177 protein-coding genes and 2 tRNA genes (1 of these 179 cut by a window edge) are annotated in these 230,686 nt (G+C 71.2%); 75 read left to right on the forward strand and 104 right to left on the reverse strand.

Features of this window, described 5'->3' with window-relative positions:
• Positions 1 to 329: 329 nt before the first annotated feature.
• From AB0L37_RS09500 to AB0L37_RS09520, 5 genes are all read left to right on the forward strand, one after another.
• The gene (locus AB0L37_RS09500) at positions 330 to 1,058 is read left to right on the forward strand and encodes a YoaK family protein (RefSeq protein ID WP_365502137.1); all 729 of its coding nucleotides are present in this window, start codon (positions 330 to 332) and stop codon (positions 1,056 to 1,058) included.
• A 282-nt stretch (positions 1,059 to 1,340) separates the two neighbouring features.
• Complete coding sequence (locus tag AB0L37_RS09505) at positions 1,341 to 1,568, forward strand: type A2 lantipeptide (protein WP_365502139.1); 228 nt, start codon at positions 1,341 to 1,343, stop codon at positions 1,566 to 1,568.
• Positions 1,569 to 1,708: 140 nt separating this feature from the next.
• Positions 1,709 to 2,509 (forward strand): HlyD family efflux transporter periplasmic adaptor subunit, encoded by an 801-nt coding sequence (locus AB0L37_RS09510; RefSeq protein WP_365502141.1) that lies wholly within the window; start codon positions 1,709 to 1,711, stop codon positions 2,507 to 2,509.
• 11 nt (positions 2,510 to 2,520) lie between these two features.
• Complete coding sequence (locus AB0L37_RS09515; protein WP_365502720.1) at positions 2,521 to 4,734, forward strand: NHLP family bacteriocin export ABC transporter peptidase/permease/ATPase subunit; 2,214 nt, start codon at positions 2,521 to 2,523, stop codon at positions 4,732 to 4,734.
• A 1-nt stretch (position 4,735) separates the two neighbouring features.
• The gene (locus AB0L37_RS09520) at positions 4,736 to 7,606 is read left to right on the forward strand and encodes an NHLP bacteriocin export ABC transporter permease/ATPase subunit (protein WP_365502143.1); all 2,871 of its coding nucleotides are present in this window, start codon (positions 4,736 to 4,738) and stop codon (positions 7,604 to 7,606) included.
• Between the two features lie 19 nt (positions 7,607 to 7,625).
• Here AB0L37_RS09520 and AB0L37_RS09525 read toward each other — a convergent pair whose 3' ends face one another.
• Entirely contained in the window at positions 7,626 to 8,882 is a 1,257-nt protein-coding gene (locus AB0L37_RS09525) for a hypothetical protein (RefSeq protein WP_365502145.1), read from the reverse strand.
• Between the two features lie 330 nt (positions 8,883 to 9,212).
• On the opposite strand from AB0L37_RS09525, the gene AB0L37_RS09530 reads away from it, so the two are divergent.
• The 3 genes from AB0L37_RS09530 to AB0L37_RS09540 are packed head-to-tail and all read left to right on the forward strand — an operon-like array spanning position 9,213 to position 14,682.
• A complete protein-coding gene (locus AB0L37_RS09530) occupies positions 9,213 to 12,089 on the forward strand; it encodes a peroxidase family protein (RefSeq protein ID WP_365502147.1) in 2,877 nt (958 codons plus the stop codon).
• Positions 12,076 to 13,476, forward strand: a complete 1,401-nt coding sequence (locus AB0L37_RS09535; RefSeq protein WP_365502149.1) for a hypothetical protein — start codon at positions 12,076 to 12,078, stop codon at positions 13,474 to 13,476. Before AB0L37_RS09530 ends, AB0L37_RS09535 begins: the two co-directional genes overlap by 14 nt.
• A gap of 60 nt (positions 13,477 to 13,536) precedes the next feature.
• Positions 13,537 to 14,682, forward strand: coding sequence for a serine hydrolase domain-containing protein (locus AB0L37_RS09540; protein ID WP_365502151.1), 1,146 nt, complete (start codon positions 13,537 to 13,539; stop codon positions 14,680 to 14,682).
• Here AB0L37_RS09540 and AB0L37_RS09545 read toward each other — a convergent pair whose 3' ends face one another.
• On the reverse strand, positions 14,683 to 14,973 hold the full coding sequence (locus AB0L37_RS09545) for a hypothetical protein (protein WP_365502153.1): 291 nt from the start codon (positions 14,971 to 14,973) through the stop codon (positions 14,683 to 14,685). It abuts the gene before it with no gap.
• Between the two features lie 714 nt (positions 14,974 to 15,687).
• Between AB0L37_RS09545 and AB0L37_RS09550 the strand changes: the two genes are divergently transcribed.
• From AB0L37_RS09550 to AB0L37_RS09560, 3 genes are all read left to right on the forward strand, one after another.
• A complete protein-coding gene (locus AB0L37_RS09550) occupies positions 15,688 to 18,291 on the forward strand; it encodes a TIM-barrel domain-containing protein (RefSeq protein WP_365502155.1) in 2,604 nt (867 codons plus the stop codon).
• 141 nt (positions 18,292 to 18,432) lie between these two features.
• Positions 18,433 to 19,044, forward strand: a complete 612-nt coding sequence (locus AB0L37_RS09555) for an RNA polymerase sigma factor (RefSeq protein WP_365502157.1) — start codon at positions 18,433 to 18,435, stop codon at positions 19,042 to 19,044.
• The gene (locus AB0L37_RS09560) at positions 19,041 to 19,976 is read left to right on the forward strand and encodes a hypothetical protein (RefSeq protein WP_365502159.1); all 936 of its coding nucleotides are present in this window, start codon (positions 19,041 to 19,043) and stop codon (positions 19,974 to 19,976) included. Before AB0L37_RS09555 ends, AB0L37_RS09560 begins: the two co-directional genes overlap by 4 nt.
• 60 nt (positions 19,977 to 20,036) lie before the next feature.
• Here the strand turns inward: AB0L37_RS09560 and AB0L37_RS09565 are convergent, their stop codons facing one another.
• Entirely contained in the window at positions 20,037 to 21,683 is a 1,647-nt protein-coding gene (locus AB0L37_RS09565) for a cytochrome bc complex cytochrome b subunit (protein WP_365502161.1), read from the reverse strand.
• A gap of 199 nt (positions 21,684 to 21,882) precedes the next feature.
• Between AB0L37_RS09565 and AB0L37_RS09570 the strand changes: the two genes are divergently transcribed.
• Positions 21,883 to 23,355, forward strand: coding sequence for an MFS transporter (locus AB0L37_RS09570; RefSeq protein WP_365502163.1), 1,473 nt, complete (start codon positions 21,883 to 21,885; stop codon positions 23,353 to 23,355).
• A gap of 40 nt (positions 23,356 to 23,395) precedes the next feature.
• On the opposite strand, the gene AB0L37_RS09575 is transcribed toward AB0L37_RS09570, so the two are convergent.
• Complete coding sequence (locus tag AB0L37_RS09575; RefSeq protein WP_365502165.1) at positions 23,396 to 23,920, reverse strand: hypothetical protein; 525 nt, start codon at positions 23,918 to 23,920, stop codon at positions 23,396 to 23,398.
• Positions 23,921 to 24,125: 205 nt separating this feature from the next.
• Between AB0L37_RS09575 and AB0L37_RS09580 the strand changes: the two genes are divergently transcribed.
• The gene (locus AB0L37_RS09580) at positions 24,126 to 26,153 is read left to right on the forward strand and encodes an ATP-binding protein (RefSeq protein ID WP_365502167.1); all 2,028 of its coding nucleotides are present in this window, start codon (positions 24,126 to 24,128) and stop codon (positions 26,151 to 26,153) included.
• Positions 26,144 to 27,676: an ABC transporter substrate-binding protein gene (locus AB0L37_RS09585; RefSeq protein WP_365502169.1), complete on the forward strand. Its 1,533-nt coding sequence runs from the start codon at positions 26,144 to 26,146 to the stop codon at positions 27,674 to 27,676. The genes AB0L37_RS09580 and AB0L37_RS09585 overlap by 10 nt, the downstream gene beginning before the upstream one ends.
• On the opposite strand, the gene AB0L37_RS09590 is transcribed toward AB0L37_RS09585, so the two are convergent.
• A complete protein-coding gene (locus AB0L37_RS09590; RefSeq protein ID WP_365502171.1) occupies positions 27,658 to 28,398 on the reverse strand; it encodes a Mut7-C RNAse domain-containing protein in 741 nt (246 codons plus the stop codon). The two genes, AB0L37_RS09585 and AB0L37_RS09590, sit on opposite strands and share 19 nt — an antisense overlap.
• Before the next feature lie 55 nt (positions 28,399 to 28,453).
• On the opposite strand from AB0L37_RS09590, the gene prcB reads away from it, so the two are divergent.
• Positions 28,454 to 29,284, forward strand: a complete 831-nt coding sequence (gene prcB, locus AB0L37_RS09595) for a proteasome subunit beta (RefSeq protein ID WP_365502173.1) — start codon at positions 28,454 to 28,456, stop codon at positions 29,282 to 29,284.
• 109 nt (positions 29,285 to 29,393) lie between these two features.
• Positions 29,394 to 31,220 carry an AMP-dependent synthetase/ligase gene (locus tag AB0L37_RS09600; RefSeq protein WP_365502722.1) on the forward strand — a complete coding sequence of 609 codons (1,827 nt, stop codon included), beginning with the start codon at positions 29,394 to 29,396 and terminating at the stop codon, positions 31,218 to 31,220.
• Here AB0L37_RS09600 and AB0L37_RS09605 read toward each other — a convergent pair.
• The 4 genes from AB0L37_RS09605 to AB0L37_RS09620 are packed head-to-tail and all read right to left on the reverse strand — an operon-like array spanning position 31,171 to position 36,420.
• Positions 31,171 to 32,511 carry a cytosine permease gene (locus AB0L37_RS09605; RefSeq protein ID WP_365502176.1) on the reverse strand — a complete coding sequence of 447 codons (1,341 nt, stop codon included), beginning with the start codon at positions 32,509 to 32,511 and terminating at the stop codon, positions 31,171 to 31,173. The genes AB0L37_RS09600 and AB0L37_RS09605 overlap by 50 nt on opposite strands.
• The gene (locus tag AB0L37_RS09610) at positions 32,508 to 33,953 is read right to left on the reverse strand and encodes a DUF1116 domain-containing protein (protein WP_365502178.1); all 1,446 of its coding nucleotides are present in this window, start codon (positions 33,951 to 33,953) and stop codon (positions 32,508 to 32,510) included. The genes AB0L37_RS09605 and AB0L37_RS09610 overlap by 4 nt, the downstream gene beginning before the upstream one ends.
• A gap of 8 nt (positions 33,954 to 33,961) precedes the next feature.
• Positions 33,962 to 35,524, reverse strand: a complete 1,563-nt coding sequence (gene fdrA / locus AB0L37_RS09615) for an acyl-CoA synthetase FdrA (RefSeq protein WP_365502180.1) — start codon at positions 35,522 to 35,524, stop codon at positions 33,962 to 33,964.
• A complete protein-coding gene (locus AB0L37_RS09620; RefSeq protein ID WP_365502182.1) occupies positions 35,521 to 36,420 on the reverse strand; it encodes a DUF2877 domain-containing protein in 900 nt (299 codons plus the stop codon). Before AB0L37_RS09620 ends, fdrA begins: the two co-directional genes overlap by 4 nt.
• 117 nt (positions 36,421 to 36,537) lie before the next feature.
• On the opposite strand from AB0L37_RS09620, the gene AB0L37_RS09625 reads away from it, so the two are divergent.
• Positions 36,538 to 37,473 (forward strand): carbamate kinase, encoded by a 936-nt coding sequence (locus AB0L37_RS09625; RefSeq protein ID WP_365502184.1) that lies wholly within the window; start codon positions 36,538 to 36,540, stop codon positions 37,471 to 37,473.
• A gap of 101 nt (positions 37,474 to 37,574) precedes the next feature.
• Positions 37,575 to 38,846 (forward strand): MFS transporter, encoded by a 1,272-nt coding sequence (locus tag AB0L37_RS09630; protein WP_365502186.1) that lies wholly within the window; start codon positions 37,575 to 37,577, stop codon positions 38,844 to 38,846.
• Here AB0L37_RS09630 and AB0L37_RS09635 read toward each other — a convergent pair.
• The gene (locus tag AB0L37_RS09635) at positions 38,828 to 39,502 is read right to left on the reverse strand and encodes a GntR family transcriptional regulator (RefSeq protein WP_365502188.1); all 675 of its coding nucleotides are present in this window, start codon (positions 39,500 to 39,502) and stop codon (positions 38,828 to 38,830) included. The genes AB0L37_RS09630 and AB0L37_RS09635 overlap by 19 nt on opposite strands.
• A gap of 357 nt (positions 39,503 to 39,859) precedes the next feature.
• Between AB0L37_RS09635 and AB0L37_RS09640 the strand changes: the two genes are divergently transcribed.
• On the forward strand, positions 39,860 to 41,623 hold the full coding sequence (locus tag AB0L37_RS09640; RefSeq protein ID WP_365502190.1) for an ABC transporter ATP-binding protein: 1,764 nt from the start codon (positions 39,860 to 39,862) through the stop codon (positions 41,621 to 41,623).
• Between the two features lie 17 nt (positions 41,624 to 41,640).
• Here AB0L37_RS09640 and AB0L37_RS09645 read toward each other — a convergent pair whose 3' ends face one another.
• From AB0L37_RS09645 to AB0L37_RS09665, 5 genes are all read right to left on the reverse strand, one after another.
• Positions 41,641 to 42,891 carry an alginate lyase family protein gene (locus AB0L37_RS09645; protein WP_365502192.1) on the reverse strand — a complete coding sequence of 417 codons (1,251 nt, stop codon included), beginning with the start codon at positions 42,889 to 42,891 and terminating at the stop codon, positions 41,641 to 41,643.
• A gap of 242 nt (positions 42,892 to 43,133) precedes the next feature.
• Positions 43,134 to 44,165 (reverse strand): hydroxyacid dehydrogenase, encoded by a 1,032-nt coding sequence (locus AB0L37_RS09650; protein ID WP_365502195.1) that lies wholly within the window; start codon positions 44,163 to 44,165, stop codon positions 43,134 to 43,136.
• Between the two features lie 37 nt (positions 44,166 to 44,202).
• Complete coding sequence (locus tag AB0L37_RS09655) at positions 44,203 to 45,114, reverse strand: carbohydrate ABC transporter permease (RefSeq protein WP_365502197.1); 912 nt, start codon at positions 45,112 to 45,114, stop codon at positions 44,203 to 44,205.
• Positions 45,114 to 46,001, reverse strand: a complete 888-nt coding sequence (locus tag AB0L37_RS09660) for a sugar ABC transporter permease (RefSeq protein WP_365502199.1) — start codon at positions 45,999 to 46,001, stop codon at positions 45,114 to 45,116. Before AB0L37_RS09660 ends, AB0L37_RS09655 begins: the two co-directional genes overlap by 1 nt.
• A 13-nt stretch (positions 46,002 to 46,014) precedes the next feature.
• Positions 46,015 to 47,361 carry an extracellular solute-binding protein gene (locus AB0L37_RS09665; RefSeq protein WP_365502201.1) on the reverse strand — a complete coding sequence of 449 codons (1,347 nt, stop codon included), beginning with the start codon at positions 47,359 to 47,361 and terminating at the stop codon, positions 46,015 to 46,017.
• Positions 47,362 to 47,697: 336 nt separating this feature from the next.
• On the opposite strand from AB0L37_RS09665, the gene AB0L37_RS09670 reads away from it, so the two are divergent.
• Entirely contained in the window at positions 47,698 to 48,756 is a 1,059-nt protein-coding gene (locus AB0L37_RS09670; RefSeq protein ID WP_365502203.1) for a LacI family DNA-binding transcriptional regulator, read from the forward strand.
• 56 nt (positions 48,757 to 48,812) lie between these two features.
• Positions 48,813 to 49,583: a maleylpyruvate isomerase family mycothiol-dependent enzyme gene (locus AB0L37_RS09675; RefSeq protein ID WP_365502205.1), complete on the forward strand. Its 771-nt coding sequence runs from the start codon at positions 48,813 to 48,815 to the stop codon at positions 49,581 to 49,583.
• A gap of 164 nt (positions 49,584 to 49,747) precedes the next feature.
• Here the strand turns inward: AB0L37_RS09675 and AB0L37_RS09680 are convergent, their stop codons facing one another.
• Positions 49,748 to 51,091, reverse strand: a complete 1,344-nt coding sequence (locus AB0L37_RS09680) for an MFS transporter (protein WP_365502724.1) — start codon at positions 51,089 to 51,091, stop codon at positions 49,748 to 49,750.
• A gap of 224 nt (positions 51,092 to 51,315) precedes the next feature.
• Here AB0L37_RS09680 and AB0L37_RS09685 point away from each other — a divergent pair, with 224 nt between their 5' ends.
• A complete protein-coding gene (locus AB0L37_RS09685; RefSeq protein WP_365502207.1) occupies positions 51,316 to 52,023 on the forward strand; it encodes a TetR/AcrR family transcriptional regulator in 708 nt (235 codons plus the stop codon).
• 45 nt (positions 52,024 to 52,068) lie between these two features.
• Here the strand turns inward: AB0L37_RS09685 and AB0L37_RS09690 are convergent, their stop codons facing one another.
• From AB0L37_RS09690 to AB0L37_RS09700, 3 genes are all read right to left on the reverse strand, one after another.
• Positions 52,069 to 55,404, reverse strand: coding sequence for an alginate lyase family protein (locus AB0L37_RS09690; protein WP_365502209.1), 3,336 nt, complete (start codon positions 55,402 to 55,404; stop codon positions 52,069 to 52,071).
• A complete protein-coding gene (locus AB0L37_RS09695; RefSeq protein ID WP_365502211.1) occupies positions 55,401 to 56,909 on the reverse strand; it encodes a glycosyl hydrolase family 28 protein in 1,509 nt (502 codons plus the stop codon). Before AB0L37_RS09695 ends, AB0L37_RS09690 begins: the two co-directional genes overlap by 4 nt.
• Positions 56,910 to 57,319: 410 nt before the next feature.
• Positions 57,320 to 59,374, reverse strand: a complete 2,055-nt coding sequence (locus tag AB0L37_RS09700; RefSeq protein WP_365502213.1) for a pectinesterase family protein — start codon at positions 59,372 to 59,374, stop codon at positions 57,320 to 57,322.
• A gap of 477 nt (positions 59,375 to 59,851) precedes the next feature.
• On the opposite strand from AB0L37_RS09700, the gene AB0L37_RS09705 reads away from it, so the two are divergent.
• Positions 59,852 to 60,625 carry a helix-turn-helix transcriptional regulator gene (locus tag AB0L37_RS09705; RefSeq protein ID WP_365502215.1) on the forward strand — a complete coding sequence of 258 codons (774 nt, stop codon included), beginning with the start codon at positions 59,852 to 59,854 and terminating at the stop codon, positions 60,623 to 60,625.
• A gap of 13 nt (positions 60,626 to 60,638) precedes the next feature.
• Here AB0L37_RS09705 and AB0L37_RS09710 read toward each other — a convergent pair whose 3' ends face one another.
• The 8 genes from AB0L37_RS09710 to AB0L37_RS09745 all read right to left on the reverse strand — a co-directional run bounded on the left by AB0L37_RS09710 (position 60,639) and on the right by AB0L37_RS09745 (position 70,841).
• Positions 60,639 to 61,694, reverse strand: coding sequence for a non-reducing end alpha-L-arabinofuranosidase family hydrolase (locus AB0L37_RS09710; RefSeq protein ID WP_365502217.1), 1,056 nt, complete (start codon positions 61,692 to 61,694; stop codon positions 60,639 to 60,641).
• A gap of 4 nt (positions 61,695 to 61,698) precedes the next feature.
• Entirely contained in the window at positions 61,699 to 62,799 is a 1,101-nt protein-coding gene (locus AB0L37_RS09715; RefSeq protein WP_365502219.1) for an endo-1,4-beta-xylanase, read from the reverse strand.
• Between the two features lie 158 nt (positions 62,800 to 62,957).
• Positions 62,958 to 65,198, reverse strand: a complete 2,241-nt coding sequence (locus AB0L37_RS09720; RefSeq protein ID WP_365502221.1) for a glycoside hydrolase family 3 N-terminal domain-containing protein — start codon at positions 65,196 to 65,198, stop codon at positions 62,958 to 62,960.
• Between the two features lie 140 nt (positions 65,199 to 65,338).
• On the reverse strand, positions 65,339 to 66,211 hold the full coding sequence (locus tag AB0L37_RS09725; protein WP_365502223.1) for a carbohydrate ABC transporter permease: 873 nt from the start codon (positions 66,209 to 66,211) through the stop codon (positions 65,339 to 65,341).
• A complete protein-coding gene (locus tag AB0L37_RS09730; protein ID WP_365502726.1) occupies positions 66,208 to 67,200 on the reverse strand; it encodes a sugar ABC transporter permease in 993 nt (330 codons plus the stop codon). The genes AB0L37_RS09725 and AB0L37_RS09730 overlap by 4 nt, the downstream gene beginning before the upstream one ends.
• Before the next feature lie 6 nt (positions 67,201 to 67,206).
• Entirely contained in the window at positions 67,207 to 68,514 is a 1,308-nt protein-coding gene (locus AB0L37_RS09735; RefSeq protein WP_365502225.1) for an extracellular solute-binding protein, read from the reverse strand.
• A 137-nt stretch (positions 68,515 to 68,651) separates the two neighbouring features.
• Positions 68,652 to 69,710, reverse strand: a complete 1,059-nt coding sequence (locus AB0L37_RS09740; protein ID WP_365502227.1) for a LacI family DNA-binding transcriptional regulator — start codon at positions 69,708 to 69,710, stop codon at positions 68,652 to 68,654.
• 132 nt (positions 69,711 to 69,842) lie between these two features.
• Entirely contained in the window at positions 69,843 to 70,841 is a 999-nt protein-coding gene (locus AB0L37_RS09745) for an acetylxylan esterase (RefSeq protein WP_365502728.1), read from the reverse strand.
• 187 nt (positions 70,842 to 71,028) lie between these two features.
• Between AB0L37_RS09745 and AB0L37_RS09750 the strand changes: the two genes are divergently transcribed.
• The 8 genes from AB0L37_RS09750 (at position 71,029) to AB0L37_RS09785 (ending at position 80,026) form a co-directional block, all read left to right on the forward strand.
• Complete coding sequence (locus AB0L37_RS09750; RefSeq protein WP_365502229.1) at positions 71,029 to 72,015, forward strand: ABC transporter permease subunit; 987 nt, start codon at positions 71,029 to 71,031, stop codon at positions 72,013 to 72,015.
• Between the two features lie 8 nt (positions 72,016 to 72,023).
• The gene (locus tag AB0L37_RS09755) at positions 72,024 to 72,902 is read left to right on the forward strand and encodes a carbohydrate ABC transporter permease (protein WP_365502730.1); all 879 of its coding nucleotides are present in this window, start codon (positions 72,024 to 72,026) and stop codon (positions 72,900 to 72,902) included.
• Between the two features lie 56 nt (positions 72,903 to 72,958).
• Positions 72,959 to 74,614, forward strand: a complete 1,656-nt coding sequence (locus AB0L37_RS09760; RefSeq protein WP_365502231.1) for an extracellular solute-binding protein — start codon at positions 72,959 to 72,961, stop codon at positions 74,612 to 74,614.
• 11 nt (positions 74,615 to 74,625) lie between these two features.
• Positions 74,626 to 76,119, forward strand: coding sequence for a xylan 1,4-beta-xylosidase (locus tag AB0L37_RS09765; RefSeq protein WP_365502732.1), 1,494 nt, complete (start codon positions 74,626 to 74,628; stop codon positions 76,117 to 76,119).
• Positions 76,116 to 76,796 carry a hypothetical protein gene (locus AB0L37_RS09770; protein WP_365502233.1) on the forward strand — a complete coding sequence of 227 codons (681 nt, stop codon included), beginning with the start codon at positions 76,116 to 76,118 and terminating at the stop codon, positions 76,794 to 76,796. Before AB0L37_RS09765 ends, AB0L37_RS09770 begins: the two co-directional genes overlap by 4 nt.
• Positions 76,793 to 78,832: a beta-galactosidase gene (locus AB0L37_RS09775; protein ID WP_365502235.1), complete on the forward strand. Its 2,040-nt coding sequence runs from the start codon at positions 76,793 to 76,795 to the stop codon at positions 78,830 to 78,832. The genes AB0L37_RS09770 and AB0L37_RS09775 overlap by 4 nt, the downstream gene beginning before the upstream one ends.
• A 126-nt stretch (positions 78,833 to 78,958) precedes the next feature.
• Positions 78,959 to 79,480, forward strand: a complete 522-nt coding sequence (locus AB0L37_RS09780) for a hypothetical protein (RefSeq protein ID WP_365502237.1) — start codon at positions 78,959 to 78,961, stop codon at positions 79,478 to 79,480.
• A 24-nt stretch (positions 79,481 to 79,504) separates the two neighbouring features.
• Complete coding sequence (locus AB0L37_RS09785) at positions 79,505 to 80,026, forward strand: hypothetical protein (RefSeq protein ID WP_365502239.1); 522 nt, start codon at positions 79,505 to 79,507, stop codon at positions 80,024 to 80,026.
• A 31-nt stretch (positions 80,027 to 80,057) separates the two neighbouring features.
• Here AB0L37_RS09785 and AB0L37_RS09790 read toward each other — a convergent pair whose 3' ends face one another.
• From AB0L37_RS09790 to AB0L37_RS09820, 7 genes are all read right to left on the reverse strand, one after another.
• Positions 80,058 to 82,046 carry an alpha-glucuronidase gene (locus AB0L37_RS09790; protein WP_365502241.1) on the reverse strand — a complete coding sequence of 663 codons (1,989 nt, stop codon included), beginning with the start codon at positions 82,044 to 82,046 and terminating at the stop codon, positions 80,058 to 80,060.
• Between the two features lie 111 nt (positions 82,047 to 82,157).
• The gene (locus tag AB0L37_RS09795; protein ID WP_365502243.1) at positions 82,158 to 85,277 is read right to left on the reverse strand and encodes a glycoside hydrolase family 2 TIM barrel-domain containing protein; all 3,120 of its coding nucleotides are present in this window, start codon (positions 85,275 to 85,277) and stop codon (positions 82,158 to 82,160) included.
• Positions 85,278 to 85,436: 159 nt separating this feature from the next.
• Complete coding sequence (locus tag AB0L37_RS09800) at positions 85,437 to 86,405, reverse strand: GDSL-type esterase/lipase family protein (RefSeq protein ID WP_365502245.1); 969 nt, start codon at positions 86,403 to 86,405, stop codon at positions 85,437 to 85,439.
• The gene (locus tag AB0L37_RS09805; protein WP_365502247.1) at positions 86,402 to 87,220 is read right to left on the reverse strand and encodes an SDR family oxidoreductase; all 819 of its coding nucleotides are present in this window, start codon (positions 87,218 to 87,220) and stop codon (positions 86,402 to 86,404) included. Before AB0L37_RS09805 ends, AB0L37_RS09800 begins: the two co-directional genes overlap by 4 nt.
• On the reverse strand, positions 87,217 to 88,332 hold the full coding sequence (locus AB0L37_RS09810; protein WP_365502249.1) for an LLM class flavin-dependent oxidoreductase: 1,116 nt from the start codon (positions 88,330 to 88,332) through the stop codon (positions 87,217 to 87,219). Before AB0L37_RS09810 ends, AB0L37_RS09805 begins: the two co-directional genes overlap by 4 nt.
• Positions 88,333 to 88,433: 101 nt before the next feature.
• Positions 88,434 to 89,576, reverse strand: coding sequence for an agmatine deiminase family protein (locus tag AB0L37_RS09815; RefSeq protein WP_365502251.1), 1,143 nt, complete (start codon positions 89,574 to 89,576; stop codon positions 88,434 to 88,436).
• 102 nt (positions 89,577 to 89,678) lie between these two features.
• Complete coding sequence (locus tag AB0L37_RS09820; protein ID WP_365502253.1) at positions 89,679 to 90,266, reverse strand: TetR/AcrR family transcriptional regulator; 588 nt, start codon at positions 90,264 to 90,266, stop codon at positions 89,679 to 89,681.
• A gap of 116 nt (positions 90,267 to 90,382) precedes the next feature.
• On the opposite strand from AB0L37_RS09820, the gene AB0L37_RS09825 reads away from it, so the two are divergent.
• Positions 90,383 to 91,438, forward strand: coding sequence for a biotin/lipoate A/B protein ligase family protein (locus AB0L37_RS09825; protein WP_365502255.1), 1,056 nt, complete (start codon positions 90,383 to 90,385; stop codon positions 91,436 to 91,438).
• A 33-nt stretch (positions 91,439 to 91,471) separates the two neighbouring features.
• On the opposite strand, the gene AB0L37_RS09830 is transcribed toward AB0L37_RS09825, so the two are convergent.
• Positions 91,472 to 92,356: a hypothetical protein gene (locus AB0L37_RS09830; protein WP_365502256.1), complete on the reverse strand. Its 885-nt coding sequence runs from the start codon at positions 92,354 to 92,356 to the stop codon at positions 91,472 to 91,474.
• A gap of 714 nt (positions 92,357 to 93,070) precedes the next feature.
• Between AB0L37_RS09830 and AB0L37_RS09835 the strand changes: the two genes are divergently transcribed.
• The gene (locus AB0L37_RS09835; protein WP_365502257.1) at positions 93,071 to 93,883 is read left to right on the forward strand and encodes a sugar isomerase; all 813 of its coding nucleotides are present in this window, start codon (positions 93,071 to 93,073) and stop codon (positions 93,881 to 93,883) included.
• Positions 93,884 to 93,890: 7 nt separating this feature from the next.
• Here the strand turns inward: AB0L37_RS09835 and AB0L37_RS09840 are convergent, their stop codons facing one another.
• On the reverse strand, positions 93,891 to 94,847 hold the full coding sequence (locus tag AB0L37_RS09840; RefSeq protein WP_365502259.1) for an AAA family ATPase: 957 nt from the start codon (positions 94,845 to 94,847) through the stop codon (positions 93,891 to 93,893).
• Between the two features lie 1,565 nt (positions 94,848 to 96,412).
• On the reverse strand, positions 96,413 to 97,111 hold the full coding sequence (locus AB0L37_RS09845) for a CDGSH iron-sulfur domain-containing protein (RefSeq protein WP_365502261.1): 699 nt from the start codon (positions 97,109 to 97,111) through the stop codon (positions 96,413 to 96,415).
• Positions 97,112 to 97,332: 221 nt separating this feature from the next.
• On the opposite strand from AB0L37_RS09845, the gene AB0L37_RS09850 reads away from it, so the two are divergent.
• On the forward strand, positions 97,333 to 98,772 hold the full coding sequence (locus AB0L37_RS09850) for a glycoside hydrolase (RefSeq protein ID WP_365502263.1): 1,440 nt from the start codon (positions 97,333 to 97,335) through the stop codon (positions 98,770 to 98,772).
• A gap of 3 nt (positions 98,773 to 98,775) precedes the next feature.
• Here the strand turns inward: AB0L37_RS09850 and AB0L37_RS09855 are convergent, their stop codons facing one another.
• The 6 genes from AB0L37_RS09855 to AB0L37_RS09880 form a co-directional block, all read right to left on the reverse strand.
• Positions 98,776 to 100,470 (reverse strand): heparinase II/III family protein, encoded by a 1,695-nt coding sequence (locus AB0L37_RS09855; RefSeq protein WP_365502265.1) that lies wholly within the window; start codon positions 100,468 to 100,470, stop codon positions 98,776 to 98,778.
• Positions 100,460 to 101,185 (reverse strand): hypothetical protein, encoded by a 726-nt coding sequence (locus AB0L37_RS09860; RefSeq protein ID WP_365502267.1) that lies wholly within the window; start codon positions 101,183 to 101,185, stop codon positions 100,460 to 100,462. Before AB0L37_RS09860 ends, AB0L37_RS09855 begins: the two co-directional genes overlap by 11 nt.
• Before the next feature lie 5 nt (positions 101,186 to 101,190).
• Positions 101,191 to 102,102 carry a carbohydrate ABC transporter permease gene (locus tag AB0L37_RS09865; RefSeq protein ID WP_365502269.1) on the reverse strand — a complete coding sequence of 304 codons (912 nt, stop codon included), beginning with the start codon at positions 102,100 to 102,102 and terminating at the stop codon, positions 101,191 to 101,193.
• Positions 102,099 to 103,043, reverse strand: coding sequence for a sugar ABC transporter permease (locus tag AB0L37_RS09870; protein ID WP_365502271.1), 945 nt, complete (start codon positions 103,041 to 103,043; stop codon positions 102,099 to 102,101). Before AB0L37_RS09870 ends, AB0L37_RS09865 begins: the two co-directional genes overlap by 4 nt.
• Entirely contained in the window at positions 103,040 to 104,308 is a 1,269-nt protein-coding gene (locus AB0L37_RS09875) for an extracellular solute-binding protein (protein ID WP_365502273.1), read from the reverse strand. Before AB0L37_RS09875 ends, AB0L37_RS09870 begins: the two co-directional genes overlap by 4 nt.
• A 64-nt stretch (positions 104,309 to 104,372) precedes the next feature.
• On the reverse strand, positions 104,373 to 105,392 hold the full coding sequence (locus AB0L37_RS09880; protein WP_365502275.1) for a hydroxyacid dehydrogenase: 1,020 nt from the start codon (positions 105,390 to 105,392) through the stop codon (positions 104,373 to 104,375).
• Between the two features lie 210 nt (positions 105,393 to 105,602).
• On the opposite strand from AB0L37_RS09880, the gene AB0L37_RS09885 reads away from it, so the two are divergent.
• Positions 105,603 to 106,742 carry a substrate-binding domain-containing protein gene (locus AB0L37_RS09885; protein ID WP_365502276.1) on the forward strand — a complete coding sequence of 380 codons (1,140 nt, stop codon included), beginning with the start codon at positions 105,603 to 105,605 and terminating at the stop codon, positions 106,740 to 106,742.
• Here the strand turns inward: AB0L37_RS09885 and AB0L37_RS09890 are convergent.
• The 3 genes from AB0L37_RS09890 to AB0L37_RS09900 all read right to left on the reverse strand — a co-directional run bounded on the left by AB0L37_RS09890 (position 106,729) and on the right by AB0L37_RS09900 (position 110,172).
• Complete coding sequence (locus AB0L37_RS09890; RefSeq protein WP_365502278.1) at positions 106,729 to 109,689, reverse strand: GH59 galactosidase; 2,961 nt, start codon at positions 109,687 to 109,689, stop codon at positions 106,729 to 106,731. The two genes, AB0L37_RS09885 and AB0L37_RS09890, sit on opposite strands and share 14 nt — an antisense overlap.
• Before the next feature lie 158 nt (positions 109,690 to 109,847).
• Positions 109,848 to 109,932, reverse strand: a tRNA-Leu gene (locus AB0L37_RS09895).
• Positions 109,933 to 110,087: 155 nt separating this feature from the next.
• A tRNA-Leu gene (locus AB0L37_RS09900) sits at positions 110,088 to 110,172 on the reverse strand.
• Between the two features lie 302 nt (positions 110,173 to 110,474).
• Here AB0L37_RS09900 and AB0L37_RS09905 point away from each other — a divergent pair.
• On the forward strand, positions 110,475 to 110,903 hold the full coding sequence (locus AB0L37_RS09905; RefSeq protein WP_365502280.1) for a PAS domain S-box protein: 429 nt from the start codon (positions 110,475 to 110,477) through the stop codon (positions 110,901 to 110,903).
• Between the two features lie 63 nt (positions 110,904 to 110,966).
• Here AB0L37_RS09905 and frc (AB0L37_RS09910) read toward each other — a convergent pair whose 3' ends face one another.
• Both frc (AB0L37_RS09910) and oxc read right to left on the reverse strand, forming a co-directional pair.
• Positions 110,967 to 112,223: a formyl-CoA transferase gene (frc, locus tag AB0L37_RS09910; RefSeq protein WP_365502282.1), complete on the reverse strand. Its 1,257-nt coding sequence runs from the start codon at positions 112,221 to 112,223 to the stop codon at positions 110,967 to 110,969.
• Between the two features lie 55 nt (positions 112,224 to 112,278).
• A complete protein-coding gene (gene oxc, locus AB0L37_RS09915; protein ID WP_365502284.1) occupies positions 112,279 to 114,033 on the reverse strand; it encodes an oxalyl-CoA decarboxylase in 1,755 nt (584 codons plus the stop codon).
• A 284-nt stretch (positions 114,034 to 114,317) separates the two neighbouring features.
• Between oxc and AB0L37_RS09920 the strand changes: the two genes are divergently transcribed.
• Complete coding sequence (locus tag AB0L37_RS09920; RefSeq protein WP_365502286.1) at positions 114,318 to 115,814, forward strand: FadD7 family fatty acid--CoA ligase; 1,497 nt, start codon at positions 114,318 to 114,320, stop codon at positions 115,812 to 115,814.
• A gap of 7 nt (positions 115,815 to 115,821) precedes the next feature.
• Here the strand turns inward: AB0L37_RS09920 and AB0L37_RS09925 are convergent, their stop codons facing one another.
• From AB0L37_RS09925 to AB0L37_RS09955, 7 genes are all read right to left on the reverse strand, one after another.
• Entirely contained in the window at positions 115,822 to 116,745 is a 924-nt protein-coding gene (locus tag AB0L37_RS09925; protein ID WP_365502288.1) for a LysR family transcriptional regulator, read from the reverse strand.
• An 83-nt stretch (positions 116,746 to 116,828) separates the two neighbouring features.
• Positions 116,829 to 117,800, reverse strand: coding sequence for a 2-dehydropantoate 2-reductase (locus AB0L37_RS09930; protein WP_365502290.1), 972 nt, complete (start codon positions 117,798 to 117,800; stop codon positions 116,829 to 116,831).
• Positions 117,801 to 117,920: 120 nt separating this feature from the next.
• On the reverse strand, positions 117,921 to 118,133 hold the full coding sequence (locus tag AB0L37_RS09935; protein ID WP_365502292.1) for a formate dehydrogenase subunit delta: 213 nt from the start codon (positions 118,131 to 118,133) through the stop codon (positions 117,921 to 117,923).
• 1 nt (position 118,134) lies between these two features.
• Positions 118,135 to 120,930, reverse strand: coding sequence for a formate dehydrogenase subunit alpha (gene fdhF / locus AB0L37_RS09940; protein ID WP_365502294.1), 2,796 nt, complete (start codon positions 120,928 to 120,930; stop codon positions 118,135 to 118,137).
• Complete coding sequence (locus tag AB0L37_RS09945; RefSeq protein ID WP_365502295.1) at positions 120,927 to 122,546, reverse strand: NADH-quinone oxidoreductase subunit NuoF; 1,620 nt, start codon at positions 122,544 to 122,546, stop codon at positions 120,927 to 120,929. The genes fdhF and AB0L37_RS09945 overlap by 4 nt, the downstream gene beginning before the upstream one ends.
• A gap of 3 nt (positions 122,547 to 122,549) precedes the next feature.
• Positions 122,550 to 123,047 (reverse strand): NAD(P)H-dependent oxidoreductase subunit E, encoded by a 498-nt coding sequence (locus tag AB0L37_RS09950; RefSeq protein ID WP_365502297.1) that lies wholly within the window; start codon positions 123,045 to 123,047, stop codon positions 122,550 to 122,552.
• Positions 123,048 to 123,215: 168 nt separating this feature from the next.
• Positions 123,216 to 123,968 (reverse strand): acyl-CoA dehydrogenase family protein, encoded by a 753-nt coding sequence (locus tag AB0L37_RS09955; protein WP_365502299.1) that lies wholly within the window; start codon positions 123,966 to 123,968, stop codon positions 123,216 to 123,218.
• A 201-nt stretch (positions 123,969 to 124,169) separates the two neighbouring features.
• On the opposite strand from AB0L37_RS09955, the gene AB0L37_RS09960 reads away from it, so the two are divergent.
• Positions 124,170 to 124,892, forward strand: a complete 723-nt coding sequence (locus AB0L37_RS09960) for a GntR family transcriptional regulator (RefSeq protein ID WP_365502301.1) — start codon at positions 124,170 to 124,172, stop codon at positions 124,890 to 124,892.
• Between the two features lie 27 nt (positions 124,893 to 124,919).
• On the opposite strand, the gene AB0L37_RS09965 is transcribed toward AB0L37_RS09960, so the two are convergent.
• Together AB0L37_RS09965 and AB0L37_RS09970 are read right to left on the reverse strand one after the other, a co-directional pair.
• Positions 124,920 to 125,456, reverse strand: coding sequence for a carbonic anhydrase (locus AB0L37_RS09965; protein WP_365502303.1), 537 nt, complete (start codon positions 125,454 to 125,456; stop codon positions 124,920 to 124,922).
• 58 nt (positions 125,457 to 125,514) lie between these two features.
• Positions 125,515 to 127,077, reverse strand: coding sequence for an aldehyde dehydrogenase family protein (locus AB0L37_RS09970; protein WP_365502305.1), 1,563 nt, complete (start codon positions 127,075 to 127,077; stop codon positions 125,515 to 125,517).
• Positions 127,078 to 127,361: 284 nt separating this feature from the next.
• Here AB0L37_RS09970 and AB0L37_RS09975 point away from each other — a divergent pair, with 284 nt between their 5' ends.
• Positions 127,362 to 128,777 (forward strand): OFA family MFS transporter, encoded by a 1,416-nt coding sequence (locus tag AB0L37_RS09975; RefSeq protein ID WP_365502307.1) that lies wholly within the window; start codon positions 127,362 to 127,364, stop codon positions 128,775 to 128,777.
• Positions 128,778 to 128,850: 73 nt separating this feature from the next.
• Here AB0L37_RS09975 and AB0L37_RS09980 read toward each other — a convergent pair whose 3' ends face one another.
• Positions 128,851 to 129,543, reverse strand: coding sequence for a GntR family transcriptional regulator (locus tag AB0L37_RS09980; protein ID WP_365502309.1), 693 nt, complete (start codon positions 129,541 to 129,543; stop codon positions 128,851 to 128,853).
• Positions 129,544 to 129,714: 171 nt separating this feature from the next.
• Between AB0L37_RS09980 and fdhD (AB0L37_RS09985) the strand changes: the two genes are divergently transcribed.
• Positions 129,715 to 130,563 (forward strand): formate dehydrogenase accessory sulfurtransferase FdhD, encoded by an 849-nt coding sequence (fdhD, locus tag AB0L37_RS09985; protein ID WP_365502311.1) that lies wholly within the window; start codon positions 129,715 to 129,717, stop codon positions 130,561 to 130,563.
• Between the two features lie 140 nt (positions 130,564 to 130,703).
• On the opposite strand, the gene sucD is transcribed toward fdhD (AB0L37_RS09985), so the two are convergent.
• Together sucD and sucC are read right to left on the reverse strand one after the other, a co-directional pair.
• Positions 130,704 to 131,588 (reverse strand): succinate--CoA ligase subunit alpha, encoded by an 885-nt coding sequence (gene sucD / locus AB0L37_RS09990; protein ID WP_365502313.1) that lies wholly within the window; start codon positions 131,586 to 131,588, stop codon positions 130,704 to 130,706.
• 11 nt (positions 131,589 to 131,599) lie between these two features.
• On the reverse strand, positions 131,600 to 132,733 hold the full coding sequence (sucC, locus tag AB0L37_RS09995) for an ADP-forming succinate--CoA ligase subunit beta (protein WP_365502315.1): 1,134 nt from the start codon (positions 132,731 to 132,733) through the stop codon (positions 131,600 to 131,602).
• A 153-nt stretch (positions 132,734 to 132,886) separates the two neighbouring features.
• Between sucC and frc (AB0L37_RS10000) the strand changes: the two genes are divergently transcribed.
• From frc (AB0L37_RS10000) to AB0L37_RS10010, 3 genes are all read left to right on the forward strand, one after another.
• Positions 132,887 to 134,116: a formyl-CoA transferase gene (frc, locus tag AB0L37_RS10000; protein WP_365502317.1), complete on the forward strand. Its 1,230-nt coding sequence runs from the start codon at positions 132,887 to 132,889 to the stop codon at positions 134,114 to 134,116.
• A 3-nt stretch (positions 134,117 to 134,119) separates the two neighbouring features.
• Positions 134,120 to 136,279, forward strand: coding sequence for an acetate--CoA ligase family protein (locus tag AB0L37_RS10005; protein ID WP_365502319.1), 2,160 nt, complete (start codon positions 134,120 to 134,122; stop codon positions 136,277 to 136,279).
• Positions 136,280 to 136,396: 117 nt separating this feature from the next.
• Positions 136,397 to 137,788 (forward strand): OFA family MFS transporter, encoded by a 1,392-nt coding sequence (locus tag AB0L37_RS10010; protein WP_365502321.1) that lies wholly within the window; start codon positions 136,397 to 136,399, stop codon positions 137,786 to 137,788.
• 72 nt (positions 137,789 to 137,860) lie between these two features.
• Here the strand turns inward: AB0L37_RS10010 and AB0L37_RS10015 are convergent, their stop codons facing one another.
• The 16 genes from AB0L37_RS10015 to AB0L37_RS10090 all read right to left on the reverse strand — a co-directional run bounded on the left by AB0L37_RS10015 (position 137,861) and on the right by AB0L37_RS10090 (position 157,833).
• Positions 137,861 to 139,015: a sugar phosphate isomerase/epimerase family protein gene (locus AB0L37_RS10015; protein WP_365502323.1), complete on the reverse strand. Its 1,155-nt coding sequence runs from the start codon at positions 139,013 to 139,015 to the stop codon at positions 137,861 to 137,863.
• Positions 139,016 to 139,186: 171 nt separating this feature from the next.
• Entirely contained in the window at positions 139,187 to 140,593 is a 1,407-nt protein-coding gene (locus AB0L37_RS10020; protein WP_365502325.1) for a nucleotide pyrophosphatase/phosphodiesterase family protein, read from the reverse strand.
• Positions 140,590 to 141,762: a metabolite traffic protein EboE gene (gene eboE / locus AB0L37_RS10025; protein ID WP_365502327.1), complete on the reverse strand. Its 1,173-nt coding sequence runs from the start codon at positions 141,760 to 141,762 to the stop codon at positions 140,590 to 140,592. Before eboE ends, AB0L37_RS10020 begins: the two co-directional genes overlap by 4 nt.
• 3 nt (positions 141,763 to 141,765) lie before the next feature.
• Positions 141,766 to 142,617: a TatD family hydrolase gene (locus AB0L37_RS10030; RefSeq protein WP_365502329.1), complete on the reverse strand. Its 852-nt coding sequence runs from the start codon at positions 142,615 to 142,617 to the stop codon at positions 141,766 to 141,768.
• Positions 142,617 to 143,270 (reverse strand): EboA domain-containing protein, encoded by a 654-nt coding sequence (locus tag AB0L37_RS10035; protein WP_365502331.1) that lies wholly within the window; start codon positions 143,268 to 143,270, stop codon positions 142,617 to 142,619. Before AB0L37_RS10035 ends, AB0L37_RS10030 begins: the two co-directional genes overlap by 1 nt.
• Positions 143,267 to 144,118: a sugar phosphate isomerase/epimerase family protein gene (locus AB0L37_RS10040; RefSeq protein ID WP_365502333.1), complete on the reverse strand. Its 852-nt coding sequence runs from the start codon at positions 144,116 to 144,118 to the stop codon at positions 143,267 to 143,269. The genes AB0L37_RS10035 and AB0L37_RS10040 overlap by 4 nt, the downstream gene beginning before the upstream one ends.
• The gene (locus AB0L37_RS10045; protein WP_365502335.1) at positions 144,115 to 145,077 is read right to left on the reverse strand and encodes an SCO3242 family prenyltransferase; all 963 of its coding nucleotides are present in this window, start codon (positions 145,075 to 145,077) and stop codon (positions 144,115 to 144,117) included. Before AB0L37_RS10045 ends, AB0L37_RS10040 begins: the two co-directional genes overlap by 4 nt.
• Positions 145,074 to 146,213 carry an inositol-3-phosphate synthase gene (locus AB0L37_RS10050; RefSeq protein WP_365502337.1) on the reverse strand — a complete coding sequence of 380 codons (1,140 nt, stop codon included), beginning with the start codon at positions 146,211 to 146,213 and terminating at the stop codon, positions 145,074 to 145,076. The genes AB0L37_RS10045 and AB0L37_RS10050 overlap by 4 nt, the downstream gene beginning before the upstream one ends.
• 106 nt (positions 146,214 to 146,319) lie before the next feature.
• Complete coding sequence (locus tag AB0L37_RS10055; protein ID WP_365502339.1) at positions 146,320 to 147,684, reverse strand: ThuA domain-containing protein; 1,365 nt, start codon at positions 147,682 to 147,684, stop codon at positions 146,320 to 146,322.
• A gap of 15 nt (positions 147,685 to 147,699) precedes the next feature.
• Complete coding sequence (locus tag AB0L37_RS10060) at positions 147,700 to 150,144, reverse strand: PQQ-dependent sugar dehydrogenase (RefSeq protein ID WP_365502341.1); 2,445 nt, start codon at positions 150,142 to 150,144, stop codon at positions 147,700 to 147,702.
• A 253-nt stretch (positions 150,145 to 150,397) separates the two neighbouring features.
• Positions 150,398 to 151,396, reverse strand: a complete 999-nt coding sequence (locus tag AB0L37_RS10065; protein ID WP_365502343.1) for a sugar phosphate isomerase/epimerase family protein — start codon at positions 151,394 to 151,396, stop codon at positions 150,398 to 150,400.
• A gap of 14 nt (positions 151,397 to 151,410) precedes the next feature.
• Positions 151,411 to 152,577, reverse strand: coding sequence for a Gfo/Idh/MocA family oxidoreductase (locus tag AB0L37_RS10070; RefSeq protein ID WP_365502734.1), 1,167 nt, complete (start codon positions 152,575 to 152,577; stop codon positions 151,411 to 151,413).
• Positions 152,578 to 152,767: 190 nt separating this feature from the next.
• Positions 152,768 to 153,826 carry a substrate-binding domain-containing protein gene (locus tag AB0L37_RS10075; RefSeq protein WP_365502345.1) on the reverse strand — a complete coding sequence of 353 codons (1,059 nt, stop codon included), beginning with the start codon at positions 153,824 to 153,826 and terminating at the stop codon, positions 152,768 to 152,770.
• Between the two features lie 27 nt (positions 153,827 to 153,853).
• Positions 153,854 to 154,870 (reverse strand): ABC transporter permease, encoded by a 1,017-nt coding sequence (locus AB0L37_RS10080; RefSeq protein WP_365502347.1) that lies wholly within the window; start codon positions 154,868 to 154,870, stop codon positions 153,854 to 153,856.
• A gap of 142 nt (positions 154,871 to 155,012) precedes the next feature.
• Positions 155,013 to 156,500, reverse strand: a complete 1,488-nt coding sequence (locus AB0L37_RS10085; protein ID WP_365502349.1) for a sugar ABC transporter ATP-binding protein — start codon at positions 156,498 to 156,500, stop codon at positions 155,013 to 155,015.
• A 151-nt stretch (positions 156,501 to 156,651) separates the two neighbouring features.
• Positions 156,652 to 157,833, reverse strand: a complete 1,182-nt coding sequence (locus AB0L37_RS10090; RefSeq protein ID WP_365502351.1) for an ROK family transcriptional regulator — start codon at positions 157,831 to 157,833, stop codon at positions 156,652 to 156,654.
• A gap of 240 nt (positions 157,834 to 158,073) precedes the next feature.
• Between AB0L37_RS10090 and AB0L37_RS10095 the strand changes: the two genes are divergently transcribed.
• Positions 158,074 to 159,300: a low temperature requirement protein A gene (locus AB0L37_RS10095; protein ID WP_365502353.1), complete on the forward strand. Its 1,227-nt coding sequence runs from the start codon at positions 158,074 to 158,076 to the stop codon at positions 159,298 to 159,300.
• Positions 159,297 to 160,133, forward strand: coding sequence for an NmrA family NAD(P)-binding protein (locus AB0L37_RS10100; protein WP_365502355.1), 837 nt, complete (start codon positions 159,297 to 159,299; stop codon positions 160,131 to 160,133). Before AB0L37_RS10095 ends, AB0L37_RS10100 begins: the two co-directional genes overlap by 4 nt.
• Positions 160,134 to 160,153: 20 nt before the next feature.
• Here the strand turns inward: AB0L37_RS10100 and AB0L37_RS10105 are convergent, their stop codons facing one another.
• The 3 genes from AB0L37_RS10105 to AB0L37_RS10115 all read right to left on the reverse strand — a co-directional run bounded on the left by AB0L37_RS10105 (position 160,154) and on the right by AB0L37_RS10115 (position 163,496).
• Entirely contained in the window at positions 160,154 to 160,837 is a 684-nt protein-coding gene (locus tag AB0L37_RS10105; RefSeq protein WP_338703854.1) for a GntR family transcriptional regulator, read from the reverse strand.
• 107 nt (positions 160,838 to 160,944) lie between these two features.
• Positions 160,945 to 161,892: a beta-ketoacyl-ACP synthase III gene (locus AB0L37_RS10110; protein ID WP_365502358.1), complete on the reverse strand. Its 948-nt coding sequence runs from the start codon at positions 161,890 to 161,892 to the stop codon at positions 160,945 to 160,947.
• A 254-nt stretch (positions 161,893 to 162,146) separates the two neighbouring features.
• Positions 162,147 to 163,496, reverse strand: coding sequence for an OFA family MFS transporter (locus tag AB0L37_RS10115; RefSeq protein WP_365502360.1), 1,350 nt, complete (start codon positions 163,494 to 163,496; stop codon positions 162,147 to 162,149).
• A 194-nt stretch (positions 163,497 to 163,690) separates the two neighbouring features.
• On the opposite strand from AB0L37_RS10115, the gene fdhD (AB0L37_RS10120) reads away from it, so the two are divergent.
• Complete coding sequence (gene fdhD / locus AB0L37_RS10120) at positions 163,691 to 164,542, forward strand: formate dehydrogenase accessory sulfurtransferase FdhD (protein WP_365502362.1); 852 nt, start codon at positions 163,691 to 163,693, stop codon at positions 164,540 to 164,542.
• Between the two features lie 7 nt (positions 164,543 to 164,549).
• Here the strand turns inward: fdhD (AB0L37_RS10120) and AB0L37_RS10125 are convergent, their stop codons facing one another.
• On the reverse strand, positions 164,550 to 165,017 hold the full coding sequence (locus AB0L37_RS10125) for a MarR family winged helix-turn-helix transcriptional regulator (protein ID WP_365502364.1): 468 nt from the start codon (positions 165,015 to 165,017) through the stop codon (positions 164,550 to 164,552).
• Between the two features lie 110 nt (positions 165,018 to 165,127).
• On the opposite strand from AB0L37_RS10125, the gene AB0L37_RS10130 reads away from it, so the two are divergent.
• The 3 genes from AB0L37_RS10130 to AB0L37_RS10140 all read left to right on the forward strand — a co-directional run bounded on the left by AB0L37_RS10130 (position 165,128) and on the right by AB0L37_RS10140 (position 169,306).
• A complete protein-coding gene (locus AB0L37_RS10130) occupies positions 165,128 to 166,054 on the forward strand; it encodes a zinc-binding dehydrogenase (RefSeq protein WP_365502366.1) in 927 nt (308 codons plus the stop codon).
• Positions 166,055 to 166,181: 127 nt separating this feature from the next.
• Positions 166,182 to 168,020, forward strand: coding sequence for an exo-alpha-sialidase (locus AB0L37_RS10135; RefSeq protein ID WP_365502368.1), 1,839 nt, complete (start codon positions 166,182 to 166,184; stop codon positions 168,018 to 168,020).
• Between the two features lie 32 nt (positions 168,021 to 168,052).
• Complete coding sequence (locus AB0L37_RS10140) at positions 168,053 to 169,306, forward strand: DUF4185 domain-containing protein (protein ID WP_365502370.1); 1,254 nt, start codon at positions 168,053 to 168,055, stop codon at positions 169,304 to 169,306.
• Here the strand turns inward: AB0L37_RS10140 and AB0L37_RS10145 are convergent.
• Complete coding sequence (locus tag AB0L37_RS10145; protein ID WP_365502372.1) at positions 169,242 to 170,294, reverse strand: bile acid:sodium symporter family protein; 1,053 nt, start codon at positions 170,292 to 170,294, stop codon at positions 169,242 to 169,244. The genes AB0L37_RS10140 and AB0L37_RS10145 overlap by 65 nt on opposite strands.
• 182 nt (positions 170,295 to 170,476) lie before the next feature.
• Between AB0L37_RS10145 and AB0L37_RS10150 the strand changes: the two genes are divergently transcribed.
• The gene (locus AB0L37_RS10150; RefSeq protein WP_365502375.1) at positions 170,477 to 171,331 is read left to right on the forward strand and encodes a LysR substrate-binding domain-containing protein; all 855 of its coding nucleotides are present in this window, start codon (positions 170,477 to 170,479) and stop codon (positions 171,329 to 171,331) included.
• 217 nt (positions 171,332 to 171,548) lie between these two features.
• On the opposite strand, the gene AB0L37_RS10155 is transcribed toward AB0L37_RS10150, so the two are convergent.
• Complete coding sequence (locus tag AB0L37_RS10155; RefSeq protein ID WP_365502377.1) at positions 171,549 to 172,520, reverse strand: AsnC family transcriptional regulator; 972 nt, start codon at positions 172,518 to 172,520, stop codon at positions 171,549 to 171,551.
• 124 nt (positions 172,521 to 172,644) lie between these two features.
• Here AB0L37_RS10155 and AB0L37_RS10160 point away from each other — a divergent pair, with 124 nt between their 5' ends.
• From AB0L37_RS10160 to AB0L37_RS10185, 6 genes are all read left to right on the forward strand, one after another.
• Positions 172,645 to 174,129, forward strand: a complete 1,485-nt coding sequence (locus tag AB0L37_RS10160) for an MFS transporter (protein WP_365502379.1) — start codon at positions 172,645 to 172,647, stop codon at positions 174,127 to 174,129.
• A gap of 249 nt (positions 174,130 to 174,378) precedes the next feature.
• Complete coding sequence (locus tag AB0L37_RS10165; protein ID WP_365502381.1) at positions 174,379 to 176,205, forward strand: long-chain fatty acid--CoA ligase; 1,827 nt, start codon at positions 174,379 to 174,381, stop codon at positions 176,203 to 176,205.
• A gap of 111 nt (positions 176,206 to 176,316) precedes the next feature.
• Positions 176,317 to 177,573: an ABC transporter substrate-binding protein gene (locus tag AB0L37_RS10170; protein WP_365502383.1), complete on the forward strand. Its 1,257-nt coding sequence runs from the start codon at positions 176,317 to 176,319 to the stop codon at positions 177,571 to 177,573.
• A 33-nt stretch (positions 177,574 to 177,606) separates the two neighbouring features.
• Complete coding sequence (locus AB0L37_RS10175) at positions 177,607 to 180,285, forward strand: ATP-binding cassette domain-containing protein (protein ID WP_365502384.1); 2,679 nt, start codon at positions 177,607 to 177,609, stop codon at positions 180,283 to 180,285.
• A complete protein-coding gene (locus AB0L37_RS10180) occupies positions 180,282 to 181,028 on the forward strand; it encodes an ABC transporter ATP-binding protein (protein WP_365502387.1) in 747 nt (248 codons plus the stop codon). The genes AB0L37_RS10175 and AB0L37_RS10180 overlap by 4 nt, the downstream gene beginning before the upstream one ends.
• A gap of 65 nt (positions 181,029 to 181,093) precedes the next feature.
• Complete coding sequence (locus tag AB0L37_RS10185) at positions 181,094 to 181,972, forward strand: aldo/keto reductase (RefSeq protein WP_365502389.1); 879 nt, start codon at positions 181,094 to 181,096, stop codon at positions 181,970 to 181,972.
• A gap of 57 nt (positions 181,973 to 182,029) precedes the next feature.
• On the opposite strand, the gene AB0L37_RS10190 is transcribed toward AB0L37_RS10185, so the two are convergent.
• The gene (locus AB0L37_RS10190) at positions 182,030 to 183,244 is read right to left on the reverse strand and encodes a cytochrome P450 (protein WP_365502391.1); all 1,215 of its coding nucleotides are present in this window, start codon (positions 183,242 to 183,244) and stop codon (positions 182,030 to 182,032) included.
• A gap of 22 nt (positions 183,245 to 183,266) precedes the next feature.
• Positions 183,267 to 184,181: a patatin-like phospholipase family protein gene (locus AB0L37_RS10195; protein ID WP_365502393.1), complete on the reverse strand. Its 915-nt coding sequence runs from the start codon at positions 184,179 to 184,181 to the stop codon at positions 183,267 to 183,269.
• Between the two features lie 126 nt (positions 184,182 to 184,307).
• Between AB0L37_RS10195 and AB0L37_RS10200 the strand changes: the two genes are divergently transcribed.
• The gene (locus AB0L37_RS10200; RefSeq protein ID WP_365502395.1) at positions 184,308 to 184,991 is read left to right on the forward strand and encodes a helix-turn-helix domain-containing protein; all 684 of its coding nucleotides are present in this window, start codon (positions 184,308 to 184,310) and stop codon (positions 184,989 to 184,991) included.
• 19 nt (positions 184,992 to 185,010) lie between these two features.
• Here AB0L37_RS10200 and AB0L37_RS10205 read toward each other — a convergent pair whose 3' ends face one another.
• Together AB0L37_RS10205 and AB0L37_RS10210 are read right to left on the reverse strand one after the other, a co-directional pair.
• Positions 185,011 to 186,732: a glycoside hydrolase family 6 protein gene (locus AB0L37_RS10205; protein ID WP_365502397.1), complete on the reverse strand. Its 1,722-nt coding sequence runs from the start codon at positions 186,730 to 186,732 to the stop codon at positions 185,011 to 185,013.
• A 50-nt stretch (positions 186,733 to 186,782) separates the two neighbouring features.
• Positions 186,783 to 188,255: a cellulose binding domain-containing protein gene (locus tag AB0L37_RS10210; RefSeq protein WP_365502399.1), complete on the reverse strand. Its 1,473-nt coding sequence runs from the start codon at positions 188,253 to 188,255 to the stop codon at positions 186,783 to 186,785.
• A 242-nt stretch (positions 188,256 to 188,497) separates the two neighbouring features.
• Here AB0L37_RS10210 and AB0L37_RS10215 point away from each other — a divergent pair, with 242 nt between their 5' ends.
• From AB0L37_RS10215 to AB0L37_RS10230, 4 genes are all read left to right on the forward strand, one after another.
• Positions 188,498 to 191,401, forward strand: a complete 2,904-nt coding sequence (locus AB0L37_RS10215; RefSeq protein WP_365502401.1) for a glycoside hydrolase family 48 protein — start codon at positions 188,498 to 188,500, stop codon at positions 191,399 to 191,401.
• A gap of 102 nt (positions 191,402 to 191,503) precedes the next feature.
• Positions 191,504 to 194,158 (forward strand): cellulose binding domain-containing protein, encoded by a 2,655-nt coding sequence (locus AB0L37_RS10220; RefSeq protein WP_365502403.1) that lies wholly within the window; start codon positions 191,504 to 191,506, stop codon positions 194,156 to 194,158.
• 169 nt (positions 194,159 to 194,327) lie between these two features.
• Positions 194,328 to 194,843: a hypothetical protein gene (locus tag AB0L37_RS10225; RefSeq protein ID WP_365502405.1), complete on the forward strand. Its 516-nt coding sequence runs from the start codon at positions 194,328 to 194,330 to the stop codon at positions 194,841 to 194,843.
• Between the two features lie 59 nt (positions 194,844 to 194,902).
• Positions 194,903 to 195,274, forward strand: coding sequence for a DUF6221 family protein (locus tag AB0L37_RS10230; protein ID WP_365502407.1), 372 nt, complete (start codon positions 194,903 to 194,905; stop codon positions 195,272 to 195,274).
• Positions 195,275 to 195,279: 5 nt separating this feature from the next.
• Here AB0L37_RS10230 and AB0L37_RS10235 read toward each other — a convergent pair whose 3' ends face one another.
• Together AB0L37_RS10235 and AB0L37_RS10240 are read right to left on the reverse strand one after the other, a co-directional pair.
• Positions 195,280 to 197,148 carry a rhamnogalacturonan lyase gene (locus AB0L37_RS10235; RefSeq protein ID WP_365502409.1) on the reverse strand — a complete coding sequence of 623 codons (1,869 nt, stop codon included), beginning with the start codon at positions 197,146 to 197,148 and terminating at the stop codon, positions 195,280 to 195,282.
• Positions 197,149 to 197,233: 85 nt separating this feature from the next.
• Positions 197,234 to 198,223 (reverse strand): YafY family protein, encoded by a 990-nt coding sequence (locus tag AB0L37_RS10240; RefSeq protein ID WP_365502411.1) that lies wholly within the window; start codon positions 198,221 to 198,223, stop codon positions 197,234 to 197,236.
• 86 nt (positions 198,224 to 198,309) lie between these two features.
• On the opposite strand from AB0L37_RS10240, the gene AB0L37_RS10245 reads away from it, so the two are divergent.
• From AB0L37_RS10245 to AB0L37_RS10260, 4 genes are all read left to right on the forward strand, one after another.
• The gene (locus AB0L37_RS10245; RefSeq protein ID WP_365502413.1) at positions 198,310 to 198,789 is read left to right on the forward strand and encodes a hypothetical protein; all 480 of its coding nucleotides are present in this window, start codon (positions 198,310 to 198,312) and stop codon (positions 198,787 to 198,789) included.
• Entirely contained in the window at positions 198,786 to 199,277 is a 492-nt protein-coding gene (locus AB0L37_RS10250) for a hypothetical protein (protein ID WP_365502415.1), read from the forward strand. Before AB0L37_RS10245 ends, AB0L37_RS10250 begins: the two co-directional genes overlap by 4 nt.
• Positions 199,278 to 199,368: 91 nt before the next feature.
• Complete coding sequence (locus AB0L37_RS10255; protein ID WP_365502736.1) at positions 199,369 to 200,352, forward strand: aldo/keto reductase; 984 nt, start codon at positions 199,369 to 199,371, stop codon at positions 200,350 to 200,352.
• A gap of 81 nt (positions 200,353 to 200,433) precedes the next feature.
• A complete protein-coding gene (locus tag AB0L37_RS10260) occupies positions 200,434 to 201,054 on the forward strand; it encodes a TOPRIM nucleotidyl transferase/hydrolase domain-containing protein (protein ID WP_365502417.1) in 621 nt (206 codons plus the stop codon).
• 16 nt (positions 201,055 to 201,070) lie between these two features.
• Here AB0L37_RS10260 and AB0L37_RS10265 read toward each other — a convergent pair whose 3' ends face one another.
• On the reverse strand, positions 201,071 to 201,454 hold the full coding sequence (locus tag AB0L37_RS10265) for a hypothetical protein (RefSeq protein ID WP_365502419.1): 384 nt from the start codon (positions 201,452 to 201,454) through the stop codon (positions 201,071 to 201,073).
• 98 nt (positions 201,455 to 201,552) lie between these two features.
• Here AB0L37_RS10265 and AB0L37_RS10270 point away from each other — a divergent pair, with 98 nt between their 5' ends.
• On the forward strand, positions 201,553 to 202,035 hold the full coding sequence (locus tag AB0L37_RS10270) for a MarR family winged helix-turn-helix transcriptional regulator (RefSeq protein ID WP_365502421.1): 483 nt from the start codon (positions 201,553 to 201,555) through the stop codon (positions 202,033 to 202,035).
• On the opposite strand, the gene AB0L37_RS10275 is transcribed toward AB0L37_RS10270, so the two are convergent.
• Both AB0L37_RS10275 and AB0L37_RS10280 read right to left on the reverse strand, forming a co-directional pair.
• On the reverse strand, positions 202,032 to 202,739 hold the full coding sequence (locus AB0L37_RS10275; protein WP_365502423.1) for a methyltransferase domain-containing protein: 708 nt from the start codon (positions 202,737 to 202,739) through the stop codon (positions 202,032 to 202,034). The genes AB0L37_RS10270 and AB0L37_RS10275 overlap by 4 nt on opposite strands.
• Positions 202,740 to 202,753: 14 nt before the next feature.
• Complete coding sequence (locus tag AB0L37_RS10280) at positions 202,754 to 203,059, reverse strand: 4a-hydroxytetrahydrobiopterin dehydratase (RefSeq protein ID WP_365502425.1); 306 nt, start codon at positions 203,057 to 203,059, stop codon at positions 202,754 to 202,756.
• 39 nt (positions 203,060 to 203,098) lie between these two features.
• Here AB0L37_RS10280 and AB0L37_RS10285 point away from each other — a divergent pair, with 39 nt between their 5' ends.
• Positions 203,099 to 203,902, forward strand: coding sequence for a helix-turn-helix transcriptional regulator (locus tag AB0L37_RS10285; protein WP_365502427.1), 804 nt, complete (start codon positions 203,099 to 203,101; stop codon positions 203,900 to 203,902).
• On the opposite strand, the gene AB0L37_RS10290 is transcribed toward AB0L37_RS10285, so the two are convergent.
• Positions 203,903 to 204,322, reverse strand: a complete 420-nt coding sequence (locus tag AB0L37_RS10290; protein WP_365502429.1) for a hypothetical protein — start codon at positions 204,320 to 204,322, stop codon at positions 203,903 to 203,905. It abuts the gene before it with no gap.
• 248 nt (positions 204,323 to 204,570) lie between these two features.
• Here AB0L37_RS10290 and AB0L37_RS10295 point away from each other — a divergent pair, with 248 nt between their 5' ends.
• Genes AB0L37_RS10295 through AB0L37_RS10315 form a run of 5 tightly spaced genes read left to right on the forward strand, consistent with a single transcriptional unit; the run spans position 204,571 to position 212,100 of the window.
• Positions 204,571 to 208,257 carry a nitrate reductase subunit alpha gene (locus tag AB0L37_RS10295; RefSeq protein ID WP_365502431.1) on the forward strand — a complete coding sequence of 1,229 codons (3,687 nt, stop codon included), beginning with the start codon at positions 204,571 to 204,573 and terminating at the stop codon, positions 208,255 to 208,257.
• The gene (gene narH, locus AB0L37_RS10300; RefSeq protein ID WP_365502433.1) at positions 208,257 to 209,873 is read left to right on the forward strand and encodes a nitrate reductase subunit beta; all 1,617 of its coding nucleotides are present in this window, start codon (positions 208,257 to 208,259) and stop codon (positions 209,871 to 209,873) included. Before AB0L37_RS10295 ends, narH begins: the two co-directional genes overlap by 1 nt.
• Positions 209,870 to 210,478 (forward strand): nitrate reductase molybdenum cofactor assembly chaperone, encoded by a 609-nt coding sequence (gene narJ / locus AB0L37_RS10305; protein ID WP_365502435.1) that lies wholly within the window; start codon positions 209,870 to 209,872, stop codon positions 210,476 to 210,478. Before narH ends, narJ begins: the two co-directional genes overlap by 4 nt.
• Complete coding sequence (narI, locus tag AB0L37_RS10310; RefSeq protein ID WP_365502436.1) at positions 210,475 to 211,197, forward strand: respiratory nitrate reductase subunit gamma; 723 nt, start codon at positions 210,475 to 210,477, stop codon at positions 211,195 to 211,197. The genes narJ and narI overlap by 4 nt, the downstream gene beginning before the upstream one ends.
• Positions 211,198 to 211,236: 39 nt before the next feature.
• Positions 211,237 to 212,100, forward strand: a complete 864-nt coding sequence (locus tag AB0L37_RS10315; RefSeq protein WP_365502438.1) for a helix-turn-helix transcriptional regulator — start codon at positions 211,237 to 211,239, stop codon at positions 212,098 to 212,100.
• Between the two features lie 56 nt (positions 212,101 to 212,156).
• Here AB0L37_RS10315 and dnaK read toward each other — a convergent pair whose 3' ends face one another.
• The 8 genes from dnaK to AB0L37_RS10355 form a co-directional block, all read right to left on the reverse strand.
• The gene (gene dnaK / locus AB0L37_RS10320; protein ID WP_365502440.1) at positions 212,157 to 213,998 is read right to left on the reverse strand and encodes a molecular chaperone DnaK; all 1,842 of its coding nucleotides are present in this window, start codon (positions 213,996 to 213,998) and stop codon (positions 212,157 to 212,159) included.
• Positions 213,999 to 214,088: 90 nt separating this feature from the next.
• Positions 214,089 to 215,270 (reverse strand): Gfo/Idh/MocA family oxidoreductase, encoded by a 1,182-nt coding sequence (locus AB0L37_RS10325; RefSeq protein WP_365502442.1) that lies wholly within the window; start codon positions 215,268 to 215,270, stop codon positions 214,089 to 214,091.
• On the reverse strand, positions 215,267 to 216,919 hold the full coding sequence (locus AB0L37_RS10330; RefSeq protein ID WP_365502444.1) for a hypothetical protein: 1,653 nt from the start codon (positions 216,917 to 216,919) through the stop codon (positions 215,267 to 215,269). The genes AB0L37_RS10325 and AB0L37_RS10330 overlap by 4 nt, the downstream gene beginning before the upstream one ends.
• A 54-nt stretch (positions 216,920 to 216,973) precedes the next feature.
• Positions 216,974 to 217,900 carry a carbohydrate ABC transporter permease gene (locus tag AB0L37_RS10335; RefSeq protein WP_365502738.1) on the reverse strand — a complete coding sequence of 309 codons (927 nt, stop codon included), beginning with the start codon at positions 217,898 to 217,900 and terminating at the stop codon, positions 216,974 to 216,976.
• Between the two features lie 5 nt (positions 217,901 to 217,905).
• Positions 217,906 to 218,802, reverse strand: coding sequence for an ABC transporter permease subunit (locus AB0L37_RS10340; RefSeq protein WP_365502740.1), 897 nt, complete (start codon positions 218,800 to 218,802; stop codon positions 217,906 to 217,908).
• Positions 218,803 to 219,161: 359 nt separating this feature from the next.
• On the reverse strand, positions 219,162 to 219,587 hold the full coding sequence (locus tag AB0L37_RS10345) for an OsmC family protein (protein ID WP_365502446.1): 426 nt from the start codon (positions 219,585 to 219,587) through the stop codon (positions 219,162 to 219,164).
• Between the two features lie 55 nt (positions 219,588 to 219,642).
• Entirely contained in the window at positions 219,643 to 221,442 is a 1,800-nt protein-coding gene (locus tag AB0L37_RS10350) for a hypothetical protein (RefSeq protein ID WP_365502448.1), read from the reverse strand.
• Complete coding sequence (locus AB0L37_RS10355; RefSeq protein WP_365502450.1) at positions 221,439 to 222,500, reverse strand: MoxR family ATPase; 1,062 nt, start codon at positions 222,498 to 222,500, stop codon at positions 221,439 to 221,441. The genes AB0L37_RS10350 and AB0L37_RS10355 overlap by 4 nt, the downstream gene beginning before the upstream one ends.
• Before the next feature lie 292 nt (positions 222,501 to 222,792).
• On the opposite strand from AB0L37_RS10355, the gene AB0L37_RS10360 reads away from it, so the two are divergent.
• Positions 222,793 to 224,430, forward strand: a complete 1,638-nt coding sequence (locus tag AB0L37_RS10360) for a DUF6345 domain-containing protein (protein ID WP_365502452.1) — start codon at positions 222,793 to 222,795, stop codon at positions 224,428 to 224,430.
• Positions 224,431 to 224,644: 214 nt separating this feature from the next.
• Here the strand turns inward: AB0L37_RS10360 and AB0L37_RS10365 are convergent, their stop codons facing one another.
• The 3 genes from AB0L37_RS10365 to AB0L37_RS10375 all read right to left on the reverse strand — a co-directional run bounded on the left by AB0L37_RS10365 (position 224,645) and on the right by AB0L37_RS10375 (position 228,779).
• Positions 224,645 to 226,021: an amino acid permease gene (locus tag AB0L37_RS10365; RefSeq protein WP_365502454.1), complete on the reverse strand. Its 1,377-nt coding sequence runs from the start codon at positions 226,019 to 226,021 to the stop codon at positions 224,645 to 224,647.
• Positions 226,022 to 226,109: 88 nt separating this feature from the next.
• A complete protein-coding gene (locus AB0L37_RS10370; protein ID WP_365502456.1) occupies positions 226,110 to 228,236 on the reverse strand; it encodes a phage holin family protein in 2,127 nt (708 codons plus the stop codon).
• Positions 228,237 to 228,362: 126 nt separating this feature from the next.
• Complete coding sequence (locus AB0L37_RS10375) at positions 228,363 to 228,779, reverse strand: hypothetical protein (RefSeq protein WP_365502458.1); 417 nt, start codon at positions 228,777 to 228,779, stop codon at positions 228,363 to 228,365.
• An 89-nt stretch (positions 228,780 to 228,868) separates the two neighbouring features.
• Here AB0L37_RS10375 and AB0L37_RS10380 point away from each other — a divergent pair, with 89 nt between their 5' ends.
• Both AB0L37_RS10380 and AB0L37_RS10385 read left to right on the forward strand, forming a co-directional pair.
• Positions 228,869 to 229,642: an MBL fold metallo-hydrolase gene (locus AB0L37_RS10380; protein WP_365502460.1), complete on the forward strand. Its 774-nt coding sequence runs from the start codon at positions 228,869 to 228,871 to the stop codon at positions 229,640 to 229,642.
• Entirely contained in the window at positions 229,642 to 230,271 is a 630-nt protein-coding gene (locus AB0L37_RS10385; RefSeq protein ID WP_365502742.1) for a VTT domain-containing protein, read from the forward strand. The genes AB0L37_RS10380 and AB0L37_RS10385 overlap by 1 nt, the downstream gene beginning before the upstream one ends.
• Here the strand turns inward: AB0L37_RS10385 and AB0L37_RS10390 are convergent.
• Positions 230,251 to 230,686 carry the 3' portion of an MBL fold metallo-hydrolase gene (locus AB0L37_RS10390; protein ID WP_365502462.1) on the reverse strand. The gene runs 611 nt beyond the window's last position, so only the last 436 of its 1,047 coding nucleotides appear in the window; its start codon lies beyond the right edge, outside the window; the stop codon is at positions 230,251 to 230,253. The genes AB0L37_RS10385 and AB0L37_RS10390 overlap by 21 nt on opposite strands.

Here is a 230,686-nt window from a genome sequence, read left to right on the forward strand (position 1 = left end):
CCTCCTGCAACGCCCGGCGTTGACGGAACGCCTTCACGCCGAGGTAGATCCGAGCGGGGGCTCGGCGTGAGCGGGGGGGCGCGGCGTGAGCGGGGGGCGGTGCGAGCGGGGGCTCGGCGTGAGCGGGGGGGCGCGGCGTGAGCGGGGGGTGAGCGGGGGGGCGGTGCGAGCGGGGGGCGGTGCGAGCGGGGGCTCGGCGTGAGCGGGGGGTGAGCGGGGGCGCGGCGGGCTCGCGGGGCATGGGGAGTGAGCGGGGAGCCATGGGCCGCGGCCCGCTTGTCGCACGCGTCCTCCCTCTCCCCCGGCGCCGGCCCGCCTACCGTCGGGGTATGAACACCCGCGCCCAGATCTCCCTGTTGCTGCTCGCCGGGGCGTCCGGTGCCGTGGACGCGCTCGCGTTCACCGCGCTGGGCACCGTGTTCGCCGGGGTGATGACGGGGAACCTCGTGCTGCTCGGGATCTCGGCGGGCTCCGGCGCCGGGCACGATGTGGCCGCTCCGCTCTACGCGCTCGGCGGATACGCGCTGGGCGCCGCGCTCACCGCGCTCGCATGCCGGGGCGTCGGCGACGCGGGGCGCCTTCCGCACTGGCCCGGGCGGGTCGTGGCCGCGCTCGCCGCGCAGGCCGGGCTGCTCGCGTTCGTCGCCGTGGCGGGCGCCGTGCTCGACGGGCGGCCCGACGGCGTCTGGCGCACCGTGCTCCTCGTGGCCGCCGCCCTGGCGATGGGCGGGCAGTCCGCGGCGATGGTCGCGGCGGGGTCGGGGGCGGCGCCCACCACGTACTTCACCGGGACCCTGACCACGCTCGTGACGGGCACGGTCGACGGGTCGGCGCGCGGGCGCGGCCAACTCTGGGTGACCGCCCGGTTGTTGACGGTGGTGGGCGGCGCCGCGTGCGCCGTCGCCGTACGCGAGGCCGCACCGGCGTGGGGGTTCGCCGCTCCCGCCGTGTTCGCGGCCGCGGCGGTGGCGTGCCAGAAACCTGCACAGCGATTGCGCAGGGCAGTCACGTCGGGTCGGAAAAATCCATTGCCGGATGCACGTAACGGGCGCCTTTGATGCGTGAGTGTCCTATTCCGGGAAAGCGGCCACACCCTCTTCACATTTCCCGCAGTGAAGAATGTGAAGGAGCTGCCACCACCCGGTGAACAGCCCTGCACGTTGCGGTAATTGGGTCCGCACATCCCTCTGACCGGGGACCTTCCGATTGGCTGTGCGATGCGTCGGCGTGCTTTGATCCAGCCCATCGCGGAACGGTTCACCGATTCGGTTCTGCTGATTCCGGACGCCTTCCGCGTTTTTCGAAATACCCAGACATACCCATGAGAAGGGCGGCTCATCATGAGCAACACCCCCCAGGTCGAGACCCTCGAGATTTCCGACGCCGAGCTGGACAACGTGTCCGGCGGTCTGGTCGGCGCTGTCGCCGGCAACCTGACCGGCACCCTGGACTCGATCGCCCCGGTCTCCGGCGTCGTCTCGGGCCTCACCGGCACGGTCGAGGGCCTCACCGGTGTCAACGCGGGCGCCGTCACGGGCCTGGCCACCGGTCTGACCGCCGGCCTCTGAGTCGCATCAGACGGATCACCCCGCCGCCCACCTGACGGGCGGCGGACCCCAGGCCTCGGAACCCGCCAGGTTCCGGGGCCTTCGGGGCGTCCGGCCACGGTTCGAGGGGCCGGACCTCGGCAACGTAAGGGAATCACCGCGTGCAGTTCCGCCAACAGGCCCTGTCCAAGTTGCAGTCGCCGGAGGCGCTCGACCTTCCGGTGCGGCTCGCGCGGCCGCAAGGGCTGCTCGCGCTCGCCGTCACCGTCGTCGTGATGGCCGCCGCCAGTGCGTGGGCCGTGACCGGTTCGGTCTCCTCGACGCTCAAGGCGAGCGGCATCCTCACCTACGGACAGGGCAGTTACGTCCTCCAGTCCCCCGTCACCGGACAGGTCACCGGGCTGTACGTGCGCGAGGGCCGGCGCGTCGCCGCCCACGCGCCGCTCCTCAAAGTCCGTACGGAGCGGGGCGATCGGGTCGTCCGCGCCATCGACGCGGGTCGGGTCACGGCGCTCGTCGCCCGCATGGGGTCGGTGGTGACCACCGGCGCCGACGTCGCGACCCTCGAGCGCACCTCGTCGGCGCACGATCCGCTGCTCGCCCTGCTGTACGTGCCCGCCACCAGCGCGGCGAACGTCCCGGCGGGCGCCCCGGTCGACCTGACCGTGCCCGCCGCCCAGAGCTACGGGGTGCTGCGGGGCACCGTGAAGGCGGTGGGCCGCGCCGCGCAGACGAAGCGGCAGGTGACCGACACGCTCGGCGACGGCGACCTGGCCGCGCAGTTCACGAAGGGCGGCTCACGCGTGCCGGTGGTCGTGAAGCTCACCAAGTCGGCTGCCACGACGTCCGGTTACGCCTGGTCGTCGCAGGGCGGGCCCCCGTACGCCCTCACGTCCATGACCCTCGCCACCGGCGCCGTGCACCTCGCCGAGCAGCGCCCGATCGATTGGCTGCTGCCGTGACGACGACCTCCTTGCCGCCCGCCGGGCACGGTGGCCGCCGCCGCTCCCGCCCCGCTCCCCCGCCGCCCAAGCGCCGCAAGACGGTGCGGACACCGACGGTGCTCCAGATGGAGGCCGTCGAGTGCGGCGCCGCGGCGCTCGGCATGGTCCTCGCGCACCACGGCCGGCACGTCCCGCTGGAGGAGCTGCGCATCGCGTGCGGTGTCTCGCGGGACGGCTCGCGCGCCAGCAACCTCCTGAAGGCGGCCCGCAGTTACGGCATGACCGCCAAGGGCATGCAGATGGAACCGGCCGCGCTCGCGGACGTACAGGGCCCGGCGATCCTGTTCTGGGAGTTCAACCACTACGTCGTCTACGACGGCACGGGGCGCCGCTTCGGCCGGCGCGGCGTGCACATCAACGACCCCGACAAGGGCCGCCGGTTCGTACCGTCCGAGGACTTCGACACCAGCTTCACCGGCGTCGTCCTCGTCCTGGAACCGGGGCCCGGCTTCCGAACGGGCGGGCGCCGTCCGGGAGTTCTCAAGGCGCTTCCCGCTCGGCTGCGCGGCACGACCGGCACCATGGTCGCCGCGCTCGTCGCGAGCCTGCTGCTCGTCGCGGTGGGCGCCGCGGTGCCCGCGCTCAGCCGCACGTACATCGACCTGTTCCTGATCGGTGACCAGACCTCGCTGCTCGGCGCGCTGTTCGCGTCGATGGGCGCGATGGTGGCGCTCACCGGCGCCCTGACCTGGCTGCAACAGGCGAACCTGCTGCGCGGCCGGATCATCTCGTCGACGCTGAGCAGCGCGCGCTTCTTCGGTCATCTGCTGCGGCTGCCCGTGCAGTTCTTCGCGCAGCGCAGCCCGGCCGACCTCGTGCAGCGCCTCCAGTCGAACGACGCGGTCGCCGAGACGCTGGCCCGCGACCTTACGGCGGCCGGTGTCGACGGGGTCGTGGTGCTCCTGTACGCGGCGCTGCTGTGGACGTACGACCCGCAGCTGACGATGGTCGGCGTCGGCATCGCGCTGCTCAATGTGGTGGCGATGCGGATCGTCGTACGGCTGCGTGCGACGCGTACGCAGAAGCTGCGGGCGGACACGGCGCGGCTCACCAACACCTCGTACACGGGCCTCCAGTTGATCGACACGATGAAGGCCACCGGCGGCGAGGACGGCTACTTCCGGCGGTGGGCCGGGCAGCACGCGACGACGCTTGAGGAGCAGCAGCGGCTCGGGGTGCCGAGCGCGTGGCTGGGGATCGTCGCGCCGACGCTCGCGACGCTCAACAGCGCGCTGATCCTGTGGATCGGCGGTCTGCGGGCCGTCGAGGGGCATCTGTCGGTGGGCCTGCTCGTCGCGTTCCAGGCGCTGGTCACGCGGTTCACGGCGCCCATCACTCGGCTGAACGGCGTCGCGGGCCGGATCCAGGACTTCGCCGCCGACGTGGCCCGGCTCAAGGACGTCGAGAGCTTCCCCGTCGACACGTCGTACGCGCGGCCGGAGGCGGTCCACGACACGCGGCGCCTCAAGGGGCATGTGGAGCTGGCGGAGATCACGTTCGGCTACAGCCCGCTCGACAAGCCGCTGCTCAACGGGTTCTCGCTGACGGTCGGCCCGGGCCAGCAGGTGGCGCTCGTGGGCGGCTCGGGCAGTGGCAAGTCGACCGTGTCCAGGCTGATTTCTGGGCTGTACGCACCCTGGGAGGGCGTCATCCGGATCGACGGACGGCGCCTGGACGACATCCCGCGCGGGGCGCTCGCCGCGTCCGTCTCCTTCGTCGACCAGGACGTGTTCCTCTTCGAGGGCACGGTCCGCGACAACGTCGCCCTGTGGGACCCGTCGATCTCCGACGACGCGGTCGCCGACGCGCTGCGCGACGCGTGCCTGTACGACGTGGTGGCGCGTCGGCCCGGCGGACTGCACAGCCGGGTCGAGCAGGACGGGCGGAACTTCTCCGGCGGGCAGCGCCAACGCCTGGAGATCGCGCGGGCGCTGGTGCGCAGGCCGAGCATCCTGGTGCTCGACGAGGTGACGAGCGCGCTGGACGCCGAGACCGAACAGGTCGTCATGGACAACATCCGACGGCGCGGCTGCGCCTGCGTCGTCATCGCGCACCGCCTCAGCACGGTGCGCGACAGCGACGAGATCGTGGTCCTCGACCACGGGCAGGTCGTCGAGCGGGGCCGCCACGAACATCTGGTGGCGGCGGGCGGCCCGTACGCCGAGCTGGTCAGGGAGCACTGACATGACCTACGAACCGTACGAGCAGCAGTACGCCGAGTACGAACAGGCGCACCCTCAGCCGCAGTTCGCCTCGCCGTACGCCGGGGACCAGGTCGTCGCCGCGTTCGGCGGGCTCGGCGCCCCGCTCGACTGCGCGGGGGTGCGCAGTCTGCCGCTGGAGGGCCCGCAGGTGCTGTGGCTCGTCACGGACGGCGCCCTCGATCTGTTCGCGGTCGACGTGTACGCGCAGGGGCACTGGAACTTCCTGGGGCGCCTGGAGCCGGGCACGCTGCTGCTCGGCCCCGTCGAGGGCACCCAGCACACGCTGGTCGGACGGCCGTTGGCGGGCTGTGCGCTGCGCCGTATCCCGCTGCGCGAGCTGCCGTACACGCCGCCCGCCCACGACGGCGCGTACGACATGGCGTGGAGCCTGCTGGAGGAGGCGTTCGCGCTCGGTGTGGGGCGCGGGCAACGGGTGCTGTTCGAGGCGCCGTTCAACGACCACGGCGGGCGCGCCGCCGACACCGAGCTCCTCGGCGACGACGACGTGCTGTGGCCCCAACTCGCCCCGGGCAGCGTGCAGTACGGGTCCGCGTACTCCACGGAAGCGGCTGCCGACCTGCTGGTCGACGGCGCGCTGTGGCAGCGGATGGTGAACCAGCAGCACCGGCTCCTGTCGACGCTCGACCGGTGGATCGAGCGCCTGGAGAGCGCGCACGAGGACCGGGCGGCGGCCGGGATCCGGGCGGGCGAGGCGGTGCGCGAGCAGGCAGACCGGACGCTGCTCGCCTCCATCGGCACGCAGCGGCGGCGCGAGCGCCCGGCCGACGCGGGCGTCGACGCGACGTACGCGGCGTGCAAGGTGGTGGCGCGGGCCGCGGGCATCCGGCTCGTCGAGCCGCGGCACGGCGGCGCGGTGAGCGACCGGATCGACCCGGTCGAGCAGATCGCGGTCGCGTCCCGGATCCGCACCCGTCCGGTGCGGCTCGCCGGTGACTGGTGGCGGCGGGACGCGGGGCCGCTCGTCGGCTTCCGCGCGGCGTCCGGGGCGCCCGTCGCGCTGCTGTGGCGGCGCGGCGGCTACGAGGCGGTGAACGCGGCGGGCGACCGGCGCAGCCGCGTCGACGAGGACAATGCCGAGGACTACGCCGAGCGGGCCGTGATGCTCTACCGGCCGCTTCCCGAAGGGGAGTTGACGCCGCGCGGGCTGCTGCGGTTCAGCATGCGGACGCTGGGCGGCGACATCCGGCGCCTGCTCCTCGCCGGGCTGGTGACGGTGGGGCTCGGCGCGCTCGTGCCGATCGCCACCGGCAAGGTGCTCGGCATCTACGTCCCGAACGCCGAGACGGACCTCATCACCCAGATGTCCCTGGCGATCATCGTCACGAGCATCGTGTCGGCCGTCTTCATGCTGCTCCAGAACATGTCGGTGCTGCGGATCGAGGGCCGGGTCGAGTCCGTCCTCCAACCGGCCGTCTGGGACCGCCTGTTGAGGCTGCCGACCCGGTTCTTCGCGTCCCGTTCGACGGGTGAGCTGGCGAGCGCGGCGATGGGCATCAGCGCGATCCGCCGGCTCCTGTCGGGCGTCGGCCCGGTGGTGGTGCAGTCGGTGACGATCGGCGCGATGAACCTGGTCCTCCTCCTCGTCTACAGCGTGCCGCTGGCGCTTGCCGCGGTCGGCATGCTGGTGCTCGTCGGGGGCGTCTTCCTCACCCTCGGGCTGCTCGAACTCCGGTGGCAGCGGCGGCTGGTGGAGCTGAGCAACAAGCTCAACAACCAGGCGTTCCAGACACTGCGCGGGCTGCCGAAGCTGCGGGTCGCGGGGGCGGAGTCGTTCGCGTACGGGGCGTGGGCCAAGGAGTTCGCGCAGAGCCGGGAGCTCCAGCGCCGGGCGGGCCGCATCAAGAACGTGACGACGGTCCTCAACGCCGTCTACCTGCCCCTGTGCTCCCTGGTGATGTTCATGCTGCTCGCGGGTCCGGCGCGCGGGTCCCTGTCGGCGGCCGCGTTCCTGACCTTCAACACGGCGGTCACGATGCTCCTGACGTCGGTCACGCAGCTCACCGGCGCGCTGATCTCGGCGGCGGCGGTCCTCCCGATGTACGAGCAGATCAAGCCGGTGCTCGACGCGGAGCCCGAGGTGCGCGGCGCGGCGGCCCAGCCCGGGGAGCTGACCGGCGCGTTGGAGGCACGCGGCGTCTCGTTCCGCTACACGGACGACGGGCCGCTCGTCCTCGACGACGTGTCCCTGTCCATCGGCCCCGGCGAGTTCGTGGCGGTCGTCGGCGAGAGCGGCTGCGGCAAGTCGACGCTGCTCCGCCTGCTCATCGGGTTCGACGCGCCGACGTCCGGTGGCGTCCTGTACGACGGCCAGGACCTGTCGGCGCTCGACCAGGCGGCGGTGCGGCGCCAGTGCGGTGTCGTCCTGCAGAACGCGCAGCCGCTGACCGGCTCGATCCTCGACTGCATCTGCGGCGCCGAGTCGTTCACGCAGGAGGAGGCGATGGCCGCCGCGGAGATGGCGGGTCTCGCCGAGGACATCAAGCGGATGCCGATGGGGCTGCACACGATGATCGCGGGCGGCGGCGCGATCTCGGGCGGCCAGCGCCAGCGGCTGATGATCGCGCAGGCGCTGATCCGGCGCCCGCGCATCCTCTTCTTCGACGAGGCGACGAGCGCGCTCGACAACGAGACCCAGCGCATCGTCATCGACAGCACCCGGGCGCTGCACGCGACCCGCATCGTCATCGCCCACCGTCTGTCCACGGTCCTCGACGCGGACCGTGTGGTCGTGATGTCCGAGGGCCGCGTCGTCCAGCAGGGCGCTCCGGCCGAGCTGTTGGCGGACGCGGGCGGACGGCTGCACGAGCTGGTGCGGCGGCAGATGGTGTGAGGCGGCGCGCCGCGACCGCCTACCGTACGTCCCCGAACTCGCTCAACACCCCTTCCGGGGCGAGCGCGTCGACGTAGTGCGCGGGCCCGTGGTCCTCGAACGAGTAGCGGAACGGGAGCGAGCGGGTCAGCGCGAGGCGGGTCGCGAAGAAGGCGAGCGGGGCCACCACGGCGAGGCCGGCGAGACTGTCCATCTGGGGGTACGGCAGGGCGGGGTCGCGGCGCTCCACCCAGCCCTCCTCGCGGACCCGGGCCGGCAGGGCGGCGAGTCGGCGCAGGCGGTGCAGCGGGCTCACGCCGGAGAGCAGGTCGCCGGGGAGGGCCACCGCCTCCGCGGCCGTGTCGGCGGCGGCCGCGAACACCGCGTCCAGGCCCCGGCGCGGCCTGCGGTAGTGGAACTCACGGCCGAACGGGGCGTAGGGCCCGACCGGGCGCGGCGGCAGCGCGGGGACGACGTCCCGGTCGTGGATGTAGCGCAGGAGGCGGTCGCGCAGCACGTGCCTGCCGCTGCCGTCGGTGGCGTGCTCGCAGGCGCGGGCGAACTCCGGGCCGCCGATGAGGGGCTGGCCGAAGGTGTACACCGCGCGCAGCCTGCGGGCGATGTGCGCGTACCGCGGTTCGTGCACGAGGGTGACGGCCATCAGCGCCGCCATCGCCGCGCCGAGGCTGTGGCCGGTGATGTAGAGCGCTTCGAGGCCGCCGCCGCGCACGCCCCGCTCCCCCGGGTCGACGGACTCGCCGCGCGCGGCGCGGTCCAGGGCCTGGAGGACGAGGTGGCGGGTGGCGCGCATGTTGCGGTAGAAGCCCGCGTGCACCGGGTACCGGATGCCGTCGAGGTCGACGCGGAGGGTCTCGGGGTGCACATCGGCGTCGGTGAGGATGCTGATGATGTCCTCGGGCTGGGTGCCGCGGTAGCACAGGACGGCGATCCTGCGGTCCTCGTCCTGGATGAGATAGGCGGCCGAGGCGATGTACAGGGCGTCGACGCGCTGCTCGACGACACGGCACCGGTTGGCCTCCAGGCCGAGCCGGGTCGCGATCATGGCGACGGTCCCGGCGTCGCCGCCCTGGTCGAAGCCGGCGTACGCGTAGGCCGAGCAGACGGCCATGACGTGCGGCAGGACGCCGTCCGGATCGGGGTGCGCCTTGTCGTCGAGCAGTCGTTCCCGCAGGTCCGGGTAGACGGGAAAGGTCGTCCGCCCGGCCTCGACGAAGGTCGGCTCCTTCAAGGGCCGCAGCTCAGCGAAGGTGGGTCCGTGCACGGTGGTGTCGCGCATGTCGCCTCCGAGGGGCGGGCTGCCGAGCACACCACCGCGGCCGGATGGCGTCAAGCCGTCGGTGACCGGCCATCCGGGAGGGCCGTCGGGGGCCCTCGCGAGGGGCGTGAGGGAGGGGCGCGGCACACGGTGTCGGCGGGCGTCCGCGGGCCGCCCCAGCCAGGCCACTGACAGGCTCAGATGCCGTCGTGCGTACGGGAGTTCGCACCGGGAAGCGGTACGCGGACATGGCGGGATACGGCGCTGCGGGGCGTCCGACGGCGCCGATAGCGTCGCTGGCCCCTCCGCGTACGACCTCCTGACGCACGGCACACGACAGGGACGGCAACGATGGCCGAGACCGAACGGTACGCACAGTACGAGCGGTACGAGGGCGGCAGCGCCGAGGCCGAGCGCCTCGTGTTCCAGCGCCTCGCCCGCGAGATCATGCGGGTCCAGGTGGCGAACCGGCGCGCGAGCGGCGCCGCCGCCTACGAACGCGCCTTCCACGCGAAGGCCGCCCTCGGCGTCGAGAACGCCCGCCTCCGCTTCCACGACGCTCTGCCACCCGCCCTGACCAGCGGCTTCGCCAAGGCCGGCGCCGAGTATCCGGCGACGGTACGGCTCTCCAACGCGAGCGGCATGCGCGGCCCGGACGGCGCACCCGATCTGCACGGCGTGGCGGTGCGGGTGCAGGTCTCCGGCGACGAGAGCCACGATCTGCTCGCGACGTCCTTCCCGGTGTCCCACGCCCGCAACGCCCGCGAGTTCGTGGCGTTCGCGAAGGCGATGGCCGGGGCGCGCAGCCCGCTCCAGAAGGCCTTCGGCCTGTTCGTGAAGCTGCCGCTTGCCGTGGGCCTCGGCACCGCGAACCGGATGCGCCGCAACGTCCGGGCGGCGACCCGGCAGACCGTCAACAGCCTTGCACGCGAGACGTATTGGAGCCGCGGCGCGATCCTGTGGGGCGATGCGGGCCCGGTCCGCTACCTGCTGCGCCCCGCCGTCGGCGGCGGCGCCGGGCCGCGCCCCGACCGCAGTGACCCGGGCTTCCTGCGCACGGAGCTCGCCCAGCGCCTGTCGCGCGGCGACCTCACCTTCGAGCTGTGCGTGCAGCGCTACGTCGACGAGCGCCGTACACCCGTCGAGGACGGCTCCGTGGAGTGGAAGGAGGCGCTCTCGCCGCCGCAGCCGGTGGCCCGCCTCTCCGTGCCCGCCCAGGACATCACGACGGCGCAGGCGCGCTCGGCGGCCCGCCGTGTCGAGGAGCTGACGTTCAACCCCTGGTTCACCACGGAGGACTTCAGGCCGCTCGGCAACCTCAACCGGGCCCGCAAGGTCGCGTACGAGGCGAGCGCCGCCCAGCGCCAGGGCACCCGGTTCACTCCGCAGGAGCCGCTGCGCAACCGTGTCCTCGGGATCCCGGTCGGGCTCGGCTTCCGCGCCCTGAACCGGTATGTCCCGTGGCACCGGCTGCCGTTGGACGCGAGCCTGCTCAACCTGGTGTTCCTGCGCAAGGCGCTGCGCCGGTTCAACCTGATCGACACCGACGTGCCCGAGGCGCCGCCGAAGGCACAGCCGGTGCCGGTCCCGGTGGACGAGCGGCTGCGCACCTCACGCTCGTACGACGGAACCTACAACGACCTGTCGGCGCCGAGGATGGGCGCGGTCGGCGCCGCGTTCGGCCGCAACCTCAAGCCCGTGTACCGGCCCGACCTCTTCGACACCCCGAACCCGGTGACGGTCAGCCGCCAGCTCCTCGCCCGCGAGAGCTTCGTCCCGGCGACGTCCCTCAACATCCTCGCGGCCGCCTGGATCCAGTTCCAGGTGCACGACTGGGTCAACCACCGCCGCTACCCGGAGGGCGGCAGGACGGTCGAGGTGCCGCTGCCGCCCGGCGCCGGCACGTGGGTCAACCGCCCCGACGGGCCGCGGGAGAACGTGATGCGGTTCGCCGAGAACGAGGGCGTCGACCTGCCCGGCGAGCAGCCGCCGATCCTCTTCGGGAACACCGCCTCGCACTGGTGGGACGGGTCCGAGGTGTACGGCGGCGACGAGCGCACGGCCAAGTCGTTGCGCGAACCCGACGGCGGGGCACGGCTGTTGCTCGACGCGGGGCACATCCCGATCGACCGTACGGGCATCCCGATCACCGGGTTCAAGGACAACTGGTGGATGGGCCTGAGCGCGATGCACACGCTGTTCGCGCGGGAGCACAACGCGGTGTGCGACGCGCTGCGCTCCGCGTACCCGTCGATGAGCGAGGAGCGGATCTACCACACGGCGCGGCTCGTCGTGTCGGCGCTCATCGCGAAGATCCACACGGTGGAGTGGACCCCGGCGATCCTCGCGACGAAGGCGATCGACGTCGGCCTGCGCACCAACTGGGAGGGACCGCCCAGGAATTGGCTGAACCAGCTGGGTCTGTGGCTCCTGGAGGCACACTCGCTGACCGGCATCCCGAAGACACTGCCCGACCACCACGGCGCGCCGTACTCGCTCACCGAGGACTTCGTCACGGTGTACCGGATGCACCCGCTGATCCCCGACGACTACGAGCTGCGCGAGCACCACTTCGGGCAGCGCCTGGAGACCGTCGGCTTCCCCGACATCCAGGGCGCGGCGGCCGAGAGCCGGATCCGCAAGACGGGCCTCGCCAACACGCTGTACTCGTTCGGCATCGCGCACCCGGGCGCCATCACCTTGCACAACTACCCCAAGTCCCTTACTCAGTTCCAGCGCGAGGGCGAGATCATCGATCTGTCGGTGGTCGACCTGGTGCGCACCCGGCGCCGCGGCGTGCCGCGCTACAACGACTTCCGCGTGGGCCTGCACAAGGAGCGCATCCGCCGCTTCGAGGACCTGACGCGGGAGCCGGAGACCCTGGCGCGGCTGAAGGACGTGTACCGGACGGTCGACGAGATCGACACGGTCGTCGGCCTGTTCGCGGAGAACCCGCCGACCGGCTTCGGCTTCTCCGACACGGCATTCCGGATCTTCATCCTGATGGCGACGCGGCGGCTCCAGAGCGACCGCTTCCTCAACGTCGACTACCGCCCGGAGATCTACACCCCGCTCGGCATCGACTGGGTGGAGAAGGGCGGCATGAAGTCCGTCGTGCTGCGGCACTGCCCGGACCTCGCGGGCCTGCTGCCGCGCGAGGCGAGCGCGTTCGCGCCGTGGCGGCCGGTACCGCCGATGGAGAACGGAGGGCGCCATGACGGAAGTTGACGGCTCGTCGGGCCACAAGGGCCTCGACGACCTGCTCGCCCGGCCGTTCCTGAAGACGGTCTGGCGCCGCCGCACCCACCGGGTCTCCCGGGGCGCGTCGGTGCCGGCCGGGTCGATGAGCTACCGCTCGCCGCACACCCCGCAGCCGCTGTCCGAACTGGAGGAGGCGGTGCTCGTCGCGGTCACCGGATCCACCGGACTGACCATGCCGGACCGCCCGTTCGAGGACCCGCGCGACGGCAAGCCCATCATGGCCAAGCCCAACCTGACGATGACGGGCCGCACCGCGGGCAGCCCCGACAACGCGCAGGGCACGTACTTCTTCCTCATCAACGACAGCGGTACGTACTTCCTGCGCAAGCTGCCGCCCGCTCCCCAAGAGCCGTTCGAGGCGCGGACGTTGATCGATCGGGCCCGGCAGGCGAAGGTGAAGGTCCTCGACCACCGCCTCGACGTCGCCGAGGGGCTGCGCGCCTTCCCGGCCTACCTGGACTCGAACCGGTTCCTGTCGAACCTGCCCGGCACCACGGTCCTGTTCCCGGTGGTCGACCTGTCGCACCAGTACATCAACGCCCTGATGTACCTCCTCACCCAGCCGGACGGCGCGCGCCCGACCCTCGTCGACGACCGGAATCTGTACCGCCCGGCAGGCGTCAAGAAGTGGATCGACAACGGCTTCCTCAACAAGGACCTGAAGCTGCCCCTCGGCTCGCTCGGCCCGCTGCGCACCCAGATCGAGGCGGACCTGCTGCTCCAGACGGTGATGCTGACGGCGGAGGCGATGGGCCTCGGCGCCTGGATCCACGCCTCCGTCAACCCCCAAATCGCCCTGGGCGACCCGAAGTTCAGGAAGACGTACGGGAACATGCTCGGCTTCACGTACGTCACACCGCGCTGGCGCCTGGCCGACCTGTGGCGCTGGCACGTCCCGCTGCCGAAGTACGCGACGCTGCGCTCGCACCCGGTGGGCATCGCCGACCCGGCGACCGGCGAGCCGCTGATCGCCGCCGCCTGCCCGCCCGCGCACGCGTCCATGTCCGACGCGGTGGACGCGGTCATCGACGCCAAGTTCGGTTCCGGCGGCACGTACGGCGACAAGGACGTCTTCACCCGTATCTACAAGGAGGACTACGGCCAGCGCTATCTCGCGGAGGCGGGCGAGTACGACGAGCGCGTCATCGACTGCGCCCGCGACATCTGTACGTACATCCTGTCGACGCACCGTCGCTTCCCCGCGCACACGGACGCCATCCACGTGCCCGGGATCTGGCTCCAGGCGCATCACGTGGAGGGCGAGTACTACGACCGCTTCTTCACGAACGGTCTGACCGACGCGCACCGCGCCCACGACACGCTGTGGGACGGTGACGGCGAACCGATGAGTTGATCACGCTCCGGGAGTCACCCTTCTCGTACGCATCCACGTCCGACTGGAGGGTGACCCCCGATGACCGACAGCAACGCGCTCGCCGATGTCCTGGCTCCGCACGTGACGAAGGGGCCCGTGCCGGGGGCCGTGGCCCTCGTGGCCCGCGGTGACCGGGTCGAGGTGGCGGCCGTCGGCCACACCGACGCCGAGGGCACCGCGCCGATGGCCCGTGACTCGATCTTCCGTATCGCCTCCATCACCAAGCCGATCGTGGCGGCGGCCGTGATGACCCTCGTCGAGGAGGGCGAACTCGCGCTCGACTCGCCGATCTCCCACTGGCTGCCCGAGCTGGCGTCGCCGAACGTGGTGCGCGAACCGGCGGCGCCGATCGAGGACGTGGTCCCCGCGAACCGCCCCATCACGGTCGAGGACCTGCTGACGTTCCGTGCGGGGTGGGGCTTCTCCTCCGACTTCTCGCAGCCCGCCGTGCAGGCGCTGTTCCCGCTGATGGACCCGCACGCGCCGCAGCGCGTCCCGGAGCCGGACACCTGGCTGGCGGCGCTCGCCCGCGTGCCGCTGCTGCACCAGCCCGGCGAGGCATACCTGTACAACACCTGCTCGGACATCCAGGGCGTCCTGATCGCGCGGGTCTCCGGCACACCGCTGCCCCAGTTCCTCGCCGAGCGGATCTTCGAGCCGCTCGGCATGCGGGACACCGGCTTCGAGGTCCCGGCCGACCGGCGGGACCGCTTCACCAGCGCGTACGTGCCCACGGCCGACGGCGGCGCCGAGCGCGTCGACACCCCGGACGGCCAGTGGAACAGCCTGCCCGCGTTCCCCTCCGGCGCGGGCGGACTCGCCTCCACGGTGGACGACTGGTGGGCGTTCGCCCGGATGCTGCTCGACGGTGGCGGCAGCGTCCTCTCGGCGGACTCGGTCCGGCAGATGACGACCAACCACCTCACGCAACGGCAGCGGGAGGCGAGCGAACTGTTCACGCAGGGCCAGGGCTGGGGCTACGGCGGCTCCGTGGACGTCGAGCCGCGCGACCCGTGGCAGGTGCCGGGCCGCTACGGCTGGGTCGGCGGCACCGGCACGGCCGCCCACCTGGTCCCGTCGACCGGCGCGGTCACCGTCCTGATGACCCAGTACGCGATGAGCGGTCCCACGCCGCAGCAGATCATGCGGGACTTCTGGGCGTACGGGGCCGACGCCCTGAAGTAGTCACTCCGCGCCCCGGCACCCGACGCGCCCCGGGTCCACCTGGTCGCCGACGCGCAGCCACCGGCGCAGGCACGCGAGGGTCCCGCCGGGGCGGCCGCCCGCGGCGAGGCGCACGTCGTCGGTGCGGGTGCGGCGGCGGGCCTCGCGGCACGGGCCCGCCGACAGGGACACCTCGACGTCGTGGCCCGTGGGGCCGGCGCGGCCCGCGTCGAGGGCGATACCGGCGGCGTCCTCGGCGTAGCGGTGCCACCAGCTGCCGGGGCGGCGGGTGGCAGGTGGACCACCGAGCACGGGGACACGGCCTCGGCGGCGCGAACGAGGGCGCGCCCCCGCTCGGGCCCCGTGGGGCGCGCGGTCCACCGCGTCGGCGCGGCGCCCGAGTTCGGCCGCGCAGACCCGGCGCACCCCCTCCTCGCAGAGGGAGGACGGAGCCGCCGGTGCACAGGCCGTCCAGGAGACGGCACAAGCTCTCTTCGAACCTCCCCGGCGGCATGGTGAGAGCCGTGGGTCGAGAGCGCCGAGTCCGCCCATCCGGGCAGCACAAAGGCGGCGCGGTCGGCGGTGGTGCCCAAAAAGGTACCGCCCGCCGCGGGCTGCGCGCACTCATCGAGGAACGTCCGCCCGGCTCGCTCGCCGACCCTGCCGTCAGGGCCGCGCTCGTCCGGGCCCGCGACGCGCTGCGGGCCCGCGACGCGCTGCGGGACGCCGAGGAGACGTCGGAGCGCCGGGGGAACCCACCGTGGGCCTCGGCCATGACCGCAGAAAGCGGGATGCGCAAAGAATCCCGGCCCGGGCCGTCCGGCCCCGCCGGAGCCGTTGACAGGAGCACGTCCGCATGGGCATCTTCATGCTCGAAGTTGCGCGAAGTCACAGATGTTCAAGCACAAGTAAACATCAACGCGATGAAGATGCCGGGCCGGGAACGGCCCTGCGGGAGCGGAGAGCACCGTGCACACTGGGCGCAGACGAGGGCCGTGGAGAGGTCAACCACGGTTCGGCAGAGTCGTGTTGGGGAGCTGCGGCGCGCTCGCGCTGCTCGGGGCGGGCCTGCTGGCCGCCCCCGCACAGCAGGCCGGTGCCGCGACCCCCGGCAGCGGCACCCTCGACGCCGACCACAAGAGCGTGACGTGGCAGAGCCCCACGTACGCCTCCGGGACGGTCGGCGACCCGAAGGACTGTCCGTCCGCGGCCGACGATCCTGACGGGAAGACCTGCGACCGGTTCGACCTCAACGTGTCGGTACCGGACGGGTATTGGGACGACAACCCCGAGGGCGGCGTGCCGATCTCGATCGCCTGGGCGAAGCAGCCCAGCGACGACTTCGACCTGTACGTCTATGACGACGCGGGCAAGCAGGTCGCGTCCAGCGCGGGCACCGCCGACCCCGAGGCGACCGTCATCCCCAAGGCGAACGGCACGTACCACGTCGTGGTCGTCCCCTACGACGTGCACGACAACTCCTTCGTCGGCAAGGCCTACCTGCCCGAGACGACGGACGCCGGGAACCTGACCTCCTTCGCCGGTGAGGACGGCAGCTACACGTTCGCCGCCGGTGACCTGAAGGCGAAGGCCGACTTCCTCAAGGGCGGCCAACTGCGGCTCCGGGCCGACCCGTCGGGCACCTTCACCGACCCGGCCGGTCAGCAGATCGTGCGCGAGCAGCCCGCGGTCGACCCGCACACCACGTCCTTCGACGCGGGCGCGTACTACGGCATCCGCTCCTCGTCCGCCGTTCTGCGTGTCTACAAGAAGCCGCTGCGCTTCGGCCTGTACAAGGCGGACAACAAGACGCGCGTCTGGCAGGAGGACAAGCCGCTGCGCTGGTCGACCGGCGGGATGCGGCAGAGCCTGGAGCGCGGTGCGGACGAGCAGTTCTTCGGTGGCGGCGAACAGAACGGCTCCTTCGCGCATCGCGACAAGACGGTGTACGTCGCCAACAACACGAACTGGAACGAGGGCGGCTACCCCAACTCCCAGCCCTTCTACCTGTCTTCGGCCGGGTACGGCGTCTACCGCAACACCTTCGCGCCCGGCGTGTACGACTTCGGCCCCTCGGTCCACACGGGCCAGCAGGAGCGCCGGCTCGACGCGTACTACTTCCTCGGCGACGCCAAGCGCGTCATCGGCGACTACACCTCCCTGGTCGGCAAGCCGTTCATGCCGCCGGTCTACGGGCTCGAACCGGGCGACGCCGACTGCTACCTGCACAACGCCAACCAGGGCGAGCGCCACACTCTCGACTCCCTGAAGGTCGCGGACGGCTACGTCGAGAACCGGATGCCGCTCGGCTGGATGCTCGTCAACGACGGCTACGGCTGCGGGTACGAGAACCTCGCCGAGACCGCCAAGGGCCTCCAGGACCGCGGCGCCCAGCTGGGCCTGTGGACGCAGGACGGCATCGACAAGCTGGCCGACCAGGTCAAGGCGGGCCAGCGCGTCGCGAAGCTCGACGTCGCCTGGGTCGGCAACGGCTACGGCATGGCCCTGGACGCCTGCGACAAGGCGAAGGCCGGGATCGAGGACAACAGCGACGCCCGCGGCTTCGTGTGGATGCCGGTCTCCTGGGCGGGCGCGCAGCGCTGCGCGGTGCTGTGGTCGGGCGACCAGAAGCTGTCGTGGGACTTCATCCGCTGGCAGATCCCCACGTACGCGGGCGCCACGCTGTCCGGCATCGCGTACAACACCGGTGACATCGGCTCGATCTACTCGCACGACGCGAAGATGTACGCCCGCGACCTCCAGGCCAAGACGTTCCTGCCGGCCGTCATGACGATGGACGGCTGGGCGCGGGACATCACCACCGGACAGAAGATCAACCAGCAGCCGTGGGTGGACGGCGAGCCGTACACCTCCATCAACCGCAAGTACCTCCAGCTGCGCGAGCGCCTGATGCCGTACCTGTACACGCTGGCGAAGCAGGCGTCGCAGACGGGCGTGGGCAGCATCCGTCCGCTGTGGCTGGAGTATCCGGAGGACGCGAACACCCTCGGCGCGCAGGCGAAGTACGAGTACCTGGCGGGCGACGACTTCCTCGTGGCGCCGGTGTACAAGGACTCCGAGACCCGCGACGGCATCTACCTGCCGAAGGGCACGTGGACGGACTACTGGACCGGCAAGCAGTACAAGGGCCCGACGACGATCGACGGCTACCACGCGCCGCTCGACACGCTCCCCCTCTTCGTGAAGGCCGGGGCGATCGTGCCGATGTGGCCGCAGGGCACCACCTCGTGGAAGACCCGCGACAAGGACCGCCTGGGCTGGGACGTCTACGCCGCGCAGCCCGGCCGCCACGCGTACACCCTGTACGAGGACGACGGCGTGACCCGCGCCTTCGCGAAGGGGGCGGCGGCCACGCAGCGCGTCACCTCCGACACCGACCGGACCGGGACGACCCTGAACGTCGGGGCCAGCAAGGGCAGTTACGACGGCAAGGTGAGCGAGCGCGCGTACACGTTCACGGTGCACGGGGGCGCGGCCCCGCACCGTGTGACGCTGAACGGGCGGCCGCTGGCGGCGGGCTCCTGGTCGTACGACGGGAAGACGGGGGTGACGACGGTGCGCACGCCGTCGCTGTCGACGTCGCGGCCGTTCGAGGTGCGGCTGAGCTGAGAACCTGTCCCTGAGGGGTGGGTGGGGCGTCTCTCCTGTCGTCCCGCCCGCCCGCTCGCTTCGGGGCCCGCGCGAACGCTCTGCCCGCGTGGCCGCAAGTACGGGGTGAGACCGCCGAGCGGCGGTCGCCAGGGAGGTGCCGTGTCCACGGAAGTGGAGAACGGACGAGACGATGCCGCGCTGCTCGGTGCGGCGGCGCGGGGCCAGGGCGGGTTCGAGGAACTGGTGGAGCGGCACTCGGTGGCGCTGCACGGCTACTTCGCGCGCCGCGCCCCGCACGCGGCCGACGATCTGCTGGCCGAGGTGTGGCTCCAGGCCTACACCGCCCGGCACACGTACGACGCGGCGCGCGGCTCCGCCAGGGCGTGGCTGTTCGGCGTCGCCAGGAACGTGCTGTCGGCGCACTGGCGGCGCCTCGCGCAGGAGTCGCAGCAGTCACGGGAGTCGCTCGGCGCTCCGGGCGAAGGGGCGCACGGCGATCCGTGGGCGGCCGTGGACGACCGGCTCGACGCGTCGGCGCTGGCCCCCGCACTGCGCCGCGTCCTCGCCGAACTGCCGGACGTGGAGCGCGAGTTGCTGCTCCTGGTGGCGTGGGAGCAGCTCTCGCCGACCGAGGCCGCGGCCGTGCTCGGGATCCCCGCGGGGACGGCGCGCTCGCGACTGCACCGCGCCCGGGCGCGGCTGCGGGAGAGCGCGGCGCTCGCCCCGGCAGGCCGGTCGACATCCGAACACCCGACAGGAGAACAGGCATGAGCCAGAACCAGGACACCCCGAACGGGACGACGAAGGCGCTCGACGGCGCCGAGGTCCTCGACTTTCCCGGGGCGCACGACCTGATCGCGGCGGGCCGCGTGGCACCGCCCTCGGCGGACACGGTGCGGGCGGCGCGCCGTGCCGTGGCGCAGGTCTCGCTCCAGGACCGCCCCGATCTGCGCGAGCTCGCCGGGCACCCGGAGCCGGTGGCCGCGGCGCCGCGGTGGCGCCGGCGCAGGCTGCTCGTCGCGGCCGCGGCGGTGCTCGCGCTGACCGTCGGAGGCGCCGCGTATCCGGTGCTCGGGGGCGATCCGGCCGCCGACGCCTCGGCCGCGTCGTTCCTCTCGGACGTCGCCGACACCGCGGGGCGGGGGCCCGTGTCGGCGGCACCGTACTGGAAGGTCCGCAAGGAGGTCGTCAACGAGGACGACGGGCGGCGCACGGACACGACCTATGTCGACCGCGGCGGACGGATCTGGTCGGCGGGTTCCGACGGGGCCGTCGAGAAGCCCGGCCCGAAGCTGAAGCGCTGGCTCGTCGGTGAAGACCGGCTGTCCTGGCCGCAGTTGGGCACCCTCCCGGCCGACCCGCGCGCCCTGGCCGCCCGTCTGGGCCCGGACGCGTTCGGCCAGGCGGCCGTGCTCCTGGAGGACGCGCCGGTGCGTCCCGCGGTGCGGGCCGCCCTGTTCGAGATCCTCGCGGCGCAGGACGGCGTAGAGCTGATCGGCACGGTCAAGGACAGTCAGGGCCGTTCCGGGACGGCGGTCGAATACACCACGGCGCCTTCGGAGTTCACCGGGAAGCGCACCACGATCCGGCTCGTGATCGCGCCGGGGTCGGGCAAGCTCCTGGAGTCCTCCAGCCGGACGCCGGGGCGCCCCGACGAGCGCAGCACCTTCCTGGAGGTGGGCCCCGCCGGCCGCGTCGGCTGAGGCCCGGCCCGGGGGTGGCCGTCGCGCGGGGCGGCCACCCCAACTCCGTTGTACGTGAGGTCAGTCGACGCGCTCCGACTCGTGCCAGCCCGCGTGCAGCGCCCGGTACTCCTCGGGCGTCGCCTTCGGCACGTACGCGCCCGGTCCGAACATCGCCTTGGCGAGGCGGGCCCGCAGCCGCTGGCGCACCGTGAACGTCCGCGCGACTCCGTTCTCGTCGACCCGTGGGCCCAACTCGTAGGGCGCGGGCTGCTCATGGGCGTTCAGGGTGTACAACTCGGCGCGTGTGAGCGGCTCGTGGACCTCGATGTACTCGCCGTGCGGAAGCCGCCGGATCGTGCCGGACTCGCGTCCGTGCAGCGCCTTCTCGCGGTCGCGGCGCTGGAGCCCGTTGCAGATCCGCTTGGTGACGGTGTAGGCGAGAACCGGTGCCACGAAGACGGAGATCCGCACGAACCACGTGATCGCGTTGATGGACAGATGCAGTTGGGTGGCGACGATGTCGTTGCCGCCGCCGATCAGCAGGACCGCGTACAGCGCCAGCCAGGCGACGCCGATCCCGGTCCTGACCGGCTTGTTGCGCGGCCGGTCGGCGAGGTGGTGCTCCCGCTTGTCGCCGGTGATCCACGCTTCGAGGAACGGGTAGACCGCCATGAACGACAGGATCAGCGGGAACAGTGTGAAGGGGATGAAGACGCCCAGCTCCAGGGTGTGACCCCAGGCGTTGATCTCCCACGCGGGCATCACCCGGATCAGCCCCTCGGAGAAGCCGAGGTACCAGTCCGGTTGTGCGCCGGTGGTGACGAGGTCCGTCCGGTAGGGGCCGAATGCCCATACGGGGTTGATCGTCGCGACCGCGCCCATCAGCGCGAGGACGCCGAAGACGAGGAAGAAGAACCCGCCGGCCTTCGCCACGTAGTTCGGCAGGAAGGGGACGCCGACGACGTTCTTCTCGCGGCGTCCGGGGCCCGCGAACTGGGTGTGCTTGTGGTAGAAGACCAGGATCAGATGGGCCACGACCAGGCCCAGCATGATGCCCGGCAGCAGCAGGATGTGGATCGGGTAGAGCCGGGCGATGAAGTCCTCGCCGGGGAAGTCGCCGCCGAACAGGAAGTACGCGAGGTACGTCCCGACGACCGGCACCGACAGGACCGCGCCGTGCGCGAACTTCAGGCCCGTGCCGGAGAGCAGGTCGTCCGGGAGCGAGTAGCCGGTCAGGCCGGTGACGATGCCGAGGAACAACAAGGTCCAGCCGAACAGCCAGTTGACCTCGCGGGGCTTGCGGAAGGCACCCGTGAAGAAGACCCGCATCATGTGGATCGTCATCGCCGCGACGAAGACGAGCGCCGCCCAGTGGTGGATCTGCCGGATGAGCAGTCCGCCGCGCACCTCCATGCTGATGTCGACCGTCGACTCGTAGGCCCGGGTCATGACGATGCCCTTGAGCGGTACGTACGAGCCGTTGTAGACGACTTCCGTGGTGCTCGGGTCGAAGTAAAGGGTGAGGTAGGTGCCGGTGAGGATCAGGATGATGAAGCTGTAGAGGCAGATCTCGCCGAACATGAACGACCAGTGGTCCGGAAAGATCTTCCGCATCTGGGACTTGGCGAGGTGGTAGAGGCCGAGCCTGCCGTCCGCCCAGTCGGCGAGACGCTCCCCGCCGCTCGCCGGTTCGCCCCGGCGGGCGCGCCCGTTGCCTTCGCTCATGCGGCTCCCCCTGTCGACCCTGGGTCGTCGAAGCACAGCGCACAGTTCTCAAGCAACGCCAGAGTAGAGCGCGTTCGGGCAAGTCGGACAGGGGTAGGCGCGCTATGCGGCGGTGGTCAAAAAGTCAACCATTGACCTGGGGGCGCCGCGCTGCGATGTTGGCAAGCGCTTTCTAGCCGCCTGGCGTCAAGGGGGACGCATGAAGGATTCCATCGCACCGGTGCACGGCGAGGCACCACCGTCCGCGAACGGCCGCGCGCTGTTCTCCGGCCGCTACACCCATCTGTGGGGCTTCCTGCTCGCGGGCTGGCTGATCAGCTACGCGGACCGCACGGTCACCGGGCCCGTCGTGTCCTGGATGATCGAGAACAAGGCCGGATTCATCGGCGACGCCTCGAACCCGGCGACGCTCGGCGGCCTCATCGGCTCGATGTTCTTCACCGGCTACATGCTCACGCAGTACGCGGGCGGGCGGCTCGGCGACCGCTACGGCCACCGCGAGATGCTCGTCGTGTCGCTGCTGTGGGCGGGCCTGCTCACCCTGGTGTCCGGGCTGACCGGCGGCCTCATCGGCTTCGTCGTGGCGCGTGTCCTGACCGGTCTCGGCGAGGGCGTCTTCTACTCCAACGACCGCGTCCTGGTCATCAACCACACGCCTCCGGCCCGGCGCACCATCGGCCTCGGCGTCGTCCTCGCGGGCCTGTCCATCGGTCTGACCGTCGGCATCGTCGCCACCCCGCACCTGATCGACTGGGGCGGCGCGTGGGGCATGGGCGACCGCGCGTGGAGCATGCCGCTGTACGTCTTCGGCGGCGTCTCGCTGCTCGTGGCCGCGGCGACCTGGATGTTCTTCCGCGCGCGTGGCGACCGTCCGCTGCGGCTCGGCCCGCCGGCGCTGCGGCTGATCGGCTACTCGATCCCGGCGGCGGTGGCGATCGTCGCCCTGTTCGTGCTGGCCGACGAGTTCGGCTGGCCGGACTGGCTGACGGCGATCGGCTCGGCCGTGCTGTTCCTGGTCATGGTGACGATCGTGATCCGGCAGATCGTCACGACGGGGCGCTCGTCCCAACTCCTCAACCGCAACGTGTGGCTGGTCTACATCGGCTTCATCGCCGTCATGTGGAACCTGTGGTTCTTCTCGTTCTGGTCGGTGCAGATCGTCGCGGAGAGCGCGCACAGCAGCCTCGGCGCTGCGGCCCTGACGGCGGCGTTCAACGCGGGCGCGGGCATCATCGGCTTCCCCGTCGGCGGCTGGATCGCCGACCGGCGGGTGCGGGCGGGCAAGGGCCGCAAGCCGCTGGCCGTGACCTGTGCGGCGGTGCACACCGTGCTCGCCGTGGCGTTCGGCGTCAGCCTCGTGAACGGCGAGCCCTCACTGCTGCTGCTCGGCCTGATCCTGTTCTTCTCGGGCCTGTTCTTCAACGCGCTCCAGCCCATCGTGCACAGCCTCCTCGGCGACCTCGCCGAGGAGCGTCACCGCGGCTCCCTCTTCGGCCTGTTCAACCTGGTCGCGGAGATCGGCGCGGTCGCGAGCCCCGTCGTCAGCGGCGTCCTGCGCGACGCGACGGGCAGCTGGGCGCCCGGCGTCTTCACCGCCGCCGGCGTGATGGCCGTGTCGGTCGTGCTCTACGCGATGGTGAAGGAGCGGATACCCGGGGTGGCGGCTGCCTGACCCCGGACGCCTTCCCGGATGGCTGTCGCAGGGCGGTTGCTCAACAGCCCTGCGACAGCCATTCGACGCTGACCTCGGCCCGGTCGTCGGCCCCGTTGACCTGACTGTAGGTCGCGGGGCTGACCCGGTACCAGACGTCGTCCCTCTTCGGCTTGCCGTCGACGTCGTCGAGGCGGACGCACCAGCGCTCCTTGCGCACGACGCGCGTGTACGTCTCGGTGCCCTTGCGGACCTTCTCGCAGTCCCGGTACGACTCGGTCGTGTACCAGGTCCTGGTGCGGCCCTTGCTGCGGCTGGTGTGCCGGACCCTTCGGCTCTCGGTCTCGCACTTCTTCACGTAGTGCGGGCGGCTCGCCTTCCTCGTCCGCCGGGTGACGTGCCGGACGCTGTCGCGCAGGCCGGTGACCTTCACGTCCTTGTCCTTGTGCTGCGCGTACCCGCTGTCGCCCTTCGCCGCACCGCCCGCCGACGACGATCCGCTGTCGTTCCCGCCGCCGCACGCCGCCAGCGCGACCACCAGCACCATCGTCAGTCCGGCCAGTGCCGGGCGCCGCTTCAAGGACATCGCTCCTCAGGGTGTACATGCCATCACAGGAAAGAAGCGGCAGCGTATCCGATCATGGTGTGGCGGACGGTCGGCGCCCCACCTCGCGAAAAGCCCACGGACGACGGCGGAGATCCGAATACCCTTACGAGGAACGGGAATTGATACGTTCCCGAGGTTCCGGCACGCTGTTCGCGGGACCCGTGTGCCCAGTGGGGGGAGTGGGGTGGCTGCCGCGACAGGCGACAGAGCCGGCCGGTCGGAGCGGGACGCCGCGGTGCGCCGCCGCGTCGCCGAGAGCCTGAACCGGCCGCAGGGTCCGCTGCGCCCGCTGCCCGCGCTCGTCCTGCTCGGGGCCCGGGGCAGCGGCAAGTCGACGCTCACCGCGCATCTGCGGGGCTGGGCGCAGCGCGTGCCGCTGGCCGCCCTCGACCTGGAGCCGATCAGTGAGCGCGGCGGCACCCGGATCGACGTCCTGACCGAGCTGGCCTTCCAGCTCAGCGCGCACCGCGACGAGTTGCCGACCCTGTCGTTCCCCGCGCTCGGCTCGCTGCTCGCCGCGGTCGGCACGGCGGTCGACGCGCGCAGCCGGGAGCGGGCGGTGCGCGAGATGGCGGAGGCGCTGCGCCAGGGCCGGGCGCGCGAGCACAGCTACGAGGAGCTGTTCGGCCTCGCCGACACCGCGGCGCAGGTGGCGGGGCTGCCCGGCTGGACCTCGGCCGTCGTACCGCTGGTGCAGGGCGGGCTGCGCTCGTGGCGGGGGCTGCGGCTGCGCCGCCGGTTCGCCGAGACGTCCGCGGCGGGCCCGGGACGGGGCGCCACCGCGGACTTCCTGGTCGGCGTGAACCGGCTGTACCACGGCTACCCGGCCCAGCGCGAAGAGGCCGAACGCGTCCTCCTGGACGCCTTCTTGGCGGACCTGCGCGGCGCCTACGCCACGGCGCACGCCGACCGCAAGCGCACCACGAACTGCCTGGCGCTGCTCGACAACGCGGACAGCGCCGTCGGCGAGTCCTTCCTGCATCTGCTGCTCGACGCGCGGGAGCGGGCCCGGCGCCCCGACCCGCTGCTCGTCGTCGCGACGGCGCGGCGCCGCCCCGAGGCCCTGGTGCGCGCGGAGACCGGCAGCGGGCGGCGCCCCGACTACCGCGCCAGCTGGCAGGGATCGGGCGACTTCACGCCGCTCGCCACCGGGCCGCTGCGGGCGGGACGGCTGCGCGACCTGGACCGCCGCGAGGTCGAGGAGCAGGCCGCCGCCGCGCTCGACCGGCTGCCCGTCGACTCGGTGCTGCCCGCCGCCGACAACTCGGTGCAGTGGCTCGGCTGGATCGTCCACGAGATCACGCGCGGCCACCCGGCCGGCACCGCCCAGGTTCTGGACGTGCTGCGCCGGATGCCCGCCGAGATGCCGTGGGACCAGCGAGTACGGCAGTGCCTCGCCCCGGTCGACGGCAGCGTGCTGCCCGCGCCCGACGTGTCGGCGGCCCCGGCGCTCCTGGAGTGGCTGCTGCGGGACTGCTCGGCGCAGCTGACCCGGGTCCTGCCGCGCGCGGCCGCCGCCCTCACCCTCGGCCGCGCCGAGACCTGCGACGCGCTGTGGGAGGGGCAGGAGTCGGTCCTTCGCGAGTTCGTGAACCTCAGCGCCGACGACCTGCGCACCGTGCAGGAACCCGACGAGGCGCTGCCCGCGCTCCCCCGCCTGACCCGGTTCCTGCTGCTCCGCCGGCTCGACGCGGCGCCGGGCGCCGAGGACGACGCGGGCACCTGGACCGGCGCGCACCGGGCGCTGCGGGCGGCCGCCCGGGCCCGCGGCGATCTGCGCGCGGCGGCCTACCACGACCTCGCGCTCGGTGAACTCCCGGCCGCGATCGACTACTTGAGGGAGCGGTTCGACGAGACCGGCGCCGACCAGTGGTGCGCGGATCTCGCCTGGATCCAGCGCGCCCCGGCCCGCTGGCACGGCGCCCTGCCGGAGTCGGCCCGCGAGCGCTACGAGCGGCTCGTCGGCGTGGCCGAGGGCGACGCGGCCCGCCGGGCGATCACCCGGCTGCTCACCGCGGGCTGGATCACGGCGCACCCGCGCCCCGACGGCGAGCCGCCGCCGTACGCGGACCCGCTGGGCGACCCGTACGCGGAGCTGTACCCGGACATCGCCGAGGAGTTCCTCACCCTGCGCCGTCCCATCGGCGACGAGCACGACCGCCATGTGCTGCTGCGCATGGCCCAGCGGTACGAGAGGAAACCGTGGTGGTAGACCCGTTCCAGCCGCGCCGACCGCGCCGGCGCATCTGGCCGTGGGCCCTGGCGGCCGTCGTCGTCCTCGCGGGCGCCGGGTGGGGCCTGTTCTCCTGGCTCGGCGACGACGGCGCCGACCTCGGCAAGACGTGCGCGCCGGGCATTCATCAGACGGGGCCGCGCGACGAGTGCATCGGCGTCTCCGACGGCTCGTTCGTCTTCGCCGACTCGCTCAAGGACGTCATGGGCAAGATCGCGGCGGAGAACGCGCGGGTCGAGAAGTCCGGCAAGAAGTACGTCTCCGTGGTGTACGCCGAGCCGCTGACGACCGTGCCGGGCGAGGAGGAGGCCAAGTACGGGCTCCGCTCCGAGCTGCTCGGCGCGTATCTCGCGCAGCGCGAGCTGAACGACCCGGAGCTCGGCGCGGGCCGTGGCGACCTGCCCCAGATCCGGCTCCTCGTCGGCAATCTGGGGCTGCGCTCCGAGCAGTGGAAGCGGCTGACACAGGACCTCATCGACCGCTCCAAGGGCGACGACCACGTGGTGGGCGTCGCCGGGTTCGGGCAGAGCCGGGGCGGCACGCAGGACGCGGTCGACGCGTTGCGCGAGGCCGGTATCCCGATGATGGGCGCGACGGTCACCGCGGACGAGCTGTCCGACGCGGCGCACGCCGGGTTCTTCCGGGTGTCGGCGCCCAACCGGGACCAGGCCGCGGGCGCCGTCAACTACCTGCGGGAGCAGCAGAAGAAGCACCCCGGCTACAAGGTGGCCGTCATCCGCGACCGCAACACCGACGACATCTACAACACCTCCCTGTCGCGCTCCTTCACCCGGGCCGCGCAGGCCAAGGGCCTCAAGCTGGAGGGTGCGCCGCTGGAGTACCTGTCGGGCGTGGACGGCGTCACGAACGCGTTCTCGTCGGTGGCGGACAAGGTGTGCGACCTCGCGCCCGACGCGGTGTTCTTCGCGGGCCGCGGTCTGAACATCCGTAACTTCATCAACTCCATGTCGGCCCCCGACCGCCGCTGCGCGGTCACGCTGATCACGGGCGACGACGCGCTCGGCGCGTACTACGGCTCGCTGGAGAGCGACGCACGGCGCGCGAAGTTCCGTACGCAGTGGCAGGACAGCCGCGTCACCGTCCTCTACACGGCGCTCGGCCACCCGGCGCTCGCGGGCGAGCTGTACGAGAAGCCGAACGATCCGCTGCCGGACTTCGTGGATCTGTACCGTGCCGAGTTCGGCGGCAGCGCGGAAGCGGTCCGCAAGGCGTTGGAGGACGGTCAGTCGATCCTCGGCCACGACGCGGTGTGGACGCTCGGCGTGGCGGTGCGCAACGCGGCCGGGCCGGACGGCAAGGGCCCGGTGAACCCGGGCGCCACGCTCCAGATGCTGCTCCAGCTCAGCGGCAGCAAGGCGGTGTCGGGGATCAGCGGGCCGCTCTCCTTCGGCTCGGACGGCAACCCCGACGGCAAGCCGATGGCGCTGGTGCGGATGGAGCCGAGCGGCACGTACACGTTCCGTCAGGTGCTGCGACCGTAAGGGGCCTCGTTCAGCACCTGGGCGACCATCGCCTCCAGGCGGTCGTGGTGGGCGCCGCGCCAGTACACGCGCTCGCACGCGGTGCAGCGCGCGAACACGTCGTACGTGGCGCGGGTGCCGCCCTCCAGACGGTCGGCGACGTCCTCCTTGCGGGCCTCGGTGAGCAGGCCGTTGCAGGCGGTGCAGCGGGTCCACGGTCGCAGCTCGGGCGCGAACCGGCCCAGAACGTCACGGAGTTGGTCGTCGGTGCGGTCGCTGTAGACGTAGGCGCCGGCCCACAGTTCGCGGCGGCGCAGCAGGCCGCGGTCGCGGCTGAGCAGGACGCGCCGCTCGGCCGCGGACAGGGCGGCGAGCGCCGGGTCGCCGAGGTCGGTGGCCTCGTAGGCGGCGTCGACGCCGAGCAGCCGCAACCGCCGCGCGAGGGTGCCGAGATGGACGTCGAGGAGGAAGCGGAGCGGGGCGCCGGGGACGTGCTGCGGGCGGGCGACGGGGCGCACCTCGACGTGCTCGCCGGCGGCCGGGACGTGTCCGGCGGCGATCTCGCGGCCGTCCACGACGAGCGCCCCGACCTCGGTCATCGGCACCCCGAGCGACTCGACGACGTGGCCGAGCGTGGAGACGCCGTCCGTCAGGAGCGGTGCGGCGACGCCGCCCCGGCGGGCATGAGGGACGAACAGCCCCAGTTCCGGGGCGACTTGGACGATGATCTCCGGACGGTTCATCGGGACAGAATGCCATGATGGAACCGTCGTTCCGACCTACAGAAGGCGAGAGCGCATGACCGAGTACAGCACGGGGCTGCCGCCGGAGTTCCTGGACAGCAGCTCCTCGTCGTTCACCCGTCTCGTCGAGCGCGTCGCGCCGCACACCCTGCCCTGGAACCGCGAGCTCGGCGGCCCGGTGCACGACGTCCCGCACGGCACGACGGTGCTCGCCCTGACCTTCGACGGCGGCGTCCTGATGGCCGGCGACCGGCGCGCCACGATGGGCAACGTGATCGCGCAGCGGGATCTGGAGAAGGTGGGCTCCGCCGACAGCCACACGGCGGTGGCGTTCGCGGGCACGGTCGGGCTCGCCAAGGAGCTGGTGCGCCTCTACCAGTTGGAGCTGGAGCACTACGAGAAGCTGGAGCGCCGCGCGCTCACCCTCAACGGCAAGGCGCAGCGGCTCGCCGCGATGGTCCGCGACCATCTCGCGCAGGCGATGCGGGGCCTCGCCGTGGTGCCGCTGCTCGCCGGGTTCGACACCGCGCGCGGCCTGGGCCGGATCTTCAGCTTCGACGTCACGGGCGGCCCGTACGAGGCGGCCGGCTTCCACTCCGACGGGTCCGGATCCCCGTACGCGCGCGGGGCGTTGAAGAAGCTCCACCGCCCGGGTCTGTCGGCGGCGGACGCGACGACGGTGGCGGTGCAGGCGCTGTACGACGCGGCCGACGAGGACTCGGCGACCGGTGGGCCCGATCTGAGCCGGGAGATCTTCCCGACGGTGGCGCTGGTCACGGAGGACGGCTACCGGCAGTTGTCGCAGGACGAGGTGCGCGCCTCGGCGGAAGCGGTGGTGGCCGCCCGTCAGGGGGCGCCGGAAGGCCCCAACGCGCCCTTGCTGTGAACCGGCCGCTCCCTTTCCGGCCGCACGGGCGGCGCGAAACGTGCGGCCGGGAGGTACCTTTCCCTACCGATACCGATCACTGGTGCGACAGGGAGTGATGAGCACACCCATGCGGCTACTCGACATGCCCCGCCTGGTGGAGCCCCTCGCCTCGGGGGGTCTGGCCGACTCCGTCTTCGCGACGGCCCTCGAGGACCCGCGGCGCGTCCAGTTCTCGGTGCCGGGGCCCGGGGAGCGGTGGGTCCCGGTGACCGCGGCGGACTTCTGCCGCGAAGTGACCGCCGTCGCGCGCGGGTTCGCGGCCGACGGTGTGCGCCCCGGTGACCGGGTCGTCGTGATGTCGCGCACCCGCTACGAGTGGACGCTCGTCGCCTACGCCCTGTGGAGCATCGGCGCGGTGGTGGTTCCGGTGTACCCGACGTCGTCCGGTGAACAGGTGCGGTGGATCCTCCAGGACACCGGGGCCGTCGGCGTGGTCGTCGAGAACGAGCACAACGCGATGACGGTCGCCGCCGCCTACGGGACGCGCACCGACCTGACCCGGCTGTGGGAGCTGGACGCGGGAGCGATCGCGTCCCTGTCGTCGGCGGGCGAGGCGGTCGAGGAGGCCGCCGTGCACCAACTGCGGTACTCCGTACGTCCCGAGGACACGGCGCTGATCTGCTACACGTCCGGCACGACCGGACGTCCCAAGGGCTGCGTCATCACGCACAGGAACCTGGCGTCGGAGACGGACAACCTCCTGGCCGGCTGGGGTGTGCTGCTCGCGCCGTCCGGTGTGCAGCCGCGGATCCTCGCCTTTCTGCCGCTGGCGCACTGCTACGGCCTGATGGTCGTGGTCAGCGCGGTGCGCGGCGGCATCAACCTCGCGCATCAGCCGGAGCTCTCCCCCGACTCCCTGCTCCCTGCCCTGGAAGCGTTCCGGCCCACTTTTCTGTATGCCGTGCCGTACATCTTCGAGCGGATCTTCGGCAAGGCCCGGCTCCGCGCCCAACAGAGCGGTCACAGCGCACTGTTCGAGCGGGCGGTGCGGGTCGCGGTGCGCTACGCGGCGCGGGTCCAGGAGCGTGCCGCGGGCACCGGTCCCGGCCCGGGGCCACGCCTGCGGGTGCAGCACCGGGTGTACGACCGGCTCGTCTACGCCAAGGTCCGCGCGGTCCTCGGCGGCCTGGTGCGCAACGCGGTGTCGGGCGGCTCCCCGCTCGCCCGCGATCTCGGACTGTTCTTCGCGGGCTGCGGCATCACCGTGTACGACGGGTACGGGCTCACCGAGACGACGGCGGCCGTCACCGCGCAGCCGGTCGGCGCGGTCCGGCACGGCACCGTGGGCCGGCCGCTGCCGGGCAACGCGGTGAGCATCGCCGACGACGGGGAGATCTGGGTGGCGGGCGACGTGGTCTTCGCCGGGTACCTGAACGACCCGAAGGCCAACGCCGAGTCGCTGCGCGACGGTTGGTACGCGACCGGCGACCTCGGGCACCTCGACGCCGACGGCTATCTCGTCATCACGGGCCGCAAGAAGGACATCATCATCACGAGCGGCGGCAAGAGCCTGTCGCCGCAGACCCTGGAGGAGCAGCTCCGCGCCCATCCGCTGATCTCGGGGTGCGTCGTGGTCGGCGACAACCGGCCGTACGTGACCGCGCTGATCACGCTGGACCCCGAGGCGCTCGCCAGCTGGCAGATCCTCAAGGGGCGCCCGCCGAGCGAGCCCGCGCAGCTCCTCGACGACGACGAGCTGCGCGGGCACATTCAGCGGGCGGTGTCGCGGGCCAACTCCCGGGTGTCGCGGGCGGAGTCGGTCCGCGCGTTCCGGATCCTGCCGGACCAGTTCGGCTCGTCCCCGGAGCTGCTCACTCCGTCGCTGAAGCTGCGGCGCTCCGCGGTCATCGCGGCGTACGCGCGGGAGATCGAGGAGCTGTACGCGGCGAAGTGACCGGCAGGCGTTCGAGCGCGGCGTAGGCCAGAACGGCGACGACAAGGCCGGTGACCGCGTCGGCCAGCTGCGGCGCCCACCAGTGGGCCACGGCCGCGGCGGCCGCGCCGATGGCCCAGGCCCCGAAGGCGGTGGGCCGGACGGTGGCGGTGGGCCGGCTGTCCATCGCCGCGCGGCCACCGCGGGCGAAGAACTGGTCGGCGATCAGCACACCGCCGAGCGGCGGCACGAACACGCTGAGGATCACGAGCCAGTCCAGGAAGTGGTCCCAGACGCCGGCCAGCGCGGCGAGCGTGCCGACGACGCCGAGGACGACCGTCATCAGGCGCATCGTGCGGCCTGTCAGGTGCGAACAGCCGAGCGCGCCGTTGTACAGGCAGTGGCTGCACACCGAGCCGAGGTTGACGAAGACGAAGACGGCGGCGAGCACGTTCAGCGCGGTCGACCCCTCCCCCGTCAGGATCGGCAGGAAGTCGCCGCCCGAGACCGCGGGCGCGGCGATGGCTCCGGCGGCGACCACGAGGCCGCCGGTGATCTGCGCGACGAGGCTCGCGACCGGGAAGGCGCTGACGGTGGCGAGGACGGCCTGGCGGCCGTTCTTCGACCAGCGGGTGAAGTCGGCCGTCATCGTCCCGGAGTCGGCGAACGTCGCCATGATCGTGGAGACGGCCACGCCGAACGTCATCGCCGAGCCGCCGGACGCACCCTCGTAGGAGAAGACGTCGCCCAGGTCGTGGTCGCGGGCGACGAGGACGAGCGCCGTCACGCCCGCGACGATGAACAGCGGGGCCGCGACCGCGCCCAGCCAGGACAGGGCGCGGATGCCGAGACAGGTCAGGGCGATGAAGCCCAACCCGGCGAGGACGGAGACGAGTTGCTCGTTCCAGTCGAACGAGGCGTGCAGTGTGGCGCCGGTCGCGCCGGTGTTGAACGCGAACCAGCCGACCACGATCGTCGCCAGGAACGCCGAGGCCACGATGTATCCGGCCCGCCCGAAGGTGCGGGTGGCCTGGAGGGAGAAGCTCTCGCCGGTGGAGCCCGCGCGGTGGCTGAGCAGACCCACGTAGACGAGCATGACGAGGTTCGCGACCAGGATGGCGGCGAGTCCGCGCCAGAAGCCGAGCATCGCGACGACCACACCGCCGGGCACGGCGTTGGTCAGGATCATCGGGAAGCCGAACCAGACGGCCGAGACCGTCAGGAGCGACTTGCGTCTGTCGGCCGGGACCGGGGAGTGCTCGTACTCCGCGTCGAGGGCCTGGCCCGCCGCCTCGGCGGTGTCTCTGCTCACGGCGCGTTTCCTATCCCGGCGAGGGCGAGCGCGGCCTTGACGAACGCCTCTGCCGGCGGGTGCGTGATGCCGGCGCCGATCATGCCGATGCCCGCTTCCTTGTGGGCGATGGCGGTGTTGATGACCGGCAGGATGCCGGTGTCGAGGACCTTGCGGACGTCGATGCCGGTGGGCAGGCCCTGGAAGTCGAGGGCGGGGATGGTGACGTTCTGGTTCTGTGCGGTGGTGATCTCGCCCATGTCGCGGGTGCAGCCCATGGCTTCCTGCACGGTGCCGCCGACGAGCGCGACGATCGCGGGCGCCGCCGACATGGCGAAGCCGCCGAAGCCGTACGTCTCCGTGATGGCGCTGTCGCCGATGTCCAGGCCGGAGTCCTCGGGCTTGTACCCGGCGAACATCGGGCCGACGACCTGCTGCGCGGGGCCGGTGAACCACTGTCCGGGCAGGCCCGAGACGCGGATGCCGAACTCGACGCCGTTGCGCGCCATCGTCGTGACGATCGTGGAGTTCTCGATGCCGTGCGCCGCGTCGAGGGCGGCCTTCGCCATGGCCATCCAGGTCGGCCCGGAGAAGTAGTCGGAGCTCGCGATGAAGTCGAAGACCTCCTTCTTCTGCTCGGTGGTGAAGGAGGACTGGAGCAGGCCGGGGGCGAGCGCCTGGAAGAGCAGGAGGGTCCCCGCGCCGTTGCGGTTGTGGGCCTCGTCGCCCATGTGGATCGCCTGCGAGAGCAGCAGCCGCAGGTCGATCGGGCCGGTGAACCCGACGGCTTCCTCCAGCATCGGGCCGAAGACGTCCCGCATCCAGATCAGGCGGTCGATGACGCTCTGGTCGTTGGCGCCCATCCGCAGGATCTTGGCCATCTGCTCGGACAGGTTGGTGAAGGCGGTGTTGCCGTGCGTCTCGTTCTTCACGATGTGCACGTACATCGACGCGGAGGTGACGCCCGCCATCGAGCCGACGGAGTCCGCCTCGTGGCACGGCTTGAAGGTGATCTTCCCGGAGGCGGCGAGCGCGGCGGCCTCGTCGAGGTCGGCGGCGAGCCCCTCGAAGACGAGCGCGCCGGTGACGGCGCCCTTCATCGGGCCGTTCATCCGGTCCCAGGAGATGGGCGGGCCCGCGTGCAGGATCGTGGTCGGGGTCATGCCGGGGACCACGTCGAGGGCGCGGCCGAAGCCGACGAGCATCGGGCGCGCGGCCATGATGCGCTCGACGGCCTCGGCGTTGGCGGCCTCGATCTTCGCTGCGAGGGTGGGGTCGTCCAGGGCGTTCAGGGCGGCGGCCGCCTCGACGCTGCCGCCGCCGGGCGGGGTCCAGTCGAGGGTGGTGACCTGCGCGCCCTGCGCGGCGATGTCCTCGTCGAACATGGCGAGGCCGACGTTGACGACGCTGAGAGGGCTCGCGAAGAGCCGCTGTACGGGGGTGTTCTCTGCGGGGGTGCTCATGGCGCTGCTCACTTGGCCTTCCGTGCGGCGGCGGTCTGGACGGCGATCTCGCGGGCGTAGGCGCCCGTCTCGGTGCTGCTGTGGGTGACGGTGACTCCGGCGGCCTCCAGGGCGGCGGTCTGCGCGGCGACGGACGGGGTGTCGAGGTCGGTGCCGAGGACGTACGCGACGATCTCCAGGTGGCGTCCTGCCTCCCGCGCGATGCGCTGGGCCTCCTCGACGGCGGGCAGCGTGGTGCCGACCGGGTCCTCGTGGGAGCCGAAGCCGAGCACGAAGTCCATGACGATCGCGGCGACCTCGGGGTCCTTCGCCTCGGTGACGAGACGCTCCAGGCGCGGGGTCGGGTCGATCATCGGGTGCGGGCGGCCGTTGGTGAAGTCGTCGTCGCCGAAGTCGAGGAAGGTGTGGCCGGTGGACGCGTCGCTCGCGCCGATCCGGAACGCCGGGTCCTTCTGGATGTTGCTGAAGACGTCGGCGCCCGCGTCGCGGACCGCGTACATCGTCTCGTCGCAGAGCGTGCCGCCGCAGAACAGGCCGCGTACGTACCGCTGTTCACCGGTGAAACGGTCGACGACTGCGGCGGCCGCGGCACCGGCGTCGAAGGTGGCCGTGGCGGTCGCCTCGATCCCGGCGAGGCGCACCGCGTGCCGGGCCGCGTCCAGGCTGCTGCCCGCGAAGTGCCCGCCGGCGGCGGCGACCGCGTCCTCGGAGCCGCCGATGAAGTAGACGACGACGGGCTTGCCCGCGGCGGCGGCCTCGGCGAGGACCTTCTTCTCGACCGACGGGGCCGGCGGCTTGGAGACGAGGACGATGACGTCGGTGGCGTCGTCGGCGGCGAGGGCGCGGATGCCGTCGGTCATCATGATGCCGCCCACCTCCTCGCTCAGGTCGCGGCCGCCGGTGCCGATCAGCTGCGAGATGCCGCCGCCGAGGGCGTGCACGCGGACGCTGACCTCCTGCGAGCCGGTGCCGGACGCGGCGACGATGCCGACGGTGCCGGGGCGCACCTTGTTGCCGAAGCACAGGGCGACGTTGTTGATGATGGCGGTGCCGCAGTCGGGGCCCATCATCAACAGGCCCTTGTCGTGGGCGAGTTCCTTGAGGGCGAGCTCGTCCTCGACGCTGACGTTGTCGCTGAACAGCATCACGTGCAGGTCGTTGTCGAGCGCCTTGCGGGCCTCGCGGGCGGCGTAGGCGCCGTTGACCGCGATGACGGCGAGGTTGGCCCCCTCGATGGCGCGGGCGGCGCCGGGGAGGGTGCGGTGCGTGACGGCGCCGGCCTCGGCGGAGGCGGGCGCCTTGCGCCGGAGCAGGTCCTCGACCTGGCCCAACAGGGCCTCCTCGTCAGCGCCTTCGGCGGTGACGAGGACGATCATCAGGTCGCCGTTGCCCGCGTCCCGCAGCTCGTCGGTGAGCAGGCCCAGATTGTCCAGGACCCCCTTGTTCATCTCGGTGCCCATGGCGGTGAACGCCTGCTCCACCCCGTCCAGGCCGTTGGCCCTGGTCGAGACGGACATCAGGGACACGGAGTCGAAGTACGTGTTCTTCCGTACGACTGCTGTGGTGCTCACAGCGAACCTCGCAGTTCTTCTTCCAGACGGAGCCCGGCCACGAGACCGGACAGGGTGTCGCTGCCCGAGGTGTGGCCGACGGCCAGCACCTTGCGGACAGGAACGTGCAGTTCCCGCGGCGGCCGGCCGTTGGCCAACCGCCGCAGTACGTCGATGAGTTCGGCCCTGGCCCGGCCGTCGGCCGCCTCGGCGAGCGTGGCGCGGGAGAGGTCCGTGGTGCGCGCCGGACACGCCGCGAGGACGTCGCGGAGTACGGGTGCGAGGCGGTCAGGGGCGACCAGGACGAGCCCGACGAGGAAGTCGTCCCCGGCCGGGGTGAGCCCGGGGCCGAGGCCGAGCAGGGCGAGGACACCGCGCCGTACACCCCGGTCGTCCCCGGCGCGCAGCGCGGCGAGCAGCGCCGCGCGGCCGTCGTGCAGCGCGTGGACGACGGCGGTCTCCATGGGTCCCGCGCCGGGGCTCGCGCCGAGCATGCCGCCCGGCTCGCCATGGCGGCGGTTGAGGTCGTCGAGGAGGCCGGCCGCGGCGGCGCGGGCAGCCGGTGCCAGGTGCCCGAGCGCGGGGGCGGCGGCGTCCCAGGGGCGGGCGCCGGCCGTCTCCAGGAGCAGGGTGCGGCCGGGTGCCCCGAGGGTGATGTTCGCGAGGGCGAACGTCACGGGCTGCTCCGCGACGAGGCCCGCACGCGCCCAGTCGACCATCTCGGTGACCAGCGTCCGCGGGGCGTCACCGGTCCCGCGGGCGCCGAGGGCGATCAACTCACCGTGCGGGGTGCGCAGGTTGACCACGCGGCGGAAGACGGAGTGGACCCGCCCGCGGCCTGCGATCACGGCGAGACTCCGCAGGAGCCTGGCGTCCGCCGAGGTGACGCGCAGGCTGGTCGGCCGGTCCGGGCACATCGGTGCGCCTCCTCCCTCGCTGTCCGGGCCTGGCGGCCGTGGCGGTTCCGCTGTACGGATATTGGTATACCATTCTCGCTCCCATAAGCGAACACACGTACAAGCAAGGGACATCACATGCGCATCGTCGTCGCCCTCGGAGGAAACGCACTGGCCAGGCGCGGGGAGCCGATGACGGCCGACCGGCTGCGGGCCAACGTGCGCGGTGCCTGCCAGTCCCTGGCGGGTCTCGCCCGCGAGCACGAGGTCGTCATCACCCACGGCAACGGCCCGCAGGTCGGCCTCCTCGCGCTCCAGAACCTGGCCTACCAGGACGTGGCCGCCTACCCGCTGGACATCCTCGGCGCCGAGACGCAGGGCATGATCGGCTACGTCATCCAGCAGGAGCTGTCCAACGCACTGGTCGGCGAACGCGAGGTCGCGGCGGTCGTGACGACGACCGAGGTCGACGAGAACGACCCGGCGTTCGAACGGCCGACCAAGCTGATCGGCCCGACGTACTCGGCGCAGGACGCCGCCGAGGCCGCGGCCGAGTACCGCTGGACGATAGCCAGGGACGGCGGCGCGTTCCGCCGGGTCGTGCCCTCCCCCGAGCCGCTGCGCATCATGCAGGCGCCGCTGGTCAGCACGTTGCTCGACCACGGCACGCTGGTCGTGTGCGTGGGCGGCGGCGGGGTGCCGGTGCGCACCGACTCCAAGGGCCGGCAGACCGGTATGCAGGCCGTGGTCGACAAGGACGCGGCCAGCGCCGCGCTCGCCGCCGACCTCAGGGCGGACATGCTGATCATGCTCACCGACGGCGACTTCGTGAGCCGGGACTGGGGCACCCCCGAGCAGCGCGACATCCTCACCGCGTCGCCGGAGGGCCTGGCCGAACTCGCCTTCGCCGAGGGCTCGATGAAGCCGAAGGTCGACGCGGCGATCCGGGTCGCCCAGGCGGGCGGTCGCACCCTGATCGGCCCACTGGAGCGGCTCGACGATCTGCTGGAGCGCCGGGTCGGCACGGAGATCCGCGCCGAGGTGCCGGGCGGCATCGTCTACGTCGGCGACTGATCGCTCACCCTGCGCACCTCTTTCGGTATACCATTCATCGGCCACCCGGCAGGCCGCCAGGTACGCACGGCCGGGACCACCGACCCGATGGGAGCGCCGCCGTGACGCGGGACCACTCGACGGACGCGCCGCCCTCCCCCGCCGCCGGCCGGACGGGCCCGTTCGCCTCCCTGCGGGACAGCCCCGGCTTCCGTGCGCTGTGGCTCTCCAACGTCTTCTTCTTCGGCGGCGCGTGGATCCAGACGATGGTGCTCGGCTGGATCGTCTTCGAGACGACCGGCTCCGAGCTGCTCCTCGCCGTGTTCACCGCGGCCCGGCTCGCCCCGATGCTGCTCGGGCCGCTCGCCGGTGTCCTGTCCGACCGGCACCACCGCGTGCGGCTGCTCACGGCGGCCTGCGCGTGGGCGCTCGGCGCGGGCGTCGTCGTGGCGGCCCTCCAGTCGCTGTCGCGGATCCCCTACTGGGTCCTGGTGCTGGCCGGCCTGGCGACGGGTCTCGCGCAGTCGCCCTCGCAGCCCGCCCGCTCCGCCCTCGTCCTCGAACTGGTCGGCCGCCGCAATCTGAGCAACGCCAACGCCCTCAACGCGATGGCGATGAACATGACGCAGATCGTCGGCCCCGCCCTGGGCGGCGCGCTGATCGGCGTGTTCGGGGCGCCGGCGGCACTATGGATCTGCGCGGCCTGGTACGCGGCGTCCCTGGTGGCCCTCTGGCCGCTGCGCCGCCTCGGCATCGGTGCCGCCGCGCCCGGCCCGGCCGAACCGGTGCGCACCATGCTGGCCGACGGGCTGCGCTCCATCCTGCGGGGCCGGCTCGCCGCCGCGGTCCTCGGCGTGACCCTCGCGGCGAACATCCTGTTGTGGCCGGTCCACCAGGCGTTCATGCCCGTCTTCGCCAAGGAGTCGCTCGGCCTCGACGCGGACGGCCTCGGCCTGCTGCTCGCCTGCGGCGGCGTCGGCGGCCTCGTGGGCTCCCTGATCATCGCCGCGCTCGGCGACTTCCGGTTCAAGGGCGGCCTGTTCGTGTACGGCACCATGGCCTGGGCGGCGCTGTGGACGCTGTTCGCCCTGTCCGGCGGGGTGGCGCTGTCGTTCGCGCTGATGGCCGGGATCGGGGTGCTCAGCGCGGCGTTCGGCGTGCTCCAGACGACGCTGCTCCTGATGACGACCGACCCGTCCGTGCAGGGCCGCGCCCTCGGCGTCCAGGAACTCGCCATCGGTGTCATGCCGCTGTCCGCGCTGGGCCTCGGCGCGGCGGCGGAGTACGCGGGGGTGGCGACGACGACGTTTCTCAGCTCGCTGCTGCTCGTCGCCGTGCTGGTGGTCGTGGCGCTGCGCGTCCCCGATCTGCCCCGCTACAACGGCGTGGTCTGACCGATCGGGTCCGCCGGCCTGCGCTTGCGCGCCGCGACCTTGTCCCGGCTCGCCTCCAGGTGGGCGACGGCGAGCTCCTGCACGCCTTCGACGTCGCGTGCCTCGATGGCCCGGTACAGCTCCTCGTGCTCCTCGGCGACGGCGTCGAAGTCGTCGTGCTGGCCGAGCAGCCAGCGCATCCGGCTGCGCAGGGTCGCGTCGAGTTCGCTGAGCAGTTCGTTGTCGGCGAGGTCGGTGACCGTCTCGTGGAAGTTGGCCGCGGCCCGGCGGGCGGCCGGTCCGTCCCCGGCCGCCGCGGCGGCGAGTTCGGCGTCGAGGTCGGCGCGCAGCCGGGCGAGCCCGGCGCGGGTGCGCCGCTGCGCCGCGAGCCGGAACCCGAGGAGCTCCAGGGCGGACCTGACCTCGCTGAGGTCGGCGATGTCGGAGGGCGTGAACTCCCGCACGACGGCCCAGGTGCGCGGCCGCGGTGTGACGAGTCCCTCGCCGGCCAGGCGTTGCAGGGCGTCGCGCACGGGCAGCCTGCTGACGCCCAGTTCGGCGGCGATCTCGCGCTCGACCAGCTTGCTGCCCGGCCCCCGGGTCCCGTCGATGATCTGGTCGCGCAGGGCGCGCGTGACCCGCTCCGACTCGGGGATGAATTCCTCAGCGGCTGTCATCCGGTCATTTTCGCATCGCGGGCCGCGACCGCGAACCGCGGCCCGCCTTTCGGTATACCGAATGTCCGGCCCGTACGGCCGTCAGGGCGGCGCGGGCCGTGAGTCCCGGGGGACCGTCGCCGGGTCGGCCGGGGCGGCGCGGGTGGGGTACTGCGGGACGGGGGCCCGGTCCGCGCCGGTGTCATGGACGAGGCCATGGCAGGCGGGGGGGCCGGCGCACGTCCCGTACCGATGCCGGCGTTCACCGCGTCCCGACTCGACGTCGTGACGCGGTCGCCGGGGTTCTCGCCCGAAGTTTTCTCCGGGAGTTCGAGAAAGCGCTTTCCCGCATGGCCCCGGATGCGATGAGATCGAGGTATGCACCAACCGGTTCCCGACCATCTGGACCACCGCTACCGCGGTGAGCATCCGATCCGCACCCTCGGCCACCTCTTCCGCCCCGACCGCGCGCGCCTCGCCCTCGCCTGCGCGCTCTTCATCGTCAAGCACAGCCCGATCTGGCTGCTGCCGCTGATCACCGCCACGGTCCTCGACGTCGTCGTCCAGCACGGTGACGAGGCCGAGCTGTGGCAGGCGACGGGCGTCCTCCTGTTCATCCTCGTCATCAACTACCCGCTGCATCAGTGGTACGTCCGTCTGCTCGGCGGCAGCATCCGCCGCATGGGCACGACCCTGCGCTCGGCCCTGTGCCGCCGGATGCAGCAGCTCTCCATCGGGTATCACGCCCGCGTCAGCTCCAGCGTCCTCCAGGCGAAGGTCGTCCGGGACGTGGAGGCCGTCGAGCAGATGGTGCAGCAGAGCTCCGACATGGGGCTCGGCGCCGTCGTCACCCTCGTCGGCGGGCTCGTCGTCATCGGCTTCCGCACGCCCGAGTTCCTGCCCGTCTTCCTCGTCGTCGTGCCCGCCGCCGGGTATCTGGTGATGCGCCTTCGCGGTCAACTGCGCACGCACAACGAGGAGTTCCGCCGCGAGGTGGAGCACCTGTCCTCGCGCGTCGGCGAGATGACGACGCTCATCCCCATCACCCGCGCGCACGGCCTGGAGCGCACCGCGCTCGGCCGCGTCGACGGCTCGCTGCGCCAGGTCTTCGCGGCGGGCCTGCGCCTGGACACGATGAACGCCCGCTTCAACTCGGCGGCCTGGGTCCTGCTCAACATCCTCGGCGTCTGCTGTCTGACCGGGTCCGCGCTGGTCGCGTACCACGGCTGGCTGCCGGTGACGCCGGGCGACGTCGTGATGCTGAGCTCGTTCTTCACCGTCCTGACGAACTCCACGACGACCCTGCTCGGCCTCGCGCCCGTCATCAGCAAAGGACTCGAGTCGGTGCGCTCGGCGGGCGAGGTGCTCCAGGCGCCCGACCTGGAGAGCAACGCGGGCAAGGCGCGCGTCGAGCGGGTCACCGGCCGCATCGACTTCGAGCGGGTCGGATTCTCGTACGGGGACGAGGGCCCGGCGGTCGACGGGTTCACGCTCTCCGCGCGCCCCGGCGAGACGATCGCGCTGGTCGGCGCCTCGGGTGCGGGCAAGTCGACGGTGTTGAACCTGCTCATCGGCTTCATCCGGCCGACGTCGGGCCGCATCCTCCTCGACGGCACCGACATGGCCACGCTCGACCTGCGCAGCTACCGGCGCTTCCTGTCGGTGGTGCCGCAGGAGTCGATCCTGTTCGAGGGCAGCATCCGCGACAACGTGACGTACGGGCTCGGCGACACCGACGAGGAGACGCTGCTCGGCGCGCTGCGCGACGCGAACGCCCTGGAGTTCGTGGAGCGGCTGCCCGACGGCCTGGAGACGGTGGTCGGCGAGCGGGGCGCACGCCTGTCCGGCGGGCAGAAGCAGCGGCTCGCCATCGCCCGTGCGCTGATCCGCGATCCGCGCGTCCTCGTCCTCGACGAGGCGACGTCGGCGCTCGACAACCGCTCCGAGGCACTCGTCCAGGAGGCGCTGGCGCGCCTGGTGCACGGCCGCACCGTGTTCGTCGTGGCGCACCGGCTCTCCACGATCCGCGGTGCCGACCGCATCGTGGTGATGGAGGGCGGCAGGATCGCGGAGACCGGTACGCACGGCGAACTCCTCGAACGGGGCGGGGTGTACGCGGGGCTACAGCCCGTGAACGGCTGACAGCCTTACGGGACCGGCTACTTGGCGTACATCAGCGTGCCGAAGCCGAGCTGGTCGTAGCCCCCGCTGGTGGTCCCGTAGTCACCGCCGCCGCCCTCCGGGGCGATCGAGTGGTACATCGCGGAGATGTACTTGTCGTCGAGGTAGAGGCGGCGGTTGTAGTGGAAGTGGAGCTGCGCCCACACCGGGCGGACCTGGCCGCGCGAGGCGGCGGAGATGACGGTCTGCTCGCTGGGGGCGCAGCTCTGTCCGGTGCCCCACCTGTAGGTGGTGTACGGGACGTCGTTGCCGAGGTTGTACTTCGCGACGTACTGGGCGGCCTTCATGAAGCGTCTGCCGTCGTACGAGTAGAGGTCCTCGCCCTGGTTCCAGGCCATCTCGCAGATCGCACCCATCTGGCCCATGCCCATCATGGTGTGGCCCTGGTCGCGGCCCGACTCCTGCCACTGGCCGAGCGCGTAGCCGTCGGAGTCCGTGTAGAGGAACGGGACGGCGTGGGCGATCGAGCCGTTGCCCGCGCCGGACTTGAAGTAGGTGACGGCCTGGTCGTACTTGGCGGCGTCGTCGGTGAGGATGCCGATGGCGAGGACGGACGCCATGGTGCAGAGGTCCCAGTTGGCCCAGTAGTTGGTGATGCAGGCGTCGTTGTGGCCGGTGAGGAACTGGTTGTTGAGCGGGTAGAAGACGTCCACCATCATCTGCTGGAACGCGGCGAGGTCGAAGCCTGCGTAGTCCCGCATGAGTTCGGCGGCGTTGGCGAACTGCCAGCCGTAGATGCCCGCGGCGAGGAACCGGTCGGCGTTCCCGGTGACCGAAGTGAGCGTCGACGACCAGGCGTTGAGGATGTTCGCGGCGCACGCGGCGTGCTCCTCGGTGCCGGCGATCCGCCAGCGCAGGGCGTTCTGGTAGGCGGCGGCGATGTCGGGGTAGAGCTGCGCGTAGTTCTCGCCCGTGCCGCCGCGGATGACGGTGGCGAGGGGGCGCGGAGTCCAGGTGGACTGGGCGCGGCCGTTGGCGATCAGCTTGTTCCAGCCGGACAGCCAGGGGTCGTCGCCGGCGGCGACGCGCACCTTGGCCCGGTTGATGTCCCCGGCGTTGTGCAGCATGCCGGGGTGGGTGAAGGCCGCGGGGGCGGCCTGCACCGTGCCGGGCGTCGCCAGCGCCGCGCCGAGGCCGCCGGCGCCGAGACCTGCGGCGAGGCCGCCGACGGTCTTGAGGAGGCGGCGCCTGCTGGGTCCCGACTCGTGGGGGAAAGTGCTGCGGCTCATCGGAGGTCTCCCGTCCGTGGGGGTCCGTACGCGGGGACCGAGCCGGGCGGGGGCGGTCGAGCGTGCCGCGCCCGGCTCGTTCGGTATCCCGGCGGTAGTTCGGCGTGCCGGGCGTCCACCTTCCGCTCGGCAAGCGGTTGTTGGCGGTGAGCCGAGCTTGGCCCCTTGTCACAGCCCCGTCAAGAAGTCCCGCACGCTTCGGTGAAACCTGTGAGCGCAACCGGTTGTTCACGGCCCGTGGTTCACGCCGCCCGCTCCAGGCCCTCCCACTCCACGGGGTGCAGGGGCGGCAGCCCGGCCGCGAGGCGTTCGATCTCCGTGACCGCGCTCAGGCCGAGGCGGGCGACCTCGGCGCCCTGGGAGCCGGCGATGTGCGGGGTGAGCAGGACGTTGGGGAGGGTGAAGAGCGGGGAGTCGGCGGGCAGGGGCTCGGGTTCGGTCACGTCGAGGATGGCGTTCAGGCGGCCCGGCACCACTTCCGCGAGGAGCGCATCGGGGTCGACGAGGCTGCCCCGGGCGGTGTTGATCAGGACGGCGCCGTCCGGCATGAGGGCGAGTTCGCGGCGGCCGACGAGGTGGTGGGTCTCGGGGGTCGCGGGCGCGTGCACCGTGACGATGTCGCTGGTCGCGAGCGCCTCGTCGAGCGGGACGAGGCGCACGCCGAGCGCCGCCGCCCCGGCCTCGTCGACGTACGGGTCGGTGAGCGTCACGTGCAGGTCGAAGGGGCGCAGGAGCTCGATGACGCGGCGGCCGATGCGGGAGGCGCCGACGACGGCGATCCGGCGCTGGTAGTTCCCGATGCCCGGGATGATCTCGGCGAGCGGGAAGGTGCGCGCCGCGCGGTACGTCGCGGCCTGGCCGAGGAGGTCCTTGCCCGCGAGCAGCACCATGGCGAGGGTGTACTCGGCGACGGGCAGCGCGTTGGCGGTGGCCGCCGACGTGACGCGGATGCCGCGCTTCCAGAAGGCGGGGGCGAGCATGCCCTTGACCGTGCCCGCGGTGTGCACGACGGCCCGCAGGCGGGGCGCGGCGGCGAGCACCGTCTCGTCGAGCGGCGGGCAGCCCCAGCCGGTGATCAGGATCTCGGCCCGGGCGAGCGCCCCGCGCACCCGCGGGTCCGCGAGACCGGCCGGCCCCTCGATGCTGACGTCGGTGTCGATGCGTACGGAGCGCCGCAGCCGGGCCAGCACGGCGGGCGGGAAGACGTAGGGCAGGTGGCGCTTCTCCAGGGCGAGCAGCCCGGGGACCTCGGCACCGGCCGTGGCGTGGGACAAGGTGAACTGGCCTTTCTGACAAGGGGGTTGGTGGCTTCTACTTGAGTGCGCCGAGGGTGACGCCCGAGCGCCAGTAGCGGCGCATCGCCGTCATCATCACCGCGAGCGGGACGATGGACAGGAGCGAGCCGGTGATGACGAGGCTCGTCAGGTCGATGCCGGATTCCTGGCGGCGGCCCGTCCAGTTGTAGAGGCCGAGCGTGAGCGTCCAGTGGCTCTCGCCGCGCAGCATGGTCAGCGGCAGGTAGAAGCTGTTCCAGGTGTTCACGAAGGCGAGCAGGAAGATGGTCGCGCCGCCGGTCGTCATCATGCGCAGCACGATGCTGGTGAAGATCCGCAGTTCGCCGGCGCCGTCGAGGCGGGCGGCCTCCAGAAGCTCGTACGGAACGGTGGACTCGGTGTAGACCTTCGCGAGGTAGACGCTGAACGGGTTGATGAGGCACGGGATCAGCATCGACCAGACGGTGTCGACGAGGCCGAGCGACGAGAACAGCAGGTAGAGCGGGAGCGTCAGCAGCGCGACCGGCAGCAGGAACGAGCCGACGACGCACGCGAAGACCGCCTTGCGCCCGGGGAAGTCGAAGCGGGCGAGCCCGTAGCCGGTGGCGAGGGCGATCAGCGTGCCGCCGACCGAGCCGACTCCCGCGTACAGGAAGGAGTTCGCGATCCAGCGCAGGAAGATGCCGTCCTGGTAGGTGAAGACCTGCTTCAGGTTCTCCCCCAGGTGCATGCCGGAGAACCACATGCCGTTGGACTGGTAGAGGCCGGCCCGGTCCTTGGTCGCGGCGACGATCAGCCACCACACCGGGAAGACGCTGTAGAGCGAGGCGAGGACCAGGCCGATGAGGACGAAGCGCCGGCCGCCGCGGGTGCCGGTGGCCGGGTCGGGGGTGGTGCGGCGGCGGACGGGCACCTTGACGGGCCTCGCCTGCTGTTCGGTGGTCAGCATCAGTCGGCCTCCCTCGTGGTGAGCCGGTAGAAGAGGAAGGACGCGAGGCCCAGGACGGCCGCGAGGATGACCGAGAGGGCGGCGGCGTAGTGGTAGTTGTTCGCGTTGAACGCCTGATTGAAGATGATCATGATCGGGGTGAAGCCGTCACTGACGGTCTGCGGGGTGACGTGGCGGAAGAGCATCGGCTCGTTGAAGATCTGCAGCATCCCGATGATCGAGAGCATGCCGGTGAGCACGAGCGCGCCGCGCACCTGCGGGATCTTGATGCTGAGCGCGATCCGCAGTTCGGAGGCGCCGTCGACGCGGGCGGCGTCGAAGAGCGCCCGGTCCACGCCCTGGAGGGCCGCGTAGACGATCACCATGTTGTAGCCGATGCCGTGCCAGGTCAGCAGGTTGCCGATGGACGGCCACACCATCGAGGGGGCGAAGAAGTCCCACGTGAGGCCGAAGAGGTGACCGAAAGGTGTGAGCGGGCCGACGTCCGGGCTGTAGAGATTGATCCAGACGATCGCGGCCACGACGCCCGGGATCATGTACGGAACGAGCAGCGCGATCCGGAACCGGTTGGCGAGCCGTGCCGTGAGCGCGTCGAGCAGCAGCGCGAGGACCAGCGCACAGACCAGCATCACGGGGATCTGCACGCAGGCGAAGAGGAACACCCGCCCGATGGATCCGGTGAACGCGGAGTCCCCGAACCCCTTGGTGTAGTTGTCGAGGCCGCTGAACTCTGTGGTGCTGTCGCCGCCGAGGCCGAGTCCCGACTGGTGCTCGGTGAACAGGCTCTGGTGGACGGCGTACCCGATCGGGACGACGTAGAGGAAGAGGAAGCCGAGCTGGAAGGGCACCGTGAAGGCGGCGCCCTTCCATGCCTGCGTGCGCATCATCGGGGTCAGCGCCTCAGCTCTTGACGTTGATGCCGCGGGACTTCAGGTCCTTGACCGTCCACTCCTGCATATGGGCGAGGAGGTCGGTGACCTTCTGTTCCTTGTTCATGACCTTCGCCCAGCCGGTCGCCAACTCCGTATACATCGCCGTCCAGTTGGGGCCGAACGTCCAGTCGGTGGTCACGGTGTCCATGCTGTCCGCGACGACCTTCTTGCCGGCGGCGTAGTGGTCGCCGAGCAGCTTGTCGGAGACGGTCGCGTCGAGGTACTGGTCGCTGTCGGCGAGGGCGGGCATCACGCCGTTGCCGGTCTCGGGGCTGGCCATCGTCTTGACCGGGGCCGCGGCGGTGGACATCCACAGGGCGGCGTCGGCGGCCTGCTCCTTGTTCTCGCAGCCGGACGTGACGAGGGTCAGACCGCCGCTCTGGTTGGTGCCGGCCGGGGTCTTCGCGGCCTCGCCGGTGAAGGCGGGCCACGGGGACAGCGCCCATCGGCCGTTGGACTTGGTGAAGTTCTGCACCATGCCGGACATCTGCCAGGTGGAGATCTGGCGCGTGACGGTGCCGCCCTTGTCGTAGTTGCGCTGCACGGCGGCGTAGTCGGCGAACGACAGCTTGGAGTTGAGGTCGTTGTCGATGATCTCCTGGATGACCTTGGCGGCCTTCAGGGTGCCCGCGTCCTGGAAGTCCACCTTCCAGGCGTTGCCGTCGATCTCGTACCAGTGGGCGCCCGCCTGCATCGCCATCACTTCGAGCGTGCTGGGGTCCTCACCGGCGTAGTTGGTGATGTGCACGCCGTGCTTCTTGAGGACCTTGCCCGCCTTGATGACGTCGTCCCAGGTCTTCGGCGGGTCCAGCGCGTACTTCTTGAAGACGTCGGCGCGGTACGCGGTGAAGTTCGGCGCGGAGCCGGTGGGGACGCCGTAGACCTTGTCCTGGACGAGGGTGCCGGCCCAGGCGCCCTTGTTGAACTTGGCCTCGCTGGAGGCGACTTGGCCGGTGATGTCGGCGACGACACCCTGCGAGACGAGCGAGGTGAGGTATTCGGCGGTGTGCTGCACGAGGCAGGGGGCGTTCTTCGCCTTGACGGCGTTGGCGAGCTGTGTCTGGAGGGCGGCCTGGTCGGCGACCTTCGTGTACTTCAACTGCACGTTCTTGTGCGTGGAGTTGAACTCCTTGACCACGGCCTCCTGGCCGTTGGCCCAGCCCCAGTAGGTGAGGGTGACGGGGCCGTCGGCCGCGCCGCCCCCGCTGCCGGAATCGGTGTCGCCGCCGGAGCCGCACGCGGTGAGCAGTCCGGTCAGGGCAAAGGTCGCTGCGGCGCCGCGCAGGATACGGGTGCGTGAACGGTGCGAACTCATGATGGTCGTCGTCCTTCTGACGGGCTGACGGGAGGCTGGGGGTGCCGAGATGCTGAGGGGTGCGCGGCACGTCATAGAAACCGGTTGCCGAGCAACGTAAGTCGCTGGTGTCGCCAGGGCAAGACTCGGGAACGAACTTGTTGCGCCGACCGCTCGCTTATCCCCGCACGACCTGTGCGTTTACCCGCAACTTTCTTACGGGAGACGACAGCTGCGGGCTCGGCAACCAGTTCCCGGCGCCCACCCCTCCCCCAGCGGGCCCCGCACTGCTAGCCTCCGGCTCGGGGAACCGGTTCCCCTCCGTGTTCCCACCAGAACCACAGGGAGTTGTCCCCCATGACCAGGAAGAGCGCCGAGACCGAGGGCCGGCACACCATTCGCGACGTGGCCGCCCGGGCGGGGGTCTCACCGTCGACGGTCTCCCGCGTCCTGGGCGGCCAGTACCCGGTGAGCGCCGACACCCGTAACCGCGTGATGCGCGCGGTGGCCGCCCTCGACTATGTGGCCGACGCGCGCGCCAAGGCGGTGGCGGGTGCGGGCACGCCCACCCTCGCGTTCGTGCTCGACGACATCACGGGCCCGTCGTTCGCGCAGATGGCGCAGGGTGTGGAGCGCGAGGCGAAGCGGCTCGGGCACCTGTGCCTGGTGTGCAGCACGGACGGTGACGCCGACCAGCAGATGGCGTTCGTCGACATGATGCGGGCGCAGCGCGCGGCAGCCGTGATCCTGGTGGGCGGCGCGGGCGACACCCCCGAGCACCACCGGCGCACCGCGAAGATGGCCCACGCGCTGAAGGCGGCCGGCTCACGTCTGGTGCTCTGCGGACGGCCACCGCTGGACGACACGTCGGCACCGGTCACCGTCATCGAGTACGACAACGAAGGCGGCGCGCACGCCCTGACCACTCATCTGCTCGCCAAGGGACACCGCCGGATCCTGCTGCTCGGCGGCGCGGCGGACAACGCGACGCTGCGCGGCCGTGAGCGCGGCTACGAGGCGGCGCACCGGGCGTTCGGCGTGGAGCCCGATCCGGCGTTGCGTCTGGCCGGCGACTTCACCCGCGACTCGGGGCACGGCCTGATGCGCCGGGCGCTCGCCGAAGGGCTCGACTTCACGGCGGTGTTCGCGGCGACGGACATGGTCGCGTCGGGTGCGCTGACCGCGCTGCACGAGGCCGGCACGTCGGTACCCGGCGACATCTCCCTGGTCGGCTACGACGACATCCCGCTCGCCCGCGACCTGCACCCGGCGCTGACCACGGTCCATGTCCCGTACGAGGAGTTGGGGCGCCTCGCGGTGCACACGGCGATCACCCGCTCCCCCGACGCGCCGGACGAACATCTGCTGCTCGGCACGCATGTGGTGGTGCGGGACTCGGTGGGCGCCCGCGGCTGAACCGGGCCCCCGATAATGGCTGTCCGTCCGCCGGGTCGGGCTGGTAGACAGCCCCGGTGACACAGACTCTCGACTTCTCCGATCTGCTGCGGCTGATAGACGACCGGTCGGCCGTCTTCCGCGCCGCGGTCGCCGCCGCCCCCGACCTCGACGTACAGGTGCCGACCTGCCCCGACTGGACGCTGCGCGAGCTGGCGGCGCACCTGGGCGAGGGGCGCCGCGCCTGGGCCGCGACCGTCGCCGCGGGCCCCGACGCCACGGCCAAGTCCGCACCCCGCGACGCGTCGCGGGCACCGCGCGAAACCGACGCCCTGTTGGCCTGGCTGGCCGCGTCGACGCAGGAGCTGCTTGACGAGCTGCGGGCGGCCGGCCCCGAGCGCGGGTGCTGGACGTGGTGGGGGACGTCGCAGACGCCGCGGACCGTGGGCGCCGTCGCCCGGCACCAGCTCCACGAGGTCGCGATCCACACGTACGACGCGCAGAGCGCCGTCGGGGCGCCGCTGCCGCTGCCGGACGAGGTGGCGTTCGACGCGATCGAGGAGTTCCTGAACACCTGCTGCACGACGACGACGGCGTGGCCGCACAAGCCCGCCACCCTCGACTCCCGCACCGCCGAGGGCCCGTCCTGGCGCCAGCGGCTCGACGCGGACGGCGTCTCGGTCACCCGCCTGCCCGCGTCCGGCGCGGAGCCGGCCGACGCCGGTGTCCAGGCACCGGCCGCCGACCTGGCCCTCGTCCTCTACGGCCGCCGCCCGCTGGACTCCGTACACCTGGAGGGCGACCGTGATCTGATCGACCTGGTGTGGGAGTGGGACCCGAACGAGTAGGGCTCGGAGCCCGCCGTGGAACCCCGGACACGGCCCAGCCGCAGGTCCGGTAGTCGTAACCGGCCTGTGCTCCCCCGCATGCCGGCACAGGAGGGGCGCCAGGAGACCCTGGACAGTTTGAGGGTCACCGACGGCAATGGCGGGGCGTTCACCGGCAGCGCCGCTCAGCGGCGCGGCGCCCTGCGGGGCAGCGCCGTGAGGGCGACGACGGCCGCGGACGCCAGGAGTGCGGCGCCGAGCGTCAGGCCCAGGGCGTAGCCGTCGTTGAGGGCCTCGGCCGTGGTCGCCGTGCCGGTGCGGCGGGCGGCCGCGGTGCCGAGGACGGCGAGACCGAGCGTGGCGCCGAGCTGGCGGGAGCTGTTGAGCAGGCCCGACGCGGTGCCGGCCTCGCCGGGCGCGACGCCGGTCGTGGCCGTGGCGACGACCGGCCCGAGGCACAGGCCGAAGCCGACGGCGGCGACGATCGACGGGCCGAGGACGTCGACGACGTAACTGCCGTCGGGGCTGATCAGTCCGAACCACGCGAACCCCGCGGCGGTCAGCAGCGCGCCGGTCACCAGGAGCGTGCGCGGCGCGAACCGGTGGCCGAGCTTGACGGCGAGCACGGAACCGACGACCACGCCGAGGGCGAACGGCAGGAACTCGACGCCCGTCAGGGCCGGTCCGTCGCCGAGCACGCGTTGCAGATAGAGCGACATGAAGTACAAGGACGAGGTCATCGCGGCGCCGACCAGGAGGTTGAAGGCGTTCGCGCCGGCGACCCAGCGGTTGCCGAACAGACCGAGCCGTACCAGCGGTTCCCGCGTGGTGGTGCGCTCCACGTGCAGGAACGCGGCGAGCAGCGCGAGCGCGGCGGCCAGCGTCGTGAGGGTGACCGGCGATCCCCACCCGTGGGCGTCGGTGCGTACGACGCCGAAGACCAGCAGGGTCATGCCGGCGGTGGCCAGGACCGCGCCGAGGACGTCCGGACGGCCGGCGGGCCCGGCCGGCGGGTCCGCGGTGACGCCGCGCCGGGCCATGACCAGGGCGACGGCGACCATCGGCACGCTCACGAACATCACCCAGCGCCAGCTCGCGTACTCGGTGAGGACACCGCCGAGCAGGACGCCGAGGGCGCCGCCCGCCGCGTTCATCGCGCTCCACACCCCGAACGCCTTCACCCTCGCCCGGCCCTTTGGGAACGTCGAGGTGAGCAGGGCCAGCGCGGCGGGGGCCAGGGCCGCGGCCCCGACGCCCTGCGCGGCGCGGGCGGCGACCAGCTGGCCGGGGCTCTGCGCGAAGCCGCCGAGCAGCGAGGCGAGGCCGAAGAGCCCGAGCCCGAGGAGCAGCACCCGGGCGCGCCCGAACCGGTCGGCCGCCTTGCCGCCCAGCAGGAGCAGGCCGCCGAAGGTGAGCGCGTAGGCGTGGATCACCCAGGTCAGACCGGCCGCGCCGAAGCCGAGGCCGGCGGCGATCCGCGGCAGGCCCACGTTCACGACGGACAGGTCGAGCGACACCATGAACTGCACGACGGCGACGGCCGCGAGGACGGCTCCGGGCCGGGCGCCTACCGCCTCACCCTCTGTCCGTACTGCCGGAACCGGATGGGTACTGGTCACGTCAACTCCCCCTCAGAACGGCGGCCTCGGGCATGCCGGGGTAACCGACAGGCCGGCCGCACCGACTTTCGGAACACGTTCCGAAAGTACGCCCCGAAGCCCCCGCATGTCGAGCGGGGCGGCATGATGGGACGGTGACCCGCTCCGACACCCGCTCCGCAGCCCGGCCCGCCGCATCGGGCGGCCGCACCGGCCGCCCCCCGGCGACCTCCCGCGCGCAGATCCTCACGGCCGCCCGGCTGATCATCGATCGCGACGGCTGGGAGAAACTGACCGTGCGCCGGCTCGCCGCCGAGCTCGGCATCGGGGCGACGACCCTGTACCACCACGTACGGGACCGGGAGGATCTGCTGGTCCAGCTCCTGAACGAGCACATCGAGCAGACCGTCGACCCGGATCTTCCGGACGACCCGCGGGAGCGGATCGTCGCGGTGGGCGTCGCGGTCCGCGACTCGCTCGCGATGTGGCCGTGGGCCGCCGACGTCCTCGCCACCGACGGCTTTCTCGCCCGCCTCGGTGCACCGGCGCTGCGGCATGTGGAGACGATCCTGGACGGGGCCGTCGCGTGCGGCTGCACCCCCGCGCAGTCCGTGGACGTGTTCCGCACCATCTGGTACTTCACGGTCGGCGAGATCCTCGTCCGCGCCCACTCGGCGGGCACCCCTCGCCCGGCACCCGGCGAGCCGTTCCACGTCGCCGGTCTCGAACCGTCCTCGATGCCGCGGCTGGCGGAGGTCAAGGACGACTGGCCGGCGCTGGCCGCGCGGGACACCTACCCGACAGGTCTGCGGGCTCTGGTCGACGGGATGCTGGCGGAGGTCGACTCGCCCGCGGAAGACTGAAGTTGAGGGGCATAAGATTTGCTGAATGCCCCCTCGACCCGCGGCTCACTCGAACGACACCGTGACCCGGTCGAAGACGGCCGTGGCGAGCGCCCCCGGCGTGCGTGAGCACACGACGAGGCCCGCATGGCAGGCCGCGTCACCGAAGCCCGCCACCTCGCCCTCGGCGACCGTGGTCCAGGTCGCGCCCTCGTCGCCGGAGACGGCCGCCGCGAACACCGTGCCGGTGCGCCGCAGCCGCAGCAGCGCCGGGGCGCCCGTCGTCGCCGTACCCGTGTACCGCGAGGCGCCCGCCACCGTGGTGCGCAGCATCAGCCGGACATCCTTGCCGCCGGTGACGATCACTCCGGCCGCCTGGTCGAACGGGGACAGGGACTTGGCGATGAGCAGCCCCACCTGATCGCCGGCCGCCCCGCCGCGCTCGGCGAGCCGGGCCACGATCTCCCCGTCGCCGGAGACGGGGGTGCGCACGAACTGCCCGGTCATGCCCTGGCCGTTGACGTTCAGGTCGACGCCCGCGCCGCGCACGGTGAAGGTGCCGCCGCGCTGCCATGACGTGCTGCCCGGCGTGCGGATCGCGACGACGCCGAGAGTGCCGAACGCGCGCTCGTCGTGCACGACGTCCCCGAGATCGCCGTAGGTCCACGGAGCGGGCGGCGGCGTGGCGACGGTCAGGGCCAGGTCGGCGGTGTCCGTGCCGGAGGCGTTCGCGGCCGTCGTGGTGACGGTGAACTCCCCGGTCACGGACGGAGTTCCGCCGATCTCTCCGGTACGCGGATCGAGGCGCAGCCCGGCCGGAAGCCCTTCGGCCGTGAAGCGCACCGGAGCGTGCGCGGCGCGCAGCACATGCCGGAACGCCACCCCCTTCCCCGCGAACAGCGGCCCTGCGGCGTCGAGTTGGGGTCGCTGCGGGGAGGGCATACGCGCGCTCACCGGCTCCGAGCGCGGGCCGCGCCCGCCGGCCTCGGTCTTCACGATCACGTAGTGGTACGTCGTACCGGGCGTCCCCGTGGCGTCCGTGTACCGGACGCGTACGCCGAAGCCGACCGGGCCGACGCCGGTGGCGAGGGGCTCGTAAGGGCCTTCGGCGCGGGGGGCGCGCAGGACGGTGCAGCGGGCCGCCGGGTCCGGGTCGGTCCAGGCAAGCTCGACGGCGTCGGCACCGGTGCGGGCGGTGACACCGGTGACCGTGCGGGCGGGGCGCGGCGCCGACCACACCTCACCGGTGGCGTCGGTGACGGTGACGTGGTCGAAGGCGGCGGTGCCGGTCCCGGCGTACTCCTCGTCGACGCCGAGGCAGGAGGTGAGGGCGAGCCCCGCGTACACGGTGCGCCCCAACTCAGCTTCCGTCGAGCCCACTTGGGTCCAGTGGACGCCGTCCGGCGAGATGGCTCCGGTCAGCGTGCGCCCCTTGCGGACGACGCGCACCCAGTACGGGGCGCGCAGCCGGTAGCCGTCGCCCGCGCCCTCGACGTAGGGCGCCGCCAGCGGGGTCGCCGAGTCGGGGAGCCGGCCGAGGTCGGAGATCGGGAACGACGCGCCGGTGGTGATGGCGGTCCGCTGCGACGGGGGCACGGGTGTACTGCCCGTCTCGCGGATCTCTCCCCCGTCGGCGGCCCGCGCGCTCCACACGCCGCTCCATGTGTGCAGCGGCAGCCCCTGGATCAGCATCGAGCCGTGCGCCGCCCCCGCGCCCAGGCCGGCCCGCACGCTCACCCCGAGCTTGGAGTACTGCGAGCTGACCGGCCACACGACCCGCGCGGTCACGCTGCCGTCGCCGCGCAGCGGTACGTGGGCGAACCGGTAGGTGTCGGCGGTCCCGGACGCCTCGAGGACGAACCGCTCCCCGTCGAAGGCGGCCGCGCCCGGGGTGCGGACGGCGCCGCCGACGTCACGGGACTCCCAGGGCCCGGGAAGCCCGGCACTCGCCGTCACCGTGCACGAACTGCCGCTCTCGCCCCGCGCGTTGGAGGCGGTGACCCGGTAGGAGTAGAGCCGTCCGCGCTCGGCCGTGCCGTCGCGGTGGGTCGGTGTGCCCAGGCCGGCGGCGAGCCGTTCGTACGGGCCTTCCGGGTTGTCGGCGCGGCGCACGGTGTACGTGTTCGCCCCGGCGGACGGCAGCCAGCTCACCGTGACGGATCCGGCCTCGCCCACGGCCGTGACCCCCGCCGGAGCGGTGGGCACCCCGAACGCGGCCGGTTCGGCACCGGCGTACGCGAACGTCCCGAACGACGGCAGGTCGTCGTTGCTGCCCTCGACGACGCGGACGCCTCCGGTACCACGGAACACGGCGGCCCTCAGGTCGGGCACGTCGAGTCCGCGCACGCCCGCGTAATGGGCGTGGTACATCTCGTAGATCGGCGGCAGGGAGCCGCGGCCCTTGTCGGAGACGGCCGTCTTGATGTACTTGCCGGTGCGGTCGAGGTCGGGGGTGAAGGGGACGTCGCCGCCGAGGTTGTAGCGGGCGGTGTACGCGGCGTTGGCGAGGAGGCGGCGGTCGTCGAAGCCCCACAGGTCGACGCCCTGGTTCCAGGCGAGCTGGGCGACGTCGCCCATGAGTCCGACGGCGAGTTGCTCGTGCCCCTGGTCGCGGCCGGCCTCCTGCCCCTGGCCCGCCGCGGTGACGACGCGATGGCCGACGCTTCCGTTGCCGGTGCCCGCCGCCGCGAACCGCAGGGCGTCCTCGAAGAGGGTCCGCTCGTCGCAGAACACCCCGATGGCCGCGATGGTCTGAATGGCCGTCAGGTCCCAGTTGCCGTTGGCGTAGAGCATGTAGCCGGAGACCGCCGGATACCAGACGTCCAGGAAGGAGCGCTCGCAGCGCGCGACGGCGGTACCGCTCCAGCCGTCGTAGCCACTGTGCCGCAGGAGTTCGGCGGCGTTGGCGAACTTGAAGGCCTGGAGACCCGCGCCGAGCGGGCCGTCGGCGCCGGTGACCGCGGTCAGGGACGCCGACCAGGCGTCGAGGATGTCCCGTGCCTTGTCCGCGTGGGCGCGTTCCCCCGTGACGCACCACATGAGGGCGTTCTGGTAGGCGGCGGCCGAATCGGCGACGGCCTGGTTCGCGTAGTTGGTGGGTCCGCGGCCCCAGGAGGTGATCTGGCCGGTGTTCTGGATCGCGTACGAGGACGACGAGCGGGCGCGCGCGGAGAACGCCAGGTAGCCGTCATAGATGGGTGAGTGCCGGGCGGCGACGGCGGCCTTCATACGGGCGAGGTCGGCGGCGGAGTGCAGCAGCCCGGGGTGGCGGAGGGCGAACTCGTCGTCCCCGGCGGCCGCTTGGGCCGACGCCGCGGGCACGGTGAGGGAGGACGCCGCGCCCGCGGCGAGCAGCAGCGCCGTGGACGACTGGAGGAGGCCGCGGCGGCTGATCGGGCTCACAGGGCGGCCGCCTCCGCCGTCGTGAGGAACTTCAGGCCGGTGACGTGCTCGTTGTAGTACCACTGCATCGCGTCGGTCGTGTAGTACCAGCCCGGCTTCTTCATCGAGTCGGCGATGACCTGCCCGTTGAGGACGAGATTCTCGAACGTCACGTTCTTGATGGCGTGTTCGGCGTCGTGGCCGAGGAAGAGCGACGGATTCGCGCGGGTGCCCGTGTAGCTGAGGTTCTTCACGTACACGTCCTCGATGCCGCGGCCGACCGAGGTGTTGTACTTCGGGTTGTACATCACCTTCATGTAGATGACCTGGCCCCAGCGGAAGTCCTCGATGCGCACGTCCTCGATCGTCACGTTCCTGAGGAGGTTCGAGTCGCCGACGTTGAGGGCGATGCAGCCCTGGTAGTTCATCTGCGGTTCGCGGTGGTCGAGGATGTCGCAGTTCTGGATGACGAGGTTCTCGATCACCTCGGGGCTGTCCGAGTTGCCGTGCGTGCCGACGTTCACCGGGTGGGCGACATCGGCCCACAGGGTGCAGTTCTTGATGGTGATGTCGCGGGTGTCGCCGTAGTACTCCCAGCGGTGGCAGTAGATGGCGAAGCAGTCGTCGGAGTTGCGCATGAAGCAGCCGTCGAAGGTGATGCCGGTCGAGGAGAACACGTCGAAGCCGTCGCCGTTGCCCTTGGAACTGAACGAACGCGCCTTGCTCACATGGACGTTGTGGCTCTCGCCGAACGTGCCGGCGTAGCCGTTCGGGTTCATGATGATGACGTCCTCGACCCGGATGTTGCGGCTGCCCTCGCACAGGATGCCGCCGGGTCCCGCGTGCAGCATCCCGTGCCCGCGCAGGGCCGCCTTCTCGACGTCCTTGAAGAAGACCTGCGCTTTCAGGACGGCGCCGCCCGCCAGGTAGACGGTCTTGCCGCTGGGCACGGTCAGGACGTTGTTCGTGACGGTGTGCACGCCGGGTCCGAAGTAGAGGACGTCGGGGTCGTCGGCGGCGGGCGGGTTCGGGTCGATGTGGTTGGTGAGGACGTGCAGCGCGTCGAAGGTCTGGTCGTTGACCTGGACGACGAGGTCGCGCGGCGCGTCGAGCGTGAACCGCAGGGTGTCCGCGACGAGTTCGGGCTCGATGGTGAGCGCGTCCGGTCTCACCCGGGCCTTCGTGGTGCCGCCGGGCACGTAGGTGACCTCCAGCTCGGCGGAGCCCTGGAAGTCGAAGTACACCATCGACGTGTTGTAGACCTTCCCGGAACCGGTTGCCGGGTTGATCTCCTCCAGCTGCGGCCGGTAGACGTCCAGCGTCTCCCACGGCCCGTCCGGCAGGGACCGTACACGCACCTTGTAGTTCGGGTTGGTGGGCATCTCGGCGGGCCGCGGGTAGGTGACCAGCTTCGGCGCGGCGTCGGCGCGGGCCGCGCCCGCCGTCAGGTTCGTCAGGCCTGCGGCGAGGACGGTGGCACCGGTCGCCGCGAGGACCGTACGGCGGCTGGGACTGTTCGGGGACATGCGGGTCTCCTTGAACGAACGGAACGAGCTGAACGGGGCGCCAGCATGCGGGTGCGGGAACGCACCACCTCCCGTGGGATCGACGTCCCGGTCGGCCAACACCACCATGACAACCGGTTGTTGGAGTGATGCGGCAGAGCATCTTCCAGCGCGTCAGGCGCGTCAAGACTCTTGACGAGGATTCATCGAGGGCGGCCATCGTCGCCGCCGCGGGCCGCAGGGCTCAAGGGACGCGGGGTCGGCGGCAGAATCAGACGAAGACACAGGTCAGCGCGGTGCAGCAGGGGTGAACACCGCTGAGGCGCGCTGAGTTGAAACCCTCGCCCCCGCCACGACGACTCAAGCCGTGCACATGACGGAGGGCGAGGAGAGTTACGACAAACGGTTGCTGACGAAGGTGCGGGCCGGACTCATCCGGCGGTCGGCGTCCAGCTGCCGAGCCAGTCCGCGACCTCCTGGCCCGCCGCCTGCGCGTCGGTCAGGATCGGCCGGTCCGCGCTCGCCGTGCCCGCGCCCGCACCGGAGTTGGCGTACTCGGCGAAGCGGTCGTCCTTCCACGAGAAGCCGCCCATGTCGGACCACGGCGTCGACTTGATCGCGGCGCTCAGGGTCGAGTTGCGGACGGTCGTCTGCGGGTCGAGCGCGGCGTTGCCGCCGGCGTGCCAGTTGCGGCCCAGGTAGAAGCTGCCCACCGTGACGTCGCCGCCGATGGTCGACCGGTTGATCAGGAGGCCCTTGTTCGCGGCGGCCGTGCTCGGCGCGGTGACGTACCCGGCCGACGTGCCGTTCCACCGCTTCTTCAGCGAGATCACGGACTTGTCGACGACGGCGGTGGCGCCGCCGAAGATGAAGTCGACGTTGCCGACGACGTACGAGTTCGTCATGTAGACCCGGTTGCCCGCGCCGTCGAGGAGCAGAGTGTCCTGGTCGCCGCTGACGATGACACTGTCGAGGAAGACCTTGTCGGCCCCGGTGCGCACCGCCACGGCCTGCGCGGAGATGGTCTGGTCGGCGCTCTCGTCGAAGTCGTTGGAGACGCTGAGGTTGCGCAGCTGGCTGTCGGCACCGAGCAGGGCGACGGTGGCGCTGCCCGCGGTCCCGTACGTCGATCCGTCCGGCTTCTTCGAACCGGCGGCGTGCCCCTCGACGATGACGGTGTCCTTGCGGCTGCTGCCGGTCCCGGCGATCGTCACGTGCGGCTTGTTCGACGGGACGGTGACGGTCTCGCGGTACGTGCCGGGCGCGACCTTGATGTCGACGCGCGCGGTGTTGTTCGCGGGGACGGCGTCGACGGCGGCCTGCACGGTCCTGTACTGCGCGCTGCCGTCCTTGGCCACGGTGAGCGTGGTCGCCGCGGCCGCCTTGGCCGTCGTCGTGGAGGTGCCGATCGAACTCCGGGGCCCGGCGCCGGACTTGAGGAGGGCGGGCACGTCGGCGGCCTTGTCGAGCGTGTAGGCGTAGAAGGACTTCGGGTCGAAGGCGGTGCCGCCGCTCTGGTTCTTGCCGGTGGTGCCGGAGAAGATGCTGCCGCGCTGCACGATCGACGCGGTGGTGTCCATGGTGACGGGGTTGTTCATGCCCTGGAAGTAGCTGTTCTCCAGGACCATCTTCGTCTTGCCGCGGGAGTAGTTCCCGTACGAGGACGTGATGGCCGTGTTCGGGTCGTCCTGGAGGTAGTTGTTGTAGAGGTGCGCGTGGGCGGCGTTGTCCGTCGACGGGTTGCGCTGCTCGGTCTCGCGGATCCAGTTGTGGTGGATCGTGATGTCGGTGACGACGTTCTCGGTCCAGCCGATGCCGAAGGCCTTGTTGTCGTTGCTGAGCTTGTTCCAGGAGACGGTGACGTCCGTGGAGTCCTTGCGGACGTCGATGAGGCCGTCGGCCATGTGCCGCAGGTCGTTGTGGTCGATCCACACGTGGTGGGCGCCGTCCATCTGGATGGCGTCGAAGTCGTGGTCCTTGTCGTTCCACGTGCCCTGGTAGGTGTCGCGGATCGTCAGGTTGCGGATGATGACGTTGTGCACGCCGGTGCCGAGGAAGAAGCCGCCGCCGACGATCTGGCCGGAGGCGCCGGAGCCCACGATCGTCTTGTCGGAGGCGACCTTGATCTCCTTGCCGACGGGGTCGATGTTCACGGCCGCGGCGACGACGATGACGTACGGCTCGGCGGCGGTGGCGTACTTCTCCAGGTCGGCGGCGGTCCTGACGGTGACGGTCTTGCCGCCTCGCCCCCCGTACGTCCCGTTCTGTCCGTGGGAGTTGACGGAGGCGAAGCCGTCGGCCACGTCGGTGGTCCAGTCGGTGGCGTCGGCCGCGGACGCCCGATCGCCGCTGTCTGCGCCGAGCAGGCCGCCCCCGTAGGCGAGGGCGGCCGCGGCGACCACGGCGAGGGGCGCCCCCGCGACGAGGACGGTTCTGCGCCTGCGGTGGCGGGGTCCCGGGCGGGCCGTGCTGCGGGTGTCACTCATATGCGCTTGCACTCCGTGGCTGGTGGGGGTCCTCCTGCCGGATGACAGGAGCCGGAGTGCAGTTGCCGCGCCGGGCGGAAAGGTTGCCGGTGCGCGCTCTCCGGGCCGGGGAGGCGGAGAAGTGGCGGCACCGGCAGCCGTTGCCGTGGCCCCGCCGGTCGAGGCTGACGACAGGCGACGGCGGAAGGCCGCCGCGGACGTACGGACCGTGCTCGCCCGAAGGGCTGGGGAGCGGTCGGCCTGAGCGGTGCGCCCGACCCCGGACACGCTCCGCAATCACCCGCACTCCGGCGTACACCCGTCCCGGAGGCAACGTCCCAGTTCACGCCCCGGCTACCGAACTGGCGTACAGAGAAACCCTCTTACGGGCGATAACCACCCGTGACGATGAACCGGGAGCCGATCGCTCCGCATCATCACCCATGTCCGCATCTGCACCACGTGCCCGAGCGGCACCGCTGACACGAGGGGGGACCCATGGCGTCCGACATGGGGTACGACGACACCCGCGGCTCCGAGCTGCGGGAATTGCTGACCATGCGCAGACAGGCACTCGGGCTGACCCGGGAGCAGGCGGCGCGGGCCGTGGGGCTCGCCGGGGGCGTGTACGCCGCCCTGGAGCGCGGCGCGGCGCACGGGCTCGGGCTCGACCGGCTGAAGTCCGTGGCCGACGGGCTCGGCCTGACCGGCGCGGCGCGCGAGACGTTCCTGCTGCTCGCGGCGGAGCCGGGCGTGTGCGCGTACGACCTCGTCGAGCGGCGGCGGCCGACCGTCGAGGAGCTCGCGCACATCGACCTGATGGATCCGAACGCGGCCCTGATCACGGACCACGCGTGGAACGTGCTGGCGGCGAACGCCGCGGTGACCCGGCTCTTCGCCGACCCCGCGCGGGCCCCGCGCCACGACCGCAACGTGGTCCTGTGGCTGCTGAGCCCCGCCGCGGCGGAACGGTTCACCGACATCGGCCAGGTCCGCGCCGACGCCGTCGCCGGGGTCCGCGCGGCCATCGGCCGGATTCCCGCCGACGCCGCGCTGCGCACCCTCGCCGAGCGGATCACGGCGGATCCGCTCGGCGCGGGGCTGTGGCGGCGCCGCGGGGTCCGGCTGCCGTCCGACGCGTGTACGCGCCGGCTGCGGCACCCCCTCTACGGGGAGGCCTCGATCCTGGTGACGGCGTCCCGACTGCCGGGCGGCCTGCAACTGTACGTGCACCATGCCGCCCACCTGATCGGCGGAACCGTTTCTCTGTGACGGCCCCGCAGGATCAGCAGCTGCTGTTCGTCTGCGTCAACAGACCCAGACGGTACGGCAGTTGCGAGTAGTCACCTCCGGCCGCCGGGTCGAGTCCCTGGTAGAGGAAGCGGAGGTGGCAGGGGTCGAGCGGCATCGTCTGGTCGATGCCGTCACGGACCAGCTCACCGTGGCTGATGTCCTTCGTCCACGGCGTCACCCCGTCACCGAACGACACGTTCGTCGACCGGGCGAAGGGGTTCTCCTCCGTGTCGGCGAGCGGCGACCACTGTCCGTCGAGGCCGTGGGCCGTCCACGAGCGGAAGTAGCGCCGGCCGTCGCTGCCGATGGCCTCGACCATGAGGAGGTACTGGTCCGCGGTGCCCTTGACCTTGTACACGTTGCTCGCCTCGAAGAGGTCGAACTTGTCGTCCTGGAGGACGATCTTCGTGTTCCGGAAACCGTTCGGGAACTCCTTGACCGTGGTCTCGGCCCGGTAGAGGTGCCCGTTGTCGTCGGAGGAGAAGAGGTAGCACATCTCCTCGTCGCACACGTTCCAGAAGTCGACCCAGTACCCGTTGCCGATGTTGTCCTTGATGATCTGCGGCATCGAGTCCTGGAGGTTCTTCGGGGCGCTCCAGGAGGTCGGGTCGTCGATGTTCTTCGTGGTGGAGTACGACGGCACGCCCGTCTGGTAGATGAGGTACCAGGTCTTCCGCGGTGCGAAGTAGAAGACCTGCGGCGCCGCCTTGTACCCCTTGCCGACCGCCGTCGTGTCGAGCGGGGTCTGACGGGCGGTGCCCGCCTGCGACCAGTCGTCGAAGCTCGTCTGGACGAGGCTCCAGTTCCCCGAGGTGTCGGCGGTCGTGGCGAAGACGTGCCAGCGGCCCTTGTAGCGGACCACCGAGGGGTCCTTCACGGAGACGACGGGGTGCGTCGCGTCCGGCTGCGGGGCGATGAGCGGGCCGCTCGACGACCACTGGAACGTGCCGGGCAGGCCGCCGCCGTCCGCCGTGGCGGCCGGGGCCGCGCCGAGTGCGAGGAGCACGGCGGCGACCACGACCGCGTACAGCGTTCTTCGGCTGCGCACGCCGTCAGCCCTTCTTCGCGCCGGCGATCAGCGCGGCCCGGATCGCGTCGTAGGCGGGCTTGTGCTGGAGGTTCTCGTCGAAGGGCAGGGCCGCGCCCTCGCCCTCGAAGACGCCGGGGATCCACGAGTGGCGGTCGGAGTAGCCCCATACGGTGATGCCGACGCACCGCTTCACCTCGAGGCAGGCGCTGGTGACCTTGCCGTACCAGTCGGCCTGCTCGGCAAGCTTCGCCGGGTCCGCGGGCAGTTGCATGCGGATGTCGAGCTCGGTGAACGCGACGTCGACGCCGAGGTCGGCGAAGCGCTGGAGGTTCTCCTTGATGCCGGCGGGCAGCCCGTACTGGAGGGCCAGGTGGCCCTGGAGGCCGAAGCCGTCGATCGGGACGCGGTCCGCCTTGAGCTGCTTGATCAGCGCGTAGTAGGCGTCGGACTTCGCGCCGAGCCCGTCGACGTTGTAGTCGTTCAGGTACAGCTTCACCTTGGGGTCGGCGGCGCGGGCCCAGCGCAGCGCGTCGGCGATGTAGCCGGGGCCGATGGTCTTGTAGAAGATGTTCTCGCGGTACGTGCCGTCCTCGTTCATGATCTCGTTGGCGACGTCCCAGGCGAAGACCTTGCCGCGGTAGTGCTTGACCACGTGGGTGATGTGGTTCTTGAGGATGGAGCGCAGCTCGTCCTTGGTCCAGGTGCCCTCGGTCAGCCAGCCCGGCAGCTGGTTGTGCCACAGCAGGGTGTGGCCGCGCACCTTCATGCCGTTGGCGCGCGCGAAGTCGATGACCTCGTCGCCCCCGGTGAAGTCGAAGACGCCGCGCTGGGGTTCGGTGGCTTCCCACTTCATGGTGTTGCCGGGGGTGGTGGTGCCGAACTCGCGGCCGAGCAGGTCGGCGTACTCGGTGTCGGCGAGCTCCGGGTTGTCGACGGCGGAGCCGAAGTACCGGCCGCTCCGCTGGGCGAGTTCGTCCAGCGTCGCGGCGCGGTGCTTGCCGTCGGCCTCCGCCTGGGCGGAGGGGGCCGCGGCGAGGCCGAGCAGCAGCGCCGTCGCGGCGAGTGCGGCGCCGGCGGCCGTTCTGGTGCGGGTGCTGCGGGGGGATCGGGCGGTCTTGCGCATGGTGCGGCTCCTCAACTCGATGAGATTGCTGAACTCGGGGAGATGGGTGGGTCGTTGTCCTTGCGCGGCACGGCGCGCCGGTGCGGTGCGCCGTGCGTTGGTGAGCCGGGCGTCACAGGGACGTCGTGACGCCCGGCGGTCTCGGGGCCCGGCGCCGCCTACTTGACGCGGAACTCGCAGCGCAGCCGTCGCTCGTGCCCGACCTCGCGCTCCGGGCCCGTCAGGGTCAGGGAGACGGTGTGGTGGACCCGTTCGCTGGACGCGGCGACGCGCAGTTCGAGGGCGCCGGGTTCGACGACGCGGCGGCCGTTGGCGCCGGTGTACGCGGCGAGGTCCGCCGGGAACGTGGCGTGCACCTCGGCGCTCGCCCCCGCCTCCAGCGGGACGCGGGCGTAGCCGACGAGCCGCATCTCGGGCCGGGCGACGGTGCCGACCGGGTCGTGCAGATAGAGCTGGACGACCTCGGTGCCGGCCCGGTCACCGGTGTTGCGGACGGTGAGGCGCACGGTGGTCTCGCCGTCGGTGGGCAGTTCGGGGGCGTCGCACTGCGGGGTGTCCCAGGCGAACGTGGTGTACGACAGGCCGTGGCCGAACGGGTAGAGGGCGGTCGGGTCGACGTTGCTCGGGTCGCTGCGGCGGCCGAGCGGCGGCGCGAGGTACGGCGCGGGCTGGCCGCCGGGAGTGCGCGGCACACCGATCGGCAGCCGGCCGGACGGCTCGACGCGGCCGGACAGGACACCGGCGACGGCGGGGCCGCCCTCCTGCCCGGGGAAGAACGCCTGGACGACGGCGGCGGCGCGGTCGGCCCAGCGGCCCAGCGCGTAGGGCCGCCCGCTGAGGACGACGAGCACGACGGGCGTGGCCGCGGCGGCGCCCTTGCGGAACACCTCGTCGAGCATCTCGCCCTGCTGGTACGGAAGTTCGAGGTCCTCGGTGTCGCAGCCCTCGCCGGACGAGCCGCGTCCGAACAGGCCCGAGCGGTCTCCGACGACGGCCAGGCACACATCGGCGTCCGCCGGATCGTCGACGAACTCGGCGCCGGGCAGTTCCGCGCGGAGCGCCTCGGCGAACGTGGGCACCTCGACCCCGGCGGGCAGTTCGGGGTGGTTGACGCCGACGTGCCGCGGGAACGTGTAGCAGCCGAGCATCGCGGCCTGTTCGTCCGCGAGCGGGCCGACCACGGCGATGCGCAGGCCGTCGGCGAGCGGAAGCAGCCCCGCGTCGTTGGCGAGCAGCACCACGGACTCCTGCGCCACCGCCCGGGCCAGGTCCCGCATCTGCGGCGGGTTCAGGTCGATCGGCTCGTCGCCGGTGACCGGCTCCCAGCCCGGGTCGAGCAGCCCGAGTTCGCACTTCTGCGTGAGCACGCGCAGCGCGGCGCGGTCGAGGAGGTCCTCGGGGATGTGGTCGGCGGCGGGCAGGCAGCGCGCGGCGGGCAGTTCGACGTCGACGCCCGCGGAGAGGGCGAGCCGGGCGGCGTCGCCCTCGGAGGCGGCGACCCGGTGGGCGGACTCCAGGAACGCGATGCCGAAGTAGTCGGCGACGACCGTGCCCGTGAACCCCCAGGTGTCGCGCAGGAGTTGGGTGAGAAGGCCGGTGTGGGCGTGGCCGGGAAGCCCGTCGATGTCGTTGTAGGACGCCATCACGGAGCGCGCCCCGCCTTCGCGCAGCGCCATCTCGAACGGGGGCAGGATGACGTCGGCGAGCTCGCGCGGTCCGATCGGGGCGGGCGCGTGGTTGCGGGCGCCGCGCGAGGCCGAGTACGCGGCGAAGTGCTTGAGCGTGGCGACGATGCCGGCGGCCTCCAGACCGCGCACATAGGCGGCGCCGACGGTGCCGACCAGGTACGGGTCCTCGCCGATGGACTCCTCCGTGCGGCCCCAGCGGGGGTCCCGTACGACGTCGAGGACGGGGGCGAGGCCCTGGTGGATGCCGACCGCGCGCATCGACGTACCGATGGCCTCGGCCATCTCGGTGATCAGCTCGGGGTCGAAGGTGGCACCCCAGGCGAGCGGGGTCGGGAAGACGGTGGCCTGCCAGGCGGCGAAGCCGGTCAGGCACTCCTCGTGGGCGAGGGCGGGCACGGCGAACCGGTTGCCCTCGATGATGCGGTGCTGGAGCTCGGCGAGCCGGGCCGCGCCCTCGGCCGGCTCGACGGGCACGGTGCCGAAGGGGCGGGTCAGCTGGCCGAGGCCGTGCGGGAGCAGGGCGTCGAGGACGGCGCTCTCGGCGACGTACGCGTGCTGGCCGGGCGCCACGGCGGCGGTGTCCGTCTCGATGTCGGCGCCCAGCCAGACGCTGGAGAGCTGGGCCTTCTTCTCCTCGCTGGTCATCCGGGCGAGCAGGTCGGCCGCCCGGACCTTCGCGGGCAGGTTGGTGTCCTGCCAGGGCTGGACCATGGAACTCCTCAAGTGCGGTGAATGCAGGGGGTGTTGGCAAGTCCGCGACGCTGCGGTGGGGCGGGATCCAGGGCCTGTCTCCCAGATCCTCCGTCGCCCGAAGGGCGGCCGTGGGGCAGGAGGGATCCGGGAGACAGGTCCTAGCCCTTGGTGGCGCCCATCGTGATGCCGCCGATCAGCTGTCGTTCGGCGACCGCGTAGAAGGCGAGGGCAGGTGCCATGGACAGGACCAGGTACGCGAAGATGCGGGCGGTGTCGGAGGAGTACTGCCCTTGGAACTGCTGGACGCCGACGGGGATCGTCCACCAGGTGGGCTCGGTGAAGACCAGCAGCGGGAGCAGGAAGTTGTTCCAGCTGGTGACCACGGCGAGCACGGAGACGGTGCCGAGGGCGGGGCGGGCCATCGGCAGCAGGATCCGCCAGAAGAAGCCGAAGGCGGAGCAGCCGTCGAGGGTGGCCGCCTCCTCGACCTCGCCGGGGATCTCGCGGAAGAAGTTGCGCAGGATGACGAGGGTCATGGGCAGGCCGAACGCGGCCTGCGGCAGGATCACGCCCCACGGGTTGTCGAGCAGCCCGAACGTGCGCAGGAGCACGAACAGCGGCAGGATCGCCACGGCGAAGGGGAACATCAGCCCCATCGTGAAGAGCGTGAAGAGCAACTCCCTTCCGCGGAAGGCGAATCGGGCCAGCGCGAAGGCGGCGAGCGCCGCGGTGCCGACCGTCAGGGCGGTCGTGCCGACGGCGATCAGCGTCGACGACCCGAGCATCCGCCAGAAGTCGCCGTTCTGGAGGATCGACGTGTAGTTGCTCGTGACCCACGGCGAGGGCAGCCCGAAGGAGTTGCCGGAGAGCTGGTCGGTGGACTTGAACCCGGAGATGAACGCGTACAGGAGCGGCGTCACCATGACGACGCCGATCACCCAGACGATCACGTACAGCGGGAACGAGCGCAGCCTGCGCCGGCGCGCGGCGACCCGGGCGGTGACGGCGGGGGTGGTGGCGGTGGCGGTCATCGGCTGCCTCGCATGTTCGTGATGGCTCCTTCGGTGTCGCGCCGCAGCACGAACCGCTGGTAGAAGATCGCGAAGACGAGGCTGATCAGGAACATCACGATGGAGATCGCGCTGGCGTACCCCATCTGGTAGCGCTTGAAGCCGAACTGGAACATCGTCACGGCCATCGTCTCGGAGTGGTGGTCGGGGCCGCCCTGCGTCGCCACCCACACCAGGTCGAAGAGCTGGATGGCACCGATCACGGAGAGGAAGATGCTCAGGCGGACCGTCGGGCCGAGCAGCGGCAGGGTGATGCTGCGGAAGCGCTGCCAGGCGTTCGCGCCGTCGATGCGGGCCGCCTCGGTGAGTTCGGCGGGGATGCCCTGGAGTCCGGCCAGGAAGAGCATCATGTGGAAGCCGAAGTACTTCCAGGTCATGACCAGGAAGATGGTCGCCATGACGGTGTCCTGGTCGGCGAACCAGAGGCCGCCGACGCCGTCGAGCCCGACCGAGCCGAGCACCTTGTCGGCGAGCCCGCTGTCCGGCGCGAAGATCATCGAGAACAGGACGCCGGTGATGACCTCGGACAGGACGTAGGGGGCGAAGAACAGCATCCGGTAGATCGCCCGGCCGCGCAGCTTCTGGTTGAGGAGCACGGCCATGGCGAGCGCGAACGGCAGTTGCACGCCGATCGAGAGCAGGACCAGGAGCAGCCCGCGCCACAGGTCACCGATGAAGACCGGGTCCTTGAAGAGGCGGGTGAAGTTGTCCAGGCCCACGAAGTCCGAGGGGGAGCCGAAGCCGCCCCAGTTGAAGAAGGACACGTATCCCGCGTACAGGATCGGGACGACGACGAACAGGACGAACAGGATCAGGCCGGGGACGGTGAACGCGAAGGCGGTCAGCCAGTCGCGCACCCTGCGGGCCAGGGGCCGCCGGCTCCCCTCCTGGCCGGCCGGCGGCTCCTTGCCCACGGCCGGGCGCGCGTCTTGGATCTGGGTAGAAGTCATGGTCATTTACTGGCTCTTGGCGACCTGGGTGATGGAACGGGCGACCTGCTCCGGCGACTTGGAGCCCGCGATGAGGGCGGCCACCGAGTCGTTGACCTCCTGGCCGACGGCCGGCGGGTAGGCCTGGTCGAGGTAGAGCTGGAAGGCGGTCGCCGCGTAGAGCATGTCGGAGACGGCCTTGAGGTTCGGGTCGGTGAGGGCTTCGCGCGCCTTCTTGTTGACCGGGATGACCCCGGCCTCCTTGACGAGCTTGCTGTTGATCTCGGGGCTGACGAAGAACTTCAGGAAGTCGACGGCCTCCTTGGGGCCGCCCTTGCGCAGCGCGTAGCCGCCGCCTCCGCCGAACACGTCGGTCTGCTTGCCCTTGCCGCCGTCGACTCCGGGGAAGGGGAAGAAGCCGAGGTCCTTGCCGAGGCCCTTGCCTTCCGACTTCTGCACGTTGGGGGCCCACTGGCCCATCAGCTCCATGGCCGCCTTGCCGTTGCCCATCGTGGCGCCCTGGCCGGTCGGGCCCGAGTACGCGGCGCCGAGGAACCCCTTCTGGAACGGCTGGAGGGCGACGAGCTCCTTGAGGTGCTCGCCCGCCTTCACGAAGTCGTCGCCCGTGAAGTCCTTGGCGTCGGCGGCCTTCTGCATCCCGTCCACGCCGGCGACCCGGATCGCGAGGTAGGCCCAGTAGTACATGCCGGGCCACTTCTCCTTGCCGGCGAGGGCGATCGGCGTGATCCCGGCGGCCTTGAGCTTCTTGACGGTGTCGAGGAACTCGGCCCAGGTCGTCGGCGTCTTGTCGATCTTGGCCTTGGCGAAGAGCGCCTTGTTGTACCAGAAGCCGACGGCGCCGATGTCGTTCGGGATGGCGTAGGTCTTGCCGTCGAACTGGTAGGCCTCCAGGGCGGCGGGCACCAGGTCACCGATCCAGTCCTTGACCTGGTCGGTGAGGTCCTCGGTGAGACCGGCGTCTATCTGCTGCTTGAGGACGCCGCCGCCCCAGGTGTTGTACAGGTCGGGCAGCTTGCCCGAGCCGACCAGGGCGGTCATCTTCGACTTGAAGGCGTCGTTCTCCAGCGGCACGCACTTGATCTTGACCTTGGGGTGCAGCTTCTCGTACGCCTTGGCCTGGGCCGGCCAGAGGGTCTTGCCGGGCTCGGTGGTCTGGATGTGCCACCACTCGAAGACGGTCCTGCCCTGGCTGTCGGTACCGCTGGGGTCGGAGTCGTCGCCGCACGCGGTGAGCACGGCGGTGCCGAGACCCGCGACGGAGACCACGCCGAGGAACCGGCGTCGGGAGAACGTGGACGGAGCAGTGGCTGACATGGCGCACCTTCCGGAAGTGATCCGAAAATTATCGGGAGACGGCCACGGAAGTTACGGAAACAAAAACGGGGTGTCAACGCCCTTAACAAAAAAGGCCGTTGACACCCCGAGGCGGAACCGGTGGTTCTACCGGGGATCTACGTATCGCGCGGCGCCGCCGTACTGGCCCTGACCACGAGTTCCGTGGCCAGCTCGACCCGCGGCGAGGCGGGCGCGACGGACCGGGTGAGATCGAGAACGGACCGGGCCGCCAGCTTGCCCATGTCCGCGAGCGGCTGGCGGACGGTAGTGAGCGGCGGCGCCGACCAGCGCACCTCCGGCAGGTCGTCGAAGCCGACGACGCTCATGTCCTCGGGCACCCGCAGACCCCGCCTGCGCAGCGCCTCGATCGCCCCCAGAGCCATCTGGTCGCTGGAGGCGAAGACGGCGGTGGGCGGTGCGTCGAGGTCCAGCAGGGCGTTGCAGCCGGTGAACCCGGACTCGTGGTAGAAGTCGCCGGGCACGATCAGCTCGTCCTCCACCGGGACGCCCGCGACGTCGAGCGCGGCCCGGTAGCCGTCCAGCCTGGCCCGGGAGCACAGCAGCCGGGGCGGGCCCTCGATGAACCCGATCCTGCGGTGCCCGAGCGCGAGCAGATGCTCGGTCGCCGCCATCCCGCCCGCCCAGTTGGTGGCGCCCACCGTCGTCGCCTCGGTCGTGGGCGAACCCTCCGGATCGATCACCACCAACGGCACACCCAGGCGTTGCAGTTCCTCCTGCAGTCCGGGTTCGAGCGCCGACGTCACCAGGATCACGCCGTCGGACGCGCGGGCCCGCAGGTTGGTCATCCACTGCCGCGCGTCGCCCGCCCGGTCGTGGATCGCGGAGACCACGGTGCCCACGCCCGCCTCGTGCGCGACTTCCTCGACACCGCGGATGATCTCCACGGCCCAGGGGCTGTCCAGATCGTTGAAGACCAGGTCGAGCAGGGCCGCCCGGTCGCCGGGCGCGGGCGGGCGCCGTTGATATCCGTGCCGGTGCAGCAGATCCTCCACCCGGGCCCGGGTGGCCGGTGACACGTCGGAGCGCCCGTTCACGACCCGCGAGACCGTCGGGACCGAGACCCCGGCCTCCCGCGCGATCTCGGTGATCGTCACCTTGCCCGGCCCGTCCGCGCTCTGCGTGGCTGCCTTGCCCTTGCCGCCGTCGCGGGCCACGTACCCCACCTCCATCACGCTGTGCGCCCGAAAGATCTCCGGGTGCCTTCCGGAAAACCGTAGGTCATGCCGTCAACCGCCCGCCGGACAAGTCGGGAATCCGTCCGACCCGTCGAACGCCGGAGGGCGAAATCACACGTTCTGTGCCTCAAGAACCCCTCGCAGCCAGGCAAGTTGCCGTCGTACGTGCACGGCGTCGCCGCCCTCGTGGCCGTTGAACGGGTAGGCGTGGATCTCCCGCGGGGGGTTCTGCCCGGTGAGTTCGCCGTAGCGGTGGTAGGCCGCGTACGCGCCGCTCGGCGGGCACACCGTGTCCCGCAGGCCGACGCCGAGGTGGAGCGGGGCACGGGCGCGGCGGGCGAAGGAGACGCCCTCGACGTACGCGAGCGTCCGGTACGCGGCCTGTTCGGCGCCCCGGTGCACGGCCAGGTAGGCGGAGATCTCCCCGTAGGGCGCGTTGTCCGTCAGGTCGAGGGCGCGGCGGATGCCGCACAGGAACGGGGCCGTGACGAGCGCGGCGGCGAGGTCGGGGACGAGTCCCGCGACCGCGAGGGCCACTCCCCCGCCCTGGCTGTTGCCGACGGCGGCGACGCGCTCCGGGTCGGTGCCGGGCAGGGCGCGCAGCGCGGCGACGGCGCCCACGGCATCGGTGATCAGCCGCCGGTAGTGGTAGTCGTGCGGGTCGAGCAGCCCGCGCACCGCGGGTCCGGGACCGCCGGCGGCGTGGGCGTGCGGATCGGGGGTCGCGCCGCCGTTGCCGTACTGGTCGCCCTGTCCGCGGTTGTCCATGAGCAGATGCGCGTATCCGGCGTTCACCCAGGTCAGCCGCTCGTGCGGGAGACCGCGGCCGCGCCCGTACCCGGCGAACTCGACGACGCCCGGCAGCGGTTCGGCTCTGCCCGCGGGCCGCGTGTACCAGGCGTGCACGGGGTCGCCGGCGAAGCCGCGGAAGGTGACGTCCCAGCTCTCGACGAGGGTCAGGCCGGTCTCGACCGGCTCGGCGCGGATCAGGGGTTCGGGAGACGCCGCGGCCTTCAGGGTGGACTGCCAGAAGGCGTCGAAGTCGGCGGGTTCATCGGGTTCGGGGCGGTGGCGTTCGAGCTGGTCGAGCGGCAGATCGAAGGCGGGCACAGGCACCTCACTCAGGGTGGCGGGGCCAACTCCCTTTGTCGCGGCACCCATTGACAGGGGTCGGGAGCGGCTTTAGGTTGCGGCGACGTTACCGGAAGATTCCTGAAAGTTCTCGGTCCGCCTTTCCCCTGCCCCTGAGCGCTGCGGCGCGCCCGCCCCCGAGCATGCCCGTGACGAAAGGCCCTGCATGAGTACGTCCGCCATGACGGGCAGCCCGCCCCTCACCGAACCCGCACAGGACCCGCCACCGCCGCGCAGCATCCCGTCGGGCCGACGCACCTGGCGCCAAGCACTGCGCCGTGACTGGCAGTTGTACTCGCTGGCGGTGCTGCCGATCCTGTTCTTCCTCGTGTTCCGCTATCTGCCGATGATCGGCAACGTCATCGCCTTCCGCCGGTTCCAGCCGGGCGGCTCGATCCTCGGCGAGGACTGGGTGGGGCTTCGCTACGTGGACATGTTCCTCAGCGGCCCCGCCTTCTGGCAGGTCTTCCGGAACACGCTCTGGATGGGCCTGCTGACCCTGCTGTTCTGCTTCCCCGTGCCGATCATCCTGGCGCTGTTGCTCAACGAGGTCCGGCGCACCGCATTGAAACGTTTCGTCCAGTCCGTCTCGTATCTGCCGCACTTCCTGTCGATCGTGATCGTCGCCGGCATCACGATGCAGATGCTCGCTTCGGACGGCCCGGTCAACCACGTCCTGTCGGCGTTCGGCCACGATCCGATCCGGTTCATCCAGGAGCCCGAGTGGTTCCGGACGATCTACGTCGGTTCCGAGGTCTGGCAGACGGCGGGCTGGGGCACGATCCTCTACCTCGCCGCCCTGAGCACCATCGACGACGACCTGTACGAGGCCGCCCGGATCGACGGCGCCAACCGCTGGCAGCAGACCTGGCACGTGACGCTGCCCGGCATCCGCCCGACCATGATGACGCTCCTGATCCTGAACATCGGCACGTTCATGGCGGTCGGCTTCGAGAAGATCATGCTGCTCTACAACCCGCTGACGTACCCGACGGCCGACGTCATCTCGACGTACCTGTACCGCACGGGCATCGAGTCCAACTCCTTCAGCTACGCCGCGGCGATCGGCCTGTTCGAGGCGGTCATCGGCCTCGTCCTGATCACGTCGGCGAACCAGATGTCGCGCAAGACGGTGGGGACGAGCCTGTGGTGACCGAGCGCATGTCCGTCAACCGGCCGACCCGCGGTTACCGCGTCTTCCAGGGCGTCAACGGCGTCATCCTGACGCTGGTCGTCGTGGTCACCCTCTACCCGTTCGTCAACATCATCGCCCGCTCCTTCAGCGGCGAGCGGCAGATCAGGGCGGGCGAGGTCGCACTCTGGCCGAAGGGCTTCAACCTCACCACGTACAAGATCGTCTTCGGTGACGGCGCGTTCTGGCGCTCGTACGGGAACACCGTCCTCTACACGGTGGTGTCGACCGTGGTCGCCATGACGCTGACGACGGTCTACGCGTACGTCCTGTCGAAGAAGGACCTGCGCGGGCGCGGGATGCTCATCGGGATCGCCGTGTTCACGATGTTCTTCTCCGGCGGTCTGATCCCGAACTACGTGCTGATCACCAGCCTGGGCATGAAGAACTCGATCTGGGCGATCGCCCTGCCGAACGCCATCAGTGTCTTCAACCTCCTCGTGATGAAGGCGTTCTTCGAGAACATGCCGGGCGAGCTGGAGGAGGCCGCGCAGATCGACGGTCTGAGCACGTACGGCATCCTGTGGCGGGTCGTGCTGCCGCTGTCGAAGGCCGTCATCGCGACGATGGTGCTCTTCTACACGGTGTCGTTCTGGAACTCGTGGTTCTCGGCGTTCCTCTACATGGACCGCACCGAGCTGATGCCGGCCACGGTCTATCTGCGCAACCTCATCGCGGGCGCCACCACCGGCAGCAACGCGGGAGCCGGGACCGACCAGCTGTCGCAGGCCGCCGCGAACATCCAGTCGGTGACGATCGTGCTCACGGCGCTGCCGATCCTCGCGGTCTATCCGTTCGTGCAGCGGTACTTCGTCTCGGGCGTGATGCTCGGCGCGGTCAAGGGCTGACGCTCCGCCCCTCTTCTCTCACCACCCCACCACGCTTTCCCAGCAAGGGAGTTCATGTGACGAACCATGGTCAGTTGTCGAGAAGGTCGCTCCTGGCCGCGGCGGGCTTCGCGGGTCTCGCGGCCCTCACCGGCTGCGGCAGCGGTGACGACGGCGGCGACTCCAAGGACCTGTCGAAGAAGCAGAACGGCGCGATGAAGGAGTACCGCGCCGGCGAGCAGTTCAAGGCCACCGAGGCGCTGTCGTTCTCCCTGCTGCACAACAACAACCCGGTGTACCCGACGAAGAAGGACTGGCTGTTCTGGCAGGAGGTCACCAAGCGCACCGGTGTCACCCTCAAGCCGGTCGACGTGCCGCCGAGCGACTACGAGAAGAAGCGCAGCCTGCTGATCGGCTCGGGCGACGCGCCGTTCCTGATCCCGAAGACGTACCACCCCTCCGAGGTGGCGTTCGTGTCGTCGGGCGCGATCCTGCCGGTGAGCGAGTACGTGCACCTGATGCCCAACTTCCGCGAGAAGGTCAAGAAGTGGAAGCTGGAGCCCGAGCTGGACTCCATCCGGCAGTCCGACGGCAAGTACTACCTGCTGCCCGGGCTGCACGAGAAGCCCAAGTCCGGCTACTCGCTGGCCTTCCGCACCGACGTCCTGGAGAAGATCGGCGTCTCCCTGCCGACCACCTGGGGCGAGGTGTACGACACCCTCAAGGCGATCAAGGACGAGTACCCCGACAGCTATCCGCTCTCGGACCGCTGGAGCACGAACACGGTCTACCCCGCGGGCGCGCTGGTCGGCTATCTCGGTCAGGCCTACGGCATCCACGCCGGGTGGACGTACGACAACGTCACCTTCGACCAGAAGACGAAGAAGTTCGTCTACACCGGCACGACGGACCAGTTCCGCCAGGTCATCGAGTACTTGCGCAAGCTCGTCGCCGAGAAGCTCATGGACCCGGAGAGCTTCACGCAGACCGATGACGACGCGATCAAGAAGCTGCTCAGCGAGAAGTCGTTCGCGATCAGCGCCAACCCGCAGGAGCTGGTGCAGAAGTACCGCTTCGACCTGGAGAAGCAGGTCAAGGGCGCGAAGATCGAGATGGTGCCGGTGCCCATCGGTCCGGCCGGCGAGGTGGTCCTCGACGGGATCCGCCTGGAGAACGGCGTGATGGTCTCCAGCAAGGCGCTCGAGAGCGACGACTTCGTCGCGATGATGCAGTTCCTGGACTGGCTCTGGTACTCGGACGAGGGGCAGGCCTTCTGCAAGTGGGGCGTCGAGGGCGTCACGTACACCAAGTCCGGTTCCACGTACAAGCTCAAGTCCGGTATCTCGCTGATGGGTTCGGACCCGAAGGCGCCGAAGGACCTGCAGAAGGACTACGGCTTCTTCAACGGCGTCTTCACGTACGGCGGCAGCTGGGAGCTGGTGTCGTCGTCGTTCAGCCCGGACGAGAAGAAGTTCCAGGATGCGATGGCGACGCGCAAGCAGCTGCCGATCGCGCCGCCGCATCCGCTGGAGTCGGCGGAGCAGGAGCAGGTGACTCTCTGGGAGACGCCGCTCAAGGACCACATGAACCAGAACATGCTCAAGTTCGTGCTCGGCAAGCGCCCGATGTCGCAGTGGGACGCGTACGTCGCCGAGGCGAAGGCGAAGAACAGCGACCGCCTCGCCGATCTGCACACCAAGGCCTACGAGCGCTACCGGAAGGACAACGGGTGACCTCCCCCTCTGTGATCCACGTTCCCGCGGAGCCGGCCGGCCGGCTCGGTGACGCCTGGCGCGCGTGCGTCGGCACGGGCCGCTTCGACCTGGCGCTGCGCCGCGACTACCAGGACTCGCTCGCCGTGATCCAGCGCGACATCGGCTTCCAGCACATCCGCGGGCACGGACTGTTCAGCGACAACGTGGGTGTGTACCGGCCGTACGAGTACCAGGGCGAGCGGAAGGTGCTCCACTCGTTCACGTACATCGACCAGGTCGTCGACGCCTATCTCGAACTCGGCATCAAGCCCTTCCTCGAACTCGGTTTCATGCCGCGCCAGTTGGCGTCGGGCGAGCTGACCGTGTTCTGGTGGGAGGCCAATGTGACCCCGCCGTCCTCGCACCGCGAGTGGGCGGACCTCGTGCGGGCGACCGTGGCGCACCTGGTCGACCGGTACGGCCTCGACGAGGTGCGGACCTGGCCCATCGAGGTCTGGAACGAGCCGGACCTGACGATCTTCTGGGAGGGCGCCGACCAGGATGCCTACCACCGCCTGTACGAGGCGTCGGCCCTCGCCGTGAAGGACGTCGACGCGTCGCTCCAGGTGGGCGGGCCCGGGGTGTCGCCGGGTGCGGACGACGGGTGGCTCCAGCGGTTCGCGGAATTCGTGGAAGGACGGGGCCTGCCGGTCGACTTCGTGTCGCGGCACGCGTACACGTCGGAGCCGGCGCAGCACGTGCCGTTCGGATCGCATCAGGCGCTGAAGCCGGCCGAACGTCTGCTGGAGCAGTTCGCGGCGCCGCGGCAGGAGCTGAAGGGCACGGGACTCGCCGAACTGCCCGTCCACATCACCGAGTTCAACTCCTCGTACTGCCCGGACAACCTGATCCACGACACGGCGTACAACGCGGCGTACCTGGCCCCGGTCCTGGCCGGCGGCGGCGACCTCGTGGACTCCTTCTCGTACTGGACGTTCAGCGACATGTTCGAGGAGGCCGGGGTCCCGACGGCACTGTTCCACGGCGGCTTCGGACTCCTGACGCACCGCCAGGTGAAGAAGCCGACGTTCCACCTGTACGCGTTCATGGCCCGGCTCGGCGACGAGGTGCTCGCGCGCGGCGACGACCATCTCGTCACCCGGCACCCGGACGGCCGGATCGCGGTCCTGGCGTGGGCGGCGGCCGGCGAGGGCGGCCACACGGTGCGGCTGTCGGTGCCGGCCTCCGGCGACGAGGTGTTCGTGCGCCGGTCGCATGTGGACGAGGAGCGCGGCAACGCGTACACGGCGTGGCGGCGGATGGGCAGCCCGCGCTCGCCGCGCGCCCGCCAGCTCGATGTCCTGCACGAGGCGGCGGAGCCGGCACGCTCCCATCACCGCTCCCCCGTAAGGGAGTCGAGGACGCGGATCGACATCGCGCTGGAACGCGACGAGGTGACGCTCGTGGAGATCGAACCGGTCCTGGACGAGGCGCCGCCCTGGTGGGACGAGGGACGCCTCCTCGGCGGCGGCACGGACCGATGAGCACCGCCGCCGCGCAGTTCGGCGCGGGCCCGCTGTCGCGGGCCTGCGCCCTGGTCCACACGCTCCTGACCGTCGAGGTGCTGCTCGTCGCGACGGTGGCGCCCGGCGGCGTGGGCCTGCTGCTGCTCGGCGGCACCCCGGGCACCCTGCCGCTGGCGGCGCTGTGCCTGGTGCCGCTGGGCCCCGCCCTGGCCGCCGCGCTCTACGCGCTGCACCACCGCAGCGACGACCTCACCCAGCTGCGCCCGGCCCGCGCGTACTTGCGCGGCCTGCGGCTCAACTCCGTAGCGGCGCTGCGCCTTTGGGTCCCGCTCCTGGCGTGGCTGACGGTCATCGCGTACTCACTGACCCACTTCGCGGCGGCGGGTCTGCCCGGCTGGTGGGCGGGACTGCTCGCGCTGACCGGGGTGGGCGCCGCTCTCTGGGGCGCCAACTGCCTGGTGCTGCTCGCCCTGTTCAGCTTCCGTACGGCGGACACGGCCCGCCTGGCCGCGTACTTCATGCTGCGCCGGGGCGGGGCGACGCTCGGGGCGCTGAGCGCGCTGGTCGTGGCGGGCGCGGCGACGCTCTGGTTCACGGAGATCGCGGCGCTGCTGCTCGCCCCGCTCCTGTTGCTCTCCGTGCTGCGCACCAGCCGACCGATGATCACCGAGACCCGGGAGAAGTTCACCGTATGAACCGTACGAGCGGCGCGCCCGGCACCCCGAGGATCCCGTACGGCGGGGACTACAACCCCGAGCAGTGGCCCGAGGAGGTGGCGGACGCCGACCACCGCCTTTTCACGCGGGCCGGGGTGGACACGCTCACGGTGGGCGTGTTCGCGTGGTCGCTGCTCCAACCGGCCGAGGGTGTCCACGACTTCACCGTCCTCGACCGCGCCCTGGACCGCGCCGCCGCCGAGGGCCGGCGGGTCGTCCTGGCCACCGGCACGGCAGCGCTCCCGCCGTGGCTGGCCCGGGCGTACCCGGAGGTCAATCGCACGGACTTCGAGGGCCGGCGGCACGGCTACGGGCAGCGCCACAACTTCTGCCCGAGCTCACCCGCGTACCGCCGCCTGTCCACGGCGGTCGCGGGCAGCCTCGCCCAGCGCTACGCGACGCATCCGGCGCTGCTCGCCTGGCACATCAACAACGAGTACGGCGGGGCCTGTTACTGCCGACTGTGCGCGAAGGCGTTCCGTGACTGGCTGCGCGCGCGGCACGGCACGCTCGACGCGCTCAACGACGCCTGGTGGACGTCGTTCTGGTCGCACCGCTACACGGACTGGGCCGAGATCGAACCGCCGAGCGCGCTCACCGAGCACTGGCGCGGCCCGGACCACACCGCGTTCCAGGGCATCACGCTCGACTACCAGCGGTTCATGACGGACGCGCTGCTCGGCTGCTTCGTCGCGGAGAAGGAGGCGATCCGCGCACACAGCGCGGACACCCCTGTCACCACCAACTTCATGGGAATGTACCGCCCGTTGGACTACCACCGGTGGGCGCCGCACCTCGACTTCGCGTCCTGGGACTGCTATCCGCCGCTCGACGCACCGCCCACCTGGGCGGCGCTCGCGCACGACCTGATGCGCGGCCTGAAGGGCGGCGCGCCGTTCTGGCTGATGGAGCAGACCCCGTCGACGACGGCGTGCCGCGACGTCAATCCGCTGCGCAGGCCCGGGGAGTTGCGGCTCGCGAGCTGGCAGGCGGTGGCGCACGGCGCGGACGCGGTCCTCTACTTCCAGATGCGGGCGTCGCGGGGCGCGTGCGAGAAGTACCACGGGGCGGTGATCGGGCACGCGGGCCGCGACGACACCCGGGTCTTTCGCGAAGTGGCCGCTCTGGGCGCGGAGTTGAAGGACCTGGGTGACGTCACTCTGGGCGCCCGCACGCCGGCCCGTACGGCGCTGCTCTTCGACTGGGACAGCTGGTGGGCGCTGGAGATCTCGGACGGCCCGTCGCGCCTGGTGACGTACGTGGACGTCGTGCACACCTATTACCGTGCCGCACGGGTGGCGGGCGCGGACGTGGACGTCGTCCCGGTGACCGCGGATCTGTCGGCGTACGACGTGGTCCTGGCGCCCGCGCTGCACCTGGTGAAGGGGGATCTGGCACAGCGCCTCGAAGCGGTGGCGCAGCGCGGCGGCACGGTCCTGACGACGTTCCTGTCCGGCCGCGGCGACGAGCACGACCGGGCGTTCCTCACCGACGTGCCGGGCCCGCTCGCGCCGCTGATGGGCGTCCGGGTCGACGAGTGGGACGCGCGCCCGGCGGACGAGACGCACCCGGTGCGCCTGGGCGGTGATCTGGACGCGACGGCCGGCCTGGTCTTCGAGATCGTCATCCCCCAGGGCGCCGAACCGATCGGCACCTACACCACCGACTTCTACGCGGGCACCCCCGCCGTCACCCGCAACCGCTTCGGCGAGCGGGGCGGCGAAGGCTGGTACGTGGCGACGCACCTCGACGCGGGCGGTGCGGAGTGGGTGGTCCGCCAGGTCCTGGACCGGCACGGCCTGGTGGGCCCGTACGCGGGGCACGCGGACGTGGAGACGGCCACGCGGGTGACCCCCGACGGCACCCGCCTGTTCTTCCTGCTCAACCACGCGACGAGGCCCGCTGAGTTGACCGCGCACGAGGCGGCCACCGACCTCCTCACCGGCAAGCACGTCGAACGGGGAGGCCCGCTCGCCCTCGGCCCTCTGGGGGCAGCCGTGCTGCGCCTGGAGTGACGACCCTGAATAGTTTCAGGTACCTGGTTCCTCCGCGCTCCCCCAGACTTCTCACGCCGGCCGCGCATCGGCGGCCGGCGCGTCCCTATGAGGGGTCCACATGATCCATACGAGGGGGAGACGCGCGTGAGTCCGTACGGCATCGCACGGCGTGCGGCGGGGCTGCTGTCCGGGGCCGTCCTGGCCGTGGCGGGACTGACCGCCACGGCCGGACCGGCCCGGGCCTACAGCCCCAACCCGAGCGTCGATCACTACACGTACGACACCGACACCTGCCCGTGCAGCGGCGGGAACCTCACCGACCCGTTCGACGGCACCTACTTCGCGTACGACGCCGGGGGCCGGGCGGACAAGGCCGAGCTGTACAGCGACGGCTGGTTCATCGGCAAGGTCGAGTTCCACCCCAGCGGCGAGAAGCTGTGGATCTACGACACCAGGAACGACGGCGACACCTTCTACGTGAAGGCCCAGTACCGCTCCGGCGGCGTCACCCACGACCTGGGCACCTTCTCGGCTCCGGGAACGGACGCCGTCATGGACCACACCGTCAAGGACTTCGACCTGCCCGAGGGGGCGGGCGTCATCTTCTGGCTGTACGACGGCACCGGCGGCAGCGACTACTTCGGCTCCGGCAGCGGCATCGCGTAACGCCCCATCGACGGAAGGAACACCATGCGCTTCAGGACCAGGGCGGCAGGGCTCGTCGCCGGTGTGGCGACACTCACCGCGGCACTCATCGGCGGCGCACTGCCCGCACAGGCCTACAGCCCCAACCCCACGTACTCGGTCATCACCCGGGACACCGACGACTGCCCGTGCAGCGGCGGCAGCCTCACCGACCCCTTCGACGACACCTACTTCCGCTACGACGCCGGCGGCTCCGCCCGGAAGATCGAGATGTACGACGGCGACTGGTTCATCGGCAAAGTCGAGTTCCACCCGTACCAGCAGAAGCTGTGGGTGTACGACACCAGGAACGACGGCGACACGTTCTACGTCCACGTGGCGGTCGACAACCACGACGGGCACGGGCTCACCGGGTGGGGCACCTACAAGGCGCCCGGGACCGACGCGGTGATGGACTACGACACGTTCACCCTCGGGAACGTCGACGAGGGGGCGTCCGTGCGCATGCGGATCTACGACGACGCGGACCTGTCCGATCTCATCGCCACGGCGTACGGAACGGCCTGACCCCCAGCGCCTGACCGTCAACGCCTGCCCTTCAGTGGATGCGCCGCCCCCGCGCGTCCGGCACCCCGGACTTGCGCAGGAAGTAGCTGTTGATCTGGTCGCGCCACTCGCGGGCCGAGCGCACCTGCTCCTCGTAGCGCTCCGCCGCCCGGGCGTGGCGCGCGGGGGGCATCAGGTCCGCGAGCCCGGCCCAGATCTCGCGCGCGGCCTCGGCCTCCTCGACGCCCTCGAAGTGGGTGTCGTAGATGTGCTGGATCACGGTCGTACCGCTGTGCAGGACGTAGTCGTACGGCACATGGTGGAAGAAGAGGAGCAGCTCGTCGGGGCAGGTGGCGGGGGTCTCGTACAGCTCCGACCAGGGCTTGGCGTACTGGGCGGCGTAGCCCGTGCCGGTGGCCGCGCTGCGGTCGACGCCGATGCCGTCGCGGTCGGCGAAGTGGTACGTGCCCCACGGGCTGTACTCGTAGCCGTCGACGCTCGGCCCGTAGTGGTGCCCGGGCTGCACCATGAAGCCGACGCCGAGGGGGGCCGTGTACTTCTCGTACGTGGACCAGGAGTCGGCCAGGACGGCGCGCAGGCCGGAGCGCAGCCGGTAGGGGTCCGCGGTGACCTGCGGCGTGAAGGTCAACTCGGCCCATTCTGCGAGGAGTCGGTCGGGGTCCGCGGCCGGGTCCCAGGCCAGGCGGCCGAACGCGTAGAGGTTGAACTGGGCCAGGGGGTGGCCCGTCCAGAAGGGGTCGTCGCCCGCGTTCGACACGGCGACGAGGCCGCCGGACGCGGTCAACTCGCCGACCGTCGGGGCGTGTTCACCTTCGGGGCGGAAGCCCAGGACGCCCGACCACATCGGCGCGAGGGCGCATGTGTGCCGCTGCTGCCCGGTGTACTCCTGCGTGACCTGGAGCTCGACGGCGACGCGGGTGCGGGGCAGGGCGCCGATCACCGGCGAGACGGGTTCGCGGACCTGGAAGTCGAGCGGGCCGTGCTTGATCTGGAGGATCGCGTTGTCCCTGAACTGCCCGTCCAGGGGGGCGAAGTGGTCGTACGCCGCGCGCGCCCGGTCGGTGGTCCGGTCCCGCCAGTCCTGGCGGTGGTCGTAGACGAAGGCCCGCCAGTGGACGGTGCCCCCGTGCGGTGCGAGGGCGTCCGCGAGCAGGTTCGCGCCGTCGGCGTGGCTGCGGCCGTAGGCGAACGGGCCCGGTTGCCCCTCGGAGTCGGCCTTGACGACGAAGCCGCCGAAGTCGGGGATGTGCGCGTACACGTGCGCCGCCGCCTCCCGCCACCACGTGCGGACGCCCTCGTCGAGGGGGTCGGCGGTGGCGAGTCCGCCGAGGACGACGGGTGCGGCGAAGCTGACGGAGAGGTGGGTGCGGATGCCGTAGCGCCGCAACTCGTCCGCGATCGCGGCGACTTCCGCGACGCGGTCGGTGAGGAGGCGGGCCTCGGTCTCGTGGACGTTGACGTTGTTGACGCTGAGCGCGTTGACACCGGCGGCCGCGAGGAGTCGCCCGTACGCGCGTACGCGGTCGAGGTCGCCGCGCGCCCGGCCGTCCTGCCAGAACAGCGAACCGCCGGAGTAGCCGCGCTCGACCTGGCCCATGACGGGGTGGACGGCGACGTTGTCCCAGTGGTTCAGCATGCGTAGGGCGAGGGCGGGGCGGTGGGTGCGGGTGGCCGCCGGCGTGAACGCCGCCTCGCCGAGCCGCACGATCTCGAAGTAGCCGTACAGGAGTCCCGCCGGTGCGGCGGCCGTGACCGTCGTACGGCCGGGCGCACGCTCCAGGGTGAAGCCCTCGGGGCCTCCGTCGCCGCCCTCCGTCAGGCGCAGCAGCAGATCGGCCGCGCCGTCGTCGTCGGGCATCGGCGTGCCGCCGAACAGGCCGCAGGCGTACGCCACTTCGGCACGCACCGTGTCGACGAGGTCACCCTCGCCCGAGACCCGCACGCGCCGCGACCCGAGCGCACGCAACGCCTCGTCGGGCAGCCACGCGGGGTCGACCTCACTGCTGGCGGCGACAGGCATGGACGGCCCTCCCGAGTGATCATTCAGCATGTCGGTTGCGATTGTCCCGGCCCCCGACCCCTATTTGTCAAGAGCCTTACCAAATAAGGGTCGGGGCGGCCGGGGCCCGCGTCAGGACTCGGCGACGTCCAGGGCCGTGATGCCGAACGCGCCCGCCGCCCTGCCGGGTTCGCGGCTGGTCATCGTCAGACGGAGCCGCCTGCCGCGTACGGCGTCGAAGGTGAGCACGGTGGGCGCGCCGGACGCGTCCGCCCAGTCGATGTCGACGCCGGGCACGGCCCGGTAGGCGTCGCCGTCCCCCACCTCCACATCGATCGCGGCGGGCAGCGAATGCCGGGCGTCGACCACGAAGGACACTTCCACGCGGCCGAGGGCACGCTCCCGGTCCCATGTGACCGAGACCCAGTCGGAGGGGCGGGCGCCGTCGAAGGCGGGCAGGAGCGCGGTGGCCGACTTCTGGAAGGCGTTCGACCACTGCGTGGCGGGGTCGCCGTCGAGCATCGCGGCGGGCAGGGTCTTGGCCGCCCCCGAGTAACTGGCGTCCGCGTGCGGGTACTTCACGGGGCCCGGTCCCGGGTCGGGTGCGAACGGCTCGGCCGGTGTCACCGGGCCGCCCGCCGGTCCGGTGACGCGCACGGACACCTTCCCCGCGCGCAGCCCTTCGGCGCGTGCGGTGACGGTGAGCGTGCCCGGCTCGGTGCCGGCCCGCACCATCGCGAGGGCGAGCCCGTGGAAGGTGGTCCGGGTGCTGGCCTGATAGCGCTCGGCGCTCTCCTGCCGGCCGTTGTCGACACCTGCCAACTCGCCGCCCTCGACGGCGAATTCGAGGAGCCGCGCCGCGTCGGGCACGACGACACCACGCGCGTCGACCACCTCGGCGGTGACGAAGACGAGCGAACGGCCGTCGGCACGGGCGGACTTGCGGTCGGCCGTCAGCCGGACCGCGTGCGGCGCGCCCGCCGTGCGCAGCACGTCCGTCGCCACGACCTTGCCGCCCCGGCGGGCCACTGCCTTCAACTCACCGGCCGTGTACGGGACTTTCCACGTCAGGTGCAGCTTGCCCGCACTGCCGCCCGGCGAGGTGTAGCTGCCGGGGTACGGACCGCCCGTGACGGTCTTGTCGTCACCGGTGGCCTCCGTGGTCTCCAGATACGTACGACCGTCGGCCGTCTTCTTCTCGTCGAAGGAACGCACGCCCAGGGAACGGCCGTTGAGGAACAGCTCCACGTCGGCGACGTTCGCGTACGCCCACACCTCCACCTCCTCGCCCGCCTTGTGGGTCGTCCAGTCCATGGGCAGCAGATGCACCATCGGCTCGTGCGTCCACTGGCTGCGGAAGAGGTGGTACATGTCTTTCGGGAACCCGGCGGTGTCGACCGCGCCGAAGAAGGACGCCTTGACGGGGAACACGTCGTACGGCGTCGGCTCGCCGATGTAGTCGATGCCGGACCAGAGGAACTCACCGGCGAAGAAGCGCCGGTCGCGGTCCTTCTTCAGGCCGTACTCGCCGCTCATCGTCCACGAGGCGAGGTTGTTGTCGTAACTGGAGGTGGCGCGCTTGCCGGGCGTGTGGTTCTCACCGGTGTTGAGGTGCTCCGGCTCCTGGTACGTGCCACGGCTCGACGTCTCCGACGACGACTCGGACTCGAAGAGGAACAGGTGCGGGTAGCGGGCGTGCAGCGCGTCGACCGAGGCCGCGGTGTTGTAGTTGAGGCCGAGGCCGTCGAGCTCGGCGAGGATCTGGTCGGCGGGCGAACCGGCCGCGGGCAGCGAGCGGTACTTGTCGGAGCCGATGACGATCGGGCGTGTCGTGTCGAGCGCCTTGATGCCGGCGACGAGGCGCTTCGCCATGGCGATGCCCTCGGTGCGGGTCGAGTCGGGGATCTCGTTGCCGATGGACCACAGGACGACGGCGGGCGAGTTGCGGGCGGCGCGCACCATCTCGGCGATGTCGCCGTCCGCGTGCGCGTCGAAGAACCGCCCGTAGTCGTAGCGGTTCTTGCCGGTGCGCCAGCAGTCGAAGGCCTCGACGAGCATGACGATCCCGAGGTCCTCGCACGCCTCGATCACTTCGGGCGCGGGCGGGTTGTGGGAGGTGCGCAGGGCGTTGACGCCCATGCTCTTCATGATGGCCAACTGGCGCCGTACGGCGTCGACCTGGACGGCCGCACCGAGTGCGCCGAGGTCGTGGTGGAGGTCGACGCCCTTGATCTTGGCGTGGGCGCCGTTGAGCGAGAACCCCCTCTCCGGGTCGAAGACGGCGTGGCGGACGCCGAAGCGGGTGCGGTACGTGTCGACGGTGCGGCCGTCGACACGGAGGTCCGTGACGAGCGTGTAGCGGTGCTCCGGAGTCTCGACGGACCACAACTGCGGGTCCTTGAGGGTGAGTTGATCGTGCGCGGTCCTCCCGTCGCCCGCCACCGCCGCGAGGACGGACTCGGTACGGGCGACGCGGCGCCCCTTGGGGTCGCGGACCGTGGAGACGACGGTGACGTCGCGGGCCGCACCGGCCTCGCCGACCACGGTGGTCCGTACGTCGACCGTCGCGTACCCCTTCTCCAGGGTGGCGGCCAGGTCCGGCGTGGTGACGAAGGTGCCCCAGCGGTCGACGCGCACCGGTTCGGTGACCACGAGCCGGGCGTGGCGGTAGATGCCGCTGCCGGAGTACCAGCGGCTGCTGGGCAGCCGGTTGCGGACCTCGACGGCCAGGACGTTGGCGGTCGTGCCGTCGATGTGCAGCAGGTCGGTGATGTCGTGCGCGAACCCGGTGTATCCGTAGGGGTGGTTGACCACCAGCTCGCCGTTCACGTAGACGTTCGCGTCCATGTACACGCCGTCGAACTCGACGGAGATCCGCTTGCCCGCGTAGTCGGCGGGCACGGTGAACGTCTTGCGGTACCAGCCGAGCCCGCCCGGCAGGAACCCGGTGCCGCTGGTCGTGTTGTGCTCGGCGGTCGGGGTCTGCTCGATGCTCCAGTCGTGCGGGACGGCGACGGTGCGCCAGTCGCCGTCGTCGTGTCCGGACTGCTCGGCGTCGGCGTAGGCGCCGGTCGGATCGGTGATGCCGTCCGGGCTGACCAGCGCGAACCGCCAACCGTCGGTGAGTTCGACGGTGCGCCGGCCGACGGGCCCTGTGCGGTCGGCGGCGCGGGCCACGGAGGGTGCGGCGAGCGTCCCGGCCAGCGGCGCGGCAGCGCCCGCGGCCAGCACGGATCTACGGGTGACAGGCATGAGCGGGTCCCCTCGAAGCGAACATGATTCACCAGAAGCCAACTTGGCCTCACAGAACCCTTCGGCTTCGGACAGGGAATCGTCAAGGGCCTTGCCGAATGCAGTTGGTGATCCTGTTGATGTTCATGTGGCTGACCGTTGTTCACGGAGTGCGCACGATCACAGGCTGCTCGCCACCGCCCGCGCGAGCAGCGCGTGGCCCTCGTCCCCGGGGTGGACGCCATCGGCCAGGTGCTCGGGGCCGAGCAGGGCACCTCCGGGCAGGAGGGTCAGCCGCTTGTCGCCGTCCCGTACGGCGTCGCGCGCCGCGGCCTCGACAGCGTCCCTCAACTCGCCGAGCGTGGCGCCGAGTTCGTTACGGGTGGTCTCGGCGTCGGGGCGCGGCACCGGGGAGACGACCAGCAGCGGGGCCTGTGGGTGGCCCGCGCGGACGACGGCCAGGAAGGCGCGGGTCGTCTCGTACAGGAGCGGCGCCGAGTGCGGCGTACGCGACCAGCAGTTGGTGCCGAACGCGACGGTGAGCACGTCGGCCTCCAGCGCGGCGAGTTGCTGTGCGGAGGCGATCTCGCCGCGGGCCGCTCCCGCGTAGCCGAGGTTCACGTCCTCGACGCCGAGCGCGCGTCCGGCGACGGCGGGCCAGGCGAGGTGCGGCCGGGACGCGATCCAGCCCTCGGCGATGGAGTCGCCGTAGACGAGCCAGCGCGGCTTCGGCGCGACGGGTTCGAGGGCACCGCCGCCGACCGGAAGCAGGTCACGGACCAACGGCCGCAGGACCTCCGGGAGTTGGACGGTGTACGTGCCGTCCGGGCGTGGCAGCGACAGTCGTACGGTGTGCCGTCCGATGTCGGCCCCTGTTTCCTGGCACACCAGCCCGCTGCCATCAAGGAGTGTGAACACGGGCGGGTCCGTGCGGTACCGATCGGCCGCCGCCCGCTCCAGGCCCTCGTACGCGATCTCGACCTCGCGCACCCCGCGCGCCGTGAACTCCAGGCGCACCCCGGCCGGTACGAGGGCCCGCCCCCAGGTGTCGCCGGGCAGCCGGTCGCGGTCCGCCGGATCGGCGCGCACGGGCCGCCCGTCGTCGCCCCACCAGGCGGCCCCGCGCAGATACGGCCGCACCGGCGTCACGGCGCGTCGCCGATCGTCGGATACGGGAACTTCACGCCGGCGCCACCGTCCACGACCAGCGTCTGCCCGGTGACGTACGAGGAGAGCGGCGAGGCGAGGAAGAGCAGGGCGGCGGCGATGTCGGCGGGTGCGGCGACCCGGCCGAGCGGGGCGTTCGCGGCGTTGCGGGCGCGCCCCTCGTCACCGAGCAGCCCGGCCACGCGAGGGGTCCACACGACACCGGGGGCGACGGCGTTGACCCGTACGGCGCGCGGCCCGAACTCGACGGCGGCCGTGCGCACCAGCGACATCAGGCCCGCCTTGGCCGCGCCGTACGCGCCGTGCAGCGGCGCCGCGGTCAGCCCGGAGACCGACGCGACGAAGACCAGCGGGCCGCCGCCCGCCCGCGCGAGAGCGGCCGCTCCGTACTGCACCGCGAGCCAGGCGTGCCGCAGGACCATCGAGAAGTGCCAGTCCCATTCGTCGTCGTCGAGGGCGTCGAGCGCCGCGTACCGGGCCATTCCGACGATGTCCACGACGCCGCCGACCTCCCCCAACTCCCGTTCCGCGTAGGCGAAGAGCTCGCCGACGTCGGCGCGGCGTGTGACGTCGGCGACGTACGGGATCCCGCCGGTCCCGGCGGCGACGGCGTGGGCGCGCTCCTTGTCGATGTCGACGCACAGGACGCGCGCCCCGGCCGCGGTGAGCGCGTGGGCGGTCTGGCGCCCGATGCCGTTGCCGGCGCCGAGCAGGACGAAGGCGCGGCCGTCGAGGCGGTGCAGGGCGGCGTAGTCGGGGACCGGGGTGGTGTCGAGCGGGTCGGGGACGAGATTCATGAGGCGGCCGCCCTCGGCTTGTACGCGGCCAGTTCCGGGATGACCTCCTTGCCGAGCACCTCGATGGTGCGCAGGATCTCCTGGTGTTGCAGATAACCCCACTGGACGTAGCAGATGAGCTGGTCGATACCGAGGTCCGCGTACCGCTTGGCCTTGCGCACGATCGTGTCCGCGTCGCCGATGAGGATCATGTCGCCGGCGTCGAAGTCGGCGACGGGCACGTTCCCTTCGATGATCGGCGTGAGGAACGGGAACGTGCGCTCACGCTCCTCCGGGGTGAGATGGGGCAGCTCCCAGTCGAGGGTGAACTGGGCGAGGTTGCGGTACCACCAGGCGACCGAGTCCCAGACGCGGGCGGAGGGCCGGTCGGCGGCGTGCACGAGGGTGTAGGCGGCGACCCGGTCCGTCGTCACGTCCGTGATCGGGCTCGGCGTGCGCGCGGCCGCCCGGTACGCGGCGACCTGGGCCCCCATCGCCTCCAGCGGCTGCATGATCGAGAAGGAGAGCAGCCCGAGCCCCGCCGCGCCCGCGACCTCCGCGGAGCCGGGCGAGGTGGCCGCCATCCAGCACGGCGGATGCGGGTCCTGCACGGGCTTCGGGGTGACCATGCGGCGCGGGAAGCGGAAGCGTTCGGACGCGTACTGGAAGTACTCCTCGCGCCACATGCCGGTGACGATCTCGATCGCCTCGCGCCAGTCGGCCCGCGACTGCTCCCGGTCGACGCCGAACGCGGTCTGCTCCATGGGCGTGGAGCGCCCGGTCCCCCACTCGACGCGCCCCTCGGACAGGACGTCGACGGCGGCGACCTTCTCGGCGATCCGCTGCGGCGGCGTGAACCCGAACGGCGCGAGCGTCACCCCGAAACCGAGCCGGATCCGTTCGGTGAGCGCGGCCAGATGCCCGAGCAGCACCTCGGGTGCGGGACAGTGCGAGCGGCCTTCCCTGAAGTGGTGCTCGACGGCCCACACGGTACGGAACCCCATCCGGTCGGCGAGCCGGATCTGCTCGACGGCCTCGCGGTAGGCGCGCTGCTCGGCGGCGCGCTGCCCGTGCGGATGGGCGCCGTTCCAGGGCTTGGGCACGTCGATCTCGTACAGCACATCGAGGTCCATCGCGGAACTCCTCCGGCGGGTACGGATGCTCGCGGGTACCGGTGCTCGGGGACCATGCGGGAGATCTGACGAAGTGTCAAGAGGCGCTGGTGAGCGGCCGCTCACTCGGCCGGGCGGCCCGGCTGGTCGTGGGTCGAGCAGTGGATGCCGCCCCCGCCGGAGGCGATGGCGTCGATCCGCACGGGCACGACCTCCCGGTCGGGGAAGTGGTCCCGGAGGATGCCGCGGGCGCGGTCGTCGGCCTTCGCGTCGCCGAAGCGCGGCATGAACACGGCGTCGTTGGCGACGTAGAAGTTGGCGTACGTGGAGACGAAGTCGTCGCCGCTCCCGGTGATCTCGTACGGGTCGGGCTGCGGCAGGTCGATCACCTCGATGCCCTTGCCCCGGGCGTCGGTCGCCTCCCTCAGGACGCGGCGCGCCTGGTCGGCGGCGCGGGACCAGACGTCCGGCGGGCCGCCGGGGAACGCCTGGTCGACGAGGACGACGCCCGGCGCGGTGAACCGGGCGATGCTGTCGACGTGCGCGTCGGTGATGTCCTGGCCCTTGACGCCCTGGAACCAGATCACCTTCGACACCCCGAGGCTGCTCTTCAGTTCGGCCTCGATCCCGTCGCGGCTCTTGCCGGGGTTGCGGTTCCGGTTCACGACCGAGCTCTCGGTGACCAGCAGCGTGCCCTCCCCGTCGGTCTCGAAGGAGCCGCCCTCGGCGACCAGGGGGGCCACGGTCCTGGCGATGCCGTACTCCGCGAGCAGGCGCTCCCCGACCCGTGCGTCGTGCATGTGCGTCTGCTTGCCGCCCCAGCCGCTGAAGTTCAGGTCGACGCCGAGCACCCGGCCGGACGCCCCGCCCTCCTCGACGAACACGGGCACCGTGTCGCGGGCCCACAGGTCGTCGACCGTCAGCGGGATCACCTCGACCTGCGCGCCGCACGCCCGCTGGGCGGCGGCGAGCTGCTCGGCGCGGGCCATCACCACGACCGGCTCGTAGTCACCGATCGCCCGCGCCACGCGCGCGATGTCCGCCCGTACGGCGTTCAGATCCTCGCCCCACACCGAGTCGAGCGCGGGCCACGACATGAACGTACGGGCATGGCTCTCCCACTCGGCGCCGAAGCGACGGCGCGGCTCCTCGCGGGTGGCGTCGTTCGGACCGCAGGCAGTGGACCCGAGGCCCAGGACACCTCCGGCACCGGCGCCGGCGAGCGAGCGCAGCGCCGTGCGGCGGCAGAAGAGGGGGCGGGGCATCGACGGCTCCAAGGGGGGTGACGGTCGCGCCACTGTGGCATTGACTGAATTTTCAGTCAAACATGGAGGGACGCGTCGGCGGGCAGGGCAACGCCCTCGACCTCACGGGCCGCCGAGCCGCTCCAGCTCCGCCTCGATCGCGTCCCGCGTCAGCTCGCGGGCGCGCTCCAGCGGCAGGGTGCCGCTCAGCCAGCGCATGCTGACCCCTTCCACCAGCGCGGTGAGCCGCTCGGCGGCGACCGTGAGTGCGGCCGCGGCGGCCGTCGGGCGCAGATCGCCCAGGAGGGCCGCGACCTCCCGCACCCAGACCCGCGTGGCCTCGGCCAGGGCGTCGCGCAGCTCCGGCTCGAACATCGCGGTGGCCCGCAGCTCGCCCCACGCGGCGCTGTTCTCCCGTACGACGTCGACGTCCTGGAGTTCGAGGAGCAGCGTCTGCTCCAGCTCCTCGCGCGGGTCGAGCGGGGCGGCGTCCGGGGCGCGGTCGGTGGTGTAGTGCGCGGCGCGGTCGTTGATGAACTCCAGCGTCCGGCGCAGAATGCCGGCCCGGTCCTTGAAGTGGTAGTAGATCAGCGCCGTGGACACCCCGGCCTCGGCCGCCAGCTCCTCCACGCGCAGCCCGCGCACCCCGCGCCGGGCGATGACCCGCGCGGCCGCCTCCATGATCGCTGTCTTCCGGTCCGCCACGGTCATCACCCTAGGGCCAGGTCCAGGGGCCTGCCGCGCCGCCCCCGCCCATGATCCGCGCCGCGGAGTTACCGTGAACTCAGTGATCGCCGCTCGGTTGCGGCGGGCAGGGACGGTGAGCGGTGCACGGCGAATACAAGGTGCCCGGCGGCAAGCTGGTGGTCGTCGACGTGGAGGTCGAGGACGGTCTGCTGCGCGATGTCCGGGTGTCCGGTGACTTCTTCCTGGAACCCGACGAGGCGCTGGCCGACATCGACCGGGCGCTCGAAGGCGCCCCGGCGGAGGCGGACGCGGCCGCTCTCGCGGCCCGGATCGAGGCGGCCCTGCCGCCGGGTGCGGTGCTCTTCGGCTTCAGCGCGCAGAGCGTCGCCGTCGCCGTGCGCCGCGCCCTCGCCCGGGCCACCGACTGGCGCGACTACGACTGGCAGCTCGTCCACGACGCGCCCCAGTCCCCCGTCCTGCACATGGCGCTGGACGAGGTGATGACGGAAGAGGTCGCGCTCGGCCGTCGCCCGCCGACCCTGCGCGTGTGGGAATGGGACCGCCCCGCGGTGATCATCGGCAGCTTCCAGTCGCTGCGCAACGAGGTCGACCCCGAGGGCGTCGAGCGGCACGGGGTCACGGTCGTGCGCCGGATCTCCGGCGGCGGCGCGATGTTCGCGGAGCCGAAGTCCACGATCACGTACTCGCTCGCGGTCCCGCAGTCCCTGGTCTCCGGCCTCTCCTTCCAGGACTCGTACGCGTATCTCGACGACTGGGTGCTCGGCGCGCTCGCCGACATGGGCATCAAGGCCTGGTACCAGCCGCTGAACGACATCGCGACCGAGGTCGGCAAGGTCGCGGGCGCCGCGCAGAAGCGGCTCGCGGCCGGGCAGGGCGCGGTCCTGCACCACGTGACCATGTCCTACGACATCGACGCGGACAAGATGGTCGAGGTGCTGCGGATCGGCCGCGAGAAGCTCTCCGACAAGGGGACGAAGAGCGCGAAGAAGCGCGTCGACCCGCTGCGCCGGCAGACGGGACTGCCCCGCGAGGAGGTCATCGCCCGCATGATCGACTCGTTCCGCGGGCGGTACGGGCTGACCGAGGGCACGGTGACCGACGCGGAGATGGCTCGGGCGCAGGAGCTGGTGCGCACCAAGTTCGGTACGCGGGAATGGACGGCCCGGGTGCCGTGACCCGGGCGGGCGGCCTGTCCATGAGGGTCCGGGTCACATGCAGGCGACGGGCTCCTTCGTCCCGGGCCACCGCTCGACGCGCCCGTCGGTCTTCACGTACGCGACGGACCTGTCGCGCGCGAGCCACAGTTCGCGGCCGTCGTGGCGGTAGCCGGTGTCGACGGCGTCGGCGGGCAGCGGGACATCGCGCGCGTACGACGAGACGAGCCCCTCGAAGTCGGTCAACTGCCCGTCCGGGTCCCGGAGATACTGCGCGCCGCGATCGTGCGGATCCTTGGCCCGGTCCAGGTACAGGAACTCCACGGACTGCCAGTCGCAGTGCTCGGGCCCCATCGAACTCTCCACCAGCGACGTGGACACGGGCCGCCCCCGCCGGTCCTCCCACACACGCATCTCGAGCCCTGCCCGCTCCTTCGCGCGGAACTCGGACGGGTCGCACATCGCGAAGGTCTCCATGTCCCAACCCGGCTTCTTCCGCCGGTCCTTGACGACGATCACGGCGGCCCGGGTCCGCCCGCCGACGTCGTACGAGTACAGGACTCGGCTCTTGGTGCGCCGCTCGGCCCGGTAACCGCGCTCGGGCAGGATCCGCCAGAACTGGTCCCCCACGTACGCGGCGAGGGCCTGGTCAGGCGCCCCGTACGCGCCGTCGCCGCTGCCCCAGTCGCCGCCGGTACCCGCCTGCATCGGCTTGCCGGCGCACTCCAGGGCCCGCACCGCGGCGCCGCCGCCCTCAAGTGGGCTGTCCTCACCGATCCAGGAGGGCGTCTTCGCCTTGAGGGGTCCGTCGTACGGTGCCGGGGGCGCCCCCGACGCCTTGAGCACGAGCCCTTCCGGGACGGGCTCCCCCGCCGAACAGCCGCCCACCACCAGGGCCATGGCCAGGGTCACGGCACCGGCCGCCGCCGTCCCGCCCACGGCTCTGCCACCTCTACGAAGTCGTCTCATGCCCCCTGGACGCGGGACGGAACGGAAACGTTCGGCTCAGGGTCGACGTGCGGCGAGCCGTGGGTGAACCTGCCGGGCCGGGTGTCGGCGAAGACGAGGTCGAACGGCGGCCCGGCGTACGGCTCAAGCCGGCTTCCGCCGTCCGCGGTCACGCACTCCACGCGACTGTCGCCCCGAACCGCGCACGGGCCAACTCCTGCGTAGCACCGCCCAGTTCGACGCTCAGCAGGCTCGCCCTCGCGTCCATCCCGTCGAGCAGCCAGGCGGTGCCTTCGCCGACGCCTGTGCCCCGTTCCAGGACGCGGCCGTCCGGGCGTGCGGCGGCGACTGTGCTCAGGAGGCTGCCGGTGCGGGCGTCGCGGGGGCATCGTGAATCCGGCCGCGCGAGCCGCGTCGCGCCGTGCGGGAAGCGGGTCCGACCACCGCGCGGGCTCGTCGTCGAACCGGTCGGAGCCGCCGTCCCCGGCCACCACCGGACCGCCCTCGTTCGCACCCCTGCCGGTCCCTCCCACCGCCTCACCCGCCGTGCACAGCCGCGAACATGACCCACGCGCGCACCCCTTCGCCTGCGAGTTTCGCCACCTCGGCCGCCCGTGCGCGGCCCGCGTCGAGTACCGTCCTCACCGCGGCAGGGGGCCGCACCGCACGACGGTGGACAGCCGGGGGTCATGGGGCATGGGGAGCATGGGGAGCGGATACGAGGGGCAGCCGGACTGCTGGACGCGCGCGGCGGAACTCGCCGCGAAGCACCGGGCGTTGCTGCCGCGTCGCGGTGAGCGCGTGGCGGTCGTCGGCTCCGGCGCCTCGTACGCGATGGCGCAGGCGTACGCGGCGCTGCGTGAGGCGGGCGGGCACGGCGAGACCGACGCGTTCAGCGCGTCCGCGTTCCTGTACGGGCGCGAGTACGACCGGATCGTGGCCCTGACCCGCACCGGCGCGGCCCCGGTGATGCTGCGGCTGCTCGGCAAGGTGCACGGCAGCGTGCCGAGCGTCGTCATCACGGCGGCGCCCGACGCCCCCGACATCGCGGACCACACCCTGCGCCTCGACTTCACGGCGGAGCCCTCCACGACGCCGGCCACCCGTTTCCCGACCACGGTCCTCGCCCTGCTCCGCGCCCACCTGGGCGAGAACATGGACGACGCCACGGACGACGCGCAGGAGGCCATAGAGGAGCCCCTGCCCCACATCCTGTTCGGCGCGCGGCAGTTCACGTTCCTCGGCACGGGCTGGACCTACGGTCTGGCGGAGGCCGCGGCCCAGCTGATGCGCGACAACGCGGGCACCTGGGCCCAGGCCTACCAGGAGCCCGAGTACCGCCCGGGACCGCCGTCCCCCGACCAGATCACCTGGGTCTTCGGCACGGCCCCCGACCGCCTCACCGCGGCGGTCAAGGCCGCGGGCGGCACCCTGATCACGTCGGCCCGCGATCCGCTGGCGGAGCTGGTGCGGGTGCAGCGGGTGGCGTTGGCGGGGGCGGCACGGACGGCGGCCTGAGCCGCGGTCAGCCGACCCGGACCGCCCGTTGCATCACCTCGACGGCCAACTGCGCTGCCGCGTCCCGGGTGGTGGTGCCGAGGTGGTCGGTCCTGATCGGGCCGCCGCCGGCGAGATGACGGTCGTACGGGAGGTGCACGACGGTGACGCCGGTCTCGCGGAGGTGGGCGGTGGCCGCGCTCAGGTCGAGGTTGGGGTCGGGGGCGCTCGACGTCAGGGCGACGACGGTGGAGGCGAGCGCCGCGTGCGGGAGCCCGGCGAGCCAGTCCAGGACGATCCGGGTGCCGCCGACGCCCTCCGCCGTGAGCGGGGCGACGACGACGCGGGCGTGCGCGGTGTCCATCGCGGTACGGGCGACCTCGCCGGGCAGCGTCTCGCAGTCCACGACGGTGACGGCGAAGTAGCGGCGCAGCGCCAGCGTCACCTTGCGGTAGGTGGGGATGTCCAGCGGTGCGCCGAGCCGGCCCTGGCTGGCGGGCAGCAGCCAGCCGCCGTCCGTCACCGGCACCAAGTACCCGGTCACGTCGGCCATCTGCATCGACGGCGTGACGATCGCGGCGAGGTCGGCGCAGGTCCAGCGCACCGACTCGGCGCCCATACGGACGGCGAGGGTGCCGAGCGCGGAGTCCGCCTCCAGGGCGAGCACCGGGTCCTGGCGGTAGTGGTTGAGGGTGCGGGCGAGCAGCGCCGCGGTCGTCGTCTTGCCGACGCCGCCGCGGATCGACGTCACCGCGATCACCCGGCCCGTCCCCACGGGCTGCCGCAGCCAGCCGGCGAGCCGCGCCTCCTCGGCCGCCTCCCGCGCGGCGGACGACGCCAGCTTGCGCAGCCCCTTCCCCGACCGCCGGACCACCGAGTCCCCGTGCTGGGGCGCCCCGAGCGCGAGCCCGAGCCGCGGATCGAGCGTCGGCACGGGGTGCGGCGCGACGGCGGCGAGCCGGGCAGCCTGACGGGGCTGACGCACGACGGGGCCGGGGGCCGTGGGAGTGAACGGTGCGGGGAGGGGCTGGCCCGGGAGGGGGTTGGGTGCCGGCGGGGCAGCAGCGCTCTGCGGGGAGCCGGCCCGAGCCGAAGACGGCACGGCACCGGCCGCACCCTGCGGAGGCGGGGCCGACGGCATGGGCGGGTGAGCCGCTCCCTCGACCGGGGCGCCGGGAGCGCCCATCGGCTCGGCGCCGGACGCGGATGACACCCCGGCCTCGACACGCGCACCCGGAGCGGACGGCTGCCCGACCTCGACGGAAGCGCCCGGCCCGGACGGCAGCCCGGCCTCGACAGAAGCATCGGGCGCGGATGCCGATGCGGCCCCGGCGGTCACGCCCGGAGCGGACGGCTGTCCGACCTCGACGGAAGCATCCGGCACGGACGGCTCTTGTACCTCGACGGTGGTGCCCGGCACGGACGGCGCCCCGACCTCGACGGAAGCGTCGGGAACGGAGGGCAGCCCGGCCGCAGCGGAAGGGTCCCGCACGGACAACGGCCCGGCTTGGACGGAAACGTCCCGCACGGACGGCGCCCCAGCCCCGGGGGAGCCGTCGGACACGGACGGCGGCTCGGCCTCAACGGAGGAGTCAGGAACGGAGGGCAGCCCGGCCGCGGCGGAAGCGTCCCGCACAGGCAGCGCCCCGGCCTCAACCGAAATGCCCCGCGCAGGCGGCGCCCCAGCGCCGACGGAGACGTCGGACACGGACGGAAGCTCGGCCCCAACGGTGATGTCCGGCACGGACAATCCCCCCGCTCCGACGGAAGCGCCCGGCGCGGACAGCGCCCCGGCCTCGACAGGGGCATCCGGCGCGGAGGGCTGCCCGGCCCCCACGGAGGCGTCGGGCGCGGATGGCGCCCCGGCCTCAACGGAAACGCCCCGCGCGGACGGCGCCCCAGCCCCGACGGAGGCCTCGGACACGGACGACGCCCCGGCCTCGGCAGAAGCGCCCGGCACGGACGGCAGCCCGACCTCGGCAGAAGTGTCGGGCGCGGACGACGCCCCAGCCCCGCCGAGCCCGCCCCGCGCGCCCTGCCCCTCCTCGGACCGGCCCGCCACAGACTCAGCCCCCGCGGACGACCCCCCGGGCTCCCTGGACGGGTCCCCCGCCGAGGGACCGGCCGCGGAGTCCGGTGTCGCCCCGCGTCGCGTGAGCCGCGCCGACAACCCCTTCCCCGTCGGGAACGGAGTCGCCCGCGTCGGTGTGTGCGGGATCGGGTCCGCGCCCGGGGTGCGGCGGGAGACGCGGCGGCGGCCGGGGTGCGGGCGCTCCTCGTCGGGGTTGCGCACCGGCAACGGGAGGCGAGGGCCGGACGAAGTCGGCGGCTCCGCAGGTGTGTTGAGGTCGGGCAGGACCTCGTCCTGCCGCTCGCCCGAAGTCGTCATCCCCGTCACCTCACGCGAAGGCGTTCGCTCAGCACCGTACGGCTCACCGTCCCCGCGGACATCACGCGGTCACACGCCCGAACCTACCATCGGCCCGAATCCCCCCGTCCCGGGCGCCCGGACGCTCACGGTCCCTCCACGTCGGAGGCCGTCCCGCACCGTCAACTGTCGTCGCGGAACCCGATGGAGGCGTGCGAACCGTCACAGAACGGCTTGTTGCGGGAGGCGCCGCAGCGGCAGAGCGTGACCCGGTTGCGTACCTCGTACGGTGTTCCGTCCGCGGCCACGACGGGGACGCCGCCCCGCACCCACAGCGGACCCGCGACCTTCTCCTGCGGATCGTCCACGACGCCGATGGACTCGGGCAGCGACGGTTCGAGCGCGGCGCGTACGGCGAGGTTCCAGGCGACGAGGCGGCCCGAGGGGCAGTTGCCGGCCTCGGCCGTGACGGCGTCGGCGGTGCCGGGTTCCTGGACCTGCCGCCAGATCGACCCCTGCACGTCGCAGAAGCGGGCGAAGGCGCACAGCCGTTCCGCGTCGGTGAGCGTGAGTTCGGGCCCGTCCTCCTCCCCGGCCTGTTCCAGGTACGGCGCCCGCGCGGCCGGCTCCTCACCGCCGTCGAATCCGATGCGCTGATGCGTGCCGTCGCAGAACGGCTTCGCGCCCGAATGCCCGCACCGGCACAGGTAGTACGGCTCCTCCGGCGTTTCGTACGTGCGCGTCTCCCGCCAGGCCACGGAGTCCCCGGCCTCGTCGGCGACGATCTGCTGCCGGGTCAGCGGCACCCCGCCGGCCACCTCGTACGGGCCGTTCTCCGTGACCCTGACGACGCGGCCCGGGGTCTGTGCTGGTTCTGTCATGCGCACATGCTCGGGCCGCACCGCACGGCCCCGGGGCGCCGACGCGCGGCTGCCGGACCCGGCCACCCGATCGGCCCGTCGAACGGCCCCCTCGACCTCGTCACCGAATTTGTCAACGGCCTTGACAGATTGCCCGGCGCTGGCGACCTTACCTGGAGCACGCACGCACAACTCCCCCCGCAGCCACCTCACTTCGCCCCAGACCTACGGGAGTACCTCGCATGCCGTCCAAGCCCAGACGTGTCCGTATCGGCCTGCTCGCCGGCGTCACCGCCCTGTCCTGCGCGGCCCTCGTCCTGCCGGGCGCGACCACGGCCGGCGCCGACGACGGCGCGGGCAGCATCGACTTCTCGGCCCGGCACCAGCGCATCGACGGGTTCGGCGTCTCGGAGGCGTTCCAGCGCGCCGCCGTCATCCACGGCCTGAAGGGAATGCCCGCCGAGAAGGGCGACCAGATCGTCGAGCAGCTGTTCTCGCGCGAGAAGGGCGCCGGCCTGAGCATGCTGCGACTCGGCGTCGGCTCGTCCACGGACGAGGTGTACGACCACATGCGGACGATCGCGCCGAACGCCCCCGCGAGCCCCGACGAACCGCTCACCTACCAGTGGGACGGCAACGACGGCGGCCAGGTCTGGCTCGCCAAGGAGGCCCGGAAGTACGGGGTGAAGCGGTTCATCGCGGACGCGTGGAGCGCCCCCGGCTACATGAAGACGAACGGCTCCGACGCGAACGGCGGCACGCTGTGCGGCGTCGTCGGCGCCGAGTGCGCGAGCGGCGACTGGCGCGAGGCGTACGCCACGTATCTCGCGCAGTACGTGAAGTTCTACAAGAAGGAAGGGATCCGCATCACGGACCTGAACTTCACCAACGAGCCCGACTGGAACGCCCCGTACGCGTCCATGCTCTTCTCGCCCGCGCAGGCGGTGGACGCGGTCAAGGCGATCGGGCCGGTGCTGCGGGCCAAGGCCCCGGGCACGAACCTGTACTGCTGCGACAGTTTCGGCTGGGACCAGGGCAAGGCCTACGCCGCGGCCATCGCCGCCGACCCGAAGGCCGAGAAGGAGGTCAGCGCGTACAGCGCCCACAGTTACGCCTCCTTCCCCACCAGCCCGCTGGTCGACAGTCCGAAGCCGACCTGGATGTCGGAGTGGGCGGGCACCGGGGTGTGGCCCAGCAAGTGGGACGACGGCACGAACGCGGCCGGTCTGTACGTGGCCGAGCGCATCCACGAGGCACTGGCCGACGCCGATGCCTCCGCCTATCTCTTCTGGCTGGGCGCCTCGATCGGCAACACCGCGGCGCTGATCCGCATGGACGGCGACTCCTACGAGGTCTCGACGCGGCTGCGGGCGATGACGGCGTACAGCAGGTTCATCCGCCCGGGTGCGGTCCGCGTGGACGCCGCGTCCGGCAAGGACACGGTGCGCGTGTCGGCGTACCGCAACACGGACGGCAGCGACGTCGCCGTGCTCATCAACACCGGGTCGACGGCGACCACCACCGACCTGGCGCTGAAGGCGGCCAAGGGGCACGAGGCGACGGCGTATCTGACGGACGGCGCGCACGACGTGACGGCGGTGGACGGGCTCGCGCACGTCTCCCACGGCCGTCTGACGGCGGAGCTCCCGGCCCGGTCGGTGGTGACCGTCGTGCTCGACTGACCGCTAGGGCCTGTCCGTTTCCACCGCTGCGACCGTGAAGGGGTGCTCCAGGCGGGTCCGACGCCGCGTCAACTCGTGCCGGATCCGCAGGAGATGGACCGTGTCGGGGGCGCCGTCGTGGTCGGTGGTGCGCACCGTCTCGACCTCGACGTGCGCGGCGCGGTCGTCCGGCAGCCACAGCCGGGCCTGCGCCGCGCGCCCCGTCCACACGACACCGTCCGCCCGGACGTCCGGGCGCAGGCGGCTGACGAACACCTCCTCCAGGGGCAGGGGCCGCTCCGCCTCCACCTCGTCCACGAGCAGCAACTCGCCTGCGTCACGGCGCCAGGTGAAGGAGCGGACCAGTCCGGTCAGGCCGTCCACCTCGTACGCTCCGGCGAGTTCGACGGTGAACTCGACTCCCTCGGAGGTGGGTCGGCACTCCCGCACCCGCGCCTCGTGCCCACGTCCGGCGGACTGTTCGCCGCCGTCGACGCGGGGCACGGAGTGCGCGTGGGACCGGGCGTGCAGGAAGTCGTACCGGGTGGCGTCGTCGAAGTAGCCCTTGCGGTACTCGCCGGCTCCGAGGTCGGCGAGGAGCACCTCGCCCCCCGCCGCGAGGACGAACTGACCGAGGTCGTTGTGGTTGTGCGGCTCCGCGTTGTGGCCGCCCTTGGCCGCGAAGGCCGCGCCGGGACCGCGGTCGACGACCCAGGCGAGGTCGGGGAGGTACGTGGTGCCGAAGGCCGGCGGGGGCGTCGGCCCGGGGCCGTCGGCGGCCCAGCGCAGCGTCCTGGACAGATCCGCCCAGTCCCGCGCCAGGTCCCACCCGATCGCCTCGGCCGGGACGTGGGCGTCGAGGCGTCGGGCGAGGAGCGCCGCGAGGCCGGCCGGTACGCGCGTCCGCTCCCCCGCGTCGGAGAACGCAGGGAAGAGTCCGCCGCCCAGATGCACCGCCGCGGGGAACCCGGCGACGGCCCGTGCCGTGGGATGCGCGAGGAGGTCGTCGCCGCCGAACTCCCGCAGCCCTTGCGCGAAGTACACGAAGTGCGCGAACCCGAAGACCCAGTAGTCGACCCCCTCGGCGCAGCCGCCGTCCGCGCCGAATCCGCCGAGATACGTCAGTTGCGCGGCGCGGCAGCGGTCGAGGACCCGCGTCAGTCGCGGTCCCGGCTCCCACAGCGCGAGCGCGGCGAGACCGGTGCACCCTCCGCACACGGCAGCCCAGTTGTGGTCCCAGCCCTCCCACAGGAGCGGCCGGTCGTCGTCGGCGAGGAGGGACAGGACCCGGTGGTCCACCTGGGTGCGCACGCGCGCGGCGACCCGGGGATCGAGCCGGTCGCCGCACATCCGGACGGTCTCCGCGAGGAGCTGCGCGGTGAGCGCGGCGAACAGGTCGAGGCACTGGTCCATGCCGCGCCCGAAGTGCGTGGCGTGCATCTCGTGGGCGGGCAGCGCCCAGGTGTACTCGTCGCACACGGACCACAACGCGTCCGCCAGAGCGTCGAGTTGGGCCTTCTCGTCGATCAGCGCCTCGGCGGCGAGGGCGGTCACGTGGGCGCGGCGCCGGAAGTACAGCTCCTCGTAGGCGAGGCGGTCGCCGTCGTCGTCGAAGCGGCGGTACGCGGAGAAGGGCAGCTCCGGCATGGGCGCCCCCCGCGCGGCGCCGGCCGCCTCGCGGACCCGGCGTCGCAGCTCCGCCACCTCGTCAGTGCCCATGCGCGACCCCCTCGTTCCGCTCGGAGAACTCCTTCATTATCTGGCAGTTGCGCCCCACCACGAACAGCACGCACCCGGGCAGCACCGCAAGCCCCATCAGGGGCGCCTGGTTGACCAGGAGCAGGGCCACCGCCGCGAGGACCAGGTTCATGAGGGTGAGCAGCGGGTGGCGCAGCGCGGCGTACGGCGCCAGCAGGAAGAGCCTGCGCCCCACCGCGCCTCCCCCGGCCACCTGCGCGAGCGCCACCGGCCACGCGACGAGCGCCACCAGCGCGACCATCAGCGCCATCGGCACAACTGCCGCTCCCAGCGCGGATGTTCGCAGCGTCACGACGTCCGCGACGGCCGCGACGACGAGCAGCACGAACGGCGCCGACACCAGCACCGCGCGCCGGAACAGCCGTCGGTAGGCGGCGACGAAGACCCGTACGGGAACCTGCCCCTCCCCGGAATCCGACGCCCCGACCGTCGCACCGAGGTACGCGAACGCGGCGGCGACCGAAGGACCCGGCAGCACAAGGAGCAACAGCCCGAAGAACACCGGGTGGCGCCACGGCTGGTGGCTCACCTGGAGCGCGAGCAGGAGCGGCAGGTTCGTCACCGCGATACCGAGGTTGACGACCAGGACCCGGTGGACGTGGGACCAGATCAACTCCCATGAGCCGTATGCCACGTTGAGCCGGGGCCGGCGCGCGGCCCCCTCCGTCGTCGCCATCCGTCTCAGCCCTTCACACCGGTGGTCGCGATGCCGCGCACGAAGTAGCGCTGACCGAGCAGGAACACGGCGAGGACCGGCACCACGGAAAGCACCGAGCCCGTCATGATCATCGCCGACTCGGCGTCGTACTGGCCGATGAAGGCGCGCAGCCCCAACTGGACGGTCCACAGGCGGTTGTCCGTGAGGTAGATGAACGGGCCCATGTAGTCGTTCCAGGTGTTCACGAACGTCAGCAGCGCGAGGCTCGCGAGGGCCGGCTTGGAGAGCGGGAGCACGATCCGCGCCCAGATGCCGTACTCGGTGAGGCCGTCGAGGCGGGCCGCCTCGCTGATCTCGTCCGGGATCGTCAGATAGAACTGCCGCATCAGGAAGACGCCGAACGCGCCGAAGGCCTGCAACAGGATCAGTGACGTATAGGAGTTGACCAGACCGAGCTTCTGCATGATCACGTACTGCGGCACCATGTACGCCTGCCACGGCACGGCGATCGTCGCGATGTAGCCGGTGAAGAGCAGGTCGCGGCCCGGGAAGCGCATCTTCGCGAAGCCGTACGCCGCGAAGCTGCCGGTGAGGACCTGGAGGAACGTGATGACGACACTCAGGAAGAACGAGTTGCCGAGGTAGGCGGCGAACGGGACCCGCGTCCAGATGTCGGTGAAATTGCTCCACTTGAACTCTTCGGGGATCCACTGGATCGGCACCGTGAAGACGTCGCGGTCGTCCTTGACCGACGAGATCAGCATCCAGATGAACGGCAGCAGGACGCCGAGCGCGACGACGGTGAGCAGGACGTACAGGGCGATCCGTCCGGCGACCGCCACCGCGCCGCCGCCGGCACGGTGTTCGGCCGGAGCGTCGGCGGGCGCCGGGTCCGCGGGCGCGTCGGCGTCCTTGCGCAGCACGGTGGTGTTCATCGCTCGCTCCTTCGCTGCATCTGGAACTGGATCACGGTGATCACGAGGCAGATCAGGAAGAGCGCGAGGGACACCGCCGAGGCGTAGCCGAAGCGGCCCTGCGTGATGCCCTCACGGAAGATCAGCTGGGACAGGACGAGGGTGGACCGGCCCGGGCCGCCCTCGGTCATCACCTGCACCAGGTCGAAGACCTTGAAGCTGGAGACCGTGACCATGACGGTGACGAAGAAGGTCGTCGGCCGCAGCCCCGGCAGCGTGACGTGCCAGAACCGCTGCCAGGGGCCCGCCCCGTCCATCCGGGCCGCCTCGTACAGCTCGGCCGGGATCGTCTGGAGCCCGGCCAGGAACAGGACCATGTAGTAGCCCATGTCCCGCCACACGCTCGCCACGATCAGCGCGGGCATCGCCCAGTCCTGGTCGCTGGTCCAGCCCGGCGGGTTGTCGATGCCGAGGAAGGTGAGGAACTGGTTGACCGGGCCCGACTCGGGGCTCAGCAGCATGTTCCAGACCACCGCGACGGCGACGAGCGAGGTGATGTACGGGAAGAAGAACGCGGTCCGCAGCACGCGCACGCCGCGCAGCTTCTGGTTGAGCAGCACGGCGAGGCCGAGCGAGACCACGAGCGTGAGCGGGATGTGTCCGGCCGCGTAGTAGAAGGTGTTCTGCAGCGCGGCCCAGAAGTTGGAGTCGTTCCACAGCCGCTCGAAGTTGTCGAGGCCCACCCACTGCGGGGTGGAGTACGAGTCCCAGTCGGTGAAGGACATCGCGAGCGCGCCGATCACCGGGACGAGGGTGAGGGCGGCGAACCCCAGGAAGTTGGGGAGGATGAACGACCAGCCGAGCAGGGTGGTGCGGCGCCGCCGGCGCTTCGCGGCGGCCTGGTGGGCCGCGGAAGCGCCGGTGGACACGTGCTTCGTGGTGGGCGGGGAGACGACACTCACTGGACTTCGTCCTTCACGCGGCTGTCCATCTCCTTGATGCCCGCGTCGACCGACTTCTCCCCGCTCATGATCATCTCGTGCTCCTCCTTGAGGATCTGGTCGATGTCGGAGGACTTGTCGCTGACCGGCATCTCCAGCTTCACCGTGGAGGGCTGCATGGCCGTACGGGACAGCTCGTCGTTCGGCATGCCCTCGACGCCGAAGAAGGTGTCGAGGATCTTGTCGCTGGTGTAGGCGGGCGTGACGCCGATCTTCGCGACGGCGGCGGCGCCCTCGGGTCCCGAGGCCCAGGTGACGAACTTCTTGGCGGCGTCCGCGTTCTTGGCCTTCTTGTTGACGGCGAACGCGGTCGGCGAGCCGAAGGTGACGGTCTTGCCGTCGTTCTTGATCTGCGGCATCGGGGCCATGCCCCACTTGATGTCGTTCTTGCCCTGCTTCGCCTCGGCGAGCAGCGCGGCCGCCCACCAGGACCCCATCGGGACCATGGCGGCCTTGCCGGTGGTCAGCTGGGAGTCGTACGTGATCTGGTTGCTGGAGGCGGTGGAGAACGGCATGGTCGCCTTCGCCTTCTGCAGGCCGAGCGCCATCTCGTACTGGTCCTTGAAGAACGCGTAGTCGCCGCCGAGCTGGTCGCCGCCGGTCTGCGCCGAGGAGATCGCCTGGACGACGGAGCGCCAGACGTGCAGGTAGGTGCCGTAGACCTTGTCGGAGCCGGAGCCCTTGGTGAACCGCTTCGCCAGCTTCGCGTAGTCGTCCCAGGTCAGCTTGGACAGGTCCGTGTCGCCGACCATGTCCTTGTTGTAGAAGAGGACCCAGAAGTCGGAGCGGTAGGGCAGCGCGTAGTACTTGCCCTGGAGGTCGTAGTCGCTGAGCCCGGAGTACGAGGCCTTGTCCAGCTTGGCCGCCTCGTCGGTCAGCGGCAGGAGCTGGCCGCGGGTCGCGTAGCGGGAGTAGTCGGTGACGTTCTTCATCGTCAGGATGTCGGTGGTGTCACCGCCCGCCAGCATCGTGGTGATCTTGTCCGGGTAGCTGTCGGCGAGGATGTCGACCGGCTGGACGTCGATCGACGGGTTCTTCGCCTCGAAGCCGTCGATGAGGGCCTTGAACTCGGGCGTGGTCTTGTAGTTCCACAGCGCGATCTTGACGACGGTCTTGCCGTTCGACGACGAGGTGCTGTCCGTGCCGCTGGCGTCGCAGGCGGTGGCGGTGAGGGTCGCGGCGACGACCAGCGGCGCGATGCGGGCGAGGTTCTTCTTCAACTTCATGTCGGCGGCTCTCCTTTGAGCTCACGGATGGAGCGGTTGGGGACGGTGAACGGGTGCGGGTGGATCAGGCGCTGAGGCCGAGGGCCCAGCTCTCCGCGGTGATCTCGGCGTGCAGCGGGCGGCGGTCGACCCAGCGGGCGAGTTCGTCGAGGACGTGATCGGTCAGGCGGCCGATCTCGCTGCCCAGGGACCCGGCGATGTGCGGCGTGATCATCACGCGGGCGAGGCTGCGCAGCGGAGAGTCGGCGGGCAGCGGCTCGGGGTCGGTGACGTCGAGGATCGCGAAGAGCCGGCGGGCGGCGCACTCGGCGGCCAGCGCCTCGGAGTCGACGAGCGAGCCCCGGGCCGTGTTGATGACGGTCGCGAAGTCGGGGAGCCTGCGCAGCTGCTCGGCCCCGATGAGGTGGTGCGTCTCGGCCGTCTCGGGCGCGTGCACCGACAGGACGTGCACCCGCGGCAGCATGTCCTCCAGCGGTACGAGGGTGGCACCGGCCCGCGCCACCTCGTCCGGGTCCGCGTACGGGTCGGCGACCAGGACGGTGGTGCCGCGCAGCACCTTGAGCAGCTCGACGACCTGCCGCCCGATCCGCGAGAAGCCGACGACGCCCACGGTCCTGCGGAAGTTGGACAGGTCTCCGTAGCCGTTGACCGAGCCCCAGCCGCCGTACGCCCGCTGCTCGTCGGCGGCGAGGAACGGGGCCTTCTTCCCGGCGAAGATGATCGCCGCGAGGGTGTACTCGGCAACCGGTACGGCGTTGGCGTCGGCGGCACTGGTGACACGGATCCCGCGCCGCCACACCTCGTCCCCGACCAGGTCACGGACGCTGCCCGCGCCGTGCAGCACGGCCCGCAGGCGGGGTGCCGCGGCGAGCCGCTGCGGGGTGAGGGCGGGCGCCCCCCACGACGTGAGGAGGACGTCGGCGCGGGCGAGCCGTTCGCGCGCCGCCGCGCTGTCCAGGTCGTCGGTCCAGCAGGGCTCGTCCAGGGTCACGAGGTCGGCGAGGCGCCGCAGCCGGTCCGCGTCGAAGTGGGCTTCGAAGCTGGACCTGCTCATCACGACCAGAGCGCGGGCCTTGGTCTGCATGTGGTGCGGGCTCCTCTGCCTCCGGGCACCCGCTCAAACAGCAGGTGCCATCCGTGTTTCCGGCGAGTTCCAGCCAGAAGTCGCTGAGCAAGAGATAGTGGTCGCCCGCACAAAGTCACCAGAGCTCGACCACATACGAAACGATATGAACAGACTCGAACATCGCGCCGGGCCCCTGGCCCGTCGTCGAAACGGACGGAGGGACCCGCCGTGACAGGAGCCGACCAGCTGTTCGCGCTGCAACGCCGCGAACGCCTGATGGACCAGCTGCGCCTGCACGGCGCCGTTCGCGTCCGCGATCTCGCCGTCGATCTGTCGGTGAGCGAACTGACGATCCGCCGCGACATCGCGGCCCTCGCCGACCGCGGCCTGCTCACCCGGGTGCACGGCGGTGCGACGCTGCCCTCGCCCCTGGAGCACGAGCCGGTACGCCGGCGCCGCCTGGCGACCCCGGCGTTCACGATCGGGATGGTCGTCCCGTCCCTGGACTTCTACTGGCCGCACATCGTCAGTGGCGTCCGCAACGCGGCGGCGGCGCACGGCGTCAACGTCCAGCTGCGCGGATCCAGTTACGACCAGGCCGAGGACCGCAGGCAGATCGTCCGGCTGACCGAGTCGGGCCAGGTGCAGGGTCTGCTGCTCGCGCCGAATCTCGAAGGCCCCGGCATGCACGAGATGCTCGACTGGATCGGAAAACTGCCGGTCCCCGTCGTCTTCGTGGAGCGCCAGACGCCCGAGTGGACCCCGACCCCGCACCAGTTGGAGTGGGTGCGCAGCGACCACGCGACGGGGATGGAGATGGCGGTCCGCCACCTCCACACCCTCGGCCACCGCAACATCGGACTGGTGCTGTCCAAGGGCAGCCCCACCTCGGCGCACCTGGCGGTCGGCTGGCACCGCGCCTGCACCGGACTCGGCCTGTCCGACGCCTTCCTGATACGCGAGAGCGTCGCCCTCGACGTCCCGGGGCACCGCCGGATCATCGGCGACATCCTCGACGGCTGCCGCCGCTCCCGGATCACCGCGCTGATCGTGCACAGCGACCCGGACGCCCTCTCGATCGTCCAGTACCTCACCGAACAGGGCATCCGGGTCCCGGACGACATGGCGCTCGTCAGCTATGACGACGAGGTGGCACACCTCGCCGATCCCGCGATCACGGCCGTGCGGCCCCCCAAGGCGCTGGTGGGCCGCACGGCCGTCGAGATGATGCTGGCACGCCTTCTCGAAGGCAGCCGTCGGCCCGCTCAACGGGCCCTGATCCTCCCGGAGTTGATGATCCGCTCGTCGTCGCTCCCGGCGGCACCGCAGACCCTGCCGGCACCGGCGAGGGCGGCTACCGGACGGTGAGCTGCCCGTACGCCGCCTGCAGCCGGCCCGCGATCTGCTCGGCACCGACGGCGTCGAGCCCCTTCTGCCCGTCCACGGCGGCCCGCGCGGCGTCGAGGCTGTCGGCGAACAGCTCCCACGAGCCGTCGGTGTACTGCCCTCGCTCTGGCGCACCGACATCAGCGAGCGCTCGACGCACGACCGACGTGTCCACGTCACCGCTCACGCCGCCGGAGGCGGTCTGGAACGCGTCGACGACAAGCTTCCCGGACTTCAGCACGAACCGTGCCTCGTGCTTGCCGTCCGGCAGCCCGCGCAGCGCGTACGTGGCGAGCCGCTTGTCGGTGGCGGAGGTCCTGGCATCGCGCGCGACGAGCCGCCCGTCGACGTACACATCGACGACGGCGCTCCCGTCGTTGCCACCGATGAGATCGACACCCGTCCCACGGAACGGAACACTCACGAAGGCCCCGGCCGTCGTGCCGGTGGAGGTGGACCGATACCAGTCCATGGCATCGCCCAGCGACGCCTTACGGCTCCACGTCCCCCCATACGCCACGGACTTGTCCATGTTGTCGAGCTGCTCGGTGCCGTACGGCGCGTACCCGTCGACGGTCTCGACCTTCAGGTTGTCGAAGCCGACCTTGTGGAAGTCACTGCCGAGCTTGACGCGGCCCTGGCGCTCCGGGGTCGGATCGTCGTACGTGGAGACGGCCTTGCCGTCGACGAACGCGGTGACCCGCGCCCCCTTCGCCTCGACGGCGAGCCGGTAGCCGTCGGCGGCAGCGACCTTGCCCTGCGCGACGACCGTCCCGTACTCGTGGAACGTCCAGGCGCCGTCGGCCCCGATCCGCAGGTTGTAGGCGGCGTCACTGATCGCCATGCCCTTCTGCTGCCGCACCCCGAGCGCGGCGATCCCGCCACCGGCGTCCGGGAACGAGACATCGACGGAAGCCGTGTAGTTCTCCCAACGGAAGTCGCCCACCGTGGTGTTGGGGGTGTTCTTGTTCCAGGCGGCGGTGTCCCTCATCGACTGGTCCATGTACTGGTACAGCTTCCCGTCGCCACCCACCTCCCAGGCACCGGTCTGGTCGACCATGTAGCGGGGCTGGTTGCCGCGCGAGGCGAGATAGGGCTGCCGGGTCCTCCCGACCCGCACGTCGCCCTCCTCCTTGTACGCGAAGTCGTCGGCGTACAGATACCGGTCGCGGGTGTCGCCGCGCCCGCCGCTCCTGTCGGTGTCGAGGACGGTGCGCTCCCCGGAGGAGGGCAGCCGCCGGCCGGTGTCCTCGTCGGCGCTCGCGTCGAGGGTCGTGAGGGTCGTGATGGAGCGCGGCTTCACGGTGTACGTGTAGTAGCCGTCGCCGTCGGGCCGGAACCGGTCGACGAGATGCTTGAAGTTGGCGTCGTAGCGCTGCCCGGCATCGGCCGCGCGCGTCTCCCACGCCTCCATGGTGGGGTCGCTGCCGAGCGCGAGATTCTCGGCCTTGATCCGATACGTCTTCTCGCGGTCACTGTCGTTGACGACAACCGTCGAGAAGTCCTTCTTCGCCGGATCCGCGAGGGTCATGTAACTCGGGGCGCCGTTGGACCCGTCGACGTTCTCGGTCCCGCTGACCCCGCTGTGACTGGCTTCGGGAATGGTCCGCCAGATCCCCGCGGTGTTCGTCCCGTTCTCCCACCCGGTCTTCGCGAACTGGGTGAACTGCTGCATGACATAAATGGCGGCGTCGTAATGCAGATACCCCGACCAGGGATCGCGCGCACTCACCAGCTCCTTGTGGCTGTACTGAGCGCCTTCGTAGAAGGACCCGATAGCGGGCTGGAATATGTAATGCGTCCGCTTCGAGTTGGCGTACCCCTTCACCAGCCGGTTGGCGACGTCGAGGGCGCTCTGCACACCACCGATCCCGGTACTGGCCCCGCCCGGCCCCTCGTTGTTGTTCACGCGGTAGTCGGTGAACCCGAAGGACCCGGTCCCCTCGCTGTACCAGACCTCCTTGTCCTGCCCGTTCGGGGTGGAGCCGGTCGCGAGCTTCGTGTACGGCTGGTAGGTCGCACTGTCCGCGGCGCCGTCGAGCCGGTCGTCGGTGGTGTAGTGGTAGCCCACCGCGTCGACCATCCCGAAGAGTTCGGAATCCGTGAGCAGCGCGGGCCCGATCTTCTTCGACGTGTTCTCGTCGGAAGCCACGATCTTGATGGCGTGATAGGCCTTGGCGACTTTCTCCCGCTCGCCGGCCGGTATTCCGTACCGAGCGTCGTCGAAGTCCGTATCGCTCGCCACCGCCTTCTTGTACCACTTGATGAAGGAGACGTCCGGCGTCCCGGTCTCGTTCTTGTCCGGATTCACGTAATCGACCATGTACCCGTACTTCTGGTACACGTCGAGCAGGGTCTCCTTGTACCACCGGTACATGTCGTCGGTCCCGGTCCCCTTGTTCCACTCCTGCTGGACCCACTGGGGCATCTCCCAGCGCAGGATCGACACCTTGAGCCCCGGGTTGACGGTCCGGGCGTCGGCGGCGAGCTGGAAGCCGGGGGAACGCGAGGCGTCGGCGAGTTCGTCGCGGGTCCGCATGGTCGCCGGGTCGGCACCGGTCGAGGTGTTGGTGTCGGACCCCATCTCGACCTTGACGTGGTTGATCAGGGGGTGCGACCCGCCGAACATCGTCCGGATGAACTGCCAGTAGCGTTCCGGGTGTTCGGCCTTGTAGTCCATCAGGAGATTGCTCGTGCTGTTGCAGCTGAGCACGCCGAGGCCCTTGTACGTCAGCCCGTTGACGTTGTCGGCCCGCACATCGTGCCCGTCGACCACGACCTCGACGGTGTCGTCCGCGGCATGCCCGGGCGGCGCGGCGAGCAGCCCCGTCCCGAGCGTCACCGCGGCGGCAGCGGCGAGCGCGGCCCAGCGCTGCCTTCCCTGGGCGCGTGTCGTCCTCGACGCGCGCGTGTTCGTCTCTGAATGCATGGGACATGACACAACGCGCCCGTTCGCGTCCTCTACGGATCACCCGGACCCGAACGCACTCGTTCGTGGTCGAACACCGGGGGCTCGGCGGGCCGGCGGCGCATGCACGAAGTGCCGGCCGGGATCTCTCCCGGCCGGCACTCTCGGTAACCGCTCTGTGTCCGAGGGGGGACTTGAACCCCCACGCCCGATAAAGGGCACTAGCACCTCAAGCTAGCGCGTCTGCCATTCCGCCACCCGGACAAGGTGTCTGCCGCCTTCACGCGGTGTGACCCGCGGCGACGCGGATAACCATACCAAGGATCCGGGGCGTCTCTCACCTGCGTAAACGCGCCTCGCGCAGACACAGAAGCGCCGGTCGGGATCTCTCCCGACCGGCGCTCTCCGTTACCGCTCTGTGTCCGAGGGGGGACTTGAACCCCCACGCCCGATAAAGGGCACTAGCACCTCAAGCTAGCGCGTCTGCCATTCCGCCACCCGGACTAGGTGTACGCCGCCTTCGCGCGGGTGTTCCCCGCGGCGACACCACAAGAATACCAAGGTTTCGGAGTGTCCTTCACCTGCATATCCGCCCGTCGGGGACGGGTGTCCGCGGCGTCACCGTGAGTGACAGGACAGTGCTCGTCGCGCCACGCCGTCCCGCTCGACGAGGGCGCGGAAGACCGTCGCTTCGCAGGCCTTCGGCGTGCGGACCTGTCCACTCACTCCCTGTGTGCGCCATAACGGATTCTGTATACTGTCTGCACCAACTGCACGCGCATCCACGGCACTTGCTCGGAGGACACATGGCGCACCTGGACCCCGAACTGATCCTGGGCATGACGGATCAGGCACCGGACGGCATCATGATCATCGACAGTGCGGGGCTGATCCGGTACTGGAACCAGGGGGCCGAGCGGATCTTCGGCTTCAGTGCGGCGGAGGTGGACGGCCGCAGCCTGGACGTGATCATTCCCGAGAAGCACCGCAAGCGGCACTGGGACGGCTTCGAGGAGGCGATGGCGCGCGGCTCCAGCAAGTACGGCGACGCCGATCTGCTGAACGTGCCCGCGCTCGCCGCCGACGGGCGGCGCCTGTCGATCGAGTTCAGCGTGGTCCTGGTGAAGGGGCCCGACGGCAGCGCGTACTGCGGCGCCGTCGTACGGGACGTCACCGCGCGGCGCGAGCGCGAGCGCGAGTTGATGCGGCGGCGGGCCGAGGCGTCGAGCGTCTGACCCCGCCCAGGGCAACGGCCGTGACCCCGCGAGGGGCCACGGCCGCTTTCCTGTGCGCCCAGGTCAGGCGATGACCCCGGCCTCCTTCATGTGGCCGATGCTCTCCTCGTCGTAGCCCAGGTCGACGAGGACCGCGGAGCTGTGCTCACCGAGGAGCGGGGCGCCGGTGATCTCCGGCTTGAAGGAGGAGAACTTCACCGGGCTGCCGACGGTGAGGAAGGTGCCGCGGCCCTTCTGCTCGACCTCGACGACCGTTCCGGCGGCCCGCAGATCCTTGTCGTAGGCGATCTCCTTCATGCTCATCACGGGGGCGCAGGGCACCTCCCACTTGCGCAGGATGTCGACCGCCTCGTACTTCGTCTTGTCCGCGAGCCACTTCTCGATCTCCTCGAAGATCTCGAAGATGTGCGTCTGGCGGGCGCGCGCCGTGGCGTAGGCCGGGTCGTCGGCCCATTCGGGGTGGCCGATGGCCTCGGCGGTGCGCTTCCAGTTCTGCTCCTGGAGCGTGAAGTAGATGTAGGCGTTCGGGTCGTCCTGCCAGCCCTTGCACTTGAGGACCCAGCCGGGCTGGCCGCCGCCGCCCGCGTTGCCGCCGCGCGGGACGACGTCGGTGAACTCGCCGTTCGGGTACTGGGGGTACTCCTCCAGATGGCCCACCTTCTCCAGGCGCTGCTGGTCGCGCAGCTTGACGCGGCACAGGTTGAGGACGGCGTCCTGCATGGAGACGGAGACCTTCTGGCCCTTGCCGGTCTTGTTCCGGTCGATGATCGCGGTGAGGATGCCGATCGCCAGGTGCATACCGGTGTTGGAGTCGCCGAGGGCGGCGCCGGAGATGGTGGGCGGGCCGTCCCAGAAGCCGGTCGTGGACGCGGCGCCGCCCGCGCACTGGGCGACGTTCTCGTACGTCTTGAGGTCGTTCCAGGAGGACCACTCGTTGAAGCCCTTGACCGAGCCGAAGATGAGGCGCGGGTTGAGTTCCTGGATGCGTTCCCAGGAGAAGCCCATCCGGTCGAGGGCGCCGGGCGCAAAGTTCTCGACCATGACGTCGGCGCCGCGGATGAGCTTCTCCAGGACCTCCTTGCCCTCGGGGGTCTTGGTGTTGATGGCCAGGGAGCGCTTGTTGCTGTTGAGCATCGTGAAGTAGAGCGCGTCCAGGTCGGGGTCGTCGCGCAACTGGTTGCGGGTGACGTCGCCACCGGTGGTGCGCTCCACTTTGAGGACGTCGGCGCCGAACCAGGCGAGCATCTGGGTGCAGGCGGGGCCGGCCTGGACGCCGGTGAAGTCGATCACCTTGATACCGGCGAGCGGCAGTTCACTCATGTGCGGTTTCCTTATCGTGAACGAGCTTGAACGGGACGGGAGTTCATACGGCGGGTCACTTTCCGGCGGTGAAGTTGCCGGCGGTGATGCCCTTGGGGTTGAGGTGCGCGATGTGGCCGCTCTCCGTGCCGGCCGACGGGTCGATGACGCAGTCGATGAGGGCCGGGCCGCCGGCGGCGATGGCCTCGCTCAGGGCCGCGGTGACCTCGGCGGGGGTGGTGGCGCGGTAGCCCGTGCCGCCGAACGCCTCGATCATCCGGTCGTGCCGGGCGGCGCTCATGAGGGTCGTCGGGGCGGGGCCCTCGCCGATGACCTCGTCGCCTCGGTACACACCGCCGTTGTTCATGATCACGGTGATGACGGGCAGGTTGTAGCGGCAGATCGTCTCGATCTCCATGCCGCTGAAGCCGAAGGCGCTGTCGCCCTCGATGGCGACGACGGGCGCGCCGCCGCTCTCGACGGCGGCCGCGATCGCGTATCCCATGCCGATGCCCATGACGCCCCAGGTGCCGGAGTCGAGGCGGCGGCGCGGGTGGTGCATGTCGATGACGTTGCGCGCGATGTCGAGGGTGTTGGCGCCCTCGTTGACGATGTACGTGTCCGGGTGCTGGTGCACGACATCGCGTACGGCCTTGAGCGCGCCCATGAACTGCATCGGGTGCGGGTCGGCTTCGAGGCGCTTGGCCATCTTGGCGACGTTCTGCGCGGAGCGGGCGGCGAGTTCCTCGCGCCAGGCGGCGGGGCTGGCGATCTGGCCGGGCTTGGTGCGGTCGGCGAGCTGGTCGAGGACGGACTCGATGTCGCCGACGAGGGGCGCGGAGATCGGCTGGTTGCTGTCCATCTCCTTCGCCTCGATGTCGATCTGGATGAACTTGGCGTCGGGGTTCCAGCCGCGTTCGCCGTGGTTGAGCAGCCAGTTGAGGCGGGCGCCGACGAGCATGACGACGTCGGCCTTCTTCAGCGCCAGGGAGCGGGCGGTGGCGACGGACTGCGGGTGGTCGTCGGGCAGCAGGCCCTTGGCCATCGACATCGGTACGTACGGGATGCCGGTCGACTCGATGAACTGCCGGACCTTGTCGTCGGCCTGCGCGTAGGCGGCGCCCTTGCCGAGGACGACGAGGGGCCGCTCGGCGTTGGCGAGCAGGTCGATCGCGCGGTCCACGGCCTCGGGGGCGGGGAGCTGGCGCGGTGCCGGGTCGACGAGGCGGCTGAGCGTCCCGGCTCCGGCCTCCTTGTCCATGACGGCGCCGAGCACGGCGGCGGGGATGTCGAGGTAGACGCCGCCGGGGCGTCCGGAGACGGCGGTGCGCAGGGCGCGGGCGATGCCGCGGCCGATGTCCTCGACGCGGCTGACGCGGTAGGCGGCCTTCACGAAGGGCTGGGCGGCGGCGAGTTGGTCCATCTCCTCGTAGTCGCCCTGCTTGAGGTCGACGAGGTGGCGCTCGCTGGAGCCGGAGATCTGCACCATGGGGAAGCAGTTGGTGGTGGCGTTGGCGAGGGCGACCAGGCCGTTGAGGAAGCCGGGCGCGGAGACGGTCAGGGCGATGCCCGGCTTCTGGGTGAGGTAGCCGGCGATCGCGGCGGCGTGCCCCGCGTTGGACTCGTGGCGGAAGCCGATGTAGCGGATGCCCTCGGCCTGCGCGAGGCGGGCCAGGTCCGTGACGGGGATGCCGACCACCCCGTAGACGGTCTCGACGCCGTTCATCTTCAGCGCGTCGACGACCAGGTGGTAGCCGTCGGTGAGCTCGGCCGGCGCGTCCGTTGCCGCCGTGGTGTCAGCGGCGTTCTCAGCGGTCGAGGGAGCGGTCATGATCCGAGGCCTCCTTGGGCGGGTCCTTGCGGTGCGGCTGCCGCACGGCTGCTGTGCTGTGGCTCTGTTCTCACCTTCGACAGCCCGCGGCGCCGCGTCCAAGACCCAACGGCGACCAGCTGATAACCACCGTCTATCGAGGCCGGGACGACGGCTGTGACCTGCGGCGACGGGCTTGATAAGCGGTCGCTATCGGATGTTCGGAAGGAGGTATTGGACGCCCGGGAGCGGCCGCCGCACGCTCGCTCACAGACAGGCTCCGAGGACCGTCAGGAGGTGCGACCGTGGTCACGGACCCGGCCGAGCTGCTCGACCGTCAGGTACGGGAACGGCCGGACGCCCACGCCCTGATCGTGACCGGCGACCGGGTGCCGGTGACGTACCGGCGGCTCGCGGAGATGGCGGACCGGGTGGCGGGCACGCTCGCCGGGGCGGGGCTGCGACGCGGGGACGTCGTCGCGGTGCTCGCGCCGAACACCGTGGAGTTCGTCGTCGCGTTGCTCGGCGCGGGGCGGGCGGGCCTGGTCGTCGCCCCGCTGGACCCGGCGCTGAGCGAGGATGAACTCGCACTGAGAACGGGCGAGTTGGGGGCTCGGGCGCTGATCGCCCACGGCAGGCGGGCGAGCGCGGACTGGACGCTGTCGGTGGGGGCGGACCGAGCCGTGGACCTCGCCCCCGGCCCCGCGCCATCCCTGCTCGGCCGCGCCGCGCGGGACGATCTCACCGCGGACGACGCGCTCATCATGCTCACCGCGGGGTCGACACGACGGGCCCGCATGGTGCCGCTCACACGCGCCAACGTGGCCGCGTCCGTGCGGAACTTCCGCGCCGCCTACGCGCTGGGACCGCGTGACGCGACGGTGGCGGTGATGCCGTTCTCCCACGGGCACGGCCTGTTCGGCACGCTCCTGTCGTCCCTGGCGAGCGGCGGCCGCGTACTCCTGCCGGCAGGGGGCCGGTTCTCGGCGGCGACGTTCTGGGACGACCTGTGCGCGGCGCGCGCCACGTGGTTCACGGCGGTGCCGACCGTGCACGAGACGCTCCTCGAAGGCCTGGAGAGCCGGGAGTCGGAGCCGCGGTTGCCGCCGTTGCGGTTCGTCCGCAGTTGCAGCGCCCCGCTGAACGCCGCGACCCAGCGGGCCCTTGAACGCACCTTCGCCGCTCCGCTCCTCTCCGCGTACGGGGCGACGGAGTGCGCCCATCAGATCTCCAGCGAGCCGCTGCCGGAGCACGGCGCTCTCAAGCACGGCTCGGTCGGCCGGGCGACCGGCGTCGAGCTGCGCGTCGTCGACCAGGACGGCCGGGTCTGTCCGGCCGGGGTGCGCGGCGAGGTGTGGGTGCGCGGTCCTGCCGTGGCCCGCGGCCACCTCGCCGAAGGCCCCGCCTCCGCGCGGGGGTTCACCGGGGGCTGGCTGCGCACGGGCGACCTGGGCGCTCTGGACGAGGACGGCTATCTGACGCTGACCGGGCGCATCGAGAACCTCATCGTGCGCGGCGGCCGGAAGATCTCGCCCGAGTACGTGGAGGACGTGCTGGCCGGCTGCCCCTCCGTCGCCGAGGCGGTCGTCTTCGCCGTCGCCGACGCGGGGCGGGGGCAGCGGGTGGGTGCCGCCGTGGTGGTGCGCGGGGAGGAGTGCGCGGGGCCGGACGAGATCCTGCGCTACTGCCGCGACCGGCTCGCCGCGGTGGCGGTCCCGGACCACATCGTGGTGGTGCCCGCGCTGCCCCGCACCGCGCAGGGCGGCCTCGACCGGGTCGCCGTACGGGACGGGTACGGATGAAGGAGTCTCAGCGTGCCGGGGTACGCGGCTGGTCGAAGATCTCGTCGAGGTTGAGGGCGGTCGCCGCGCTGACGAAGGCGCGGGCCGCGACCGACCCGGGGGTGCCCGCGTGAATCGCCACCGAGACCTGCGCCCCTGCCGCCGGGGAGACGAGCGGCAGCGCCCTGGCCCGGCCGACGACCGGCATCGCGCGCAGCCACGTGTGCGGCACGATGCTGGCCCATTCGCCGCCGCCCACATGCGCGTACAGGGCGGCGATGGAGTCGGTCTCGACCTGCGGGGTCACCTCGAAGCCCTGGTCGGCGAAGACCTTGTCGACGATCTGCCGGATGCGCATGTCGGGGGTGAGCAGCGCCAGGGGGAGCTGTGCGGCGTCCGCCCAGGTGACGCTGCCGGTCTGCGACGCGATCTGGCCGTCGGGGACGAGCAGCATGTACCGCTCCTGGTAGAGCGGGACGACCTGGAGCCCTTCCTGGTCGCCGGGGTCGAAGTGGGCGATGGCCACGTCGAGTTCGAAGTCGCGCAGCTGGCGGTGGAGTTCCTTGGTGGACAGGCGCGAGCGGACCTGCACCTTGGCCAGCGGGTGCGCGGAGCAGAACGCGGCGACCGGCAGCGCCAGGGTGGTCGACGCGGTGGGGTCGGTGCCGAGGCGCAGGATGCCGGTGATGCCGGACTGGACGGCGGCGACCTCCGCCTTGAACGCCTCCTGCTCGGCGAGGATGCGCTTGGCCCATACGACGAGCCGCTCGCCCTCCGGGGTCAGGCCCTGGTAGTTGTGGCCCCGGTTGATGAGCGTGACGTTCAGCTCGCGCTCCAGCTTGGCGATCGCCGCCGACAGCGCGGGCTGGGAGACGTAGCAGGACTCGGCGGCGCGCGCGAAGTGCCGCTCGCGGGCGACCGCCACGAAGTACTCCAACTGCCGGAACAGCATCTACGTCTCCCCCACCACGGGCGAAGTGATCATGCGCGTCTCCGAAGACTGCCCCCGCCGGGCCCGGCTGACAAGGGGTGGGCCTACGGAGCGACGGTGCGCGCCAGGAGATCCGTCGCCGCGTGCACCGTGCGCAGGGTCGGGGCCTCGGCACCGGTGATGTCGGCCATCTCGACCACCGCCGTGACGATGGCGTCGAGCTCCAACTGCTTGCCCGCTTCCAGGTCCTGGAGCATGGACGTCTTGTGGTGTCCGACGCCCTCGGCGCCGCGCAGCCGCTTCTCGATGGAGATGTCCGGGGTGCTGCCGACGCGGGCCGCGATGTCGAGGATCTCCTCCATGACGCGGGCGACCATGGTCCGGGTGAGCGGGTGGCGGCAGATGTCGACCATGGTGGCCCGGGTGAGGGCGCTGATCGGGTTGAAGGCCGCGTTGCCCATGAGCTTGATCCAGATGTCGTCGCGCAGGTTCTCCTCGACCGGGCACTTGAGCCCGCCCGCGATCATCGCCTCGCTGAGCGCCGCACACCGCTCGGAGACACCTCCGCCGGGCTCGCCGACGGAGAACCGGGTGCCCTCCAAGTGCCGTATGACGCCCGGGGATTCGATGACGGTGGCCGGGTAGACGACGCAGCCGATGGCCCGCTCCGGGGCGAGTACCTTGCTGGTCGCGCCGCCCGGGTCGACGGCCTCGATCCTGCGGCCCTCGTACGGTCCGGTGAGCTTGTGGAAGTACCACCAGGGGATGCCGTTCTGCCCGGCGACCAGGGCCGTGTGCTCGCCGAGGAGCGGGGCGACGAGTGCGCCGCTGGAGGCGTAGGAGTGGGCCTTGAGGCCGAGGAACACGTAGTCCACGGGGCCGATCTCGTTCGGGTCGTCGGTGGCGTGCGGGTGGGCGGTGAAGTCGCCGCGCGCGCTGAGCACCCGTACGCCGTGCTGGCGGATCGCCTGCAAGTGCGGGCCGCGCGCGACGAGATGGACGTCCGCGCCGCCGCGGTGCAGCGCCGCTCCCACATAGGCGCCGATGGCGCCGGCTCCGAGGACTGCGATCTTCATGGTGGCTCCTCCAGGGATTCGAGGGTACGGAGTTTGGATACTGTATGCAGTTACTGGCCGAAGATGTGCCACCGCCCGCGCGCCGCACAGCACGCGGGCGGTGGCACACCGGGGAAGCGGTCAGCGCAGCAGGCGTACCGCCGCGATCACGAGCGGGTCGAGCCCGTGCGCTCCGTCGTCGACCACCGCGTAGAGCCGCTCGCGCATCCGCGGGTCCCAGAACCGTGTCACATGTCCGGCGATCGCCTCCGCGGCGGCCGGTGCGGGCAGGTGCCCGTGGTGCACGGCGATGTCGTTGGCCATCCGGCTCTCGGCCGGGATCGCGTGGGTCATCTCAGTCCCCCGCCGTCACGAGCGGAGCGGCGGCCTCGGCCCGGGCGCGGCCGACCTGGACGGCGGTCACCTTGTACTCCGGGCAGTTGGTCGCCCAGTCGGAGTTCTCCGTGGTCACCACGTTCGCCCCGGTGACGGGGTGGTGGAAGGTGGTGTAGACGACGCCGGGCGGCATCCGGTCGGAGATCTGCGCGTGCAGCGTCGTCGCGCCGACCCGGCTGGCGAGCGTGACGAGGTCGCCGTCGGCGATCCCGCGCTCCTCGGCGTCGTGCGGATGGAGTTCGAGGACGTCCTCGGCGTGCCAGGCGACGTTGCCGGTACGCCGGGTCTGCGCACCGACGTTGTACTGGCTCAGGATCCGGCCGGTGGTGAGGACCAGCGGGAACTTGCGCGTGCTGCGCTCCTTCGTCGGCACGTACGAGGTGACCACGAACTTGCCCTTGCCGCGCGTGAATGCGTCCACATGCATGGTCGGCGTGCCCTCGGGGGCCTCGTCGTCGCACGGCCACTGGACGCTGCCGAGCTTGTCGATGAGGTCGAAGGAGACGCCCGCGAACGTGGGCGTGACCTGGGCGATCTCGTCCATGATCTGCGACGGGTGGTCGTACGCCATCGGGTGGCCCATGGCGGTGGCGATGTCGCAGACGATCTGCCACTCGTGCCGGCCCGACTTGGGCGGCATCACGGAGCGGACGCGGTTGATGCGGCGCTCGGCGTTGGTGAACGTGCCGTCCTTCTCCAGGAAGGAGGCGCCGGGCAGGAAGACGTGGGCGAACTTGGCGGTCTCGTTGAGGAACAGGTCCTGGACGACGACGAGTTCCATCGCCTCCAGCGCCGCCGTGACGTGCTTGAGGTTCGGGTCGGACTGCGCGATGTCCTCGCCGTGCACGAACAGGCCGCGGAACGTGCCGTCGATCGCCGCGTCGAACATGTTGGGGATGCGCAGGCCCGGTTCGGCGAGGATCGTGCCGCCCCACAGGTTCTCGAAGACGCTGCGCACCGCGTCGTCGGAGACGTGCCGGTAGCCGGGCAGTTCGTGCGGGAAGGAGCCCATGTCGCAGGAGCCCTGCACGTTGTTCTGGCCGCGCAGCGGGTTGACGCCGACGCCGTCGCGACCGATGTTGCCGCAGGCCATCGCGAGGTTGGCCATCCCCATGACCATGGTCGAGCCCTGGCTGTGCTCGGTGACGCCGAGGCCGTAGTAGATCGCGCCGTTGGGGGCGCTCGCGTAGAGGCGGGCGGCGGCGCGCAGCTCGGCGGCCGGGACGCCGGTGATGTCCTCGACGGCCTCGGGGCTGTTCTCGTCGCGGGCCACGAACTCGGCCCAGTCCTCGTAGCCCTCGCAGCGCGCCGCGACGAACCCCTTGTCGACCAGGCCCTCGGTGACGACGACGTGCGCCATGGCGTTGACCACGGCCACGTTCGTGCTGGGCCGCAGCTGGAGGTGGTGCGCGGCCTCGATGTGCGGGGAGCGCACGAGGTCGATGCGGCGCGGGTCGACCACGATGAGCTCGGCGCCCTCCCGCAGCCGGCGCTTCATCCGGGAGGCGAACACCGGGTGCCCGTCGGTCGGGTTGGCGCCGATGACCATGATGACGTCGGCCTCGGCGACCGAGCGGAAGTCCTGGGTGCCGGCCGACTCGCCGAAGGTCTGCTTCAGCCCGTAGCCGGTGGGTGAGTGGCAGACGCGGGCGCAGGTGTCGACGTTGTTGTTGCCGAAGGCGGCGCGGACCATCTTCTGGACGACGTACACCTCTTCGTTGGTGCACCGCGAGGACGAGATCGCGCCGATCGCGCCGGTGCCGTACTGACTCTGGATCTCGCGCATGCGGCGGGCGACCGTGCCGATCGCCTCGTCCCACTCGACCTCGCGCCACGGTTCGGTGATGGACTCCCGCACCATCGGCTTGAGTTGACGGTCGGGGTGGGTGGCGTAGCCGAAGGCGAAGCGGCCCTTGACACAGGAGTGGCCCTCGTTGGCTCCGCCGTCCTTGTACGGGACCATGCGCACGAGTTCGTCGCCCCGCAGCTCGGCCTTGAAGCTGCATCCGACACCGCAGTACGCGCAGGTGGTGATGACCGACCGGGTGGGCATGCCGAGCTCGACCACCGAGCGCTCCTGGAGCGTCGAGGTGGGGCAGGCCTGGACGCAGGCGCCGCAGGAGACGCACTCGGAGTCGAGGAACGACTCGCCCGCGCCCGCCGACACCTTGGACTCGAAGCCGCGCCCCTCGATGGTCAGCGCGAACGTGCCCTGCACCTCGCCGCACGCCCGCACACACCGCGAGCAGGCGATGCACTTGGACGGGTCGAAGTCGAAGTAGGGGTTGGAGGTGTCCTTCTCGGCGTCGAGGTGGTTCTCACCCTCGTAGCCGTAGCGGACCTGGCGTACGCCGACGACGCCCGCCATGTCCTGCAACTCGCAGTCGCCGTTGGCCGGGCAGGTCAGGCAGTCGAGCGGATGGTCGGAGAGGTACAGCTCCATGACGCCCTGGCGCAGCTTCTCCACCTTGGGCGTCTGGGTGCGCACGGCCATCCCGTCGGCGCACGGGGTGGTGCAGGAGGCGGGGGCGCCGCGCCGCCCGTCGATCTCCACCACGCACAGCCGGCACGAGCCGAAGGGCTCCAGGCTGTCGGTGGCGCAGAGCTTGGGGATGTCGATGCCCGCCTCGGCGGCGGCCCTCATCACCGAGGTGCCCTCGGGCACGGTCACCGGTATCCCGTCGACCTCGACCGAGACCGTGGCCTCGCCCGGCCGCTCGGGTGTGCCGAAATCGGGTTCCTTCAGGAGCGTCATGCCGTGCCCTCCGTCCGTGTGCCGGTCGTCTGTACGGGGTTCCGTACGGGGTGGATCTCCAGGAGGCGGCGGCCGCCGAGGAAGTCGTCGGGGAAGTAGGCGAGGGCGCTGCGCACCGGCATCGGCGTCAGACCGCCCATCGCGCACAGCGAGCCTTCGGTCATCAGGTCGCAGAGGTCCTCGAGCAGGGCGAGGTTCTCGTCGCGGTGCGTGCCGGCCACGATCTTGTCGATGACCTCGACGCCGCGTACGGAACCGACCCGGCAGGGGGTGCACTTGCCGCAGGACTCCTCGGCACAGAACTCCATCGCGAACCGGGCCTGCGCCGCCATGTCGACCGAGTCGTCGAAGACGACGACGCCACCGTGCCCGAGCATCGCCCCTGCCTCCGCGAACGCCTCGTAGTCCATCGGCAGGTCGAACTGTGTCTCGGGCAGATACGCGCCGAGCGGGCCGCCCACCTGCACCGCCCGGACCGGCCGGCCGCTCAGGGTGCCGCCGCCGTACTCCTCGATCAGTTCGCGCAGCGTGATGCCGAACGCGGTCTCGACGATGCCGCCGCGCCTGATGTTCCCGCCGAGCTGGAAGACCTGGGTGCCGCGCGAGCGGCCGACGCCGAGGTCCTGGTAGGCCTTCGCGCCGTCGGCGAGGACGACGGGGACGGTGGTCAGGGTCAGGACGTTGTTGACGACGGTCGGCTTGCCGAACAGGCCCTCGATCGCCGGGATCGGCGGTTTCGCCCGCACCATGCCGCGCTTGCCCTCCAGGCTCTCCAGCATGGAGGTCTCCTCGCCGCAGATGTACGCCCCGGCGCCGACGCGTACATGCAGGTCGAAGTCGAGCGCCGACCCGAGGATCCGCCGCCCCAGCCAGCCCTGTTCGCGCGCGACGTCGATCGCGGCGCGCATCGTGTCGATGGCGTCGGGATACTCGGAGCGGATGTAGACGTAGCCCTCTCGGGCTCCGACGGCGTGGGCGGCGATCGTCATGCCCTCGATGAGCAGGAACGGGTCGCCTTCCATGACCATGCGGTCGGCGAAAGTGCCGCTGTCGCCCTCATCCGCGTTGCAGCAGATGAACTTCAGGTCGTCCGTGCAGTCGAGGACCGTCTTCCACTTGATGCCGGCCGGGAAGCCGGCGCCGCCGCGTCCGCGAAGACCGGAGTCGGTGACCTCGGCGACCACGTCGGCGGGTGCGCGGTCGAGGGCGGCGCGCAGCCCGCGCAGGCCGCCGTGGGCGAGGTAGTCCTCCGGGGAGAGCGGGTCGGTCACGCCGACGCGGGCGAACGTGACCCTGTTCTGCCGTGCCAGCCAAGGGAGTTGGTTGACGAGGCCGAGACGCAGGGGATGGTCGGCGCCGTCGAGCATCCCAGCGGCGAGCAGTCCGGGGACGTCGTCCGCCGTCACGGGGCCGTAGCCGACCCGGCCCGCCTCGGTGACGACCTCGACGAGGGGTTCGAGCCAGAGCATGCCGCGCGAGCCGTTGCGTACGACGTGGAGGTCGACGTCGCCCTGCTCGGCAGCCTGTTGGAGGCGGGCGGCGACCTCGTCGGCGCCGACGGAGCGGGCCGCCGAGTCGCGGGGCACGTACACAAGGGTGGTGGTCTGTGACGTCAACTGTCACACCTCCCCGTCGAGGAGAGCGGCGAGGCGGCCGGTGGTGACGCGGCCGTGCAGCCGGCCGTTCACCTCGACCGACGGGCCGAGCGCACAGTTGCCGAGGCAGAAGACCTGCTCGACGGTGGTGGAGCCGTCCGCGCTGGTCTCGCCGAGTTCCTTGCCCGACTGCCGCAGATGGGCCAACAGCCGTTCGGCGCCCAGGGCTTGACAGGCTTCGGCGCGGCAGACGCGGACCGTGGTGCGGCCCGCGGGGGCGCTGCGGAAGTCGTGGTAGAAGGTCACGACTCCGTGGACGTCGGCCCGTGAGAGGTTGAACTCGTCGGCGAGGACCTGGATCGCCGCCTGCGGCACGTACCCCAACTCGGCCTGGACGGCGTGGAGTACGGGCAGCAGCGCGCCGCGCTCTCCCCGGTGCGCGGACGCGGCGGTTCTGACCACACGCTCGACCGCGTTCTCGGCCGCGCTCCCGGCCCTCGTATCCGTCCCGCTGGTCGTCATGATCGCTTCGCCTCCGTCATGCGGGTCCCCGGCGAGAGTTGCAGGAGACTGGACACTACTCCATACAGACTTCTGTATACACAAGCCCGGCGTAAAGAGCCCGACGCGAAGAGCCTGGCGGGAACCACGATCCGCCGTGCCGTCAACACCCTTGCGCCGGGCCGGTGTTCAGGACGTCACGAGCGGCGCGGCCGCCTCGGCGGGCGCCACCGCCCCGAACTCCGCGAGCCACGGCACCACGACGCCCCGCAGCACATCGGCCCCGCCGCCGCCCTCACCCAGCTGCGCCTCGGCCGGCACGAGCACCGGATCGGCGAGGACCGTGGACGTGGCGCTGCCGCGCGGCCCCGAACCTCCCGGCCGGGCCGGGACGTAGAGGCCGGAGGCGTGCGCCGGGACCACCCACAGGCCGAGCCCCTCCCCCGCGACGGCCGACCGCGCCGACCAGACATAGGTGTCGGCCTCCCCCGCCGCGACCACCTGATGCTTGCGTCCGCGCAGCGCCACCACCCCGCCGAACCGCTCGGCCGTGGCGCGCGGCGCTAGCAGCCGACCGCCCGTCGCCGCGTCCGGCGCCTCGTCCTCCGCGAGCGCGAGGCCGCACAGGTGCCGCCCGGCGGCGATCTCGCCGCGCAACCAGTCGCCGCCGTACGCCTCGACGGTCACGGCCGCCGCGTAGTGGGACCGGAGCACGGCGGCCGTCGCCGGGCAGACGCGAGCGGTGCGCTCGACGACCTCGGCGGCCTCCGTGAGCCCGAGTCCCGCACCGCCGCACTCCGGGCCGATGGTGAGGCCGAGGAGTCCGGTCCGGCCGAGCTCCGTCACGGCCGCGCGGGGGAACAGGCCCCGGGCGCCCGCCTGTTGGGCGGCCGGGGCGACGACATCGGTGAGGACCTGAGCGAGTGCGGTGCGGTACGACACGGGGTGCCCCCTCGTGAGCGAAGTCGGGTTCGCCGCCCTGCGGCCAATAATTGCATACAGTATTTCGCATCCATATGGGGCGCCAGAGGTGTGCCGCATCTTTTCGCCGTGCCACCCATCCAACCGGCTGTCTATTGCATACTAAAGTCAGTATCCCGAGAGCTGACACGCCGTCAGCACCCGGAGAGGGAGGGGTCGTTCATGTCCGACACACCCACCGTCACCACACCCGTACTCGCGCGCGGGGCTCTCGCCCCCGCAGGGCCGATCGCCCGGCCCGCTCCCCTGCGCCAGGCCGTCTACGACGCACTGATCGAGATGATCATCAACGGGACGCTCCACCCCGGACAGCACCTCGTCGAGGCCGAACTCGCCGAGCGGCTCGGGGTGAGCCGACAGCCGGTCCGGGAAGCACTGCAACGGCTCCAGGCGGCCGGCTGGGTCGATCTGCGGCCGGCCCAGGGCGCCTTCGTGCACGCGCCCACCGTGGAGGAGTGCGCCCAACTCCTCGGTGTGCGGGCGGTGTTGGAGACCTACTCCGCGCAGGGTGCCGCCCGGCACGCGACGCCGCACGACGTGGCGGCGCTGTGGGACCTCCAGGAGGCGGGCATCGCGGCGCTCGCGGCGGGTGACGCGCGCGCCATCGTGGAGGCCAACGCCGCGCTGCACTCCCACATCACGCTGCTGTCCCGCAACGCGGTGCTCGCCGAGCTCATCCCGCAGGTCGACCAGCGGGTGCGCTGGTACTACATGCCGATCGCCAAGCCGCGCGGCAAGGACGCGTGGAGCGAGCACGCGCTGATCATCGAGGCGATCGCGGCGGGCGACCCGGAGCGCGCCGAGGCCCTGATGCGCCGCCACACGCAGAGCACGACGGACTTCTACTGCAAGCAGATCGCCGCCGCGGCCGGCCTGAGCGGCTGACCACGGCGGCGCCCCGCTGCCCCGATGTCAGGACCGGGCCGTGACCTCCCTCAACCGCCCGGTCCGCACGTCGAAGACGAAGCCGCGGACGTCGTCGGTGTGCGGCAGGAACGGCGACGTCCGCACCTTGCGCAGGGACTGCCGCACGTCCTGGTCGACGTCGGTGAAGCCCTCGACCGCCCAGCCGGGACGCTGTCCGACCTCGCGCTCCAGCTCGTGCCGGAACTCCTCGGTCAGGGACTCCAGACCGCAGCCCGTGTGGTGGACGAGGACCACGCTGCGCGTTCCGAGGGCCCGCTGACTGATCGTCAGGGAGCGGATCGTGTCGTCGGTGACGACGCCGCCGGCGTTGCGGATGGTGTGGCAGTCGCCGAGCGACAGGCCGAGGGCCGCGTGCAGATCGATCCGGGCGTCCATGCAGGCGACGACGGCCACGCCGAGGACCGGGCGGGCGTCCGTGCCGGGGTCCTCGAAGCGTTCGGCGTACCGGGCGTTGGCCGCCAGGAGATGGTCGGTGACCGTGCCGCCCTCGCGCACGACGGGGCGTATCTGTGCTGTGGACATACCGGGCTCCCTCTGGGTGGACGAGCGGGACGGGACGGCTCCGCGGGGCGTACGGGCATCAGGGCATCAGCTGGTACGCCGGGAAGTTGCCGGGCAGGCGTTCGTCCTCGGGTCCCTGGGTGACGGCCCGCACCAGGAGCTCTCCGCCGACGAACGCGCCGCGCCAGGAGGCCCCGAACCCGCCGAACAGTTCGTCGCGGTCGCCGCGCGAACGGGCCTTCCCGTGGCCCACCTTGAACGCCCGGATCTGCGGGGCGAGGCGCGCGAACGTCGCCTCGTCGTCCGTCGACAGGGTCGCCACCAGCGCGCCGTTCGACGCGTTCATCGCGGCGAGCAGCTCCGCCTCCGTGTCCACAAGGACGACCGTGTCGACCGGCCCGAACGGCTCCGCGTGGTGCAGCGGCGACGACGCGGGCGGGCCGAGCAGCGTCACCGGATGCACATAGGCGCTCGTGTCCTGCCCCGGCAGGAACCGCTCCGGGTCGACCCGCCCGCGGTGCAGCGGCACCGCGCCCCGGCCGATCGCCTCGGTCACCTGGTCGGTCAGCTCCTTGGCCTTCGCCGCGTTGATCAGCGGCCCGAAGTCCAGCTCCGGATAAGGGTCTTCGGCCGACGCCACCGCCAGCGGATGCCCCACGCGCAACTCCCGCACGGCCGGCAGGTACGCGGACAGGAACGCGTCGAACGCGTCGCGCTGCACGACGAAGCGCGGGTAGGCGGTGCACCGCTGTTTGCCGTAGTCGAAGAGCTTCGGGATCGCCGCGGACAGCGTGTCCCAGTCGCTGAAGTCCCAGATGCCCCAGGTGTTGAGGCCCTCCTGCTCCAGGACGTGCCGCTTGCCGAGGTCGGCGACGGCCGTGGCGACGGCGGCCCCGGTGTCGCGTCCGCCCACGAACGACACGCAACCGATCTCCGGCGCCCGCACCAGCGCCTGCGACAGCTCCCGGCCGCTGCCGCTCACCAGCGTGAGCGGCACACCCTCCCGCGCGGCCAGCGCACACGCGAGCGTCAGACACGAGACACCGCCGTCCGTGGGGGCCTTGGCGATGACGGCGTTGCCCGCGAGGGCCTGCACCAGCATCGCGTGCACAAGCACGCTCATCGGGTAGTTCCAGCTCGCGATGTTGGAGACCGGGCCGGGCAGCGGCGTACGGTCCGCGAGCATCCCGTCGATCCCGTCGACATACCAGCGCACACCGTCGATCGCCCGGTCCACGTCCGCCTGCGCGAGCCGCCACGGCTTGCCGATCTCCCAGACGAGGAGCAGTGCGAGCAGCTCACGGTGCTCGGCGAGCGCGTCGAGTGTCGCGGCCACGCGGGCGCGCCGCTCCGCGAGCGGGATGTGCCGCCAGGCGCGGTGCTGGTCGAGGGATGCGCGTACGGCCTGCTGCGCGGTGTCCCCGTCGAGCCGCGGCGGGCCCGCAACAGGGCTGCCGTCGACGGGAGTTGCGGCCGGCAGGACCCGACCGTCCGCCTGCCACGTTCCGTTCCACAGGTTCAGGACGCGGTCGTCGCGGAACGCCTCGGGGGCGACGGCCAGACAGCGCCGCCAGGCATCGGCCCAAGAAGTCCCCGCCTTGAGGGTGGCGGGAGGCGTGCCGGGGGTGAAAGTGGGTGCCATGGATGTCTCCGCTCTCGGTGCACAGTCGAGATGAGGGGCCGGGCGGGCCCTCCTGGAACGGGCGGTGCAGGGCGGGCGGTGGAGCGGACAGGTCGACGGGCTCGTAGCCCCGACAGTCACGGGCATCCCAAAAATGCTGCACGCCCCTGGACACTCGCCCACCACGTGAGGGATAACACTCTTCATACAGTATTCGTCGACTGTATGCAATATCCCGGCCACTGCTGACCCCTGACATCGGAAGGGTGCGCGCAGCAGTGCAGCACTGTGAGGGATGAGCCTGAATGACCTTGAACCACAGCACGGCAGATGACGCGTCGGAGCCGCTCGGCGCGCCGCCCCTCCCCTACCGCGAAGTCACCGACGCCCGGGGCCGCGTCTACCGGGTCGGTGAGACCGACCGCGACATCCTCGGCCACTCCCGCCAGTTGATGGTCTATCTGCCCTGGCTCGCGATGATGGCCATCAGCGTCTTCGAGTACGCGTACGGCTCGGCCGAGGACACCCTGTCCGAGGCCCACCACTGGACGCAGTCCAACACGTTCTGGATCCTCAGCGTCTGGATCTTCTTCCAGGCCGGCATCTCCTTCCCCGCCGGATGGCTGCGCGAGAAGGGCATCCTGACCGCGCGCCGGGCCATGTTCACCGGTTCGGCGATGTGCCTGCTCGGGTTCCTCGCCCTGTCGCACATCAGCAACGTCGCGCTCGCGATCGTCGGCTTCGGCGTCGTCGGCGGCATCGGCTCGGGCCTGATCTACTCGACCTGCGTCAACATGGTCGGCAAGTGGTTCCCCGAGCGCAAGGGCGGCAAGACGGGCTTCGTCAACGGCGGCTTCGCCTACGGCGCCCTGCCCTTCATCTTCATCTTCAACTACGCCTTCGACACCGGGAATTACCACCGGGTGCTCGACCTCATCGGCGCCTACGTGATGGTCGTCGTTTTCGTCTGCGCCGTCTTCTTCAAGGACCCGCCGAAGAACTGGTGGCCCGCGCACGTCGACCCGCTGACGCACAGCGGCGGCGAGAAGACCTCCGCGAGCCTCACCAAGAACCCGCCCGCGGTACGGCAGTACACCCCGATGGAGGCGATCAGGACGGGGATGCTGCCCCTGATGTGGATCGCGCTCGTGATCAGCGCCGGTGTCTCCATCTTCGGCATCTCCTTCCAGGTCGACTACGCGAAGGAGGTCGGCTTCGGGCCGCTCGTCGCCGCCTCGTCCATGGGCGTGATGGCGGTCATCAACGGCATCGGCCGCGGCGTCGTGGGCTGGGCCTCCGACAAGTGGGGGCGCAAGCCGATCCTGGTCGGGGTCATCCTGGTCCTCGGGCTCGCGCAGTTCGGCGTGATCTGGGCCGGCGACATGAAGAGCGAAGGGCTGTTCCTGGTCTTCGCGTTCCTCTCCGGATTCGGCGGCGGCGCCTTCTATCCGCTGTTCGCCGCGCTCACGCCCGACTACTTCGGCGAGAACTACAACGCCTCCAACTACGGCCTGGTGTACAGCGGAAAGCTCATCAGCGGCCTGTTCGGCGGCGGCCTCGGCTCCATGGTGGTCGCCTCGTGGGGCTACAACGGCGCGTACGCGCTGGCCGGCGGTACGTCGATGATCGCCGCGGTGATCGCGATGACGCTGCGGCAGCCCGGGCGGCCCCGGGCCGGGAAGGGAGCGGCGGCGGTGGCGCAGCCGCAGCACGCGACCTGACCTTCCATGAACCCTGTGGCCCTCTCCCGTGTCCGCGCCGGGAGAGGGCCACAGGCCTACGCGCCCACGGCCCCTACGTGGCTCGCTGGTGGTACGACGTCCGCGTGTGCTCCGTGTGGGCCCGCATCACCTCGGCGGCGCGCTGCCCGTCGCCGTCCGCCATCGCGGCGATCAACTCCCGGTGTTCCGCCCATGATTGACGGCCGCGCTGACGGGCGATGGGCGCGTAGTACCAGCGGACCCGCCGGTCGACCCGGGCAGCGAGTTCCGCAAGCGCCGCGTTGCCCGCGAGTTCCATGACCGTGCCGTGCAGCCGGGCGTTGAGCACGACCGCGGCCTCCACGTCGTCGGCGGCGACCGCACGCTCCCCCTGGGCGCACAGCTCCTCCAGCGCGTGCAGGGCCGCGGCGTCCACCCGGGCGGTGGCGAGGCGGACGGCTTCGGTCTCCAACAGCGTCCGGACGCTGAGGAGTTGGTCGGCCTCCTCTTCGGTCGGCTCGTGCACGAACGCGCCCTGGGCGGGCCGCAGATCCACCCAGCCCTCGGTGCTCAGCCGTTGCAGCGCCTCGCGCACGGGCTGGCGCGAGACCCCCAGTTCACCGGCGAGCTCCGTCTCGACGAGGTGCGCGCCCGGCGGCAGGGTCCGCGTGATGATCAGGTCGAGCAGCGTCTCGTAGACCCGCTGGCGCAGGGGGCCCGGTCGCTCCAGCCTCGGCACCGATCCCTGCGGCAGACCGGTGAGCGGCAGTCCTGTGATCGGCGACATCGCGCCCCTTTCCGGAAGCTGACGTGTACACCCTGCGTAACACAACTCGCGCGGGTTCCCCGGGAGTTGACGCATCCCTTGCCGCCAACGATCCCATCCTGTACACAATATTCCGTCGACACAGTGCAGGACACTTCAAGCCAGACGTCCACGTCAGTCAGGGGGCGCGTCATGGGACGAGTCACACAGCGGCGCCCGGTCCTGCGGATCCGGGCCGGCGCCGTCTCCACCCGCCCCGACACACTGGTGGCGGAGGAGCCGTTGGAGATCCGGCTGAACGGCAAGCCGCTCGCGATCACCATGCGCACCCCCGGCGACGACTTCGCGCTCGCCGCCGGATTCCTGGTCAGCGAGGGTGTGCTGGCGAGCGCCGCCGACCTGCAGAACATCGTGTACTGCGCGGGCGCCACCCAGGACGGCTCCAACACCTACAACGTCGTCGACGTACGCACCAGCCCTGACGTTGTAATGCCTGACATCACTCTTGAGCGCAATGTCTATACGACCTCCTCGTGCGGCCTGTGCGGCAAAGCGAGCCTCGACGCCGTACGCACCCAGGCACGCTTCCCCATCGACGACACTCCCCCGGTCCGGCTCGAACCCGCACTCCTGGCAGCCCTCCCCGACCGACTACGGGCTGCCCAGCAGGTCTTCGACCGGACCGGGGGCCTGCACGCCGCCGCCCTCTTCACCCCCGACGGCGAACTCCTCGACGTACGCGAAGACGTGGGCCGCCACAACGCCGTCGACAAACTCGTCGGACGAGCCCTGCAGAACGGCGACCTGCCCCTGTCGCGGTCGGTCCTGCTCGTGTCGGGGCGGGCCTCGTTCGAGCTGGCGCAGAAGGCTGTGATGGCCGGCATTCCGGTGCTCGCGGCCGTGTCGGCACCGTCGTCGCTGGCGGTCGACCTCGCCGCGGAGACGGGCCTGACCCTCGTCGGATTCCTGCGCGGCACCTCCATGAACGTGTACGCGGGCGAGCACCGCATCGCCCAGCGGGCCGTGGCCCGGCAGGGCTGAGCGGACCGCCCCGCGGCACGGCGGCGGGGCCCGGAACCGGCGGGGAGCGCCCCCTGCGCCGGAAGGGCCCCGCCGCAGCCGCACCGCACGTACGGGAGGCGGCGGCGCCCTCATGCGCCGCCGCCTCCCCATTCCTTTGCCTACAGGGCCTGTTGCAGCCTCTCCAGGACCAGTCGCGCGGTCTCCGTCGGGGTCGCGCCGACCCGCACACCGACCCTCTCCAGAGCCTCCTTCTTGGCCTGCGCCGTGCCGGACGAGCCGGAGACGATGGCTCCCGCGTGGCCCATGGTCTTGCCCTCGGGCGCGGTGAAACCGGCGATGTACCCGACGACAGGCTTGGTGACGTGTTCGGCGATGTACGCCGCTGCACGCTCCTCCGCGTCGCCGCCGATCTCCCCGATGAGCACGATCAGTTCGGTCTCGGGGTCGTTCTCGAACGCGGTCAGGCAGTCGATGTGCGTGGTGCCGACGACGGGGTCGCCGCCGATGCCCACACACGTGGTGAAGCCGATGTCCCGTAGCTCGTACATGAGTTGGTAGGTGAGGGTGCCGGACTTGGAGACGAGTCCGATACGGCCCGGCTTGGTGATGTCGGCGGGGATGATGCCCGCGTTGGACTCCCCGGGGCTGATCAGGCCGGGGCAGTTGGGGCCGACGACGCGCGTGCCGCGCTGCTTCGCGTACGCGACGAAGTGCACGGAGTCGTGGACCGGGATGCCTTCCGTGATGACGACCGCGAGGGGCATGCCCGCGTCGACCGCTTCGACGACGGCGGCCCGGGCGAAGGCGGGGGGCACGAAGACGACGCTGACGTCGGCGCCGGTGGCCGCCATGCCGTCCGCGACGCTGCCGAACACCGGGACGGCGCGGTCGTCGAAGTCGACGACGCTGCCTGCCTTACGGGGGTTCACACCGCCGACGACGTTCGTGCCGGCGGCGATCATCCGCCGGGTGTGCTTCATGCCCTCGGCACCGGTCATGCCCTGGACGAGGACCTTGCTCTCCTTGGTGAGATAGATGGCCATGTCCGGTCTCCTTAGGCGGGGTCGAGTGCGAGGTCGGCGGCCTGGCGCGCGGCGCCGTCCATGGTCGTGGCCTGGCGGACCAGCGGGTGGGCGCGGTCGTCGAGGATGGCGCGGCCGCGCACGGCGTTGTTCCCGTCGAGCCGGACCACGAGCGGTTTCGTCAACTGCACGGATTCCAGGGCCTGCACGATGCCGTCGGCCACCGCGTCGCAGGCGGTGATGCCGCCGAAGACGTTGACGAAGACGGACCGCACGGCCGGGTCGGAGAGGATGACGTCGAGGCCGTCGGCCATGATCTGGGCGGAGGCGCCGCCGCCGATGTCGAGGAAGTTGGCGGGCCGTGCGCCGCAGCCGGCGACGACGTCGAGGGTGGACATGACGAGTCCGGCGCCGTTGCCGATGACACCGACCTCGCCGTCGAGCTTCACGTAGTTGAGGCCCTTGGCGGCGGCGCGCGCCTCCAGCGGGTCGTCGTGCGCGGCCTCCTGCGCGCCCCAACGCTGTTGCCGGAAGCGGGCGTTGTCGTCGAGCGTGACCTTGCCGTCGAGGGCGAGGATGTCGCCCTGCGCGGTACGCACGAGGGGGTTCACCTCGACCAGGACCGCGTCCTCCCGGGTGAGGACGGACCACAGCCGTACGAGGACGTCGACGCTCTGCGGCGGCAGGCCCGCCGCTTGTGCGATCCGGGCCGCCGTGGCGGTGGTGACGCCCTCGGCCGGGTCGATCGGGATCCGGGCGACGGCCTCGGGGCGCGTCGCGGCGACCTCCTCGATGTCCATGCCGCCCTCCGCCGAGGCGATGGCGAGGAAGGTCCCGGCCGCCCGGTCGAGGACGTAGGAGACGTAGAACTCGCTCTCGATGTCGACGGGTTGGGCCAGCATGACCTTCCGTACGGTGTGGCCCTTGATGTCCATGCCGAGGATCTGTCGCGCGGTGAGCTCCGCGGCGGCCGGGTCCGCGGCGAGCTTGACGCCGCCCGCCTTGCCCCGCCCTCCGGTCTTCACCTGTGCCTTGACCACGGCCCGGCCGCCCAGCCTGCGCGCGATCGCACGGGCTTCCTTCGGCGAGCCGGTGACCTCGGCGCGCGGCACGACGATGCCGTGCTCCGCGAAGAGATCCCTTGCCTGGTGTTCGTAGAGATCCAACTCAACTCCCGTGAGGAAAGTGCCGCACGCCCCCTGGACACCACCATCAGATGCGGGATACCAAGTTCATACAGTATTCGACCACTGTATGCAATGTACGAACGGCCGACCGGCGGACCCGTGCGGAACGCAACGCATAGGCGTGGAGGGAACATGACCAAGGCTCTCGAAGGCATACGCGTGCTCGACATGACCCATGTCCAGTCGGGCCCGTCCGCCACCCAGCTCCTGGCGTGGCTGGGCGCGGACGTCGTCAAACTCGAAGCACCCAGCGGCGACATCACCCGCAAGCAGCTGCGGGACATCCCCGACGTCGACTCCCTCTACTTCACGATGCTCAACTGCAACAAGCGCTCCATCACCCTCAACACGAAGACCGAGCGCGGCAAGGAACTGCTGACCGAACTCATCCGCCGCTCCGACGTCATGGTGGAGAACTTCGGCCCCGGCGCCGTCGACCGCATGGGCTTCACCTGGGACCGCATCCAGGAGATCAACCCCCGCATCATCTACGCCTCCATCAAGGGCTTCGGCGACGGCCCGTACACCAACTTCAAAGCCTATGAAGTCGTCGCCCAGGCCATGGGCGGCTCCATGGCCACGACCGGCTTCGAGGACGGCCCTCCGCTGGCCACCGGCGCCCAGATCGGCGACTCCGGCACCGGTATCCACACCGTCGCCGGCATCCTCGCCGCGCTCTTCCAGCGCGAGAACACCGGCCGCGGCCAGCGCGTCAACGTCGCCATGCAGCACGCCGTGCTCAACCTGTGCCGGGTCAAGCTGCGCGACCAACAGCGGCTGGCGCACGGCCCGTTGGCGGAGTATCCGAACGAGGACTTCGGGGACGAGGTGCCGCGCTCGGGCAACGCCTCAGGCGGCGGCCAGCCCGGCTGGGCGGTGAAGTGCGCACCCGGCGGACCCAACGACTACGTCTACGTCATCGTCCAGCCCGTCGGCTGGAAGCCCCTGACCGAACTCATCGGACGCCCGGAGCTGGCCGACGACCCCGAGTGGGCCACCCCTGAAGCCCGCCTGCCGCAGCTCACCAAGATGTTCCAGCTCATCGAGGAATGGTCCTCGTCCCTGCCCAAGTGGGACGTCCTGGAGAAGCTCAACGCCCACAACATCCCCTGCGGCCCGATCCTCTCCACCAAGGAGATCATCGAGGACGCCTCCCTGGTCGCCAACGACATGATCGTCGAGGTGCCCCACCCGGAGCGCGGCACCTTCACGACCGTGGGCTCCCCGCTCAAACTCTCCGACTCCCCCGTCGACGTCACCAGCTCACCGCTGCTCGGCGAGCACAACGAAGAGATCTTCGTCGGTGAACTCGGTCTCGGCGACGAGGAGTTGCACCTGCTCAAGTCGAACGGAGTGATCTGATTGATGGCCGAGGACCGGACGCTCACGGTGCGCGCGCTGCTCGACACCGTACGGGCCGAGGGACGCACGGCGCTCACCGCACCCGAGGGCAAGGTGATCGCCGACGCGTACGGGATCGCCGTACCCGGTGAGGAGTTGGCGACCGACGTCGAGGAGGCAGTGGCGGCAGCGGCGCGCTTCGGCAAGCCCGTCGTACTGAAGATCGTCTCGCCCGACATCCTGCACAAGACCGACGCCGGCGGCGTGATCGTGGGCGTGGAGGGAGCGGCCGACGTCCGCGCCGCCTTCCACCGGATCATGGAGAACGCGCGGGCGTACGCGCCGCAGGCCCGCATCGAGGGCATCCAGGTGCAGGAGTTGCTGCCCACGGGCGGCAGCGCGCAGGAAGTGATCGTCGGAGCCGTCACCGACCCGACGTTCGGCAAGGTCGTCGCCTTCGGCCTGGGCGGTGTCCTTGTGGAGGTGCTCAAGGACGTCACCTTCCGGCTCGCGCCGCTGGACACCGGCGACGCGCTCGACATGCTCGACTCGATCCGGGCCGCCGAGGTGCTGCGCGGGGTGCGCGGGGCGCAGGGCGTCGACCGGGCGGCGCTGGCCGATCAGCTCCGCCGGGTCTCCCAACTGGTGACGGATTTCCCGGAGATCGCGGAGGTCGACCTCAACCCGGTCATCGCGACACCCGAGGGCGCGGTCGCCGCCGACATCCGCGTCATTCTCGCCGAGGGAGTGCCGAAGGCGCGGCGCACGTACACCCGTGAGGAGATCCTGGGCACGATGCGGAGGCTGATGGAGCCGCGCTCGGTGGCGGTGATCGGCGCCTCCAACGAGCAGGGCAAGATCGGCAATTCGGTGATGCGCAACCTCGTGGACGGCGGCTTCTCCGGGGAGATTCATCCGGTGAACCCCAAGGCCGATGACATTCTGGGCCGCAAGGCGTACAAGAGTGTCACGGACGTGCCGGGTGAGGTGGATGTGGCGGTCTTCGCGATACCCGCCAAGTTCGTGGCGGGGGCCCTGGAAGAGGTGGGCCGCAAGGGCATTCCGAACGCGGTGCTGATCCCCTCCGGCTTCGCCGAGACCGGCGAAGTCGCCCTCCAGGACGAGATCGTGGCGATCGCGGAGCGGCACGGGGTACGGCTGCTCGGGCCGAACATCTACGGCTACTACTCGACGTGGCAGGACCTGTGCGCCACGTTCTGCACGCCGTACGACGTGAAGGGCGGCGTCGCGCTGACCTCGCAGTCGGGCGGCATCGGCATGGCGATCCTCGGCTTCGCGCGGACCACGAAGACGGGCGTCTCGGCGATCGTGGGCCTGGGCAACAAGTCGGACCTGGACGAGGACGACCTGCTCACCTGGTTCGGCGAGGACCCCCACACCCAGTGCATCGCCATGCACCTGGAGGACCTCAAGGACGGACGCGCCTTCGTGGCGGCCGCGCGGGAGACCGTGCCGAAGAAGCCCGTCGTCGTCCTCAAAGCGGGGCGCACGGCCGCGGGCGCGAAGGCCGCCGGGTCGCACACGGGCGCCCTCGCGGGCGACGACGCCGTGTACGACGACATCCTGCGGCAGGCCGGTGTGATCCGGGCCCCCGGCCTGAACGACATGCTGGAGTACGCGCGGGCGCTGCCCGTGCTGCCGACGCCGCAGGGCGACAACGTCGTGATCATCACGGGTGCGGGCGGCTCCGGGGTGCTGCTCTCGGACGCCGTGACGGACAACGGGCTCCGGCTGATGGAGATCCCGGCCGACTTGGACGCCGCCTTCCGCCGGTTCATCCCGCCCTTCGGGGCCGCGGGCAACCCCGTCGACATCACGGGCGGCGAGCCCCCGTCGACGTACGAGGCGACGATCCGGCTCGGCCTGGAGGATCCGCGCATCCACGCGCTCGTGCTCGGCTACTGGCACACCATCGTCACCCCTCCCATGGTCTTCGCGGAGGTAACGGCCCGCGTCGTCGAGGAGTTCCGGCAGCGCGGGATCGAGAAGCCCGTGGTCGCCTCGCTGGCCGGGGACGTCGAGGTCGAGGAGGCGTGCCAGTACCTCTTCGAGCGCGGGGTGGTCGCGTACCCGTACACGACCGAGAAGCCCGTCGCGGTGCTCGGGGCCAAGTACCGGTGGGCCCGGGCCGCCGGGCTGTTGGGGGGCCGGTCGATGAGGTGACCGCAGGCGGGTCCGGTCGGCGGTGCGCGTCGGCCGGACCCAGGTCCCGTGCGCACACGAAAGCAATTTGGACAGGGGGCGCTGCCCAGATCTTTCGACGCAAGGGGTTCGACCGTCATGACAACGACTGATCTACCGACTTCCGTCTCCTATCAGGAGGTGACGGACGCCAACGGCCGGGTGTTCCGCGTCGGCGAGTCCGACATCGACATCATGGGGCGCAAGCGCAAGTGGATGGTGATCCTGCCCTGGGTGGGCATGATGGGGATCTCGTCCGCCGAGTACGCGTTCGCGTCCGCCGAGGACACCCTGCACACCGCGCACCACTGGGACAGCGGCCACATCTACTGGATGATGACGGTCTGGGTGTTCTTCCAGGCCGCGGTGGCCTTCCCCGCGGGAAAGCTGCGGGAGAGCGGCAAGTTGCCGGCCCGCTGGGCGATGATGCTCGGCGCCACGGGAACCCTGCTCGGCTACCTGTCGCTGGCCTTCGCGCCGCACGTCGTCTTCGCCTACATCGGGTTCAGCGTGTTCAGCGGCATGGGCGCGGGCGCGGTGTACGCCACCTGCGTCAACATGGTGGGCAAGTGGTATCCGGAGCGCAGGGGCGGCAAGACGGGCTTCGTGAACGGCGGCTTCGCCTACGGCTCGGTGCCGTTCGTCTTCCTGTTCACCGGCTACATGGACCTGACCAACTTCCGCTGGGTGCTGGTCTCTGTCGGTGTGCTGCTGGCCACGATGGTGGCGGTCGCCGGTTCCTTCTTCAAGGACCCGCCGAAGAACTGGTGGCCCTCGAACGTCGACCCGCTGAACCCGCCGGAGGACCCGCGCGCGCGGCGCTCGCTGGAGAAGAACCCGCCGGCCGTGAAGCAGTACACCCCCAAGGAGGCGTGGAAGACCGGTCGTGTGGCACTGATGTGGTGCTGCCTCGCGTGCACGTCCGGAGTGAACATCTTCGGCATCGCCTTCCAGGTCGACATCGGCAAGGAAGCGGGCTTCGCGGGCGGGATCGTGGCGACCGCGATGTCGCTCAAGGCGATCGTCAACGGCACCGGACGCGGGGTCATCGGCTGGCTGTCCGACCGGTACGGGCGCAAGCAGTGTCTGCTGGCCGTGTGCGTCATCCTGGGTCTCGCCCAGTTCGGCATCATCTGGTCGGCCGAGGCGCAGCTCCTGCCGATGTTCCTGATCTTCTCCGCGATCTCCGGGTTCGGTGGCGGCGCCATCTTCCCGATGTTCGCGGCGCTGACGGCGGACTACTTCGGCGAGAACAACAATGCGAGCAACTACGGCATGGTCTACAGCTCGAAGCTGGTCTCCGGGCTCGGTGCCGGCATGGGGTCCATGGTCGTCGGCGTCTGGGGACACTCGGGAGCCTTCATCCTGGCCGGGTGCATCTCGCTCTTCGCCGGGTTCCTCGCGCTCTTCCTGACGCCGCCCGGCAGGCCCAAGTCGCCCAAGCGTGACATCAGGCCCAACCCGCAACCTCTCGGGGAGGAGATGGCCTGACGACTCGGTACGCACCACAGTGAGAGGGGCCCGGCCGACCGGCCGGGCCCCTCTCACGCGCGCGAGTGCGTGCTACTTGCGCAGTGCCGCCATGTTGCCGTAACCGATCTTGGCGTACTTCAGGGACTGGCCGAGGTCGGTGGAGCTCGGCGCGTTGTCCTGCTCGACCATCGGGTTGTGGTAGTTCTTCGCGCCCACCCGGCTGAAGAACGTGGTGTAGTCGATGACCCCCTCGCCGAAGGGCACCATGTCGTAGCCCATGCCGTTGGTGTCGTTACGGGTGCCGTCCTTGGCGTGGAAGAGCGGGTAGCGCTTGTTGTGCGCGCGGACCAGGGCGGCCGGGTCGAAGACGTTCTCCTGGGTGGAGCCGTCGTGCGCGGTGTACGTGTGGAACTTGTACTGGGCCACGTGCGCCCAGAAGATGTCCATCTCCAGCCAGACGGACCGCGGGTCGGTGAGCTGGAGGAAGTACTCCAGCTTGCGGATGCCGGAGCTGCGGGTGGGCCGGCCCTGGGCGTCGAGGGGACCGCCGTCGAGCAGGAAGCCGTACGCCGCGTCGTGGTTGTGGGTGTAGAGCTTGATGCCCGCGCCGCGCGCGATCTCGCCGAGCGCGTTCCACTTGTCGGCGGCGACGTCCCAGTCCGCCTTGTACGAGCTGTTGGTGGGGTCGCCACCGGTGCCCATGTGGTCCATGCCGAGGATGTTGGCGATCTCGAGGTGCTTCTTGAACGTGTCGGTGTCGGGCTGGGTGAGCGGCCAGGAGCCGGGGATGAAGCCGTGGTTGCCCTGCGCGCGCAGGCCGTACTCGTCGAGCCAGGAGCGCAGCAGCTTGGCGCCCTCGACGGACTCGAGGCTCGCCCCGCCGGGGGCGTTCGCGTGCTGGCCGTAGCCGGCGAACTCGACCTGCCGGTAGCCGTAGCGGGCCAGTTCCTTGAACACCTCGCGGAAGCCGGAGGGCAGGTCGGAGGCGAGCGGGTCACGGCCGGTCGCGTCCCGCACGGTGTAGAGGATGATGCCGCGCCGGTCGGCGGGCACGAGGGCGTGCCCGCGCCCGCCGCCGCCGCTCTCCGTCTGGGTCTGGGCGAAGGACGGTGCGGCGCCGAACACGGGCGCGGCGATGGCGCCGGCCGCCACGGCGGAACACGTGCTCAGGAAGCGGCGGCGGTTGATGCCGAGGCGGTGTCTGAGGGCGTCGTCGCTGGCGGGGGTGTCGTGGAACTCGGTCACGGGTGCCTCTCCCTTTGGGATGTGTTCTCGGGGTGTGTTCTCGGGGCGTGTTCTCGGGGTGTGTTCGCCGGTTTCGGCCTGCGGGTCGGAAGCCACTGGCGTGTCGTCAGTGACCTGTGCTTCACTCTCTGTAACTGCTTCTGCGGGGGCGGACTTGGGGAGGCGTGCGCCTCAGCCGAGTCCGGCCAGGTCCAGGAGCAGGGATTTCACATCGGTCGCGGCGACGCGGCCGGGGAACGCATGGGGGGTGGAGCTGATGATGAGTGGACCGTCGTCGTCACTCAGAGGCAGGCGGCCGTGGCTGCCGCGGATAGGCGAGGGATCGAGCGGCACGACCGCCATGCGGTAGCGCATGCCGAGCTTCTTGCGCGCGAGCGCGGCGCCCGCCTTCACCTTCACGTACGGGTCGTGGGGGTCCATGAACAGCTCGACCGGGTCGTAGCCGGGCTTGCGGTGGATCTCGACGAGCTGCGCGAAGTCGGGCGCGCGGGCGTCGTCGAGCCAGTAGTAGTACGTGAACCAGGCGTCGGGTTCCGCGATCGCGATGAGTTCGCCGGAGCGCGGGTGGTCGAGATGGTGGGCCTTCTTGCCCTCGTCGTCGAGGAGTTGGTCGATGCCGGGCAGATCGGCGAGGGCGGCACGGGCGGCTTCGAGGTCCTCGGGGCGGCGCACGTAGACGTGGGCGATCTGATGGTCGGCGACGGCGAAGGCGCGGGACGCCATCGGGTCGAGGTACTCCATGCCGTCCTGGGTGTGCACCTCGAGGAGGCCGGCGCGGCGCAGGGCGCGGTTGATGTCGACGGGGCGGTCGGCGCGGGTGATGCCGTACTCGGACAGGGCCACGACGGTGCGGCCTTCGGCGCGGGCGTCGTCGAGCAGCGGGGCGAGGGCCGTGTCGAGTTCGGCGGCGGCCCGGTGCGAGCGGGGGTCGTCGGGGCCGAACCGCTGGAGGTCGTAGTCGAGATGGGGGAGGTAGCACAGGGTGAGATCGGGGTGGCGGGTGGCCATGACGTGTCGGGTCGCGTCGATGATCCACTGGCTCGACACGAGGTCGGCGCCCGGGCCCCAGAAGTGGAAGAGGGGGAACGTGCCGAGTTTCTCGGTGAGTTCGTCGTGCAGGGCCGGGGGCCGGGTGTAGCAGTCGGGTTCCTTGCGGCCGTCGGCGTAGTAGACGGGACGGGGGGTGATGGTGATGTCGGTGTCGGCGCCCATGGCGTACCACCAGCAGATGTTGGCGACGGTGTACCCCGGGTGGGCGCGGCGGGCGGCGTCCCAGAGTTTGTCGCCGGAGACGAGGCCGTTGTGCTGGCGCCACAGGAGGACGTCGCCGAGCTCGCGGAAGTACCAGCCGTTGCCGACGATGCCGTGCTCGGACGGCATCGTGCCGGTGAGGAAGGTGGACTGGGCGGCACAGGTGACGGCGGGCAGCACGGTGCTCAGCGGGGACCGGGAGCCGGACTGGCCGAGCGACTTGAGGTGCGGCATGTGATCGAGGAGACGGGGGGTGAGACCGACGACGTCGAGGACGAGGAGAGGGGTCGGGCCCGTCGGAGTCGGCGTGGATGTCGCGTCCGTCATGGCAGCTCCTTGAGGCCGAGGTCCGTCAACAGGTCGCGGGCGAGGGTGAGTTCGGCGGCGATGCCGTCGGCGAGCTGGGCCCGGCCGCGGGGGCGCAGCTCGGCCGGCAGGGCCTGCCAGGTGTAGGTCTCGACCTCCAGGTGGCGGGTGCGCGGCTCGGCTCCGCCGACGAGGTGGGTCAGCGTGTCCTTCAGGACGGGGAGCGTGGAGGTGAGCGGGGCGGCGGGGGCCGCGTGCAGGGGGACGTGGAAGTGGGCGCGCCAGGCGCCGGTGTCCGGGAGCGCGGTGCCGGTGAGGGCGTCGCCGAGGTCGTCGGTGCCGTGGAGTCCCGCGGTGGTGACGGTGCGGGTCTGATGCAGGAAGCGGGGTTCGTCGAAGGCGGCGAGTGCCTCGCGGACGTCGGGGAGACGGGGGTGTTCGGCGTGCAGGGCGGCGGAGAGCTGGGACTTCACGACAGGAATGCCGGCGGTGGCGAGGCCGGTGAGCGCGGTGTGCGGATCTTCGAAGGAGGTGGCGAGATGGCAGGTGTCCAGGCACAGGCCGATGCGGTCGGTGCGGGCCACGGCGGTGAGCGGGGCGATGGCGTCGGCGGTGGTCTCGACGGTGCAGCCGGGCTCGGGCTCCAGGCCGATGCGGATCGATCTGCCGGTGAGTTCCTCGAGGGCGTCGAGGCGTTCGGCGAGGGTGACGAGTGCGGTGCGGGCGGCGTCGGCGCGCTGCTCGTCGTAGGCGGTGCGCCAGGCCAGGGGCAGGGTGGAGATCGTGCCCTCGGTGACGTCGGCGGGCAGCAGGGCGGCGAGGAGGCGGGCCAGGTCGCAGGTGTGGGCGAGCCGTTCGGGGTCGGCCCAGTCCGGCTTGTACACGCGGTACTTGACCTCTTCGGCGCCGAACCCCTCGTAGGGGAAGCCGTTGAGGGTGACGACCTCCAGGCCGCGGCGGTCGAGCTCGGTGCGCAGTCCGCGCAGGGCGACCGGGTCGGTGCCGAGGGCGCGGGCGGCGTCCTTCGCGAGCCACAGGCCGATGCCGAGGCGGTCGCGGCCGAGCCGTTTGCGCACGGGTTCGCAGTGGTCGCGGAGTTGGGCGAGGACGCCGTCGAGCGTCTCGGCGGGGTGCACGTTCGTGCAGTACGCGAGGTGGACGGTGGAGCCGTCGGGGTGCCGGAAGCGCATGAGTCACGCCCCGCCGCGCAGGATGGAGTTGCCCTCGTGGGTCGGCTCCTGGGGTGGCGGTGCGTCGAGCTGGAGGCGGCCGCTCAACCCGTAGAAGGCCACCGGGTTTCGCCACAGGACGAGGTCGACGTCGTCGTCGGTGAACCCGGCGGCGAGCATCGCGTCGGCAACCTTGCGGGTCTTGAGGGGGTCGCTCTTTCCCCAGTCGGCGGCGGAGTTGACGAGGACCTTCTCGGGGCCGAAGGCGCGCAGGATCTCGACCATGCGGTCCTCGTCCATCTTGGTGTCAGGGTAGACGGAGAAGCCGAGCCAGCTCCCGGCGTCCTTGGCCTCCTTGACGGTCGTCTCGTTGAGGTGGTCGACGAGGACGCGGTCGAGCGGCAGCGCGGATTCGCGCACGACGTCGAGGGTGCGGCGCAGGCCGGTGAGCTTGTCGCGGTGCGGGGTGTGGACGAGGGCGGGCAGCTCGTGGTCGGCGGCGAGTTGCAGCTGCGCGGCGAGGGCGGTGTCCTCGGCGGGGGTCATGGAGTCGTAGCCGATCTCGCCGACGGCGACGACGTTGTCCTTGACGAGGTAGCGCGGCAGTTCGTCGAGGACGGGGGTGCAGCGGGGGTCGTTCGCCTCTTTGGGGTTGAGGGCGATGGTGCAGTGGTGGGTGATGCCGTACTGGGCGGCGCGGAAGGGCTCCCAGCCCAGGAGGGCGTCGAAGTAGTCGTAGAAGGACGCGGGCGAGGTGCGGGGCTGGCCGAGCCAGAAGGCGGGTTCCACGAGGGCGCGGACTCCGGCCGCGTACATGGCCTCGTAGTCGTCGGTGGTGCGCGACGTCATGTGGATGTGGGGGTCGAAGATGCGCATCAGGACTCCTTCGCCTCGGTGCCGCCCGGCGCGTGGGGCGCGGGCGCGGTCAGGGCCAGGACGCGGTGCAGGTCCTCGGGGACGGGACGGCCCGCGGCGGTGCGTTCCTCGGCGAAGTCGCCGAGCATCCGGGCGAGTTCGGAATCGCCGTGGGAGCGCTGCCGCAGGCCGGCGACGGTGTCCACGGGGACACCGGTGAACAGGCACTTCAGAACCGCGTGGCGCCAGGAGTGGTCCGGCAGGTGGGAGGCGGCGTACGGGCCGAGGGCGGCGGCGACCAGGCGGGTGTCGTTGGTGCGCAGGGCGTCGTCGACGAGCGGGAGCGCGTCGGGCCCGGGGACGAGGTGGGGCAGGGCGTGCAGGACGGCGCGGCGTTCGGCGGCGGTGCCCTGCGCGTACAGGCGGGTGAGCGTGGCGGTGTCGGCACGGGCCGCGTGCAGCAGCAGGACGCGGGTGGCGTCGGCGTGGTCCTGGCCGGTGCGGCGGCCGGCCTCGGCGAACCGCGATTCCCAGACCGGCGGGTTCTTCTCGTCGCCTGTCCCGGCGGGGCTCGCCGCCTCGGCCAGGGCCTGGTCGAGCCAGGCGCGGGCGGCTCCGGAGAGCGCCGTGTCGAGGTGGGCGCGGAGGGCGGCGGGGGTGGTCGGCTGGTTCATGCGCTGCCTCCTTGTGCTGCGGCTCGCAGGAACGGGAGGGATGCTGCGGCCAGTTGGGGCCCTGCGTGGGAGTGGCGGGGCAGCTCGACGACGGTCAGGCCCCGGTAGCCGGTGGCGTTCAGGGCGTCGAGCACCGGCGGGAAGTCGATCTCGCCGTCGCCGAACGGCAGGTGCTCGTGGACGCCTCGGCACATGTCCTCGATCTGGACGTGCCGCAGCCAGGGCGCCGCCGCGCGGACGCAGTCGGCGGGCGGTTGCGGTTCCAGGCACTGGCAGTGGCCGATGTCGAGCGTGAGGCCGAGCGCGTCGGGGCTGCCGAGCGCGCCGCGCAGGTGGTGGAAGTCGGCGAGCGTGGCGAGGAGATGGCCGGGTTCCGGCTCGATGGCGAGAGGGACTCCCGCGCCGGTGGCCGCGTCGAGGACGGGGGCGAGGGATTCGGCGAGGCGCTTCCAGGCGGAGTCCGGGTCGGTGCCGTCGGGAGTGATGCCGCTGAAGCAGTGCACCGCGTGGGCGTTCAGGTCGGCGGCGACCTGGACGGCACGGATCAGCAGCCGGATGCGCGCGGCGCGGGCGTCCGGGTCGGGATCGAGGAGGGAGGGGCCGTGTTTGCGGCGCGGGTCGAGGACATAGCGGGCGCCGGTCTCGACGGTGGCCGTGAGGTGGTGCCGGTCCAGGGCGCGGGCGACCTGACGGGTGCGCGCGGCGAGGTCCGGGGCCAGCGGGTCGAGGTGCATGTGGTCGAGAGTGAGGCCGACACCGTCGTAGCCGAGGTCGGAGAGGAGGGCGAGGGCGTCGTCGAGGCGAAGGTCGGTGAGGCCGTTGGTGCCGTATCCCCAGCGCAGGGTCATGTGACGCTCACCTTCTTCGCGAAGCGGCCGGCCAGCGGTGCGAGCGCGGCGGTGAACAGGGCCGACCCGAGGGCTCCGAAGCGCGCGGCGAGAGCGGCCTGGAGCGGGATCATCGCGCGGATCCCGGCGCCGACGGCGCGCTGGGTGAGCGGCGGGGAGGGGTTCAGGGTGGCGTGGAACAGAGGCCGGACGGCGGTCGCCGCGTACGCGGCGGGACCCGGCAGGCCGAGGGGGGCTGCTGCGCCTCGGCCCGCCGGGGGTCTGCGGAGGTGGTGGGTCAGGGCGCCGGTGACGGCGAGCGCCGCGGCCGGGGCGACCGGATCTCCGCCGGTGGTCTCGTTCCGGGAGACGGCGGTGACGGCGGCGGTGTGGGCGGCCAGGGCGAGAGCGGCGTTGAGGGCGGCTCGGGCCGGCGAGGCCAGGGGGTCGCGAGCGGCGTGGGTGGCTTGGGCGGCGTGGGTGGCAAGGTGGCCCTGGCCAGGGGGACCCTCCGATGCCGGGCCCGCCGTTGCCGCCGCGCCCAGGAGGACGTCCAGGCCGCGGGCCGCGGCCATGGCCAGGGGGCCCGCCGGGGTGTGTTTCAGGGACAGGTCGTATGCCCAGACCGTTGCCGCGAGGCCGGTGCCCAGGATTCCTGCGGTGCGGCCCGCGCGGAAGGCCAGGGCTACGCCGGCGGTGGTGAAGGCGCCGGCTGCCGTGAGGGCCGCGGCAGGGTGGACGCGGCCGGACGGGATCGGGCGGGCGGGGCGGTCGACGGCGTCCTCGGCTCGGTCGGCCCAGTCGTTGAGGGCCATCCCCGCCTCGTACAGACACAGGGAGGAGCCGACGGCGAGGAGGGTGCCGCGGTGGGGGCGGACACCGATCGCCGCCGCGCCCGCGAGAGCGTCGCCGGGGACGGTGAACAGGGCGGGCAGGCGCAGGAGTTCGGCCCAGGCGCGGAGCCGGGAGCCGCCGCTCACGCCTGGTCCCGCAGCCGTGCCGCGAAGTCGGCCAGGGCGGCGTACTGCTCGCCGAGCGCGGCGGACTCCGCGCCGTCCGGGTCCTTGAAGTAGAAGCCCAGCTCCGGGCGGGGGCCGGTGAGTCCGACGGTGTGGGCGCGCAGGAGGAGCCGGGCCAGGTCGAGGACGAGGGGTGCGGCGAGTGCCGAGTCGCAGCCCTGCCAGGTCGTCTGGAGGACCATGCGGGCGCCGAGGAACCCGTCGAACGCGATGTGGTCCCAGGCGGTCTTCCAGTCGCCGAGGGCGGGGACGTCGTCGATGTGGACCTCGCCCTGGGGGGCGGCGCCGAGGGTGTCGGCGAGGACGCGTTCCTTGCCGGCGTTCTTGGCGGCGGCCGCGGCGGGGTCGGCGAGGGCGGCGCCGTCGCCGCCGCCGAGGAGGTTGGTGCCGGACCAGGCGCGTACGGAGAGTGCGCGCTGGAGGAACATCGGGCCGAGGACGGAGCGCAGGAGGGTCTGGCCGGTCTTGCCGTCACGGCCGGCGTGCGGGACGGCGGCGGCCCGGGCCGCCGCGGCGAGGGACGGGTGGTGCAGGCCCGTGGAGGGGGTGAAGTTGACGTAGGGGCAGCCGGCGCGGAGGGCCGCGGCCGCGTAGAGGGAGCTGGGCGGGAGCGCGCCGTCGTGGGCCGGGGCCGGTTCGGTGGAGGCCACGTTCACGACGACGGCACCGGCGAGGTCGTGGCGGCGGACGAAGTCGCCGATGTCGGCGGCGAACGAGGCGATCAGCTCGTCCTGGGTGCGGTTGTCGCCGCCGGGCAGCGGGCCGCCGGGCCTGATCTCGCGGTCGGCTGCGGCCAGTTCGGCGGCCACGGCGGAGGGCAGTCCGTGCGGCAGGACACCGCCCTCGGCGAGGTGTTCGGCGCGTTTGGGCAGCGGGCAGTCGACGGTGTCGTGACCACCGAAGACGAGGGAGGACAACGTTGGCAGAGCGGAGTCGGTGAAGGGGGCGGTCTCGGTGACCATGCCGGTCGGCGGGTGCAGGCCCGCGGTGACGGCGGCGCAGCCCGCGACGGCGGTGGTGGCGACGGAGCCGCGTGCTCCGACGAGCCAGACGCCGAAGCGGGGTGAGGGCGTGGGGAGGGACGGTTCGGCGGACATGGGCAGCCTCCTTGTCGTACGCGAACCGGGGGTACGGGCCGGGCAGGGTGAAGAGGGCCGGGCAGGACGGCGGGCAGGGGTCCGGCGTCCCCCGCCCGCCGCCGTTCTAGTCGCCCGTTCCGGGCAGCGCGCCGTCGGCGGGAGCGGCCAGCTCCTTCAGACGGATGTTGCGGAAGGAGACCTGGTCGTCGGCGCCGTGGTTCTGCAGGCCGATGTAGCCGTCGGTCAGGCTCCGCTCGGGGTCGGTGTTGGTGAAGTCGTTGACCTTGACTCCGTTGAGGAACACCTGGAGGCGTTCGCCCTCGACCCTGATCTCGTACTGGTTCCACTCCCCCGGTGGCCGCAGGGCCGCGTCGCGGGCGGCGAGGTCCGCGGACTGGAAGGAGTAGACGGCGCCGGTGGTGCGGTCCGGGGCGTCGGTGGCGTCGATCTGGACCTCGTACCCCTTGTTCACCGCCGACCAGGGGTCGTCGGAGGCCGGGAAGCCCACGAAGACACCGGAGTTGTCGTCGCCCTGCATCTTCCAGTCGAGCTTCAGGGAGTACGACGACAGTTCCTTGGCCTGGTACCACAGGAGGCCCATGCCGCCGGTGGTGTGGAGCGTGCCCGTGGCCTTGTCGACGGTGAAGCTGCCGGGGCCCGCCTGCTTCCAGCCGTCGAGGGTCTCGCCGTTGAAGATCTTCCGGTAGCCGGTGTTCGGCTTGCAGTTAGCGGACACCTGGCCGGTGACGTACTTCAGGCCACCGAGCAGGTGTCCTCGGAAGGCCGGGTCGGCGTAGGACTCCTTGGTGTGGCCGCCGCCGGTGTAGAAGGCGCGGCCGCCGCCGTACTCCTGGCACCAGGCGATCGGATGGTCGCCGTTCATGGTGCCGCCGGTGTACGTCGTCTCGTCGAGGGTGGCGAGGACGTGGACGTGCTCGCGCGGGTTGGAGCGGTAGTTGTACCACTCGTCCGTGCGCGGCCAGGCCGCCGGGAGGTGCGCGGTGGCCGGGTGGTGGCGGTCCTCGACGCGGACGGTCGCGGGCTGGATCGCCGGGTGCGACTGGAAGTAGGCGCCGACGAGGCCGCCGTAGTAGCTCCACTCGTACTCGGTGTCGGCCGCGGCGTGCACACCGAGGTAGCCGCCGCCGTCGGCGACGTACTCCTCGAACGCCTGCTGTTGCGTCGCGTCGAGGACGTCGCCGGTGGTGGAGAGGAAGACCACCGCCTTGTACCGGGCGAGGTTGCCCGGGGTGAAGGCGGTCGCGTCCTCGGTGGCGTCGACGGCGAGCTTGCTCGCTGCCCCGAGTTCCTTGAGGGCCGCGATGCCCTCGGGGATGGAGTCGTGGCGGAAGCCGGCGGTCTTGGAGAAGACCAGGACCCGGTCACGGGCCTGGGCCCCCTGCGACGAGGAGGACGCGGGTGCCGTGACCCCGCCGATGAGCAGGGCAGCGGCGGCGGTCGCGAGCGCGATGCGTGCGGAGGTGCGCATGATGGCCTGCTCCTCTCAGCTCGTGGTGAAGGTGAAGTCGTCGACGTCGAACAGGGCGCCGGTGCCGGATCCCTTGAAGACCAGGTAGAGCGTGGTGGTCCCGCTGGGTGCCTTGGTGATCGGCGTGGTCACGTCCGTGAACGTCTCCCAGGAACCGGTCGGCGCGACGGTCGCCTTGCCGACGAGGCGTCCGGTGGGCGATCCGGTGCGGACCTCAAGGGTGCCGCCGGAGCCGGCCGAGGCGACGCTCGCGGTCAGGGTCTTGGCGTTGCCGATCACGTACGGCTCGAAGGAGATCCAGTCGCCGTTGTTGATGTCGCCGACGGTCTTGCCGCCCTCGGCGGGAGTGTGGCTGACGACGGAGACGCCCTGGGAGTCGCCGAAGTGCTCGGCCTGGCGGTGCTTCTGCTGGGTGACGGCCTGGTCGTGCGTGGTGAGGGCCGGCTGACCGTTGGCGCCCTTGTCGGTGTACTCGGCGTCGAAGACTCCGAAGACGTTGGCGTTCGGGTCGTGCTCGCTGTCGGCGCTGGTCTTGATGGTGCCGGAGCAGCCGTGGGCGGAGGTCACCGGGTGGCCGTGACTGTCGTGGCCGAGGATGTGCGTGACCGTGACCTTGGAGCAGTCGATGGTGCCGTCCTCGGGATCGGTCACCTTCACCTTGAAGGGCACCTCGTCACCGAAGGTGAACAGCTGGCCGTCGGCGGGGAGTTCGAGGGTGACCTTGGGTGCGGTGTTGCCGACGACGAGGTGCACGTCGGCGCTTCCGGTGCGGCCCGTGGAGTCCTTGACGGTCACGGTGGCGGTGTAGGTGCCGTTCTTCTTGTACGTGTGGGTGGGCGCGGCGCCGGTGCCGGTGGTGCCGTCGCCGAAGTTCCAGGCGTAGGTGAGGGTGCCGCCGTCGGCGTCGTTCGCCGTGGAGGTGAACCTCACCTTGAGCGGGGCCTGGCCCGAGGTCTTGTCGGCCTTGGCGTCGACCGTCGGCGAGTGGCCGTCGGTGGCGTTCTCGATGCGGAACAGGCCGGAGTTCTCGTCGCCGCCGAACCAGGAGGTGCCGTAGTCCAGGACGTACAGCGCGCCGTCGGGACCGAACGCCATGTCCATGATCTGGGTGCCGGTCCACGGGAACGGGTTGATGGACGTGACCTTGCCGTCGGCGTCCTGCTCGATCCGCTTGATCCAGCGCCTGCCGAACTCACCGGCGAAGAAGTCGCCGTCGTACGCCTCGGGGAAGCGGACGGGCGAGGTGTTCGCGGGGTCGTAGCGGTAGACGGGTCCGCCCATGGGGGACTCGGAGCCGGAGCCGAACTCGGGCACGGAACCGCCGTCGTACGGGATCCACGCGGCCTGGGCCGGGGGCAGGTCGACGAGTCCGGTGTTGTGCGGCGAGTTGTTCTTCGGCGCGGCGCAGTCGAAGGCCGCTCCGGACGTCTTCGTCGCGAAGTCGTAGTCGACGTACGGGTCGTTGTCACCGGTGCAGTACGGCCAGCCGAAGTTGCCGGGCTTGGTGACGCGGGCGAACTCGACCTGTCCCGCGGGGCCGCGCTTGGGATCGGCGGCGCCGGCGTCGGGTCCGTAGTCGCCGACGTAGACGATGCCGGTGGGCTTGTCGACGCTCATCCGGAACGGGTTGCGGAAGCCCATGGCGTAGATCTCGGGGCGGGTCTTGTCCGTCCCGGGCGCGAAGAGGTTGCCGGACGGGATGGTGTACGAGCCGTCGTCGGCGACCTTGATGCGCAGGATCTTGCCGCGCAGGTCGTTGGTGTTGCCGGCCGAACGCTGGGCGTCGTAGGCCGGGTTGCGGGTGGCCTGCTCGTCGATCGGCGTGAAGCCGTCGGAGGCGAACGGGTTGGAGTCGTCGCCCGTCGACAGGTACAGGTTGCCGTCCTTGTCGAAGTCGATGTCGCCGCCGACGTGGCAGCAGATGCCGCGCGACGCGGCGACGTCGATGACCTTCTTCTCGGAGGCCGTGTTCAGGGTGCCGTCCTCGTTGAGGGTGAAGCGCGAGAGGCGGTTCACTCCGTCGAAGGGGGCGAAGTCGGCGGTCGTGCCGTCGTTGGGGGCGTCGCCGGCCGGGGTGTTCAGCGGGGGCGCGTAGTAGAGGTAGATCGCGCGGTTCTCGCTGAAGTCCGGGTCGACGCCGACGCCCTGGAGGCCCTCTTCGTCGTGGTTGTAGACGTCGAGTTTGCCGGCGACCTTCGTCGTGCCGTTCTCGTCGGTCAGGCGCAGGACGCCGTCGCGGGAGGTGTGCAGGACCTTGCGGTCGGGGAGGACGGCGAGGCTCATGGGCTCGCCGACCTCTTCCGGGCCCTTGGCGAGGGTGACCTGCTGGAAGTCCTCGGCCGCGGCGGCTTCCTGCGGGGCCGGGGCGGCGTGGGCGGTGAGGGTGAGGGATGTGGCGGCGAGCAGGGTGCCGGTCAGCAGTGCGAGTGCGTTGCGGGTTCTCAGGCGTTTCCTGTGCACGGGTTCCTCCGGAATGGGGGCGGGTCGTGCTGGGGGCGGGGTGCGCCGTCACCCCGGAATTCATGTGCTTGCCATGTGCCATGTGTCATGTATGCAGCAAGGAAGTTAGCTGCGTTTGTCCGGCTCGGGTAGCCCTTGCGCGGGGGTTAGTTGAACTTTTTCCAGCACCAGGACAAAGAGGTGTCCGGGCAGGGTTCAGCGACTGCGCGACCGTTGGGGCTGGTCGCGCAGTTCGTCGCGCCCCTGCGGGGCTCTAGGAGCTGAAGGCCGAGTCGAAGGAGGAGGTGGGCGGTTCGAAGTCGAAGGACTTGAGGCGGGTCAGGGCCTCCGGGGCGCCCTGGAGGCGGTCCATGCCGGCGTCCTCCCACTCCACCGAGACGGGGCCCGTGTAGTCGATCGAGCGGAGCATGCGGAAGACGTCCTCCCAGGGGACGTCGCCGTGGCCGGCCGAGACGAAGTCCCAGCCGCGGCGCGGGTCGCCCCAGGGCAGGTGGGAGCCGAGGCGCCCGTTGCGGCCGTCGAGCCGCTTGCGCGCTTCCTTGCAGTCGACGTGGTAGATCCGGTCACGGAAGTCGTAGAGGAAGCCGACCGGGTCGAGGTCCTGCCACACGAAGTGCGAGGGGTCGAAGTTCAGGCCGAACGCGGGACGGTGGTCAACTGCCGCGAGCGCCTTGTGCGTTGTCCAGTAGTCGTACGCGATCTCGCTCGGGTGGACCTCGTGCGCGAAGCGGACGCCCTCGGCGTCGAAGACGTCCAGGATCGGGTTCCAGCGGGCGGCGAAGTCCTCGTAGCCGCGCTCGATCATCGACTCGGGGGCCGGCGGGAACATGGCGACGAGGTGCCAGATCGACGAGCCGGTGAAGCCGATGACGGTGTCGACGCCGAAGGCGGCGGCCGCGCGGGCCGTGTCGGCGATCTCCGCGGCGGCCCGCTGCCGTACGCCTTCGGCCTCGCCGTCCCCCCAGATGCGGGCGGGCAGGATCGCCTCGTGGCGTTCGTCGATGATGGCGTCGCAGACGGCCTGGCCGACCAAGTGGTTCGATATCGCGAAGCACTTGAGGCCGTACGTGGCGAGCAGCTCGTGGCGGCCCTTGAGGTACGAGGGGTCGGCGAGGGCCTTGTCGACCTCGAAGTGATCGCCCCAGCAGGCGAGTTCGAGGCCGTCGTAGCCGAAGTCGCGGGCCAGGCGGCAGACTTCCTCCAGGGGCAGGTCCGCCCACTGGCCGGTGAAGAGCGTGAACTGTCGGGGCACGGTGTGCAGCCTCCTCAGGCGGGGACGGGGGCCGGGACGGCGGTGTAGACGGAGTTCTTCGCGGCGCTCTCCTCGACCGCCGCGAGCACCCGCTGCACTTGGAGTCCGTCGGCGAACGACGGTGCGGGCGCGGTCTTCTCGGCGATCGCGTGGACGAGGTCGCGGGCCTGGTGCACGAAGGTGTGCTCGTAGCCGAGCCCGTGGCCCGGCGGCCACCAGGCCTCCAGGTAGGGGTGCTGGGGCTCGGTGACGAGGATGCGGCGGAAGCCGGCGCTGTCGCCGGGTTCCGTGTGGTCGTGGAAGTACAGCTCGTTCAGGCGTTCCAGGTCGAAGGCCAACGAGCCGCGCTCACCGTTGAGTTCGACCCGCAGCGCGTTCTTGCGGCCGGTCGCGAAGCGGGTGGCCTCGAAGGAGGCGAGGGCGCCGGAGGCGAAGCGGCCGGTGAACAGGGCCGCGTCGTCGACGGTGACCCGGCCGAGGCCCCCCGCTCCTCCCCCGGCCGCCGAGAGGCCGGAGGAGGCACCGTCGAGCAGGGGGCGTTCCCGTACGAACGTCTCGGTGAGCGCCGAGACGCCCGCGAGGGGTTCGCCGACCAGGAACTGGGCGAGGTCGACCGCGTGCGCGCCCAGGTCGCCGAGCGCCCCCGAGCCGGCGTACGGCTTCTGGAGCCGCCAGGTCAGCGGGAAGGCCGGGTCGACGAGCCAGTCCTGAAGGTACGTCACGCGCACGTGGCGCAGGGTGCCGACGCGGCCCTCGTCGACCATGCGGCGGGCGAGCGCGATGGCCGGGACCCGTCGGTAGTTGAAGCCGGTCATCGCCAACTGCCCGCGTGCCGCCGCCTGTTCGGCGGCCGCGGTCATGGTCTCCGCCTCCTCGACGGAGTTGGCGAGGGGCTTCTCGCACAGCACATGCTTGCCCGCCTCCAGGGCGGCGACGGCGATCTCGGCGTGGCTGTCGCCGGGGGTGCAGATGTCGACGAGGTCGACGTCGTCCCGGGCGATCAGCGCCCGCCAGTCCGTCTCGGCCGCGGCCCAGCCGAGCCGGTCGGCGGCGGCGCGCACCGCCTGCCCGTCGCGGCCGCAGACCGCGGCGAGCCGCGGGGTGAGCGGCAGGTCGAAGACGCGGCCGGCTGTGCGCCACCCCTGGGAGTGGGCGGCGCCCATGAACGCGTAGCCGACCATGCCCACCCCCAGGACGGGCCGGGGCGCGGGCCGCTTCACCTCGCCGTCGTTGTCGCCGCCCGTGTCGTGGGCCGTCGTGCCGCTGCCACTGCTTGCCATGCGGAAGTCCTCCTCGTACAGGCCGAAGTACCAGTCGAAGTACCGGCCGGACAGGTCGAGTTCACCGAGCGCGTCGCGCCGACGCCTCGCATCACTTGAAGCCGGTCGGCAGGTACTGCTTGACGTTGTCCTTGTCGACGACGGCCGAGTACAGCGTCACGTGGGCGGGGATCTCGAACTCGGCCATGCCGCTGATCCCCTTGCCCTGGCCGAGCGCGCGGGCCAGGTCGATGGCGGAGGCGGCCATGGTCGGCGGGTAGAGGACGGTGGCCTTCAGGACGCTGTCGCCGGACTCGATGGCCTGCATGGCGGACAGGGCGCCCGCACCGCCGACCATCAGGAAGTCGTCGCGGCCCGCCTGCTTGATGGCGCGCAGCGCGCCGACGCCCTGGTCGTCGTCGTGGTTCCACAGCGCGTCGAAGTCCTTCTGCGCCTGGAGGAGTTGGGACATCTTCGCCTGTCCCGACTCGACCGTGAAGTCGGCGGCCTGACGGGCCACCTTCTTGATGTTGGGGTAGTTCTTCAGGGCGTCGTCGAAGCCCTGGGTGCGCTGCTTGGTGAGTTCGAGGTTGTCGAGTCCGGCGAGCTCGATGACCTTCGCGTTCTTCTTGTCCTTGAGCTTCTCGCCGATGTAGTTGCCGGCGGACAGGCCCATGCCGTAGTTGTCGCCGCCGATCCAGCAGCGGTACGCCTGCGGGGTGTTGAAGATGCGGTCCAGGTTCACGACGGGGATGCCGGCCCGCATCGCCTTCAGCCCGACCTGGGTCAGGGCCTTGCCGTCGGCGGGCAGGATGACGAGGACGTCGACCTTCTTGTTGATGAGCGTCTCGACCTGGCCGATCTGGGCGGCCGTGTCGTTCGAGCCCTCCGTCGCCTCCAGGGTGACGTCCGAGTACTTCTTCGCGCGTTCCTTGGCGTTGTCGTTGATGGCGTTGAGCCAGCCGTGGTCGGCCTGCGGCCCGGCGAAGCCGATCGTGACCTGCTTGCCGGCCTTGTTGTCGGCCACCGGCTGGTCGGCGGCCTTGCTGCTGTCGTCCTTGTCGCTTGGCTCGTTGCTCGTGCAGGCCGTCAGCAGGCCGCCCGTGGTGACGGCGGCGGCGCCGAACAGGATCCTTCTGCGGCTCGCCATCTGGCTGGTGATCTCTGGCATGGCTTCGTCCCTTCCCGGGGCCGACCTTCAGGAGTGGGTGTTCGCTGTACGTCGCTGGACCAGGACCGCCGCGACGATGATGGCGCCCTTGGCGATCTGCTGGGTCGCGCTCTCCATGTTGTTCAGCGCGAAGATGTTCTGGATCGTGGTGAAGATCAGGACGCCGAGGACGGAGCCGGTGATGGTGCCCCGGCCGCCGGTCAGGAGGGTGCCGCCGATGATGGCGGCGGCGATGGCGTCGAGTTCGTAGAGGTTGCCGTTGGTGTTCTGGCCGGAGCCGGAGAGCACGATCAGCAGGAAGGCCGCGATGCCGCAGCACAGTCCGGACAGCAGGTAGAGGTACAGCCGCTGACGGCGTACGTCGATGCCGGCGAGCCGGGCGGCTTCCGCGTTGCCGCCGACGGCGACGGAGCGGCGCCCGAACGTGGTCCGGTTCAGGACGAGCCAGCCGATGACGGTGACGGCGGCGAAGACGAGCACCAGCGGCGGGATCCCCAGGATGTACGAGTCCCGTTCGCCGAGCTTGAGGACGCTGTCGACGGTGACCATCTGGGTGTTGCCGTCGGTGATCTGGAGGGCGAGGCCGCGCCCTGAGGCGAGCATCGCGAGGGTGGCGATGAACGGGACGACGGCGCCGTACGCGATGAGCATGCCGTTCACGAGGCCGCAGCCGACGCCGACGACGATCGCGGTGAACAGGACGCCGAGGAAGCCGTACTCCTGGGTGGAGACCGTGGTGGCCCAGACGCTGGCGAGGGCGACGATGGCGCCCACGGAGAGGTCGATGCCGCCGGAGATGATCACGAAGGTCATGCCGACGGTGACGACGCCGATGACGCTGGCCTGGGTGAGGATCAGCTGGACGTTGTCGGTGTCCAGGAAGGAGTCGGGCTGGGTGACGCCGCCGATGACGATCAGGACGGCGAGGACGCCCAGCAGGGAGAGGGTGCGGATGTCGAGGCGGAACGTCCGGGGGGCGCTGCCGGTGGGGGCCGGGGCGCGCTTTGGCTCCGCCGGGCGGGCTGGGGAGGCGGGGTGCGTCATGGCGCCGGGGTCCCTTCTGGGGTCGTTATTTGATCGCCGTGGGGGTTGTTGTGGGGTGTGAGTGCCGGTCGTGGGTGGCTGGTCGCGCAGTTCCCCGCGCCCCTATCGGGGCTGCCCTCGGCGCAGTTGACTACCGCGCCGCTCACCTCGCCGTGCCTTCCATGACCAGGTCCAGGACTCGGTGTTCGTCCAGGTCCCGGGCCGGGGATTCGTGGATGACGTGGCCCTCGCGGAGGACCAGGACGCGGTCGGCGAGGCCGAGGACCTCGGGGACCTCGCTGGAGACCAGGAGGACGGCGAGGCCGTCGTCGGCGAGGCGGCGGATGACCGCGTAGAGCTCGGCGCGGGCGCCGACGTCGACGCCGCGGGTGGGCTCGTCGAGGAGCAGGACCTTGCAGCCGCGCAGCAGCCAGCGGGCCAGGACCGCCTTCTGCTGGTTGCCGCCGGAGAGCGTACGGACCGGGACGCCGGGGTTGTCGGGGCGCAGCGAGAGTTCCCGGGTGGCCCGGTGCGCGGCCTCGCGTTCGGCGGAGCGGTTGAGCCAACCCCCGTACGAGTAGCGGGACATGGAGGAGACGGAGACGTTGCGGGTGACCGACTCCAGCATGAGGAGCGCCTGCGCCTTGCGCTCCTCGGGCGCGAGGCCGAGGCCCGCGCGCACCGCTGAGCGGACACTTCCGGGCCTCAACTCCTTCCCACTGACGGTGACTTGGCCGGTCGTCGGCTTGCGGGCGCCGTAGATCGTCTCCAGGATCTCGGAGCGACCCGAGCCGACGAGACCGGCGAGGCCGACGATCTCTCCCGGACGGATCTCCAGGTCGAGCGGCGCGAACTCGCCTTCGCGGGACAGGTTCTTGACGGTGAGCACGGCGTCCGTGCGCGGGGCGGACAGCGGCCGGTCCGGGAAGACGTACTCCACGTTGCGGCCCGTCATCAGGGCCACGACGTCCCGTGTGGGCGTGTCCTTCGCGGGGAGTCCGCCGGCCACGGCGCGGCCGTCCTTGAGGACGGTGACGCGGTCGCCGATCCGCCGGATCTCCTCCAGGCGGTGCGAGATGTAGACGACGGCGACGCCCTCGGCGGTGAGGTCTCCGACGATACGGAAGAGGTTGTCGACCTCGTCCGGGTCGAGCGCCGCCGACGGCTCGTCCATGACGATGAGGCGCACGTCGTGGGAGAGCGCACGGGCCATCGAGACGATCTGCTGACCGGCGGCGGAGAGGTCGCCGACCAGGGTGCCGGGCGAGATCTCGCCGTGCCCAAGCCGCTTGAGCAGGGCGGCAGTCGCTGCCCTGGCGTCGCGTCCTCGTACGACGAAGCCGGCCGAGGTGGGCTCGTGGCCGAGGAAGACGTTCTCGGCCACCGACAGGCCTTCGACCAGGTCGAGTTCCTGGTAGATGGTGGCGATACCGAGGCGCATCGCGGCGATCGGCGAGCGCAGGACGGTGGTCTCGCCGCGCCAGGTGATGGTGCCCTCGTCGGGCTGGTGCGCTCCGGCCAGGACCTTGATGAGCGTGGACTTGCCCGCGCCGTTCTGGCCGAGCAGACAGTGCACCTCGCCCGCCTGGACCTCCAGGTCCACGCCGTCGAGGGCGCGGACTCCGGGGAACGACTTGGTGATGCCGGACATGGTGAGCAGCGGTGGTTCTGGTGCCGAAGATGCCGAAGATGCCGGAAGTGGCGAAGGTGCCATGGCGGTTCCCCTAGCAGCGGGTGCGGGCCGGTTTCAGGGCAGGGCAGAGCAGTGCGCCGTACTGGGTGACGTGAAAGAGGCGGATGTCCTACGCGGGTGAGAACAGGTGGTCGCTGATCAGGCGGGCGCCGCCGATGACACCGGCGGTGGGGCCCAGCTCGCCCAGGACGATGGGAAGGTTGCCGGTCGCCAGGGGCAGCGACTGGCGGTAGACCTGGGTGCGCAGGGCGGCGAGGAGCGTGTGGCCGAGGCCGGTGACACCGCCGCCGATGACGACGAGGCCGGGGTTGAAGAAGCTGACGAGGGACGCGATGACCTGCCCGGTGCGGTTGCCGCCCTCGCGGATCAGGTCGAGGGAGGTCCCGTCACCGGCGGCCGCGGCGACCGCGACGTCGGCGGCGCTGAGCTTTCCGGCGCTCTCCAGGCGCCCGGCGAGCTCGGGCGAACTGCCGTCGCGGGCGGCCTCCTCGGCGTCGCGGGCGAGCGCCGCGCCGCTGAAGTAGGCCTCCAGGCAGCCCTTGTTGCCGCAGGCGCACTGGCGTCCGTCCGGCTCGACCTGGATGTGGCCGATGTCGCCGGCCGAACCCGTCGTGCCGCGGTAGACCTCGCCGCCGACGACGATGCCGCAGCCGATGCCGGTGCCGATCTTGACGCAGAGGAAGTCGCGCGCCTGGCGGGCGACGCCGGCGTGCTGCTCCCCCATCGCCATCAGGTTCACGTCGTTGTCGACCATGACGGGGCAGCCCAGTTCCTGGCTGAGTGCCTCGCGGACCGGGAAGCCGTCCCAGCCGGGCATGATCGGCGGCGCGACCGGAACGCCTTCGGGGAAGCGAACCGGTCCTGGCACGCCGATGCCCGCTCCGTCGAACCCCTCGGCGAGGCCTGACGCCTTCAACTTGGCGGCCATGGCGAGGACTTGCTCGAAGACCGCGACCGGCCCCTCCCGTACATCCATGGGCTGGGTGATGTGGCCGAGGACTTCCAGCTCCGCGTTGGTGACGGCGACGTCGACCGAGGTCGCGCCGATGTCGACGCCGAGGAAGCGGAGCGTGGGCGCGAGCCGGATGTTGTGGGAGCGGCGGCCGCCGCGCGAGGCGGCGAGTCCGTCGGCGACCACGAGTCCGGTCTCCAGGAGCCGGTCCACCTCGACGGCCAGCTTGGAGCGCGACAGATCGATCTGGTCGCCCAGCTGGGCACGGGAGTTGGGACCGCCGTCGCGCAGCAGTCGCAGCAAGCGCGCCTGGTGCGCGTTCGCGGGTCGAGCCGTCATGCGTCTCACGTGCCCCTCCCCGCCTCTTCGGGCTTCCGGATGGCTGACGTACGCCGTGCTTTCGATGGGGAACGTAGCAGTGCCTGCCGGGGGTGGGAAGAAGTTGCGCAGGAATTACCCATGACTTTCTCCAGTCACAGGACAAAGACCGTTCCTCGAGACACTCCCCTGCACGCGGCACGGCCGGACCGTAGTCTGTGCGCCGCGACAACGCGCCACGTCACAGGGGGAGAACGAGACATGACGTCGCCCACGGCACCTTCGTCACCGCACGCGCCGATACCGAAGCCGGGCCCGGGCCCGGTCCATCAGCCCGTCACGACGCTGGAGCTCTTCTTCGACCTGGTCTTCGTCTACACGCTGACCCAGCTCACCGTGCTGATCGCGCACGACCTGTCCTGGGCCACCGCGGGCCGCGTCGTGCTGATCTTCGTCGTCCTCTACTGGATGTACGGCGCCTACGCGTACCTGACCAACCAGGTGCCGCCCGACCGCCCGTCCCGCCGCCTGCTGATGCTGCTCGGCATGGCGGCGTTCCTGATCTGCGCCCTGTCGATCCCGCACGTCTTCGACCCGGACTCGAACGCGGGCGTGGTCTTCGGCCTCGGCTATCTCATGGTCGTCGTCGTGCACAGCGTGCTGTACACGCGCAGCCACGGCAACGACGTCATCTGGTACGCGGTGCCCAACTCCCTTGCCGCGCTGGCCATCACCGGCGCGGGTCTGTGCACGGGCCTCGCGTCGGACGGCCTGTGGCTGCTCGCGATCGCCGTGCAGACCGTGACCCCGCGCCTGGCGGAGTACGGGCCGACCCGCCGCTCCGACCGCCGGGCCGCCGAACTCCGCACCCAGCTGGGCGCGTTGCACCCGGGGCACTTCGTCGAGCGGCACGGTCTGCTGCTCATCGTCTCGTTCGGCGAGTCGGTCGTCGCGATCGGCGTCGGGATCGGCGATCTGCCGTTCACGGCAAGCGTGTTCACGGGGGTCTTCCTGGCGCTCGCCCTCGCCGGCGCGCTGTGGTGGACGTACTTCGTGCGCGACGAGGGCGGCGCCGAGCGGGCGTTCGCGGCGACGCCGGCCGACCGGCGCTTCCAGCTGGCGATGACCGCGTACTACTACGCGTTCCTGCCGATGCTGCTCGGTGTGGCGTTCCTGGCGGCCGGGATCAAGAAGTCGCTGGGGCACATCGGGGAGCATCTGCACACGGGGCCCGCGCTGGCGCTGGCGGGCGGGGTGGCGCTGTTCCTGGCCGGTGACGTGGCGTTCCGCGCGGCGATGAAGCTGCGCCCGCTGGGCTTCCGGGCGGCGACCGTGCCGGTGGTGCTCGCGACGGCGTTCCTCGGCCTGTACGTGTCGGCGCTGGCCCAACTCCTGGTTCTGGTCGTGTCGTTGGTGGGCATGCTCGCCGCCGAGGCACGCTGGTCCCCCACGTGTCGACAGGACACGCGTCGAGGGGAGCTCACATGATTCTGGTGACGGGCGCGACGGGCAACGTCGGCCGGGAGGTCGTACGTGCCGTGGCCGCGGCGGGCGCGCCGGTGCGGGCCCTCAGCCGTTCGGGTGCGGCCGACGGTCTGCCGCCGGGGGCCGAGGCGGCGGCGGGCGATCTGAACCGGGCGGACTCGGTGCGGGCCGCGCTCAGCGGCGTACAGGCGCTGTTCCTGCTGCCCGGGTACGGGGCGCAGCGGGAGATTCTGGCCGCTGCGCGGGCGGCGGGTGCGCGGCGGGTGGTGCTCCTGTCGAGCAGTTCGATCCCGGGCGGCGAGGAGTCCAACGCCGTCACGCGCTACATGATGGAGGCGGAAGCCGCGGCGCGGGAGTCCGGCCTCGCGTGGACGTTCCTGCGGCCGTGCGCGTTCATGTCCAACACCCTTGAGTGGGCGGACCAGTTGAGGAAGGGCGACGTCGTGCGGGCCGCGTTCCCGGGCGTACGGGCGGCGGTGCTCGACCCGTACGACATCGGGGAGGTCGCGGCGCGTGTGCTGCTCGCGGAGGGCACCGGGTACGACGGACAGGCCCTCGCGCTCTCGGGGCCCGAGGCGCTGACGCCGGCGGACCGCGTACGGATCCTCGGCGAGGTCCTCGGCCGGCCGCTGCGGTTCGAGGGCCTCTCGGACGAGGAGGCGCGGGCGGACTTCTCGGCGCGGATGCCGCAGCCCTACGTCGAGGCGTTCTTCCGGTTCTACGTGGACGGGACGCTGGACGAGTCACCCGTGCGGGACACCGTGGAGAAGGTCACGGGGCGGGCGCCCCGGACCTTCTCCCAGTGGGCGGTCGAGCACGCGGGGGCGTTTGCCTGAGCCGGGGCCGAGGCCCCCGACTACGCCTGCTCTTCGTTGCGGTGGTGGTACGTCTCGCGGGTGTGTTCCGTGTGGGTGCGCATCACCGCGGTGGCGCGGGACTCGTCGCGGGCCGAGATCGCCGCGATGAGTTCGCGGTGCTCGATCCAGGACTGCTTGCCGCGCTGGCGGGCCACCGGCTGGTAGTACCAGCGGACCCTGCGGTCGACCTGGCCGGCGAGTTCGGCCAGGACCACGTTGCCCGCGAGCTCCATGACCTTCGCGTGGAACTCGGCGTTCGTCGCGACGACCAGGTCCACGTCCCCGTCGGCGACGGCCTGTTCACCCCGGGCGCAGAGGTCTTCGAGGGCGGTGATCCCGGTCTTGCCCGCGTTCGCCGCGGCGAGCCGGGCGGCCTCCGCCTCCAGGAGCGTGCGGACGGTGAGGAGCTGGTCCGCCTCCTCCTCGGTCGGCTCGTGCACGAACGCGCCCTGGGCGGGGCGCAGATCGACCCAGCCCTCGGTGTTCAGCCGCTGGAGCGCCTCGCGCACCGGCTGCCGGGAGACCCCGAGGTGGCCGGCGAGCTCGCTCTCGACCAGATGCTGGCCGGGTTGGAGCGCACGCGTCGTGATGAGTTCGAGCAGGGCCTCGTAGACCCGCTCGCGCAGTGGTCCCGGGCGCTCGAGTTTGGGCACCGCCCCCTGCGGCAGTCCTGTGGACAACATCGCGGTCCCCTCCTGGGCTTCGGCCACTCGATTGGCTTTGGAATACAGTTTACCGAGCACAATCGCCACCGCCAGGGCGAGTTGGCCTCATCACACCCCGGGCCCCTCTAGGGAATGCGCACGACCTGGCCCGCGTACGAGAGATTCCCGCCGAAGCCGAAGAGGAGCGCGGGCGCCCCGCTCTCGATCTCGCCGCGTTCGACCAGCTTGGACAGGGCCATCGGCACGCTCGCGGCCGAGGTGTTGCCGGAGTCGACGACGTCCTTGGCGACGACCGCGTTGACGGCGCCGATCTTGTCGGCGAGCGGCTCGATGATGCGCAGGTTCGCCTGGTGCAGGACGACCGCCGCGAGGTCGGCCGGCACAAGGCCCGCCTTCTCGCAGGCCTGCCGGGCGAGCGGGGGCAGCGAGCGCGTGGCCCAGCGGTAGACGGACTGGCCCTCCTGCGCGAAGCGGGCCGGTTCGCCCTCGATCCGTACGGCGTTGCCCATCTCCGGGACCGAACCCCACAGGACCGGGCCGATGCCGGGCTCCTCGCCGTCGGCGCACGGCTCGACGACCACGGCGCCGGCTCCGTCGCCGACCAGGACGGAGGTGGAGCGGTCGGTCCAGTCGGTGACGGCGGACATCTTGTCGGCGCCGATGACCAGGGCGCGGCGGGCGGCACCGGCCCGCAGCGTGTGGTCGGCCGTGGCGAGGGCGTGCGTGAAGCCGGCGCACACGACGTTCAGGTCGAGCGCGGCCGGGGACGGGACGCCGAGGCGGCGGGCGACGCGGGCCGCCATGTTCGGGGACCGGTCCACGGCGGTGGACGTGGCGACGATGACGAGGTCGATGTCGTCGGCGGTCAGACCGGCCGCGGCGAGGGCCTTGGCGGCGGCGTGCGCGGCGAGCTCGTCGACGGGCTCGTCGGGGCCGGCGATGTGCCGGGTGCGGATGCCGACGCGGGAGCGGATCCACTCGTCGTTGGTGTCGACCATGCCTTCCAGGTCCTCGTTGGTGAGGATCTTGGCGGGCTGATAGTGGCCGATGCCGACGATGCGCGAACCGGTCATGGAGGTCCCCTCGGATGCCTGGCTCGTACGGCCCGACGCCGAGTGCCGGGCCGTACGAACTGCGGATCCTCCAGTCTGGTCAGGGACCAGCGAGTATGCGGTGACGTAAAGCGACAGGATTGTGCCGTCCTGGTTGGAGAGTTCTACCCGATCACCCGGTAAACAGCTGTGTGGCCTTTTGCACCAGTTCGTACAGTCCGTACGCGAGCGGCGCGCCCACCCAGAGCCAGGCGAAGGCGATCAGGCCGCGGCGCCTAGGCGGATTGCCGGCGGTCGTGGGCGGTGGTGTCATCGGCGGGCTCCCTGGGGGCGGGGACGTGGTGGTGGCGGGGGTCGACCGGGCGGACGAGTTCGTTGGCGACGAAGCCGACGACCAGCAGGCCGATCATGATCGTGAGCGAGAGGCCGTAGAGCGACGAGCCGTGTTTGCCGGCGTCCTCCTGGCTGTCGGCGACGCGGTTGACGATGAGCGGGCCGAGGACGCCGGCCGTGGACCATGCGGTGAGCAGCCGGCCGTGGATCGCACCGACCTGGTACGTGCCGAAGAGGTCCTTCAGGTACGCGGGGATCGTCGCGAAGCCGCCTCCGTAGAAGGAGAGGATCACGAGGGCACAGACCACGAAGAGGGGCTTCGAAGCGTCGCCGTAGAGGGAGATCAGCAGGTACATCAGGGCGCCGACGCCGAGGTAGAGGCGGTAGACGTTCTTGCGGCCGATGAGGTCGGAGGTGGAGGACCAGCCGATGCGGCCCGCCATGTTCGCGGCGCTCAGGAGCGCGACGAAGCCCGCGGCGGCGGAGGCGGAGACGGGCGTACTGGTGTCCGCGAAGAAGTCCGTGATCATCGGCGCGGCCTTCTCCAGGATGCCGATTCCGGCCGTCACGTTCATGCACAGGACGATCCACAGGCACCAGAACTGCGGGGTGCGGATCGCCTGTCTCGCCGAGACCTGAGGTCCGGTGGCCGCCGTTCCGGGTGCACCCCGGGTCGCGTCCGGCGCGGCCCTGGGCGGCACCCGCACGAGCAGCACGCCCAGCGACATGAACACCATGTAGACGATGCCGTGCACCGCGAAGGCCAGCGCGATGCCTCCGCTGCCCTGCGGGAACGACTCCAGCATCTGCGCGCTCCACGGCGACGCGATCAGCGCGCCGCCGCCGAAGCCCATGATCGCGATGCCGGTGGCCATGCCGGGGCGATCGGGGAACCACTTGATCAGCGTGGAGACCGGCGAGATGTAACCGATGCCCAGGCCGATGCCGCCGACGAACCCGTAGCCGAACACGATCAGCCAGAACTGTTCGGTGAGCGCACCGAGCGCGGAGATCAGGAAGCCCGAGGAGAAGCAGACGAGGGCGACGCTCATCGCCCAGCGCGGGCCGTTGCGCTCGACGAGCGTGCCGCCGAACGCCGCGGACAGGCCGAGCATCACGATGCCGAGCTGGAACGGCAGCGCGCTCTGGGTGCCGCTCAGGTTCAGGGCGGATTCGAGGGGTGGTTTGAAGACGCTCCAGGCGTAGGCCTGGCCGATGGCGAGATGGACCGAGAGGGCGGCAGGGGGGACGAGCCAGCGGCTCCAGCCTGCCGGTGCTACGGGGGGCCTCATGATCCCGAACGGTAGGGAGCGGCCGGGGAGTTGGGAAGGGCGCGGACAGGACTCCGTACAGAATCCGTCGACCGTATGCGATGGCGGCGCCCCGCACGGGACCTCGGCTGCCGCGCCGGACCCCTCGTGCAGGACAATGGCCTGGTAGCTCACCTCGCCGCACGCCACGTACAGAACCGGGACTGATCAGGACAATGGGACGAGTCACGGAACGGCGCAAGGTCATCCGGATCAGGGACGGCCGCGTCTCGGCCCGGCCGGACACCCTCGTCGCCGAGGAGCCGTTGGAGATCCGGCTGAACGGCAAGCCGCTCGCGATCACCATGCGCACCCCGGGCGACGACTTCGCGCTCGCCGCCGGATTCCTGGTCAGCGAGGGTGTGCTGGCGAGCGCCGCCGACCTGCAGAACATCGTCTACTGCGCGGGCGCCACCCAGGACGGCACCAACACCTACAACGTCGTCGACGTACGCACCGCACCCGACGTGGCGATGCCCGACATCACCCTCGAACGCAACGTCTACACGACCTCCTCGTGCGGCCTGTGCGGCAAAGCGAGCCTCGACGCCGTACGCACCCAAGCACGCTTCCCCATCGACGACACTCCCCCGGTCCGGCTCGGCGTCGACCTGCTGGCGTCACTGCCCGACCGGTTGCGCGAGGCCCAACGCGTCTTCGACCGGACCGGGGGCCTGCACGCCGCCGCCCTGTTCACCCCCGACGGCGAACTCCTCGACGTACGCGAAGACGTGGGCCGCCACAACGCCGTCGACAAACTCGTCGGCCGAGCCCTGCAAAACGGCGACCTGCCCCTGTCCCAGTCCATCCTGCTCGTCTCCGGGCGAGCCTCGTTCGAACTGGCACAGAAAGCCGTCATGGCCGGCATCCCCGTCCTCGCCGCCGTGTCCGCACCCTCCTCCCTCGCCGTCGACCTCGCCACCGAGACGGGCCTGACCCTCGTCGGATTCCTGCGCGGCACCTCCATGAACGTGTACGCGGGCGAGCACCGCATCGCCCTTGACGCCTTCGGCGCCGAGCGGGACTGAACACGGCCTAGTCGGCGGGGATCTGGGCCACGCGGCGGAGCATCTCCAGGAACCGGGCGCGTTCGGCCGGGGTGAGCGGGGCCAGGAGTTCGTCGTTGGCGGCACGCGCCGCGCGGGCGCAGGTCTCGACGAGGCGGGCGCCCTGCCCGGTGATCGTCACCGCGTTCTTGCGCCGGTCCTTGGGGTCGGGGGCGCGCTCGACCAGACCCGCCGCCTGGAGGTCGTTCAGGACGCCGACCATGTCCTTGGGGTCGAGCCGGACGCTGCGCACGAGGTCGGCCTGCGCGACGGGCTCCAGGTCCGCGACCGCGCAGAGGACCACGTGGTGCCACATCTTCAGCCCGTGCTCGGCGAGCGCGTCCGCGACGAGGGCGCGGCCCCGCGCGGCGGCCCGGCCGAGGAGCCAGCTGGGCAGGTTGCGGATGGCGGCCGGAGCGGTGGGGACGGCGGGGTCTGCGGCGGCTGGCGTGGTCATGGGTCCAGCGTACCCAGATTTCATTGGACCTCCCAAGGAAATCTGGGCTACGGTGAGAATCGTTGGGATTCCCCACGACTTGCTCCTGACCGTTTCGGAGGTGTGCACGCATGCGTCGTGTCCGGTACGAACACAGCGGCGGTCCCGAGGTCCTGTTCCTGGAGGACGTGCCGGTGCCCGAGCCCGGCCCCGGTGAACTCCTGGTCCGCGCCGAGGCGATCGGCGTGACCCTGCCCGTCGTGCGCAAGGTGCGCGAGACCCGCGACCCGATCCCGCTCGGCGGCGAGATCGCGGGCGAGGTGGTCGCGTGCGGCGAGGGCGTCACCGCGTACGCACCCGGCGACCGCGTCACCGGCCTGGTCTTCGGCCACGGCTACGCCGACTACGCCCTGCTGCACGAGGCGATGGCCTCACCGGTGCCGGACGCCGCGAGCGCGGTCGACGCGGTGGCGCTCGTGCGCAGCGGGCTCGTCGCGTACGGGGCCCTGCACGCGGCCCGGCCCGCACCCGGCGAGGCGGCGCTCGTGACGGGGGCGGCCGGCGGTGTCGGTCAACTCGCCGTGCAACTGGCCCGGTTGAAGGGTGGAGCGGCGCGGGTCGTGGCCGCCGTCTCGGACCGCCGCAAGGCCGACTTCGTGCGCGGGCTCGGCGCCGACGAGGTGGTGACGTACGAGGACGCGTCGTGGGGCGATCCCGTGGACTACGTACTCGACGCGGTCGGCGGCGCGCTGCTGAAGCCGGCGGTCGGCGCCCTCGCGCCGTCCGGCCGGCTCGTGGCGTTCAGCTCGGGCGGCGGGACGATCGAGGCGTACGACCTGCTCGTCGGCGCGAAGTCGGTCGTGGCGTTCCAGATGGCGCTTGTCGCGCGCGGGCGGCCGGACACGTACGAGCAGTGGCGCAAGGAGGTGTGGGAGCTGTTTCTGACGGGGCATCTGAAGCCCTTCGTCCATGGGGAGTTCGGCCTCGCGGATGCGTCGAAGGCGCATGCGGTGATCGAGGAGCGGGCCAATCTCGGCAAGGTCGTCCTCGTCCCGTGAGCCCGGGGCGGCAGTCCCCTGGTGCACGGTCCTTGTGGCGTGCCGAGCGTCCCAAGTAGCGTCTGTGGCGCATACGTTGGACGTGGGATGTCCGGTTGTCCGGATGACCTGAAGGGTGGGCCGCGCCATGCACGTCTCTTTCCCCGTACGTCTCAGATCGGCGGTGGTGGCGCTGGCCGTCGCCGCCGCGCTCCCCGTCCCGGTCGCGGCACAGGCCGCCGATGCCGCCGCCGAGACCCCACCTCCTTTTGAACAGCGGGTGTTGTTCAAGGCGTCCCAGGACCCGGGCTACGCCTGCTATCGCATTCCCGCCGTCGTGAAGACGGTCAAGGGCACACTCCTGGCCTTCGCCGAGGGCCGGACGAACGACTGCTCCGACGCCGGTGACATCGACATCGTCGTCAAACGCTCCGAGGACGGCGGCCGCACATGGTCCCCGCTCCAGGTCGTCAACGAGGGCGCCGGTGACACGCACGGCAACCCCGCGCCGATCGTGGACCGCAGGACCGGCCGCATCGTGCTCGCGGAGACGTACAACACGGGCCGCACCGACGGCAAGAACTGCTCCGTGCCGTGCGACCGCACCCCGCACATGCAGTACAGCGAGGACGACGGCCGCACCTGGTCGCGGCCGCGTGACCTGAGCGACGAGATCCTGCCGCCCGACTTCAACTCCTGGTACGCGACGGGCCCGGTGCACGGGATCCAGCTCACCAGGGGCCGGCACCGCGGGCGGCTCGTCCTCACCGTCAACTCCGAGACGTGGGACGGCAGTCGGGTCAGCGCCAACCATGCCGCGCTCATGGTCAGCGACGACGGGGGCGACCACTGGCGGATCGGCGCCAGGGACTCGTGGCCGATCGCGGCCGACGGCACGTTCCGGCAGAAGCCGTCCGAGATGACGCTCGCCGAGCGGCCCGACGGCTCGCTCTACGTCAGTGGCCGCGAGCAGGACGGCACCGATCTCGGGCATCGCACCGACGCGGTGAGCCGGGACGGCGGCGACTCGTTCGTCCGCCCCTTCTCGGCGATCCCCGACCTCTACACGCCGCAGGTCCAGGGCTCCGTCCTGCCCGTCGGACGCCACGGCGAGCGGCTGCTGCTCGCCTGCCCCGGCGATCCGGACCGGCGCCGCACCATGACGATCCGCTCCTCCTACGACGGCGGACGCACCTGGGAGAGCTTCGACCGGGGCACCGTCGTCACCACGGACTGGTCCGGCTACTCGGACCTCGTGCAGGCCGATCCGGCGCATGTGGGCCTGATGTACGAGGGCGGGGCGGTGGACGCGCGGGACGAGATCCGGTTCGCCCGGTTCACGCTCGACTGGCTGGCGGAGCGGCGCGGCGCCGATCCGACGACGGACGACCGGGCGAAGGGTGCGCACGGGGCCGCCGTGCTCGGTGGGGCGTCGGTCACCGAGGGCCGGATCGGCGGGGCGCTGTCGTTCGACGGCGTCGACGATGCCGTACGACTGCCGTACCGCGACGCACTCCCCCTGGGTGCACGGGACTTCACCGCCTCGCTCTGGTTCAAGTACAGCGCGACGAGCGGTGAGCAGCCGCTGCTGTGGATGGGCGGCATCGGGACGACGCAGCCTCAGGTGTGGCTGCGCGGCGAGCCCGCGTCGAACCGGATCACCGGGCTGATCACCGTGCGGGACGGGGCGGCGGCGCCGCGGACCGTGTCGGTGCGCAGCGCGTCCGCGTACAACGACGGGGCCTGGCATCAGGCCGAACTCCGGCGCGAGGGCGGGTGGTTGAGTCTGTCCGTGGACGGGGCCGTCGTCGGGAGCGCGGCGGATGTGCCGGGGTCGGTGAGCCGGAACTCGCCGTTCGGGGTGCATGTGGGGCAGCGGATGGACAGCCGGGCGTTCTTCAGCGGGGCGATCGACGAGGTGCGGGTCACCGCTGATGGGGAGCCTGTGGTGTGGTTGCCCATGGACCGGGTGCGCGGAGGGAGTTAACGTCGCGTCGCGTGAGGGGTCGGGAGCGAACGATGGCGACGCGCGGCCGGTGGGGGCTGGTCGCGCCCCGCGGCGGAGCCGCACATCGACGCTGCCCCGCGCCCCTGTGGGGACTCCTGCTCGCCCTCGTCTGCGGGTTGGTTGTCTTTGTCGCCCTCCCCGATCGGGAGGGCGACTCCCGTTGCGCCGCCCGTACGGTGACCAGCGCCTCCCCCGACACCGCCCTCACCACCACCTTCGCCCGCTACGGCGACGACCCGACCCGTACCGACGACTGGACCGGCGGCGACGGGACGCACTCCGTGCGGTTGCCGGACGGGCGGACGCTCTGGCTGTTCTCCGACACGTACACGGGGGCCGTGCACCCGCCGCCCAATCCCGAGGGGCAGCCGCACGCCTGGCGGGACCCGAGCGCGCCGTTCGTGCGCAACTCGGCCGTGCTGATGGACCGTTCGGGCCGGATCGAGCGGACCGTCGCCGCGCCGCTGTTCCCGGATACGGGGGTCGGCGAGTGGCGGTGGCCGGTCGCCGCGCGGGTGGAGGCGCGGGCGCCGGGGTCGGACGAGCAGGTCGTACGGGTACTGCTGTGGACCAGGGCGGCGGGGAGCGGCCCGTACATCTACGGGGTGCCGACGGCGACGGAGGTGGCGACCCTGGCGCTGCCCTCGCTGCGGGTCGAGGGGATCACGCAGGTCCTCGACCAGCGGCAGGTGCGGGATCCGGCGAAGCGGGTGCTGTTCGGGACGACCCTGGTCGACGGGGGCGGCTGGACGTACGTCTTCGGCGGGGACGACGGGCAGGCCCCCGTGCACCGCGCCTTCGTGGCCCGGGTGCCGCGCGGCCGGCTCGGCGACGTGAAGGCCTGGGAGTACTGGGACGGTGCGCGCTGGCAGGCCGGAGCGCGGGCCGCGCCGGTGCTCGGGGACGGGCGGCGGCGGGGCGTGGGCAGCGCGTTCGGTGTCGTACGGGACGGGGGGACGTACGTCCTGTTCACGATGGCGGCGGGGACGGCCGGGCTGACGAAGGTCGTCTCGTACTGGGCGTGTTCACCGGCCGGGCCGTGGCACGGGCCCGCGAAGGCGTTCACGGCCGCGCTGCCGGACGGCACCGTCGCCGCGTACAACCCGCAGGCGCACCCGGCGATGAGCGGGGACGGGCGGTTCGTGCTCAGCTACGACGTCAACTGGCTGGACGCGACACCCGCCACCGCGCAGGCGCATCTCAGCCGGAACGTGTCGCTGTACCGGCCCCGGTTCGTGACGGTGCGCCTCGGTCCTCGTACGTGAGGTTCACCGGACGCGGCTCCTCCGGGTCCTTCGCGCGGCGCTTGGCGATGACCGCGCACACCATCAGCTGCATCTGGTGGAAGAGCATCAGCGGCAGCACGGCGAGGGAGGCGTGCGCCCCGAACAGGACGCTCGCCATGGGCAGTCCGGAGGCCAGGGACTTCTTCGAGCCGGCGAACTGGATCGCCACGCGGTCCGCGCGGCCGAAGCCGAGCGCCTTCGCGCCGTACCAGGTCACCGCCAGCATGATGGCGAGGATCATCGCCTCGACCACGAGGAGACCGGCGAGCCGGACCGCGCTGACCTGGTGCCAGATGCCCTGGACCATGCCCTCGCTGAACGCGGTGTAGACGACGAGCAGGATCGAGCCGCGGTCCACGTATCCGAGGATCTTCTTGTGGCGCGCGATGAAGCCGCCGATCCAGCGGCGCAGCAACTGGCCCGCGATGAAGGGCACGAGCAGTTGCAGCACGATCTTCATCAGGGAGTCGGCGTTGAAGCCGCCGCCGCTGTTGCCGAGCAGGGCCGCGGCGAGCAGCGGGGTCAGGACGATGCCGGCGAGCGAGGAGAAGGAGCCCGCACAGATCGCCGCAGGGACGTTGCCGCGCGCGATCGACGTGAACGCGATCGACGACTGGATGGTGGAGGGGACGAGGGTGAGGAAGAGGAGTCCCTCGTAGAGGTTCTGCGGCAGGAGTACGGGGACCAGGCCGCGGGCGGCGAGGCCGAGCAGCGGGAACAGGACGAAGGTGCAGGCGAGGACCGTGACGTGCAGGCGCCAGTGCCGCAGTCCGTCCATCGCCTCACGGGTGGAGAGCCGGGCACCGTAGAGGAAGAAGAGGAAGGCGACGGCCGTGGTCGAGGCGCCGGAGGCGACGTCCGCCGCGGTGCCGCGGGCCGGCAGGAGCGCGGCGAGGCCGACGGTTGCGATCAACGCGAGGATGTACGGGTCGATCGGGATCCAGGACGGCCGGCTCAGGCGTTTCATCGGTTCCTTGGTCTTCGTTGCTGGCGGTTCGTGCTGCTGGCGGTTCGTGTCGCTGTCGGCTGGTGTCGCTGTCGGTTCAGGACGTGCCCTCTCCATCGTCCTCCTGATCACCGTGATCGGGAATCCTGCATACCGTACTGACTGTCATCGTGTTCCGTGATGAGCAGGGGTAGGGTCGGGGCATGTACGACCCCGGGCAGTTGAGGACGTTTCTGGCCGTCGCGCAGACGCTGAGCTTCACGCAGGCCGCGCGCCGCCTCGGCCTGCGGCAGTCGACCGTGAGCCAGCACGTGCGGCGCCTGGAGGACGCGGCCGGGCGCACCCTGTTCACCCGGGACACGCACTCCGTGGATCTGACGGAGGACGGGGAGGCGATGCTCGGGTTCGCGCGGCGGATCCAGGAGGTGCACGAGCAGGCGGCGTCGTTCTTCACGGGGACGCGGCTGCGCGGCCGGCTGCGGTTCGGCGCGTCGGAGGACTTCGTACTGACCCGGCTGCCGGAGATCCTGGAGGCGTTCCGGGCCGAACACCCGGAGGTGGACCTGGAGTTGACGGTCGAACTGTCCGGCACGCTGCACGAGCAGATCGACGCGGGCAAGCTCGACCTGGTCCTCGCCAAGCGGCGCCCCGAGGATCCGCGCGGCGAGTCCGTGTGGCACGACCGGCTTGTGTGGATCGGCTCGGAGCGGCTGCGGCTCGACGCGGAGCGGCCGGTGCCGCTCATCGTGTATCCGCCGCCGGGGATCTCGCGGGCGCTGGCCCTCGAAGCGCTGGAGCGGCACGGGCGGGCCTGGCGGATCGCCTGTACGAGCGGATCCCTGAACGGGTTGATCGCTGCGGCGCGGGCCGGGCTCGGAGTGATGGCGCACTCGCGCGGTCTCATTCCACCGGGTCTGGTGCGGGTCCCTGACCGGGTGGGGCTGCCGGAGTTGGGGGAGGTCGATTTCGTGTTGCGCGGGTCGGGGGGCCGGGAGGACGGTGGGGCTGCGCGGGCGCTGGCCGAGGCGATCCTGGCGGGGGGCGATCGCTTGCGGTGAGCTCCGCTGGGGTGCGGGATATTCGTCTGCGGGTTCGGTGGGGGCTGGTCGCGCAGTTCCCCGCGCCCCTGAGATGCGCACCTTCGGTGCGACATCTCATCGGGCGCGTTCGCGTCGGGGAAATGCGACGCGAAGCGTCTGCATTTCAGGGGCGCGGGGAACTGCGCGACCAGCCACGACGAAAGCCGCAGCCGAATATCCCGCACCCCAGCGGAGCTCACCGTACCGGTGGCCGGTACGTCAGCTGTTTCACCCGGCGGATGAACGGCGCCGTCTCCACATGCTCGACCCCCTCCAGATGCCCCAGCTTCCCGGAGACGTACGCGTACAGGTCCGCCGTGTCGCGGGCGAGAGCCGTCGCCACCAGGTTGGAGGGGCCCGCGGTAGCGGCGACGTGGGCGATCTCCTCGTGGTCGGCCAGGGCCCGGCCCACCGTGTCGAGGTGGCGGGGCGACGCCGTGATCCAGAGCATCGCCGCGACGCCGTAGCCGAGGCGCAGCGTGTCGTACTCGACGTCGATGTAGAGCGCGCCGGACGCGAAGAGCTGGGCGAGGCGGCGCTTGACCGCGGACTCGGACCGGCCGGTGGCGCGCTGGAGTTCCGGGTACGTGGCCCGGCCGTCGCGCTTGAGTTCGGCGAGCAGCGGCGCGTCCTGCGGGGTGATGGACGGCGCCTCGGGCGGGGCGGGCGGCGGGCGCAGCGCCGCGACCTGGTCGGCGCTGAGCGGGCCGTACTTGCGCAGCCAGCCCTGGGGTCCGCCGAAGAAGCGGTGCAGCATGAGCTGGGCGCGGATCTCGACGATGTGCGGGGTGCGCGGGAGTTTGCCGAGGAGCAGGTCGTCGTAGTCGCCGGGGGTGCGCGGCACGGTCCCGCAGACGATCTCGGTGCCGCCCGAGGTGAGGCCGATCCACGAGGTGTCGGGCCGGCGGGCGAGGGCCGCGGCGATGGCCTCGGCGCCCTCGGGCGCGCAGCGCAGCCGCAGCATCCAGTGGTCGTAGCCGAGTACCTGGGCGTCCTGGAGGCCGACGACGCGCAGCCCGCCGTCCGCGACGAGCTTGCGGTAGCGGCGGGCGACGGTCTGGTCGGAGACGCCGATGACCTCGGCGATCCGGCTGAACGGCGCCCGCCCGTCGGCCTCCAGGGCCTGGAGGATCTTCAGGTCCAGATCGTCGAACGTGGTGGGATCCATCCCGCCGCCGCCCTCTCGTGTCGGATTCCGTCGATACGACACCGCTGATCATGTCGATCGGCCGCGTCCACCCCATCGTACGAAGCCGACGGAAGAACGAGACGAACGAGAGGTCGGATTCACGATGCGTACATGGGGGACCTTGACCGCGGTCTGCCTGGGGACGTTCATGCTGCTCCTGGACGTGTCCATCGCGGTCGTCGCGCTGCCCGACATGGCGGGCGCGCTGCACGCCTCGCTCACCGATCTGCAGTGGGTGATGGACGGCTACGCCCTCGCGCTGGCCGCGCTGCTGCTCGGCACGGGCGCCGCCGCCGACATCCTGGGGCGGCGCCGGGTGCATGTGGTCGGGGTCGTGGTGTTCGCCGCGGCCTCGCTGGTGTGCGGCCTGGCGAGCGGGCCCGGGATGCTCGTCGCGGCCCGGGTCGTGCAGGGGCTCGGGGCGGCGGCGATGTTCGCGACGACGCTGCCGATCATCGGGGCCGTCTACCAGGGGCGGCAGCGCTCGGTGGCGCTGGGTGTGTTCGGCGCCGTGAGCGGCGGGGCCGCCGCCATCGGCCCGGTGCTCGGCGGGCTGCTGACCGAGGGGCCCGGCTGGCGGTGGATCTTCTGGGTCAATCTGCCGGTGAGCGTCGCCGCGGTGTGGCTGACGCTGCGGCACGTGCCGGAGTCGCGCGGGCCGAGCGAGCGGCGGATCGACTGGGCGGGGACGGCGGCCTTCGCGGCGTTCGCGGGCGCGGCGACGTACGGCGTGATCCGCGCGGGCGAGGAGGGCTGGAGCGAGCGGGGCGCGCTCGTGTCGCTCGGGGCCGCGGCGCTCGCGCTGCTGTGCTTCGTGGCCGTCGAGCGGCGGTCGGCGCACCCGATGCTGGATCTGGCGCTGCTGCGCCGGCCCGCGTTCGTGGGCGTGATGGTGGGCGCGTTCGCCTTCAACGCGGCCGCGTTCGGTGTGCTGCCGTACACCTCGCTGTGGCTTCAGACGCTGCTCGGGATGTCGCCGGTCCACGGCGGCCTGGTGTTCCTGTCCCTGTCCGGCGCTTCGATGGTGGTGGCGATAGCGGGCGGGAAGCTGCTGCACGGGGTGCCCGCGCGGATCACGGTCGGCGGCGGGCTCGTGCTCATCGGGGTCGGGCTGTGCTGCCAGGGGGTGCTCGACGCGGGGTCGTCGTGGCCGGCGCTCGTGCCGGGGCTCCTCCTGACCGGCGTCGGGGTCGGCCTCGTCTCGCCCGGGATCGCGGGTGCGGCGCTCGCCACGGTGGAGCCGGCCAGGTCGGGCATGGCGGGCGGTTCGCTCAACACGTTCCGGCAGCTCGGGTACGCGCTCGGCATCGCGGTCTTCGGCACCGTATTGATCTCGCGGATGCAGGACACGCTGCCGCGCGGCGCCGCGCATGCCCTCGCAGGCGGCGGGGCGGACGCCCTGCGCGGGCGCATCCCGGAGCAGAGCCTTCACACGGCCTTCGCACAAGGGCTCAACTCGGCCTCGCTGGTGGCCGGTTGTGTGGCGCTCGTCGCAGGCTTCCTGGTGCTCGTTTTGGTACGGTCCCCCCAGACGCCCGTTGCGGAACCGACCGCTCCGCCCAAAAAGTCGGTCGGCGTGCCGCGGTGACCCCTCCGTACAGATTCCGTGGAGACGGGTACGCAACCGGCAAGGAAGAGTGAAGAGCGGTGGGAGATTACGCCACCGAAACTTACTGAAGCGTAAGTATTCTGTCCCGCCGCTTCCCTTGTGGCCGCATTTAAACGGCTGACCTGTGCATATTCCGCGCGCTACCGGCGAGTTGGACCCCCTCCCGCCGGGGCGCGCGGTCGGGTACCGTCACCGACGCTGTGCGGAGCAGCGCCACAAGGAGCAACTTTGCGCGAGTTCACCAACCCCCAACTGGTGACGGCGCCGCCGGTGGGCGGCCTGGCCGACGCCGTCTTCGATCATGCCCTGGAGGATCCCGACCACATCGCCTTCGGGCGCAAGGACCAGCAGGGACGCTGGCAGGACATCACGTCGGCGCAGTTCCGCGACGAGGTCCTGGCACTCGCCAAGGGCCTGCTCGCGGAGGGCATCCGGTTCGGCGACCGCGTCGCGATCATGTCCCGTACGCGCTACGAGTGGACGCTGTTCGACTTCGCCCTGTGGACCGTGGGCGCCCAGGTCGTCCCGATCTACCCCACCTCGTCCGCCGAGCAGGTCTTCTGGATGCTCTACGACGCCCAGGTGTCGGCCGCGATCGTGGAGCACGAGGACCACGCGATGACGGTGGCGACGGTCATCGACCGGCTGCCCCATCTGCGCCGGCTGTGGCAGCTGGACGGCGGCGCGGTCGGCGAGGTCACCGCGGCCGGCACCCACGTCGACGACGAGACGGTCCAGCGGCACCGCCGCGCGGTCACCCCGGAGTCCGTCGCCACGGTCATCTACACGTCCGGCACGACGGGCCGCCCCAAGGGCTGTGTGATCACACACGCGAACTTCATGTTCGAGGCGGACACGATGGTCACGCGCTGGGCCCCGGTGTTCTCCTCCAAGCGCGACCGCGAGGCGTCGACGCTGCTCTTCCTGCCGCTCGCGCACGTCTTCGGGCGGATGGTGCAGGTGGCGGCGGTGCGCGGCGGTGTGAAGCTCGCGCACCAGCCGCAGCTGAACGCGGCGGCACTGCTCCCCGACCTCCAGGCCTTCCGGCCGACGTTCATCCTCGCGGTGCCGTACATCTTCGAGAAGGTCTTCAACGCGGCCCGCAGGAAGGCCGAGAACGAGGGCAGGGCCGGCGCATTCGACAAGGCCGTCGAGTGCGCGGTGAAGTACGCGGACGCCCAGGAGGCGAAGGCGTTCGGCACCGGCCCCGGGCCCTCCGCGTCGCTGCGCATGCAGCACTCGATCTTCGACAAGCTCGTGTACTCCAAGGTGCGCGAGGCGATGGGCGGCAAGGTGCGCCAGGCGATGTCCGGCGGCAGCGGCATGGACCGGCGGCTCGGCCTGTTCTTCGCCGGCGCGGGCGTCGCGATCTACGAGGGCTACGGGCTGACCGAGTCGACGGCCGCGGCCACCGCGAACCCGCCGGAGCAGACCCGCTACGGCACGGTCGGCAAGGCGATCCCCGGCACCACGGTGCACATCGCGGACGACGGCGAGGTGTGGCTGTACGGAGCCAACGTCTTCCAGGGGTATCTCAACGACCCGAAGGCCACCGACGCCACCCTGCACGACGGCTGGCTCGCCACCGGCGACCTGGGCGCGCTCGACGAGGACGGCTACCTCACGATCACCGGGCGCAAGAAGGAGATCCTCGTGACCTCCGGCGGCAAGAGCGTCTCGCCGCAGCAACTGGAGGAGCGGGTCCGCGACCATCCGCTGGTCGCGCAGTGCATCGTGGTCGGCAACGACCGCCCGTACATCGCGGCGCTCGTCACGCTCGACTCGGAGGCCGTCGAGCACTGGCTCGGCATGCGCGGCAAGCAGCTGATGAACCCGGCCGACCTGGTGCGCGACCCCGATCTGGAGATGGAGGTGCGCCGTGCGGTGGTGGCCGCCAACACCCTGGTCTCGCAGGCGGAGTCGATCCGCACGTTCCGGATCCTGGCCCATCAGTTCACCGAGGAGCACGGGCTGCTCACGCCGTCCCTGAAGCTGAAGCGGAAGGCGATCGAGACGGCGTACTCGGCGGAGGTGGACGCGCTCTACGGGTCATGAGCCGTCCCGGGGACAGTTTCTGACGGTTCATCAATTACCGATGCGTCAGTTATTGACGGTTCATCAGGTCGCACACAGAATCACCCTCACTTCGACGGAGGGGGCCCGACCGTGTCGCGACCGATCCGCGCCATCACCGCCACCGTGGCGGCACTCCTGCTCGCCACCGCCTGCAACTCCACCGCCGACAACAACTCCTCTGCAGCAAAGGGGAGTTCGGTACGGGGAGTGACCGACGACTCGATCAAGGTCGGCGGGATCGTCTCCATGACGACGGCGAGCGGCTACAGCAAGAAGGACACCGACCTGGGCGCGAGGGCCCGCTTCGACCGCGCCAACGCCGAGGGCGGGATCAACGGCCGGAAGATCGACTACCTGGGCGCCGAGGACGACGGCCAGGACCCGGCGAAGAACCTGGCCGCCGCCCGCAAACTCGTCCAGCAGGACAAGGTGTTCGCGATCGCGCCGATGAGCTCGGTGACGTTCTCCGGGGCGGACTTCCTCCAGAAGCAGGGCGTGCCGACGTTCGGCTGGGGCACGCTGCCCTCGTTCTGCGGTCCGACGTACATCTACGGGTACGGCGGCTGCATGGTGCCGATGCCCGGCGGTACCATCTCGCAGACCTGGCCGGAAGGCCTGAAGCACGTCACGAACGGGTCGAAGGGCACGTCGGTCGCGATCCTCGCCAACGACAACGACGCGGGCACCTTCGCCATCCGCACCTACAAGCAGTCGTTCGCCTCCGCCGGCTACAAGGTGACGTACGCCAAGGCCTCGGTGCCCGCGACGTCCGTGCCGAGCGACTGGTCCGCGTACACGAAGGAACTGCTGCGCAGCGACGGCGGCAAGGCCCCCGACGTGGTCGTCTCCGTCATGCAGACCCCGTACAACATCGGCCTGTTCACGGCCGTCAAGCGCACCGGGTTCACAGGGGTGCTGACCGATCCGACCGACTACGACCCGGGGCTGCTCGCCAAGAGCACGACGAAGCAGGCGCTCGACGGTGTCCATGTGCTGCTGTCCTTCGAGCCGTTCGAGTCGAGGACGGCGGACATGGAGCGGTTCAAGGCCGACATCAAGAAGGCGGCGGGCGGCAAGGACGTGCCGCTCAACATGCACATGATGACGGGGTACATGAGCGCTGATCTCTTCTTGGCCATCGCCGAGAAGGCGGGCAAGGACCTCACCGTGAAGTCCTTCCAGTCAGCCGCGGACGGGTTCTCGGACCGGAGCACGATGGTCGGCGACCGTGAACTGCCGCGCGGGCAGAAGGAGTCGTTCGGCTGCGGAGCCCTCGTACAGCTCAAGGGCGGGGCGTACCGGGTGTCGTCCCCGTTCAAGTGCTACGAGCCGATCCCCTTCAAGTGAGCTCCAAGCAGCCCTGCCCGAAGGGGTGTTCCGATGGCTGACCTTCTCGCCTTCGTCCTGAGCGGTCTGGTGTCGGGCGCGGTGTACGCCCTGCTCGCCACCGGGCTCGTCCTGTCCTACTCGGCCTCGGGCCTGTTCAACTTCGCGCACGGCGCCACCGCGTTCCTGTGCGCGCTCGCCTTCTACGAACTCCACTCGGGCTTCGGCTGGCCCGCCGTACCCACGGCGCTGCTCCTGGTCGTGGTCGTGGCTCCCCTGCTGGGGTGGGGACTTGACCGGCTGATGTTCCGCAAACTGGCGCGGGTCGGGGAGAGCGCGCAGATCGTGGCGACGATCGGGCTGCTGGTGGCGCTGCCCGCGCTCGGCCTGTGGGTGGTGGAGCTGCTCGACGACGCGGGGGCCCCTGTGCTGCCCGCGGAGAACCAGTTCGGGCTTCCGGGGGTGGGGCCGAGCCCGGCGAGGAACTGGCAGCTGATGGACGGCGTCGGCATCGACTCCGACCAGCTGATCACGTGGGTGACGACGGCCGTGGTCGCGCTCGGCCTGTGGATCCTCCTGCGTCACACGGCACTTGGGCTCAAGCTGCGGGCGGCCGTCGACAACCGTTCGCTCGTCGAGCTGCGCGGGATGAGCGCGGACCGGCTGTCGTCGGTGGCGTGGATGCTGTCCTCCGCGCTCGCGGGCCTGGCCGGGGTGCTCGCCACTCCCCTGCTCGGCCTGTCCTCGCACGACTTCACGCTGTTCCTGTTCGTGTCGGCGACAGCGGCGGTCCTCGGCCGGTTCCTGTCGATCCCGCTGGCGTTCGCGGGCGGGCTGGGCCTCGGGGTGCTGCAGAACCTGGTCGCCGGGTACGCCTCGTTCGCCGAGCGGATCACCGGGTTCCGTACGGCGGTGCCGTTCCTGATCCTGTTCGCCGGGCTGCTGCTGCTCACGCGGCGGCAGCGCACGGCGGGCACGGCGGCGGCCGACGCGCCGCCGGTCGACTATCTGGCGGGCCGGTCGTGGGCGCGGCGGTGGGGCCCGTGGGCGGGGGCGGCGGCGCTGACGGCGGCGGCTTTCTACACGGTCACGACGCCGTTCTGGAGCGGCATCCTCGCGCAGGGTCTGGCGATCTCCCTCGTCTTCCTCTCCTTCACCGTGGTGACCGGGCTCGGCGCGATGGTGTCGCTGGCGCAGGCGACGTTCGTGACGGGCGCGGCCCTTGTGGCCGGGCTGCTGATGAGTCACGGGTGGCCGTTCCTCGGGGCGGCGCTGGTGGGGACGTGCGCGGCGGCGATCCTGGGCGCGCTCGTGGCGCTCCCCGCGCTGCGTCTGGGCGGCCGCTCCCTCGCCCTCGCGACACTCGCACTGGCCTTCCTGGCCGACCAAGTCCTCTTCCAGATGGGCTGGTTGAGGAACGGCGACACCGGGTGGGAGATCCCGCGCCCCGTGTTCGGCCCGGTCGACCTCGGCGACGACCGGGCGATGGGCGTGGCGATGGTCGTGCTGTGCGTCGCCGGGGTGGCGGCCCTGAGCGCGCTGCGCGGGTCGCGGGCCGGGCGGGCGATGCTCGCGGTGCGCTCGGCGCCGGCCGCCGCCATGGCGTCCGGCGTCTCGGTCGTCCGCACGAAACTCCTGCTCTTCACGCTCTCGGCGGGGCTCGCCGGGTTCGGTGGGGTGATGTACGCGTCGTACAACACCCGGATCACCGCGACGGACTTCACCGCGATGACGGGTCTGATCTGGCTCGCGGTGGTGGTCGCGGCGGGCGTGCGGCGCCCGCAGTTCGCGGTCGCCGCAGGCCTCACGTTCGCCGTCGTCCCCCACCTCATCAGCGACTACGTCACGGAGTCGGTGCAGCTCCCGGTGATCCTCTTCGGCCTGGCGGGGCTCGCCCTCGCCAACGATCCCGACGGGTACTGCGCGGCGTTCTCCGTCCGCCGCCACCGGCGCAGGGCGGCCACCGTCACGGCGGTCGCCTCGCAGACGGTGACACCCCCCGACCCCGAGGCGGCGCTCCAACTCGCCTCCGTCCAGGCGGGATACGACGGAGCGCCCGTCCTCCTCGGCGTCGACCTCACGGTCCGCCCCGGCGAGATCGTCGCGCTGCTCGGCCCGAACGGCGCCGGGAAGTCGACGACGTGCAAGGTGGCGGCCGGACTCCTGACACCGCTCCAGGGCGAGGTCCACGTCGCCGGGGACGCGGTCGGCCGCGAGGGCGCCGTCCGCCGCGCGCGCTCCGGGGTGGTCCTCGCCCCCGAGGGCCGCGGCATCTTCCCGACCCTGACGGTGGACGAGAACCTCACACTCCAACTCCCTGCCAAAGTCGACCGGTTGGCGATCTACGAGCGCTTCGCGGGACTCGCGGCCCGTCGCGACGTCCCAGCGGGTTCCCTCTCGGGCGGCGAACAACAACTCCTCGTCCTCGCGCCGCTCCTTCACAGCCCGCCCCGCGTCCTGATCGCGGACGAGCCGTCGCTCGGCCTCGCGCCCCGCGTCGTCGAAGAGGTCTACCGCCTGCTGTCCGAACTCCGCGACGCGGGCACGGCGTTGCTGCTCGTCGAGGAGAAGGCGTCCGAGATCCTCGGCGTCGCCGACACCGTGGCGTATCTCGCGCAGGGCCGGGTGACGTGGTGCGGCCCGCGCGACCAGGTGGAGGAGCGGCGGCTCACGGACGCGTATCTGGGCGTGGCGCCGACCACGGGGCAGGCGGAGGAGGCGGGCCGGGCATGAGCCACGTACTGGAAGCGGAGGCCGTCGGTGTGCGGTTCGGCGGGGTGCGGGCCCTGGACGGGGTGGGGCTGCGGCTCGCGGTCGGCGAGGTGTGCGGCCTGATCGGGCCGAACGGCGCGGGCAAGACGACCTTCTTCGACGTCGTCTCCGGCATCCGGCGCCCCGACGCGGGCCGGGTGCTGCTCGACGGCGCGGACGTCACCCGTCGCTCGCCGGTGTGGCGGGCGCGGCACGGGATGCGCCGCACGTTCCAGCGCCAGCAGCTGTTCGGGCAGCTCACGGTCGCGGACAACCTGCTGGTCGCGCAGGAGTGGCGGCGCCGCGGCGCGGACACCGGCCGGGCGAACGCCCTGCTGCGCGACTGCGGCCTCGCCGACCTCTCCACCTCGTACGCGGGAACGCTGCCGGTGGGCCGGGCCCGCATGGTCGAACTGGCCCGCGCGGCGGCGGACCGCCCCCGCGTGCTGCTCCTCGACGAACCCGCCTCGGGCATGACGGCCGAGGAGCGGGCGCGGCTCGCGGCCGTGGTGCGCCGGCTCGCCGAGGAGGACGGGTGCGCGGTGCTGCTCGTGGAGCACAACGTGGCGTTCGTGATGGAGCTGTGCTCCCGGGTCGTGGTCCTCGATCTGGGACGCGTGCTCGCCGAGGGAACTCCTGAGGGCATAAGGGCGGACGAACGGGTACGCGAGGCGTATCTGGGAACCACGGGTCACCAGACCCCGGCACAAGGTTCACATACGTGACTGGCATGCTGGAGTCGGCCCGTGTTCCGCCGACAGGAATGCGCGTACTCCCGTGATCGTTGACCATGGGAGTACCACCGACGAACAAACGACTTAAAGGACCGCACCTCGTGAGCAAGGTTCCCCCGATCATCCTGAACAACGGCATCGAGATGCCGCAGCTCGGCTTCGGTGTGTGGCAGGTGCCGGACGACGAGGCCGAGAAGGCCGTCGGGACGGCGCTGGAGGCCGGGTACCGCAGCATCGACACCGCTGCCATCTACGGCAACGAAGAGGGCACCGGCAAGGCCATCGCCGCGGCCGGGCTGCCCCGCGAGGACCTCTTCGTCACGACGAAGCTGTGGAACGCCGACCAGGGCTACGACGCCACGCTCCGCGCCTTCGACACCTCGCTGTCCAAGCTCGGCCTCGACTACGTGGACCTGTACCTGATCCACTGGCCGCTGCCGTCCAAGGACACGTACGTGGACACGTACAAGGCGTTCGAGAAGATCCACGCCGACGGCCGCGCCCGCGCCATCGGCGTCTCGAACTTCCTCCCGGAGCACCTGGACCGTCTCACCGCCGAGACGAACATCATCCCCGCGGTGAACCAGATCGAGCTCCACCCGCACCTCCAGCAGCACGCCTCCCGCGAGAAGCACGCGGAGCTCGGCATCGCGACCGAGGCCTGGTCCCCGCTCGGCCAGGGCAAGGGCCTCCTGGAGGTCCCGGCGATCATCGCCATCGCCCAGAAGCACGGCCGCACCCCGGCCCAGGTCGTCCTGCGCTGGCACGTCCAGCTCGGCAACGTCGTGATCCCCAAGTCCGTGACCCCGTCCCGGATCAAGGAGAACATCGACGTGTACGGCTTCGAGCTCGACCCCGAGGACCTCGGCGCGATCAGCGCGCTCAACGAGGACCGGCGACTCGGGCCTGACCCGGCTACGTTCGACGTGGCCTGATCCGTACGGAGAACCGGGGCCACCGGCGCGGGCACAGCCCCGCGGCGGTGGCCTTCTTCATGCCAGCCGCACCGGCAGCGCCTCCAGACCCCGCAGCAACATGCTCGTACGCCACCTCAGGTGCGCCGGGTCCGTCGCGAAGTCGATCTCCTCGTGGCGGGAGAGGAGTTGGCGCACCGCGACCGTGGCTTCCGCGCGGGCCAGAGGAGCTCCCAGGCAGTGGTGGAGGCCGTGGCCGAAGGCGAGGTGAGTGGGGGATGCGCGGGCGATGTCGAAGTGGTCGGGGTCGGGGAAGTGGAGGGGGTCGCGGGACGCCGCGGCCAGGGAGATCTGGACCGCGTCGCCCGCCGGGATCTCCGTACCGGCCAGGCGCAGGGGTTCTGTCGCGAAGCGGAACGCCGTTGCGTGGACCGGGGTGTTGAGGCGGAGGGACTCCTCCACCGCCGCGGCCGTCAGGGACGGATCGGCGCGGAGCCGGGCCAGTTGGGGCGGGTGGGCGAGGAGGGTGTGGACGGTGGCGGAGATCAGGTTGACCGTCGTCTCGTGACCGGCGACGAGGAGGAGGAAGACCATGCCGAGGAGTTCCTCGCGGGTCACGTCGCCGGTGCGTTCCGCCGCCGCCAGGTCGCTGAGCAGGGTCGCGTCGGGGGATGTCGTCTTGCGGGCTGTCAAGTCGGTGAGGGTGGCGTGGAGTTGGGCGGACGCCTGCGCCGCCGCCTCGGGTGAGGTGGGCAGGACCAGTTCGTTCGACCAGGCGTGGAAGGTCGTACGGGAATCCTCCGGGACGCCCATCAGGTCGCAGATCACCGTGACCGGGAGCGGCAGGGCGTAGGCGCTCACGAGGTCGACGGTGCCGTGGTGCGGGAGCGCCGCGAGGAGGGCGTCGGCCGTCGCCGCGATGCGCGGGTGCAGGGCCGTGATGCGGGCGGGTGTGAAGTGGGCCGCGACCATGCGGCGCAGCCGGGTGTGCTGCGGTGGGTCGCTCTGGAGCATGTTGCGGCCGATGGCGTGGCCGCCGTCCGTGCGCCACGACGAGGAGTGCGCGATGTCGTTGCTGAGCCTCGGGTCGGTCAGCGCCTCGCGCGCCGCGTCCCGCGTCAGGACCAGCCAGGCGTCGCCGGCTTCGGGGATGCGGACGCGGTGGAGGGGACCCTGCGCGCGCAGGCGGGCGTAGAGGGGGTGGGGGTTCGCCGCCAAGTCGGCTTTCAGGGGCGGGTGTTGATCCGCGGCGGGTGCTTGCGCCAGGTCTTCCAGGGTCGGTGGTTGTCCCATGAGGGTCTCCCGTGGTCGCTTCTCAAGCCTTCAAAGTGCGCGCGATCTCGTCCGCCGCGGCCAGCGCCTGGGCGCGGCCCGCGCGGGCCGCATCCGGGCGGCGGGCGTTCGCGGTCATGTTCCGGCCCATGGCGCGCCGTGCCGTCGCGTCCGGCATCAGGAGCGCCACGGCGCTGCCCTCGGCCGTCAGGGCGGCGGCCTGCGCGCGGGCGTGCCGGTGCGGGCCCACGGGTGACGGGATCGGGGAGAGCGCGAGGATCCGGCGGTGGCCGCGGGCCGCGTCGAGCGGTGTCGTCTCGCGGCTGCCACCGTCCATCCAGCGCCGCCCTGCCGCACTGACCGGCGGCCAGACGAGCGGGACCGCGCAGCTCGCGGCGACCGCCTCGACGAGGCTGGGCCCGCTGTCCCGGTCGAGGACGTCGGGCCGGCCCGTCGCCGCGTCGACCACCGCGATCCGCAGCCGGCGCCCGGGCCAGGCCCGCACCCCGTGGAGCAGCGCGCCCACCGTGTCGAGCACCTCCGACTCGGGGCCGGTCCGTGCGCGCAGGGCGGCCCGGCCGAGGCGGCGCGCCGAGCGGTCGGGGTCGCGGGAGCTGAGCGCCGCCCACAGGAAGCGCAGGGTCTGGGCCGCGGTCACGCCCAGCTCCACCCGGTCGCCCCCGGCGAGTTGACGCTCGTACAGCTCCTGCGGTGACTCCCCGGCGGCGATGCGCGTGCCGAAGATCGCGCCGGCCGAGGCTCCGATGACGACGTCGGCCGCGCCGAGGTCGATGCCGGCCTCGGTCAGGCCCGCCAGGGCGCCGACCAGCCAGGCGCCGCCCACGGGTCCGCCGCCGCCGAGCACCAGCGCCGTTCCGTCCGAGGTGCCGGCAGTGCCGTCAGGGCCGTCTGTGCCGTCAGGGCCGTCTGTGTTGTCGGTCTCGTCGGTTGTCTCCATGGGTCCGCCTCCCGCCGTGGATCCCCCGCGTTAAATGGGGAGTGCTCCCCGTTTCACGGCGAGACGATAGCATCAGTACCGGGGAGCACTCCCCGGTACTCATGGCGACGACGGCGGCGAGGACGGATGGGCGACGAGGAACAGGCGGCCATGGCCCCGCGGCGGCGGGACGCGCGCCGCAATCGGGAGCTGCTCGTCGAGGCGGCGCACGCGGTCTTCGTCGAGCAGGGGCTGGAGGCGCCGCTCGACGTCATCGCCCGGCGGGCCGGCGTGGGGAACGCGACGCTGTACCGGCACTTCCCCACCCGGGTCGCCCTCGTCGACGCGGTCTTCCGCGATCCGCTGAGCGACACGATGACGGCGGGCGAAAAGGCGCAGGCGGCGGCGGACGCGTGGGCGGGGCTCACCGGTTATCTCGACGCGGTGTTCACGGTGCTCGCCACGGACCGTGCCGCCAACGACCTCATGACGACGAGCCTCCAGGGCGTCGAGGCCCTGGAGGCGGTGCACGCGCACAACCACCGCACGCTGGAACTGCTCCTGGAGCGCGGGCGGGCGCAGGGTTCGGTGCGGCCCGATGTCGTCACGGAGGACGTCCTCTTCGCGCTGGCCGCGCTCGGGCGGGCGGTCCCCGCCCTCGTCGGCACGGCGTCACCCGATGCCTGGCGCCGTCCGCTGGCCCTGTTCCTCGACGGGCTGCGGGCCGCGCCGGGTACGGCGACGCTGCCCGGGCCCGCTCTCACGGCGAGTCAACTCCAGCACACGCTGGGCGAGTTGGGGCCGCATCGCGCGCCCCGCCCAAGGGTCTGAGCGGGGCGCGCCGCACCGGCTACAGGGCCGGGTACGCGTTCTTCATCAGTTCCTGGAACTGGGCGGAGAACCAGTGGCCGGACAGCGGCGCGTTCGGCAGCGCCCCGGACAGGTGGTTGTTGTTGCGCGGGTTGCCCGTGTACGTCGGGTCGCACATGCGGTCGAAGCCCTTGCCCTCGTCGTTGTCGATGGCGGTGCTCGAACCGTCGGACTCACCCGGCGGCTTCATCCACACGTAGGCGTCGATCCCGGGGGCGGGGTTGGCCTGCGGGCGTTCACCGAGGCCGGCTCCGCTCTGGTTGCACCAGTTGCCGGTGTTGAGGCGGCGGTCGTAGCGGCCACCGTCCACGTACGTGTCGACGTCGGTCGTGGCGCCCGGGCCCGTGGGCCTGGCCGTGCCGCCCCAGCCGTTGCGGGAGGTGTCGATCAGCATGCCGAGGTTCTGGTCGAAGCCGAGCGAGACCAGCTTCTCGCGCATGGCCTGGGCGTACGACAGCTCGTCGGTGTAGCGGTTCCAGTCGACCCACTTCGACTCTCGGACCGACTTGCCGGCCACCGTGTCGGTGATCTTGAAGTTGTCCTCCTTCAGGGCGCTGTAGTTGGCCGTGTTCACGATGAAGCCGTGGACGTCGGACAGCTTCGCGCCGTTGCTGGAGGCGGTCGTCTTGAACAGCTCCGCGGAGGGACCGAAGTTGTCGTCCCAGCCGAGCCAGCCGTGGTGGCCCGCGTCGATGTAGTTGTAGACGTTCGGGATGTCACCGAGCTTGTCCAGGGCGTAGCCGACGCCCTTCTGGTAGTTGCCGTTCGCCTTCATCACGTCGCAGTTGGGCGTGGACGTGGCGCGCGGCGAGACGTTGGTGACGAGGTTGGGCAGCGAGTCGAGCTCGATCGTCGTGACGATCCGCAGGCCCGCGTACTTGGGGTCGGCGAGGATCGCGGCGATCGGGTCGATGAAGTCGCTCTTGTACTTGTCGATGTCCGTCGGGCCGAGCTCGCCGTTGGAGGCGAGGGCGGCGCAGTCGCGGCCGGGGAGGTCGTAGACGACGAGCTGGACGACCTCTTCGCCGCTGCCCTTCTGGGCGAGCGCGGCGTCGAGGTGGGCGCGCAGGCCCATGCCGTCGCCGACGCCGTTGATCGCGGCGATCCGGTCGAGCCAGACGCCGGTGGGCTGGTTCGAGATCGCGGTCCCGCCCGGCTCGGCCGCGGCCTTCTTCGACCACTCCGGGTTCACGTACACCTTGGCGCCCGCGTACGGGTTGTCGACGCGGCCCGTCGGGTCCGGATCGGGGTCGGGGTCCGGCGGGGTGGTGTCCTCGTTGCAGGTGACGCCGTTCAGCTTGAACGTGGTGGGCAGCGCGTTGCTGCCGCTGTACGTGCCGTTGAAGCCGAAGGAGGTGGAGCCGCCGGTGGCGAGGGCACCGTTGTACGACAGGCTCTTGGCGGTGACGGCGGCGCCGGACTGGGAGATGTCGGCGTTCCAGCCGCTGCTGACCTTCTGGTTGCCCGCGAAGGACCAGGTCAGGTTCCAACTGGTGGTCGCCGCACCGTTGTTGGTGACGGTGACGGCGGTGGTGAAGCCGGTGTCCCACTGGTTCTGCACCTTGTAGTCCACGGTGCAGCCGGAGGCGGCGGCCGCGCGGATGTCGGCGGGCAGCGCGGCGGCGGTGCCGACGCACGCGGCGCCGGAGAGGGTGAGTGCGGCGAGCAGGGCGGTGCCCGCTCTGGTTCTGATGCGGCTCATGGGGGTGCCTTGTCCCTTTCGGTTCCTGTGGTGCGATGTGGGGTGGAGGGTCATCCGTTCAGGGCGCGCAGGTGATCGCGCAGCCCGGTTCCGTACGCCGTCGGTGTGCCGTCGTACGAGCTGATGAGGGACGGTCCTGTGGAGCAGTCCCAGGTGTTCCAGGTCCAGCCGAGGTACGACAGCCTGCGGTCGTCGAACCACTTCATGACCCGGTCGATGAACCCGTGCGAGCAGGTGTTCTCGCCGATCTCCCCTGCCACCAGCGGGACCTGTGCCGCGACGGGCGCGAGCGTCGAGTCCCAGCAGCTCTCGGTGGCGCAGGTGTTGAAGTTGTAGACGTGCCAGGCCGCGGCGAGATTGCCGGCCGGGTCGTCGGGCTTGTGCTGGAGCCACTGGCCGAGGTCGTTGGAGTACGCGAGGCCGCCCGCCAGGATCAGGTTGGAGGCGCCGGCCGTGCGCACCGCGTCGACGAGGTCCTGCATGCCGGCGACCTCGTAGCCGATGCCGGGGCAGGTCCCGCCGTCCTTCCAGCAGGCCCAGGCGTCGCCGAGGCTGGAGGTGGCGCGGTCCGGGTACGGCTCGTTGAAGAGGTCGAAGGCGACCGCCGGGTCGTCCTTGTACGCGCTCGCGACCGAGGACCAGAAGCTCGGCCCGTACTGGGCGTCGGGCATCGGCTTCTGGCAGGTGGCGTGGACGTCGGAGCAACCGGCGCTGTTGCCGGTGTACTGGCCGTGGGACCAGTGCATCTCCAGGATCGGCGTCATGCCGTGTGCCTTGACCTTGGTCACCAGGTCCTTGATGGCGGAGCGGTAGTTGGCACCTCCGTACTCGGGTTTGATGTTGTCGAGGCCGAGCCAGCACTCCTCGTTGAGCGGGATGCGGACGGCGTTGGACTTCCAGTCGGCGATGGCCTTGATCGCGGCGTCGTCGACCGGGCCGTCGAAGATCCCGTACCCCTGTACGCACATGAACTCGGCCCCGGAGCGGTTCACACCGAGGATGCGGCGGGGGGCGCCGGACGCGTCGACGAGCTTGTTGCCGGAGACCTTCAGGGCGGGGGCGGTGCCGTCACCGGGGTCCGTCGGATCGGTCGGGTCCGTCGGGTCGGTGCCGTCCGTGTTGCAGGTGGTGCCGTTCAGCTTGAAGGCGGTGGGCACGGTGTTCGCGCCCGACCAGGTGCCGATGAAGCCGGCGGAGACGCTTGCGCCGGTGGCGAGCGAACCGTTCCAGGACTCGTTGGCCGCGGTCACGGACGTGCCGGACTGGGACCACTTGGCGCTCCAGCCCTGGGTGACCTTCTGGCCGTCGGCGAAGGCGAACGACAGGCTCCAACTGTCGGTCGCCGCACCGTTGTTGGTGACTTTCACCGCCGCCTGGAAGCCGGTGTCCCACTGACCGGTGACGGAGTACTCCACCGAGCAGGCGGGAGCGGCGGCGGACGCGGCGGTGCCGGTCACCGGGACGAGCGAGGCCGCGCCGAGGGCGCAGGCCAGCAAAAGTGCGGAACGCGGGGGGTGTCGCATGAGCGACTCCTTGCAGCTCGGGCGTGACCGGAACGGCCGGCACGTCGACTGATGGAATCGCTCCCACTGGTTGCTGGAGGACTGTAGAGAAAGAACTGCCGTCAAGCAACAGAGGAGTTGCGAATTCTCTCTGTCGAACTAATTCGACTCTTCAAGCCTCTTGACCCTCAATTCCCTCGTCCCCATCCTTGGGAGCGCTCCCACTGGTTCACAGGTTGTCGAGCCGCACAGGAGGACCCCCCATGCACAAGAGACCGGCCAGGCGGTTGTGGACCGCTGCAGCGGCCGCTCTGGCACTACCGCTCGCCACTCTTGCCGCACTCCCAACTGATGCTCAGGCAGCGGCAGTTGAGTGCTCCGTCGACTACAAGACCAACGACTGGGGATCCGGCTTCACGGCCGATCTGACGATCACCAACCGCGGCAGCGCGGCGATCGACGGCTGGACCCTCACCTACGCGTACGCCGGTGACCAGAAACTCACCAATGGCTGGAACGGAACATGGTCCCAGTCCGGCAAGAACGTCACCGTGAAGGACGCCGGATACAACGCGAAGATCGCGGCCGGCGCCGCCACGTCGACCGGGGCGCAATTCACTTACAGTGGCTCGAATTCGGCCCCCACGAATTTCGCGATCAATGGCACGACCTGTGCCGGTGCCCATCAGCCGCCGGTCACGGTCCTGACCAGCCCCAAGGCCGGTGCGGTCTACTCGGCCGGTGACGCGATCCCGCTCGCGGCCACCGCGGCGGCCGCCGACGGCGCCACGGTGGACAAGGTCGAGTTCTACGACGACACGACGCTGCTCGGCACGGACACGACAGCGCCGTTCGCCCTGGACACGGACGACCTGGCGGCCGGAACGCACTCCCTGTACGCGAAGGCGTACGACAGCCAGGGCGCGTCCGGCGAGTCGACCCCGGTCGGCATCACGGTCGCGGCCGGACCCGCCGTGGTCGCGACCCCGTCCCAACTCGGCGTCCAGCAGGGCAAGTCGGGGACCTTCGACGTCAAGCTCTCGACGCAGCCGACGGCCAACGTCACGGTGTCGGTGGCCCGCACGAGCGGCAACACGGGCCTGTCCGTGTCGTCCGGCGCGAGCCTGACCTTCACCCCGTCGAACTGGTCCACCGCGCAGAAGGTGACCATCGCCGCCGACTCCTCAGGGACCGGCGCGGCCACCTTCGCGGTCACGGCCCCCGGCCACACCAAGGCCGAGGTCACCGTCACACAGCTGGCGGCCGCATCGACGTACGACGCCCGCTTCCTCGACCTCTACGGGAAGATCACTAACCCGGCGAACGGCTACTTCTCGCCGGAGGGCATCCCGTACCACTCGGTCGAGACGCTGATCGTCGAGGCGCCGGACCAGGGCCACGAGACGACGTCGGAGGCGTACTCGTACCTCCTGTGGCTCCAGGCCATGTACGGCAAGGTGAGCGGCGACTGGTCGAAGTTCAACGGGGCCTGGGACATCATGGAGAAGTACATGATCCCCACGCACGCCGACCAGCCGACGACCTCGTTCTACAGCGCCTCGAAGCCGGCGACGTACGCCCCCGAGCACGATCTGCCGTCGCAGTACCCGGCGAAGCTGGACTCGTCGGTGTCCGTGGGCAGCGACCCGATCGCGGGTGAGCTGAAGAGCGCGTACGGCACGGACGACATCTACGGCATGCACTGGCTCCAGGACGTCGACAACGTCTACGGCTACGGCAACGAGCCCGGCAAGTGCGAGGCGGGCCCGACGGCGACCGGGCCTTCCTACATCAACACGTTCCAGCGCGGTGCGCAGGAGTCGGTGTGGGAGACGGTGCCGCAGCCGACCTGTGACACCTTCAAGTACGGCGGAAAGAACGGGTACTTGGACCTGTTCACCGGTGACTCCTCCTACGCGAAGCAGTGGAAGTTCACCGACGCGCCGGACGCCGACGCGCGGGCCGTGCAGGCCGCGTACTGGGCGGACGTGTGGGCCAAGGAGCAGGGCAAGGGCTCCCAGGTCTCCGGGACCGTGGGCAAGGCCGCGAAGATGGGCGACTACCTGCGGTACGCGATGTACGACAAGTACTTCAAGAAGGTGGGCAACTGCGTCGGCGCCACGGCCTGCCCGGCCGGCACCGGCAAGGACGCCTCGCACTACCTGCTGTCCTGGTACTACGCGTGGGGCGGCGCCACCGACACCTCGGCGGGCTGGTCCTGGCGGATCGGCTCCAGCCACACGCACGGCGGCTACCAGAACCCGCTCGCCGCGTACGCCCTGTCGTCCGTGGCCGATCTGAAGCCCAAGTCGGCGACAGGACAGGCGGACTGGGCCAAGTCGCTCGACCGGCAGCTGGAGTTCTACCGCTGGCTCCAGTCGGACGAGGGCGCCATCGCGGGCGGCGCGACCAACAGCTGGGGCGGCAGCTACGGCACCCCGCCGGCGGGCACGCCGACCTTCTACGGCATGTTCTACGACGAGGCGCCGGTCTACCACGACCCGCCGTCCAACCAGTGGTTCGGCTTCCAGGCGTGGTCCATGGAGCGCGTCGCCGAGTACTACCACGAGACGGGCGACGCCAAGGCGAAGGCCGTCCTCGACAAGTGGGTCGACTGGGCCCTGTCGAAGACGACCATCAACCCGGACGGCACGTTCCGGATCCCTTCCACGCTCCAGTGGTCGGGCAAGCCGGACACGTGGAACGCGTCGACTCCCGGCGCCAACGCGGGACTTCACGTGACGGTCGCCGACTACACGAACGACGTGGGTGTCGCGGCGGCGTTCGCCAAGACCCTCACGTACTACGCCGCCAAGTCCGGTGACACGGAGGCGAAGACGACGGCGAAGGCGCTCCTCGACGGCATGTGGGAGCACGACCAGGACGCGCTCGGCATCGCGGTGCCCGAGACGCGGACGGACTACAGCCGGTTCAACGACGCCGTCTACGTCCCCAGCGGCTGGACCGGCACCATGCCCAACGGCGACAAGATTGACTCCGCGTCGACCTTCGCCTCGCTGCGCTCCTTCTACAAGGACGACCCCAACTGGTCCAAGGTCGAGGCCTACTTGGCGGGCGGCGCGGCACCGACGTTCACGTATCACCGGTTCTGGGCCCAGGCGGACATCGCGCTCGCCATGGGGTCCTATGCGGAGCTGCTCGAATAACGCCCCGCGGCACGGCAGCTCCGTGAAAGACGGGCCGGGCGGCCCTCCTCCCCGAGGACCGTCCGGCCCGCTCCCTGCTCCCCCTCACCCCCGGGACCCTCCATGCGCAGAACCCGAAGAAACCGGCTGCTGGGCGCGGCCGTACTCGCCCTGGCCGCAAGCCTCTTGACGGGCCATCAGTCACAGGCCGCCCCGTCGCGGACGACGATCGCCGCCGACACGTACACCTGGAAGAACGCCCGCATCGACGGCGGCGGCTTCGTCCCCGGCATCGTCTTCAACCGCTCCGAGAAGAACCTCGCGTACGCCCGTACCGACATCGGCGGCGCCTACCGGTGGGAGCAGGACACCAAGTCCTGGACGCCGCTGCTCGATTCGGTCGGCTGGGACGACTGGGGCCACACGGGTGTCGCCTCCCTCGCCACCGACTCCGTCGACCCGGACAAGGTGTACGCGGCCGTCGGCACGTACACGAACGACTGGGACCCGGGCAACGGCGCGGTGCTCCGCTCCGCCGACCGCGGCGCGACCTGGAAGAAGACGGACCTGCCGTTCAAGCTCGGCGGCAACATGCCGGGCCGCGGCATGGGCGAGCGGCTCGCGATCGACCCGCACGACCACGACGTGCTGTACCTGGGCGCGCCCAGCGGCAAGGGCCTGTGGCGCTCGACGGACGCGGGCGTGACATGGTCGCAGGTCACGGCGTTCCCCAACCCCGGGAACTACCAGCAGGACCCGTCCGACACGTCCGGCTACGCGTCCGACAACCAGGGCGTCGCATGGGTGACGTTCGACGAGTCGACGGGCACGGGGACGGGCCGTACGAAGACGATCTACGTCGGGGTCGCCGACAAGGACAACGCGGTCTACCGCTCGACGGACGCGGGGGTCACCTGGGAGCGGGTGGCGGGCCAGCCCACCGGATACCTCGCGCACAAAGGGGTGCTGGACGCCGAGAACGGTTACCTCTACCTCGCGTACAGCGACAAGGGCGGCCCGTACGACGGCGGCAAGGGCCAGGTGTGGCGGTACGCGACGAAGACCGGCGCGTGGAAGAACATCAGCCCGGTCGCCGAGGCGGACACCTACTACGGCTTCAGCGGCCTGACCGTCGACCGGCAGCACCCGGGCACGGTCATGGTCTCCGGGTACAGCTCCTGGTGGCCGGACACGCTGATCTTCCGCTCGACGGACAGCGGCGGTACGTGGACGAAGGCGTGGGACTACACGTCGTACCCGACGCGGGCGAACCGCTACACGATGGACGTCTCGTCCGTGCCCTGGCTGACGTGGGGCGCGAACCCGACGCCGCCGGAGCAGTCGCCGAAGCTGGGCTGGATGACGGAGGCCCTCGAGATCGACCCGTTCGACTCGAACCGGATGATGTACGGGACGGGCGCGACGGTCTACGGCACGGAGGACCTCGGCAAGTGGGACACGGGCGGCACCTTCTCGATCTCCCCCATGGTCAAGGGACTTGAGGAGACGGCGGTCAACGACATCGCGTCGCCGCCCACGGGAGCCCCCCTGCTCAGCGCCCTCGGCGACATCGGCGGCTTCCGTCACACGGACCTCACCAAGGTCCCGTCGATGATGTTCACGTCCCCGAACTTCACGACCTCCACGAGCCTGGACTTCGCCGAGTCGAAGCCGGACGTCGTGGTGCGGGCCGGGAACGTCGACTCGGGCGCGCACGTCGCGCTCTCGAACGACAACGGCGCCAACTGGCATGCGGCGGGCGCCGATCCGGCGGGCGTCACCGGCGGCGGCACGGTCGCGGTGTCGGCGGACGGCGGCCGGTTCGTGTGGAGCCCGGACGGTGCGGGCGTGCAGACGGGCACGGGTTCGTCGTGGACGGCGTCGAGCGGGGTGCCGGCCGGCGCGGTGGTCGAGTCGGACCGTGCGTCGGCATCGACCTTCTACGCCTTCAAGTCCGGGACGTTCTACGCCAGTTCGGACGGCGGAGCGACGTTCACGGCGAAGGCGTCGAGCGGTCTGCCGACGGACGGCCCGGTGCGCTTCAAGGCGGTGCCGGGCACGAAGGGCGACATCTGGCTGGCGGGCGGTTCGGCGAAGGGCGCGTACGGCCTGTGGCACTCCACGGACGGCGGCGCCACGTTCACCAAGCTGTCGAACGTCGAGCAGGCCGACACGATCGGCTTCGGCAAGGCGGCGCCCGGTGCCACGTACCAGACGCTGTACGCGAGCGCGAAGATCGGCGGCGTACGCGGCATCTTCCGCTCGACGGACGCGGGCGCGTCCTGGACTCGGATCAACGACGACGCGCACCAGTGGGGCTGGACGGGTGCGGCGATCACGGGCGACCCGCGCGTGTACGGCCGGGTGTACGTGTCGACGAACGGCCGAGGCGTCATCTACGGCGACACGGCGGACACCCCCACCGACCCGGGCGACGGCGGGGGCACGGGCTCTGCCGCCTGCACCGTCACGTACAAGATCACGAACGAGTGGCCGGGCGGCTTCCAGGCGGACGTGACCCTGACGAACACGGGCACGGCGGTCTGGGACGGCTGGTCCCTGAACTGGACGTTCCCGGACGGCCAGCAGCTCAGCCAGGCGTGGAACGCGACCGCGAGCCAGTCGGGGGCGACGGTCACGGCGAAGAACGTCGGCTGGAACGCCAAGGTGGCGGCGGGATCGTCGGTGGGCTTCGGCTTCACGGGATCCCGCACGGGGACGACGAACGGGAAGCCGACGACGTTCACGGTGGGCGGGAAGGAGTGCGCGACCGGCTGAGCGCAGGGGGCCGCCGGTCGGCCGGACGCGAGACGGCGTCCGGCCGACCGGCGCGCCCACCCCCGCACGGCCCCTCAGGTCACAAGTGCATCACTCAACCTTCACACCGCACACACATCTCCCCGCCGGCGCCCTACGCTCTCCCCCTCACCACCCGCAGGGGGACACCATGACCCACCCGTACACGCCCGCGCCGCCGACGCCACCGGCCGGTCCCGGCATCCGCCGCGCGCCGAAGTGGGCGCGCAAGCGCATCGTGATCCCGGCCGTCGGCCTCGCCTTCGTCCTGGGCTCGGCCATCGGCGCGGCGGGCGACGGCTCCCCGGACGCGAAGAACACCGCCGCCGCGCGGCCGCGGCCCGCCACGACCATCACGACGACGGCGACCGCCACGGCCACCGAGACGGCGAAGGCCGAGCCCGCGCCCACCGTCACGGAGACCAGGACCGTGAAGGTCCGGGTCACCGTCACCCCGAATCCGGCGGCCGCGGGCGGCGACACCTCGGACGACAGCGGCGCCGACACCGCGTCCGGCACCTGCTCGATCACGTCGAACTCCGGCAACTGCTACTCGGCCGGCCAGTTCTGCCGCAGCGTCGACCACGGCGCGTCGACCACCACGGCGAGCGGCTCGGCGATCACCTGCCGGTACAGCTCCAACGCCTGGCGCTGGTCCTACAGCTGAGCCCCCTCCGCGGGGAGGCCCTCGCCCAGGGTGCGGCGGCGCCCGCATACAGTCGGCCCATGTCGCCGAACCAGCCGGAAACGCCCGGGAGCCATCGGATGGACGGTCTCGCCCGATGGCTCACCACCCAACTCGACGAAGACGCGCGCATCGTCAGCAGTTGGCACACGCTCGCCTGTGACATCCACGCCTACCTCGCGGGCGACGCCGACTCCGTGAAGGCGACGATGGCGATGTTCCACGACGCGCCGGGAGCGGTCTGCGACTGCGAGGTACCCGCCCGCATGCTCCGTGAGGTCGACGCCAAACGACGCATCGTCGCCCGGTACTCGGACGGGACCGAGGCCGCCGAGAGGCTTCGCCCCGTCGTGCGGCTGCTCGCCCTGCCCTACGCCGACCGTCCCGGCTACCAGGAGGGGTGGCGCCCATGAGCCCGTCACGGCGTCGTGATCACCGGGCGCGGCGCCGTGCTCATCCCGTCCCCGATGAAGAAGCTCGGGTGCGGAGGCTGGTTGTACGCGGTGTTCTGCCAGGCCAGGGCCGTGCGGTACATCGTGTCGTGGAGGAGGGTCGTGATGCGGGTGCCGGTCTCGACCGGGGTCGAGTAGATACGCAGGGCCGTGTTGTCCGTCGTCGGCCACACGACCTCCTCGCGCCAGTCCCCGAGGATGTCGCCGGACAGGGACGGAGTCGCCTTCGTCGAGTTGTTGGAGTGGACACCCGAGCCCGTCAGGAGGCGGGTGTCGGCGGAGGCGCCGTACTTGTCGATGTGCGTGCCGTCGAGGAGTTCCCGGGTGGTGTCGCCGTCCCACCAGGACAGGAAGTTCGTCGAGGACGGCTTGTGGGAGTTGACCACCGTGCCCTTCGTGTTGCGGATGCCGGACTCGGCCGACGACCACGACTCGGCGCCGGGGCTGCCTGACCAGATGTCGCCGGAGACGCCGCGCCCGTTGTCACCGTTCGCGGCGGTCGACCACAGGACGGTGCCGGTCCGCGCGTCGGCCATCCACGACGACGGTTTCGAACTGTCCTCGTCGACCTTGAACTCCTCCAGGCCCGCGCGCGACGGGTCGAGGTCGCCGACGTGCATCGCGTCGCCGTGGCCGTTCTTCGTGGTCCACAGCCCGGCGCCGTTGTCGTCGACCGCCATCGAGCCGTAGACGATCTCGTCCTTGCCGTCGCCGTCGACGTCCGCGACGGACAACTGGTGGTTGCCCTGCCCGTCGTACCCCTTCCCGGTGTTGGTCGAGGAGTTGGTGTCGAAGGTCCAGCGGCGGGTGAACTTCCCGTCGCGCCAGTCCCACGCCGCGATGACGGTCCGCGTGTAGTAGCCGCGCGCCATGATCAGCGACGGGCGCGCGCCGTCCAGATAGGCCGTCCCGGCGAGGAAGCGGTCCACGCGGTTGCCGTACGCGTCTCCCCACGACGACACCGTGCCGCGCGCGGGGACGTAGTCGGCGGAGCCCATGGCCGCGCCGGTCTGCCCGTTGAACATGGTGAGGTACTCGGGGCCGGAGAGGACGTAGCCGCTGGAGTTGCGGTGGTCGGCGGAGGAGCTGCCGATGACCGTGCCCTTGCCGTCCTTCGTACCGTCGGACGTCTTCATGGCGACCTCGGCCTTGCCGTCGCCGTCGTAGTCGTACACCTGGAACTGCGTGTAGTGCGCGCCCGAGCGGATGTTCCGGCCCAGGTCGACGCGCCACATGCGGGTGCCGTCGAGCTCGACCGCGTCGACGATCGTGTTGCCGGTGTAGCCGGACTGGGAGTTGTCCTTGGCGTTCGTGGGCTGCCACTTGAGGACGAACTCCAGGACGCCGTCGCCGTCGAGGTCGCCCACCGACGCGTCGTTCGCCTCGTAGGTGTAGGCCACGCCGTCGGGTGTGGTGCCGCCCGCGGGCGGGGTGATCGGGACGTCCTTGTAACCGGTGCGGAACTGGATCGCGTGCGGCGAGTCCGCCTGCTCGGTGCCGTTCACGACGGCGCGGACCGTGTAGTCGGCGGAGCTGGGCGCCCCGGAGTGGAGGAAGTTCGTGGAGCCGGTGACCGGCGTGGCGTTGACCTTCGTACCGGCGCGGTAGACGTTGAAGGACACGTTGTCCGGGTCGGTGCCGAGCCAGCGCCAGGAGACGAGGTTCCCGGCGTCGGTGTGCACGCTGACCAGACCGCGGTCGAGCGCTTCGGCCTGCCGGGCGGTGGCGGCGGACGCGTCGTCGCCGGGCAGGACGACGATCCCGGTGCCGGCCAGGGCCGCGGCGGCGGTCGCGACGAGCAGCAGCCGGCGGCGTCTGCGGTGGGGGCGGGACATGGGGGCTCCTGGGGGTGAGAACGTGCGGGCGGGTTACGTTCCGTCAGTTGCCGCCGCACGAGGATCCGTTGCCGCCTGTTGAGGCTCAATTGTCGCCGTAGGTCGATGAGTTGCCGACCGCGTACAGCCTGCTCAGCGCCTGCGCCGTCGCCGCGATCCGCTCCCGCAGCTCGACCGGTTCGACCACCTCGATGTCCGCGCCGAGCCGCAGGAAGTCGTCGTGGGCGTGGTCGAGCGACTCGATGGGGAGGCGGGCGCGGGTCCAGCCGTCCGGTTCGGGCACGGCGGTGGAGTGCGCGGCGCGGGCGGCGGCCCCCGTGAGGCGGGCGGCCACGCCGGGCGCGAGGCGGACCACGGCCTCGCCCGCGTGCAGCCTGCCGTGGAAGTCCGCCTGGTAGGCCTGCCAGTAGGCGGCTAGGTCGAAGTCGTCCGGCGGCGTGAACTCCTCGTCGACGGACAGAAGTTGGAGGATCTGGTCGACGCGGTAGGTGCGCGGGGAGCCGCTGCCCGCCGAGGCGACGACGTACCAGCGGCCCGCCTTGAGCACGAGCCCGTACGGCTCCAACCGCCGCTCCACGTCGGTGGGTTCGCGCCAGCGGCGGTAGACGACCCGCAGGACGCGCCGGTCCCAGACGGCGGCCGCGACCGCGGGCAGGTGCGGGACCTCGTCCTCGTCGGCGTACCAGCCGGGAGCGTCGAGATGGAAGCGGGCGCTGATCCGGTCGGCGTGCGCGCGCAGTTCCGCGGGGAGCGCGGCCCGCACCTTCAGCTGGGCGGCGGCGAGGACGGGGCCGAGGCCGAGTTCGGCGGCGGGTCCCGGCGCGCCCGCGAGGAAGAGGGCCTCGGCCTCGTCGGTGGTCAGGCCGGTGAGGCGGGTGCGGTAGCCGTCGAGCAGCCGGTAGCCGCCGGCGTGGCCCGCGTCCCCGTACAGCGGGACACCGGCGGCGTGCAGCGCGTCGATGTCCCGGTAGACGGTGCGCACGGACACCTCAAGGTCGGCGGCGAGCTGGGCGGCCGTCATCCGACCCCGGGTCTGGAGCAGCAGCAGGATCGAGACGAGACGGCTGGACTTCACGGCGCCACGCCTAGCACGGAGCGGTCCGGTCGATGAATGATTTCCACTGACACAAGATGTCAGGGAAGCCGTCCTAACGTGCGGTCATGGCCTTCGAGGAGAAGTTTCTGACCGTCCCGCCGCCCATCGAGGTGGCGGGACGGCGCATCAAGCGCTACCACGTCACCGCCGACCCGGCGGGCATCGCGCCCGACGTCGCCCAGGCGGCGTACGCGATCCTTCCCGAGCTGCTGCCGGAGCCGGACGGCACGCCGCCGGCCACGTTCGTCGTGCTGCACCGGGGCGGCGACACCGGCGCGTATCTCAACGCGTACAGCTGGGTGTGGGACAACGTCCTGCACTTCCGGGGCGCGGCGGCGGGCCAGCCCGTGCTCGGCTGCCCGGACACCGATCCGGCCCGCTTCGTGCTGCCGGACAAGCCGTGGATCGGCTGCGTCTGGGAGCTGCCGCCGATCCTGCACGAACGCGACGCCTGGGTGCGGCACCTGTTGGCCACGGACCGGCCCGACCTCGACGCCTACGTGCACGACACCCTGCCCGAGGGCACCACCGGAGGACGCTCATGAGCACGGCACACGACTTCGACTTCTTCTTCGGTGACTGGGACGTCGCGCACCGCCGGCGTCTCGACTTCCTCGACCCGGCGAGCGGCTGGGAGGAGTTCGGGGCGACGAGCCACTGCTGGAGCCTGTTCGGCGGGGCGGCGAACATCGACGAGATGCTCGTCCCGGAACAGGGCTGGACGGCGCTCACGCTGCGCCTGTTCGACCCCGAGACGCGGCAGTGGTCGCTGAACTGGGCGACCGAGCGCACGGGCCGCCTCTTCCCGCCGGTGACCGGGCGGTTCGAGGAGGGCGGGCTGCGCGGCGAGTTCCTCGGTGACGACACGCACGACGGGAAGGACGTGCGGGTGCGGTTCGTGTGGTCGGGGATCAGTGCGACGACCGCCCGCTGGGAGCAGGCGTTCTCGCTCGACGAGGGGCGTACGTGGCTGTCGAACTGGACGATGGCGTTCACGCGCCGCCCGGCACGGGGACGATCCGAACGCCCTTGACTTCGCGTGCACTTCAACACGTTCACTCCCTCTCGACGGAGAACGACGGAGCTCGATCGAGATCCACCGACGAGGGGAACCCATGACCGGCATGAAGTACCGCACCATCGGCACCGACCCGGCGACGCGCCGTGAGGTGAGTGTGCTCAGTCTCGGCGCGATGCTGTTCGGCACCGCGACGGACGAGAAGACGGCCTTCGCGATCCTGGACCGGTACGTGGAGGCGGGTGGCACGTTCGTCGACACGTCGGACAACTACGCGTTCTGGAACACCGGGAGCGTCGGCGGCGAGAGCGAGACGGTCCTCGGCAACTGGCGGCGCAGCCGCGGCATCGGTGACGAGATCGTCGTCGCGACGAAGCTGGGCGCGGCGCCGCTCGCGCCGGGCACCGGGTACGTCGACAACGCGGAGGGCCTGTCGGCCGCCGCGATCCGCTCGGCGGTGGCGGGCAGCAAGGCACGGCTCGGGATGGAGAAGCTGGATCTGCTGTACGCGCACATCCCGGACCCGAAGGTCGAACTCGCCGAGACGGTACGGGAGTTCGGGGCGCTCGTGAACGAGGGCGAGGTCGGGCTCCTCGGTGTCTCCAACCACTGGGCGTGGCAGGTGGAGCGGGCCCGGGCGATCGCGCGGGCCGAGGGCCTGCCCGGCTACGAGGTGCTCCAGTACCAGCACAGCTACCTGCGCCACCGCACGGACCTGCCGAGCCAGCTCTCCCCGGACGGCGAACTCGGCACGGCCGACGGCAACCTGCTCAGCATGGTGCGCGCCGAGCGGGATCTGACGCTGGTCGCGTACTCGCCGCTGCTGGCCGGGGCGTACGTCCGCGCCGACAAGCCGCTGGGCCCGGGCCACGACCACGGCAGCCGCGAGGCCCGCCTCACCGCCCTGCGCGAGGTGGCCAAGTCGTCCGGCGGCACGGTCAACCAGGTCGTGCTCGCCTGGATGATCGGCGCGGATGTCCCGGCGATCCCGCTCGTGGGGGCGTCGTCGGTCGCGCAGATCGAGGAGACCCTCGGCGCGGTGGAGCTGGAGCTGACGGCGGACGAGCGGGCCCGCCTGGCCGCAGCCTGACCAGCACCGACCAGCGCAGACCAGCGCAGACCAGCGGGATATTCGCTACCGCCGGGGCGGGTGAGCGGGGAGACTCGCCCCATGGCAGACATGGAGGCGTTCCGGGACGCGGTCACCGACTGGGCGGCCGGCGGCGGTCCCGGCGACCTCGCGGAGGAACTGGCCGCGCGGCTGCCCGTCCGGGTGGCCGTGCTGCTCGAAGGGCCGAGCGACGCCGCCGCGGTCGACGCGCTGGCCGCGCGGCGCGGCCGGGATCTCGCCGCGGAGGGGATCTGCGTCCTGCCGATGGGCGGCGCGATGAGCATCGGGCGCTACACGCAGCTCCTCGGGCCGCCCGGCCTCGGCCTGCGCCTGGTGGGCCTGTGCGACGAACGGGAGCTGCCCTTCTACACGCGCGGCCTGGAGCGGGCCGGCGCGGCGCAGGACGGCTTCTTCGTCTGCGCCGCCGACCTGGAGGACGAGCTGATCCGGGCGCTCGGCGTGACACGGGTGGAGGAGCTCGTGCGCGAGGAGGGCGACCTGCGCGCGCTCCAGACGTTCCTGCGCCAGCCCGCGCAGCGCGACCGCGCCGCCCAGCAGCGGCTGCGCCGCTTCTTCGGCACCAAGAAGGGCCGCAAGATCCGCTACGGCCATGTCCTCACCGCGGCCCTCTCCCCCGACCGCGTCCCGGCTCCGCTGGAGGGCCTGTTCGCCGCCCTGTGACCGGGGGAGCCGCCCCTCAGACCAGGGCGCCCGCGACCCCGCTGCGCCCCTCCGGCACCCCGACGAGCGTGACCCGGACCTGCTCCCGTACGGCCTCGCCGAGGACGCCGGCGAGCGCGTCGGTGATCGCGGCGACGAGCCGCCCGGGGGCGTCCGGGACCATCGGCAGGTGGAAGGCGCCTTCGCGCAGGCTGAGGGTCACCTCGGGGGCGTCACCCTCGACGACCATGCCGCCGACGGCCCGGCGGCGCTGCGGGACGCCGATCAGCTCGACGCCGACGAGACGCCGGAACTCCGCCCCGAACACGGACCCGACCGCATCCGTCAGGGCGGAGATCAGCTTCGGCTCCACCTTCTCGTCGAGGGCTTCCTCACGGATGTGCAGACTGAAGTGCGGCATGGCGGAACTCCCGTTCGCTTCGGCGCTTACCCTGGTTCCCAAGTCGCTTTGCAGCGAAAACATCTTTGTAAGCAAAGTTAAACCGTGAGAGGGGTGCGATGTCAACGCCCGAGGCGGGCACGCCCACAGGCGGCGGGGTCGACGACACGGTCAGGGACCTGCTGCTGCTCATGCCCCGGCTCGTGGGCCGGGCGAAGAAGATCCCCGTACCGCAGGCACTGCGCTCCTTCGCGCTGGCGCCGCGCCACCTCTCGCTCTTCTCCTACCTGCTGTTCGACGGCCCGATGACCGTGAACGAGCTGGCGGCACGGCTGCGGGTGGCGCCGACGACGGTGAGCCTGCTCATCGGCGACCTCAGCCGTCAGGGCATCCTGGAGCGCCGCGAGGACGAGGCGGACCGGCGCCGCCGGATCGTCGCGATCGCGCCCGAGCACGAGGCCGGCATCGCCGACTGGCTCGCGCCGGGCGCGGCGGCCTGGAGGTCCGCGCTCGCCCCGCTGGAGCCGGAGCAGCGGCGGATGTTCGTCGACACCCTGCTCGCGTACGAGGCCGCGGTCGCCGGCACGGAGCCGCGCGACTAGCGGCGGAAGGCCAGCACCCTGAACTCCGGCTCCGGGCGCGGGACTTCAGGGTCCGGCAGCGCGTCGAGCGCGGCGGCCAGGGCCTCGCCGCCCGCCGCGTGGATGCGGCCCGCCCGTACCTCCCGCGCCATCCGCGCGGGCGTACGTCCCTGCCCGTGCCCCACGAAGGTCGCGGCCCCGCACCGCCGCAGCCCGTGCTCGGCGGCGTACCCCGCGACGAGCCCGGCCGCGTCCGCGGGGTGCGCGTTGCGGTACGGGGCGACGAGGGCGCAGATGTCGCTGCCGACCACGTGCCCCGCGTTCTTGTCGACCGTCGTGACGAGGACGCCGCCGGGGCGCAGCACACGGGCGGCCTCGGCGACGACGGGTGCGGCGTCGTCGAGCAGGTGCAGCAGCCAGACCGCGGTGACGGCGTCGAACGCGCCGTCGCCGAAAGGGAGTTGGCGACTGTCGGCCCGCGCCACCGCCCCGCCGAGTCGCGGCGCCGCCGCGCGCAGCATCCCCTCGGCGAGGTCGACGCCGTAGGGGCGAAGGCCGGGCCTGGCGAGCAGCCGCGTCACGATGCCGGTGCCGCAGGCCAGGTCGAGGAGGCGGCGGGCGCCGTCGGGGACGAGGCCGAGGATCGCGTCGGCCGCGGCCCGGGCGCGGGGTTCGCCGCCCCGGGTCGCGTCGTACCGTGCTGCTTCTTGGTCGTAATCGAGCACAGCCGGACGGTATCTCAGCTCGCTCCGTGGCCCGGCGCCAACTCCTCTACCCTGCGGGCGAGTTCGAAGTCCTTCGCCGTCACGGCGCCGCCCGCGTCGTGCGTGTGCACCGCGAGGGCGACGGTGTTGTAGCCGAGGGTGAGGTCGGAGTGGTGGTTCAGCTCCTCCTGGGTCTGGGCGATGTGCACGACCAGGGCGGCCGCGGCGAAGTGCGTGCCCAGCCGGTAGGTGCGGGTGATCCGGGCGCCGTCGAGTGACCAGCCGGGCAGTTCGGCGAGGCGGTCCTCGATCTCCTTCTGGGAGAGCGGTTCTGTAGGCATGCCTCCAGCGTGCCACCCTTGCCGGGTTACGGTCTCCCCATGACAACTGCGGCGCGCAAGAACACGTCCGAAGTGGGTCGTCTGCTGCGCGGCTGGCGGGAGCAGCGGCGGGTCAGCCAGTTGGAGCTGGCGCTGCGCGCGGACTCGTCGGCGCGGCACATCAGTTTCGTGGAGACGGGGCGTTCGCGGCCGAGCGAGGAGCTGATCCTGCGGCTCGCGGACCACCTCGACGTACCGATGCGGGAGCGCAACGCCCTTCTCCTGGCGGCGGGTTACGCGCCGCGCTACGCGGAGACACCGCTCGACGACCCCTCGCTCGGCGCGCTGCGCGAGGGCCTGGAGCGGCTGCTGCGCGGGTACGAGCCGTATCCGGCGCTGATCGTCGACGCGACGTACACGGTGATCGCGGCGAACCGCGGGATCGCGATGCTGATGGAGTCGCTGCCCGCACATCTGCTCGAAGGACCGCTGAACGCGATGCGGCTCACGCTGCACCCGGAGGGCCTGGCGCCGCGGATCCGGAACCTGCGCGAATGGCGCGGGCATCTGCTGGCCCAGATGGAGCGCCAGATCGCCCTGGCCCGTTCGGAGGCGCTGCGGGAGCTGTACGAGGAGGTCGCGGCGTACCCGGTACCGGAGGACGCCGGTGCGGCGCCCGCCGAGCCCGTCCCGTTCTTCGCGCTGCCGATGGTGATCGAGCACGACGGGCACGTGCTGTCGTTCGTGTCGTCCATCTCGACGTTCAACACCCCGATGGACGTGACCGTCGCCGAGCTGGCCGTGGAGACCCTGCTCCCGGCCGACCCGGCGACGGTCAAGTACTTGCAGTCCGCGCTGGGCTGATCAGCGGGCGGCGCGCAGGGCCGTGTGCTGGAGCGCCGCGACGCCCGCGACGGTCACCGCCTGAAACGGCACCCACACCGCACCGGCCGTGGCCGGCTCCAGCCAGGCGAACAGGGCGACGAGGCTGAGCGCCGCCCAGACCAGGTTCGCCTCGATGACGACGCGCACCGCGAACACCGGCGGGCTCGTGCGCGCCGCGAGCACCCCCACCCCGATGCCGTAGGCGGCGAGGAGGACGCCGAGCCCGAGCAGCAGGCCCGCGTCGACGCCGAGGAAGCGGCCGAGCGGCCCGGACGCGGCGGCGTAGGCGAGCCCGTTGCCGGTGGTGACGGCGGAGTCGAGGGCGAGGAAGCGGCGCAGCCAGAGGCGACCCTGGGCCGCGGTGCTCAGAAAGCCGGTCGAGGAGGTGGTGGCGGACATGCGGATCACCCTCTTTTCGTCGAAGTTCTCGTGGGCGCCGGTCCCGGCCCGGTGCGGCCTGTCGCGGTGCCCTCAGCGTGCCCGCGCCCGCCACGCCGGTCGATTACGTCCCGGGTAATGGGGCCCCTCGGCCCATCGCGCTCCCGCACGTCACTGCCGTAGACAACAACCCGTACGGACCCCGCTGAAAGGTCCGGGCGGCGCGGCGCCCTTACCGTGCGACAGACGGGACAGTGAGGGAGCACACGGTGACAGACACGACGCGCACCCCGACCGAGCCGGACGCTGCGCTGCTCAGGGCCGGGCGGTTCTTCCGGAAGGGAACGGCCTCCCCCGACCTGCACAGCGTGCGGATCAAGGGCGGCCGGGACGGGGACGTCTTCTACCGGGACCGGTGGAGCCACGACAAGGTGGTGAACTCCACGCACGGCGTGAACTGCACCGGTTCGTGCCGCTGGAAGGTGTACGTCAAGGACGGCATCATCACGTGGGAGACCCAGCAGACCGACTACCCGAGCGTGGGCCCCGACCGCCCCGAGTACGAGCCGCGGGGCTGTCCGCGAGGGGCGGCCTTCTCCTGGTACACGTACTCGCCGACCCGCGTGCGCTACCCGTACATCCGGGGTGTGCTCCTGGAGCTGTACCGGGAGGCGAAGGCCCGCCTGAAGGACCCGGTCCTCGCGTGGGCCGACATCCAGAACGACCCGGAGCGGCGGCGCAGGTACCAGCTCGCGCGCGGCAAGGGCGGCCTGGTGCGGGCCACGTGGGACGAGGCCGTGGAGATCGTCGCGGCCGCGCATGTGCACACCATCAAGACGTACGGGCCCGACCGCGTCGCCGGCTTCTCCCCCATCCCCGCGATGTCGATGGTGTCGCACGCGGCCGGGGCCCGGTTCATGTCGCTGATCGGCGCTCCGATGCTGTCGTTCTACGACTGGTACGCGGATCTGCCGGTGGCGTCGCCGCAGGTCTTCGGCGACCAGACGGACGTACCGGAGTCGGGTGACTGGTGGGACGCCGCGTATCTGATGATGTGGGGGTCGAACGTCCCCGTGACGCGTACGCCCGACGCGCACTGGATGGCGGAGGCCCGTTACCGCGGCCAGAAGGTGGTCGTGGTCGCGCCGGACTACGCGGACAACGCGAAGTTCGCCGACGAGTGGCTCCACCCGCACCCGGGCACGGACGGCGCGCTGGCCCTGGCGATGGGGCACGTGATCCTGAAGGAGTTCTTCGTCGATCGCGAGACGCCGTTCTTCACGGACTACGTCAAGAAGTTCACGGACCTGCCGTTCCTGGTGACGCTGGAGGAGCGCGACGGGGCGTACGTGCCGTCGAAGTTCCTGCGCGCCTCGGACCTCGGGCAGGGCGGTGAGGGCGCCGAGTGGAAGACAGCCGTGCTCGACGAGGCGAGCGGGCAGCCCGCGGTGCCGAACGGCTCGATGGGCTTCCGCTGGACGGAGTCGGGCAAGGGCAAGTGGAACCTCGAACTGGGCAACATCAAGCCGCAGTTGAGCCTGCACGGCAGTGACGTGGCAAGCGGCGTCGAGGTGCTGCTCCCCCGCTTCGACACCGACGGCGGCACGCACGGGCAGGGCCGCGGCGACGTCGTGCGGCGCGGTGTCCCGGCGACCCGGCTCGGCGGTCAGGACGGCCCGCTGGTCACCACCGTCTTCGACCTGCTGCTCGCCCAGTACGGCGTCGGGCGCGACGGGCTGCCCGGCGCGTGGCCCTCGTCGTACGAGGACGCGGCCACCCCCGGCACCCCGGGCTGGCAGGAGGCGCACACGTCGGTCCCGGCCGCCAAATGCGTGAAGATCGCACGGGAGTTCGCGCAGACGGCGGAGAAGTCGCGCGGACGCTGCATGATCCTGATGGGGGCCGGGACGAACCACTGGTTCCACTCGGAGACCATCTACCGGGGTTTCCTCTCGCTGCTCCAGCTGACCGGCTGCCAGGGCAGGAACGGCGGCGGGTGGGCGCACTACGTGGGCCAGGAGAAGTGCCGCCCGGTGACCGGGTGGGCGTCGCTGGCCTCGGCGAACGACTGGTCGCGGCCGCCGCGGCAGATGATCGGCGCCGCGTACTGGTTCACCAACACCGACCAGTGGCGCTACGACAAGTTCGGCGCGGACGTGCTCGCCTCGCCGCTCGGCAAGGGTGCCTTCGAGGGGATGACGGGCGCCGACTGCCTGGCCCTGTCGGCCCGTTCGGGGTGGATGCCGTCGTACCCGACGTTCGACCGCAGCCCGCTCGTCCTCGGCGAACAGTCCGTGGAGGACACCGTCGCCGAACTCAAGGCGGGCACCCTGAAGTTCGCCGTCGAGGACCCGGACGCCCCGGAGAACTGGCCGCGCGTCCTGACCCTGTGGCGGGCGAACCTGCTCGGCTCGTCCGCGAAGGGCGCCGAGTACTTCACCAAGCACCTCCTCGGCACGCAGTCCTCGCTGAGGGCCGAGGAGGCAGCTCCCGACGAGCGCCCCACGACCGTCACCTGGCGCGACGAGGCGCCCGAGGGCAAGCTCGACCTCCTGCTCTCCCTCGACTTCCGCCAGACGTCGTCGACGCTCCTGTCGGACGTCGTGCTGCCCGCCGCGACCTGGTACGAGAAGCACGACCTGTCGTCGACCGACATGCACCCGTACGTGCACTCGTTCACGCCGGCGGTGGACCCGCCGTGGCAGGCCCGCACCGACTTCGACACGTTCAAGGTGCTCGCGGAGAAGCTCTCCGAGCTGTCCGTGCACCACCTCGGCACCCGCAAGGACCTGGTCGCGGCGCCGCTCCAGCACGACACCCCGGGCGAGATCGCGCAGCCCGGCGGCGTCGTCCTCGACTGGCGCAAGGGCGAGTGCGAGCCGGTGCCGGGCAGGACGATGCCGAACCTGGTGGTCGTCGAGCGCGACTACACGGCGATCGGCGCGAAGTTCGCCGCGCTCGGCCCGCTGGTGGAGCAACTGGGCCTGCCCGCCAAGGGAATCGCCCTCCACCCCGACCAGGAGGTCGAGGAGCTGCGCCAACGCAACGGTGTCGTGCGCGGCGGCCCCGCCGACGGGCGACCGGCCCTCGACACCGCGGTCAAGGCGGCCAACACCATCCTCGCCCTGTCCGGCACGACCAACGGCCGCCTCGCCACCCAGGGCTTCCACACCCTAGAAGCCCGTACGGGCCAGGAGATGGCGCATCTCGCCGCCGAGCACGAGGGCAAGCGGATCACGTACGCGGACACGCAGGCCGCGCCCGTGCCGGTGATCACGTCGCCCGAGTGGTCGGGCAGCGAGGCGGGCGGGCGCAGGTACACGGCGTTCACGCTCAACACCGAGCACCTCAAGCCGTGGCACACGCTCACCGGGCGTCAGCACTTCTTCATCGACCACGACTGGATGCACGAACTCGGCGAGGCGCTGCCCGTCTACCGGCCGCCGCTCGACATGAACCGGCTGTTCGGCGAACCGCGCCTCGGACCCGACGGCGAACACGAAGTGACGGTCCGTTACCTCACGCCGCACAACAAGTGGTCCATCCACTCCGAGTACCAGGACAACCTGTTCATGCTGGCGCTCTCCCGCGGCGGCCAGTCGATCTGGATGGCGCCGCAGGACGCCGACGCGATCGGTGTGAAGGACAACGACTGGATCGAGGCGGTCAACCGCAACGGTGTCGTCGTCGCCCGCGCGATCGTCTCGCACCGCATGCCGGCCGGCACCGTCTACATGCACCACGCGCAGGAGCGCACGGTCAACGTCCCCAAGGCGGAGACCACCGGCAAGCGCGGCGGCATCCACAACTCGCTGACCCGCCTGATCCTCAAGCCGTCCCATCTCATCGGCGGCTACGCCCAGTTGAGCTGGGCGTTCAACTACCTCGGCCCGACGGGCAACCAGCGCGACGAGGTCACGGTCATCCGCCGCCGCTCCCAGGAGGTTCAGTACTGATGCGCATCATGGCTCAGATCGCGATGGTCATGAACCTCGACAAGTGCATCGGCTGCCACACCTGCTCGGTCACCTGCAAGCAGGCGTGGACCAACCGCAACGGCATGGAGTACGTCTGGTTCAACAACGTCGAGACGCGCCCCGGGCAGGGCTATCCGCGCCGCTACGAGGACCAGGAGAAGTGGCGCGGCGGCTGGGAGCTGAACAAGAAGGGCGCGCTCCAGCTCAAGGGCGGCGGCCGGTTCAAGAAGCTCCTCGGCATCTTCTCCAACCCGAAGCTGCCGGAGATCAAGGACTACTACGAGCCCTGGACGTACGACTACAAGAACCTCACCGAGGCCCCGCTCGGCGACGACTACCCGGTGGCGCAGCCGCGTTCGCAGATCACCGGCAAGCCGATGAAGATCGAGTGGTCGTCGAACTGGGACGACAACCTGGGTGGTGCCACGCAGTACGGCGACCTCGACCCCATGGTGCAGAAGACCCGCGAACAGGCCGCCGAGAAGGTGAAGTTCGCGTTCGAGCAGACCTTCATGTTCTATCTGCCGCGGATCTGCGAGCACTGCCTGAACCCCTCGTGCGTGGCGTCCTGCCCGTCGGGCGCGATGTACAAGCGTGAGGAGGACGGCATCGTCCTCGTCGACCAGGACAGCTGCCGCGGCTGGCGGATGTGCGTGACGGGATGCCCGTACAAGAAGGTCTACTTCAACCACCGCACGGGCAAGGCCGAGAAGTGCACGATGTGCTACCCGCGCGTCGAGGTGGGTCTGCCCACCGTCTGCTCGGAGACGTGCGTGGGCCGCCTGCGCTACCTGGGCGTGATCCTGTACGACGCCGACAAGGTGACGGCCGCGGCCGAGACGAAGGACGACAAGGCGCTGTACGAGGCGCAGTTGGGCGTCTTCCTCGATCCGGAGGACCCGGGGGTGCAGCGGGCCGCCGAGGAGGCCGGCATCCCGTTCGACTGGATGGAGGCGGCGCGCCGCTCCCCCGTGCACGCGCTGATCAGCAAGTACAAGGTGGCGCTCCCGCTGCACCCGGAGTACCGGACGATGCCGATGGTCTGGTACATCCCGCCGCTCTCCCCCGTCGTCGACGCGCTCAACGAGACCGGTCACGACGGCGAGGACCACGCGAACCTCTTCGGCGCGATCGACACCCTGCGCATCCCGCTCGAGTACCTGGCGGAGATCTTCACGGCGGGCGACACCAAGCCGGTGCGCGCGTCGCTGGAGAAGCTCGCGGCGATGCGCTCGCACATGCGGGCCATCAACCTCGGTGACCGGCCGGAGAGTTCGATCGCCGAGAGCGTCGGCATGTCGGCGATCGAGATCGAGGAGATGTACCGGCTGCTCGCCATCGCCAAGTACGAGGACCGGTACGTGATCCCGACCGCCGCCGTCGGTGACGCGAAACGCCTGGAGGAGTCGGCGCTGCCGGACTCCTGCTCGCTCGACTACGAGGACGGGCCCGGCATGGGCGGCGAGGGCCCCTTCGGCGGGGACTCCGGGAACACGGTCGCCGACGGCCGCAAGCTGCTGCCCGTCGTCTCGGTCGAGACCTTCCACCTGACCAAGGAACGCCAGACCGCGGACAAGCCGGAGGAGACCCCATGACGGACCGGACCGCGCTGCTGTACCAGGCGGCGGCGCTCTGTCTCACGTATCCGGACGCCGAGTTGTACGAGCGGCTGCCCCTGGTGCGGGCCGCGGCGCCCGGGCTCGGCGCGTTCGTCGACCACGCGGAGGCCACCGGCGAGCAGGAGCTCGCGGCCCACTACGTCCGGGTCTTCGACTTCAAGAACCGGCACAGCCTGTATCTGACGTGGTGGCGCGACGGCGACACCCGGCGGCGCGGTATGTCGCTCGTGCAGATGAAGGAGGTCTACCGGGAGCACGGCATGGAGTTCACGGGCGAGGAGCTGCCCGACTTCCTGCCGGCGGTCCTGGAGTTCTCCGCGCAGGCCGGGCCGTTCCTGCTCGAAGAGCACCGCAGCGGCCTGGAGTTGCTGCGGCTCGCGCTGACCGAGCACGGCACGCCGTACGCGACCGTGCTCGACGCCGTGTGCGCGACGCTGCCGGGGCCGACGCCCAAGGACCGGGCCGCGGCGCTGGCGCTGGCCCGCTCGGGTCCGCCGCTCGAAGAGGTGGGCCTGGAGCCCTTCGGGCTCGCCGGGTTCCGCGAGGAACTCCCCCTCTTCGTGAAGGAGCCCACCCCGTGACCACGCTGATCTGGGGCGTGCTGCCCTACGTCGCCGTCGTCCTGCTCGTCGCGGGCACGATCTGGCGCTACCGCTACGACAAGTTCGGCTGGACGACACGCTCGTCGCAGGTCTATGAGTCGAAGCTGCTCAACATCGCCTCGCCGATGTTCCACTACGGCATCCTGTTCGTCCTCGCCGGACACATCGTGGGCCTGTTCATCCCGATGTCCTGGTCCGACAAGGTGGGCATCAGCGAGCACACGTACCACCTGTTCTCGCTGTACGGCGGCACGGCGGCCGGCCTCATGCTCGTGGCGGGCATCGCGCTGCTGCTGTACCGGCGCCGCACCAAGGCCCCCGTGTTCCGCGCGACGACCCGCAACGACAAGCTCATGTACCTGGTGCTGCTCGCGGCGATCGTCCTCGGCATGGTCGCCAAGCTGACCCATGCCACCGGCGACGGCTACAACTACCGTGAGTCCATCGCCCCGTGGGCCCGCAGTCTGTTCACGCTGAGCCCGGACACGTACCGGATGGACGGTGTGCCCGTGCTGTATCAGATTCATGCAGTAGTGGGCATGCTACTCATCGCACTGGTACCGTTCACGCGGCTCGTGCATATGTTCAGCGCACCGGTGCAGTATCTGTTCCGCCCGTATGTGGTCTACCGCAGCCGCGACCAGCGGCGCCTGGGCCCGCGGCCGGAGCGACGGGGGTGGGAGCGCACCGGCTCGTAGCCGCTGCTCGTCGTATACCGGCACGTGGGGAGACGTGACGTGAGTGAACGGCGACCCGCCCCCACCGTGGGCCAGGTCGTTCTCGGCCGACGGCTGCGCGACCTCAGGGAGGCCGCGGGGCTCAAGCGTGACGAGGCGGCCCGCTCGCTGCGGGTGACCGGCGCCACCATCCGCCGGATGGAGACCGCCGAGGTCGCCCTCAAGATCCCTTACGTACAGATGCTGTTGGAGCTGTACGCGATTCCCGAGCGGGAGATCGAGGCGTTCGTCGCCCTCGCCGAGGAGGCGAACCTGCCGGGCTGGTGGCAGCGCTACCACGACGTGCTGCCCGACTGGTTCAGCCTGTACGTGTCGCTCGAAGGCGCGGCCGAGATGATCCGCGCCTACGAACCGCACTTCGTGCCGGGCCTGTTGCAGACGGAGGAGTACGCGCGGGCCGTCTTCGACGCGGGCACGGTGGGCCGCTCGCACCCCGACGACGTCGAGCGCCATGTCGCGCTGCGCATGGCCCGTCAGTCGCTGCTCACCCGGGAGGACGCGCCGCGCCTGTGGGTCGTCATGGACGAGACGGTGCTGCTGCGGCCGCCGGGCGGCCCCGCGGTCCTGCGCGGCCAGCTCGACCGGCTCATCGAAGCGGCCCGTCTCCCCCATGTCACGCTCCAGATAGCCGAGTTCGCCTCGGGCCCGCACCCCGGCACGTACGGCCCGTTCACCCTGTTCCGTTTCCCTGTACGGGAGCTGCCGGACATGGTGTACAGCGAGTACGTCACCGGGGCGCTGTACCTGGACTCGCGCGACGAGGTGGGCGCACACCTGGAGGTCCTCGACCACTTGGTGGCCCAGGCGGCGGGGGCGGAGCGCACCCTTGAAATCATGGAGAAGTGGCGGTCGCGGCTCAATTAGAGCCCCTGCGGCGATTGAGCAGCGGGGCCCGGGACGGAGCCCCGTGACGACGCCCCCTAAGAGGCCGCACCCTTCTCATCATCCACGATCTCCGCATCGACCACGTCCTCGGACGCCTCGTCCGCGGACGGCGACGACGACGCACCGGCCCCTTGATACATCGCCTGCCCCACCTTCTGACTGACGGTGGCCAGCTTCCGCACCCCCTCCCGGAGGGCGTTCGTGTCCGGCGGATCAGCGGCGAGCAACCCCTTCAACTCCCCTGCGGCGTCCTCGACTTCACCCCGCACCTCCGGCGGTACCCGTTCCTCGTTGTCCCGCAGGAACCGCTCCGTCTGGTACACGAGCTGCTCCGCCTCGTTGCGGGCCTCGGCGGCCTCACGGCGCCTGCGGTCCTCCTCCGCGTGGGTCTCGGCCTCGCGCATCATCCGGTCGATGTCGTCCTTGGGCAGCGCGGAGCCGCCGGTCACCGTCATCTTCTGCTCGCGCCCGGTGGCGAGGTCCTTCGCCGACACGTGCATGATGCCGTTGGCGTCGATGTCGAAGGTGACCTCGATCTGCGGGACGCCGCGCGGCGCGGGCGGCAGGCCGGTGAGGTCGAAGACGCCGAGCTTCTTGTTGTAGGCGGCGATCTCCCGCTCGCCCTGGAAGACCTGGATGCCGACGGACGGCTGGTTGTCGGCGGCGGTGGTGAAGATCTCCGAACGCCGGGTAGGAATGGTCGTGTTGCGCTCGATGAGCTTCGTCATGACGCCGCCCTTGGTCTCGATGCCGAGCGACAGCGGCGTGACGTCGAGCAGCAGCACGTCCTTCACGTCACCGCGGAGGACACCGGCCTGCAAGGCAGCCCCCACGGCGACGACCTCGTCCGGGTTGACGCCCTTGTGCGGGGCCTTGCCGGTCAGCTCCCGTACGAGATCGGTGACGGCGGGCATCCGCGTGGAGCCGCCGACCAGGATCACGTGGTCGATGTCCTTCAGCTCGACCCCCGCGTCCTTCACCGCCTGATGGAACGGCTTCTTGCAGCGGTCGAGCAAGTCTGCTGTCAGCTCCTGGAACTGAGCGCGCGTCAGTTTCTCGTCGAGGTGCAGCGGGCCTTCGGCGGACGCGGTGATGTACGGCAGGTTCACGTTCGTCTCGCTCGACGACGACAGCTCGATCTTCGCCTTCTCGGCGCCTTCGCGCAGCCGCTGGAGCGCCATCTTGTCGGCCGCGAGGTCGATCCCGTACGCGTTCTTGAACTGCCGTACGAGGTGGTCGACGACGCGCTGGTCCCAGTCGTCGCCGCCGAGCCGGGTGTCGCCGTTGGTGGCCTTGACCTCGATGACGCCGTCGGCCATCTCCAGGAGCGACACGTCGAAGGTGCCGCCGCCCAGGTCGAAGACGAGGACGGTCTGCTCGCCGCCCTTGTCGAGGCCGTAGGCGAGGGCGGCCGCGGTCGGCTCGTTGATGATGCGCAGCACCTTCAGGCCTGCGATCTCACCGGCCTCCTTGGTGGCCTGGCGCTGCGCGTCGTCGAAGTAGGCGGGCACGGTGACGACGGCGTCGGTGACGTCCTCGCCGAGGTAGGACTCGGCGTCACGCTTGAGCTTCTGCAGGACGCGGGCGGACAGCTCCTGGGCGCTGTAGCGGTGGCCGTCGATCGTGCCGCTCTCCGGGAAGTGCCAACTCCCGTCGCCCATATGGCGTTTGACGGAACGCGCGGTGCGCTCCACGTTCGTGACGGCCTGCCGCTTGGCGACCTCGCCGACGAGCACTTCCTTGTTCTTGGCGAAGGCGACGACGGAGGGGGTGGTGCGCGCGCCCTCCGCGTTGGCGACGACGGTGGGCTCACCGCCCTCCAGTACGGCCACCACCGAGTTCGTCGTGCCGAGATCGATACCGACCGCACGCCCCATGACGCGTCCCCTCTCACAACAGCAGGCCCGCTCAAGTGTTGTCCTGGAAACCAGCACAAAACTTGAGCGGGCCTACGTCAAGGGGGCGAACTACCGTGCGCCCGGCTGCCCGTTCACGAAGTGGGCGAGCAACTGCGGGTCGAGCGGCGGCACGTCGTACGGGGTGCCGCCCTCCCGAAGCGAGCGCGTGGCCAGGGCCCCCGCGGCCACGCTCATCCGCGCCGCCACCGGGTTCGTGTCCGTGAGCCCGCCGTCCCGGGCGAAACGGCAGAACTCGTCGACGATGCTCTCGTCGGCGCCGCCGTGCGAGCCGGTGGCGTCCGGCACGCGGTGGACGGCGTCGGCATCCGACCGGTAGGCGCTCGGCCCGGTGTTCCACACCCGCACCTCGTCGCCGGGCCGGTCGCCGAAGTTCTCCAGGCGGCCCTCGGTGCCGATGACGGTGTAGTTGCGGAAGTAGTCCGGGCTGAAGTGGCACTGCTGGTAGGCGGCGATGACGCCGTTGTCGAGGCGCATGTTCATCACGGACACGTCCTCGACGTCCACGACGTGGTGCAGGTCCTTGCGCTCGGCCGGCGGCCAGTCGAAGTCGCGCAGCCAGCCCTCGGGGCGCGGGGTGTCGGGCTCGCGGCGCGGCAGGTCGCCGTAGACCATCAGGTCGCCGAGCGCATTGACCCGCTGGGTGTAGCCGCCGGCCAGCCAGTGCACGACGTCGATGTCGTGCGCCGCCTTCTGGAGCAGGAGGCCGGTGGTGCGGCGCCGGTCGGCGTGCCAGTCCTTGAAGTAGTAGTCGCCGCCGTAGCTGACGAAGTGCCGTACCCACACGGTCTTCGGCTCGCCGATGTCGCCGCGCGCGATGATGTCGCGCATCGTCCGTACGACGCCCATGTGCCGCATGTTGTGCCCGACATAGAGCCGGGTGCCGGTCTCGTACGCGGTGCGCAGGATGGTGTCGCACTGCTCGACGGAGATCCCCAGCGGCTTCTCCACGTACACCGGCTTGCCGGCGCGCAGCACGTCACAGGCGATGGCCTCGTGGGTGTCGTCGGGGGTGGCGACGATCACGGCGTCGATGTCCGGGGCGTCGAGCAGCGCCCGGTGGTCCTCGAAGACCGCCGCGCCCTCGTACCAGTCGGGCACCTTGGCCCGCACGGCCGGGTCGAGGTCGGCGACGGCCGCCACGACCGATCCGCGTCCCGGCCGGTGCGCGGCGGTGGCGAGGTTGCGGCGCAGGCCGAGGCCGATGACGCCGATCCGCAGGTCGTCGCTCACTTTGCCCCCTTGGCGATGGCCTGCTCGTACTCGCGGCGCATGGCGTCACCGGCGGTGCGGCGCCACTTGGGCAGCACCTCCTTCTTGAAGGAGGACAGCGGCTTGCGTCCTGCGACGATGTCCTTGATGGCGGTGTAGACCTCGTCGCTCGCGGACGCGCCCTTCTGTGCGAAGGTGTCCGAGAAGAAGCCGGTGGTCGGATTGGCCCTGGCTATCTTCATCAGCTCGGTCTGAGCCTGGTGGATGGAGCGCGTGACATCGGGCTTGCCCGGCAGGTAGAGACTTTCCGGGGCGTTGCCGAAGAAGTTGATGGCTTGCCGAGTCGTGAGCACTTCGGCATTGCCCTTCTGATTCAGCTGCACATCCCCGTCCTTGGAGCGGGTGTGGTGCGTGCCCTCGATGCCGTTGTCCAGGAAGAGCCGCTCCTCGGTTCCCATGGGGGCGCTGAGGTAGTCGAGCACCTTGAGGAGCGTGGGGATACGGGACTTGGGGACGTTGTTGTTGATCGCGGTGAAGCCGACCGAGCCGTAGCCGTAGCCCCAGGTCGGTGACATGCCCTTCTCCGCGGCGAACGGCACGACGATCTTCTCCGGCCAGTCGTACATGTTGCTGTCGTTGAGGAAGCCGGGGAAGGACTGGACGTGCAGTCCGAGGAAGCCGCCCTCCATCTTCTCCAGGGTGGTGGCCAGGTTCGGGTCCGGCCAGAACAGCTGCGCCTTCTGGCACTTGAGGGCGAACTCGATACCGGCGATCAGCTCGTCCGTCTCGAAGTAGTGCGTGAGCTTGCCCCCGTCCAGACGCCAGCTGTTCGGTGCGCCGTGCCAGTAGGCGAACTGCAGGATGTGATTCACGTAGGCCGGTTCGAGAACGTATTTCTTGCGCTTGACGTCGAGAAGCTCCTTCGCCTTGTCGAAGAAGTCCTGCGCACTCTCGAATTCCGTGCCACCGACCGGCTTCCAGAAGTCCTCGTTGGCGACATAGACCTGGCCCATGCGCCCGTACGGAACCGCGTACCCCCAGATCTTCCCGTCGATGACGGCGGTCTTCCACGCGTACCCGGGGATGTTCGCCAGGTTCGGGTACTTCTTGACGGCGTCGCCGGAGAGGTACGGGGTGAGGTCGTGGAACTTGGCGCGGAGCAGGTCGGGGACGTTCTTGAGGCCCTGGTTCGGGGGGAACCACATCAGGTCGGGGAGGTCGCCGCCCGCGATGGTGGCGTTGAACTTCTCGCGGTAGACACTGTCGGCGCCGAGGCCGTTGACGATGGTCATCCGCATCTCGGAGCCGAGCCGCTTGTTCAGTTCCTGCCAGTACGCGTTGCGGTTCATCGCCGGGGCGGGCGTCGTGAACGTCTCGGTCAGGGCGGTGATCGGCTTGCCGTCGCCGGGGGCCTTCGCGGCGCTCTTGACCAGGTCCTTCGGGTAGCGCAGATACGCCGGGTCGAGACCCTGCGCGTTGCCGGGGAGGTCGGGGGCGGGCACCTTCGCCGGTACGTACGTGGGCAGTCGCAGCTTGGCGGAGGCCTCGGCCCCGCCGCTCGTCGTCCCGCCGTCGCCGCACGCGGTGAGCAGTCCGCCGCCCGCGACGGTCAGGCCGGCGACACCGGCGGCACCGAGGAATCCACGGCGGTCGATTCTGCTGGAAGGCATGGTTCTCCTAAGGAAAGGTGAACAGGGAGGCTTTGTACGGGATATGAGGGGCCGTCAGGCCTTGACGGCCCCGGTGAGCACGCCCTTGACGAAGTACTTCTGCAGGAAGGGGTAGACCGCGACGATCGGCAGCACGGCGAGCATCAGCACCGCCATGGACAGCGCCGTGGTGGCGGGCAGGACGCTGACGCCGAGCGCCTTCGCGTTGAAGGTGTCGCCCTGGATGACGTACGAGCGCAGGATGACCTGGAGCGGAAGCTTGTTGGAGTCGTTGATGTACAGCATCGCGTTGAAGAAGCTGTTCCAGTACGTGACCGCGTAGAACATGCCGACCACGGCGATCACGGCCTTGGAGAGCGGCAGCACGATCCGGCACATGATGGTGAGCTCGCCCGCGCCGTCGAGCCGGGCCGCCTCGTGCAGCTCGTCGGGTATGCCCTGGAAGAAGGCGCGTACGACGATGACGTTGAAGGCGTTGAGCATGATCGGCAGGACCATGGCGCCATAGGTGTCGATCATCCCGAGTTCCTGCACGACCAGGTAGTTGGGGATGACGCCGGGCGTGAAGAGGAAGGTGCCGACGACCACGAGCAGCAGCGGCTTCCCGGCGAACGTGCCGGGCCGGGAGAGGCCGTACGCGAGGCACACCGTGCACAGCAGGCTCAGGGCGGTGCCGACGAGGGTGACGCCGACGCTGACCGTCGCGGCGCGGGTGACGACGCCGCCGGCGAGGACGACGCGGTAGGCCTCCAGGGTCGGGTGCTCCGGGAAGAGGACGTAGCCGCCGTTCGCGGCGAGTTCGGCCTTGCTGGAGAGGCTGGTGCCGATCGCGAGCAGGAACGGGTAGCCGACGGCCACGATCATGGCCAGGATGACGACCAGTTTGAGGGTCTGGCCCGCCGGGCTCGGCGGCTCCATCCAGGCGGGGCGGCCCGTTCCGCGACGGGTGGCGCGGCGGCGCAGGAACTGCGGGGCGGACATGGTGCTCACTGGTAGACCCCCTGCTCACCGAGGCGGTGGGCGACCTTGTTGGCGGCGACGATGAGGACGAAGCCGATGACGCCCTTCATCAGTCCCGCGGCCGTGGACATGCCCCAGTCGCCGTCGACGACTCCGTGGAAGTAGACGTACGTGTCGAGCACTTCGGAGGCGTCCGCGCCGACCATGTCCCGCTGGAGCAGGACCTGTTCGAAGCCGACGGAGAGGATGTCGCCGAGCCGCAGGATGAGCAGCATGATCATCACGGGCCTGATGCCGGGCAGCGTCACGTGCCACATGCGGCGCAGCCAGCCGGCGCCGTCCATCGCCGCGGACTCGTACAGGCCCGGGTCGATCGAGGCCATCGCGGCGAGGAAGATGATCGCTCCCCAGCCGGCGTCCTTCCAGATCGACTGCGAGGTCAGCAGCAGCATGAAGGTGTCGGGGTTGTTCATGATGTTGCCGACGTGCAGCCCGTGGTCGTTCAGGAGGCTGCTGACCGTGCCGACGCCGCCGAAGATCTGCTGGAAGAAGCTGACCACGACGACCCATGACAGAAAGTGCGGCAGGTAGACGATGGTCTGCATCAGACGCCGCGTCTTGGTGCTGATCAGCGAGTTCAGGAACAGGGCGAGCAGGATCGGGGCCGGGAAGTAGAGCAGCAGCTGGACGGCGCCGATCTGGAGCGTGTTCCACACCGCCGTCCAGAACTCCGGCTCCTGGACCAGGGCCTGGAAGTTGTCCAGGCCGACCCAGACGCTGTGCATGAAGCCCAGATAGGGCTGGTAGTCCTGGAACGCCGTGACGTTGCCGGTCAGCGGCAGGTAGAAGAACACCGCGAAGTACGCGATGCCCGGGACGCACAGGAGCAGCAACATCCGGTCGCGGCGCAGGCGTTGACGGATCGTCGCCTTGCGCTGCGTGCTGCCGGTGCCGTGGTCCGGCCGTGCTGAGGGTGGATCGGCAGGCCGGGGCACGACCTTGCCGGGTGATGTGGACGCGGGAGCCGTCACATGCACCTCCGACATCGAGGGTGGCGGGGTGGGGCCGCGGGGCTCCGAACACCGGCCCGCGAGGCGTGCGTGAATCTTGCACCACAGACGCCTGCATGACAATAGGTGCTTGAAACTTGCTCTGTTCTTGCAGTTTCGAGCACATTACCGGGCTACGACACCACCCTCGCGACCTGCGCTCATGACAGTGCCCCGGACCCGCAGCGGGGGTCCGGGGCACTGTCGCGCGCACCTGACGGTGCGTCAGAGGGTCAGGCCAGCTTGGCCGTCAGGGTGATGGTGGTGCCGGTCAGGGCCTGGCTCACCGGGCAGTTCTTCTTGGCGTCCTCGGCCGCGGCCTGGAAGCCGTCCTCGTCGAGGCCCGGGACGGTGCCCTCGACGATGAGGTGGATGCCGGTGATGCCCTCACCCGGCTGGAACGTCACGTCCGCCGAGGTGACCAGCTTGGTGGGCGGGGTGCCCGCGCCGGACAGGCCGTGCGAGAGCGCCATGGAGAAGCAGGACGAGTGCGCGGCCGCGATCAGCTCTTCCGGGCTGGTCTTGCCGTTCGCCTGCTCGGCGCGGGAGGGCCAGGACACGGGCTGCTGCCCGATGCCCGACGAGTCGAAGGTGACGGTGCCGCTGCCCTCGAGCAGGTTGCCTTCCCATACGGTGTGCGCGGAGCGCGTGGTAGCCACGATGGTTCCTTCCGTTTCGGACGGGTCTATGACCACCATCCGATCACATCCGCCCTCACCGCACCCGGAACACAGGACCACGCGCCGTGAACGGCAGTCTGCCGCCCTGCGGGATCAGGTACGCGTACTCGCGCGGCACCCGCAGGACGTCGCAGTCACCGTCCGTGATGATGAGCACCGGCGCGCCCGCGGGGAAGTCGTCGGCCCGGCGCAGCAGGTCGATACCGGGCTGCAGGACGGTGCCGCCGCGACCCTTGACCCGGACCCGGCCCGCGATCTCCGTCACCGGGACGTATCCGGCGTCGTACGGGGCGCTGTCGCAGAAGACGACCCGCGCCGCGGGCACGTCGCGGGCCTCGGCGTACGAGGCGATCGCGCCGAGCGCCTTGCCGAGCAGGGTGCGGCTCATCGACCCGGACGTGTCCAGGACGACGCCGAAGGTGCAGCGGGCGATCTCCTCGGGCGGGAAGTAGCGGCCCGCGCGCGGGATGCCGGGCGTGGATGCCTGGCGGCGGGACGGGCGGGCGTAGGTGCGCACCGGCTCGGGGCGCGGCACGAACTCGTCGAACCAGCGCGCCAGTTGGGCGTCCCACGGCACCGGCGGATGGGCCAGGGCGCGGATCTCCTCGATCAGGCCGAACGGGATCAGGCCCCGCTCGCCGCGACTCCGGTGCAGGTCGAAGCCCTGGACCAGACCGCGCCGGTAGAACTCGTCGAGGTCCACGAAGTCCCGTACGGGGCCGAGCGGTTCGCCCAGGATGTCGCCGCGGCCCTTGCCGCGCAGGGTCGCGAGGCGCCGCTTGGTCCGCAGGTCTGCGGCGATCAGGTCGTAGACCTCCTCGGCGGACAGGTCCTTCAACTCCGGGTCGTACAGCAGCCCTTCGGGCATCTCGCCGACGCGCATCTCGCGCAGCCAGCCGTTGATGACGTAGTCGGCCGCCACGTTGAAGAGGTACGGGTCACGGGCGCCGCGGCGGTCGCCGTGGCGCAGGGCGGCGTGCAGCATCTCGTGGCCGAGGATGAACCGCCACTCCTCGTCGGTGTGACGCTTGAGCGGGTTGATGTAGATCTCGCCGAGGTCGGCGTTGACAGCGGCGACGGAGATGTCGTGAGCACGGGCCAGTTCGGCGTCGGCGACGACCGTCATGCCGGCCGCGATCCCGCCGAGCAGCGGGTACGAGGACACGAACCAGCTCAGGGCGCGCTCCCAGGAACGCTGCGGCACCCGCTCGCCCTTGATGTCGTCGCGCCGGCCGCCCGCGACGTCCATGGCGGCGGACACCGTACGGGTCAGGGCGTGCGCGAACCCGGTCTGCCAGTCGGGGGCCGCGGTCCAGCCGAGCCAGGGCTTCAGGACCTGGTCGGGGGCGGTGCCGCCCGCGCCGCAGTGCGCGTACGCGGGCGGGATGCCGTCGCGGCGCCAGCGCGCGGCGAGCTGCTCCTCGTCGCCGCCCGGGAAGGCGGCGGGCAGGCCGTCCGGCGGGCGGCCCACCGGGAACGTCTGCTGGAAGCGGTGCACGACCACGCAGCGCGCCGCGAGCTCGTACGTGTCGGGCTGCACGCGCGTGCCCTCGGCGGCCGGGACGTGGCCGAACCCGAGGTGCAGCAGGCAGTGCGCCAACGCCCAGGCCCACTCGGCGGGTTCGGCCCGTCGTGTGGGGTGGACGTGGATGCGGCCGTTCGAGTCGGCCGTCGCCCAGCCGTTCGGCGGCGCGGAGCGGCAGCCGTCGCGGCAGAACGACGCCTCCAGCGCGTCGAGCGCCGGATTGGCCCGCACCAGCGCAAGTCCCTTGAGATAGGCCTCGGTTGACGGGTCGGGCCGCCGCTCTTGAGCGCTCTTGGAACCGCGCGTCATCGGCGGGCCTCCACCAGACGCGGCATGTCGCGGGCCGCCTCGACCAGGAACCAGGCGGGCAGCAGCGGGTTGCCGTCGGCGTCGTCGGCGATGACCGTCTGGGCCACCTCGACGGAGATCTCGGCGAGCTGCACGAGCAGCGACTTGGCGCGGTACGCGGTCTGGCGGACCGACGGCGACGCGTGCTCCTTGGACGCCGGAAGGTCCTTGACGAGGCGCCCGCGGAACGACTCGGCGAGGTAGTACAGCAGGTCGCGGTCCTCGATCCGGTGCGGCCAGCGGGCGTCGCCCTTGAGGATCGCGTCCAGACCGAACCGGCTGCGCACAATCTTCGCGTAGCCGCAGAAGGCGACCGCGTGCGCCGGGGTGAGCGTGCCGTGCGCGAGGACCTTCAGGGTGTCCTCGTCCAGCGTCGGCCCGAAGCTGTGCAGGGCGTCGCTGAGCATGTGCCAGGAGCGGGGCGTGGAGAACGGCTCCTCGGTCTTCGGCGGCTTGGACCACAGGTGGTCGGGGCGGTCGGTCAGGTGGTCCTGGATCCAGGGGTGGATGCCGGCGCCCGCGGCCCAGCGCAGCCAGTCCGCGGGCGAGGCCTCCAGGTGGACGTGGGCGAGGCGGTTGATCAGGGCCGAGGCGATGGGGCGGGCCAGCGCGTTGTCCGTCGCGCGGTTGCCCGCGCCGATCACGATGGACCCCTCGGGCAGCTCGTAGTTCCCGATCCGGCGGTCCAGGATCAGGGAGTAGAACGCCTTCTGCACGTCCGGCGTCGCCGCGTTCAGCTCGTCCAGGAACAGGCAGTACGGCTCGTCGCGGGCGATGGCCTCCGGCGGGCAGAACACCGAGCGCCCGTCACGGATCTGCGGCACCCCGATGAGGTCCTCGGGGGCCAGCTGCGTCCCGAGCAGACTCACGCACTCCAGCCCGAGCGACTCGGCGAAAGCCCTTACCAGGGAGGACTTTCCGATGCCGGGGGCGCCCCAGATGAAGACCGGCCGCACGGTCGCGAGACCGAGCAGCAGCTCCGGGATGCGGGAGGGCGTGACCGTGACGGCAGCCTGCACGTACTGACTCCAGGGAGAGTGAGGGAGGTGTTCGAGCGGGGCGCGCTGGTGCGCGGCCTTCCGCCCGAACAGTGTGGGACCGGGCGGTCGGCACCCGCACCTGGATTTCCGGCGTGTGCCCCTTCCACGTACCACCGGAGCCACCCCCTCCAGAGCGACGCGAGGGGAGCCGGAACATGCCCGTGGCGGGGTCACCATGGCCGGAATGCGCGCTGGGCAAGACGGCACGGCGGTGACACTTTGAGGCCCCCCAAGTAGGGGATTCTCACGGGGTTTCGCAGGGGGTTCGACCATGCGCATGATCTACGCGGACCGAGGTCCGTCACCACTGGAGACCGGCAAGCCCGGCGCCACCGACCGCGACTCGACGTTCGGCTGGTGGGGCGCGTTCAGCATCCAGAAGTTCGTGAACCAGAACCCGCTCTCCCACACCCACGAGGACGCGACCGGCTGGCTCGCGTACCTCCAGCAGTTCTACGACCGGAACTTCTGGTTCGCCGACAGCGGCGTACAGGTGTGGGCGTACGAGGAGACGTACGACAACTGGCAGGACAGGTACGGCGTGGACGCCGTCGTCGCCGCGTACCACTCGGGGCACGGCGGCATGGACGGCAACGGGGTGTTCTTCGCGCCGCTCGGCGGCACGTGGGACAACCGCTCGGACGCGGTCTCCAACCGGATGGCGTTCGGCAACGAGAAGGCGAACTACGTGTTCTGGTCGACGTGCAACTCGCTGCGCGTCCTCGACGGCCACTCCCCCATCCGTACGTGGGCGGGCCCCAACCTCGGCTCCCGGATGATCTTCGGGTTCGAGACGACGAGCATCGACAGCCCGGACTACGGCAAGAAGTTCTGGGAGAAGTGGCGTGCGGGCCAGACGTTCTGCGACGCGTGGCTCAACGCGAGCTGGGACATCTACCACGGCCAGGCCCCGTCGGTCGCTGCCACCGGCGCGACGCAGGCCGAGGCGCAGAACCGGCTCAACTCCGAGCGCAACTTCTATCGCGAGCACGTCTCCGACGCCTGGTACGTGTGGCGCTGGTACTACGCCCGCGAGGGGCTGCGCGACCCGCTGACGCAGGCGCCGGCCGAGCCGCAGATCGTGCAGCTCGCGCCGCGCGACCCGAGCGACGAGCTGACCAGGCTGGGGCAGCTGGCGCACTTCCCGTCCGCGGCGCTCCAGGAGGTCCAGGTCGAGCGGCAGGGCGTGCTCAGCGCGAGCTCCGGCGACCGGTACGTGTCGACGGCGCCGCAGGCGGTGCGCTGGGTGAAGCTCGCCGACGCCAACCACCGCAACACGCGGCAGCTGCCGACCGAGCGTGCCGTCGAGCTGGCCCGGCAGTTCGCGGAGCGACACGCAGAGAACACTGACGGCGCCGAGCTGGTCGTGGACGGCGTGCACGACCTCATGCAGAACAGCGGCAAGAAGGACGGCTCGCAGATCGGTGAGCCGGTGTCGCTGGAGACGCACGTCACGTTCCGGCAGGCCTTCGACGGCGTACCGGTGATCACGCCCGGGCGCGGCGAGTTCCGCGTGGCGCTCGACAACGACGGCACCGTCGTCCAGGCGACGCTGTCGACGCGGCGGGCCACCGGTGAGTTCCGCACGCCGAGTTCCGCGGTCGCCCCGCCGTCCGGCAAGGGTGCGCAGGCGCAGCGTTCGCCGGGTGCGCGTGACCCGCGTCAGGCGCTCGACGAGGCGCAGCAGCGGCGGATCGCGCATCTGACGGCGATGGCGTCGGACAGCGAGCGCTCGGCTGCCGAGATCGAGTCGCGGCTCGAGGTCAGGGATGTGCCGGGGACGCTCGAGGTCGGTTACGAGATCGAGGGCAACGAGGCGTATCCCGCTGCGCGGAAGCTGGTCGAGCTGGGGTCGCGTGACTCCATGTTCAAGAAGCTGAGGTGGGTTGTGGCGCCGCTCGCCCGCTGATCTGCCGGGTTCTGTTTCGTCGGCGGCTGCGGGTGCGTCGTGGCTGGTCGCGCAGTTCCCCGCGCCCCTGAGGCAGCGGCTTCGCCGCGCCTCCCCTGAAGGCTGAGCGGCTACGCCGCCCAGCCTTCGTCGGGGAAATGCGCGCGAAGCGCAGGCATTTCAGGGGCGCGGGGAACTGCGCGACCAGCCCCCACTCACCCGCAGACGAATCCGATCACCCCGAAACCCGTTGCCGGCGCGCCGCCATCCACGCGTACACCAGCACCCCGACGAACAGGAACAGCACACCCTGGTACACGGCCGCGTACCCCGCCCCGCCGACCAGCCACATCGAGAAGCCGAACGCGGCGAGGGCGAGGATCATGTCGCGGGCCAGACGGCCAGGACGCACCTTGTGGCCCTGGCCCGAGAGCAGGAAGTAGATCTGCGCGGCCGTGGCCAGCAGGTACGGGACGGTCGCCGTGAACGTCGTGACGAGGACGAGGGTCTCGAAGACGCCGGCCGAGCCGACCGTGTAGTTGTAGATCGTCAGGAGCGAGGCGAGCGTCACGGCGACGATCACACCGAACGTCGGGATCCCGCGCCGCTTGCGCGTGAAGGCCGCGGGGAAGAGCCCGTCCTTCGCGGCGGCGTACGGCGTCTGGGCGCTGAGCAGCGTCCACCCGTTGAGCGCGCCGATCATGGAGACGAGCGCGGCGACGGCGACGGCCGTGCCGCCCCACGTGCCGCCGAACATCGCGTTGACCGCGTCGGAGAACGGCGCCGTGGAGTTCACCAGCCGGTCGTGCGCGACGGTGCCGAACACCGAAAGGGTGGACAGCAGGTACAGGAGCGCGGCGAGCCCGGTGCCGATGACGGTGGCGCGGCCGACGTTGCGCTGCGGGTCGCGGACCTCGCCGGCGCTGACGGACGCGGACTCGACGCCGAGGTAGCTGAAGAGCAGGATCGCCGCGGACGCGGAGACCGCACCGATCGCGGAGTCGTCCGTCGCCCGGAAGGGACCGAGGTTGTCGGCCTGGAAGAAGAAGAGCCCGCCGACCGCGACGAGCAGCAGCGGCGCGAACTTCAGCACGGTGGAGACCAGTTGGACCGCGCCGACGTACCGGGTCCCGGCGAGGTTGGCGAGCGCGGGCAGCCACTGGCACAGCAGTGCGGCGACGATCGTCCAGAACGTCGAGCCGTGGATGGGCAGCAGCACATCGAGGTAGCCGACGGCGGCGACGGCCAGGGCCGCGTTGGACACCCACGTGGTGATCCAGTACGACCAGGCCGCCAGGAACCCGGCGAAGTCGCCGAACGCCTCACGCGCGTAGACGTACGGGCCGCCGGTCTGCGGATGCCGGTTCGCGAGCCGGCCGAAGACGAGGGCGAGCGCGATGGCGCCGACGGTCAGGACGGCGAAGGCGACGAGGCTGATCGTGCCGTACGGGGCGACGGAGGCGGGGAGCAGGAAGATGCCGCCGCCCACGATGTTGCCGATGACGAGGGCCGTGGCGACGGGAAGACCGAACTTGCGGGCGTGCCTGCTGCCCTCGTGCTGGTCCGCTTCCCCGGCCGGAGCCGTCTGCGGTGCGGTCCCGGAGTCGTGCATGGGGTGGTGCGCCTCTCATCGTGCCGACGCCGCCTCGGGATCGCCGGACGGCGCTATATGTTCGACCGGACGAACACCCCGCACCAAATCAGGCGGATTTGTCCTGCGCTTCCGGGGGCGCTGCCGCAAATGATGCGACGGTCGGGTCCCGGTGCAGGGAATTCTCCAGGGGGATCTGCGGGCCGTTGCCCTCGCGCAGCCAGCGGCGCAGCACGTGGTGGACCTGTTCGGCGCCGACGAGCGTCCCGCCGTCCGCGACCGGCTCCGAGAGGGCCAGCGGGGAGAGCAGGAACGGCCGGCCCTGGGCACCGCCGAGCCCGCCGTGCGAGCCGATCTGCTCCTCGAACGCGAGGACTTCGCCGTCCACCGGGTCGTACCAGGAGTTGACCATGATGTCGGCGGTGTGCGGGAAGGAGTCGGTGCGCCGGACGGCGTCGGCGGCCCCGGGTCCGAAGTCGGCGAGCGGCCCGCGCCCGTCGGCCAGTTCGGCGACGGGCACCTCGGCGCCCTGCGCCCCGAGCACGACCGCGCCGTGTTCCTCGCTGCGTACGAGGAGGAAACCGATCCCGGGATGGTTGGCGAGGGTCGCGAGCAGCGCCGGGTGGCGGGCGTCGATCTCCTCGCGGCTCATCCGGTGCGGGACGTCGGGGAAGGAGACGAGCCCGAGGTTGCCGGAGGCGAGCACGATCGGCTCGGTGCGCCGGCCCGCCCTGCGGGCGCGCTCCTCGGCCTCCTTGGTCTCCTCGACGGGCCGGTGCAGCGCGGCGCGCACGGCGGAGCGGGCCTCGGCGCCGCTGTGGGTGCGCCGCACCTTGCGCGGCACGGGCAGTCCGCAGCCCGCGCGCACCAGGTCCTGGAGGGTCAGGCCGTAGCGGGCGAGGAACGTCTCGCCGGGGCTCTGGCCGTGGTCGGACAGGACGACGATGCGGTACGGCCGCGGGGCGTGCTCGGCGACCTTCGCGAGCAGCGCCAGCGAGCGGTCGAGCCGTTCGAGGACCTTCTCGGCGTCGCGGCTGAAGGGTCCCGAGTGGTGTGCCACCTCGTCGTACGCGACGAGGTCGGCGTAGACGGCACTGCGCCCGGCGAGCATGTCGCCGATGACGGCCGCGACGACGACGTCCCGCTCGACGACGGTGGCGAAGGCGCGGATGAACGGGTAGAGGCCGCCGCGTCCGACGCGCGGGCGGCGCTTGCGGATCCGGGCGTGGGTGGACTGGCCGATCTCGCGGCCCACCTCCGCGCAGAAGGAGAGGGCGGTGCGCACGGCGTTCGCCGGGTCGGAGAAGTACGCGAAGTACCCGGCCCGCGACCGGTTCTGCTTGCCGCGCCGGGCGGCGACGGACAGGACGAGCGCGACCTCCTCGGCGCCGCCGCTGAACAGGTTGCCGCGGCTGGCGCCGTCGACGGTGAGCAGGCCGCCGTCGCCGGTGTGCTCGATGGCGCGGCGCTGGAGTTCGGCGGCGCTGGTCGGCCGGTTGGAGACCTGCACCTCGCCGGTGTCCTTCTCGTACCAGCGGAAGGCGGGGATGTCGTGGTTGGAGCCGTGCAGGATGCCGAGCTGGCTGGCGCCGGTCTGGCTCGACCAGTCGGTGCGCCACGGGGTGAGGCGGTGGCTGCCGTCGCGCAGCCAGGAGTTGACGGTCGGCATGAGGTCGTCGCGGGCGGCGCGCCGCAGCACCTCGTGGCCGACGCCGTCGAGCTGGATGAAGACGGTGCCCGGGGTGGGCGGGCAGTCGCTGTCCGGCGCGTTTTTGCGGCGTCTGCGGTCGGCGAGGCGGTACAGGCGTCTGCGGTACGCGTCGTCGTCGCGGACCGCGAGGGCACCGCCGGTCGCCGACGCCACGGCCGACATCACGGCGGCGACGACCACCGCGGTCTCCGGACTGACCTCGCCGCGCCCGTCCGGGATGAGGTGCAGGGCGGTCAGGAGCACGGCCCCGTTGAGGAAGAACACGACGAGGCCGAGGACGAGGGCCGGTACGAGGAGCAGTGCGCGTACGAGGAGCGGCCACACCAAGGACGACAGGATCGCGAAGGCGCCCGCGCCGAGGGCGGCGGTGATGGCGACGCGGGTCATGCTGTCGCCGTTGTCGGACTGGAGCTGGAAGTCCGGCAGGATGCCCGCCAGGATCATCATCGTCAGGGTGCCGGCCGCCCAGACCGTCAGCGTGCGCCATGCCGCGCTCGCCACCCGCCGCCACCGGCCTCCGGCCACTTTCCGGCTCCCCTCGCCCTGGGTCGTGTTCTTCGAGGGCAGGGTTTCATACGTTTTGAGCGGTGATCCGCTCGACGCCACGGGGCCCGCCCCGGACCCCGCTCCTCAATCGCCGGAGGGGCTTGATCAACAGCCGTCGTACCCCGCCGTCGGCATGGACAGCCGCCGATGCACCCGCGCCTTCATCTCCGCGTCGTACGCCGGCTCCGCGAGCCCCGCCGTCTCCAGCGGGATCCCGCGCCGCGCGCACTCCGCCGAGAACGCGTCGACCGAGCGGAGCGCCGCGCGCAGGACGCGGTCGCTGGGGGCGACGAAGACGTCGACGAGGCCCGCGTCGACGTCCGCCCAGAACACGTCGTGGTCGGGGCGGAGCGCGTGCACCAGGAGTTCGCGGGTGACGACATAGCCGCGCTCGGCGGCCCAGCGGGCGCACATCGCGTACTGGCTGCGGGAGTCCACGAGGAACGGGTCCGCGTCCAGTTCCTCCAGCGGGATCAGGCTGGCGATCGCCGCCACCCTCACCGCTTCCCCGGATCCGCCCATGGTGTCCCCCTCACCTCAGCTTTCGGCGTCGACCCTACTCCTGCACGTAGGCTCGGGGGAGTCGCACGAGGGAGCGTAAGGAGACACACGTGCCGGTGGAGATCACCTGGTGGGGTCATGCCACCTGCACGGTCGAGGACTCGGGCATCCGGGTGCTCACCGATCCGCTCTTCGCGCGGCGCCTGGCGCATCTGCGGCGCCGGCGGGGCGCTCCCCCGCCGGCGCGCGCCGCGCTCGCCGACGTGGTCCTCGTCTCCCATCTGCACGCCGACCATCTGCACGTGCCGTCCCTCGCCCGGCTCGCGCCGGGGACGCGGGTGCTCGTGCCGCGCGGCGCGGTCCGTGCGGTGCCGACGCTGCGGCGGCTGCGGACGCTGAAGATCACGGAGGTCGAGCCGGGGGCCCGGATCCGGGTCGGGGACCTGGCCATAGAGGCGGTGCCCGCCGAGCACGACGGGCGACGGCTGCCGGTCGGGCGGCACCGCTCGCCCGCGCTGGGCTTCGTCGTGAACGGCGAGTCCCGTACGTACTTCGCCGGGGACACCGGGCTCTTCGACGGGATGGCGGACGCGGTGGGCGAGGTGGACGTGGCTCTGCTGCCGGTCGGCGGCTGGGGCCCGTATCTGGGGCCGCACCACCTCGACGCGGCGCGGGCCGCCGAGGCGCTCGCCCGGATCGCGCCGCGCAGCGCGGTGCCGGTGCACTACGGCACGTACTGGCCGATCGGGATGGACGCGGTGCGGCCGCACGAGTTCCACACGCCGGGCGAGGAGTTCGTACGGCAGGCGGCGCTGAGGGCGCCGAAGGTGGCGGTGTACCGGCTCGCGCACGGTGAGAGCGTGCGCCCGGAGGCGGCCCGGTGATGCTCGCCGCCGCGGCCGCGGTCACGCCCGAGTCGACGCAGCAGGCCGTCGGCTACCCCACGCTCTTCGTGCTGGTCGCCCTCGGGGCACTGGTGCCGATCATCCCGACGGGGGCGCTCGTGAGCACCGCCGCCGTCGTCGCCTTCCACCAGAAGGCGCCCTACTCGCTGGCGCTGGTGTTCGCCACGGGGGCGCTCGCCGCGTTCCTCGGGGACATCGCCCTGTACTGGCTGGGGCGGCGCGGCATGCACTCGAAGAACGGGTCGCGGTGGCTCGAGGCGATCCGCAGCCGCGCGCCCGAGGAGCGGCTCGCGCAGGCGCAGGACAAGCTCGACGACCACGGCGTGCTGGTCCTCGTCCTGTCGCGGCTCGTGCCCGCCGGGCGGATCCCGGTGATGCTGGCGTGCCTGCTCGCGAAGATGCCGCTGCGCCAGTTCGCCCGGGGCGACATTCCGGCGTGCCTGGCCTGGGCGGCGACGTACCAGGTCATCGGCATCGTCGGGGGTTCGCTGTTCGCGGAGCCGTGGGAGGGCGTGGTCGCGGCGATCGCGCTGACCCTGCTGATCAGCGCGATCCCTGCGGTGTGGCGGAAGCTGCGCGGCCGGGAATCAGGCGGCCAGCACGCGTGAGGCGCCGACCGGCAAGTCCCACAGGGCGGTGCGCGGCAGTCCGGCCCGGTCCCAGGCGGCCCGCAGCCGGGTGAGCGGTTCGAGGACCGGCTCGGCCGAGAGCAGGAACGTGGCCCAGTGCATGGGCGCCATCAGGCGGGCGCCCACGTCCTGCGCGGCGCGCACGGCGTCCTCGGGGTCGCAGTGCACGTCCTGGAGCCACCAGCGCGGGTCGTACGCGCCGATCGGCAGCAGGGCGAGGTCGATGCCGGGGTAGCGGCGGCCGATCTCCGAGAACCAGTGTCCGTATCCGGTGTCGCCCGCGAAGTAGATGCGCTGTCCTTCGCCGTCGGTGAGGACCCAGCCGCCCCACAGGGTGCGACAGGTGTCGGTGAGGCTGCGCTTGGACCAGTGGTGCGCCGGTACGAAGTCGAAG

It is taken from the genome of Streptomyces sp. NPDC052225 (genome assembly GCF_040679615.1).
Lineage (GTDB): Bacteria > Actinomycetota > Actinomycetes > Streptomycetales > Streptomycetaceae > Streptomyces.

Bases quoted from the DNA above. Each gene is read 5' to 3' on its own strand.
- AB0L37_RS09500 (WP_365502137.1), top strand. From the start codon at position 330: ATGAACACCCGCGCCCAGATCTCCCTGTTGCTGCTCGCCGGGGCGTCC.
- AB0L37_RS09505 (WP_365502139.1), top strand. From the start codon at position 1,341: ATGAGCAACACCCCCCAGGTCGAGACCCTCGAGATTTCCGACGCCGAG.
- AB0L37_RS09520 (WP_365502143.1), top strand. From the start codon at position 4,736: ATGACCTACGAACCGTACGAGCAGCAGTACGCCGAGTACGAACAGGCG.
- AB0L37_RS09525 (WP_365502145.1), bottom strand. From the start codon at position 8,882: ATGCGCGACACCACCGTGCACGGACCCACCTTCGCTGAGCTGCGGCCC.
- AB0L37_RS09530 (WP_365502147.1), top strand. From the start codon at position 9,213: ATGGCCGAGACCGAACGGTACGCACAGTACGAGCGGTACGAGGGCGGC.
- AB0L37_RS09535 (WP_365502149.1), top strand. From the start codon at position 12,076: ATGACGGAAGTTGACGGCTCGTCGGGCCACAAGGGCCTCGACGACCTG.
- AB0L37_RS09540 (WP_365502151.1), top strand. From the start codon at position 13,537: ATGACCGACAGCAACGCGCTCGCCGATGTCCTGGCTCCGCACGTGACG.
- AB0L37_RS09560 (WP_365502159.1), top strand. From the start codon at position 19,041: ATGAGCCAGAACCAGGACACCCCGAACGGGACGACGAAGGCGCTCGAC.
- AB0L37_RS09565 (WP_365502161.1), bottom strand. From the start codon at position 21,683: ATGAGCGAAGGCAACGGGCGCGCCCGCCGGGGCGAACCGGCGAGCGGC.
- AB0L37_RS09570 (WP_365502163.1), top strand. From the start codon at position 21,883: ATGAAGGATTCCATCGCACCGGTGCACGGCGAGGCACCACCGTCCGCG.
- AB0L37_RS09575 (WP_365502165.1), bottom strand. From the start codon at position 23,920: ATGTCCTTGAAGCGGCGCCCGGCACTGGCCGGACTGACGATGGTGCTG.
- AB0L37_RS09590 (WP_365502171.1), bottom strand. From the start codon at position 28,398: ATGAACCGTCCGGAGATCATCGTCCAAGTCGCCCCGGAACTGGGGCTG.
- prcB (WP_365502173.1), top strand. From the start codon at position 28,454: ATGACCGAGTACAGCACGGGGCTGCCGCCGGAGTTCCTGGACAGCAGC.
- AB0L37_RS09600 (WP_365502722.1), top strand. From the start codon at position 29,394: ATGCGGCTACTCGACATGCCCCGCCTGGTGGAGCCCCTCGCCTCGGGG.
- AB0L37_RS09610 (WP_365502178.1), bottom strand. From the start codon at position 33,953: ATGAGCACCCCCGCAGAGAACACCCCCGTACAGCGGCTCTTCGCGAGC.
- AB0L37_RS09620 (WP_365502182.1), bottom strand. From the start codon at position 36,420: ATGTGCCCGGACCGGCCGACCAGCCTGCGCGTCACCTCGGCGGACGCC.
- AB0L37_RS09625 (WP_365502184.1), top strand. From the start codon at position 36,538: ATGCGCATCGTCGTCGCCCTCGGAGGAAACGCACTGGCCAGGCGCGGG.
- AB0L37_RS09635 (WP_365502188.1), bottom strand. From the start codon at position 39,502: ATGACAGCCGCTGAGGAATTCATCCCCGAGTCGGAGCGGGTCACGCGC.
- AB0L37_RS09640 (WP_365502190.1), top strand. From the start codon at position 39,860: ATGCACCAACCGGTTCCCGACCATCTGGACCACCGCTACCGCGGTGAG.
- AB0L37_RS09645 (WP_365502192.1), bottom strand. From the start codon at position 42,891: ATGAGCCGCAGCACTTTCCCCCACGAGTCGGGACCCAGCAGGCGCCGC.
- AB0L37_RS09655 (WP_365502197.1), bottom strand. From the start codon at position 45,114: ATGCTGACCACCGAACAGCAGGCGAGGCCCGTCAAGGTGCCCGTCCGC.
- AB0L37_RS09660 (WP_365502199.1), bottom strand. From the start codon at position 46,001: ATGATGCGCACGCAGGCATGGAAGGGCGCCGCCTTCACGGTGCCCTTC.
- AB0L37_RS09665 (WP_365502201.1), bottom strand. From the start codon at position 47,361: ATGAGTTCGCACCGTTCACGCACCCGTATCCTGCGCGGCGCCGCAGCG.
- AB0L37_RS09670 (WP_365502203.1), top strand. From the start codon at position 47,698: ATGACCAGGAAGAGCGCCGAGACCGAGGGCCGGCACACCATTCGCGAC.
- AB0L37_RS09695 (WP_365502211.1), bottom strand. From the start codon at position 56,909: ATGTCCCCGAACAGTCCCAGCCGCCGTACGGTCCTCGCGGCGACCGGT.
- AB0L37_RS09700 (WP_365502213.1), bottom strand. From the start codon at position 59,374: ATGAGTGACACCCGCAGCACGGCCCGCCCGGGACCCCGCCACCGCAGG.
- AB0L37_RS09705 (WP_365502215.1), top strand. From the start codon at position 59,852: ATGGCGTCCGACATGGGGTACGACGACACCCGCGGCTCCGAGCTGCGG.
- AB0L37_RS09715 (WP_365502219.1), bottom strand. From the start codon at position 62,799: ATGCGCAAGACCGCCCGATCCCCCCGCAGCACCCGCACCAGAACGGCC.
- AB0L37_RS09720 (WP_365502221.1), bottom strand. From the start codon at position 65,198: ATGGTCCAGCCCTGGCAGGACACCAACCTGCCCGCGAAGGTCCGGGCG.
- AB0L37_RS09725 (WP_365502223.1), bottom strand. From the start codon at position 66,211: ATGACCGCCACCGCCACCACCCCCGCCGTCACCGCCCGGGTCGCCGCG.
- AB0L37_RS09730 (WP_365502726.1), bottom strand. From the start codon at position 67,200: ATGACTTCTACCCAGATCCAAGACGCGCGCCCGGCCGTGGGCAAGGAG.
- AB0L37_RS09735 (WP_365502225.1), bottom strand. From the start codon at position 68,514: ATGTCAGCCACTGCTCCGTCCACGTTCTCCCGACGCCGGTTCCTCGGC.
- AB0L37_RS09750 (WP_365502229.1), top strand. From the start codon at position 71,029: ATGAGTACGTCCGCCATGACGGGCAGCCCGCCCCTCACCGAACCCGCA.
- AB0L37_RS09755 (WP_365502730.1), top strand. From the start codon at position 72,024: ATGTCCGTCAACCGGCCGACCCGCGGTTACCGCGTCTTCCAGGGCGTC.
- AB0L37_RS09770 (WP_365502233.1), top strand. From the start codon at position 76,116: ATGAGCACCGCCGCCGCGCAGTTCGGCGCGGGCCCGCTGTCGCGGGCC.
- AB0L37_RS09775 (WP_365502235.1), top strand. From the start codon at position 76,793: ATGAACCGTACGAGCGGCGCGCCCGGCACCCCGAGGATCCCGTACGGC.
- AB0L37_RS09785 (WP_365502239.1), top strand. From the start codon at position 79,505: ATGCGCTTCAGGACCAGGGCGGCAGGGCTCGTCGCCGGTGTGGCGACA.
- AB0L37_RS09790 (WP_365502241.1), bottom strand. From the start codon at position 82,046: ATGCCTGTCGCCGCCAGCAGTGAGGTCGACCCCGCGTGGCTGCCCGAC.
- AB0L37_RS09795 (WP_365502243.1), bottom strand. From the start codon at position 85,277: ATGCCTGTCACCCGTAGATCCGTGCTGGCCGCGGGCGCTGCCGCGCCG.
- AB0L37_RS09805 (WP_365502247.1), bottom strand. From the start codon at position 87,220: ATGAATCTCGTCCCCGACCCGCTCGACACCACCCCGGTCCCCGACTAC.
- AB0L37_RS09810 (WP_365502249.1), bottom strand. From the start codon at position 88,332: ATGGACCTCGATGTGCTGTACGAGATCGACGTGCCCAAGCCCTGGAAC.
- AB0L37_RS09815 (WP_365502251.1), bottom strand. From the start codon at position 89,576: ATGCCCCGCCCCCTCTTCTGCCGCCGCACGGCGCTGCGCTCGCTCGCC.
- AB0L37_RS09820 (WP_365502253.1), bottom strand. From the start codon at position 90,266: ATGACCGTGGCGGACCGGAAGACAGCGATCATGGAGGCGGCCGCGCGG.
- AB0L37_RS09835 (WP_365502257.1), top strand. From the start codon at position 93,071: ATGGGGAGCGGATACGAGGGGCAGCCGGACTGCTGGACGCGCGCGGCG.
- AB0L37_RS09845 (WP_365502261.1), bottom strand. From the start codon at position 97,111: ATGACAGAACCAGCACAGACCCCGGGCCGCGTCGTCAGGGTCACGGAG.
- AB0L37_RS09850 (WP_365502263.1), top strand. From the start codon at position 97,333: ATGCCGTCCAAGCCCAGACGTGTCCGTATCGGCCTGCTCGCCGGCGTC.
- AB0L37_RS09855 (WP_365502265.1), bottom strand. From the start codon at position 100,470: ATGGGCACTGACGAGGTGGCGGAGCTGCGACGCCGGGTCCGCGAGGCG.
- AB0L37_RS09860 (WP_365502267.1), bottom strand. From the start codon at position 101,185: ATGGCGACGACGGAGGGGGCCGCGCGCCGGCCCCGGCTCAACGTGGCA.
- AB0L37_RS09865 (WP_365502269.1), bottom strand. From the start codon at position 102,102: ATGAACACCACCGTGCTGCGCAAGGACGCCGACGCGCCCGCGGACCCG.
- AB0L37_RS09875 (WP_365502273.1), bottom strand. From the start codon at position 104,308: ATGAAGTTGAAGAAGAACCTCGCCCGCATCGCGCCGCTGGTCGTCGCC.
- AB0L37_RS09880 (WP_365502275.1), bottom strand. From the start codon at position 105,392: ATGCAGACCAAGGCCCGCGCTCTGGTCGTGATGAGCAGGTCCAGCTTC.
- AB0L37_RS09890 (WP_365502278.1), bottom strand. From the start codon at position 109,689: ATGCATTCAGAGACGAACACGCGCGCGTCGAGGACGACACGCGCCCAG.
- AB0L37_RS09905 (WP_365502280.1), top strand. From the start codon at position 110,475: ATGGCGCACCTGGACCCCGAACTGATCCTGGGCATGACGGATCAGGCA.
- frc (WP_365502282.1), bottom strand. From the start codon at position 112,223: ATGAGTGAACTGCCGCTCGCCGGTATCAAGGTGATCGACTTCACCGGC.
- oxc (WP_365502284.1), bottom strand. From the start codon at position 114,033: ATGACCGCTCCCTCGACCGCTGAGAACGCCGCTGACACCACGGCGGCA.
- AB0L37_RS09925 (WP_365502288.1), bottom strand. From the start codon at position 116,745: ATGCTGTTCCGGCAGTTGGAGTACTTCGTGGCGGTCGCCCGCGAGCGG.
- AB0L37_RS09930 (WP_365502290.1), bottom strand. From the start codon at position 117,800: ATGAAGATCGCAGTCCTCGGAGCCGGCGCCATCGGCGCCTATGTGGGA.
- AB0L37_RS09935 (WP_365502292.1), bottom strand. From the start codon at position 118,133: ATGACCCACGCGATCCCGGCCGAGAGCCGGATGGCCAACGACATCGCC.
- fdhF (WP_365502294.1), bottom strand. From the start codon at position 120,930: ATGACGCTCCTGAAGGAACCCGATTTCGGCACACCCGAGCGGCCGGGC.
- AB0L37_RS09950 (WP_365502297.1), bottom strand. From the start codon at position 123,047: ATGACGACCAGCGGGACGGATACGAGGGCCGGGAGCGCGGCCGAGAAC.
- AB0L37_RS09960 (WP_365502301.1), top strand. From the start codon at position 124,170: ATGTCCGACACACCCACCGTCACCACACCCGTACTCGCGCGCGGGGCT.
- AB0L37_RS09965 (WP_365502303.1), bottom strand. From the start codon at position 125,456: ATGTCCACAGCACAGATACGCCCCGTCGTGCGCGAGGGCGGCACGGTC.
- AB0L37_RS09970 (WP_365502305.1), bottom strand. From the start codon at position 127,077: ATGGCACCCACTTTCACCCCCGGCACGCCTCCCGCCACCCTCAAGGCG.
- AB0L37_RS09975 (WP_365502307.1), top strand. From the start codon at position 127,362: ATGACCTTGAACCACAGCACGGCAGATGACGCGTCGGAGCCGCTCGGC.
- AB0L37_RS09980 (WP_365502309.1), bottom strand. From the start codon at position 129,543: ATGTCGCCGATCACAGGACTGCCGCTCACCGGTCTGCCGCAGGGATCG.
- fdhD (WP_365502311.1), top strand. From the start codon at position 129,715: ATGGGACGAGTCACACAGCGGCGCCCGGTCCTGCGGATCCGGGCCGGC.
- sucD (WP_365502313.1), bottom strand. From the start codon at position 131,588: ATGGCCATCTATCTCACCAAGGAGAGCAAGGTCCTCGTCCAGGGCATG.
- frc (WP_365502317.1), top strand. From the start codon at position 132,887: ATGACCAAGGCTCTCGAAGGCATACGCGTGCTCGACATGACCCATGTC.
- AB0L37_RS10005 (WP_365502319.1), top strand. From the start codon at position 134,120: ATGGCCGAGGACCGGACGCTCACGGTGCGCGCGCTGCTCGACACCGTA.
- AB0L37_RS10010 (WP_365502321.1), top strand. From the start codon at position 136,397: ATGACAACGACTGATCTACCGACTTCCGTCTCCTATCAGGAGGTGACG.
- AB0L37_RS10020 (WP_365502325.1), bottom strand. From the start codon at position 140,593: ATGACGGACGCGACATCCACGCCGACTCCGACGGGCCCGACCCCTCTC.
- eboE (WP_365502327.1), bottom strand. From the start codon at position 141,762: ATGCGCTTCCGGCACCCCGACGGCTCCACCGTCCACCTCGCGTACTGC.
- AB0L37_RS10030 (WP_365502329.1), bottom strand. From the start codon at position 142,617: ATGCGCATCTTCGACCCCCACATCCACATGACGTCGCGCACCACCGAC.
- AB0L37_RS10035 (WP_365502331.1), bottom strand. From the start codon at position 143,270: ATGAACCAGCCGACCACCCCCGCCGCCCTCCGCGCCCACCTCGACACG.
- AB0L37_RS10040 (WP_365502333.1), bottom strand. From the start codon at position 144,118: ATGACCCTGCGCTGGGGATACGGCACCAACGGCCTCACCGACCTTCGC.
- AB0L37_RS10050 (WP_365502337.1), bottom strand. From the start codon at position 146,213: ATGTCCGCCGAACCGTCCCTCCCCACGCCCTCACCCCGCTTCGGCGTC.
- AB0L37_RS10055 (WP_365502339.1), bottom strand. From the start codon at position 147,684: ATGCGCACCTCCGCACGCATCGCGCTCGCGACCGCCGCCGCTGCCCTG.
- AB0L37_RS10070 (WP_365502734.1), bottom strand. From the start codon at position 152,577: ATGGTCGGCTACGCGTTCATGGGCGCCGCCCACTCCCAGGGGTGGCGC.
- AB0L37_RS10075 (WP_365502345.1), bottom strand. From the start codon at position 153,826: ATGCCAGAGATCACCAGCCAGATGGCGAGCCGCAGAAGGATCCTGTTC.
- AB0L37_RS10080 (WP_365502347.1), bottom strand. From the start codon at position 154,870: ATGACGCACCCCGCCTCCCCAGCCCGCCCGGCGGAGCCAAAGCGCGCC.
- AB0L37_RS10085 (WP_365502349.1), bottom strand. From the start codon at position 156,500: ATGTCCGGCATCACCAAGTCGTTCCCCGGAGTCCGCGCCCTCGACGGC.
- AB0L37_RS10090 (WP_365502351.1), bottom strand. From the start codon at position 157,833: ATGACGGCTCGACCCGCGAACGCGCACCAGGCGCGCTTGCTGCGACTG.
- AB0L37_RS10095 (WP_365502353.1), top strand. From the start codon at position 158,074: ATGACGTCGCCCACGGCACCTTCGTCACCGCACGCGCCGATACCGAAG.
- AB0L37_RS10100 (WP_365502355.1), top strand. From the start codon at position 159,297: ATGATTCTGGTGACGGGCGCGACGGGCAACGTCGGCCGGGAGGTCGTA.
- AB0L37_RS10105 (WP_338703854.1), bottom strand. From the start codon at position 160,837: ATGTTGTCCACAGGACTGCCGCAGGGGGCGGTGCCCAAACTCGAGCGC.
- AB0L37_RS10110 (WP_365502358.1), bottom strand. From the start codon at position 161,892: ATGACCGGTTCGCGCATCGTCGGCATCGGCCACTATCAGCCCGCCAAG.
- AB0L37_RS10115 (WP_365502360.1), bottom strand. From the start codon at position 163,496: ATGAGGCCCCCCGTAGCACCGGCAGGCTGGAGCCGCTGGCTCGTCCCC.
- fdhD (WP_365502362.1), top strand. From the start codon at position 163,691: ATGGGACGAGTCACGGAACGGCGCAAGGTCATCCGGATCAGGGACGGC.
- AB0L37_RS10125 (WP_365502364.1), bottom strand. From the start codon at position 165,017: ATGACCACGCCAGCCGCCGCAGACCCCGCCGTCCCCACCGCTCCGGCC.
- AB0L37_RS10130 (WP_365502366.1), top strand. From the start codon at position 165,128: ATGCGTCGTGTCCGGTACGAACACAGCGGCGGTCCCGAGGTCCTGTTC.
- AB0L37_RS10135 (WP_365502368.1), top strand. From the start codon at position 166,182: ATGCACGTCTCTTTCCCCGTACGTCTCAGATCGGCGGTGGTGGCGCTG.
- AB0L37_RS10140 (WP_365502370.1), top strand. From the start codon at position 168,053: ATGGCGACGCGCGGCCGGTGGGGGCTGGTCGCGCCCCGCGGCGGAGCC.
- AB0L37_RS10145 (WP_365502372.1), bottom strand. From the start codon at position 170,294: ATGAAACGCCTGAGCCGGCCGTCCTGGATCCCGATCGACCCGTACATC.
- AB0L37_RS10150 (WP_365502375.1), top strand. From the start codon at position 170,477: ATGTACGACCCCGGGCAGTTGAGGACGTTTCTGGCCGTCGCGCAGACG.
- AB0L37_RS10155 (WP_365502377.1), bottom strand. From the start codon at position 172,520: ATGGATCCCACCACGTTCGACGATCTGGACCTGAAGATCCTCCAGGCC.
- AB0L37_RS10160 (WP_365502379.1), top strand. From the start codon at position 172,645: ATGCGTACATGGGGGACCTTGACCGCGGTCTGCCTGGGGACGTTCATG.
- AB0L37_RS10175 (WP_365502384.1), top strand. From the start codon at position 177,607: ATGGCTGACCTTCTCGCCTTCGTCCTGAGCGGTCTGGTGTCGGGCGCG.
- AB0L37_RS10180 (WP_365502387.1), top strand. From the start codon at position 180,282: ATGAGCCACGTACTGGAAGCGGAGGCCGTCGGTGTGCGGTTCGGCGGG.
- AB0L37_RS10185 (WP_365502389.1), top strand. From the start codon at position 181,094: ATGGGAGTACCACCGACGAACAAACGACTTAAAGGACCGCACCTCGTG.
- AB0L37_RS10190 (WP_365502391.1), bottom strand. From the start codon at position 183,244: ATGGGACAACCACCGACCCTGGAAGACCTGGCGCAAGCACCCGCCGCG.
- AB0L37_RS10195 (WP_365502393.1), bottom strand. From the start codon at position 184,181: ATGGAGACAACCGACGAGACCGACAACACAGACGGCCCTGACGGCACA.
- AB0L37_RS10200 (WP_365502395.1), top strand. From the start codon at position 184,308: ATGGGCGACGAGGAACAGGCGGCCATGGCCCCGCGGCGGCGGGACGCG.
- AB0L37_RS10205 (WP_365502397.1), bottom strand. From the start codon at position 186,732: ATGAGCCGCATCAGAACCAGAGCGGGCACCGCCCTGCTCGCCGCACTC.
- AB0L37_RS10210 (WP_365502399.1), bottom strand. From the start codon at position 188,255: ATGCGACACCCCCCGCGTTCCGCACTTTTGCTGGCCTGCGCCCTCGGC.
- AB0L37_RS10215 (WP_365502401.1), top strand. From the start codon at position 188,498: ATGCACAAGAGACCGGCCAGGCGGTTGTGGACCGCTGCAGCGGCCGCT.
- AB0L37_RS10220 (WP_365502403.1), top strand. From the start codon at position 191,504: ATGCGCAGAACCCGAAGAAACCGGCTGCTGGGCGCGGCCGTACTCGCC.
- AB0L37_RS10225 (WP_365502405.1), top strand. From the start codon at position 194,328: ATGACCCACCCGTACACGCCCGCGCCGCCGACGCCACCGGCCGGTCCC.
- AB0L37_RS10230 (WP_365502407.1), top strand. From the start codon at position 194,903: ATGTCGCCGAACCAGCCGGAAACGCCCGGGAGCCATCGGATGGACGGT.
- AB0L37_RS10235 (WP_365502409.1), bottom strand. From the start codon at position 197,148: ATGTCCCGCCCCCACCGCAGACGCCGCCGGCTGCTGCTCGTCGCGACC.
- AB0L37_RS10245 (WP_365502413.1), top strand. From the start codon at position 198,310: ATGGCCTTCGAGGAGAAGTTTCTGACCGTCCCGCCGCCCATCGAGGTG.
- AB0L37_RS10250 (WP_365502415.1), top strand. From the start codon at position 198,786: ATGAGCACGGCACACGACTTCGACTTCTTCTTCGGTGACTGGGACGTC.
- AB0L37_RS10255 (WP_365502736.1), top strand. From the start codon at position 199,369: ATGAAGTACCGCACCATCGGCACCGACCCGGCGACGCGCCGTGAGGTG.
- AB0L37_RS10260 (WP_365502417.1), top strand. From the start codon at position 200,434: ATGGCAGACATGGAGGCGTTCCGGGACGCGGTCACCGACTGGGCGGCC.
- AB0L37_RS10265 (WP_365502419.1), bottom strand. From the start codon at position 201,454: ATGCCGCACTTCAGTCTGCACATCCGTGAGGAAGCCCTCGACGAGAAG.
- AB0L37_RS10270 (WP_365502421.1), top strand. From the start codon at position 201,553: ATGTCAACGCCCGAGGCGGGCACGCCCACAGGCGGCGGGGTCGACGAC.
- AB0L37_RS10280 (WP_365502425.1), bottom strand. From the start codon at position 203,059: ATGCCTACAGAACCGCTCTCCCAGAAGGAGATCGAGGACCGCCTCGCC.
- AB0L37_RS10285 (WP_365502427.1), top strand. From the start codon at position 203,099: ATGACAACTGCGGCGCGCAAGAACACGTCCGAAGTGGGTCGTCTGCTG.
- AB0L37_RS10290 (WP_365502429.1), bottom strand. From the start codon at position 204,322: ATGTCCGCCACCACCTCCTCGACCGGCTTTCTGAGCACCGCGGCCCAG.
- narH (WP_365502433.1), top strand. From the start codon at position 208,257: ATGCGCATCATGGCTCAGATCGCGATGGTCATGAACCTCGACAAGTGC.
- narJ (WP_365502435.1), top strand. From the start codon at position 209,870: ATGACGGACCGGACCGCGCTGCTGTACCAGGCGGCGGCGCTCTGTCTC.
- dnaK (WP_365502440.1), bottom strand. From the start codon at position 213,998: ATGGGGCGTGCGGTCGGTATCGATCTCGGCACGACGAACTCGGTGGTG.
- AB0L37_RS10330 (WP_365502444.1), bottom strand. From the start codon at position 216,919: ATGCCTTCCAGCAGAATCGACCGCCGTGGATTCCTCGGTGCCGCCGGT.
- AB0L37_RS10335 (WP_365502738.1), bottom strand. From the start codon at position 217,900: ATGTCCGCCCCGCAGTTCCTGCGCCGCCGCGCCACCCGTCGCGGAACG.
- AB0L37_RS10350 (WP_365502448.1), bottom strand. From the start codon at position 221,442: ATGACGCGCGGTTCCAAGAGCGCTCAAGAGCGGCGGCCCGACCCGTCA.
- AB0L37_RS10360 (WP_365502452.1), top strand. From the start codon at position 222,793: ATGCGCATGATCTACGCGGACCGAGGTCCGTCACCACTGGAGACCGGC.
- AB0L37_RS10365 (WP_365502454.1), bottom strand. From the start codon at position 226,021: ATGCACGACTCCGGGACCGCACCGCAGACGGCTCCGGCCGGGGAAGCG.
- AB0L37_RS10375 (WP_365502458.1), bottom strand. From the start codon at position 228,779: ATGGGCGGATCCGGGGAAGCGGTGAGGGTGGCGGCGATCGCCAGCCTG.
- AB0L37_RS10385 (WP_365502742.1), top strand. From the start codon at position 229,642: ATGCTCGCCGCCGCGGCCGCGGTCACGCCCGAGTCGACGCAGCAGGCC.